At 33.6% G+C, this 191782-nt stretch carries 171 protein-coding genes, 9 tRNA genes, 1 pseudogene and 1 riboswitch; of the genes and pseudogenes, 87 read left to right on the forward strand and 94 right to left on the reverse strand.

All coding sequences use genetic code 11. The features are described 5' to 3' along the window. Positions 1-239: 239 nt before the first annotated feature. Positions 240-1115 (reverse strand): 1-aminocyclopropane-1-carboxylate deaminase/D-cysteine desulfhydrase, encoded by an 876-nt coding sequence (locus VB776_RS10455; RefSeq protein ID WP_323328751.1) that lies wholly within the window; start codon positions 1113-1115, stop codon positions 240-242. Between the two features lie 39 nt (positions 1116-1154). Here VB776_RS10455 and VB776_RS10460 point away from each other — a divergent pair, with 39 nt between their 5' ends. From VB776_RS10460 to VB776_RS10470, 3 genes are all read left to right on the forward strand, one after another. Further along, positions 1155-2174 (forward strand): RluA family pseudouridine synthase, encoded by a 1020-nt coding sequence (locus VB776_RS10460; protein ID WP_323328754.1) that lies wholly within the window; start codon positions 1155-1157, stop codon positions 2172-2174. Positions 2175-2198: 24 nt separating this feature from the next. After that, entirely contained in the window at positions 2199-2648 is a 450-nt protein-coding gene (locus VB776_RS10465) for a GNAT family N-acetyltransferase (RefSeq protein WP_323328757.1), read from the forward strand. 303 nt (positions 2649-2951) lie between these two features. Next, the gene (locus VB776_RS10470; RefSeq protein ID WP_323328759.1) at positions 2952-6722 is read left to right on the forward strand and encodes a hydantoinase B/oxoprolinase family protein; all 3771 of its coding nucleotides are present in this window, start codon (positions 2952-2954) and stop codon (positions 6720-6722) included. Positions 6723-6856: 134 nt separating this feature from the next. On the opposite strand, the gene VB776_RS10475 is transcribed toward VB776_RS10470, so the two are convergent. Continuing rightward, on the reverse strand, positions 6857-7873 hold the full coding sequence (locus tag VB776_RS10475) for a GntR family transcriptional regulator (RefSeq protein WP_323328761.1): 1017 nt from the start codon (positions 7871-7873) through the stop codon (positions 6857-6859). 569 nt (positions 7874-8442) lie between these two features. Here VB776_RS10475 and VB776_RS10480 point away from each other — a divergent pair. From VB776_RS10480 to can, 8 genes are all read left to right on the forward strand, one after another. Next, positions 8443-8793: a hypothetical protein gene (locus VB776_RS10480; RefSeq protein WP_323328763.1), complete on the forward strand. Its 351-nt coding sequence runs from the start codon at positions 8443-8445 to the stop codon at positions 8791-8793. Between the two features lie 294 nt (positions 8794-9087). Beyond that, complete coding sequence (locus VB776_RS10485) at positions 9088-11589, forward strand: YbcC family protein (protein WP_323328765.1); 2502 nt, start codon at positions 9088-9090, stop codon at positions 11587-11589. Between the two features lie 9 nt (positions 11590-11598). Next, entirely contained in the window at positions 11599-13467 is a 1869-nt protein-coding gene (locus VB776_RS10490) for a proton-conducting transporter transmembrane domain-containing protein (RefSeq protein ID WP_323328767.1), read from the forward strand. A 77-nt stretch (positions 13468-13544) separates the two neighbouring features. After that, entirely contained in the window at positions 13545-15131 is a 1587-nt protein-coding gene (locus VB776_RS10495; protein ID WP_323328769.1) for a SulP family inorganic anion transporter, read from the forward strand. A gap of 80 nt (positions 15132-15211) precedes the next feature. Continuing rightward, entirely contained in the window at positions 15212-16531 is a 1320-nt protein-coding gene (locus VB776_RS10500) for a hypothetical protein (protein WP_323328771.1), read from the forward strand. 154 nt (positions 16532-16685) lie between these two features. Beyond that, positions 16686-17057 carry a hypothetical protein gene (locus VB776_RS10505; RefSeq protein WP_323328773.1) on the forward strand — a complete coding sequence of 124 codons (372 nt, stop codon included), beginning with the start codon at positions 16686-16688 and terminating at the stop codon, positions 17055-17057. Between the two features lie 123 nt (positions 17058-17180). Further along, positions 17181-18773 carry a SulP family inorganic anion transporter gene (locus VB776_RS10510; protein ID WP_323328774.1) on the forward strand — a complete coding sequence of 531 codons (1593 nt, stop codon included), beginning with the start codon at positions 17181-17183 and terminating at the stop codon, positions 18771-18773. A gap of 20 nt (positions 18774-18793) precedes the next feature. Then, entirely contained in the window at positions 18794-19459 is a 666-nt protein-coding gene (can, locus tag VB776_RS10515; RefSeq protein WP_323328776.1) for a carbonate dehydratase, read from the forward strand. A 102-nt stretch (positions 19460-19561) separates the two neighbouring features. Here can and VB776_RS10520 read toward each other — a convergent pair whose 3' ends face one another. Beyond that, positions 19562-20212 (reverse strand): ABC transporter ATP-binding protein, encoded by a 651-nt coding sequence (locus VB776_RS10520; RefSeq protein ID WP_323328777.1) that lies wholly within the window; start codon positions 20210-20212, stop codon positions 19562-19564. Positions 20213-20413: 201 nt separating this feature from the next. Between VB776_RS10520 and sucC the strand changes: the two genes are divergently transcribed. Then, positions 20414-21610, forward strand: a complete 1197-nt coding sequence (gene sucC / locus VB776_RS10525) for an ADP-forming succinate--CoA ligase subunit beta (protein WP_323261295.1) — start codon at positions 20414-20416, stop codon at positions 21608-21610. 75 nt (positions 21611-21685) lie between these two features. Here sucC and VB776_RS10530 read toward each other — a convergent pair whose 3' ends face one another. Continuing rightward, positions 21686-22534 carry a M48 family metallopeptidase gene (locus tag VB776_RS10530; RefSeq protein ID WP_323328778.1) on the reverse strand — a complete coding sequence of 283 codons (849 nt, stop codon included), beginning with the start codon at positions 22532-22534 and terminating at the stop codon, positions 21686-21688. A 178-nt stretch (positions 22535-22712) separates the two neighbouring features. Between VB776_RS10530 and VB776_RS10535 the strand changes: the two genes are divergently transcribed. From VB776_RS10535 to VB776_RS10580, 10 genes are all read left to right on the forward strand, one after another. After that, positions 22713-23324, forward strand: a complete 612-nt coding sequence (locus VB776_RS10535) for a fumarylacetoacetate hydrolase family protein (RefSeq protein ID WP_323328780.1) — start codon at positions 22713-22715, stop codon at positions 23322-23324. Between the two features lie 54 nt (positions 23325-23378). Further along, positions 23379-25382: a M23 family metallopeptidase gene (locus tag VB776_RS10540; RefSeq protein ID WP_323328782.1), complete on the forward strand. Its 2004-nt coding sequence runs from the start codon at positions 23379-23381 to the stop codon at positions 25380-25382. A 51-nt stretch (positions 25383-25433) separates the two neighbouring features. Next, positions 25434-25880: a thioredoxin-dependent thiol peroxidase gene (bcp, locus tag VB776_RS10545; RefSeq protein ID WP_323328784.1), complete on the forward strand. Its 447-nt coding sequence runs from the start codon at positions 25434-25436 to the stop codon at positions 25878-25880. A gap of 50 nt (positions 25881-25930) precedes the next feature. Further along, positions 25931-26788, forward strand: a complete 858-nt coding sequence (locus tag VB776_RS10550; RefSeq protein ID WP_323261286.1) for a transketolase — start codon at positions 25931-25933, stop codon at positions 26786-26788. Positions 26789-26858: 70 nt separating this feature from the next. Next, positions 26859-27851, forward strand: coding sequence for an AAA family ATPase (locus tag VB776_RS10555; protein WP_323328786.1), 993 nt, complete (start codon positions 26859-26861; stop codon positions 27849-27851). Beyond that, the gene (locus VB776_RS10560) at positions 27845-28429 is read left to right on the forward strand and encodes a hypothetical protein (protein WP_323328788.1); all 585 of its coding nucleotides are present in this window, start codon (positions 27845-27847) and stop codon (positions 28427-28429) included. The genes VB776_RS10555 and VB776_RS10560 overlap by 7 nt, the downstream gene beginning before the upstream one ends. Before the next feature lie 10 nt (positions 28430-28439). Next, positions 28440-29399 (forward strand): transketolase family protein, encoded by a 960-nt coding sequence (locus VB776_RS10565; RefSeq protein WP_323328790.1) that lies wholly within the window; start codon positions 28440-28442, stop codon positions 29397-29399. A 156-nt stretch (positions 29400-29555) separates the two neighbouring features. Further along, positions 29556-30101, forward strand: a complete 546-nt coding sequence (locus tag VB776_RS10570; RefSeq protein ID WP_323328792.1) for an RNA polymerase sigma factor — start codon at positions 29556-29558, stop codon at positions 30099-30101. Positions 30102-30178: 77 nt separating this feature from the next. Further along, positions 30179-30634: a hypothetical protein gene (locus VB776_RS10575; RefSeq protein ID WP_323328794.1), complete on the forward strand. Its 456-nt coding sequence runs from the start codon at positions 30179-30181 to the stop codon at positions 30632-30634. Positions 30635-30711: 77 nt separating this feature from the next. Further along, on the forward strand, positions 30712-31182 hold the full coding sequence (locus VB776_RS10580; protein ID WP_323328796.1) for a hypothetical protein: 471 nt from the start codon (positions 30712-30714) through the stop codon (positions 31180-31182). A 62-nt stretch (positions 31183-31244) separates the two neighbouring features. Here VB776_RS10580 and VB776_RS10585 read toward each other — a convergent pair whose 3' ends face one another. Beyond that, positions 31245-31994: a DeoR/GlpR family DNA-binding transcription regulator gene (locus VB776_RS10585; protein WP_323328798.1), complete on the reverse strand. Its 750-nt coding sequence runs from the start codon at positions 31992-31994 to the stop codon at positions 31245-31247. A gap of 119 nt (positions 31995-32113) precedes the next feature. Between VB776_RS10585 and VB776_RS10590 the strand changes: the two genes are divergently transcribed. From VB776_RS10590 to VB776_RS10605, 4 genes are all read left to right on the forward strand, one after another. Beyond that, complete coding sequence (locus tag VB776_RS10590; protein WP_184133332.1) at positions 32114-32635, forward strand: 5' nucleotidase, NT5C type; 522 nt, start codon at positions 32114-32116, stop codon at positions 32633-32635. A 65-nt stretch (positions 32636-32700) separates the two neighbouring features. After that, a complete protein-coding gene (locus tag VB776_RS10595) occupies positions 32701-33855 on the forward strand; it encodes an MFS transporter (RefSeq protein WP_323328801.1) in 1155 nt (384 codons plus the stop codon). Next, complete coding sequence (locus tag VB776_RS10600; RefSeq protein WP_323328803.1) at positions 33856-34338, forward strand: NUDIX domain-containing protein; 483 nt, start codon at positions 33856-33858, stop codon at positions 34336-34338. Continuing rightward, complete coding sequence (locus tag VB776_RS10605) at positions 34335-34994, forward strand: phosphoribosylanthranilate isomerase (protein ID WP_323328805.1); 660 nt, start codon at positions 34335-34337, stop codon at positions 34992-34994. The genes VB776_RS10600 and VB776_RS10605 overlap by 4 nt, the downstream gene beginning before the upstream one ends. Before the next feature lie 527 nt (positions 34995-35521). Here the strand turns inward: VB776_RS10605 and VB776_RS10610 are convergent. The 3 genes from VB776_RS10610 to VB776_RS10620 all read right to left on the reverse strand — a co-directional run bounded on the left by VB776_RS10610 (position 35522) and on the right by VB776_RS10620 (position 38708). After that, positions 35522-36721, reverse strand: coding sequence for a hypothetical protein (locus tag VB776_RS10610; RefSeq protein ID WP_323328807.1), 1200 nt, complete (start codon positions 36719-36721; stop codon positions 35522-35524). Between the two features lie 115 nt (positions 36722-36836). After that, the gene (locus tag VB776_RS10615; RefSeq protein ID WP_323328810.1) at positions 36837-37688 is read right to left on the reverse strand and encodes a pirin family protein; all 852 of its coding nucleotides are present in this window, start codon (positions 37686-37688) and stop codon (positions 36837-36839) included. 147 nt (positions 37689-37835) lie between these two features. After that, positions 37836-38708, reverse strand: coding sequence for an AraC family transcriptional regulator (locus VB776_RS10620; RefSeq protein ID WP_323328812.1), 873 nt, complete (start codon positions 38706-38708; stop codon positions 37836-37838). A gap of 309 nt (positions 38709-39017) precedes the next feature. Continuing rightward, a riboswitch (TPP riboswitch) is annotated at positions 39018-39114 on the forward strand. A 245-nt stretch (positions 39115-39359) separates the two neighbouring features. Between VB776_RS10620 and thiS the strand changes: the two genes are divergently transcribed. The 8 genes from thiS to moeB all read left to right on the forward strand — a co-directional run bounded on the left by thiS (position 39360) and on the right by moeB (position 47091). Continuing rightward, positions 39360-39563, forward strand: coding sequence for a sulfur carrier protein ThiS (gene thiS / locus VB776_RS10625; protein WP_323328814.1), 204 nt, complete (start codon positions 39360-39362; stop codon positions 39561-39563). A gap of 17 nt (positions 39564-39580) precedes the next feature. Then, positions 39581-41446, forward strand: a complete 1866-nt coding sequence (thiC, locus tag VB776_RS10630) for a phosphomethylpyrimidine synthase ThiC (RefSeq protein WP_323328816.1) — start codon at positions 39581-39583, stop codon at positions 41444-41446. 245 nt (positions 41447-41691) lie between these two features. Next, positions 41692-42270 carry a thiamine phosphate synthase gene (locus VB776_RS10635; protein WP_323328818.1) on the forward strand — a complete coding sequence of 193 codons (579 nt, stop codon included), beginning with the start codon at positions 41692-41694 and terminating at the stop codon, positions 42268-42270. 12 nt (positions 42271-42282) lie between these two features. Beyond that, positions 42283-43038: a hydroxymethylpyrimidine/phosphomethylpyrimidine kinase gene (locus VB776_RS10640; protein ID WP_323328820.1), complete on the forward strand. Its 756-nt coding sequence runs from the start codon at positions 42283-42285 to the stop codon at positions 43036-43038. Continuing rightward, the gene (locus VB776_RS10645) at positions 43035-43688 is read left to right on the forward strand and encodes a thiamine phosphate synthase (RefSeq protein ID WP_323328822.1); all 654 of its coding nucleotides are present in this window, start codon (positions 43035-43037) and stop codon (positions 43686-43688) included. Before VB776_RS10640 ends, VB776_RS10645 begins: the two co-directional genes overlap by 4 nt. Then, complete coding sequence (locus tag VB776_RS10650) at positions 43669-44430, forward strand: thiazole synthase (protein ID WP_323328824.1); 762 nt, start codon at positions 43669-43671, stop codon at positions 44428-44430. Before VB776_RS10645 ends, VB776_RS10650 begins: the two co-directional genes overlap by 20 nt. Before the next feature lie 314 nt (positions 44431-44744). Beyond that, complete coding sequence (thiH, locus tag VB776_RS10655; protein ID WP_323328827.1) at positions 44745-45875, forward strand: 2-iminoacetate synthase ThiH; 1131 nt, start codon at positions 44745-44747, stop codon at positions 45873-45875. 160 nt (positions 45876-46035) lie between these two features. Then, the gene (moeB, locus tag VB776_RS10660) at positions 46036-47091 is read left to right on the forward strand and encodes a molybdopterin-synthase adenylyltransferase MoeB (protein WP_323328829.1); all 1056 of its coding nucleotides are present in this window, start codon (positions 46036-46038) and stop codon (positions 47089-47091) included. 982 nt (positions 47092-48073) lie between these two features. On the opposite strand, the gene VB776_RS10665 is transcribed toward moeB, so the two are convergent. From VB776_RS10665 to VB776_RS10680, 4 genes are all read right to left on the reverse strand, one after another. Next, entirely contained in the window at positions 48074-50026 is a 1953-nt protein-coding gene (locus tag VB776_RS10665; protein WP_323328831.1) for a sialate O-acetylesterase, read from the reverse strand. Between the two features lie 236 nt (positions 50027-50262). Beyond that, positions 50263-51342, reverse strand: coding sequence for a hypothetical protein (locus tag VB776_RS10670; protein WP_323328833.1), 1080 nt, complete (start codon positions 51340-51342; stop codon positions 50263-50265). Positions 51343-51562: 220 nt separating this feature from the next. Beyond that, a complete protein-coding gene (locus VB776_RS10675) occupies positions 51563-52183 on the reverse strand; it encodes a hypothetical protein (protein WP_323328835.1) in 621 nt (206 codons plus the stop codon). A gap of 121 nt (positions 52184-52304) precedes the next feature. Continuing rightward, positions 52305-52613, reverse strand: a complete 309-nt coding sequence (locus VB776_RS10680; protein WP_323328837.1) for a hypothetical protein — start codon at positions 52611-52613, stop codon at positions 52305-52307. Between the two features lie 128 nt (positions 52614-52741). Here VB776_RS10680 and VB776_RS10685 point away from each other — a divergent pair, with 128 nt between their 5' ends. Continuing rightward, on the forward strand, positions 52742-53047 hold the full coding sequence (locus VB776_RS10685; RefSeq protein WP_323328839.1) for a hypothetical protein: 306 nt from the start codon (positions 52742-52744) through the stop codon (positions 53045-53047). Positions 53048-53119: 72 nt separating this feature from the next. Continuing rightward, positions 53120-53713, forward strand: coding sequence for a hypothetical protein (locus VB776_RS10690; RefSeq protein WP_323328841.1), 594 nt, complete (start codon positions 53120-53122; stop codon positions 53711-53713). Between the two features lie 24 nt (positions 53714-53737). Here the strand turns inward: VB776_RS10690 and VB776_RS10695 are convergent, their stop codons facing one another. From VB776_RS10695 to VB776_RS10720, 6 genes are all read right to left on the reverse strand, one after another. Continuing rightward, on the reverse strand, positions 53738-54223 hold the full coding sequence (locus tag VB776_RS10695; protein WP_323328843.1) for a PD-(D/E)XK nuclease domain-containing protein: 486 nt from the start codon (positions 54221-54223) through the stop codon (positions 53738-53740). Positions 54224-54346: 123 nt separating this feature from the next. Continuing rightward, positions 54347-54868, reverse strand: a complete 522-nt coding sequence (locus VB776_RS10700) for a transposase (RefSeq protein WP_323328845.1) — start codon at positions 54866-54868, stop codon at positions 54347-54349. A 98-nt stretch (positions 54869-54966) separates the two neighbouring features. Further along, entirely contained in the window at positions 54967-55161 is a 195-nt protein-coding gene (locus VB776_RS10705; protein WP_323328847.1) for a hypothetical protein, read from the reverse strand. A 3-nt stretch (positions 55162-55164) separates the two neighbouring features. Next, the gene (locus VB776_RS10710) at positions 55165-55587 is read right to left on the reverse strand and encodes a hypothetical protein (protein ID WP_323328848.1); all 423 of its coding nucleotides are present in this window, start codon (positions 55585-55587) and stop codon (positions 55165-55167) included. 4 nt (positions 55588-55591) lie between these two features. After that, on the reverse strand, positions 55592-55876 hold the full coding sequence (locus VB776_RS10715) for a hypothetical protein (protein WP_323328850.1): 285 nt from the start codon (positions 55874-55876) through the stop codon (positions 55592-55594). Between the two features lie 340 nt (positions 55877-56216). Beyond that, positions 56217-59258, reverse strand: a complete 3042-nt coding sequence (locus tag VB776_RS10720) for an Eco57I restriction-modification methylase domain-containing protein (protein ID WP_323328853.1) — start codon at positions 59256-59258, stop codon at positions 56217-56219. A 795-nt stretch (positions 59259-60053) separates the two neighbouring features. Between VB776_RS10720 and VB776_RS10725 the strand changes: the two genes are divergently transcribed. Further along, entirely contained in the window at positions 60054-60788 is a 735-nt protein-coding gene (locus tag VB776_RS10725; protein ID WP_323328855.1) for a hypothetical protein, read from the forward strand. 159 nt (positions 60789-60947) lie between these two features. Here VB776_RS10725 and VB776_RS10730 read toward each other — a convergent pair whose 3' ends face one another. The 10 genes from VB776_RS10730 to VB776_RS10775 form a co-directional block, all read right to left on the reverse strand. Then, the gene (locus tag VB776_RS10730; RefSeq protein WP_323328857.1) at positions 60948-61472 is read right to left on the reverse strand and encodes a hypothetical protein; all 525 of its coding nucleotides are present in this window, start codon (positions 61470-61472) and stop codon (positions 60948-60950) included. Positions 61473-61547: 75 nt separating this feature from the next. Further along, entirely contained in the window at positions 61548-62699 is a 1152-nt protein-coding gene (locus VB776_RS10735; RefSeq protein WP_323328860.1) for an aldose epimerase family protein, read from the reverse strand. A gap of 388 nt (positions 62700-63087) precedes the next feature. Further along, entirely contained in the window at positions 63088-63747 is a 660-nt protein-coding gene (gene fsa, locus VB776_RS10740) for a fructose-6-phosphate aldolase (protein ID WP_323328863.1), read from the reverse strand. Positions 63748-63906: 159 nt separating this feature from the next. Further along, positions 63907-65400 carry an L-arabinose isomerase gene (gene araA, locus VB776_RS10745; RefSeq protein WP_323328864.1) on the reverse strand — a complete coding sequence of 498 codons (1494 nt, stop codon included), beginning with the start codon at positions 65398-65400 and terminating at the stop codon, positions 63907-63909. A gap of 46 nt (positions 65401-65446) precedes the next feature. Further along, on the reverse strand, positions 65447-66991 hold the full coding sequence (locus VB776_RS10750) for an alpha-N-arabinofuranosidase (RefSeq protein WP_323328866.1): 1545 nt from the start codon (positions 66989-66991) through the stop codon (positions 65447-65449). A 140-nt stretch (positions 66992-67131) separates the two neighbouring features. After that, positions 67132-67830 carry an L-ribulose-5-phosphate 4-epimerase gene (locus VB776_RS10755; RefSeq protein WP_323298707.1) on the reverse strand — a complete coding sequence of 233 codons (699 nt, stop codon included), beginning with the start codon at positions 67828-67830 and terminating at the stop codon, positions 67132-67134. 207 nt (positions 67831-68037) lie between these two features. Then, entirely contained in the window at positions 68038-69684 is a 1647-nt protein-coding gene (locus VB776_RS10760) for a ribulokinase (protein ID WP_323328868.1), read from the reverse strand. Between the two features lie 112 nt (positions 69685-69796). Further along, entirely contained in the window at positions 69797-70498 is a 702-nt protein-coding gene (locus VB776_RS10765; RefSeq protein ID WP_323328870.1) for an NUDIX hydrolase, read from the reverse strand. Positions 70499-71600: 1102 nt separating this feature from the next. Continuing rightward, a complete protein-coding gene (locus VB776_RS10770; RefSeq protein ID WP_323328872.1) occupies positions 71601-71978 on the reverse strand; it encodes a TY-Chap domain-containing protein in 378 nt (125 codons plus the stop codon). A gap of 117 nt (positions 71979-72095) precedes the next feature. Beyond that, positions 72096-72587, reverse strand: coding sequence for a YMGG-like glycine zipper-containing protein (locus VB776_RS10775; protein ID WP_323328875.1), 492 nt, complete (start codon positions 72585-72587; stop codon positions 72096-72098). A 170-nt stretch (positions 72588-72757) separates the two neighbouring features. Between VB776_RS10775 and VB776_RS10780 the strand changes: the two genes are divergently transcribed. After that, the gene (locus tag VB776_RS10780) at positions 72758-73927 is read left to right on the forward strand and encodes a DUF1624 domain-containing protein (protein WP_323328877.1); all 1170 of its coding nucleotides are present in this window, start codon (positions 72758-72760) and stop codon (positions 73925-73927) included. A 50-nt stretch (positions 73928-73977) separates the two neighbouring features. On the opposite strand, the gene VB776_RS10785 is transcribed toward VB776_RS10780, so the two are convergent. The 9 genes from VB776_RS10785 to VB776_RS10825 all read right to left on the reverse strand — a co-directional run bounded on the left by VB776_RS10785 (position 73978) and on the right by VB776_RS10825 (position 81673). Further along, positions 73978-74148 carry an Arc family DNA binding domain-containing protein gene (locus tag VB776_RS10785; protein WP_184137473.1) on the reverse strand — a complete coding sequence of 57 codons (171 nt, stop codon included), beginning with the start codon at positions 74146-74148 and terminating at the stop codon, positions 73978-73980. Positions 74149-74151: 3 nt separating this feature from the next. Then, a complete protein-coding gene (locus tag VB776_RS10790) occupies positions 74152-75006 on the reverse strand; it encodes an SPFH domain-containing protein (RefSeq protein ID WP_323328879.1) in 855 nt (284 codons plus the stop codon). 189 nt (positions 75007-75195) lie between these two features. Next, on the reverse strand, positions 75196-76014 hold the full coding sequence (locus VB776_RS10795) for an N-acetylmuramoyl-L-alanine amidase (RefSeq protein ID WP_323328880.1): 819 nt from the start codon (positions 76012-76014) through the stop codon (positions 75196-75198). A gap of 44 nt (positions 76015-76058) precedes the next feature. Beyond that, on the reverse strand, positions 76059-76763 hold the full coding sequence (locus VB776_RS10800; RefSeq protein WP_323328882.1) for a hypothetical protein: 705 nt from the start codon (positions 76761-76763) through the stop codon (positions 76059-76061). Positions 76764-77326: 563 nt separating this feature from the next. Further along, complete coding sequence (locus VB776_RS10805; RefSeq protein ID WP_323328884.1) at positions 77327-78124, reverse strand: hypothetical protein; 798 nt, start codon at positions 78122-78124, stop codon at positions 77327-77329. Positions 78125-78432: 308 nt separating this feature from the next. Then, positions 78433-79632 (reverse strand): hypothetical protein, encoded by a 1200-nt coding sequence (locus VB776_RS10810; protein WP_323328886.1) that lies wholly within the window; start codon positions 79630-79632, stop codon positions 78433-78435. Between the two features lie 7 nt (positions 79633-79639). Further along, entirely contained in the window at positions 79640-79915 is a 276-nt protein-coding gene (locus VB776_RS10815) for a hypothetical protein (protein WP_323328888.1), read from the reverse strand. Positions 79916-79980: 65 nt separating this feature from the next. Next, complete coding sequence (locus VB776_RS10820) at positions 79981-80610, reverse strand: hypothetical protein (RefSeq protein WP_323328890.1); 630 nt, start codon at positions 80608-80610, stop codon at positions 79981-79983. A 259-nt stretch (positions 80611-80869) separates the two neighbouring features. Further along, positions 80870-81673, reverse strand: a complete 804-nt coding sequence (locus tag VB776_RS10825) for a Cof-type HAD-IIB family hydrolase (protein ID WP_323328892.1) — start codon at positions 81671-81673, stop codon at positions 80870-80872. A 176-nt stretch (positions 81674-81849) separates the two neighbouring features. Here VB776_RS10825 and VB776_RS10830 point away from each other — a divergent pair, with 176 nt between their 5' ends. From VB776_RS10830 to VB776_RS10840, 3 genes are all read left to right on the forward strand, one after another. After that, positions 81850-82242, forward strand: coding sequence for a hypothetical protein (locus VB776_RS10830; RefSeq protein ID WP_323328894.1), 393 nt, complete (start codon positions 81850-81852; stop codon positions 82240-82242). A 45-nt stretch (positions 82243-82287) separates the two neighbouring features. Then, positions 82288-82683, forward strand: a complete 396-nt coding sequence (locus VB776_RS10835; protein ID WP_323328895.1) for a hypothetical protein — start codon at positions 82288-82290, stop codon at positions 82681-82683. 109 nt (positions 82684-82792) lie between these two features. Continuing rightward, complete coding sequence (locus tag VB776_RS10840; protein WP_323328897.1) at positions 82793-83803, forward strand: glycosyltransferase; 1011 nt, start codon at positions 82793-82795, stop codon at positions 83801-83803. Positions 83804-84007: 204 nt separating this feature from the next. Here the strand turns inward: VB776_RS10840 and rfaD are convergent, their stop codons facing one another. Continuing rightward, a complete protein-coding gene (gene rfaD, locus VB776_RS10845) occupies positions 84008-84973 on the reverse strand; it encodes an ADP-glyceromanno-heptose 6-epimerase (RefSeq protein WP_323328899.1) in 966 nt (321 codons plus the stop codon). A gap of 352 nt (positions 84974-85325) precedes the next feature. On the opposite strand from rfaD, the gene VB776_RS10850 reads away from it, so the two are divergent. Then, positions 85326-85748: a 6-pyruvoyl trahydropterin synthase family protein gene (locus VB776_RS10850; RefSeq protein WP_323328901.1), complete on the forward strand. Its 423-nt coding sequence runs from the start codon at positions 85326-85328 to the stop codon at positions 85746-85748. A gap of 89 nt (positions 85749-85837) precedes the next feature. Then, positions 85838-86947 (forward strand): lipid-A-disaccharide synthase, encoded by a 1110-nt coding sequence (gene lpxB, locus VB776_RS10855; protein ID WP_323328903.1) that lies wholly within the window; start codon positions 85838-85840, stop codon positions 86945-86947. Positions 86948-86995: 48 nt separating this feature from the next. Here the strand turns inward: lpxB and VB776_RS10860 are convergent, their stop codons facing one another. From VB776_RS10860 to VB776_RS10895, 8 genes are all read right to left on the reverse strand, one after another. After that, a complete protein-coding gene (locus VB776_RS10860; RefSeq protein WP_323328905.1) occupies positions 86996-87553 on the reverse strand; it encodes a 1-acyl-sn-glycerol-3-phosphate acyltransferase in 558 nt (185 codons plus the stop codon). An 82-nt stretch (positions 87554-87635) separates the two neighbouring features. Further along, positions 87636-88826, reverse strand: coding sequence for a site-2 protease family protein (locus VB776_RS10865; protein WP_323328908.1), 1191 nt, complete (start codon positions 88824-88826; stop codon positions 87636-87638). Continuing rightward, positions 88816-89436, reverse strand: coding sequence for an HAD family hydrolase (locus VB776_RS10870; protein ID WP_323328910.1), 621 nt, complete (start codon positions 89434-89436; stop codon positions 88816-88818). The genes VB776_RS10865 and VB776_RS10870 overlap by 11 nt, the downstream gene beginning before the upstream one ends. Next, complete coding sequence (locus tag VB776_RS10875) at positions 89436-90386, reverse strand: acetyl-CoA carboxylase carboxyltransferase subunit alpha (RefSeq protein ID WP_323328912.1); 951 nt, start codon at positions 90384-90386, stop codon at positions 89436-89438. The genes VB776_RS10870 and VB776_RS10875 overlap by 1 nt, the downstream gene beginning before the upstream one ends. 166 nt (positions 90387-90552) lie before the next feature. Continuing rightward, positions 90553-91980: an MBL fold metallo-hydrolase gene (locus tag VB776_RS10880; protein WP_323328915.1), complete on the reverse strand. Its 1428-nt coding sequence runs from the start codon at positions 91978-91980 to the stop codon at positions 90553-90555. 135 nt (positions 91981-92115) lie between these two features. Then, a complete protein-coding gene (locus VB776_RS10885; protein ID WP_323328917.1) occupies positions 92116-92781 on the reverse strand; it encodes a CAP domain-containing protein in 666 nt (221 codons plus the stop codon). 49 nt (positions 92782-92830) lie between these two features. Then, on the reverse strand, positions 92831-93874 hold the full coding sequence (locus tag VB776_RS10890) for a DUF6807 domain-containing protein (protein ID WP_323328919.1): 1044 nt from the start codon (positions 93872-93874) through the stop codon (positions 92831-92833). 68 nt (positions 93875-93942) lie between these two features. Beyond that, a complete protein-coding gene (locus VB776_RS10895; protein ID WP_323328922.1) occupies positions 93943-95208 on the reverse strand; it encodes a hypothetical protein in 1266 nt (421 codons plus the stop codon). Positions 95209-95630: 422 nt separating this feature from the next. Between VB776_RS10895 and VB776_RS10900 the strand changes: the two genes are divergently transcribed. Further along, positions 95631-97301: a pyruvate dehydrogenase complex dihydrolipoamide acetyltransferase gene (locus VB776_RS10900; protein WP_323328924.1), complete on the forward strand. Its 1671-nt coding sequence runs from the start codon at positions 95631-95633 to the stop codon at positions 97299-97301. 69 nt (positions 97302-97370) lie between these two features. Here VB776_RS10900 and VB776_RS10905 read toward each other — a convergent pair whose 3' ends face one another. From VB776_RS10905 to VB776_RS10920, 4 genes are all read right to left on the reverse strand, one after another. Continuing rightward, entirely contained in the window at positions 97371-99128 is a 1758-nt protein-coding gene (locus VB776_RS10905; protein WP_323328926.1) for a hypothetical protein, read from the reverse strand. Positions 99129-99378: 250 nt separating this feature from the next. Further along, positions 99379-99450, reverse strand: a tRNA-Glu gene (locus VB776_RS10910). Positions 99451-99522: 72 nt separating this feature from the next. Continuing rightward, positions 99523-99594, reverse strand: a tRNA-Glu gene (locus VB776_RS10915). A 98-nt stretch (positions 99595-99692) separates the two neighbouring features. Further along, positions 99693-99764 (reverse strand) — tRNA-Glu (locus VB776_RS10920). Positions 99765-100034: 270 nt separating this feature from the next. Between VB776_RS10920 and VB776_RS10925 the strand changes: the two genes are divergently transcribed. From VB776_RS10925 to VB776_RS10935, 3 genes are all read left to right on the forward strand, one after another. Then, complete coding sequence (locus tag VB776_RS10925) at positions 100035-101618, forward strand: putative maltokinase (RefSeq protein ID WP_323328929.1); 1584 nt, start codon at positions 100035-100037, stop codon at positions 101616-101618. A 287-nt stretch (positions 101619-101905) separates the two neighbouring features. Then, positions 101906-102733, forward strand: coding sequence for an orotidine-5'-phosphate decarboxylase (gene pyrF / locus VB776_RS10930; protein ID WP_323328931.1), 828 nt, complete (start codon positions 101906-101908; stop codon positions 102731-102733). A 24-nt stretch (positions 102734-102757) separates the two neighbouring features. Beyond that, positions 102758-103429 (forward strand): acetoacetate decarboxylase family protein, encoded by a 672-nt coding sequence (locus VB776_RS10935; RefSeq protein ID WP_323328933.1) that lies wholly within the window; start codon positions 102758-102760, stop codon positions 103427-103429. Between the two features lie 856 nt (positions 103430-104285). Here the strand turns inward: VB776_RS10935 and glgB are convergent. From glgB to pyrR, 3 genes are all read right to left on the reverse strand, one after another. Then, positions 104286-106304 (reverse strand): 1,4-alpha-glucan branching protein GlgB, encoded by a 2019-nt coding sequence (gene glgB / locus VB776_RS10940; RefSeq protein WP_323328934.1) that lies wholly within the window; start codon positions 106302-106304, stop codon positions 104286-104288. Between the two features lie 339 nt (positions 106305-106643). Then, the gene (locus tag VB776_RS10945; RefSeq protein WP_323328936.1) at positions 106644-107570 is read right to left on the reverse strand and encodes an aspartate carbamoyltransferase catalytic subunit; all 927 of its coding nucleotides are present in this window, start codon (positions 107568-107570) and stop codon (positions 106644-106646) included. Position 107571: 1 nt separating this feature from the next. Further along, the gene (pyrR, locus tag VB776_RS10950) at positions 107572-108108 is read right to left on the reverse strand and encodes a bifunctional pyr operon transcriptional regulator/uracil phosphoribosyltransferase PyrR (protein ID WP_184135852.1); all 537 of its coding nucleotides are present in this window, start codon (positions 108106-108108) and stop codon (positions 107572-107574) included. A 169-nt stretch (positions 108109-108277) separates the two neighbouring features. Here pyrR and VB776_RS10955 point away from each other — a divergent pair, with 169 nt between their 5' ends. Both VB776_RS10955 and VB776_RS10960 read left to right on the forward strand, forming a co-directional pair. Continuing rightward, a complete protein-coding gene (locus tag VB776_RS10955; RefSeq protein ID WP_323328938.1) occupies positions 108278-109618 on the forward strand; it encodes an NAD(P)/FAD-dependent oxidoreductase in 1341 nt (446 codons plus the stop codon). A gap of 5 nt (positions 109619-109623) precedes the next feature. Further along, positions 109624-110697: pseudogene (locus VB776_RS10960) on the forward strand (4Fe-4S binding protein); the annotation flags it as partial. A gap of 2 nt (positions 110698-110699) precedes the next feature. Here the strand turns inward: VB776_RS10960 and VB776_RS10965 are convergent. Next, positions 110700-111149 carry a DinB family protein gene (locus VB776_RS10965; protein WP_323328941.1) on the reverse strand — a complete coding sequence of 150 codons (450 nt, stop codon included), beginning with the start codon at positions 111147-111149 and terminating at the stop codon, positions 110700-110702. Positions 111150-111205: 56 nt separating this feature from the next. Continuing rightward, a complete protein-coding gene (locus VB776_RS10970; protein ID WP_323328942.1) occupies positions 111206-113164 on the reverse strand; it encodes an alpha-1,4-glucan--maltose-1-phosphate maltosyltransferase in 1959 nt (652 codons plus the stop codon). A gap of 257 nt (positions 113165-113421) precedes the next feature. Between VB776_RS10970 and VB776_RS10975 the strand changes: the two genes are divergently transcribed. Next, positions 113422-114240: a septal ring lytic transglycosylase RlpA family protein gene (locus VB776_RS10975; RefSeq protein WP_323328944.1), complete on the forward strand. Its 819-nt coding sequence runs from the start codon at positions 113422-113424 to the stop codon at positions 114238-114240. A 52-nt stretch (positions 114241-114292) separates the two neighbouring features. Here VB776_RS10975 and VB776_RS10980 read toward each other — a convergent pair whose 3' ends face one another. Then, entirely contained in the window at positions 114293-115735 is a 1443-nt protein-coding gene (locus VB776_RS10980) for a sodium:solute symporter (RefSeq protein ID WP_323328946.1), read from the reverse strand. Positions 115736-115822: 87 nt separating this feature from the next. Here VB776_RS10980 and VB776_RS10985 point away from each other — a divergent pair, with 87 nt between their 5' ends. The 6 genes from VB776_RS10985 to chrA all read left to right on the forward strand — a co-directional run bounded on the left by VB776_RS10985 (position 115823) and on the right by chrA (position 120306). Continuing rightward, entirely contained in the window at positions 115823-116104 is a 282-nt protein-coding gene (locus VB776_RS10985) for an ATP-dependent Clp protease adaptor ClpS (RefSeq protein WP_323328947.1), read from the forward strand. Positions 116105-116160: 56 nt separating this feature from the next. Then, positions 116161-116778 carry a recombination mediator RecR gene (gene recR / locus VB776_RS10990; RefSeq protein WP_323328949.1) on the forward strand — a complete coding sequence of 206 codons (618 nt, stop codon included), beginning with the start codon at positions 116161-116163 and terminating at the stop codon, positions 116776-116778. Between the two features lie 34 nt (positions 116779-116812). Further along, positions 116813-117163: a hypothetical protein gene (locus VB776_RS10995; RefSeq protein ID WP_323328951.1), complete on the forward strand. Its 351-nt coding sequence runs from the start codon at positions 116813-116815 to the stop codon at positions 117161-117163. Positions 117164-117221: 58 nt separating this feature from the next. Next, positions 117222-117971, forward strand: coding sequence for a superoxide dismutase (locus tag VB776_RS11000; protein ID WP_323328952.1), 750 nt, complete (start codon positions 117222-117224; stop codon positions 117969-117971). A gap of 106 nt (positions 117972-118077) precedes the next feature. Further along, entirely contained in the window at positions 118078-119055 is a 978-nt protein-coding gene (locus VB776_RS11005) for an isopenicillin N synthase family dioxygenase (RefSeq protein WP_323328954.1), read from the forward strand. An 84-nt stretch (positions 119056-119139) separates the two neighbouring features. Continuing rightward, positions 119140-120306, forward strand: a complete 1167-nt coding sequence (gene chrA / locus VB776_RS11010) for a chromate efflux transporter (protein ID WP_323328956.1) — start codon at positions 119140-119142, stop codon at positions 120304-120306. 47 nt (positions 120307-120353) lie between these two features. Here the strand turns inward: chrA and rfbA are convergent, their stop codons facing one another. Genes rfbA through galE form a run of 3 tightly spaced genes read right to left on the reverse strand, consistent with a single transcriptional unit; the run spans position 120354 to position 123333 of the window. Then, entirely contained in the window at positions 120354-121214 is an 861-nt protein-coding gene (rfbA, locus tag VB776_RS11015) for a glucose-1-phosphate thymidylyltransferase RfbA (protein ID WP_323328958.1), read from the reverse strand. Between the two features lie 11 nt (positions 121215-121225). Next, positions 121226-122284: a dTDP-glucose 4,6-dehydratase gene (rfbB, locus tag VB776_RS11020; protein ID WP_323328960.1), complete on the reverse strand. Its 1059-nt coding sequence runs from the start codon at positions 122282-122284 to the stop codon at positions 121226-121228. Positions 122285-122316: 32 nt separating this feature from the next. Next, positions 122317-123333, reverse strand: coding sequence for a UDP-glucose 4-epimerase GalE (gene galE, locus VB776_RS11025; protein ID WP_323328962.1), 1017 nt, complete (start codon positions 123331-123333; stop codon positions 122317-122319). Positions 123334-123575: 242 nt separating this feature from the next. On the opposite strand from galE, the gene VB776_RS11030 reads away from it, so the two are divergent. Beyond that, positions 123576-124412 (forward strand): transglutaminase-like domain-containing protein, encoded by an 837-nt coding sequence (locus tag VB776_RS11030; protein WP_323328964.1) that lies wholly within the window; start codon positions 123576-123578, stop codon positions 124410-124412. Positions 124413-124473: 61 nt separating this feature from the next. Here the strand turns inward: VB776_RS11030 and VB776_RS11035 are convergent, their stop codons facing one another. Further along, positions 124474-125109 carry a 4'-phosphopantetheinyl transferase family protein gene (locus VB776_RS11035; RefSeq protein ID WP_323328967.1) on the reverse strand — a complete coding sequence of 212 codons (636 nt, stop codon included), beginning with the start codon at positions 125107-125109 and terminating at the stop codon, positions 124474-124476. A 125-nt stretch (positions 125110-125234) separates the two neighbouring features. Between VB776_RS11035 and VB776_RS11040 the strand changes: the two genes are divergently transcribed. Genes VB776_RS11040 through VB776_RS11055 form a run of 4 tightly spaced genes read left to right on the forward strand, consistent with a single transcriptional unit; the run spans position 125235 to position 128600 of the window. Further along, positions 125235-126137 carry a WD40 repeat domain-containing protein gene (locus tag VB776_RS11040; protein ID WP_323328969.1) on the forward strand — a complete coding sequence of 301 codons (903 nt, stop codon included), beginning with the start codon at positions 125235-125237 and terminating at the stop codon, positions 126135-126137. A gap of 56 nt (positions 126138-126193) precedes the next feature. After that, on the forward strand, positions 126194-127171 hold the full coding sequence (locus VB776_RS11045) for a DivIVA domain-containing protein (RefSeq protein ID WP_323328971.1): 978 nt from the start codon (positions 126194-126196) through the stop codon (positions 127169-127171). Between the two features lie 47 nt (positions 127172-127218). Further along, positions 127219-127569 (forward strand): dihydroneopterin aldolase, encoded by a 351-nt coding sequence (folB, locus tag VB776_RS11050; RefSeq protein WP_184135812.1) that lies wholly within the window; start codon positions 127219-127221, stop codon positions 127567-127569. Positions 127570-127577: 8 nt separating this feature from the next. After that, positions 127578-128600: a LacI family DNA-binding transcriptional regulator gene (locus VB776_RS11055; protein WP_323328972.1), complete on the forward strand. Its 1023-nt coding sequence runs from the start codon at positions 127578-127580 to the stop codon at positions 128598-128600. Between the two features lie 57 nt (positions 128601-128657). Here the strand turns inward: VB776_RS11055 and VB776_RS11060 are convergent, their stop codons facing one another. From VB776_RS11060 to VB776_RS11070, 3 genes are all read right to left on the reverse strand, one after another. Then, on the reverse strand, positions 128658-129074 hold the full coding sequence (locus tag VB776_RS11060; RefSeq protein WP_323328974.1) for an OsmC family peroxiredoxin: 417 nt from the start codon (positions 129072-129074) through the stop codon (positions 128658-128660). Positions 129075-129175: 101 nt separating this feature from the next. Continuing rightward, the gene (locus VB776_RS11065; RefSeq protein ID WP_323328976.1) at positions 129176-129586 is read right to left on the reverse strand and encodes a barstar family protein; all 411 of its coding nucleotides are present in this window, start codon (positions 129584-129586) and stop codon (positions 129176-129178) included. Positions 129587-129590: 4 nt separating this feature from the next. After that, on the reverse strand, positions 129591-130049 hold the full coding sequence (locus VB776_RS11070) for a ribonuclease domain-containing protein (protein WP_323328978.1): 459 nt from the start codon (positions 130047-130049) through the stop codon (positions 129591-129593). A 334-nt stretch (positions 130050-130383) separates the two neighbouring features. Between VB776_RS11070 and gyrA the strand changes: the two genes are divergently transcribed. After that, positions 130384-132921 carry a DNA gyrase subunit A gene (gyrA, locus tag VB776_RS11075; RefSeq protein WP_323328980.1) on the forward strand — a complete coding sequence of 846 codons (2538 nt, stop codon included), beginning with the start codon at positions 130384-130386 and terminating at the stop codon, positions 132919-132921. Positions 132922-133014: 93 nt separating this feature from the next. Further along, positions 133015-134487, forward strand: coding sequence for a tetratricopeptide repeat protein (locus tag VB776_RS11080; RefSeq protein ID WP_323328982.1), 1473 nt, complete (start codon positions 133015-133017; stop codon positions 134485-134487). Positions 134488-134837: 350 nt separating this feature from the next. On the opposite strand, the gene VB776_RS11085 is transcribed toward VB776_RS11080, so the two are convergent. The 4 genes from VB776_RS11085 to VB776_RS11100 form a co-directional block, all read right to left on the reverse strand. Then, positions 134838-135308 carry a nucleoside triphosphate pyrophosphohydrolase family protein gene (locus VB776_RS11085; RefSeq protein WP_323328984.1) on the reverse strand — a complete coding sequence of 157 codons (471 nt, stop codon included), beginning with the start codon at positions 135306-135308 and terminating at the stop codon, positions 134838-134840. 585 nt (positions 135309-135893) lie between these two features. Further along, positions 135894-136361 (reverse strand): helix-turn-helix domain-containing protein, encoded by a 468-nt coding sequence (locus tag VB776_RS11090; RefSeq protein WP_323328986.1) that lies wholly within the window; start codon positions 136359-136361, stop codon positions 135894-135896. Between the two features lie 85 nt (positions 136362-136446). Further along, a complete protein-coding gene (locus tag VB776_RS11095; protein ID WP_323328987.1) occupies positions 136447-137304 on the reverse strand; it encodes a CvfB family protein in 858 nt (285 codons plus the stop codon). A 176-nt stretch (positions 137305-137480) separates the two neighbouring features. Then, positions 137481-138299, reverse strand: coding sequence for a 2,3,4,5-tetrahydropyridine-2,6-dicarboxylate N-succinyltransferase (locus VB776_RS11100; RefSeq protein WP_323328990.1), 819 nt, complete (start codon positions 138297-138299; stop codon positions 137481-137483). Positions 138300-139084: 785 nt separating this feature from the next. Between VB776_RS11100 and gap the strand changes: the two genes are divergently transcribed. Then, positions 139085-140095, forward strand: a complete 1011-nt coding sequence (gene gap, locus VB776_RS11105; protein WP_323328993.1) for a type I glyceraldehyde-3-phosphate dehydrogenase — start codon at positions 139085-139087, stop codon at positions 140093-140095. 80 nt (positions 140096-140175) lie between these two features. On the opposite strand, the gene trmB is transcribed toward gap, so the two are convergent. The 6 genes from trmB to VB776_RS11135 form a co-directional block, all read right to left on the reverse strand. Further along, entirely contained in the window at positions 140176-140832 is a 657-nt protein-coding gene (gene trmB, locus VB776_RS11110; protein WP_323328995.1) for a tRNA (guanosine(46)-N7)-methyltransferase TrmB, read from the reverse strand. Between the two features lie 33 nt (positions 140833-140865). After that, complete coding sequence (locus VB776_RS11115) at positions 140866-142158, reverse strand: bifunctional folylpolyglutamate synthase/dihydrofolate synthase (protein WP_323328997.1); 1293 nt, start codon at positions 142156-142158, stop codon at positions 140866-140868. A gap of 138 nt (positions 142159-142296) precedes the next feature. Beyond that, the gene (locus tag VB776_RS11120) at positions 142297-143271 is read right to left on the reverse strand and encodes an energy transducer TonB (RefSeq protein WP_323328999.1); all 975 of its coding nucleotides are present in this window, start codon (positions 143269-143271) and stop codon (positions 142297-142299) included. 29 nt (positions 143272-143300) lie between these two features. Then, complete coding sequence (locus VB776_RS11125) at positions 143301-144371, reverse strand: HU domain-containing protein (RefSeq protein ID WP_323329001.1); 1071 nt, start codon at positions 144369-144371, stop codon at positions 143301-143303. 48 nt (positions 144372-144419) lie between these two features. Next, on the reverse strand, positions 144420-146108 hold the full coding sequence (locus VB776_RS11130) for a porin family protein (protein WP_323329003.1): 1689 nt from the start codon (positions 146106-146108) through the stop codon (positions 144420-144422). A 150-nt stretch (positions 146109-146258) separates the two neighbouring features. Further along, positions 146259-149282, reverse strand: coding sequence for a tetratricopeptide repeat protein (locus VB776_RS11135; protein ID WP_323329005.1), 3024 nt, complete (start codon positions 149280-149282; stop codon positions 146259-146261). A gap of 224 nt (positions 149283-149506) precedes the next feature. On the opposite strand from VB776_RS11135, the gene VB776_RS11140 reads away from it, so the two are divergent. Continuing rightward, entirely contained in the window at positions 149507-151318 is a 1812-nt protein-coding gene (locus VB776_RS11140; protein WP_323329007.1) for a M61 family metallopeptidase, read from the forward strand. Positions 151319-151415: 97 nt separating this feature from the next. Here the strand turns inward: VB776_RS11140 and VB776_RS11145 are convergent, their stop codons facing one another. After that, positions 151416-151658, reverse strand: a complete 243-nt coding sequence (locus VB776_RS11145) for a hypothetical protein (RefSeq protein WP_323329009.1) — start codon at positions 151656-151658, stop codon at positions 151416-151418. A 25-nt stretch (positions 151659-151683) separates the two neighbouring features. Further along, positions 151684-152130 (reverse strand): peptidylprolyl isomerase, encoded by a 447-nt coding sequence (locus VB776_RS11150; protein ID WP_323259149.1) that lies wholly within the window; start codon positions 152128-152130, stop codon positions 151684-151686. Between the two features lie 235 nt (positions 152131-152365). On the opposite strand from VB776_RS11150, the gene VB776_RS11155 reads away from it, so the two are divergent. After that, positions 152366-153268, forward strand: a complete 903-nt coding sequence (locus tag VB776_RS11155; protein ID WP_323329011.1) for a tetratricopeptide repeat protein — start codon at positions 152366-152368, stop codon at positions 153266-153268. A gap of 44 nt (positions 153269-153312) precedes the next feature. Here VB776_RS11155 and menD read toward each other — a convergent pair whose 3' ends face one another. Then, positions 153313-155031, reverse strand: a complete 1719-nt coding sequence (menD, locus tag VB776_RS11160; RefSeq protein ID WP_323329013.1) for a 2-succinyl-5-enolpyruvyl-6-hydroxy-3-cyclohexene-1-carboxylic-acid synthase — start codon at positions 155029-155031, stop codon at positions 153313-153315. 89 nt (positions 155032-155120) lie between these two features. Then, positions 155121-155194 (reverse strand) — tRNA-Met (locus VB776_RS11165). A 329-nt stretch (positions 155195-155523) separates the two neighbouring features. Here VB776_RS11165 and VB776_RS11170 point away from each other — a divergent pair. The 5 genes from VB776_RS11170 to VB776_RS11190 all read left to right on the forward strand — a co-directional run bounded on the left by VB776_RS11170 (position 155524) and on the right by VB776_RS11190 (position 161228). After that, positions 155524-155916, forward strand: coding sequence for an START-like domain-containing protein (locus VB776_RS11170; protein ID WP_323259143.1), 393 nt, complete (start codon positions 155524-155526; stop codon positions 155914-155916). 113 nt (positions 155917-156029) lie between these two features. After that, the gene (locus VB776_RS11175; RefSeq protein ID WP_323329015.1) at positions 156030-157511 is read left to right on the forward strand and encodes an LptF/LptG family permease; all 1482 of its coding nucleotides are present in this window, start codon (positions 156030-156032) and stop codon (positions 157509-157511) included. Positions 157512-157590: 79 nt separating this feature from the next. Beyond that, positions 157591-157866, forward strand: a complete 276-nt coding sequence (gene rpsO / locus VB776_RS11180) for a 30S ribosomal protein S15 (RefSeq protein WP_184135770.1) — start codon at positions 157591-157593, stop codon at positions 157864-157866. A 220-nt stretch (positions 157867-158086) separates the two neighbouring features. Further along, positions 158087-160216, forward strand: coding sequence for a polyribonucleotide nucleotidyltransferase (gene pnp / locus VB776_RS11185; RefSeq protein WP_323329017.1), 2130 nt, complete (start codon positions 158087-158089; stop codon positions 160214-160216). A 148-nt stretch (positions 160217-160364) separates the two neighbouring features. Then, positions 160365-161228 (forward strand): sigma-70 family RNA polymerase sigma factor, encoded by an 864-nt coding sequence (locus VB776_RS11190; protein ID WP_109744482.1) that lies wholly within the window; start codon positions 160365-160367, stop codon positions 161226-161228. A gap of 130 nt (positions 161229-161358) precedes the next feature. On the opposite strand, the gene VB776_RS11195 is transcribed toward VB776_RS11190, so the two are convergent. Both VB776_RS11195 and VB776_RS11200 read right to left on the reverse strand, forming a co-directional pair. Continuing rightward, positions 161359-161817, reverse strand: coding sequence for a deoxycytidylate deaminase (locus tag VB776_RS11195; RefSeq protein WP_323329019.1), 459 nt, complete (start codon positions 161815-161817; stop codon positions 161359-161361). Between the two features lie 122 nt (positions 161818-161939). After that, a complete protein-coding gene (locus tag VB776_RS11200) occupies positions 161940-162452 on the reverse strand; it encodes an FKBP-type peptidyl-prolyl cis-trans isomerase (RefSeq protein ID WP_323259135.1) in 513 nt (170 codons plus the stop codon). Between the two features lie 107 nt (positions 162453-162559). Here VB776_RS11200 and VB776_RS11205 point away from each other — a divergent pair, with 107 nt between their 5' ends. Both VB776_RS11205 and holA read left to right on the forward strand, forming a co-directional pair. Then, entirely contained in the window at positions 162560-163171 is a 612-nt protein-coding gene (locus tag VB776_RS11205) for an acyl carrier protein phosphodiesterase (RefSeq protein ID WP_323329021.1), read from the forward strand. Beyond that, positions 163158-164177, forward strand: coding sequence for a DNA polymerase III subunit delta (gene holA, locus VB776_RS11210; RefSeq protein ID WP_323329023.1), 1020 nt, complete (start codon positions 163158-163160; stop codon positions 164175-164177). The genes VB776_RS11205 and holA overlap by 14 nt, the downstream gene beginning before the upstream one ends. A 547-nt stretch (positions 164178-164724) precedes the next feature. Here holA and arsS read toward each other — a convergent pair. Then, positions 164725-165768 (reverse strand): arsenosugar biosynthesis radical SAM (seleno)protein ArsS, encoded by a 1044-nt coding sequence (arsS, locus tag VB776_RS11215; protein WP_323329025.1) that lies wholly within the window; start codon positions 165766-165768, stop codon positions 164725-164727. A gap of 6 nt (positions 165769-165774) precedes the next feature. Further along, on the reverse strand, positions 165775-166107 hold the full coding sequence (locus VB776_RS11220) for an arsenosugar biosynthesis-associated peroxidase-like protein (protein WP_323329027.1): 333 nt from the start codon (positions 166105-166107) through the stop codon (positions 165775-165777). 214 nt (positions 166108-166321) lie between these two features. Here VB776_RS11220 and VB776_RS11225 point away from each other — a divergent pair, with 214 nt between their 5' ends. The 3 genes from VB776_RS11225 (at position 166322) to VB776_RS11235 (ending at position 170631) form a co-directional block, all read left to right on the forward strand. Then, positions 166322-168664, forward strand: a complete 2343-nt coding sequence (locus tag VB776_RS11225; RefSeq protein WP_407653818.1) for a M1 family metallopeptidase — start codon at positions 166322-166324, stop codon at positions 168662-168664. Positions 168665-168877: 213 nt separating this feature from the next. After that, positions 168878-169177 carry a thioredoxin gene (trxA, locus tag VB776_RS11230; protein WP_323329029.1) on the forward strand — a complete coding sequence of 100 codons (300 nt, stop codon included), beginning with the start codon at positions 168878-168880 and terminating at the stop codon, positions 169175-169177. Between the two features lie 74 nt (positions 169178-169251). After that, on the forward strand, positions 169252-170631 hold the full coding sequence (locus VB776_RS11235) for a transposase (protein ID WP_323329031.1): 1380 nt from the start codon (positions 169252-169254) through the stop codon (positions 170629-170631). 22 nt (positions 170632-170653) lie between these two features. Here the strand turns inward: VB776_RS11235 and VB776_RS11240 are convergent, their stop codons facing one another. Next, the gene (locus VB776_RS11240) at positions 170654-171655 is read right to left on the reverse strand and encodes a phosphotransferase enzyme family protein (protein ID WP_323329033.1); all 1002 of its coding nucleotides are present in this window, start codon (positions 171653-171655) and stop codon (positions 170654-170656) included. Between the two features lie 179 nt (positions 171656-171834). On the opposite strand from VB776_RS11240, the gene VB776_RS11245 reads away from it, so the two are divergent. Together VB776_RS11245 and VB776_RS11250 are read left to right on the forward strand one after the other, a co-directional pair. After that, entirely contained in the window at positions 171835-172269 is a 435-nt protein-coding gene (locus VB776_RS11245) for a MarR family winged helix-turn-helix transcriptional regulator (protein ID WP_323329035.1), read from the forward strand. 16 nt (positions 172270-172285) lie between these two features. Then, positions 172286-172711 carry an organic hydroperoxide resistance protein gene (locus VB776_RS11250; RefSeq protein ID WP_323329037.1) on the forward strand — a complete coding sequence of 142 codons (426 nt, stop codon included), beginning with the start codon at positions 172286-172288 and terminating at the stop codon, positions 172709-172711. Between the two features lie 65 nt (positions 172712-172776). Here VB776_RS11250 and VB776_RS11255 read toward each other — a convergent pair. From VB776_RS11255 to VB776_RS11270, 4 genes are all read right to left on the reverse strand, one after another. Beyond that, positions 172777-172849 (reverse strand) — tRNA-Lys (locus VB776_RS11255). A gap of 74 nt (positions 172850-172923) precedes the next feature. After that, a tRNA-Lys gene (locus tag VB776_RS11260) sits at positions 172924-172996 on the reverse strand. A 74-nt stretch (positions 172997-173070) separates the two neighbouring features. Further along, positions 173071-173143, reverse strand: a tRNA-Lys gene (locus VB776_RS11265). A 63-nt stretch (positions 173144-173206) separates the two neighbouring features. Next, positions 173207-173279 (reverse strand) — tRNA-Lys (locus VB776_RS11270). Between the two features lie 93 nt (positions 173280-173372). Here VB776_RS11270 and VB776_RS11275 point away from each other — a divergent pair. Next, positions 173373-174110, forward strand: coding sequence for a hypothetical protein (locus VB776_RS11275; protein WP_323329039.1), 738 nt, complete (start codon positions 173373-173375; stop codon positions 174108-174110). Positions 174111-174154: 44 nt separating this feature from the next. Here VB776_RS11275 and VB776_RS11280 read toward each other — a convergent pair whose 3' ends face one another. Continuing rightward, positions 174155-174964 carry an SDR family oxidoreductase gene (locus tag VB776_RS11280; RefSeq protein WP_323329041.1) on the reverse strand — a complete coding sequence of 270 codons (810 nt, stop codon included), beginning with the start codon at positions 174962-174964 and terminating at the stop codon, positions 174155-174157. 161 nt (positions 174965-175125) lie between these two features. Here VB776_RS11280 and rlmD point away from each other — a divergent pair, with 161 nt between their 5' ends. Further along, complete coding sequence (gene rlmD / locus VB776_RS11285; protein WP_323329043.1) at positions 175126-176538, forward strand: 23S rRNA (uracil(1939)-C(5))-methyltransferase RlmD; 1413 nt, start codon at positions 175126-175128, stop codon at positions 176536-176538. Positions 176539-176611: 73 nt separating this feature from the next. On the opposite strand, the gene dnaB is transcribed toward rlmD, so the two are convergent. Further along, positions 176612-178222, reverse strand: a complete 1611-nt coding sequence (gene dnaB / locus VB776_RS11290) for a replicative DNA helicase (RefSeq protein WP_323329045.1) — start codon at positions 178220-178222, stop codon at positions 176612-176614. Positions 178223-178475: 253 nt separating this feature from the next. Between dnaB and VB776_RS11295 the strand changes: the two genes are divergently transcribed. The 4 genes from VB776_RS11295 (at position 178476) to VB776_RS11310 (ending at position 183033) form a co-directional block, all read left to right on the forward strand. Next, positions 178476-179438 carry a PhoH family protein gene (locus VB776_RS11295; protein WP_323259101.1) on the forward strand — a complete coding sequence of 321 codons (963 nt, stop codon included), beginning with the start codon at positions 178476-178478 and terminating at the stop codon, positions 179436-179438. 98 nt (positions 179439-179536) lie between these two features. Continuing rightward, on the forward strand, positions 179537-180835 hold the full coding sequence (locus tag VB776_RS11300; RefSeq protein ID WP_323329047.1) for a M43 family zinc metalloprotease: 1299 nt from the start codon (positions 179537-179539) through the stop codon (positions 180833-180835). Between the two features lie 107 nt (positions 180836-180942). Beyond that, positions 180943-181575 (forward strand): TetR family transcriptional regulator C-terminal domain-containing protein, encoded by a 633-nt coding sequence (locus tag VB776_RS11305; protein WP_323329048.1) that lies wholly within the window; start codon positions 180943-180945, stop codon positions 181573-181575. Positions 181576-181704: 129 nt separating this feature from the next. Beyond that, positions 181705-183033, forward strand: coding sequence for an ABC1 kinase family protein (locus VB776_RS11310; protein WP_323329051.1), 1329 nt, complete (start codon positions 181705-181707; stop codon positions 183031-183033). A 57-nt stretch (positions 183034-183090) separates the two neighbouring features. Here the strand turns inward: VB776_RS11310 and VB776_RS11315 are convergent, their stop codons facing one another. Beyond that, positions 183091-183489 carry a DUF3127 domain-containing protein gene (locus tag VB776_RS11315; RefSeq protein ID WP_323329053.1) on the reverse strand — a complete coding sequence of 133 codons (399 nt, stop codon included), beginning with the start codon at positions 183487-183489 and terminating at the stop codon, positions 183091-183093. Positions 183490-183628: 139 nt separating this feature from the next. Here VB776_RS11315 and VB776_RS11320 point away from each other — a divergent pair. Next, positions 183629-183712: transfer RNA gene (locus VB776_RS11320), tRNA-Leu, on the forward strand. A gap of 53 nt (positions 183713-183765) precedes the next feature. Here the strand turns inward: VB776_RS11320 and VB776_RS11325 are convergent. The 4 genes from VB776_RS11325 to VB776_RS11340 form a co-directional block, all read right to left on the reverse strand. After that, entirely contained in the window at positions 183766-185577 is a 1812-nt protein-coding gene (locus tag VB776_RS11325) for a M56 family metallopeptidase (RefSeq protein ID WP_323329055.1), read from the reverse strand. Positions 185578-185619: 42 nt separating this feature from the next. Then, a complete protein-coding gene (locus VB776_RS11330) occupies positions 185620-185988 on the reverse strand; it encodes a BlaI/MecI/CopY family transcriptional regulator (RefSeq protein ID WP_184135759.1) in 369 nt (122 codons plus the stop codon). A 154-nt stretch (positions 185989-186142) separates the two neighbouring features. Beyond that, positions 186143-186808 (reverse strand): deoxynucleoside kinase, encoded by a 666-nt coding sequence (locus VB776_RS11335; protein WP_323329057.1) that lies wholly within the window; start codon positions 186806-186808, stop codon positions 186143-186145. A 153-nt stretch (positions 186809-186961) separates the two neighbouring features. Next, complete coding sequence (locus VB776_RS11340; protein ID WP_323329059.1) at positions 186962-187732, reverse strand: SGNH/GDSL hydrolase family protein; 771 nt, start codon at positions 187730-187732, stop codon at positions 186962-186964. Positions 187733-187912: 180 nt separating this feature from the next. Between VB776_RS11340 and VB776_RS11345 the strand changes: the two genes are divergently transcribed. Both VB776_RS11345 and VB776_RS11350 read left to right on the forward strand, forming a co-directional pair. After that, entirely contained in the window at positions 187913-188884 is a 972-nt protein-coding gene (locus VB776_RS11345; protein WP_323329060.1) for a glycoside hydrolase family 43 protein, read from the forward strand. A gap of 130 nt (positions 188885-189014) precedes the next feature. After that, complete coding sequence (locus tag VB776_RS11350) at positions 189015-190505, forward strand: succinate CoA transferase (RefSeq protein ID WP_323329062.1); 1491 nt, start codon at positions 189015-189017, stop codon at positions 190503-190505. A gap of 264 nt (positions 190506-190769) precedes the next feature. Here the strand turns inward: VB776_RS11350 and VB776_RS11355 are convergent, their stop codons facing one another. Continuing rightward, positions 190770-191651 (reverse strand): carboxypeptidase-like regulatory domain-containing protein, encoded by an 882-nt coding sequence (locus tag VB776_RS11355; RefSeq protein ID WP_323329064.1) that lies wholly within the window; start codon positions 191649-191651, stop codon positions 190770-190772. Between the last annotated feature and the right edge of the window lie 131 nt (positions 191652-191782).

Genomic DNA, 191782 nt, shown 5'->3' on the forward strand with positions numbered 1-191782 from the left:
CAAGTCAAATAAAATTGTATTTTTTTAATAAATCACCGTAAGTGAAATGAAAAATCCACCCAGAATATGAGTGGATTTTATTCTAAATCAATATCGAAAAACAATTTTCAAGGGAAGCCAAGTCCGACCCTATTGAAAAAAGGATTTAATAATCATTTTCAGCCGAAAATATTACATATTTACTTTATTATTTCATTTCAATACACTATACCAAAATCAGAAATCCCCAATCCCAAATATCATTTCAACTCCTCACATCGTCCTTGCAAACCACCAGTATGAACTGCTACAATGATTGAGTTTTCTGGGAAATATCCTTTCTTGATTAAATCATAAATCCCAAACATCATTTTACCTGTATAAACTTGTTCAAGTTGAATATTGGGATTTCTTTCTTCAAAACCTTTGATAAAATCAATTAATTCGGGAGTAGTTTTGGCATAGCCGTTGAAATGATACTGTTCATTGAGTTCAAATTCTTTTTCAAAAGGTAAAAGTTTTTCAATTTGTCCTTTCAATAAACCTTTTCCTTTTAGCGAAGCAAAACCAATGGCTTTTGTTTTTCCGCTAACGCCACTCACTATACCTGCTAAAGTACCACCTGTACCAACGGCAGAACAAACATAATCAGGGTTGATTACTTCATAAATTTCATCAACCATTTCGTTAACGCCTTTGATTGCCAAATCGTTTGTGCCGCCTTCAGGCAACACATAATATTTATCTCCGTATTGTCTGGTTAATCTATTTCTGAAATTATAGTCGAGACGAGTTACAAAAATTAATTCCATACCGCAATGATGTGCAAACCGTAAAGTATCATTTGAATCAGGCGTTAATTCATCTCCACGAATAATTCCTACAGTTTTAAACCCAAATGCTTTACCAGCGGCAGCGGTAGCATAAATGTGATTAGAGTAAGCACCCCCGAAAGTTAATAATTGGTCAAATCCTTTTTCTTTTGCTTCTATTAAGTTAAATTTTAGTTTTCTCCATTTATTTCCTGTTACGGTTGGGTGGATTAAATCATCTCTTTTAAGGTATAATTTTATATTGTAGGATGCTAACACAGAATCCTTTATTAACGTTAAAGGAGAATGAGGTAATTGAAACATGGCGGTATTTGATTAATTTTGATTTTTAATGCCAAATATATGCAAGAAATAGAAGACGAAGAAGAAGAATTATATCAACACCACCGATTTGAGGTTGACAAAGGACAAAGTATCTTAAGGGTAGATAAGTACCTTATGTCAAGAATGCAAAATGCTTCTAGGAATAAAATTCAAGATGCTATTGAAACGGGTGCAGTAAGAGTAAATGAGGCAATCGTTAAAGCAAACTATAAAGTAAAACCATTAGATGTTATCACGGTTTTATTACCAGAACCGCCACGTAATACAGAAATTATCCCACAGAATATTCCTTTAGAAATTGTTTATGAAGACGATGAATTGCTAGTTGTCAACAAACCTGCGGGCATGGTTGTGCATCCAGCACATGGCAATTGGGAAGGAACTTTAGTGAATGCTTTGGTGTATCACTTCCAAAATTTACCGACACATCGTAATGGAGAAATTCGTCCTGGATTAGTACATCGTATTGATAAAGATACTTCTGGTTTATTAGTAATTGCCAAAACAGAAACAGCGATGACACATCTGGCAAAACAGTTTTTTGATCATAGTATCGAACGTACTTATAATGCTTTAGTTTGGGGTGAACCTAAAACAGATGAAGGAACGATTACGGGTCATGTTGGAAGAAGTTTGAAAGACCGCAAAATTATGACCGTTTTCCCAGATGGTTCAATGGGAAAAGATGCCACTACTCATTATAAAGTATTGAAAAAATTACGCTATGTATCTTTGGTACAATGTAATTTAGAGACTGGAAGAACGCATCAAATTAGAGTACATTTTAAACATATTGGTCATCCATTATTCAACGATGCTACTTATGGTGGTGATAGAGTTTTGAGAGGAACGATATTTTCTAAATACGAACAATTTGTAGCAAATTGTTTTAAAATGTGTCCGAGACAAGCATTACATGCGAAGTCATTAGGATTTATTCATCCAAAAACAGGTGAATTTTTACAATTTGATACAGAACTACCAGAAGAAATGCAACAAGTAATCCAGAAATGGGATACTTATGTAAATAACGAATAAAACCATTAACCTAACTAAAATCCAATGTCAGTTATTATCAGAAAAAGTATTCGGGAAGATGTACCAGTGATGTTTGAGTTAATCAAGGAATTAGCACTTTATGAAAAAGCACCAGAACAAGTAACAAATACAGTTGAACAAATGTATTTGGATGGTTTTGGTGAAAACCCAATTTTTGGTTCTATTGTAGCTGAAGTAGCAGGGGAAGTAGTTGGACTAGCTTTATATTATTACCGATATTCTACTTGGAAAGGAAAGCGTTTGTATTTAGAAGATTTAATCGTTTCTGAAAAAATGCGTGGAAAAGGTTTAGGTGAAAAATTATTAGAAGCAACCATTCAGCAAGCTAAAGATGATGCTTGTACTGGAGTGATGTGGCAAGTATTAGATTGGAACGAACCAGCCATTAATTTCTACAAAAAATTCGGAACAAGAATGGATGGAGAATGGATTAATGTGCATTTGGATTTTTAGAATTGAGGACTTAAAGACTTTAGGACTGTAAGATTTTAAGACTGGAGGACTAAAAGACAAGAGGATTTTAGGAATAACCCAAGAATAAAGAAATTTTAGATTTTATTATTAGCAGGTGAATTAATTCACCTGCTAATGGAAAAAACAGGGGGAAACTTAAACTTCTTTCGTCAATATCATTACTCAGAATACTATTCTTGAAGTAATTAAGTCTTTTAGTCTATAGCGTTATCCTAAATCCTCAAGTCCTAAAGTCCTCCCATCCTCAACTCCTTTAGTCTTAAAGTCCTAAAGTCTTCTAAAATGCAAAAAACCTACTACATTTCAATAGATACAGGTGGAACATTCACTGATTGTGTTGCATCTGATAGTGATGGAAAAGAATATCGCTACAAAATACTTTCTAACAGTTCGCTTCGGGGCGAAATTATTGCACAAATCTATCCGCAAATTTTCAAGGTAAAAGCTTCTTGGTTTTTGAAAAGAGATATTCTTGAAGGATATACTTTTACTTTATTGAATCATGATTTTCAGGCTAAAGTTGTAAGTTTTGATGTAGAAAATAATACATTATCATTAGACCAAGCTTTGCCAGAAACATTGCAAAATAAAGTATTAAGTTTTGCATTGACTGCCTTTGAAGAAGCTCCTGTTTTAGGAGCAAGATTGATTACACACACAGGACTAAAAGAACAATTCCCATCAATTCAAATCAGAATCGGCTCTACAAAAGGCACTAATGCACTTTTAGAAATGAAAGGAGCAAAGACCGCTTTTTTCGTAACAGCAGGTTTTAAAGATTTGTTAGTAATTGGAAATCAGTCACGTCCAGATATTTTTGCTTTAAATATCGTTCGTCCAGAACCACTTTATAGCGAAGTAATTGAAGTAAATGAACAAATTGACAAAGACGGGAATATCATTCAAGCGATGGATATTTCTGTGATTGAAGTAGCGGCAAAAAGATTAAAAGAAGCAGGAATTTCAGCGATAGCCATCTGTTTAAAAAATGCTTATCGTAATAATATTCACGAAAAAGTCTTGAAAGAAATATTACAAAAATACTTTCAATACGTGAATATTTCTACAGAATTAAGCAGACAAATCAAATTTTTGAATCGAGCAGAAACCACAGTTGTCAATGCTTATCTTGCTCCAATTATTCATACTTATATCAATAATATCAGTTCACAAATTCCAGATAAACACTTCAAAGTAATGACAAGTGCTGGAAGTTTAGTGAATGCTCATCATTTTCATCCCAAAGATAGTTTACTTTCCGGTCCAGCAGGAGGCGTTGTCGGTGCAGCATATATTGCAGAAGCTTCTGGTTATCAGAAAATTGTAACTTTCGATATGGGAGGAACAAGTACAGATGTTGCACGTTATGATGGAAACTTTGATTATCAATTCTCTCAAAAAATTGGAAGTGGACAGATATTCAGTCCATCGTTAGCGATAGAAACTGTAGCAGCTGGTGGAGGTTCAATTTGTTCATTTGATGGCTTTAAACTAAGTGTTGGACCAGAAAGTGCAGGTTCAATGCCAGGCCCAGCTTGTTATGGAGCAGGTGGAGATTTAACCATTACAGATGTAAACTTATTGTTAGGTCGCTTAGATATTCAACAATTTAGCATTCCAGTTTTTCCAGAAAAAGCAGAAGCCAAATTAAAAGAATTGCTGTTGAGTATTACTCAAAAGACAGGAAAAGAACCTATTAAAGAAGAGATTTTAGAAGGATTTAGAGCCATCGCCAATGAAAAAATGGCAGATACCGTTCGCAAAATATCTATTGCAAAAGGTTATTCAATCCATGATTATGGATTGGTAGCTTTTGGCGGAGCAGGCGGTTTACACGCTTGTGGAATTGCTAATTTATTAAATATCAATACAATTCTTTTACCAAAAGATGCGGGATTACTTTCAGCTTTTGGCATTGATAAAGCACAAGTAGAACGATTTTCAGAACGTTCTGTATTAGAAATTTTTGATACACAATTAGAAGAAAAACTGAAAGACTTGTTTGAACAAGCAGAAAATGAAGTAATAGTAACTTTACAAAATGATGGAGTAAAACAGGCAGATATTCGTTTTAAAAGTCATTCGCTGTATGTTCGTTTTAAAGGACAAGATTCAACCATAGAAGTATCTTGGCAAAGTTTTGAAGAAATGTTAGCCACCTTTAAAGAAAAATACAAAGCCATTTTTGGTCATTGGATAGAAAACAGAGCGATAGAATTAGAAAGTATCAGAGTAAATGCTTTTGAATATTCTGAAAAAGGAGAGAAACAAAAAGTTGAGGTTTCAGAAGAGTACACACCAGAATCTAATCATCAAGTAAAGGCTTTTTTCAATAAGCAATGGGAAAGTATTCCAGTTTATTTCAGAAATCAGCTTCAAAATGGAGCAATTATTAATGGCTTTGCTTTGCTATTAGATCCATTTAGTACAACCGTTATCGAACAAGGTTGGACTTTGAAAATTGATAATCAAGGAACAGCGATTATTCAAAAAGTAGCGGAGAAAATTGTTGATAATGAAGTAGATAATCAAGAAACTCAACTGGAACTTTTCACCAATCGTTTTATGACGATTGCCGAGAACATGGGTTTGCTACTTCAAAGAACAGCACTTTCTGTGAACGTAAAAGAACGATTAGATTTTTCTTGTGCTTTACTGGATGCAGAAGGAGAATTAATCGCCAATGCACCACATATTCCAGTACATTTGGGGAGTTTGGGTGTTTGTGTAAGAAGTGTGTTGAAACAGATTCATATTGGAAAAGGTGATGTAGTTGTGACCAACCATCCAAAATTTGGCGGTTCGCATTTGCCAGATATTACCTTGATATCTTCAGTGTATTCCTTGGAAGATGAATTGATTGGTTATGTAGTAAATCGTTGCCATCATTCCGAAGTTGGGGGTGTTCGTCCAGCTTCAATGCCACCATATTCTAAGAATTTAGCAGAAGAAGGCGTTGTAATTCCACCGATGTATTTGGTGAAAAATGGAGAAATTCGTTGGGGAGAAATTAAAGATTTACTCTTATCAGCAGTGTTTCCAACAAGAGCAATTGATGAGAATTTAGCAGACTTAAATGCAGCTTTAGCGGCAAACAGAAATGGTGAAGAAGCTTTACAAAACTTGGTTAAAGAACATGGATTAACGAAAGTTCATTTCTACATGAATCGTTTGAAGACTTATTCTGAAAGTAGAATGCGAGAAAAACTACAAGCATTTGGACAAGGAATTTACCAGTCAGAAGAGTTTTTGGATAATGGAGAGCCTTTGAAAGTACAAGTAAAAATCACAGAAAATAATTGTATCATTGATTTTACAGGAAGCACCAAAACCGATTCAGGAAATTTGAATGCTAACATTGCGATTGTGAATTCTGTCGTAATTTATGTTTTGAGATTGTTATTGAATGAAAAAATACCATTGAACGATGGCATTTTAAAAGCGGTTGAGTTAATCATTCCAGAAAAGTCAATTTTGAATCCTAATTATCCAGAAAATCCAGTAGATTGTCCCGCTGTTGTGGGTGGTAATGTTGAGTTAAGTCAAAGATTAACAGATACTTTACTGAAAGCTTTTGGCATTGTGGCATCGTCGCAAGGAACGATGAATAACTTTTTGTTTGGCAATAAAAACTTTGGCTATTATGAGACAATTTGTGGAGGAAGTGGAGCAGGAGCGGGCTTTGATGGTGCCTCTGGTGTACATACGCACATGACAAACACTAGAATTACCGATGCGGAAATCATGGAATTGCGTTATCCAGTTTATCTAAATCGTTTTGAAATTCGTAATGATTCTGCGGGTGCTGGAAAATTTAAAGGAGGAGAAGGAATTGTGCGTGAAGTAACTTTTTTAGAAGAAGTAGAAGTTTCATTACTTCGTCAGCATATTAGTACGCAACCTTATGGATTAAATGGAGGAAACGCTGGTAAATCAGGTAAACATTTATTAGCAAGAACAGATGGAACATTTACAACAAATAATGAAATTACTGCCAAAGCAGGAGATAAATTAACAATTTGGACCCCTGGTGGTGGAGGTTTTGGGAATTAAGTAGGTGTTTAGGCTTTGAGGTATTATATCCTAAGAGGAAACCCTAGCTATAACTGATTGGTTGAGATGAGAAACGGTAACCGTAAAGGTTACCGCTACGTTTAATTTGTCTTATCTATTGACCAATCAATACTTTACAAAGATTTTCGCTTGATAAAGTAACTTTTATTGACAAATCTTCCCTTTTGACGAGAAAGAATCATTTGAGCAGCTCTTTTGCCCATCAATGAAAAATCATTAGAAATCACAGAAACACCTTCAGCTAAGATTTCTTTAATTGGCGTATCATCATAAGACATTAATCCGATGTCTGTGCCTAATTTCCAGCCTTTTTTATTCGACCAATTGATAAATCTTACCAAATCATTTTCACGGAAAACTAAGTAAGCATGGTCTTTTTGAAGATGTTCTTCCTCTTCTAAATCTGAAATAATTTCATAAGCAATATCATTTTCAAGACAGAAACGCTCAAATCCTTGAATGATTCCGACAGGAGTATATTGAAAGCTTTTGCTGCTTAAAACCAATGAAAAAGTCTGATACTTTTTAATTAAATCTTTGGCTTCAATCAGTCCAGTATAAGTATTTTTTTGAAAATCTTGGTATAAAATGGCATAATCTGTACCAAAAGCGGGTACATCAATATCTAAAATTAAGAGTTTTTCTTTGGGTATTTTTTGAAGAACGTTTGTCACATCCTGATTGAAATGTGGCATGATGATATAATAATTATAAGAACCAAGATGGTTATTAATAGTGTTTTCAAATACTTTTAAATTGTGGTGATGAAAGAAAATATTCAGCGTAACGTTCTCTCCCAATTCAGCAACCAAACTATCATACAAAATTTCTTTGTAAGGTGTTAAAGCATCAAAAAGTACAAAAATATTGAGCTGACTTCTGGTATCAGTATTAGAAACGTAAAATCCTTTGCCATGATGTGAAGTAATTATTCCTTTTTCACGGAGTTCATCATAAGCTTTTGCTACCGTCATTCTTGCCATTCCAAAGTTGTGTGAAACCTCGTTAATGGAAGGTAATTGTTGTCCTCTTACTAACTCTCCTTCTTCAATAGCGTTGAGGATGTATTCGATTAATTGTTGGAATTTAGGCTTACTTGAGCTGGCATCAATTTGAATGCTGTTTTTCATTGAATGTATTTCTATTTGAGGTAATTATAGCAAATTAACAATATTTTTAATGTTGTGATAATAAAGTATTGTCTTTTTCCAATTTTGAGTCAAATTATAAGTAAAAAATTTTGAATCGCTGATTTTTTTTTTAAATTTGTAGTGAAATTCACTAGCATAGTATAGCATTGTTTTGGTTTGAATTCATTCTTAAAACATGCTTCAATATATAATGTTTCATCTCTTTTGTGAGATGCTACCTTTACAAGTTTTGTTTATAAAAATGGTTAATGGTGTACAGTGTCTGTCGGAGACATAAATTTGTCTCCGCAGGCAATTGTCTTCTAAACAAACTTGATGATTTTGCCTCCTATCTCTGAATATTTAATTATAGAACTACTTGTTTTCAAGTAGTTTTTTCTTTTTTGAGGGATTTAATATTGATTTTTAATTAAAAAATTAAACTTTATTGTGAATTTTTCATTCGTTATGAAATAATTCATATTCAATTGATGTTAAATTGAAGTGAAAGACATAAATTGTCATCATTATCTGTAATGCAATTCTTGTCAACAAAGAACTTTGGCAATATGAAATTTTTGAAAATACTTTTGTTGTTGTTGCTAGTAAGCTTCAAATTCATTGCTTCGCCAATGAATCTTGATAGTGATGCGCACAACCAACACATCAAAAGACATTTTTTAAAAACTTCAACTGATACTTCTCGAACTCAATTCTGTGATACAGCAATCAACGAAACTGAAGAGAGTTCAGAAAATGGTAAAGATTTTGATTTAGCAAAAATCAACTTTACAATCAGTCAATTTTTTACTTTCAAAGCTTTAGTATTAAAGCAAACATACCTTTCTTCTTGGATTTTTAATTCTAAAATTCATTCTTGCTTTCAGCTTTTTGTTTTGTTCCTCAATTTCCGTATCTGACACTCGTTTGTGCAAAGTATCATTCTTGATACTTTTATTGTTTACAGCTTCAACGTAAACAGTTTGCTTATTTCATCGTAATTCTTTTGTAAAAGTTGGTTCAAATTATTGGTATAATTCTGATAATGTGGCTAAAGCTTGTATTGAACTTGATTGTATTGTTTGGTTTATCTATTGATAAAAATCAAATTTTATATTCTAGTTTTTGTTGTGCTTGATTTTTACTTACCAGTAAAATTTAACTATGCCTACACAATCAACTTTTCAAGTCTTGATAAATCTTAAAGTATTTGTATGAAAACACACCAATCATCCTTTGATGAACATGAAATACTTCATGAATTGAAGCATTATTTACCTGCGCAAGCTCCTTTAAAAGACTTTGTTCATCATAATACACTTCATGCTTTTCAGCATCTCAAATTTTACAAAGCCATCAGGAAGGCTTCAAAAATATTTGGGTATAAAGTATTTCTGAGTTTAGATGAATACCGAACGCTTTATCACTCCAATAGAGTAAATATCGCTATTCTTGAGAAAGTGATTATTGAAAGAATGGGAGAGGAGTACCTTTTGGACTGGAAAGAGAAAGTGCTTCAAAAAGAGTATGATACGTTGATTTCTCCTAGAGTGGGCAATTTAAGAGCAAACTGGAAATTGATTCACCATATAGATATGGATTTGTTGGTCCATCCAATTTTATTCAGAATTCTTTGTAGTTTCTTAGACCAAGGGATTTCAATTTGGAGTTTTCCTAATATTCATAAAGGTTTTTTAGCTTCAATTAGAGAAATGGAGCGTAATACTTTTACAAGCTTTTTCAAAACAACAAGAGCGAGAAAACTATTGTTGGACGAAAATTGCAAGATTGAAGATTTGTTGAAAATCCTTGTAGGTGATGCCTCACTTTACAAACAATACCTTTATGATCAGCAGTTTGCACATCAAGGTTGGTCAGGAATGGTTTCAGTCGTTGAAGATTTACCACAAACATTATTAGATCATAAGAAAATCTCTACACATGATTTAATTGTTTTTGAATTGCTGTTGGAGATTGATGCACTGGATTTCAAATTTGGAGAAAACTGGGCAACACTTGGAAGTACAATTAAAGATGAAATAAAAGATATTTTTGCGGAAGTGCCTGAAAATGAATTGAATCAAGTACTTACAATTTGGCAAGATGCTTTTGAATGGACTTATTATGACCAAGTATTGGCAGGTATTCAACTTGGAAATGCGACGAAAAGAGAAGTTCAGGAAAAGAGTTTTCAAGCAATGTTTTGTATTGACGACCGTGAATGTTCAATTCGGAGATACCTCGAAAAATTTGATACTGGTTGTGAAACATTTGGTACGCCTGGTTTTTTTGGTGTTGAATTTTATTATCAACCCGAACATGCCAATTCCTACACAAAGCAATGCCCAGCGCCAGTTAATCCTAAATTCTTGATTAAAGAACTAGGTTCTAAAAATAAAGAAGGGAAAGATGCACATTTTACTAAACATACACATTCTTTATTGAGTGGCTGGTTGTTTTCTCAGACTTTGGGCTATTGGTCTATATTTCGTTTGTTCTTAAATATTTTCAGACCATCAATGAGTGCAGCTTCGGTTTCTTCATTCAAACACATGGATAAAGAATCGAGCTTGACAATAGAACATGGTCATCATCATAGCCATCCAAGAAAAGATGAACTCCAGATTGGTTTTACCGTTGATGAAATGGCTCAACGTATGGAAGGACTGCTAAAGAGTATTGGTTTAGTGAAAGATTTTGCTCCTATCGTATATATTGTAGGGCATGGAGCGAGTAGCGTAAATAATACTCATTACGCTGGTTATGATTGTGGTGCTTGTTGTGGAAGACCAGGTTCTGTGAATGCAAGAGTAGCAAGTTATATGTTGAATCATGTTGAAGTAAGGAAAATATTGGCTTCAAAAGGAATTGATATTCCTGAAACGACTCAATTTGTGGGAGCTTTGCATGATACTACTCGTGATGAGATTTTGTTTTTTGACGAAAATGTACTTTCTGAAAAAAATAAAATCGGTCATAAAAAGAATGAATCACTTTTTGTGAAATCCCTTGATTTTAATGCGAAAGAACGTTCAAGAAGGTTTGAATCAATTGATACGAAATTGACGGCTGAAGAAATTCATAATAAGATTCGTACAAGGTCGGTTTCACTTTTTGAACCAAGACCAGAACTTAACCACGCCACTAATGCGATTTGTATTGTTGGAAGAAGAGAACTTTCTAAAGATTTATTTTTAGATAGAAGAGCTTTTATGAATTCTTACAATTACGAAGTGGATTTAGATGGGAAGTATCTTTTTAATATTTTGAAAGCCGCTGCACCAGTTTGTGGTGGAATTAATCTGGAATACTATTTCTCAAGGGTTGATAATCAGAAATTAGGCGCTGGCTCAAAATTACCACATAATGTAATGGGACTTTTTGGAGTAGCCAACGGAATAGATGGTGATTTGAGACCGGGTTTACCAAGCCAAATGATTGAAGTTCATGACCCAATTCGTATGCTTTTTATCGTTGAACATTTTCCAGATGTGGTGTTGAATACAATTAAAACAGCTCCTGAAACTTATGAATGGTTCAATAATGAATGGGTGCATTTGGTAGTGGTTAATCCTGAAAACAGAGAGATATTTAGATTTGAGAATGGTCATTTTGTGCCTTATCAGTCTGTTAATAAAGAATTAGACGCTGTTTCTGATATTGAACCTTTACTTGAGTCTAACCAAGAAAATTTTCCAGTTTATTTAATCAAATAAGAATACAAGATGACTTCAATACTTCAAATTTTTATTCTTATACCTATAGTAGGATTTATAATCAGTTTATTGATTCCTCAAAAAAAGGAAAGTGTCTTGTCGTGGGCTGCCTTTTCAACGGTAGGAATACACTTAATTAGTTTTATTGTTTTTTTTGTTTACTGGCTTTTACACGGTCATGAAACGCTTAACTTAAAGGAAATTGTACTTTTTAAATCCAAAGAGTATGAGTTTCTGATTGATTTTTGTTTCGATAAAATAACAGTAGTGTATCTGTTAGTTGGTGCGTTTTTAACGTTTTTAGTAACAATTTACAGCCGTTATTATCTGCATAGAGAAAAGGGCTACAAGCGTTTTTTTAATACGATTTTATTTTTCTATGTAGGTTACAATGTGGCAATTCTAGCTGGAAACTTTGAAACGCTTTTTATAGGCTGGGAAATTCTAGGAATTTCATCATTCTTATTAATTGCTTTTTATCGTGACAGATATTTGCCTGTAAAAAATGCCATTAAAGTATTTTCAGTATATAGAATTGGTGATATTGGTTTAATTCTTGCCATGTGGGCGAGCCACCATTTGTGGCATGAAAATATTACTTTCTTGAAGTTGAGTAATTATGAATTGGTACATGAACACCTACAAAGCCATAGTTTTACGGGCGTATTTATTTCTATTATGATTTTGGTTGCAGCGGCTGTTAAATCTGCTCAGTTACCATTTTCGTCATGGTTGCCTAGAGCAATGGAAGGTCCAACGCCTTCAAGTGCTATTTTTTATGGTTCACTTTCGGTGCATTTGGGTGTTTTTCTTTTGGTCAGAACTTTTCCTTTTTGGGAGCATCAAATTTCTGTAAGAATCCTCATTGCTTTACTTGGGCTTTCAACAAGTATCATTGCGTCTTTGATTGCAAGAGTACAATCGTCGGTGAAAAGCCAAATTGCTTATGCTTCGGTAGCACAAATTGGTTTGATTTTCATTGAAGTAGCGGCAGGTTTTGAAAATTTGGCATTATTTCACTTTGCAGGAAATGCTTTCTTGAGAACTTATCAATTACTGGTTTCACCATCGGTAGTGAGTTATATGATTCGTGAGCAGTTTTACAATTTCGTTCCACGTCAGCATACGATTGAAGATTCTTTCCCAAAAAAAGTAGAGTATTCTATTTATGTGATGAGTTTGAAAGAATGGAATTTAGATTTATTCATGGATTATATCGTTTGGAAACCTTTGAAAAAAGTAGGTAGAAAATTAGATTTTCTAACGGTAAATAAGCTGTTGTTACTTTTTATCCCTACTTATTTTATTGGATTGCTATTATTGTACAATCAGGAAAATTTAGCCGAACAATTGCATGAATATTTACCGGGTTTGTTTTCATTGATTGGGTTTATCATGGTGTTAAAATCTTATTCAGAAAGAAAAAGTCCAAGAATGAGCTGGATCTTAATCATCATGAATCATTTCTGGATTGCCTTGGCAATTTCATTCAACGAGCATTTCAAAGCAGAAGAAGCGATTTTTTACCTGAGTGGTATCGTAATCATGGGAACTTTGGGGTATTTCACATTGAGCAAACTTACCGCTATCGAGAAAGTACTTGATTTGAATCGTTTCAACGGACACGTTTACGAACACCCAAGATTTGCCATGATGTTTTTAGTGTCCTGCTTAGGTTTAACAGGTTTCCCGATTACTTCAACGTTTATCGGCGAAGATTTAATTTTTAGTCATATTCACGAAGACCAAGTCTTCTTAGCATTTTTGATTTCGTCAAGTTTCATTATCGGAGGAATTTCTGTCATAAGGCTTTATGCCAGAATTTTTCTAGGACCACACATTAAAACATATCATGAAGTAGCTTATAAGTCTTCATAAAAAAGAAATTGTTCGAATTCAGATTATAATTAAGTATTGAATCACGTCCCTAACATCTTTAAAAATATTATTTTGAAATGGAAAATAAAACAAAATTAACTGCTCCGCTTGATGGCTTCGCAGGATTAAAAGAAAACTTTTCAACAGATGCTATTTCTGGTTTTATAGTTTTTTTACTGGCTCTTCCTTTGAGTTTAGGAATTGCTAAAGCTTCAGAATTTCCGCCAATTATGGGTTTAGTTTCTGCCATTATTGGTGGAATAGTTGTTAGTTTTATCATGGGGTCAAGACTTACTATCAAAGGCCCTGCAGCAGGTTTAATTGTTATTGTGGCAGGAGCAGTGAATGAATTTGGTGGAGGCGAAACAGGCTGGCATTTAGCACTTGGTGCTATGGTTGCCGCAGGTATTGTTCAAATACTTTTTGGCGTATTCAAGTTGGGGAAATTAGCAGATTTCTTTCCTTTATCAGCTATTCATGGAATGCTAGCTGCTATTGGTTTGATTATTATAGCGAAACAAATTCCAGTTTTGTTAGATGTAGCACCAGCACTTACCAAAGGAAAAGGTCCAATTGCGTTAATAGGTGCTATTCCTACATTTATTGCAAACCTTGACCCTAAAGCAAGTTTGATAGGCATAGTTTGTTTAGCAATTATGTTAGGTTGGCCTTTAATTAAAAATCCCATTATCAAAAAGATACCTGCTCCTTTGGTTGTACTGATTGTGGCAATTCCTGCTGAACTGGCGATGGATTTCCAAACCACTGAGCCAGCTTATGCCCTAGTTCATATTGGAAACTTGATGGAAAATATCAAAGTAAATGTAGATTTTTCAGGTTTTGCTCAGACTGGAATTTTTATAAAATATGTAGTAATGTTTGCTTTGGTAGGTACTTTAGAATCATTATTAACGGTTAAAGCAATTGATATGTTAGACCCGTATAGTCGTAAATCTGATGCTAATAAAGATTTAATAGCAGTAGGGGTAGGAAATACTTTAGTCGCAATTTTAGGTGGTTTGCCAATGATTTCAGAAGTAGCACGTAGCTCTTCGAATGTTAATAATGGGGCAAAAACTCGTTGGGCAAATTTCTTTCATGGTTTTTTTATTTTAGGTTTTGTTTTGTTGGCTTCACATTTAATTGAATTGATTCCTAACACAGCTTTAGCAGCGATGTTGATTACTGTAGGAATTAAATTGGCTCATCCTAAAGAATTTATCCATACTTTCAAAATTGGTAAAGAACAATTGTCTATTTTCTTGATTACGATTTTCTTCACTTTATACGAAGATTTATTGGTTGGTATTGCCGCTGGTATTGCCTTGAAAATCATTATTCACTTGGTGAATGGTTTGCCAATTAGTTCTCTTTTCAAAGCACCAACATTGGTTTCTTTTGAAGGTGATGAATATTTAATAGAAATTGATAAATCGGCTGTTTTTACGAATTACTTAGGTATCAAAAATAAATTGGATGCTATTCCTACTGGGTTTAATGTGACGATAGATTTAACTAATACAAAATTGGTTGATCACTCTGTGATGGAAAATCTTCATCATTTCGAGCATGATTATATAGAAAGAGGTGGTACAGTGAAAATTATAGGTCTTGATAATCACAAACCTGTTTCTGGGCATAAATTGGCTGCTCGTAAATCATAAATTTTAATTCACATAATAGTTATATTTAATACTGAGTGACATTTTGTCGCTCAGTATTAAATATAACTATTATTAACTCTATGAAAAAAACGTTTTTTCTGGTGGCTGGGCTAATGTTATCATACATCAGCTTTTCTCAAACTTATAAAGAAGGAAAATTATACTTGAATCAAGATGGTTCGCAGTTTTTAAAGATGACATTGATGAATCAAGTTTGGCTTCGCTATAACGAGAACAATCCGGGTTCAACAACGAATGGTTTTGCAAAATCTTCTACTACAGATATTGGTATTCGTCGTTTGAGATTACAATTATTTGGACAAATCACCGACCGTACTTATATCTATTTACAAGTTGGACAAAATAATTTTAATGCACTTTCAGATAGAAAACAAGGTTTTTTCATACATGATGCCGTTGGGGAGTATGCAGTTATTAAAAATAAACTTTCATTAGGCGGAGGTTTGTCGGGTTGGAGTGGTTTAGCTCGTTTTGCGGCTGCTTCAGTTGGCGGTCAATTAGGTGTAGATGCACCACTTTACCAACAAGCAACTAATGATGTTAACGATCAATTTTTACGTAAACTTAGTATTTATGCTAAAGGGAAATTAGGCAGTTTCGATTATAGAGTAGCCTTGACAGATCCAATGGCGATTCAAAAATCAGCGGGTTTTAACGCTGCGACTGCATTAACAAAGAATTCAAACTTTGCCACAACACCACCAAAATTTCAAACACAGGGATATTTCCAGTACCAGTTTTGGGATAAAGAATCTAATATGAATCCTTATATGGTAGGGACTTATTTAGGCACTAAAAAAATCTTCAATATTGGTGCTGGGTTTATCTATCAACCTGATGCGATGTGGCATTTGGCAGATAATGGGAGAGATACCCTTAAAACAGCAATGACTTTATTGGCGGTTGATGCTTTTTATGATGCACCCATTAACAAAGAAAAAGGCACAGCTTTAAGTGCTTATTTGGCTTATTCAGATTATGATTTTGGCAAAAACTATATTCGTGAAAGTGGCCCATTGAATCCTTCAACGGGAAATTCTAATCCCAATGTACTAAATGGAGCTGGAAACAATGCCCCACTATATGGAACTGGGCAAACATTTTATGGACAATTAGGGTATAAAATGGCGAATAATATGTTGGGCAAAGCAGGTACTTTAATGCCTTACGTAAGTATTCAATATTCAGATTATGAAAAATTAGCCGACCCAATGGTATTTTATGATGCAGGTATTAATTGGCTTTTCTCAGGTCATACTTCTAAGCTGACATTGGCTTATCAAAGTCGTCCAGTTTATACAAGTAATGCTTCAGGAGAATATAAAGCAACAGATAGAAAAGGCGGTATTATTATGCAGTATCAAGTCTTTTTTAATTAAAGATTACAATATTTTAGTTTGTATGTGGTTTAATGTTGGATTGGGTTATCGGCTTCGATAACCCAATTTTGTTTTATTTTTAATCTTTTATAGTTATAAATATAAAACATAGAACTAAAATGTTATAATTTTGTTGAGCCAATTAAACCTCGCTATGAATACCAGAAGTAAACTACATATAGCTTTTCGGATTTTTTGCTTGGTTTCGACCTTGCATTTTATCGGCTTGAGTGTAGGTGGTATTCATTACTTAAGTTTTTTTTTATCAAAAGAAAAAATTGTAAGTATCCAAAATAAAGCTGAAACAGAAAAGAAATCAGATTCAAACCCTACCGATGATATTCCAGAATCTGAAGATATTGATGCTTATAAAGTAGTTTGTATTTTACATAGCTATTCAGTTTTTGATAAAGACATTATCTCAATCGAAAGCATTTATCATTCAGCTCTCACATTATTTTCTTCATATTCTTCCCGAATCCTTCGTGGGCATTTTGATGTAATTATTCAGCCTCCTCGTGTTTAAATCATTTTTATGGAGTACAATGTTGTTTCTATCAAATAATGTTTGATCAATTCAACCTTATACTAAATATTAGGGGATACTCCCTTTTCAAATTTGATTCAAAGCTACTACGTTAAATATATTATGTCTAAAATTAAATATTATCAAAAGTCATTACTGGAAACTGACTGGAAATCAGGTATTTCTGTTTTTTTGGTAGCATTGCCTCTTTGTTTAGGAATTGCTCTTGCTTCAGGAGCACCACTTTTTGCAGGGTTACTTTCAGGAATTGTAGCCGGGATTGTAGTATCAATTTTATCAGGGTCAGAAATTTCGGTAAGTGGACCTGCGGCTGGCTTAACTGTAATTGTAGCTACGGCTATTAAAGATTTGGGTTCTTATCCAGGTTTTCTTGTAGCGGTTATTTTAGCTGGTTTACTTCAAATTGCATTAGGTTATTTGAAAGCGGGTAAATTTAGTGCATACTTCCCAGAAAGTGTTATTAAGGGAATGTTGGTTGCTATTGGTTTGGTAATTATTCTTAAACAGATTCCTCATGCTTTAGGAGATGACCAAGATTATGAAGGTGAATTTGAGTTTGAACAAGTTGCCGACCATCAAAATACCATTACAGAATTAATACGTTCTTTCGTGGATTTTAATTATGGCGCTGTCATTATTTCGTTTTCGTGTTTATCACTTTTGATTTTTTGGGATTATGCTGCTAAGAAAAACATTAACTTTTTTAAAGTATTCCCTTCTGCTTTGGCAGCTGTACTTTTAGGTGTTTCAATCAATGAAATATATGCCATTGCGAAGCCTGAGTACTTTTTAGGAAATTCCCCAATTCACATGGTGGCAATGCCTATTTTTAATAATTTCCAAGAATTTAAAAGCGTATTAATTTTTCCTGATTTCTCATTTTTAAGCAATCCTCATATTTACACAATTGCAATAACCTTGGCAATTGTGGCTAGTTTGGAGTCACTTCTAAGTTTGGAAGCTGGTGATAGTATCGACCCTCAAAAACGTATTTCTTCTTCAGATAAGGAACTTGTTGCACAAGGAGTAGGAAATACAATTACAGGTTTATTAGGTGGACTTCCAGTTACTTCTGTAGTTGTTAGAACATCGGCAAACGTTTATGCTGGAGCAAAAACAAGAATGTCGTCAATAGTTCATGGAGTATTATTATTGGCTTCGGTAGTTTTTATCCCGATGTTAATGAATAGAATTCCTTTATCTGCATTGGCTGCCATTTTGTTGATGGTAGGGTATAAATTGGCTAATCCTGTTGTATTTAAAAAAGTTTATAAAGAAGGATACGACCAATACATCCCTTTTGCAGCCACTATTATCATAATTATTTTCAAAGATTTACTTTTTGGTATATTTATTGGAACGTTTATAGGGCTTTTATTTGTTGTATTCACCAATTTCCGTTCAGTAATTTCGGTGATTCGTGAAGGAAACAATGTATTAATCAAGTTTAATAAAGATGTTTCCTTTTTGAATAAACCAAGAATTAAAAATATTTTAATGAGCTTGAAGGAAGGCGATGAAGTATTAATTGATGGTGCAAGAGCCAACTTTATCGACCATGATATTTTTACGCTACTTTATACTTTTAAAAGGAGTTCGAAAAGTAAAGGAATTGAAGTAGTTTTCAAGAAAGTAAATCGCAAGATTCAAGGAGATATAAATCATTATCACGGAGAAACAGAATCGTCACATTAATTTATAATTACATTAAATAAATGAAAGAATACAAACAATTATTATTAGCTAATAAAGCATGGGCAAAAGAGCGTTTGGAATTAGATGAAGAATATTTCAATACCCTTTCTAAAGATCAACAGCCCAAGTTTTTATGGATTGGTTGTGCAGATAGTAGAGTTCCTGCTGAAGAAATTACCAATGCACAGCCTGGAGAAGTATTTGTTCATAGAAATGTAGCAAATCTAGTTGTCCATACTGATATTAATTTACTTTCCGTACTTCAATATGCGGTGGAAGTACTTCATGTAAGGCATATTATTGTTTGCGGACATTACGGTTGTGGTGGTGTAAAAGCTGCGATGGGCTCTAGCGATTTAGGACTCATCAATAAATGGCTAAGAAATATTAAAGAAGTTTATGATAAGCATAATTATGAACTAAAAAATATTTCTGATGAAGATGCTAGATTTAAGCGTTTGGTAGAATTGAACGTAGAAGAACAAGTAAAGAACCTTGCTAAAACAACAATCATTCAACGTTCTTGGAAAAACTTCCAATTGCCACATATTCATGGATGGGTTTTTGATATGAAATCTGGTTTGATTAAAGAAGTAATGGAAATTGAAGCATGTTCAGAGATTGATCCAATCTTTAAGTATGATTTTCATACAGATGAGGTAATTACTAATAGTTCAATTTATTAGAGGGTCTTGCTTGAGGAGAAAAAAATATTTTAATAAACAGAGAAAGCCTGTAATGAGAATACTCAATACAGGCTTTCTCTGTTTATTTCATTTCTTAAAAAGTCAACTCAATAATAAACCATCTTGCATTACTAACTTTCTGTCAGCCATATTCGCTAATTCTTCGTTATGGGTAACGATGACAAAAGTTTGATTGAATTGGTCTCTTAAATTAAAAAAGAGCTCATGTAGTTCATGTGCATTTTTTGAATCTAAATTTCCAGAAGGTTCGTCCGCAAAAATGATTGATGGTGAATTGATTAAAGCACGAGCAACTGCTGTTCTTTGCTGTTCACCACCTGACATCTGTGAAGGTAAATTATGAATTCTGTCTTTTAGTCCGAGTAATACCAAAAGTTCCTCTGCTCTTTCTTCAATTTTTTTATTTTTACCGCCAATGTAAGCAGGCATACAAACATTTTCTAAAGCTGTAAACTCTCCAAGAAGGTTATGAAATTGAAAAATAAAGCCTAATTTTTCATTTCTAAATTTGGCTAAAGCAGTATCCTTTAAATTGGTAATTTCTTGTCCAGCAATAAATACTTGTCCAGTATCAGGTTTATCAAGTGTTCCTGCAATATGCAACAGCGTACTTTTCCCAGCCCCCGAAGCCCCAACGATAGAGGCTACTTCTCCTTGATGAATCTGTAAATCAATACCTTTCAAAACATTTAAGTTTCCATAGGTCTTTGTAATATTTTTGACTACTAACATTTTTCCTTTTCCAATAAATATTCACTAGAACAAAACAACGATAAAAAATGTGGAATTACTATATTTGCTTTGAATAATTACTTTGTTGGTCGTTCAAAAAAGTTGATAAACTATAAATATTTACCAAATAAAAGCAATTAATTAAATAGTTTGTCAGTAATTTAGCAAACGAATTAATTTCGACATAAAAAACTGTATCAAATGAACATTCACGAGTATCAAGGTAAAGACATTTTGAAAAGTTATGGTGTCCGCATTCAAGAGGGCATCGTAGTCGATACACCAGCATTGGCAGTAGAAGCTGCCCGAGAGTTGTCGGCAAAAACTGGTACACAGTGGCACGTAATTAAAGCCCAAATTCATGCCGGTGGGCGTGGAAAAGGTGGTGGAGTAAAACTTGCTAAAAATTTAGATGAAGTTCGCCAAAAATCAGAACAGATTTTGGGAATGCAATTGATTACTCACCAAACAGGTCCAGAAGGTAAAAAAGTTAATAAGGTCTTGATTGCTGAAGACGTTTATTATCCAGGTCCATCTGAGCCAAAAGAGTATTACATTTCTATTTTGTTAGATAGAGGTCGTGCTTGTAATGTTATCATGGCATCAACTGAAGGTGGTATGGACATTGAAGAAGTAGCAGAACATACTCCTGAAAAAATCATTAAGGAATGGATTGATCCAAGAGTAGGTTTACAAGCATTCCAAGCTCGTAAAATTGCTTTCGCTTTAGGTTTATCAGGTGATGCTTTCAAAGAAATGGTGAAATTCATCAACTCTCTTTATAAAGCTTATGTTGAAACTGATTCTTCGATGTTTGAAATCAACCCTGTGTTGAAAACTTCAGACAACAAAATCTTGGCAGTAGATGCTAAAGTTAACTTAGATGATAACGCATTGTACCGTCATTCAGATTTTATTCCATTACGTGATGTTACTGAGGAAGATCCATTAGAAGTTGAAGCATCTAAAAACGATTTGAACTACGTAAAATTAGACGGTAACGTTGGATGTATGGTGAATGGTGCTGGTTTAGCAATGGCTACGATGGACATCATCAAATTATCTGGTGGTGAGCCTGCCAACTTCCTAGATGTAGGGGGAGGAGCTAACGCTAAAACGGTTGAAGCTGGTTTCCGTATCATCTTGAAAGATCCAAACGTTAAAGCTATCTTGATTAATATCTTTGGTGGTATTGTTCGTTGCGACCGTGTTGCTACGGGTGTTGTTGAAGCTTATAAAGCTATCGGTGATATTCCTGTACCAATTATTGTTCGTTTACAAGGAACTAATGCTGCTGAGGGAGCTAAAATCATTGATGAATCAGGCTTGAAGGTATTCTCAGCTGTTTTATTGAAAGATGCAGCTACTAAAGTAGAAGAAGTATTAGCAGCAATGTAATCAATACAGAATAATAAAAAAGGCGAAGGATTTTAAATCTTTCGCCTTTTTTATTGATTTTATCATTATAAAAAACTAGTTTTTCTTAGCACCAGACTTAGCACCATTGTAATATTGAGTTGCTTCTGGTAAAAGTCTTTTTATATCAGCAATACGTTGTTCGTCTGATGGGTGAGTTGACAAGAATACAGGTTGCTTAGTTCCTCCGCCAGATTGTGCTGCCATTCTTCCCCAAAAAGCTACAGCTTCATTAGGGTTATATCCCGCCATAGCCATGAAAATTAAGCCTAAATGGTCAGCTTCTGATTCTTGGTTACGTCCAAAAGCAAGCATTCCTATTTGAGCACCCGCAGGAGCAGCAACACTAAATACTGAATTCCATAAATTTTGTGTTGCACTTGGCTTACTTTGCATCGCTATTCCTAAACCTACTTGTCCAGCCGTTAATAAACCTTGTGCTACCATTCCTTGGCTCATTCTTTCGCTACCATGTTTTGCAATCGCATGCGATACTTCATGACCCATTACTACAGCTAAACCCGTTTCATTCTGAGTAATTGGCAAAATACCTGTATAAACTACCATTTTACCACCTGGCATACACCAAGCGTTCACTTGACTATTTTGTACTAGTTCGGTTTGCCATTGATAGCCATTCAAATAATTTGGAGAACCGTTTTGCTCAAAATATGTTTGAGCAGCTTTAGCAATTTTATCACCAACTCTTTTTACCATTGCCGCTTGTTGAGAACTAGCCGCTACTACTTTATTAGTATCTAAAAATTGCTTATAGCTAGTAAATGACATGGCGTTCATTTCATCATCAGAAACCAATAATAATTGGCTACGACCAGAAATCGGCACTTTTGTACAAGCCCAAATTGACGTTAGGAGAACTGCTCCATAAAAAACGATTTTTTTCATTTTTCTTAAAAGGATTAAGACACATTAAATTTTAATGGCAAAATTAATATTAAATAATCATACCAACACTCTAGTAATAGTATAGCAATTTAGAATTTAGATGTAAAAATCTAAAAAAGGTTCTAAATTTCTACATTTTAGGGGTATTTTTGTAAAATAATTCATAAAACGAAGAAATATGAAAATTTTGTGCATCGGTAGAAATTACGCTGAACATATTGCAGAATTAAATAATGAGCGTCCGTCTGAACCCGTTATTTTTATGAAACCAGATACGGCGATACTCAAAGACAATGAGGCATTTTATCATCCTGATTTTTCAAACGATATTCATCATGAAGTAGAAATCGTATTGAAAATCAATAAGATGGGCAAAAATATTGAAGCTAAATTTGCACATAAATATTACGAGGAAATCGGAATAGGTATTGATTTTACGGCTAGAGATGTTCAATCTAAACTAAAAGAAAAAGGATTACCTTGGGAAAAAGCCAAAGCTTTTAATGGCTCAGCACCTATTTCTGGTTTTGTTGCTAAATCTGAATTTGCTGATTTAAAGAAACTGAATTTCCATTTAGAGATTAATGGAGAAACTCGTCAAACAGGAAATACTTCTATGATGCTTTGGAATTTTGATGAAATCATTGCTGAAATATCAAAATACTTCACGTTAAAAACTGGCGATTTAATTTTCACAGGGACTCCTGCTGGCGTTGGTAAAGTAAAAATTGGCGATAAATTAAGTGCATTCGTTGAAGGCAAAGAAATGCTATCATTTGACATTAAGTAAATCGTGACGTGGATTTTATGGACATTCTTCCTTAAAATTCCGTTACAACAATCTATGAAATTAAAATTCTTTCTTTTTTGTAGCCTTCTTTCATTTCAGAATTTAGCACAAAAAACAAGACTTCTTTATCCGAAAGATTACTTTCTTTTTCCAATTAATCCCAAACAACAAAACTATTTGGCTGGTGGAATGGGGGATTTGCGTGCAGATCATTTCCATGCTGGTATTGATATTAAAACCCAAGGAAGAGAAGGTTTAGCAGTACAAGCCTCGGCTGATGCTTATGTTTCTGAAATCAGAGTACAAACTTCTGGTTATGGAAACGTAGTTTTCTTGACGCATCCCAATGGTTATGTTTCTGTTTACGGGCATTTAAGAGAGTTTGCAGAACCTTTGGCTACGTATGTAAAGAAAAAAAGACTAGAAAGCCAGACATTTGAAATTCAATTAAAACCTGCACCAAATGAATTTGTTGTAAAAAAGGGACAAATTATTGGTTATTCAGGCAATACTGGCGGTTCGGCTGGGCCACATTTACATTTTGAAATCAGAGATATTAATAACAATATTTTGAATCCTCTGAATTTTGGTTTTGCCGAAATCAAAGATAATATACCTCCTATTTTCCAACAATTATTTATCAAAACACTTGGTACTGATGCAAGAGTAAACGGTGAATTTGGAAGAAAATCTTTTCATCCCATCAAAAACCCCGATGGTACTTATGGCATCAACGCAGAAATTTCAGCAATTGGTGAAATTGGCTTAGAATTGCTGGCAGTTGATAAAATGAATGATACCCATAATTCAAACGGGTTAAGTTGTACTGAATTATTCGTTGATGGCAAAGAAGTGCATTATTTTCATTTAGAACAATTTCCCAATGCGGTTTCGCATGATATTAATGTGCATACTGATTATGCCTATGAAAAAACCATTGGACAAAGAATTCAAAAGCTCTTTCAAGATGATGGAAATGATGAATTACCAGTTTATAAAACCATTTTACAAAAAGGAAAACTCAGCTTTCAAGATGGAAAAACTCATCAAATAAGTATTAAAATTTGGGATGCTTATGAAAATGGAAGTACTTTGAACTTTACAATTAAAGGTGAAAAGTCCGAAAGTTCAGTAACGGCTAGTCCAAGTAAGTTACCTTTAATGATTAACTATCATATTGATGATAATACTTTAGTAATAAAAGCACGCAACTTAAAGACAATCAATTCGATAGCAATTTTAAATTTAGAAAAATCATCAGCTGAATTGCCCATAAATTACGTAAAAAACAATGAAGCTGTGTATCTTTGGGACTTAAAAAAGGGTTTACCCAAATCTATACAGATTGATAGTGTAGAAAAGTCTCTAAACTTACAAAAAACTATTCTTCCCAATCAATCAAGTAGCTTTGTTTCAGATAAACTTTCAATCATTTTTGAAGCAAAAACATTGTATGATACGCTTTATTTAGAAACTAAAGCTACTCCCAATCAAGTAGAAATTGGTCAAGCAACTATACCAATCCGAAATCCGATTAGTGTTAGTTTTCAGCCAGAAGCTAAAGTAAATTTACCGCAAAAAACATCAATATATTATACTTCCAGAAATCAAAGAAGATTTTTAGGGGGAAAATGGAATACAGATAGAATTGTCTTTAAAGCTGGATTATTGGGTCAGTTTACGCTTTTAACAGATACGATTCCACCAAAAGCAAGCTTTGTCACGAAAAGTCCAAATCATGTAGCGATTAGAATTTCAGATAATCTTTCGGGAATTAAAAGCTTTAAAACATATCTTAATGATACTTATATCTTAGCAGATTATGATGCCAAAAGAGCTTTACTCTGGACTGTTAAATCAGATTCTACTCAAAGTTTTATTGGTAAACTTCGTTTAGATTTGGAGGATAATCAAGGCAATAAAAGTTCTTATGAAACTGAAGTTGATAATCAAACAAAGACGGTAGCTGTCAAAAAAGAAAAGCCTAAAAAAGCTAAAACTAAAGCGAAGAAAGAAGTAACATCAAAAAAGAAGAGTAAAAAGAAAAATAAAAAATAGTAAAGAGTATAGTCAAATCTTTCAAAATTGTCTTTATAAAAATATACATAAATGAAATTAGCAATAGGAGAAAAAGCACCGGATTTTGAACAAAAAGACCAAGATGGGAATTTGGTTAAGCTTTCAGACTTTGAAGGCAAAAAAGTGATTTTATACTTTTATCCCAAAGATGATACTCCTGGTTGTACTGCTCAAGCTTGTAATTTGAATGAAAATTTACCTGCTTTACAAGCCAAAGGTTTTGAAATTATTGGAGTAAGTATTGATGGACAAAAAGCACATCAGAAATTCATCAAAAAATATGATTTAAAATTTACTTTACTCTCAGATGAAGACCATCAGCTAGTAGAGGCTTATGGCGTTTGGGTAGAAAAATCTATGTATGGCAAAACCTACATGGGCACAGCCAGAACAACTTTTATCATTGATGAAAAAGGAATCATTACTGATATTATTGAAAAAGTAAAAACGAAAGAGCATACCTCTCAAATAATTTAGAATAGTTAACTATCAAAATAACAAAAGCTTACAAAAATTAATCAAGAAAAATGGAAATTACTGAATTACAAAAAGTTGCTTCGCAAGTACGTCGTGACATCGTACGCCAAGTACACGCTTGTCAGTCTGGACACCCAGGCGGTTCATTAGGCTGTACTGATTTATTGGTAGGTCTTTACTTCGACCAAATGACTTTAAAATCAGATGAAGCTGGAAATAAAGTTTTCGATATGAATGGTATTGGCGAAGACCTTTTCTTTTTATCAAATGGACATATTTCTCCAGTTTTCTATTCAGTATTAGCTCGTGCTGGATACTTCCCAGCGGCAGAATTAGCAACTTTCCGTAAATTAAATTCTCGTCTTCAAGGTCACCCAACTACTCACGAACACCTTGAAGGAATTCGTATAGCTTCTGGTTCATTAGGACAAGGAATGTCAGTTGCTATTGGAGCAGCTCAAGCGAAAAAATTAAACAAAGACAATTCATTAGTATTTGTATTAATGGGTGATGGCGAACAAAACGAAGGTCAAGTTTGGGAAGCAGCCATGTATGCACCACACCATAAAGTAGATAATTTGGTAGCAGTTATTGACTATAACGGTCAGCAAATTGATGGTCCAACTGATAAAGTAATGAACAACCGTGACTTAGGAGCAAAGTATGCAGCTTTCGGTTGGAATGTAATGAAAATGAACGGTAACGATATGGCAGACGTCGTGAAAGTATTGGCAGAAGCTCGTGCTTTTTCTGGAAACGGACAGCCAACGATGATTTTGATGACCACAGAAATGGGTGCAGGGGTTGACTTTATGATGGGTTCACACAAATGGCATGGAGTTGCTCCAAACGACGAGCAATTAGCAGCAGCTTTAGCTCAGTTACCTGAAACTTTGGGAGATTATTAATTATTGAGTGAATGAGTAAATTACTGAATTAGTGAGTGATATAAGCAATTAAGAACAAATCTTTATAACATTGAAAATCAAAAAATTACATATCAAAAATTTTAAATCTATAGCAGATTTAGAGATTATTGAACCAAATCCGTTTACGGTCTTTGTAGGCCCAAATGGGTCTGGTAAAAGTAATATTTTTGAGGCTTTGGAGTTTTGGAATTTTGTATATAAAGGTTATTTTATTGATTTGAGCAGCTTTTTTGGAGGAAAAAATAACATGTTACACTTTAGTGATTTAGAGCAAAGTGCTAGTGTGTCTGTTGAATTTCCTAATGATATTATTCTTGACAGTTTTGCAATAGTATTTCCAACTGACAGTGGTAATCAGGTATTCCAAAATAAAGTCACTTCAAATTTAGAAGCATTTAAGAAAAGTACTAACCATAATCAATTTATCCCTAACTCTTCTAGATTATTCATCAATAGTTCTAAAGGAAATAAATTAAACTTTCAAGATGATAAGAAATTAACTTTTATTACTGATAATCTGGAAAAAGTGCTGAAAAGAATTTTGAAAGATGAAAGTAAAAAAGAAGAAATTCTTGACTGGTTACGATTATTTATTCCTGAGTTTGACGATGTTTTTATTGAATCTTCTGAATTGAGTAGAACAGATACATTAATTGTGAAAGAAAAATATTCATCAAAGTATTTCACAAAAGATTTAATCTCAGACGGTACTTACAATATTCTTGCTCTTTTAACAGCAGTATTTCAATCCGATGAACCACAATTTTTGTGTATTGAAGAACCTGAAAATGGACTTACTCCAGATGTTATCAAAGAGATGGTTACATTTTTCAGAAATGCTTGTGAAGAAAAAGGTCATTATATATGGCTCAATACACATTCGCAATCATTAGTTTCTCAACTTACTCCTGATGAAATAATCACGGTAAATAAAATCAAAGGGGAAACAAAAATAAAGCAGTTCAAAGGAGAAGATTTTAACGGATTAAGTATGGATGAAGCATGGCTGACTAATACCTTAGGAGGTGGGTTGCCATGGTAAATATTGGTTTTATTTGTGAAGGTTATACTGAGCTTTTTATTTTAGAATCTGATACTTTTAAGAATCTTTTGAATGAGCTAGGACTTCATTCTGTTGGAGTAATTAATGTTCAAGGGAATGGGAATTTATTACCTCATAACATTAAAAGTCATAGAGAAAATCTTTTTAACAAAGGGGCTTCTGTAATTTTTATTTTAACAGACCTTGACCAAGAACAATGTATTACCAAAACTCGATTGAGAATTACCGAATCAGAAAATCAAATTATTATCGTTGCTGTCAAGCAGATTGAGGCTTGGTTTTTAGCAGATTATATTGCCATGAATACCATTTTTAAAGGTGATTATTCTTTTGAATTTCCAGAAAATGAAGATATCCCTTTTGAAACTATCCGAACCAAATATTTTGAAAAGTTCAGAAGAGGTCTTGTAGGCAGAGATGAAAAGAAAAGATTGGCTCAAAAAATGATTAATGCAAGGTTCTCTATTCAAAATGCTGCTGAACACCCAAATTGCCCAAGTGCTAAATATTTTTTAACTAAATTAACGCAATGCGCCTCGACAAATCCAGTCGAGTAAAAATAGAAAAATGAAAAAATATACTTTCACAGAAAAAAAAGATACTCGTTCTGGCTTTGGTGCTGGAATGCAGGTGTTGGGACAAACCAACCCAAATGTTGTAGCCCTTTGTGCTGACTTAATTGGCTCATTGAAATTGGATGCTTTTATCAAAGAAAATCCAGAGCGTTTTTTCCAAACGGGTATCGCTGAAGCAAACATGATTTGTATTGCTGCGGGTTTGACAATCGGTGGAAAAATCCCTTTTGCTACTACTTTTGCTAACTTCGGTACTGGTCGTGTGTATGACCAAATTCGTCAATCGGTAGCGTATTCAAACAAAAATGTTAAAATTGCTTGTTCACATGCAGGTCTAACATTGGGAGAAGATGGTGCTACTCACCAAATTTTGGAAGACTTAGGGATGATGAAAATGCTTCCGGGTATGACGGTCATCAATCCTTGCGACTATAACCAAACAAAAGCAGCAACCATTGCAGTAGCAGCCCACGAAGGACCAGTTTATTTACGTTTCGGTCGTCCAGTTGTACCAATCTTTACTGCTCCAGACCAAGAATTTATCATCGGTAAAGCTTGGACAGTGAACGAAGGGAAAGACGTAAGTATTTTTGCGACAGGACATTTGGTTTGGGAAGCTATTTTAGCAGGAGAAATTTTAGCGGAAAAAGGAATCGATGCAGAAATTATCAATATTCACACGATTAAACCTTTAGACGAAGAAGCAGTCTTAGCATCAGTTCGCAAAACTGGTTGTGCTGTTTCTGCTGAAGAACACCAAATAGCTGGTGGTTTAGGAGATTCAATTGCACAAGTATTAATCAAAAAACATCTTGCTCCATTAGAATTCGTAGGTGTAGAAGATTCATTTGGTGAATCAGGAACTCCAGCACAATTAATGGAAAAGTATGGATTAAATGCCGCTTCAATCGTAGAAAAAGCATTAAAAGCTATTGCTCGTAAACAAGCATAGGTTTTAGAAATATACAGAAATTTTAGGCAAAAGGCGAACAGTATAAGTAATTAGCGGAATTAAATACCCTAATTCTTATTCTTTTCTTCTTTTGCCTTTTTTATTTTAAGACTTGTGCCTATTTTGCATTTAGCATTCTAAGCCAAATGCCTAAAAATGACAGATAAAGAATTATTAGAAAAATTTGCTAACCCCGAAAGCCGTAATTATGCTTTCAATTTACTGGTACGTCAATATCAGCAGAAAGTATATTGGCATATCCGAAAAATGGTGATTGACCATGAAGATGCCAACGACCTTACTCAAGATACTTTTATTAAAGTCTGGAAAGGACTAGAAAACTTTAAAGGTGATTCTCAATTATTTACTTGGCTTTACAGAATTGCTACTAACGAATGTCTGAATCATTTAGCCAAGAAAAAAAGACGTTTTTTCTTACCAATTAATGACATCACTGAAGAACTTTCAAATAAGCTTGAGGACACGAATATGATTTCTGGAGATGAAATTCAGTTAAAATTACAAAAGGCACTCCTGACGCTACCTGATAAACAACGCTTGGTTTTCAATATGAAATACTATGATGAATTGAAGTATGAAGACATTGCCGAGATTACAGGAACTTCTGTTGGTGCATTAAAAGCTTCGTATCATTTAGCTGTAAAAAAAGTAGAAGAGTTTCTGAAAAATACGGCATCCTAAATAAAATATCAAAAAAAATATTTTTATTTTAAACCATCATAAGCCAAGACAGTCAAAGCATTGAAAATTATATTAAAATGGAAAACAATAAATTCGATTTAGAAAAGCTACCCAGAGAGAATATATTCAAAGTACCTGAAAATTATTTTGAAGAACTCCCGATGCTCATTCAGTCACAAACTTCGGCTAAAACTAAAGTAATTCCGTTAGTTTCATGGTCAATGAGAAGAACTTGGGCAAGTATAGCAGCTTGTGCGGCTATTGCTATTTTGGGATATTTTACTTGGATGCCAAAACAAGATGCTTTGGGTAATGAAGCTCTTTCGGAAGTACAAAATCAAGAAATTATTAATTACTTACTTCAAGAAAATATTAATCAAATTGACCTCGCAGAGCAATTTGAGAATGTTCAAAGTACTAAGGTTGACTTAGAAGAATCTGTAAGTGACTCTGAATTATTAGATAATTTAAAAATTAACCAACAGGATATTTTACAGAGTATTGATATAGAAAATTTAGAAGAGAATATTTAAATCAAAAAGTGAAATTCTTTTACCAGAGTAGTAACTAAATAGAAATATCGTTTTTATAACGACTTAATTAAACAAATATGAAAAAGTCAGCCATAATTATCAGCTTAATTTGCTTTATTTTCTCATTGAATGTAAAAGCTCAAGATGAACACCACAAAGGTAAAGAAAAAATAAAAGCAGCTAAAGTAGGTTTAATCACCAATCGCTTGAATTTAACTGAAGAACAAGCAAAAGGCTTTTGGCCAGTATATAACGAATTTGATACGAAGCGTTGGGAAATCAGAAAAAATATTAGACAAATTACTGCCGAAAGTAGAAATACTACTAGCTCTGAGGATAAAATTTTATCTGATTTAAAAGAAATTTTAAACTTGAAACAAAAAGACGTTGATTTAGAAAAGGAATATATGTCGAAATTTCTAAAAGTCATCAATGTTCGTCAGGTTTCAGAATTATATAAAACGGAACAGCTTTTCAATGCGATGCTTTTTAATAGACTAAACAAAAAGGATGGCAAAGATGAAAAGATGAAAATGGAAAGACCATAATTAAAAAATCCCTCAAATTATAACAGTTTGAGGGATTTTTCTTGAAAAACCAATTCAAAATCTTATTGAATTTCAGTGCCAAATCTTTTATAGTCAACTAATTGCTCTTCTGTAATCACATCATCAGTAATCATTACATCAATATCAGTGTAAGGGCATACTACAAAACTATCAGCAGTATTTAGTTTTTCAGCTGTAATTAAAGCAATTACTTTTGCCGAAACTTCTACCATTTTTTTCTTCACAACGCACTCGCCCCAATCTGGAATTGTTACCCCAATTTCAGGATGAATTCCGCAGACACCAATCAATAAAACATCGGCTCTAATCTTTGTCAGCAAATCAATAACTTCGGTTCCGTAAGTATTTTGTGCATCCTTGAATACTCTTCCACCCAACATGAACAATTCAATATTAGGATGTTCACACAAGATTTGAGCAATGGCAATACTTGTGGTAAACACTGTAGCCTTTAAGTTTGGGGACATCATTTTGGCTACTTCCATGTTTGTAGAGCCATTATCAAGAATAATTACCTGACCATCTTCAAAAAAACTTTGTGCTTTTTTAGCCAAAATTAATTTTTCTTCATGTGCAATATGAATCCTTTCTTTAAGCTTATACGGACTAGCAGCTTTGGGAACAGCTCCGCCATGTACTTTTTTCAGCAAACCATCTTCGGCTAATTCATTCAAATCCCGACGAATGGTGTCATCAGAAACATTCAGTATTTCTGCTAATTGAACAGAGGAAACTCTTTGATTAGTTTCCAACATTTTCAAGATGATTTGTAATCTTTCTTCCCTGAGCATATTTGCGGTTTAATTCGGTTTATTTCGGAATATTACACAAATTTAATAAATTTAATTTTGATTTGTTCGGTTTATTGCGGTAAATTTGTCAAAAATAATTAAAAACCGCAGAAAAACGTATGAGAATCTTAATCGATATGGATGATGTCTTGGCAGACACAAGTTTGAAAATATTAAATGAAACTAATAAAAGACTTGGTACCAATTTCACTCGTGAGCAACTGAACACTAGTCCAGAAATTTACAAAGAATATTATGAAAAGTATTCAACTGTCAGAGGAATGCTTTGGGAAAAAGGTTTTTTTGCTGATATTCCTTTAATCCAAGATGCACAAGAAGTAGTTCAAAAACTTCATGCAAAACATGAAATTTTTATTGTTTCAGCAGCAACCGAATTTCCTTTATCAATGGATGAAAAATTAGAATGGCTTGATAAATACTTTCCTTACATCGGTTGGTCGCACACAGTTTTTTGTGGACATAAATGGATGATTAAAGCAGATTATATTATTGATGACCACGAAAAAAACCTTATCAACTTTGAAGGCAAAGGTTTGTTGTTCAATGCTACTCATAATCAACACGTAAAGGAATTTACAAGAGTACATTCTTGGAAAGAGATTGAAACTATTTTATTGTAAGAAAGTCAATCTGTTTTTCACTCAGTAAGCTCATCAAAATTCGATTTCAACAATCGTAAACTATTTTGGAAACTACTATTATTCAAACAAATATTGGTAAAAATGCACGCATTGCTACCAATGCTTTATTCTTTTTATGTGGAATTAGTTTTGCCTCATGGGCATCAAGAATTCCAGATATGAAAGAATTACTTCAATTAAGTGATGCTGCCTTGGGAACAGTTTTATTCGCCATGCCAATTGGCAGTTTAACGGCTTTACCTATTGCTGGAGTAATTATTCATAAATTTGGCAGTAAAAAAATTACTTTTCTTGCCGTTTTAGTGTATTTCATTGCCTTACCTTTATTGGGGCTTTCGGCTAGTCCAGTTACTTTAGCTATTTCCTTATTCATTTTTGGATTCGGAAGTGATTTGTTGAATATAGCGATGAACGTCCAAGCTGTAGGTGTAGAAAAAATCCAAAAGCGTTCTATTATGTCTTCTTTCCATGCAGTATTTAGCATTGGTTTTATGCTTGGAGCAGCTCTTGGGGGGCTTATTGCCAAACAAGGCATTTCTACTTTTCATCATTTAGTTGCGATTGGTAGTCTCGATTTACTGATTGGCATTGTTTCTTTTTCTTACTTATTACAACACGACCATAAGTCTGATGAGAATCAACCTCTTTTTGCCATTCCAGATAAATCCTTGATTATTTTGGGTGTTATTTGTTTTTGTGGAATGCTTTGCGAAGGTGCAATGGCAGATTGGAGCGTACTCTATTACAAGCAAATCATGGATAATCCTAATGGTTTTGCCACAGCAGGATTTACGGCATTTTCAGTTTTAATGGTAGTAGGTAGAATTTTTGGTGATAGAATTTTGCAAAATTTTGGGTTAAGAAAAACACTTTTAATCAACTGTTTATTAGTTTTTGTGGGAATGTCCATTGCTATCTTCATCAGCTTACCTGAAGCAGTGGTGATTGGTTTTGGAATTACAGGTTTAGGACTTTCAACCATCGTTCCACTTATTTATAGCGAAGCAGGACATTCAAAAACAATGGCGGCAGGTGTGGCTCTTGCAGCAATTTCAACCTTAGGAATAGCTGGTTTTTTGATTGGTCCAGTGATGATAGGCTATCTTTCTGAATTCCTTTCATTGAAAATAGCCCTTTCTTCCCTGATTTTACTAGGTTTATTAGGAAGTTTTTTAACAACAAAAATTTCAAATCAATAGATGGAAGGTTTAAAGAGAGTAGCAGTAATATGTGTACTTAGAAATGGTTCTAATTTCTTGTTACTCAAACGTTTTAAAGAACCCAATAAAGATACTTACGTTCCTGTTGGCGGAAAAGTAGATGCTTTTGAAAATCCTTATGATGCTGCCATTCGTGAAGTTTGGGAAGAAGCAGGAATCCAATTACCTGCTATGCGATTTTGTGGTACTTTAGTAGAAACTTCGCCCGTAAAATACAATTGGATGAGTTTTATTTACGAAGCAGAAATTGAAGTATTTGAACCACCCATTTGTAACGAAGGTATTTTAGAATGGCATAATTTCGAGCATCTCGAAAGTTTTCCGACTCCAAAAACTGACTTTTTTATCTACGATTATATTTTACAGAAAAAACATTTTGCCTTTAATGCCATTTATGATGAAGAAGTAAAATTACTTTTTATGAATGAAGAGATGGAAAACAAAGTAGTTTTTGAACAATGAAAATTAAAATCTGTTGTATTTCTTCTCAGGAAGAAGCCCAAATAGCCATATCCTCAGGTGCTGATGTGTTGGGATTAGTTGCCAAAATGCCGAGTGGACCCGGTACAATTGATGATACTTTAATTCAAGACATTGTAAGCATTATTCCAAAACACATAGATAGTTTTTTACTGACACCTAAAACCAATCCTCATGAAATTATTGAACATCAGCGTTTTACAGGAGCAAGTTGTATTCAATTAGTAGATGCTGTTGCCATTGAAGGTTATCCTATTCTGAGAGAACATTTACCGACTATCAAACTGATTCAGGTAATTCATGTAAGAGGAGAAGAGTCGATTCTTGAAGCAAAAAAATATGAAAAATTTGCCGATATGATTTTATTAGATTCTGGAAATCCTACATTAGCCATTAAAGAATTAGGAGGTACTGGCAGAAAACACGATTGGGAAATTAGCAGAAAAATCGTTGAAGGTGTTTCTATTCCAGTTTTCTTGGCAGGTGGACTTAATCCCGAAAATATTCATGAAGCAATTGAAGTCGTAAATCCTTATGGTTTAGATATTTGTAGTGGTGTAAGGAGTAATGGAAAATTAGATTTTGAAAAATTATCTTGTTTAATCAAAGCTATTCAAGATAAAATGAGGGATAAGTAATAAAAAGGTTGTTTAGTTGAAAATATGTCTAAAATTAATCATGCTTGCCGCTATAAACATCAATAACTAAATTATTGACTGTTTTGGCTCTTTTTAGTCCTTGCCACTTGACGTTTTGACTCCCTTTTTTGACGGCGTGTACAAGCCATCTAATTGTAAGGATTCCAAAGCCAATTTATGCGAAATAGCGGAGTAACCATTTGATTGTCAGGTATCAATGTTTGCCAAGAACAGTCTGACTTAAGTAAATATAAAATAGAATGATAGCTCACTTTATGTCGATTATGACCTAATTTGTGACTCAAAAGGGGAGTATATAAGTTGCAAAATCTGATTCTGAAATATAAACAGGTAATTTATTCATCTAGTAAAGTTAAAATATTTCAACTAAACATCCTTAATAATAGGAACAGTCACCAATGCCTGTAATAAGTGTTGATACTTATTTTTCTAGGCACGGGTGACTGTTCTTATTTTTTAAGGATAGTGTTTTTTGCGTATTAGAAATGATAAATAATCACCTCTTTTTATTCTGAAACAACTTCATGATGAAATTCCTTTACTAATCCTTTCAAATACTTTATCAATTCGTCTAATTCCAAACTTGCACCATTGCTTGCATAAGCTTCATAATTTGCCATACCTAAAGTAAGTGTTTGTTCAGGAAGTAAGTCTAAAATTAATCCAAAACAAACACCAGCATTAAAATTATCTCTTTCTCCAGTGGATACTCTTTTATGAATAGTTTGTTTTCCTTTTACTTCATAGACATGATTTTTTTGTACAAGCAAAGCATCTTGATTGGTATGTACAAAAATCTGTTTGATATGATATTTTGACAATAAATTTTGCGTTACCAAGGTTAAATCTGGCTCTTCATGATTGTTGTTTAGGGCAAAAATATATCTTGCTTCATCTTCATTCATACTTAAACTTACTCTTCCATATTGTGCATATTTACTGATAAGTTCAAGTACTTCAATGATTTCCTCTTTAGTTCTTTTGCTAATATTGGCGAGGTCGAAGAAGAAATTTTTGTGCCGCATCCCAAAAACATCGTCGTCGGGCTGTTGGAATTTATTTCTTGAAAAGTATTTTGTTGATGAATTTGCTTCAATGGGAGCAAGGTTTACAACAATATTATCCAGAATGCCTTTCCAAATATCCGTGGCATGTTTAATGTTTGCCCAATTGACAAATGCCAATAAAGAACTTTCATAAACCCAGCGACTAAGATTATCTAAACCAGTTAGTGCTGCAACATACGACCATGTGAGTTGTTCAAAAGTACTTTCTTCAGTAAAAATTAATTTACCATCATTGAATTCAAGGATGTTTATTTTAGCGGGAGAAGCAATGGAAATCAATTCACAATTGGGATGAATTTCTTCAAAAACACTATTAACGACTGGATAACCCATTGTAGCGATACAGACATTTTTGATGGATAAAGCACCTAAAGAATTGGCAAGAATAGGAGCATTGCCACTCATTCTTACTTCTAAAGGACGAAGCTGTACTTTAGTGTTTTTGCCAGAAAGTGTACTTAGTTGTGTGGCTACTTCACTAATTGTTTCAAAGTAAATTGCTTGATTTTGTTCTTTAGTCTTGATGATTTTTTGAACAGTATCAATGTAAGCATCAAAGCCGACAATAGCTTTTAAAGACTTTCCATCGGATTGATGTTTCTCTAAGGCTTTGATTAAGTTTGGTAATGTTTTTTTCAAGGTTAATATGGTTGTGCTTTTATAATGTTTTGAAAGAATCTAAGAATGCTACTAAAGTAAATTTATATAATTTTAAGAAATAATTGTTTAATAAAAGTATTTTATTCTGACTAAACTATTGCCAAGTACCAAATTTTCCTTGTTGATAGTCGATATAAGCCTGATATATTTCTTCTTGTGTATTCATTACAAAAGGACCTTGTGCTACCATTGGCTCATTAAATGGTAAAGCATGACCGAATATGATTAAAGAATCACTTTCTGTTTTGATATTGATACTTTCTGCATCATTTTGAAATTCAACTAATTGTCTAGCTTCAACATGTTCCCCGTTTACTGTCATTGCACCTCTGATGATGTAAAAGAAAATATTTCTTTCTTTGGCAACATCAATGTTCAACTCGGTATTTGCTTTAAATGCAATCGTACTTAAAAATACATCCGTTTTTGATTCAAAAGCACCAGGAGTTTGTCCCCATTTTCCTGAAATTAGATTTACTTGGATAGCATCATCCTCTAAGCTAATCGTCGGAATTTCGTCTTTCTGTAAACCTAAATAGAAAGGTTTCGACATTTTCAATTTGGCAGGTAAGTTTAACCAAAGTTGAAGTATTTCTAAATCACCACCTTCTTTCTTGAATTGTTCTGAAGAAACTTCTGCATGAATTAGACCACTTCCGGCTGTCATCCATTGTACGCCACCGCTATTTATAATGCTTTCATGTCCGCTAGAATCCTTGTGCATAATGTCGCCTTCAATGATAAAAGTAACCGTTTCCATTCCTCTATGAGGATGTGGCCCAAAAGGTAAGCCTCTATTATTGGCAGGATAATGTTGGAAACCATGATGATTCAAGAAAATGAAAGGATCTACTTGTGATAAAGTACGAGTAGGCAATGGAGAATAAGTAATCAAATCTGCAATAGGTCGGTATTCAGCTTGATGAATTTTTTTAATAGTTCTCATTAGAAGATGTTTTGTTGATAATGTTAAATGCACTGATTTAACGAGTACTGATAAAGGCTTGTGTAAATTAACCAATAAATATCCTACAATCATTGCTAAAACACTTAACGATTCTTGATTCGCTTTGTTTGTATAAGGAAAGTTATCTTACACGAAAGTTCTTGTGCCAGAGTGACTTTCTCTGAATTCTTTTGGCGTACAACCGTGCTTTTTCTTGAAAATTCTGTTGAAGTAAGAAAGATTATTGTAGCCACATTTGGAAGAAATCTCAGCAATGGATTGACGAGTATCAATCAACAAACGAGAAGCATGACCAAGACGAATATCATTTAAGCTGTCAATAAATGTTTTTCCAGTTCTTTTTTTGATAAATCTACTAAAACTTACGACTGTCATATTTACGATTTTGGAAATATCTTCAAGTGAAATATCTTTATCATAATTGTGTCTCATATATACAAAAGCCTTTTCAATTCTTCGGCTATCGTAAGTTACAGTTTCATTTGAAAAGGTCTGTGTTGTTAAGGTTTTCATATTTCTTGAAACTGACAAATCATGCAAAATAGACATCAATTCCATTACGGAGCAAAAACCATTGGTTTGTGTGAGTCCTATTAAGCGAGGTTTAATAGCCTGAATGGTTTCTTGTGAAAATGAAATGCCTCTAGCCGAACGTTCAAGCATCGAGCGAATAAAACTCATCTGATTTCTTTTTAAGAATTTTTCATCAAATAAATCTTTGTGAAATTGTATCGTAATTTCATGTATATTCTCCATTTCAGATTCTTGTGAAAACCAACCATGTGGCAAATTTGAACCTACCAAAACCAATTCTAAGGTTGAAATTACTTCGTTGTGGTCACCAATTACTCTTTTCACACCTTCAGCATTTTCAATAAAATTTAACTCAAACTCTTCATGATAATGCAATGGAAAGTCAAATTTATTCTTTGTTCTAGCAAAAACCATGAAGCAATCATTTGCAGTGAGTGGAGTTATCTCACGATAAATTTTCGACATACAATTTAATTTAGTTAAATTAATACAAATGCTTATGTTGATAAAGTATCATAGCTTAAATGAAGCTGATTAAGAGTAAATATGCAATTTATTATTAGTATTTCAATAGATTTTATGGTAAAATACAGTAATTAAGTGTATTTTCTAAGTTTTAAGTAACCGTACCTTTTCGAGTATTTGATAATTTAAGTTGAATTTGTATTATTATTAGCCATATTTTGTTTGGTATTATAATGATGTCTTACTAAAACTAAATTGAAAAAAAACCAATATAATTTGCACTGAATTCAAATTTCATTTTACATTTGTGTCAAACTTTAGGGGTGCCTTAATACAACGGGCTGAGATTATACCCTCAAAACCTGAACGGCGTAATTGCTGCGTAGGAAAAAGTAAGGCAGAAATTTCATTTCAGATACGATTTTATTATCGTTTTTAAAATCACACTGCTTTTCTTGATTGTGCTTTCAAAAGGAAACGTCCATCAATTCTGGGCTGTTTACTATTGCGTAAAATAGATTCCTGTTTAGGTGTACAACTAAACTTGAGCTTTATTTTTTGCTTTCAGAGCCAATTATTCCCTCATCAAATTACTTCATTTTTTAGGTCTTCTCTAAGGTTCATTTGTTTTTAAATCTTAACATAAAACTAATGACTGTCTTTGTAAATGACGAAATTTTGGAGTTTTCAGATACTCCTACATTAATCAAAATATTTGAAATTCAGCAAATTACAGAAATACGTGGACTTGCCGTTGCCATCAACGAAGAAGTGATTCCTCGTGTACTTTGGACTGAAACCCTTCTTCAAAATAATGATAGATTAATGTTGATTCGTGCTACACAAGGCGGTTGAGGTTTCAGAAAAAACTAATGAAAAACACAAAGAAAACTGAAAAAACACCTCAGACTGAAACCATCAGTCGAGCAGCATTTCCTGCATCCCAAAAAGTATATGTACAAGGGCAAATCCATGATATTCAAGTAGCCATGCGTGAAATTTCTTTGTCAGATACTTTGGTGAATGGTAAAGCAATTTCCAAAAATGCACCTGTAACGGTTTACGATACAAGTGGGCCTTTTACAGACCCAAACATTGACATTGATGTAAGAAAAGGCTTACCCAGATTGCGTCAATCGTGGATTGTAAATCGTGGCGATGTGGAAGAATTAGATTCAATTACTTCTAATTATGGTCTTGAGCGTTTGGCAAATCCAGCTTTGGATTCACTTCGTTTTGAACATTTGAAGAAACCATTAAGAGCGAAATCAGGACAAAATGTTTCGCAATTGCATTATGCCCAAAAAGGCATCATTACGCCAGAAATGGAGTATATCGCCATTCGTGAAAACCAGAAAATTGATGCTTTGAAATCAATTGGTCATCAGCACGAAGGACATAGTTTTGGAGCAAATACGCCAAAAGGTTTAATAACGCCAGAGTTTGTACGTTCGGAAGTAGCGATGGGCAGGGCGGTAATTCCCAGTAATATCAATCATCCAGAAAGTGAACCGATGATTATTGGTCGTAACTTTTTAGTAAAAGTAAATGCTAATATTGGTAATTCTGCGGTTTCGTCGAACATTGAAGAAGAAGTAGAAAAAACCGTTTGGGCTTGTCGCTGGGGAGCAGATACCATCATGGATTTATCGACAGGGAAAAATATTCATGAAACTCGTGAATGGATTATTAGAAATTCTCCCGTTCCCATTGGAACAGTACCGATTTATCAAGCTTTAGAAAAAGTAGGAGGGAAAGCCGAAGATTTAACTTGGGAGATTTTCAGAGATACTTTAATTGAACAAGCAGAACAAGGCGTTGATTACTTCACGATTCATGCAGGAGTTTTATTGAGATACGTGCCGATGACAGCAAAAAGAGTAACGGGCATTGTGTCTCGTGGAGGAAGTATCATGGCAAAATGGTGTTTGGCACATCATAAAGAGAATTTCCTTTATACACATTTTGAAGAAATCTGTGAAATCATGAAAGCCTATGATGTCGCTTTTTCTTTGGGCGATGGACTTCGTCCTGGAAGTATTGCCGATGCCAACGATGCTGCCCAATTTGCTGAATTGGAAACTTTAGGAGAATTGACCAAAATCGCTTGGAAACATGATGTGCAAACCATCATCGAAGGGCCGGGTCACGTGCCAATGCACTTGATTAAGGAAAATATGGACAAGCAATTGAAAGAATGCCACGAAGCACCTTTCTACACACTTGGTCCATTGACGACCGACATTGCTCCAGCTTATGACCATATTACTTCGGGAATCGGTGCAGCTATGATTGGCTGGTTTGGCTGTGCGATGCTTTGTTACGTAACGCCAAAAGAACATTTAGGTTTGCCGAATAAGGAAGATGTAAAAGTAGGAGTGATTACTTATAAAATCGCTGCACATGCTGCAGACCTTGCCAAAGGACATTATGGTGCGCAAATTCGTGATAATGCTTTGAGTAAAGCTCGTTTTGAATTCCGTTGGGAAGATCAATTCAATTTATCGCTCGACCCAGATACTGCTCGTGAATATCACGATGAAACTTTACCAGCCGAAGGAGCAAAAATCGCACATTTTTGTTCGATGTGTGGACCAAATTTTTGTTCGATGAAAATCACGCAAGAAGTACGTGATTATGCCGAAAATATGGGTGTAGAAGAACAAGAAGCATTGGCAAAAGGTATGGCAGAAAGAGCTAAAGTATTCGTTGAAAACGGTGCGGAGGTGTATATTTAATTGTGATTTAGTGAGTTGTGATTGAGTGATTTTTCTATTAGCAGGCGAATTAATTCGCCTGCTAATAGAAAAATCCTGATTGAGAAAGTTTAAGAGAATACAAACATTAGCTTTGTTATTTTTGATAGCGAACTTAGTACAAACCCGAATTTGTTTAAACCGCTTCATCATTAACTTACGTCTTTATTTTTTTTAATAAAAATAATCACTAATTCACAACTCAACATTCACTAAATAACCCAAAAATGCAAAAAGTAATTCTATCAAATCCCACTGATTTTGAAGGTGAAATCGCCATCATTGAGCAATTATTGATGGAGGAATCATTGATTTTTCACCTCAGAAAACCTGATAAAAACTTGAAACAGTTAGAGGATTTTTTAAGAAGTATTTCTCCGAAATTTTATAAAAAAATCGTTTTGCATTCGCATCACGAATTAATCAAAAAGTATAATCTCAGAGGAATTCATATTACGGAAGCAATCCGACAAAATATGGATGAAGCAGTAATGGCAAACATGATTAAGCTGTTCAGAAAGAGAGGTTTAACAGTTAGCTTTTCTTTACATACTTTGAATGCCATCGAGAATTTAGCTTTTAAAGCTGATTATGTCTTTTTGAGCCCTATCTTAAAAAGTATTTCAAAAACAGATTATATCGGAACTTTTACAATGGATGAATTGCAGTTTTTCTTTCAAGTTCGGAAAAGTAATACGCCTGTTTTTGCTTTAGGGGGAATTCGAGAAGAAAATAAAGACTTCTTGGAAAGGATTGGTTTTGAGGGTTTTGTATTGATGGGTTCTGTCTGGAAACCTTATATTTAATAAGAAATTAAGATGAAAAATAGACCTTTTGTGTTAAGTATTGCAGGATTTGACCCAAGTGCTGGTGCAGGAATTTTAGCAGATATAAAAACTTTTGAACAGCAAGAAATCTATGGTTTGGGCGTTTGTTCTGCCATTACTTTTCAAGACGAAAGCTATTTTGAAGGAGTAAATTGGCTCGATAATGAGCAAATTATTCATCAAGCCAAATTACTTTTTGACAAGTATGCTATTGATTTTGTAAAGATTGGTTTGATTCAATCTTTACAAGATTTAGAAGAAATCATCAGCACACTTTTAAGTTGGAATCCAACGCTCAAAATCATCTGGGACCCGATTCTAAAAGCAAGTGCAGGTTTTGATTTCCATTCAGAAATCAACGTGGTTTTATTAGAAAAAATCTTGAAAAAGATTTATCTCACCACGCCCAATTTGCCCGAAGTAAAGCAATTGATACAAGGCGAATTTTCGGATGAAGAAAAGGCTCTGAAACTCAGTAAATTTTGTCAGGTCTATTTAAAAGGTGGACATTCAGAAAATGCCTTTTGTGAAGACATTTTATTCGTCAAAAATCAAAAATTTTACTTCAAATCAGAGAAAATTCCAGACGGAGAGAAACATGGTTCGGGCTGTGTACTTTCTTCGGCAATTACTGCTAATCTGGCAAAATCTCTTTCTATTCAGCAAGCTTGTGCCAATGCCAAGCAGTACATGAATCAAATTTTAAAGAGTAATCCCAATTTATTGGCTTACCATTTTCAGACATGAAGATTTCAAAATTACATTATATCACACAAGATTTAGCCCACATTCCGCATTGGGAACAAGCCCGTTTGGCTTGCGAAGGCGGAGCAGATTGGGTGCAACTCCGAGTAAAAAATCAAGATTTTGATACTTGGAAACAAACAGCTTTGAAAACACAAGCAATTTGTAAGGCTTTCGGAGCAACTTTGATTATTAACGACAATGTACAAATCGCTAAAGAGATTCAAGCCGATGGTGTGCATTTAGGCAAAACCGATGCTTCGCCTATTGAAGCAAGAGCTATTTTAGGCGAAAATTTTATCATTGGCGGTACTTCTAATACTTTTGAAGACCTCTCTTTTTTGCATGAAGCCAAAGTGAATTATATCGGTTTAGGACCATTTCGTTTTACCAAAACTAAACAAAATCTAAGTCCGATCTTGGGTTTAGAAAAGTATCAAAGCCTTTTAACGAAATGTAAAATAGCAGGATTGAATTTACCGATTGTAGGCATAGGAGGCGTTTTGTTGAGTGATGTGGAAGATTTATTGTTGGCTGGTTTGCATGGAGTAGCGGTTTCATCGGTGATTAATTTAGCTGAAAAACCTTCGGAGGTAACAAGTGATTTTATGAAAGCTTTAAACGAAAAATACCATGTTGAACATTGCGAATAAAGAATTTTCATCCAGACTTTTTACGGGTACTGGCAAGTTTTCATCATTGACTTTGATGGAAGAAAGTTTGTTGGCTTCTGGTTCTGAATTGGTAACAGTAGCTTTAAAAAGAGTGCATTTACATCAACAGACTGATGATATTTTGAGTCACCTGAGCAACCCACAGTTCAATTTATTGCCCAATACTTCGGGCGTGAGAAATACCAAAGAAGCAGTTTTTGCCGCACAATTAGCTAGAGAAGCTTTGGAAACCAATTGGTTGAAATTAGAAATTCATCCCGACCCCAAATACCTTTTACCTGATGCCATTGAAACCTTGAAAGCAGCGGAAGAATTGGTGAAATTGGGTTTTGTGGTATTGCCTTACATTCATGCTGACCCTGTTTTGTGTAAGCGTTTAGAAGAAGTTGGCGTGGCGGCTGTGATGCCTCTTGGTTCGCCAATTGGAACAAATAAGGGTTTGAAAACAATAGATTTTTTAGAAATCATCATCGAACAAAGTAATGTACCTGTGGTGGTTGATGCTGGTATTGGCTCGCCTTCGGATGCCGCTAAAGCGATGGAATTGGGTGCGGATGCGGTGTTGGTGAATACGGCGATTGCCGTTTCAGAAAATCCTGTGCAAATGGCTAAAGCCTTTAAAATGGCAGTTGAAGCAGGAAGAATGGCTTATGAAGCCCGACTTGCCCCAAAAACAAATCACGCCATTGCCAGTAGCCCGCTGACGGGATTTCTTCATTAAATTGTGAATTAGTGATTGTTTTGAGATTAAAATAAAAATATTTCAAGAGAACTCTTTTTAAGAAGAAGTACTCTCTAATTACCAATCATTACCGTGAAAGTCTCAGAATTATCAATTTTGTTTGCTCAATAACTAATAAATAAGTCCTAAATAAGGTTGAAATTACTTTTAGACTAAAATTGTAGTGGCAACCCTTGCGGTTGCCTCGCTTGAAACGGCAACTGCAAGAGTTGCCGCTACAACAAATTCTTAATTTAGGCAATATTTTGAGTACCAATTGAATACTTTGTACAGTACCACTAACTCACTCAAACATGAATTTCTTTCAAAATATTTTCCAACAATACGATTGGGCGGAGGTTCAGCAGAGTATTTTGTCGAAAACTGCTGAAGATGTGCGTCGTGCTTTAAATACTTCTCGAAGAAATTTAGAAGATTTCAAAGCCTTGATTTCGCCTACCGCCATGCCATTTTTGGAAGAAATGGCGCAAATAAGTCAGCAATTAACACAAAAACGTTTTGGTAAAACCATTCAAATGTACGTTCCTTTGTACTTGTCGAATGAATGCCAGAATATTTGTACTTATTGCGGTTTTAGTTTTGATAATAAAATCAAACGAAAAACACTGACAGATAAAGAGATTTTAGCAGAAGTAGAAGTACTAAAAGCTATGAATTATGACCATGTTTTATTGGTAACAGGCGAAGCAAATCAGACTGTTGGCGTGCCTTATTTGAAGAATGTCATCAAATTGATTCGTCCGTTTTTCTCGCATATTTCAATGGAAGTACAACCTTTGGATGAAACAGATTATACAGAATTAATTGCCGAAGGCTTGAACACAGTGTTGGTTTATCAAGAAACGTATCATCAAGAAGATTATAAATTGCATCATCCCAAAGGTAAAAAGTCTAATTTTGAGTACAGAATTCAAACGCCCGACCGCTTGGGAAAAGCAGGAATTCATAAAATGGGTTTGGGTGTTTTAATTGGTTTAGAAGATTGGCGAACGGATTCTTTCTTTACCGCTTTGCATTTAGATTACTTAGAAAAACAATATTGGCAAACGAAGTACTCTATTTCTTTTCCGAGATTAAGACCATTTTCAGGTGGACTTGAACCAAAAGTAGTAATGTCGGATGCCGAATTAGTGCAATTGATTTGTGCATACAGAATTTTTAAGGAAGAAGTAGAACTTTCAATTTCAACGAGAGAGAACGAAATTTTTAGAAATAACATTATTAAATTGGGCATTACTGCCATGAGTGCGGGTTCAAAAACTAATCCGGGTGGTTATGTTGTTGAGCCTGAATCGTTAGAACAATTTGAAATTTCAGACGAAAGAAGTCCCGAAGTAATTGCCAAAATGATTGAGCAACAAGGCTATGAGCCTGTTTGGAAAGATTGGATTATATTTAGTGATTATTTTTCAATTGTGAGTTAGTGAATTGTGAATTAGTGAGTGATACTATTTGTGACTGAGTGAGTTGTGATTGAGTGATTTCTAAATTGAAATAAATGAATTTTTAGGGAACTCAATTTGGATAAACCTCCTTTTCAATCAATAATTCACTAACTCACAATTCACTAAATAAGTTAATGTAATGGATTTTCAGCGTTATAATCGGCAAATAATTTTACCAGAAATTGGTTTAGAAGGTCAGCAAAAACTGAATGATGCACGAGTATTAGTGATTGGTGCTGGCGGTTTGGGCTGTCCGATTTTACAGTATTTGGTTGCGGCAGGAGTAGGAAACTTGGGCATTGTAGATGCTGATACGGTTTCTATTTCTAATCTTCAAAGACAAATACTTTATACGACTGCCGACCTCAATAAAAATAAAGTTGTAGTTGCTAAAGAACGTTTATTAGCCATTAATCCAACTATAAATATTGAGATTTTCTCAGTCAATCTTCATACGGAAAACGCCCTTGAAATCTTCAAAAAATACGATATTATCGTAGATGGTTCAGATAATTTTGCTACACGTTATTTGGTGAATGATGCTTCTGTGATGCTGAAAAAGCCTTTTGTTTCAGGTTCAATTTTTAAGTTTGAAGGACAAGTATCGGTATTTAATTTTCAAGATGGACCAACTTATCGTTGTTTATATGCTGAACCTCCAACGGCTGGAAGTGTGCCGAATTGTTCTGAAATAGGTGTGATAGGTACTTTGGCAGGGATTATTGGAACAATGCAAGCAGCAGAAGTAATTAAAATGATTACGGGTGCGGGCGAAGTATTATCTGGAAAGTTGTTGGTTTTCGATATGCTTTCGATGCGTTCGCAAATTATTAAATTTAAAGCTGTATCTGAAAATAAAAACATTTCAACATTGCTTGATTACCAAATATTATGCGGTGATTTTCCAATTGAAAATACTGATTCAATTGACAAAGAAAAGGTAGAAGAATGGTTGGAAGAGGATATAGATTTTCAACTAATTGATGTTAGAAATCCACACGAATTTGAGCGTGATAATATTGGTGGAATCAATATTCCTTTAGATGATTTATTAGAAAGTATTGAGGAGCTTGAATTAGAAAAAGAAATTGTTTTTTGTTGTCAAACAGGTTTGCGAAGTGCCAAAGCCATTGAATTATTGAAATCAGCAGGAGTGGAGGGAAGGTTTTTGAATTTGGTTGGTGGAATTTGGTAGGCTCTTATCTGTGTATCTGTTAATGATTATCAGTTTTAAACTTGATGTAAGTTTATTTAAGCACTTTTGGACAAGTTATTAGTTAATTGGTTGGTTTTCAATACATTGATGATAATTAAGGTGTCAGAGAACTTTTGCTCGACTACTTAAAATAAGTAAAATACAGATAACAGATTTCAAATAACAGTTAACAATTCCCACAAAACAAAAAAGCCGAAACCAAATTAGCTTCGACTTTAAACATTAACCATTTTTATATTTTTATCATTCCTGCCAAGGAATTACTTCGCTATCTATTTTGTAAGCTAAGAGAAAAAAACCTCACAAATATACTTATTTTAAGTACTTAATTTTGCAAGTCTGTGATAAACTTCAACAATATTACGAATATCATAATCGTAATATTGTTGAAGCTTTGATTTAAGTAAGTACGCAAAATTATTGTTTATAGTCTATTATGCTTTTTTAGGATGTACAATCTGTTGCGGTAACCTTTACGGTTACCGTTTCTTATTTCAGTCAAACGGTTTAACCTTTGCGTTTACTCTTTCTTATTTCAGTCAAACGGTTTAACCTTTGCGTTTACTCTTTCTTATTTCAGTCAAACTGTGTAACCTTTGCGTTTACTCTTTCTTATTTTGGTCAAACAGAGTAACCTTTGCGTTTACTCTTTCTTATTTTGGTCAAACAGAGTAACCTTTGTGGTTACTCTTTCTTATTTTGGTCAAACAGAGTAACCTTTGTGGTTACTCTTTCTTATTTCAGCGAACGGTAACCGTAAAGGTTACCGCTACACATATTTTTCTATTGGTATAATTTTAAAATATCAGAAAATATATGGTCTATTACTTAAATTGATCTTGTACAATTTTAGATTCATAGCTTAATAGAAAACGAAAAGAAAACCCTTTCAAGGTAATAAATGTACCTGAAAGGGTTTTCTTTTTAAACAATAAAAATCATCAAGGATGAAAGCCTAAAACTATTCAAACTTATTATTGACTGTTGTTCCTTGCCAAGTATCCGTTCTGAATGAATTGGCTGGTAAACCTTCTGAATTAAATAAATTAGCATCCATTGGCGAATCTGCCCAAGCGTATCTTACGGCAACAGCTTTTTGTCCTTTTGGATGATATACCACTACTTTATTATCAACAATTTCAGCTTTGGCGTAATAGAAAACTTTGTCTTCTCCAGCAATTTCAAAGCCTTTTAAGTATCCAAACTTATCGTTTACTTGTAAGCCTTTGGCAATATGTTTGAAGCTAACAGTAGCTTTGGCATTATCAAAAGCAACAGCGTTAAACATCGGAGAACTGTATTCAATGTTTTGTCCGAAATCTTTTTTTAAAGCGTTTATTGCTAAACGATGTCCAACGTCTTGTTTGTTGGTTGGGTGAATATCATAAGGATTTCCAATGTCTGTAATTACAGCCATTCCAGTTTTAGGAAGTGAAAGCGTCATTGTTTGTGCTTCACGCAATTCTGCCCAATTACTTCCTTGATTACTGTTTTGGTAGCCACCATAATTGGCTAATTGAACAAAGTAAAAAGAGAAATCATCATTCCATTTTTTACGCCAATCTTCAATCATTAATGGAAAACTTTGGCGATATTGATAAGCTCTGCCTGCATTGGTTTCACCTTGATACCACAATGAGCCACGAATGGCAAAAGGGACAATCGGTGCAATCATGGCATTATAAATTGTTGTACCAATATTATTACTTAAATGTACATATTCGTGTGGTTCAGCAAAAGCTGGCATTAATCGCCAACCGTTTGCAATGGCAATTTTTTGATTGTTTGCCTCAACATACAAGTCATTGGCAGAGCCTTGTAATCCCAAACCATACCAAGGCAGACTAATCATTTTTCCGAATTTAACAACGAGTTGATTCGTTCCTGTTTTCCAAGTATTTACTGGAACGGTAATTTTACGAACACCTTTGATAATACCTGCCGACACTAATTTTCCATTGATATAAATCTCATTATAACTATCGTTTTCAGCCAAAGCTAAAGTTGATTGTTGATTCACAAATTCTGCTGGCACATCAATATATCGAGCCATATAACCTGAACCACGATACGCCCAAATGCCTTTCCAATCCCATTGTCCCATCGGATTGTCCGCATAATGCCATTTTGAAATATCATAATTAGCTTCCAAATATTTCTTCTCGTCAGCTACAGTCGGGTTGATATTTGCTCCTAAAAGTTGTTTCTGTACTTTTTGGTCGTGGAAATGGTCAGCATCTTTCCAGTTGTTTGGTAAGTTTTCTGCATAACTTTTTAGTTCGCTGTTGCTCAACATTGCTTCTTTACTAATCCAACCTTCTACTTGCGAACCACCCCATGAAGAATGTACCAAACCAATAGGAATATTTAGTTTTTGATATAATTCACGAGCAAAGAAGAAACCAACCGCTGTAAAATCACCAATGGTTTCGGCAGAAGCTACTTTCCACTCGCCCGTTTTTAAATCAGCTTGCGGGGTCATGGTAACGTCATGTTCTACGAAGAAATGTCTGATTTTTGGATAATCAGCATTTTTCTTTTCTTCTTGAAAGTTATTGGCTTGCGAGGTTCTCCATTCCATGTTCGACTGCCCCGAACATAACCAAACTTCTCCAATCAAAATGTCGTTTACGCTAACAGTACCAGATTTTGCAGTAGCCGTCATTTTATAGGGTCCGCCAGCTTCTAAAGGAGAAAATTTAACCGTCCATTTTCCAGAAGCATCAGCTTGTGTGTTTTGAGTTTGTCCAGCCAAAGTAACATTCACTTTTTCATTCGCATTTGCCCAACCCCAAACAGGAATCGGTTTTTGTCTTTGTAATACTACGTGGTCGGAGAAAAGCCTAGCCAATTTTACTTGTGCAAGGCTTGTTGCAGAAATAAATGTTAAGCAGATAAAAAGGATTTTTTTCATAATAGAGAGTGCCAGATTAATGTTTCGTCGAAATTACAAGAAAGGCTTTATATAATTGCAGGTTGTTGTTGGGATTGGTTGAAATTGTTGAGGTATTGATATTTGTACTTTGTCACTACTTGTGTTCATTAGTCATAAAGCCAGATTCTTAAGTCCCGACCTATTGAATCTGGCTTTACCTTCTACCGCTTTCACTCAAAATAATTTGTTATTCATGCCATGAGTATTTACTCTTTTCACTTGTTTTTAATAGTTTTGCCATTTTCATCATAGTCCCAACCTCTACTCCGAAAACCGTTTTTGTCATACTCTTGGTAACGCCCATAGTTTACGCTTTTTAAATAATACCCAATGGAAGAAATTAACCCGTTGTCGTGGTAATAAATAACAGTCCTAAAATTTCTGTTAGGATCTATTGTTTCTTCTCTTTGAATCTTGCCAAGTCTGTTGTACCCTCTTGATATGATTGTCTTTCCATCGCTATCATAAACGGTTTCATGTTGAACTTGAACTCTTTTGTAAACAAAGTTTAAAGAATCTTCTGTTTTGTAGAAGTCCTCTATAAGTAGCTTTTTCCAACTTTTTTCAATGGTGGAATCATAATATAGTCTTGATACATTCGAGGGTTTCCCTTTTTGATAATAATCTTCATCATAAATTTGACCTGATTGATAAAACCATTCGGATTTTCCATCTAAAGTGTCGTTGATATATACTTGATGACAAAAAAGCTTTCCGTTTGGATACCAAATTTTTCTTTCTCCATTAAGTTTTCCGTTCAGATAATTTTCTTCAATTTCAATGTTGCCATTTTTGAAATACTCTTTTCTTATTTCATTCTCGAATTTTTGCGTATCATGTTTATATAGATTTCTAAGGCTTTGCAATTCATAAAAACCGCTACCATATTTCCAATCTCTCGTTCCGTCTATTGCTTTATATCGTCGATTTCTGTCACAAGCCTGTATTGAAAGTTTGCCATTAATGGTTTTACCAAATAATATCCATTCTTCGCCATTTGAAACCCCGATGTCGCAGGAAGAGTTTTTTGATAATTCAAAAATTGTATTGATTTTTTCTCCTTTGAAGAGTTCTAATACTTCAAAAGTTAATAGTCCGATGGCTAAGATGTCATTTTTTGAGGGCTTCTTGTAAATTTTGTCGTCAATTATTTTAACATGAGCAATAAAGTCATACTCTTTCATTTGTGGCAAACTGTCGATTGTCAAATGGTTTATACAATAGCAAGCAGTAGAAGTTTGTCCAAAGCAACTTGTCAATATCAGTGCTGTAATAATTTTCAGGTATTGTTTCATAGAATTGTTTATTATGATTTTATATTGCCAGAAGGCTGATTAATTTAAAGTGCTTTTATTGTTTTGAATTTGCCTTTGCGGTGTTTTTACGGGGTCGATATCATCCATCGTTCAAGACTGTGTCTTGGACGTTTGTTTTAATTCAGTTTCAAACTGAATTAAAGTTTAGCACAAGTGATGCTTTGCTTAATACTTGCATTAGTTGGGGAGGACTCAGCTATTAGTTTTTAAAATAACCTCTAGCTTTTAAGACTCCTGTTTTTTTTAGTTCAAACAATTCCTCTAAATAGTTACCATATACTGCAACTGCCTTGTTACCAACAATTTTATAGTATGGAGACGGATAGACAGTTTGTAAATAATTTTCTCTTGCTCCTACAATAGTAGTATTATAAGCTACATCCTCAGCAAAATCAATTAATTCAGGTTTGATATTACTGTTATCTTGATTTAAATAAAATTTATACGGACTTGCCCATTTGCCTTTTTTAGTTTTATAAACATCAAAGTATTGATATTTTTCATTATATAGCTTACCGTTCGATTTTGAAACGAATAACATTACATTTTTATATTTTGAAAAAGCTGGTACGCCATAATGGTCGTAAGCTTCAAACTTGATAGTGTTACCTTTGTAATCACCGTAAACATTTTGAATAATTCTGTACTTAGCTTTATAGGCACCATCCATTAATAAACCTCCTTTTTCAAGCTTTGGCTTAAATTTATTGACTTTTATTTTCTTTCCAACAAATACATAAAGGCTATCTTCTTTTCGCTGAGCCAAAGAAGTAAAATACGATAAACAGAATAGGTTAAATAGAAGGAATAATTTTTTCATGGCTTGTTAAATACTCGTTTAGGACTGTGTCTTGGACGTTTGTTTTAATTCAGTTTCAAACTGAATTGAAGTTTAGCACAAGTGACGCTTTGCTTAACACTTGCGCTAGTTGGGGAATGTTTTAATGTCCGAATGGTAGTTTTTCTCCAGATATAACCTTGGGATTTATACTAATCCAAATTTGATTACGTGCATCATCAGTGTATCCGATAACAACTCCATTCACGAAACTTTCTAAAGCTGGATAAACAGTATCATTATCAAAGTCAATAACTGTAATAATTCCGAGAACTTCTTTGTCCCCTATATCTAAAAATACTCCAAACGGTCGATGAGCAATAACACGACATTCGAGTTTTTTCCAGATTGGATATTTTTTCTTTATTTCATTCCAATCTACTTCTTTATGATTTATTAATTCATTCAACATAGTTACTTTTGATTGATGTTTTTAGTTGTATAGTCTTTCTTCAAACACTAAAACTGGTCGAAAGTGTCTGCTAAGACAAGTTGGGATAGATATAAAATCTAATATTTTCACTTTGATAATAACATACAATGAATAAGATTATAGCTTTCATCATGATTTTTATGTATTCTATTTTGGGCTATTCATGTTCCACTGAAGAAGATATTACTGGATATGTAAAATTAGAAAAGACTAATGATAAGTGTTTATTTAAAATTACATTAATAAATAAATCATCCAAATATTACTTTTTAGAGCCATTATCGGATTTATGGGGAGGACTTAAAGTTAATACAAATAATGGAAGCCTTGACGGAGAAGATTGGCATTTCAGTAAAATGGTGTATGAAATATATAATCCTAATCAAAGATTTAAGATTCAATATCAAAAATAGATTGCTAGTTCCGTAGGTTAGAAAACAAGTAATGTGATTTAGAAATCTATGTCACATCCTAAACATCAAAAAATGAAAAAACATATTAAATTCCTATTGATACTTTTGGCTGTAGCGGTATCCTGTAGCGAGAAAAGCGGTTATACTAAATTGAATAAGTCTTATACAGTCAGAGAGAATCTAATAAAAAACATTAAGCCCAATATCCCAATATTGTATTGGAAATATGTTTGGACTATATCAAATAAAGCTATGTATGAATTTGGAGATAGTAATTTACTTAAAAAATATAAAGTAGCAGAACCTAACTATGGTTTTTTCCCTGAATGCTTCCCAGGAATGTGTTATTCTTATATCATGTATATTGATAAAAATGGAATAAATTATGTAACAAATGAGCAATCCCTGAGAAAATTTATTGGGAGAATTGATAATGTTTCGGAAGCAATTTTGATAGGCAGAACAGAAGGACTTGGAGTTGATTCTAAAAATGCTAAGGGTGGTTCATATAAAAAAACTAAAACGGGCTTTAAATTAAACATGGCAAAATCTAAGAAGTGTCCCATAGAATACGAATCTATATTATTTGAAATTGATTTTAATGGGAAGTATAAAATGAAATCAAATGGAGTTTATAAAACTTTACCGGGTTGTATCATCTCATAAAATGTTAAACAATTGTCTTAATATTTAATACTCTATTCTGGTCGTAGCTGATGTTACGACAGAATAGAAGACTACTTTGTTATTTCCTCCCACTTCAATTCTCCCACTTGAAAAATTGATGCCGATGGCTACTAACTTTTTGTTTTTAGCCGAAAAAGGCTGTAAATAACCTTTGTCTTTGATTTGTTGAATAGCCTTTTCTGCCGATTCATCTAATTTGAATTCTATGCAATAGACAACATCCTTCATCCGTATCAAAGCGTCCATTCTGCCATCCGAGGTTTGTACTTCCGATTGAATGTAAACGCCAAGTAGTGAGAAGGTCACCAATGTTTCCAAGTGTTCTTCTTTTGTGTGGAGTCCCCAAACGTGGGTTTTACCAAGTGAAGTTTCAATTTCAATACGCTCGTATTGTCTGTCATTATTTTTCTCTAATTGTCTTACCCAATTTTCAAAATAACTTAGGTCTGTCTTTTCGTCTTTGAACGATGATTTATTTTTGATTTTCATATTCCAATAAAATATAATTGAATGATTTTTGAGGCTTTATTGCGGTCAGAGACCGCATATTATAGATGGGTTTACGCCCTCGTTGGAGTTTTCTCCAACGAGACGAGCGTCAGCAACTCGCCATTAACTATCCTCAAGATAATGAGTTAAGAAACCAAACTCATCAATATTCATTTCATAAAAACGATAAGATGAGAACCAGTATTTATCGGGACTATCTGCCAGTAGCCACTTTCCTTTCAATGGATTAGCATGAATATAGGAGAGTTTTTGTTGAATAACTTTTCTTGAATATAAGTTTATACTCAAAGGGTTTCTTTCCCAAAACTGGTATTGTCGGTCAGTTAGATTTACTTCAAAATGGGATAAAACAGCAGGATGATTCTTGATTAAATCAAATTTGATTTGTTGAGCTGTGTATTTCAAAAAATCTCTTTGTACATCTTTCAGTAAATAGTTTTCATTGATTTTCCAAACTATGTGAATATGATTTGGCATAATCACAAAGCCATACACTTTTACTCGTTTATTTTCAACCAAGAATTTCAAACTATCAATAATGATTTGCTTATACTTATCAGGTTTGAGTAAAGGCTTCCACCATAAAATTGTGGCTGTAAAAAACTGTATGTAGTGATGATTCATAGCATTAAGTTGGTAGTACTAAAAGTTGATTTGTTGCTGACGCACGTTTTGTTGGAGATAACTCCAACAAAGGCGATAACTTAACCGAAACTGTCAACTTATTTTAGGACAAGACAATCGTGTTGTTGGTGAAAAAACACCAACAACGGCGAAATTTTATCAATATAAAAATCAGCATTAGTATCGCCTCTAAGTTCTTTGCTAAACTGTTTAAGAAAATCTGTTTTGAATGTACCCCTCGAATGCCAATTTGGTCCTGCATTTAAAAATTCTCTAATATCTTCTACGGACATCTTTTAATTAACTTCTTCCAATGTTATACAATCTAAATCTGACACAAGACATGATAGTAATCTGTCATAACCAACCAGAGAAAACATATATTTCATTGAACTAGTTTTTTCGCCATATGCCAAATGATAATTTAATTTTTTTTCATTCATAAACTCCCCGAAATTATTTGAAGGTACATACATCCCATTTTCTACAGAAAGAATACCTGTTAACTCTTGGATTTCTATTCTACAAGTCCTATACAAGGCTTCTATTTTATCTAAATAATAGCTTTTGAATGACATTCCATCTGTTCTAATTTTTATTAAAACTTCCTTATCAAAATCACCTAAATCTATATTTACTGTCAATAATCCTCCTGAATAAGTATAACTTTCAAGAGTTGAATCTCCACTATTTTCAACTATGTATTCTAAATTCAACATAAATTTATTTGTTAAAATAATTTATAAAATCACCCCACATACCTCGGGTAGTTATCTTGTCTTGAAGAAATAAGTGTCCTTTTACTCTCCCAATGTTATAGTTTAGATGAGGGAATGTAGAAGACCCTTTACCATTACCCCAATCTCCATGTCCCCAATAAACACTACCTTTTTCATTGCTCCACCCTATCAATTTACCACTTGCATCATACATTTTCGTAGTATTATGTCCCAATTGTTTTCTTGCCCAATTCATAGCATCGCTTCGATTGTCAAATAAATAATCCACCTTTTTCGAGGTTTTAAGTTGGTAGTACTAAAAATTGATTTGTTGCAGACGCACGTTTTGTTGGAGATAACTCCAACAAAGGCGATAAATTGCTGTACACGCTAAGTTAGATTCAATAGGTCGGGACTTGAGTCCCGACGTTAATTGACAAAAGGTTTTAGCCCTCGTTGGAGTTTTCTCCAACGAATCGAGCGTCAGCAACAAACCAATTTAATAGAATACAAAGTAACGAGTTGCTGACGCACGTCTTGTTGGAGATAACTCCAACAAGGGCGAAATCATATTCGCCAACGGCACTTAGGCTTTTATTCATTCCCATAAGTATAAAATTTAATTCTATTTATGCTCCTTCTATAATTTGTATTTCCTCTTCTGTTAGCCCGTATAATTGATAAACCATCGCATCTATTTCTTTATCTGTTTGGTCTATTTCGGCTTTGATGGCTTGTAATTTTTTGGATTCAGCCAAGAAATAATCTTCCCATTCAGCTTCTTGAGAAAGATTTAATTTTATTTTCTTTTTGGCTAATTCTCCGATAAATTCTTTAAAGGTAAGTGAATACCAGTTTTCTAATTTTGTAGATAGCTCGCTTAAATCAAATTTACGTTGAATCGTTCTTTGAAATTTTTGAGATTGCTCTTGTAAATTTTTATTTAACAAAAGCATCAAATCTGCTTTTTCAATGAATAGAGTTTGTTCAGTTTCAGAAATGTTTTTGACTGGAAATTTTCTTAGGTCATTGAGAATGATTTTGGGGAATAATTTTCTAACAGATTTAGCTGTGTTTTTTATAAAGTAATAAGAAAGTAATTTACTGTTCAGAATCGCTAAAATGTATTTTAATGAAATTTCAGAATTTTCTTTCTCGACAATGGCAATATTACTTCTATTGTATAGATAAATCTCTTCTGAATAGGTTGCGATTAAACATTTTGGGAAATTTCCAGTAATTTCTCTAACGATGATTTTTTTACCATTAAAAAGGTTAAAAGTTCTTGGTGCAGCTAAATGTTTTCCGTATTTCAAATACAATCCTGACCAATTTACATAATACCTACTAACATCCTTTCCATCTAAATATTTGAATGTATTTTCGTCAAATTGATAATCATAATCATAAGGTCTATTTTTTACATCTTCGGCGGTTTGCTTCGGTTCTCCTTTATCTTTTTCATACGCTTGTAATCCTGCTTTTATTTCTACTAAAGTATCTAACTCCTCAGAGTTGTTTGTAATTTTTAAGTTTAATTCATCGCTTTCATCATCTAAAAATACTTTAAATTCAAATCCTTCATTATTGGTAAATTCTGTTTGTTGTTTAGCATGAGAAAAATAAAATTCTTCTCCATTATTTAATAAAATTTGAATTGAATTTTCACTTTTTATTGCTTCTTTTTCAGCTAATAAAATAACGGTTTCTACATTGGCACTTTCAAAAGAATATCCTGTTAAATTGATAATTTGGTTTAATTTATTGGTTTCTAATAAGAATTTTCTCAAACCTTCACCTGAATACATCATTAACCAAGAGTTTGGAATAATCAAACCATAAATTCCTTTTTCTTTTAAAACATAAACGGTTTTTTCAATGAATAACAAATAAGTATTTATTTGATATTTTGCAGAAACAAATTTATTAACAAAGTAATCTTTTTCATTTTGGCTAAAATTATCTCTGGCAAAAACATACGGCGGATTTCCAATAATCACATCAAAACCACCTTTTTCAAATACTTGTGGAAACTCTGCTGCCCAATTAAATGCTTTATCTCCTGCAATTTCGGGTTCGTCAATCAGCGAATTACCACATTTAATATTATTGTTTAGGTCGTTTAGTTTTCTGTTGGGTTGTGCAGTACGAAGCCAAAGTGAGAGTTTGGCTATTTCTACACTTTCTTCGTTTAAATCAACGCCAAAAAGGTTATTTTCTAAAATACTTTTCGATACATCATTCAACACCATGGTATCGCCAAAGAGTTTGGCTTGGAGTTCATCCAAGTATTTATGTTCGTTAATTAGAAAATCAAGGGCTTGATTTAAAAATGCCCCAGAACCACAAGCGGGGTCACAGATGGTAAGTTGTAAAAGCCATTCACGATAAGTTTTGAGTTGAGCTTGCAGTTGAGCTTTTACCTCTTTTGTGCGTTTTTTATTATAGAAATAATCAGCATCGTTAATTGACAATTCCGCTTTTTTATCTAAGCAAAGCTTGCCTACGGTATTTTCTACAATGTATTTAGTGATGTATTTTGGTGTATAAAAAACACCATCTTTCTTGCGTTTGGTTTTTGCTTTATCAATTTCTTTGCCTTCTAATTGGGCTTGTATTTCATCTAATTCATTCAATGAATTTTCAAAAATATGTCCTAAAATATTTACGTCAACTTCGCTGGCAAAGTTGTAGGAAGAAAGTTTAAGGGTATGTTTATAAAGTAATTCATCACTTATTTGAATAGTATCTAATAATTCATCAGGCTTAAATAAACCACCATTATAAGCAAAAATGTCATATTTTGCTCCTTTATATCCATTATTCAAATATGTAAAATACTTTTTAAACCTTTCATATAATGGTCTATATTCATCTAAATCGTAAAGGGTTTTCCATCGCTCAATTATTTCAATTACAGAATTTGGTGGTAAGAGATTACTATCTTCGGCAAAAAACAGAAAGAGAAACCTATCTAATAATTTTTGAGATTTTTTAAAAAGAATGAGTGCATCAAACTGTGGATTGAGTTCAACCAAATTTTGGTGTAATTCTCTTTTAAACAAGGAGTAATCTTTGTAGAGTTTTTTGGTAATGGTATCTTCTTCACTTAAAGATTCTGCTTTTATCTTTTTGGGAATATTGTCTTTGATGGCTTCAAAAGAGAGGCATAAATAAAGTAATTCAAATTCAGCTTCCGCCAAGGTAAATAAATTAAATTCCAAGTGGTCGATGGCATTATCAATATAAAACCAAAGTTTTTCAAAATTGGAAGTAATCACATAAGTACAATTTACTTGGTTGTTTTTGTAGCCAAACGCTTGTACTTCAATTTTTGATAAGTCGGTAGTATCAGTGCCTTTGAGTTCAATTACGGCAGTAACATTTCCATTAATGATAATTGCACCATCAGATTTTTTACTGCCAACTACATTTTTGTTTTCTGTAATTAGATTAAAATTAGGCTCAGGATTAAGTTTGTAGCCCAGAATATTAACAAACAAATCTCTGAAAAAACCTTCTTGATACTGCTCTTCCTTGCTATTTCTGATATTTTCTTGAATGCCCGAATTGTGAAAATGTGCCTTAAAATTAGTGTATGCTTTTTTTAATAGCTCTTTGTTCAGCGTATTTGCGTATTTTTTGGTGACGGTGGTCTGAAAGAATGACATATTGTGTAAAAGAATGTAAAATGGTTTAATTGATAAAGGCTGTGAATATACATTTCTATTTCAGAATATTTTAATGTTTTAGGATATGTTTAGAAAAATCTTAAATAACTACGCAAAGGTTCAATACTCATGGCATGACTCATCTGATTTTTTTGAGCATCAATACTTTCTGTCAGTCATGCCATGAGTAAACACTGTTTCGCCCTTGGTGGTGTTTTTACGGGGTCGCCTTAGACCGCCAAGCCTTGCGTCAGCAACTCGCCAACTAACAAAACTCTAAAACTTGGTTTGTTGCTGACGCTTGTTTCGTCGGAGAAAACTCTAACGATTACAAAAAAATAACTTTATAGCATTAAATGTTGGTTTGTTGCTGAGGCTTGTCTCGTTGGAGAAAACTCTAACGATGGCAAAAATGGTAATTTCGCCCTTGGTGGTGTTTTTACGGGGTCGCCTTAGACCGCCAAGCCTTGCGTCAGCAACTCGCCAACTAACAAAACTCTAATACTTGGTTTGTTGCTGAGGCTCGTCTCGTTGGAGAAAACTCCAACGATGGCAATAATGGTAAAGTATTGTTTTTCTTGTGAGTTGATTTTACCGTATAATAAGTTTCTGAAAAAATATTGAGTTTTATTTTGTTTTTGTAATAGTTTATTTTTTAAATTTAAGTATCTAATAATCAGTCAATAATATTTTAGCTGATACGCCACTATAATTGGTTCAACATATATTAATTACTTTATTATTGAGTAATTATCTTTTTATCCATTGTTTTATTAACCTTAAACAAATATGCTCATGGCAAATCTACAAGACGGTGGCAACGCTGCAAACATCGCAAATTTCGAAAATCTTATTACTTATTGTTCCAATTTGGGCGCTACTTATAATCCCTCCAGAGATGCCCTCAAATCTCCTCAATTACAAACTGTATTAACTGAAGCACAAACGGTAATGGCTGAAATTATGGCATTAATTGCTGTATATGATATAGCTTTAGAAAACCGAAAAAAACTTTTTAGTAATGTTCGTCCTTTAACGAACCAAGTGTTTAATACTTTGTCGATTTCTGGGGTAGATGATGCGGTATTGGAAGGGGCAAAATCTTTTAAACGTAAGATTCATGGAAAAAGAGCCTCTGAAAAACCTGAACCAATAATGATTGATGGTGTGGCTACAGTACCTAAAACAAATTCTTCTTCTCAGACAAGTTTTAATTATTTGATTGAACATTTTGGTGCTTTGGTGGCTGTAGTGGCTAATCATCCTGAGTATAATCCTAATGAGGAAGAGCTAAAAGTGGCTAATCTTACACAATATATTAATCAATTAAAACAGGCAAACACAAGCGTGATTAATAGTCATGTTGCCTTGGATTTGGCAAGAGGGAAAAGACATCAAGTATTATACGGCGAGAAAACAGGTTTAGTAGATATTGCCATGGATGTTAAGACTTATATCAAAATAGCTTTTGGTATTAATAGTTTGGAGTACAATAAAATAAAAGGAATTTCTTTTAAACGCTTTGTTTAACTTTATTGGCAAGCCCCTTCTATACAGAGAAAGAAGGGGCTTTTTTATGCCTTAATTTTAGGAGTAGTTTAATATATAAGTTTTGATAAGTAATTGATAATAAATTAAAACCACTTTCAAAGGGCTTCCTGTAAGGTACTTAAATATAGTTGCCTTTTATTACTCAGAAATAACTAATTGGCAAAGTGCCGTAGTAATTGGTATAAAGGTGATAGTTAATTGGTAAAGTGCCGTAGCGATTGGTATAAAGGCGATAGTTAATAGGTAAAGTGCTGTAGTGATTGGTGTAAAGGCAATAGTTAATTGGTAAAGTGTCGTAGTGATTAGTGTAAAGGCGATAGTTAATAGATAAAGTGCTGTAGTGATTAGTGTAAAGGTGGTAGTTAATAGATAAAGTGCTGTAGTGATTAGTGTAAAGGTGGTAGTTAATAGATAAAGTGCTGTAGTGATTAGTGTAAAGGCGATAGTTAATAGGTAAAGTGCTGTAGTGATTAGTGTAAAGGCGATAGTTAATAGGTAAAGTGCTGTAGTGATTGGTGTAAAGGCGATAGTTAATAGGTAAAGTGCTGTAGTGATTGGTGTAAAGGTGATAGTTAATTGGTAAAGTGTCGTAGTGATTGGTGTAAAGGCGATAGTTAATTGGTAAAGTGTCGTAGTAAAGTGATATTGGCCAGTAGTCAACAAAAATCCCCAAAGTTGAAAAAGGTTTCAGCTTTGGGGATTTTTAATTATTAGAGATAAATATCTGTCAGCAGTTATTTATTTCACAGAAAACTTATAAACTGTAGTCGTTTGATACGTTTCGTTTGGTTTTAACACAGTGCTTGGGAAAGCTGGCTTGTTTGGAGAGTCAGGATAGTGCTGAGTTTCTAAACATAAACCAGAACGGTGTTTGTAAATAATTCCATTTTTACCTTTGATTGTTCCATCTAAGAAATTACCTGAATAGAATTGAATAGCTGGCTCTGTTGTTAGTACTTCTAATACTCTACCACTTTTTGGTTCATACACTGTTGCCGCAGATTTCAAAGTTTTAGTTGAATCTGTCAATACCCAACAGTGGTCATATCCTCCTCCAGCTTTGATTTGCGTATCAGTAGTATCGTTAATACCAGCACTGATTTTTTTAGATTTCAAGAAATCGAATACATTGCCTGCTACTGGTTTTAATTCACCTGTAGGAATCAAGGTTTTATCTACTGGTAAGAATTTATCAGCATTTAATGTTACTTCGTGCTCAAGAATATCGCTATCTAAATTACCATTCAAATTGAAGTAAGTATGGTTAGTTAAGTTAAGAACCGTTGTTTTATCAGTTGTTGCTTTATAGTCGATTTTTAAAGCATTGTCTTTTTGTAAAGTATAAACTACTTCTACAGATAAATTTCCAGGATAACCTTCTTCGCCATCTTTAGCAGTATATGTTAATTTCAAACCTGGTTCTTCACCTTCGATTGGCGTAGCTGTCCAAAGTACTTTATCAAAACCTTTTAATCCACCGTGCAAAGCATTTACACCATTGTTTTGAGCTAAAGTATATTCTTTACCTTCAAGGGTAAATTTACCATTAGCAATTCTGTTGCCATATCTACCGATTAAAGCTCCGAAATATGGAACGCCTTTTACATAACCAGCTACAGAATCACAACCAAGAATTACATCTTCATATACACCTTTATTGTTTGGAGCAGTCCATGAAACGACTGTTCCACCAAAGTTAGAAATTTTTACTTCCATACCAGAAGCATTTTTCAGGGTATAAAGTTCTGTTTCTTGTCCGTCAGGTAATTTACCAAAGCTTACTTTTTCAATCATATTATTGTTGTTTTCTTTTTTTGAGGTATTGCAAGATGTCATACCGACACAAGCTAATAAGAACAAAACAGCAGCTGTTTTTACTTGTTTTTTCATTGTTAAATATTGTTTTTGAGTTGATTTTTAAAATTAAGTGAAATCAAATCTAAGATTATGATGGCTAATCATGCTATTGGCAAAATATAAAGTATCACTTAAAAACATCATGCTTATTGTTTCATAATGTATTCAAAAATGTCATTAATTTTAAAGATTAATGACGTTTTTGAAAAATGCTGAATTAGGAGTGAGGACAATATTTACAATTTAGAATGTTGTAGCGGCAACTCTTGCAGTTGCCACACTTGAAACGGCAACTGCAAGAGTTGCCGCTACATTATAATTAATATTGTGCCTTTTTATACTTTATCATACCAATAAAATAGATAATGATAAATCTATGTTCAATACTAACTCCTCATTCAAAACTCAGCACTCCTAACTCTTATAAACCAGCTGATTTCTTGTGGTCAGCTAAGAATTTAGCCAAACCGCTATCTGTCAATGGGTGATTCAATAAGGCTAAAATTGCTGAAAGTGGAGCAGTAATAACATCTGAACCTATTTCAGCACATTTCAAGATATGAACTGGATTACGAACAGAAGCTGCTAAGATTTCAGTTTCAAAGCCGTAATTATCAAAAATCAAACGGATTTGTTCGATTAATTTCATCCCATCCATTGAAATATCATCCAAACGACCCACAAATGGAGAAACATAAGTAGCACCAGCTTTGGCTGCTAATAAAGCTTGTCCTGCTGAGAAAATCAAAGTACAGTTGGTTTTAATCCCGATGCTTGAAAAATATTTGATAGCCTTGATACCATCTTTAATCATTGGAATTTTAACAACGATATTTGGATGAAGAGCAGCTAGAGCAAGTCCTTCAGCAACCATTCCATCATAGTCAGTAGCAATTACTTCGGCAGAAATATCGCCATCAACGATATCACAAATCGCTTTGTAATGATTGATTACATTTTCTTGTCCGCTAATATTTTCTTTAGCCATTAAGGATGGATTTGTTGTTACACCATCTAAAATACCTAAGTCATGAGCTTCTTTAATTTCAGCGAGATTGGCTGTATCGATAAAAAATTTCATAGTAAATGTTGTTTATGCTTTCGCAGGTTATCAATTATTTAATTGAATTAAATCATTAATTGCTTTGAGTTATTTATCTAATGATTAAGTTTAGATTAAACTTGAAAAGATAGATTGATACCTCTCATAGAAAGGTACCAATACATAACCCAATTTTATTTATCTTCTATAAAACATTGAATTCCAACGCAATTCATTTTTGAATTGGTATAAATCCGTTTTATCATTAATCAAAACATATTCAATGCCTGCGATTTCAGCAAAATCTGCATAGAATTCTTGTGTAAGTGCTTGTGAATAAACAGTGTGGTGAGCTCCACCTGCCAAAATCCACATTTGTGCTGCGGTTTTTAAGTCTGGTTTAGTTTTCCATAATACACGAGCCACAGGTAATTTTGGTAATTCAGCGGCAGGTTCGATAGCTTCTACTTCGTTTACAATTAAACGGAAACGACCGCCCATATCAACCATTGAAGCATTCAACGCTGGACCAGCAGGAGAGTTGAATACCAAACGAACTGGGTCAGCTTTGCCACCAATACCTAATGGATGGATTTCACAAGTTGGTTTTCCTGAAGCAATTGTAGGACAAATCTCCAACATGTGCGAACCTAATACTTGGTTATTATTTGGCGAGAAGTGGTAAGTATAATCTTCCATAAATGAAGTTCCACCTGCCAAGCCTGCTGCCATTACTTTTGAAGTACGTACCAATACAGAAGTTTTCCAGTCGCCTTCGCCACCGTAACCGTATCCGTCTGCCATCAAACGCTGAGAAGCAATACCCGGTAATTGAACCATTCCGTGTAAATCTTCAAAAGTATTTGTATAACCTTTGAAATTTCCTTGCGTCAAGAAAGAACGTAAACCAGCTTCAATTCTAGCAATTTCAACTAAGCTACTTCTTTGGCTACCATTTACTTTTAATGAATCCATCAAAGTATATTGCGCTTCGTATTGCTCAATCATAGCATTAATGTCAGCATCTGAAATAGCATTGATAACGCCTACTAAATCACCAACTGGATGCGTATTGACTGAATAACCAAATTTGATTTCAGCTTCTACTTTATCTCCTTCAGTAACGGCAACAAAACGCATATTATCACCAAAACGAGCGAATTTAGCACCTTGTAAATCGTTCCAACCAGAAGCAACTCTACTCCAAACATTGATTCTTTCATGAACTTCTTCATCTTGCCAGTGACCAACCACTACTTTACGAGCGATACCCATTCTTGCACCAATGAAACCGAATTCACGGTCGCCATGGGCAGATTGGTTCAAGTTCATGAAATCCATATCGATATCAGCATACGGAATTTCAGCATTGAACTGAGTATGTAAATGACAAAGAGGCTTACGTAAAATTTTCAAGCCATTAATCCACATTTTAGATGGCGAGAAAGTGTGCATCCAACAAATTAAACCGATACATTTTGCATCAGAATTCGCTTGAATTGCCATATTGTAAATTTCCTCTGGCGTTTTTAAAACAGGTTTAAATACAACAGTTACTGGAATTTTTGAAGACTTGTTTAAAGCGTCTGCAATAATTTTAGAGTGGTCATCTACTTGTTTAAGTGTTTCCTCTCCGTAAAGATGTTGGCTACCTGTGATGAACCAAACTTCGTTTTGTTTTAAATCAATCATTTTAATAAATATAAAATTGGTGAACGCAAGAATGCTGTGTTGAAATTTATTTTAATTCTAATACTGCTACCGAGAAAGCAGGTAATTTTACTTTCAATTGATTTCCAGAAATAGTAGCTCCAGAAAATGCTTTTGGTTGAATTTTGTTTGGATTATCAAAAGAATTAAAATCTCTTAATTTTTCAGAAGCCAAGATTCTTCCAGAAACTGAAACATATTTAGCACCTTTCAAATCAATCGTGATTTCTTGAGGATTTTTAGGGTCAACGTTTGTTAAAGAAATGTGTGTTAAACCTTTAGCATCTTTTGAAGCCGAAACAGAAACCGCTGGTAATTTTTCTCCTTCGAACACAAAGTCATTACTTTTTACTTTGATTGGAAGTAAAGTAGCATCTTGGTGAACATTGTACATTTCCATTACGTGATAAGTAGGAGTAAGGATCATTTTCTCTTCCTTAGTAAGGATAACGGCCTGTAAAACGTTTACTACCTGTGCTAAATTCGCCATTCTGATACGGTCTGCATGGTTATTGAAAATGTTTAAAGTAGCTCCTGCAATCATCGCATCTCTCATGGTATTTTGTTGAAACAAGAAACCAGGATTTGTTCCATTTTCTACATTGTACCAACCGCCCCATTCGTCAACAACCAATGCTACTTTCTTTTTAGGATCGTATTTATCCATTACTGCCGAATGTTTCGTTACTAATTCGTCCATCAACAAAGCTTGTTGCATAGTTTTGAAGTACTCTTTATCAGTATATTCCGTAGCAGAAGTTTTTTGTCCTTCGCCCCAGCTTAACACTGAATAATGGTGAATAGCAACCCCTTCAAGCATATTATGAGGAATGTTTTTCATCAAAGTTTCTGTCCATTTATAATCTGCATCACTTGCCCCAGAAGCTACTCTGAAAAGTCCTTTTTTATCTGTACCAGCCATGAAAGTAGCATACTGACGATAGATGTTAGCATAATAATCGGCAGTCATATTTCCTCCACAACCCCAAGCTTCGTTACCTACACCCCAGATTGAGACATTCCAAGGTTTTTCACGACCATTCTGCTCACGTAATTTTGACATTGGACTTGTTCCAGCACCCAAGTTGATATACTGAGTCCAGTCTTTCAATTCTTGTACAGTTCCACTTCCTACATTACCTGAAATATATGGTTCAGTACCTAATAACTCGCACATATTTAAGAAGTCGTGTGTACCAAAAGAATTATCTTCAGTAACACCACCCCACCAAGTATTCACCATTGCAGGGCGTTGAGCTTTTGGTCCAATACCATCTTTCCAGTGATAAGTATCAGCAAAACAACCACCTGGCCAACGGAGGTTAGGGATTTTTAATTTTTTAAGAGCATCAATAATGTCTAATCTTACACCATCTTTATTAGGGATTTTAGTATTGTTTTCACCCACATAAAAACCACCATAGATACACGTACCCAAGTGTTCTGCAAAATGCCCATAAATGTGTTTGTTAATCGTTACTTTACCAGAATCAGCTTGCAATGTTGCTGTATTTTGAGCATTTCCTAAGAAAGAAAGTCCCAAACAAGCCACTGCCAATAGTTGTTTTTTCATCGTTTTTTTTGAGGATTTAATTGGAATAATATTTTAAAGGATGAGTTTTGAATGATGAGTGAGGAGTGTTGATAAGCAGCACTTTGTTTCCCGCTATCGAAAATTTTACTCCAAATTCATCACTCAAAACTCCTCACTCATCAGCATCCTTGACCGTAGTAGGCACTTTTACCATGCTTACGCTCGTAGTGTTTTTCGATAAGCGTATCTTTCAAGCGGTTTACTCTTGGGTTTAAAGTGCAAGTCAAATAAGCCATTTGAGCTACAGCTTCTAAAACACCCGCATTATAAACGGCTTTTTCAGCATTTTTTCCCCAAGTAAATGGAGCATGATTTCCCAAAAGTACCATCTCTACTTCTTTATAAGAGAGACCTTTTTTCTCGAAATGATTCATGATTTGGAAGCCCGTTTCGTATTCATAATCGCCTTTAATCATTTCATCACTCATCGGCGGGGCGCATGGAACATCAACTGTCAAGTGATCAGCGTGAGTAGTTCCTAAAATAGGAATATCCATTTGTGCCTGAGCGAATGAAGTAGCATAAGTAGAGTGTGTATGAACGATTGAACCAATTTCTGTCCAATGTTTATACAATACTGCGTGTGTTTTTGTGTCAGAAGAAGGGCGGAAATTTCCTTCAACTACTTTCGCATCAAAATCGCAAATCACGATTTGGTCAGCTTGTAAAGATTCGTAAGGCACACCACTTGGTTTAATAGCAAAAACACCTTTTTCTCTATCAACCACACTTACATTTCCGAAAGTAAAAACAACTAAACCCAATTTAGGAAGTTGCATATTTGCCTCAAAACAGGCTTGTTTAATATCTTGATACATGATTTAAATATGAATTATTATTGAAAGACAAAAGAAACAAGAGACAAGAAGCAAGAGAAAAGAAACACGATTTACGGCAAAACTCTCAATTCCTAAACTCTTGTGACATTTCTCTTTACTTTTTTTAATCTTACAGTCCAAAGTCCTTTAGTCTTTTCTCTTGCTTCTTGTCTCTTTAATCTTATAGTCTTCAAGTCCTAAAGTCCCCTACAAAGTCTGCGATTCAACAAATGCTCCTAAAGCCACATATTTTTCATAAAGTTTAGCATACAAAGCAACGTTTTCAGCAATTGGGAAGTACGTTTTATCAAAACCGTTACCCATTGCCGAAACAGCCATATTTACATCTGGATAAATTCCAGCCGCCACAGCCGCATACATTGCCGCTCCCAAAGCAGGAGCTTGTTCAGAAGTAGCAATTTTTACAGGCATATTTAATACATCAGCAAGCGTTTGCATTACAAAATCTGACTTTTTAGCCACACCACCCATACCTACAATTTGCTTAATATCAACTCCTTCATTTTTGAAACGGTCAACAATCGCTTTTGAACCAAAACAGATGGCTTCAACCATTGCACGGAAAATGGCAGGAGCATCTGAACCCATTCCTAAGCCCATAATAGCACCTTTCAAAGCTTGGTTTGCATCAGGAGTTCTTCTACCATTTACCCAATCTAACGCAACAACGTTCTTTTCAGAAATTGGAATCGCCGCCGCTGCTTTTGAAAGACTTACAATGATAGAATCTTCAATTTGTTGTTTGATTTCTGGAGCAATATCAGCATTTTGTACCGACCACATTGCAAGGTTTTTAAACCAAGCCAACAAGTCTCCAAAAGCAGATTGACCAGCTTCTAAACCTAACATACCCGGAATAATTGAGCCATCAACCTGTCCACAAATACCACGAACGAGTTTATCGCCAATTTCATCAAAAGGAGCAACCATCATGTCGCAAGTAGAAGTACCCATTACTTTTACCAAAGTAGCCGATTCAATTTCTACGCCAACAGCACCAGCGTGAGCATCGAAAGTACCTACTGAAATGATAGTGTCGGTAGTTAAACCTAATTTTTCAGCCCAAGCTTGGCATAAATTGCCCATTGAAACATCGGCTGTATAAGTATCTTCAAATAATCTTGAACGCAAAGCCGCCAAGCGACTATCGAATTTTCCTAAATATTCTTCCGAAGGTAAACCACCCCACGACTCATGCCACATTGCTTTATGACCAGCCGCACATCTACTTCTTTTTACTGTATCAACATCGTTGCTTCCAATTAAAACTGAAGGAATCCAGTCGCAATGTTCCATCCAAGAATAAGCTCCGTTAGCAATACTTTCATCTTCACGTGTGATGTGTAAAATTTTTGCCCAAAACCATTCTGATGAATAAATACCGCCTTCAAATTGCGTGTAATCTATTCCACCCCAAGTACGAGAAACCTGATTGATTTCAGCCGCCTCGTTTACTGAAGTATGGTCTTTCCAAAGTACAAACATCGCATTTGGATTTTCTTCAAAACCTGCGGTTAATGCTAATGGAATACCTGTTTTATCGACAGCAACAGGTGTTGAGCCTGTAGTGTCAACAGAAATTCCTTTCACTGAAGCAGGATTTACTTCTGGAGCTTTCGCTAAACAATCTTTGATTGTACCTTCCAAACCTTCAAGGTAATCTAAAGGGTGCTGACGGAATTGATTTTTTGCAGGAATACAATATTTCCCAGCTTTCCATCTTGGATAATAAAAAACAGATTGGCTGATTTCTTTGCCGTTTGAAGTATCAATGAGTACTGAGCGAACAGAATCTGTTCCATAATCAACACCGATGACGTATTGGTTTTTCATTGGTTAGATAATTTTTCGTGTCATGATGACACAATTAATTGTAATAAGATTAAAATTTGTTCTTGATAAAAGTAGAAAATAACCGTAATGTGAGATTAATTTTCATGGTATTTTACCATTTAAAGTCAGAAATAAAGTTGTGGAAATCGTTGAAATTATTTTTGTATTTTTCAGCATCAAGTTGATAGAGCATTGCCTTTTTTGTTGCAGAATTTTCATTTTTTTCGCCAGTATCAATTAACAATCCTGTTGAAATAATTTTTCTGCTAAAATTTCTACGATCTAAGTGCATATCATAAATTGCTTCATACAACTTTTGTAATTGTGGAATCGTGAATTTTTCAGGTAATAATTCAAACCCAAGTGGGTGTAGGGCAGCTTTGTATCGTAACTGAGAAAGTGCCATATTGACCATTTTGTTATGATCAAAAATTAAATCAGGTTTATCTTTGAAATTAAACCAATAACCATTCATCGAACGAGATAACTCAGAATCATGGGCATGAATATTAATCAAAGCAAAAAAACAAACAGAAACAGTACGCTCTACAGGGTCACGAGTGATTTCCCCAAAGGCTTGAAGCTGTTCCATGTATACATTTTCAAGACCTGTTAATTCATTCAAAACTCTTTTTGCTCCTTCTTCTAAATCCTCAGTTTCGTTTAAAAATCCTCCCATTAATGACCATTTTCCTTTTTCAGGGTCAAAGTTTCTTTTAATTAAGAGTAATTTCAATTCTTCCCCATCAAAACCAAAAATAATGCAGTCGATGGCTAATAGAATCCGAGTATCATGTGTGTATTTTTGGAGCATAATTAAGAGCAAGAGTGATAAATTGTGTAAATGTAACACAATTTATTTAATGCAACAAATTCTTTTAAAAAGAAAATTATCATACAAATATAATAAATTGATTTCTAAAAAATTAGACCTGATTTTTAATTTGCAGTTGAATAAAAAAAGCTCTCATCCGAATAAATCTTATCCGAATGAGAGCTTTTAGCTTGAAAGATTGAATATAGAAATTAAACCTTTAGAAATTTAGAATTTTGATCTACATTGTTATCCTTTGTTTGAACGATAAAAAAGTTGGCGTTGCAACTTGGACATTTGTAGTATTTCAGGTCAGGAAAGTAGGATAAAAATAATTTTATGTGAAAAGGTCTTTTTACCCTGTCACAGTGGAGGTTTCCACAGCTAGGGCATTTGTTGACATTTGTCTTTCTTAAAGAATAGAATAAAAGAAAGAATGCCTGCAAAGCTATTATTGCCAAAACCGACAACAACAGTGGATTGTTGAGTAAACTTGTCATAATTTTTTTTTGTGTGTTAATGGGCGATAAACAAATTGCAATACTTGCTTACCTTTTTTTAAATTAAATTTAAGTGGCAGTTAAGTTAAAAAACAAATTATCATGTGTTGATTATATATTTATTTAATAATAAAATAACCAATAAAGCATTTTATGGAAATGAGTAAAAATCAGCAGTTTATACTCAAAATTATATGCTTAACGATGACATCATGTAGTTTGATTTTTTGCTAAGTTCTATGTTTTTTTTTTAAATGCAATATTGAATCGTTGAATTTTTGACTTAAAAGCATGAAAAAGTACAAGAATTTATTAAATGGTACTTTTTTGGAATAAACGGCTTTGTAAAGTTTTAATATATCTTGGATTTGTTTTATTTAGGAATGAAGGTCAAATAGAATATTTAAAGAAATGTTTTTTGAGGCTTGACTTTTAGTGCAAAACTAAGCTAATGTTTTAACACAGATGTTAAGGAATTGATAAGATAGTATAAGATAAAATACTTAGGATGTTGCTTGTGTTGGGCTGACTTGAAAGAAGAAATGCTTAGTTGGGGCATTTTGTCCAAAATAGTGGTAATTTGATTTTTCTAAGAAATCAAATTACTCTAAATGGAATTGAAAGGAGTCTTTACTGAGTGTTTTTGAAGAATAAACAGCAGAAACAGTAGTGGAAATAAAGTTTGCAAGGGCTTCAATAGCTTCTTTGTTATTAGCAGGGCGTTCTACAAAGAAATTGACATTACTTTCGGTAGGAGTGTTCCAACCAATTTGTTTCAACTTCGCCAATTGTTCATCAGTAAGCTTACTTTCTTTCGATAAATACTGATTAGAAACTGCTTCACAAAATACATCTTCAGCTCCTTTAGAGCTTGCTGCTTGTATATAATAGTCTTTTGTAATATCAATGACAAAATAATTACTATCACCACCTTCTTTGAGAATTTTATTGATAGCTGTTTTAATGAGTGCTATGTTCATATTTTTAAATTTTGCCAAAGTTAAGTCGAATTCAAGAATATTAGTATCACATAAAAGCCCAAAACTTTTCCATTCCTTGAAAAAGTTTTGGGCTTTTATGCTGAATTTGAAAGTATGCTAGTTACTCTTTTTATTTTTAGCATCAATAATTGCACCTGTACCTGCACCAACGCCAGCACCGATCACACCGCCAATTAATGCACCTTTCAATGGTTTATTGTTTCTTGAAATAATTGCACCTGATACTGCACCAACACCGCCACCAATCAAAGCACCTTTTACGGCTCCGCTCATTTTTTTCTTTTTAGCTACCGTGGGCGTAGAGGCTACTGTATTATTACTAGTACTGGTACTTCCGCCTGCTGACACTTTGCTTGTAGTGCTTACATTATTCGCAGTTGCATTGAGTGCATTCAAGGAATCAATACTTGCTTGTTTTTGTGCTTCTAGTTTCATTGAGTCAATTACCATTTGTTTAGCTTCTAAAGCTGCTTGGTTTTTCATTGAATCAATCGCCATTTGTTTGGCTTGCTCTACTTCTGTTTTAGTATTTTGGTTACAAGAAACCGTGATGATGAAAGCAGATAAGATAATTAGGGCATTTTTCATATTTCTATATTTTTGTTTAAGAATAATTTAATAAAATTATATAAATAATTATTCCAGTATTTTTAAAATGAATATTATAAGGGTTTGGGAATATGTGAGGAGAAAAATCCACACAATTTGTGGATTTTTCATCGGAAATTTGATAAATTGAAGACTAAACAAAATTTACTATGGACAAAAGAATACATTCAATAGACTTTGTAAGAGGTTTGGTGATGGTAATTATGGCAATAGACCATGTGAGAGATTTGATGCACGTCTCTTCATTATCCGATGACCCTACTAATTTAGCTACTACCACTCCATTTTTGTTTTTTACTCGTTTCATAACACATTTTTGTGCGCCAACTTTTGTTTTTTTATCAGGTACTTCTGCATACTTGTCTTTTAAAAAACAATTAGATGTTAAGGCAAATCAAAGGTTCTTATTAAGTCGAGGATTATGGCTGATTCTTTTAGAATATACCATTGTTAATTTTGGTATATGGTATAACATCCATTTCAGCATCATTATGTCGCAAGTGATTGGTGCAATTGGTTTTAGTTTTATCATACTTGCTGCTTTATTAAGACTATCGCCAAAAAACATTGGTATTATCGGTTTAATTATTGTTTTAGGTCATGATTTGGTATCACAATTGCCTTTTGCTATCGAGAATCCTATTTTAAAATTTATTACCTCATATCTTTTTGCCTCTAATCTTTTTCAGGTTACGCCCAATTTTACTTTCTTAATTTCTTACCCAATTATTCCTTGGTTGGGAATTATGTTGTTAGGCTATGCAAGTGGCTTAATCTTTGAACTTTCAGCTGAGAAAAGAAGAAAATTATTATTTCAGATAGGGATTTCGATGCTAGTACTCTTTACAGCATTGAGATGGGTAGATGTTTATGGAGATGGAGCAAAATGGTCGGTTCAGAAAGACGCTGTTTTTACGTTTTTATCATTTATTAATGTTAGTAAGTATCCCCCTTCATTATTTTATACTTTGGTGACTTTGGGCGTGATGATGCTAGTTTTAGCAAGTGTCAATACTTTGAAGAACAAGTTAGTCCAAATCATTTCGGTTTATGGTAAAGTACCTTTGTTTTATTACCTAATTCATTGGTATTTAGTACATACTACAATGATTGTCGTATTATTTCTACAAGGCTTTACTTGGGAAGAAATGAACTTTGACCCATTTTCATTTGGCAGACCTAAAGGAGTTTCGGGCGTAGAATTACCAGTGATTTACCTCATCTGGCTATTGATAGTCATTGCATTATTTCCACTGTGTAAATGGTACGGAGATTATAAAATGACACATAAAGAAAATAAATGGCTTCGTTATTTATAACAAATTGCCTTTGTGAGGAATGACTGTCCTCACAAAGGCTTTTGTTAATCTTATTTTGTCGGATTATCTTTACTTTTAAGCCTTTTGGCATCCTTGAGGCTTTTGTTCAACATCCATTCAATTTGCCCATTCACACTTCTGAATTCATCTGCTGCCCATTTTTCAATGGCTTTCATCATGTCGGCATCTATGCGTAGGGCAAAAGATTTCTTTTCAGCCATAACTTATTGATTTAAAGTGCCAGTATTAATTACTGGCTTTGTTTCGCTATCACCACATAGTACAACCATTAAGTTGCTTACCATCGTTGCTTTTTTATCATCATCGAAAGTGATGATATTCTTTGAACTAAGTAAATCCAAAGCACTTTCAACCATTCCTACAGCTCCTTCTACAATTTTATGGCGTGCAGCTACTACGGCAGAGGCTTGTTGTCTTCTAAGCATTGAGTGTGCAATTTCTGGTGCATAAGCCAAATATGCAATTCTTGACTCAATTACTTTGATGCCTGCAATTTCTAATCTTTCGCTTACTTCATTTTCTAGGGCTGCATTAATATCATCAAAATTGGTACTCAATGTAATTGTTGCTTTCTCATCTTCAAAATGATCATAAGGGAAAGAACCAGCCAATTTACGAACGGCTGAATCTGTCTGTATCTTGATAAAACCAGTATAATTATCAACGTCAAAAATAGCCTTAAAGGTATCTTCTACACGCCATACTAAGATTACACTGATTAATATCGGATTTCCCATCTTATCATTCACCTTTACTTTGTCGCTCTCGAAATTGCGGGCTTTCATTGATAAGTTTGTACGGCTAAAGAAAGGATTTATCCAGAACAAACCATTTTGTTTGATAGTCCCTTTATATTCTCCAAAGAGCAAAAGTACTTGTGCGCTATTAGGACTAATGATAATAAAGCCTTTTAAAATTAAACAAATCAGCAACGAAGCAAGTACAGCATCAAATGGATGCTTTTCAACAATACCAAAAATTAAGAAAGCAATACTTAGTAGCAATGCAATAATAGCAAGGTATCCGTTGATTGGATTAATGTGTTTTTCGGTTTTCATAGGATGATTATTTTGATATTAAAATGATATTACAATAGTACTATAAATTTGAGCAATAACCTACACTTTATAAGCCTAATATCCTTAAAAAATGATGAGTGGTTTTGGGGAATGATTGATGTATTTAAGAAAACAAAATAGCCTCAAAAACCAATATTTTTGAGGCTATTCTATTATGTAATAATCCAATTATTTGACTAGATACTTTGAGCTTATCCAACCTTCTATATCATTTAGCCCATGCACGGTGTCTAATACTTCTACAAAGCTCCAATTACCTTCACGCTTTAGCACAGTTACTTTGGTATTGGCTGGTAACATCTTGGTTACGGTCTCAAATTGTGTGCCTGCACCTTTTCTGATATTTACTTCAGTACTGGTTTTGTAGAGGTCTAACGTTTCGTCTTTTCTACCCATCGCTTTAGACTTGAAGCTTCCCATCGGAAATGCAGGGCCTGGGTCGCTTTTACGATAAGGAGAAATATCGTCATGACCAATTACATCTTTCAAAGCATAAGTTTTCACCAACAAAGCAGCCACTTCTATGGCTACAGCTAACTGTTTTTCAGAATATTCATGCCAAGCATTTTCTACAGTTTCGTTTTTATGTTTAGCAATGATTACGTCATTATCTGGCACAGACTCTTTGTCAACTGGACAAACCCACTTGCTGCCTTGTTTAATTAATCTTCCGCCATTTACCAATTCTATCCCAATCGAATAGCTATTTAATCCGTTTAAACCATTCCACTGACTTACTCCGGCATGCCAAGTTACAACATTAAAAGGGGCAAACTGTGTTATCGTGCCATCTTTGTCAATTACTAAGTGTGCCGATGCTTTTGCCTCTGGTTTCAAAAACCATGCAATAGAGCCTGCCGCTTTGGTGGCTGCTGTATAGTGCATTACTAAATAAGTGGGCGTGTATTTGCTACCCTTGTTGGGTGTAGCACGGTAGCTCACTTGTTTGCCGTCATTGGCATACAATAAATGATTTAAAATTTTCATTAGCGTTTTAGTTTTGAGATTCAATGATAAGCGTTAATAATTTTTCAAGGATTACTTGATTCTGGATTTATCTTTTTCCCTTTTTTAGGGGCTTCTAGTAAATTAAAATTGAATAAGGAAGTACATTTTTCAACATCTGCTGGAAACATCAACGCTATGCTATGAATTGTTTTTAGTAACTCTAATTCAAGTACTTTCCTATTGCTTGAACGTTCTACACGGCTTTCGCCTACTGTTCCCTTTTGTAATAATTGTGCATTACGAGTATTATGAAACTGACTGCTAAATGCTTTTAATTCGTTCCTAATTTCATCTCCAATTTGGTTGGCATACAAATCTGCGGCATTACTTACTTGTATTAATAAGGCTGGTAATTTTGTTTGGGTAGCCGTAGAATACTCACGAATACCCTGCGGATAAAATGCTTGATAGGGTGCAGTGTTTGTACCACCTACGGCTCTAGCAATTACACCTTGATTTAAACTCATATAGGTCTTAAAGTTTTTGATGACTTCGTTCAAACCCAATGTTTTACCCTTTTGCAAGGCAAGGGCTGTCTTGATGACACCAACTTCGTCACCCAGTGCATTTGCGGCGGGACTCAAAGCATTAATAAAGGTGTTGAATTGATTATTGACATTAGCTGCTTGCAGTTTAGCAATTACATCAATTGCAAATTCATACAGTCGAGGCGAAGAAATATTCTTACTCTCGAAAAAATTGTTGAAAAACCTTTCAGGTTGTAGCATGGCTTTTTTGTTTTAGGTTATGGAAAAAAAATAAGTAGATTCTTAATCAAGGAAATAGATTGAATAGATTTTGACATAAATACTTTTTTTAAAAGATTAAACATCAAAACTCAATTTGATATGTTCCATTTTTCGGGACTATATGCTAAACTTTAATTTGATATGTTCCATTTTTCGGGACTATATGCTAAACTTTAATTTGATATGTTCCATTTTTCGGGACTATATGCTAAACTTTAATTTGATATGTTCCATTTTTCGGGACTATATGTTAAACTTTAATTTGATATGTTCCATTTTCGGGACTATATGTTAAACTTTAATTTGATATGTTCCATTTTTCGGGACTATATGTTAAACTTTAATTTGGTATGTTCCATTTTTTAAGACTATATGCTAAACTTTAATTTGGTATGTTCCATTTTTTGGGATTATATGCTAAACTTTAATTTGATACATTCCATTTTTCGGGACTATATGTTGAATCTCAATTAGGTCTATTCCTTATACCTATATTATGTGTTCAATCACATAAGTTATCCAATCCATTTACTTCTAAGTGCTTAGTCGTGAATTACTCCTTGAAAGCTAACTTCTAATTCAATATTATTATTGGCATCACCGATAATTTGTGAAGGAAGTACCAACTTCCCATTGGCGATTTGCCAATCAAAAACAATTTTATCAAGGTCATTACTAAAAAAACGCCATTCGTAAATACCATTATTATTCCTAATCTCCAACCAATAGGTTTGTTGTGCAATATAATCGGTGGAATTGGCAGCAATCAGCTTCCCAATTTTTTGAACTAAAGGGTACAATTCCTCTGCAACCCTTACCCAAGGAGCATTACCGATAGAAGTGTAAGACATTGTATTAGTAATCGCTTTAATCATCTTGTTTTCGTCCGAGAAAAAGCCAAGTACATCTTGCAAAGCCTTATCACTATCTTCGGAAGCATCTTCCCAAGTTTTGATTAAGTGTTTTAGCAAATCATTAGAATACAAAGCCCTTACTTTCTTAGTACTTTTTGCATTATCAGACTCCCAGAAATGAAAGTCAATCTGAAATTGCATCGGTGCATCATCTGTTGACATTTTGGGCAAAGAAAAAGAAATAGTGGGGTCAAAAAGATTTTGACGGGAATCACCTTTTCTGAACCTAACGCCATTTTCATATCCTCCCGTAGTACTAAAACCACTGCGAGTCATATACACAGGAGGTTCGTTAGAAGGTACTAAACTCTGGGTAGCATGTATCTGCCAAGTTTGGAATACTTCAATATCTCTATCGAAAGGATTAAAACTATTATCGCTAATTTTTAAGGCTTTGATACCTCTTAATTGAAATTGGAAGTACATTTTAGGAGAAAGTTAAATGGTTTATTAGATAGCGTATTGCTTAATATCAGAAAAATCAAGTAAAGAAAAAATGTAGCACTATTGTGCTTGATTATCAGTATATTAAAGCTGAGTAAATCTAAATATTTAACCAATTCAGGTCAAATAAAATGCAAAAAATCTACACCAATTTTTATTAAACGGTAAATGAAGGGAATTGTGGAGGAGGATTTTAATGAGAAAATGGGGGAGGAGGGAAAAATCCCCCAACAAACTTTATGTATTTTATGGTTTATTGGGGAAGTGAGATTAAAAGGTTTTGACAGTGATTATTGATTAAATCTTAGCATATCCCATTTAACCTTTAGGAAACCAAAGAAATTTCCATTTTTGGGGTCATACTTAATTTCTACAGGGAAATATACATTTGGTGCAAGCCTGATACTAATTGTTGAAGCTAACATAAATGTTTTTTCTTCTTCATTACTGTATCTTCCTCTAGGAATGTAATTGTATTCTACATTTAATAGGACTTCAAGTGCAGAAGATTTTATATCAGATTTAGTCAGTGCTAAAACTTTGTTTACACCAAATTTCCCAGTTAATACAGTTCGATTAATTGACTTTTCAAGATTGGTAGTATCTTGGAGATTTTTAAAAAATACTCCGCCGTATAAATCCCAAGGATAATCTTCTCTTTCCCGTTCGATACCTCCCAAACCTTTAATGAATTCCGTTTGCAATGTTATTTCAGACCATTTTTTATCTACATAGTTTGAATTTAAGGCTATTGTCCAAATAGAAGCGTTATTCATTTTGTTAATAGTTGAATCATAGCTTTTTGTAGCAGCAGCAAAATTAGCTTCAAATGCCTGAATGCTAGATTTATTTATTTTTTCTAAGAGTAAAGGGTCTAAAGAACTAATATCTTGTTGTTTAGTAAACTTATTTAAACTGTTCTTGACTCTCTCTTTATCTATTATAGAAAGATTTTTATCATCCATAACGTTTTGATAATCATTACGTATTTGATTTAAAAACGGTAATAAATTCTTAACAAGGTTGTCAATTTTTTGAGTCTTGTCAAAATACTTAAATGTTTTAGGGTCTCTGTTATTTATTAATGCATATTTTAGACTTGCGTTTATTCCTTTAATTTTTTGTTGATTATTATTATCAAAAATTATACTTCCACCCATTTCAAAATTTCTGCTAAATACATTATCTAAATATGCAGTTTTAGCTTTATCAGTATGGCTAAACAGAGTTTTCCAACCATGGAGAGAACCCTTGAACTCTAGTTTGTTATCAGTAGAGTTTACCAATTTATTATCAAAAGCAAATTGTAATTTTTCAGATAATATTTCAGTTAAAATGGATTTGTTTGGCTTATTTGTTTTTGCATATTTTTCAAACGTGTATAAAGTTTCTTTGGAGTCATATTGAGCCAATGCTTTATTGGTAAAAGTAGATAGAAGAACGACTAAGATTATGATGTATTTCCATCCTCGTAAAATATATGTCTTCATGATATTATTATGGTTTAACAGTAAATGGTAAAATGCCATAAAAAACAGTTTGAGTAAATTTCGCAGTTGCTAATGTTTGTTGTTGTTTTTTTATTGTAATTAATACAAAACCATCACTAGGTTCAGAGCCTGCAATAACAACAGCCTTTTCACCTTCCTTAATCTCAACCTCTTTTACGAAGACTCCAGATCCTTTGAAATGAAATGTATTTTTTGAGTCAAAATCAATAAAAACACTTCCAGTACCTCCTTCGATTTCTACTATTAATTGAATCTTTTCCATAGTTTCTTATTTGTTTACTGCCTACTCTAAATCCCTTTTCGGCTTTACGGTATGGTTTAAAATGTTTATGGTGTAGGTGGAGTTGTACCTTTAATCGTTTTTGCAACATAAGGAACTACTCCAATTCCTAATCCTGCAATTATTTTCCAAATACCATCCAAATCAATTAGGGTAGTATGTCCTGATATTTGTGCATAATTATAAATAGTAACAATACTTATTGCAATCACTATTGCTGTAATACCTGTCAAGAATGCTATAACTCTACTTGAACTTCTTGCATAATTGGGCGTTTCGGTGATTGTGGTTATTGGTTTCTGTAAATCAGTAGGGTCTTGTTTTGTTTCAGAAGATATAGATTTACTTACACTTTCATCCGCAGAGAGTGCATCTGAAAGTTTGAAGTTTTCCTTTTTTAACCAAGACATAAAGTAGAAAAACAATAAAAGGAATAATATTGCTGGAAGCATAATTATAAGCCACTCCTCAATGGTAATTTCAGTAGGACTTTCAATTTTTTTTGCAATATCTTTTACCTTATTGCCAATTAATGAAAGTTCTTTTTGAAGCTTTATGACAGAATTAACTAAGCCTGTATCAGGTTTTGCTTGAGAGAAATCAGACTTAATAGTAGCCCCAAAACTGGAAAAGCTTAACAATAAAATAATGGGACAAAGAATTAATATTTTTTTCATGTATGTAAATAGTTTACCGCCTACTCTAAATCCCTTTTCGGCTTTACGGGTTGATTTTCAGTGATTTAAATGTGGAGGTAAACTTAGTGTTTTGAAGAATATTCTGATAAAAACTGAGGAGAAATCTAATCTTTTTTTTATTATTCGGTCAAAGGCTTTCTTCGAAGTGATTTTTTTAATTTATTACACAAAAAAAGAGCTTACAGATTTTGCATTTCACAAAACCTGTAAGCTCTTTATCAAAAGAAATATGATTAACTTAATTCAAAATATAACGCTCAATCACTTCTGCTACTCCATCATTATTATTAGAAGCTACAATTACATCCGCTTTATGACGAATTTCTGGTGTTACATTATCCACCCAAACACCTAAGCCAGCGTATTCAATCATGGTTAAGTCATTATTGGCATTTCCAACGGCAATAATTTCAGTAGGATGAATGTTGAGTCTTTCAGCAAGCCTTGCTAAACTTGCGGCTTTATCAATTCCTTTTTGCATTACTTCCAAGAAAAAAGGCTTAGACGTTGTAATGCTTTTATGGTTGATATGGGCTTTTAGTTTATCGCTCACTGTTGCCAAATACTCTGGTTCTTCTAACATGATACATTTAATAGAAGGCTTATTGATAGCCTCTTTAAAGCTTTCAACCTTACGTAAAGGCATGCCAGTTAAATATGCTTCAAGGTCAATATATTTTGATTCCGACTCTGTAATGATAGCACCATCAAGGTAGGCTAAAATATGCACATTGTGTGCTACACTAAAATCATATAATTCGTGGAGATGCTCAGTACTAATACTTTGTTCAAAGAGTACTTCTTCGTTAGTCATATCTACAATCTCACCACCATTGTAGGCAACAATATAAGAACCGAAGGTATGTAAAGATAAATCTTTGGCATAATGCGTCATGGCAGGAGTAGGTCTTCCAGAAGCAAGTACTATATAAACGCCCTTTTCTTGGGCTTTTAAAATCATCTCTTTATTTTTCTGAGAAATCTGATGGTCGTCGTTGAGGAGGGTGTCGTCCATATCCAACACCAGCATTTTATATTTCATTTGTAAGGATTTTTTCTGCAAATTACAATTGAAGTATTGAAGACTAGCCATAATCTCAGAAAGTTTATATACTTTCCTGAAATTGCCAGCATATCAATTACTTATTATAGTACATTTCAAAAAAATAAAGACATCATAAAAAGATAATAACCTTATCAACCATTTTATCTAATATCATGAAGAATCCTATTTATCTATTACTCATTGGTGCATTATTAGTAAGTTCTTGTGGGAATAATGCCGAAGTAAAAACACTACGACAAGAAAACGAAGCATTAATAGCCGAGATAAAAGCCTTGAAAGCAAATGGTGTAGCGAATGCACCCAAGTATATTTTGAAGATACGTTTAAAACAATCACATTTTTCATTAAGCATCAAGAAGCATATTAAAGATGCTGTGAATGCCATAGAATTTGAGTTGCCTGTAGATAAAGAGTTTTTTGATTCTGTCTCAGAAGGCACAGAGCTAGTTGATAAATTCAGGTTTGGTTCTTTTGTTTTGTATGGTAGTTTTGGCGACTGGGAGATGAAGGTGAAAGGAAAAGAGGTGAGGGAAGGGAAGCCTTGAGGTTGTAAAATATAAATAGAGTAGTATTCTTTTATTATTAATACTATGTCAAGATTTCTGGGAATTATAATTTTCTTTTTTACAATACAATCTTCAGTAGGACAGACTATTGTTTGTCCTACTGAGATTCCATTTTATATCATACAAAGGAAAAGTCCTTACATAACATTGCCTGATAGTTTAGGCGGTAAAGATGTAAAAGGTTTTGCAGGTTTTAAAATAACCTTGTATTCAGGCAAGCTAAAACAAATAACAATGTTAAAACTTAAGCTTTCAGGAAAAGTGAATATTTCATATTCAGAAGGAAATGATTTAAAGGATAGTATCATCAATAAATATGAAGTGTTTTTAAAACGTTGTGTGCATGATGTTGAAATAGTAAAAACAGATAAAAGGAAAGCACCTAAAATTTACAACATAATGTTTTTAAGTAGATTTTAAATCTATCATAGCAATTTAGAGCTAGCTATTTTTTCAAGTACTTTATCTCTGTTAAACCTACATTTCTCTAAAAAACCTTGTAATTTGCCAACAAATTTAAAATTTCTTGATGCGCAAATATTCTATTATCATTCCTGTTTATAATCGTCCCGACGAAGTGGAGGAGTTACTGCAATGTCTTGTAAAGCAGACTTATTCTTTTTTTGAGGTAGTCATTATTGAAGATGGTTCTATCAACAAATGCGAGGAGGTAGTAAATACTTTTAAAGATAGCCTTGATATTCATTATTATTATCAAGAAAACACAGGACAAGGCTTTGCTCGAAATACAGGTTTTAGTAAAGCGAGGGGAGAGTACTTCATCATTTTAGATTCAGATGCTTTGATTGAAAATGATTACTTATCAATTGTTGAGGAACAACTAAATACCGAATTTTTAGACCTCTACGGCGGTCCCGACCGTGACCATCCTAATTTTACGCCCATCCAAAAAGCCATCAGTTACTCCATGACTTCTGTATTCACTACAGGTGGAATTAGAGGAAGTAAAAAGAATTTAGGAGGTACATTTCATCCAAGAAGTTTCAATATGGGGCTTTCGAGAGAAGTGTATGAAAAAACAAAAGGTTTTATCATTACCAGAATGGGGGAGGACATTGAATTTAGTATCAGAGCCATTTCCTTGGGTTTTAAATCTGGATTAATTCCGGAAGCCTTTATTTATCATAAACGCAGAACGAGTTTTGTACAGTTTTATCGTCAGTTGAGATTTTTTGGCAAAGCAAGAATCAACATCAGTCGTTACTTCCCAAAAGAGTTAAAGTTAGTACATACTTTCCCAATGATTTTTACGCTAGGCTGCTTTTCAATTCCGATTTGGTATTTCATTTTTACGCCATTCTTTTACTTAGGAATTGCGATATTAGGAATTTATGTTTTATTGAACTTCTTAGATGCTACGATAAAGAATAAAAGTATTGAAGTAGGCTTGCTGAGTATTGTGGCTGTATTTGTGCAATTAATTGGCTATGGCATCGGTTTTATCACAGAGGGCTGGAAGAAATTATTTGAAGAAAAAGGATTTAAACAAACAGGAGAAAAGATAGAATATCCTTCTTGAGTAATAGTTGTGGATTGTGAGTTAGTAAGTACAAATAGACTAAAATTAGCGGCAACCCTTGCGGTTGCCCTTTCATGCGTGGCAACTGCAAGGGTTGCCGCTACCACAAATTATTGATTAAGAAACAAAAAGTCCAGATTGAAATTTCAATCTGGACTTTCTATTTATGTTTGCTCATTGCTAAAATCTCAAAGCAAACAGCTCCTAATAATATTTCTCAGCGACTAGATAGTTTTTTACATAGTCGTTCACGCCTTCTTCTAATGTTGTAAAGTTTTTATCATATCCTATTGATTGTAGTTTAGACATATTTGCTTCTGTAAAGTATTGGTATTTATCTCTGATATCTTCAGGAGTATCGATAAATGAAATGTTTTCTGGAACATCTAATGCTTTGAAAGTATTTTTTACCAAATCCAAGAAAGTACGAGCTTTGCCAGAACCAAGATTATAAATACCAGAATTGCGGCGATGGTGCATTAAGTAAATACATACTTCCACAACATCTTTCACATAAATAAAATCACGCATTTGTTCACCGTCTTTGTAATCCTCATTGTGCGAGCGAAAAAGTTTCATTTCGCCAGTATTTTTGATTTGGTTGACAGTATGCCAAATCACTGATGCCATTCTGCCTTTATGAAATTCGTTTGGTCCATAGACATTAAAGAATTTCAAACCAGCCCAAAAGAAAGGTTGCTCTTCTTGTTTCAATGCCCAAATGTCAAAATCGTTTTTAGATTCGCCATAAGGATTCAAAGGCTTTAATTGTGGAATTAAAGACTCGTTATCATCATAACCAAATTCACCCAAACCATAAGTAGCAGCCGACGAAGCATATACTAATGGAATTTGGTAATCGTGACACTTTTTCCAGATTTTCTTTGAGTAATTCAAATTCAATTTATTGAAAATATCAATATTGAATTCAGTAGTATCTGTTCTCGCACCGATGTGAAAACAGAACTCAACTTCCTGATAATTTGCGTCTAGCCACTCAAAAAAGTGTTCTCTATCAACTCTTTCCTGAATTTTTTTACCATCAAGATTTTTATTTTTCTGTTCGTCAGAAAAATCATCAACGGCGATGATATAATTGAAATTATCTTGATTCAAACGCTGAATCAAGCAACTTCCAATAAATCCTGCGGCACCCGTAACAATAATCATAGAGTAGCAATTATTAAAATTGTATTTATACGTGTTAGGTAAATTTAAAAAACTATCAAAATTAAAATTAAGTTTCCATTTAAACTATACACAGATTTTGGAAAAAATATAATCTTTCCAAGATTTGTGTGAGTTTTTTACTTTTATAATCAAGTTCTATACTGATTTTGTTCAAAAACGTTAAGTAAAAATGCTTATTCAATAGAATTGAATTTATTCATGAAAGACTGATATTCTTAGATTTAATTTTTTTGAGAATAAATTCATTGTAATTTTGCACCCTATTCATATTTATAGGTACTTATTGCTACTGTTTTCCCAATAATACCTTCACTTGTAAACACTGAAAACAATGGTTTATGTAAGTCGTAAAGAGCATTTTAATGCTGCGCACAGATTGTATAATTTGAGTTGGTCTGAGGTGAAAAATCGTGAAGTTTTCGGGCCTTGTGCTAATGTTAATTGGCACGGTCATAATTTTGAATTAATTGTTACAGTAAAAGGTAAACCAGACCCAGATACTGGTTTTGTAATTGATTTAAAAGTATTGGGCGATATTATCAAGCAAGAAGTCATTGAAAAAGTAGATCATAAAAACCTAAATCTTGATGTAGATTTTATGCAAGGTAAAATGGCAAGTTGTGAAATTTTTGTGATGGAAATCTGGAAAATATTAGCACCAAAGATTTCAGCTGTTTCAGCCACAGCTAAGTTACACAGCCTTCAATTGTACGAAACACAAAAGAATTTTGTAGAATACTTCGGTGAAGAGTAATAATACTATTGATTTTGGATTTCGGAAATACGATATTCGATATATTTTGAGAATAGCTCCGAAGTTCAAAATCCGAAATCCAAAATCAAATGAAATATTATATCATCGCTGGTGAACGTTCGGGAGATTTACACGGTTCGAACTTGATTAAAGGTATTCGAAAGCACGATGAATCTGCTGAAATCCGTGCTTGGGGTGGCGATATGATGCAACATGCTGGTGCAGAAATCGTAAAACATTACAGAGACCTTGCCTTTATGGGCTTCTTCGAGGTCGTAAAAAATCTTCCAACCATTTTAGGATTTCTTTCTTTTTGCAAAAAAGATATTTTGCAATTTCAGCCTGATGTTGTGATTCTGATTGATTATGCAGGATTTAATATGCGAGTTGCCAAATTTGCGAAGCTCAAAGGCATTAAAACTTTCTATTATATTTCACCAAAAGTATGGGCTTGGAATCAGTCGAGAGCCTTGAATTTAAAAAAGTATGTCGATAAATTGTTCGTCATCTTTCCCTTCGAAAAAGACTTTTTTAAAAAATATGATTATGAAGTAGATTATGTTGGCAATCCCTTATTTGATGCCATTGCAGATTTTACGCCAGCCAAAGATTTTAGGAAAGAAGCGAGATTAGGACAAAAACCAATCATCGCTTTATTGCCAGGAAGTAGAAAACAAGAAATTGATGGAATGCTGGCGATGATGTTGACTCAAGTATATCAATTTCCTGAATATCAGTTTGTGATTGCGGCAGTTTCTAATTTACCCAAAGAATTGTATGCCCGTTGGCAATCTATTTTCCCGATAAAAATTGTAGTCGATGATGCTTATAATTTATTGTCTATAGCCGATGCTGCTTTGGTTACTTCTGGAACAGCAACGTTGGAAACAGCACTGTTCAATGTGCCACAAGTAGTTTGTTATCGTGGAGGTTGGGCAGCTTATCAAGTTTATAAAAGAGTAATTAGAGTACCTTTTGTATCCTTAGTGAATTTAATTGCGGGTAGAAAAGTGGTGACAGAATTACTTCAATATGATTTGACGAAAGAAAATCTTCAAACAGAATTAACAAAAATCACAATTGACAAAGAAAGTAGAGCAGAGCAACTGAAAGGCTACGAAGAAATCAGAAATTTACTTGGCACAAAAGGTGCATCTGAAAAAGCAGGAGCTTTGATGGTGAATTACCTAAAGCAGTAAAACAAGATTTAACAAAATAGGCTTCACCGAAAGGAAGCCTATTTTGTTTTAGTATTTCAAGTAATTACTCACCCAAGATTTTTTGTAGCCACCAATTTTATCAAAAAACAGTGCGATTTGTTTCAAATCAGCATGAGAATCATTGCTTGTATAAAATGGTTCACTGATAACAATTCCTTTAATGGTATAATCAAAACCAATCATGACAATGGGAATATCTGCGTTTTTAGCAATAAAGTAAAAGCCCATTTTTAATTTTTCAACATCTTTTCTAGTGCCTTCTGGTGCAATTACTAAATGTAATTCTTCTTTTGAATTATATAAAGTACTCACTGCTTTTACTACTTGATTATTACTTGAACGATCTACGGGATAACCACCAAGCCAATAAAACATCCAACCAAAAGGACCTTCAAATAATTCTTTTTTTCCGAGAAAACCCATTTTAACGCCAATGGCAGCTCTCGCACCGATTCCCACAGGGAAATCAACTGATTGTGCATGTGGAGCAACAATCAAAATACTCTTTTTGATATGTTTTGGGAATGCACCAACCAATTTCCAGCCAGCTATTTTAAAAAGAAATTTGAATAAGAAATTAAACATTTTAATGTGAATTGATAATTAATATTAGTTTGGATGATTGACTATTGCTTTTGAAGTTAATGTTTTTAAAAACAATAGTCAATTATTTAGCAGCAAAATCAATTTGCATAAATGGATAAGGTGTGAAGCAAAGGATAAAAATAATCAATGAAAGCCAGCCTAATAATTTTCTTTTGAAATCTAAAGGTTCATCAATTTCAACTTCTGGATGATAAATGCCTAAAAATCTACCGAGTAAAAACAAGAAAGGTAAAAAGCCTGAAAAACCTTGTATGTTTGCAATAGATGGAATGTAAGTTAACAATAATTGACCAACAACAACGCTTAAACTTAATACCCAAGAAGTAAGTTGGTTATCGGAAATTCTTGAAAAACAAATTCTGAGGAAAAGTACATAAGCCAATAGCCAAGTAAAAAAATCTGACTCAGATTGATAATAGCCTGTTGCTCCGATGTTTTTAATATCTTCAATCGTAAACATTCCATAACCTGCAAAAAAAGCAAAAGCGATAAAAATGATTGGAGAAACGATATTAAAATTCTTTTTACCAATTAATCCATACAAAATATGTCCGCCATCTAATTGTCCGATTGGGAACAAATTCAATGCTGTAAAAAACAATGATAAATATCCCGCCCAAATTAATGGATAGTGCATGATTTCAAAATTGGGAGGCAAAAGATTAGGGTCGGCAACGTAATTTTTAAAGAATTTGAAAAGTAAGTTGTCTCCCAACACCGTTTGTCCATTCATAAACTTTGGAATTCTCATTACCTCACTTGGATAATTTTTCCCAAACTGTTGATAATCTGGATGAATCGAGAAAATATGTTCAAATGGAGGTAGATGAGTGAAACCGTAGTACAAAACCACCAAAGCCACCACAAAACCAGCTAATGGACCAGCAATGCCAATGTCAAAATATTGTTTTCTTGAACGGGTCTTTCCTGTAATGCGAATAACAGCCCCTAAAGTGCCGATATTGATTGCAGAAAAAATGCTTAGAAACATTGGAATGTAATAAGGTAATGATGTTCTAATTTTATAATATCTTGCCGTGAAATAATGACCAAATTCATGACAAGTAAGAATACCTAAGAAGGGTAGAGAGAAATTTAATCCTTGCCAGAAATCGTCAGGAAAATGTAGGAGATAAGGTTCTGGAACAAAGAAAAAAGCCTTGGCAGTCATTGCTTCTGCACCTGCCAAGGTTGTTGTGATTAAAGTAACGATGAAAAGAACCGCTTGAATAATCTCTTTTTTATACTTCATTTGAAAATAAATCTAAAATCGTAAATTCATTAGGAACAATTTGCTTAGTTTGAATTCCTAAAGTGGCTGCTCCTTCTAAATTTGCTAACAGGTCATCCAAGAATAAGGTTTCAGAAGCAACAAGGTTTGCTTGTTTGAGTACCTCTTCATAAATATCCACTTCAGGTTTTAGTTTTCCCATTTCATAAGATAGAAAAACATAATCAAAGATTTCACTAAAGTGTTTTACGCCTGCACAACGTTCTAAAATTCTTTCAACTTCCAGAAAATGGATATGACTAGTATTTGAAAGAATATAAATTTTATATTTTGTTGCTAATTTTTTGATAAGTTCAATTCTTGCAGGGTCGATGTCCATCAATAAACCACAGAAAGCAGTATCAATTTGTTCATCACTTGCAGTGATTTTGAGTTCCTCACGAATTTCCGCTCTGAATTCAGCATCAGTCAATTGCCCTTTTTCGTATCTCGACCAGATTTGTTTTTCTTTCAAAATTCTTTCACTTTCTCGCCAATTTACATTTTCAGAGATTTCAGTAAAAGCTTTGAAGGTTCTTTCAAAGTCAATGTCGATAATTACGTTTCCTAAATCGAAGATGATATTTTTCACTAATTGTATGCACCCATGCCACCGAATTTGTCAACTCTTTGGTTGATTCTTTCAGTTGGACTAAGTTTTTGAAGTTCAGAAATAGTATTTAGAATTACTTTTTTAACGGTTTGCGTAGCAGTTGCATAGTCAAGATGTGCGCCACCAAGTGGTTCAGGAATAATGCCATCGACTAAACCATTGTTTAACATATCCGTTGCTGTTAGTTTCAATGCTTCAGCTGCTTGTTCTTTGAAATCCCAAGAACGCCATAAAATTGATGAACAAGATTCTGGAGAAATTACAGAATACCAAGTGTTTTCTAGCATCAATACTCTGTCGCCAATGGCAATACCCAATGCACCACCCGAGGCTCCTTCACCAATGATGATACAAATAACAGGTACTTTCAACATGAACATATCACGGATATTTCTTGCAATTGCTTCACCCTGTCCACGTTCTTCGGCTTCTAAGCCTGGAAACGCACCTGGAGTATCAATTAACGTAACAATAGGTTTACCAAATTTTTCAGCCATTTTCATTAAACGAAGTGCTTTACGATAGCCTTCTGGATTTGGCATTCCGAAATTACGTAACTGACGTTGTTTGGTATTTCTACCTTTTTGCTGACCGATAATCATTACCGTTTCGCCATCAATTTTACCAAAACCACCAACCATTGCTTTATCGTCTCCAACGTTTCTATCGCCATAAATTTCGATAAATTCATCACAGATATTTTCGATATAATCTAAAGTATAAGGGCGTTCTGGATGACGAGAAAGCTGTACTCTTTGCCAGCGAGTTAGATTTGTAAAAGTTTCTTTTTTTAATTGTTCGATGTTTGCTTCCAATTGCGAAGCCGCAACAGTAACATCAACATTATTATCAATTGCCAATTTTTTCATTTCAGCTAGTTTTGACTCTAGCTCGGCAATGGGTTTTTCAAAATCTAATAAAGTACGCATATTTAGTTTTTTACGGTTATAAAATTATCCGTTGACTATTTTTAGGAAAGGTAAATTTCAGTGATTTTAACTGAAGTTTAAAAAATATTCTCGCAAAATTAGACAAATATCAACCTAAAAGAAAAGACTGACCAAATTTTTGAGATTTGAGCAGTCTTTTCTTTTACTATAAAATATATTCTTGTCCCATTTCTGGAATCTCAATGTCTGAGTAACCTTCGTCTTCAAGTAAAGCTTTAAAAGTATTCATACTTTCTTCTTCGCCATGAATTAAAAATACTTTTTTAAGCTTTTTAGGAGATTGTTTTTTGACAAAATTAAGCAAATCTGACTGGTCGCCATGACCTGAAAAAATATCTATTTTCTCAACATTAGCTAAAACTTGATATTCTACATCCTTGATTTTCAGCGACTTTTGTCCATTCATTAAACGCCAACCCAAAGTTCCTTCAGAAGAGTAACCTACTAATAAAATAGTACAATAAACATTGTTGATATTGGCTGCAATGTGTTGTTCTACTCTACCACCAGAAATCATTCCTGATGCCGAAATAATGATACAAGGCTCGGCATAATTCGAAATGGCTTTACTTGATTTTTCACTTTGAATGTATTGTAAATTTTCAAAATCGAATAAAGAATCATTTTCTTCTTGAAAATCTCTGGCTTCTTTGTTAAGCTGCTTGATATTTTTCTGATAAACTTTTGTAGAAGCATAAGCCAAAGGGCTATCACTGAATACTTTAATTGGGCTAAAGCCTTTTTCAGAATATAATCTGTTCAAAGTATAAAGTAAAGCTTGTGTTCTACCAATTGAAAAAGCTGGAATAATTAATCTTCCCGGAATATCAATACAAGTACGTTGAATAATTTCTGCTAAAGCGTCTTCTGGTGTTTTTTTATCTTCGTGCAATCTGCCTCCATAAGTAGTTTCACAGAGTAAATAATCTACTTCTGGAATTTCAGTAGAAGGATCGATATGAAGCGGATAGTCTTTTCGACCAATGTCACCAGAAAAGCAGATACTTTTCATTACTCCATTTTCTTGTACTTCAACGATGATATGTGCTGCACCCAATAAATGCCCAGCAGGAATAAATGTCACCCAAGCATTATCAGCAACTCTGAAACGTCTATGAAATTGAAGCGTGACAAAATTTGCCATGGCATCTTCAACATCTTTTTGTAAATATAAATCGCCTTTAATGAGCAATCTATCCATCTTTTTTTTCTTCTTATTACTATCACCCTCGGCTTGTTTTACTTTTTTTAAGTTTAAGTTAGCCGCATCGTATAATAAAAGACTTGTTAAATCGGCTGTAGCAGAAGTACAAAGTACTTGTCCTTCATAACCTTCACGATATAACATGGGTATATTTCCAGAATGATCTATGTGTGCGTGTGTAAGTAGAACTAAATTTACTTGAGAGGCTTCAAAAGGGAAAAATGCTTTATTGGTAACAGGTTGGGTATAATCAACTTCTCGCCCCATATTTCTTCCACAATCAATTAGAATCTTAAACTCATCATCTAATTCAAGTAAATACATACTACCCGTCACCTGCCTCGTAGCTCCCCAAAAAGTTAATTTCATTATATGTATTTTATGTTTTAAATCCTTGTTGGTAATTAGTGTAATTTTACAAAGATATTAAAAAGAGCTTCAATTGTCATGGATGTATTTTCTCAAAATTGAAAATATTACAGAAAGTATTTGTCAATCTGTGATTTATCCTCCAAAATTTTGTGTGATTCTACTAAATGGACTGTTTTCAGTTTTGTAAGGATTTTTACTGAGGCGAATGGCACATCCCATTACTTTATAGTTTTTATTTAAAAGATTGGCACGATGTCCGGGCGAACTCATCCATTCGTTTACAATATTGATTGCCAGTTCTTTATAGGTTTGCATTGGGATTTGTTTTTCAGTATCACAATCAATATATTGAAAATCTCCACCTTTTCTTTTGGGTTCAATAATACAAAAAGTATCGTATTTCGACTGGATGATGTCAAATTCTGCAATATTTTCAGCCATTTGAGAAAACTCATTTGTTTGGCTCAATACTCTTTTCGATAAATTCCTATTGTTTTTACTGTATGGATTTTCGTGGCTATAGAAATTCTTAGAAATCATGGCTTCTGAATGTTCACTAGCGATACGGTGTAATATCGTAGAATATGAAAAGAGCGGAAGGCGATATTTCTTTCTTTGTAAATTACTTGCATGAAATAGTGCAACATCTAATAATTCATAATTCGGATGGCGAGCATCAATGACTTGATTGGCAATTGCCGATTTTAGAAAATCATCAGCATTACTTTCATAAAGCGAAGAATCTGATTGGAAAAAGAGACTTTCAAAACAGATTGCAATTAAAAAAAGATACTTCATACCTGTATAAATGTTTTTTCATTTAAACGTATGAAGTATCCACGATAGTCTATTTTGCGAAATCTGCCGCTAATTTATTTAAGGTTTCATCAGAAGCTTTTCCAGAAGTAATTACAGTACGATAACGGAAAGTAACAGATTGTTTTGGTGCTAAAGTAAGATTTAATTCTTTTTTGTCTTTACTAAAAACTTTCTCCCCTAAAGGATTGGCGGCAAAAAGTCCATAACCACGAGCATGCCAATAAGTAGGATAATTTACATTTTTAGGATGGTCGATGATGGCGATAGAAATATCTTCATCTTTGATTTTTCCAGCTAAGTTTGTCCACTTTCCACGAGTACTCCAGACATTTTCACCTTCGATGCCTTCGCTACTTCTATAATTACCAGTAATACCTGTATTGTCTAATTTATCAACTTTGGTTTCAATACCACTTGCATCTACAAAAACATCAGGTTTATCTGATGGATGTTCTAATTCACGAGCTACTCTGATAGCAAAAAAGCCATCTTTTACGTCTTTAAAAACAACTTCTTTATCTTGTGCCGTTAAAGTTGTAATTCTATCAATAATACGTTGGTCGCCTTTTGAATGAAAAACGTAAGTTGTTTTTTCTTTCAATAATAAATTTCCTTTCCCATCTGCATCAATCCAATCTGCTGTAACAGCTAAACTAGCTTTGCCATTTCCACCTTTACTTTCTACAATGCCAGTATGTTTAATCGTTCCATATTTAGAACGGTCTTTGATTGCCGTAGAGTTATTCCAGAAATCGAAGCCATTTACAGATTCATAATTAAGCCACATACCAACATGATGCGGGTGGTCAACTCTTTCACCTGCACGAGTTGCAAAAGGATAACCACGAGTAATGGTCGTGCCTTTTGAAGTAAGAATTGGAAATAATACAGGTTTTTTTAGAATAGCATCACTCGGATAGAAATAAGAAGTAAACGGTTTGTTATCTACCAAAACATCTACTTTGTTTTCAGCTTCTTTAACCACAAGTTTGATTTGATCTTTTTTCTGTTGAGCCACTCCGAATTGATAGCCAAATAAAAGTGAACAAAGCAATAAAACGTTTTTTTTCATGTGTATTTTGTTTGAGAGTTATTTCATTTAATTGTTTTATGCTACTCAAAGCAGAAAGTACTTTTTTTTTACTTGAAAGAATCTAAACTCCCCTCTTTTCTGATGACCAAATTCAACCAATATATTACTCCGACGAAAATAATCATTTCAAAAGCGTATTCTAAGGTGAAACGGATTTCAGCGAAATCTTTAAACTGAAGGAAAGGTTTGCCCGTTCTGAACCATAAAGAAGGTTGAAAAGAAGCGACAAATTGTATGAAAAAAGTAATGAGTAAGAACTTTTTATCTTTAAAAAAATCGAAGCCAAAGATTAAAGGCATTGCATATATAAAAATATAATTGGCATAAGAACCAACTTGAATAATCATCATCAAACCAAAAATTACTATCCAGATTTTGGGTACAAATTGCTGAATACTCAAATTCTTACTCAAATACGTTTGCCATAAAGCAAAGGAAAGAATGAAGAAAAGTCCAAGCCAATTCAGCAGTTTGATATTATTTGTAAGATTTAATGACCAAATAAATGGATTAGCGATAGACCAAAAATTTGGTGCCATCGGTTCTTGAGCAAGGCGAATGGGCATCAAGAAAGAAGTACCGCCATAATAAAATAGGAAAATAAGTACTGGCAAACCAACGATGCAATTGCCAATGATAAATTTTATTTTATTGTTGACTTTCAGCAATACCAAAGGAATGAATAGAACGAAAAAGGCTTTGGTGCTTAGTAATCCTAAACCTGTGATAATGCCTAATATCAAATCAGATTTTTTTCTTTGCCAACAATAAATCATTAAACAAGCGAAACCCCACATCCAAACATCTTCTTGCCCACCAATAATACAAAAAATAAAAGGAGCAGGTAAGAGTAAATAAATTAGTGTTTTAAATAAATCAGAAGCTTGGTTTTTGGAAGAGAAAGTATGTAGCGTAAGCCATAAAGCCAACAATTCTACTAAAACCATTGTTAAGGTTACGGCTTCTGCCGTATCCCAAATGTATAATAACAAAGCAGTAATATATGGAAAGAAGGGAGAGTACAATGATTCAAAATCTCTGTAAACCAATTTGAATTTACTGGCTTCTTGTGCTGATTTCCAAAAGATATAAACATCAGATTGTGCCTTTAGATGGAGAACAATGTAAATAATAACAAATGGAATTATCCTAAACAAGACTGATATAAGTAGGAAAGATTTTAATTTCCCCAGACTGCTGAAAAGTTGTTCTAGCTCTGTTCTGAATTTGAACGATAAGAAAGCAAGCAAGCAAAGTCCTGAGGCAATTAGTACTTTAAGGTAAACAATTCCATAAGTAGAGATGTCCATCATATTTTGATTATTTATACCGATAGGGTTTTTTAGGCTTTTGATTTATTTGAGGGAAATCAAAGATAATAAGTAAGTGAAAATTTTAAATAAATTACTTGTTTAAGCATAAGCAAATTTAGGGCTGTTTTATTTAAAAATTGAATTTTAATAAGTTTCAAGTAATAAAAATACATTGACTGCTTTTATTAGAAGACTAAATAAAATAAATAAACATTGAAAAATGAAGACAAAATTATATTTTTTCAAGATAGCTTTTGAAAGCAAGTGTTTAGCCTTATTTTTGAATTCTAAATTGGTTGTGTAGTTGTTTTTATTAGTTTTTAGTTGTTGATTTACCCAAATTTTATCAGAGTTAATCACAATTTGGCAAATAGCTATTTAACCATTTACCAAAAACAGTAAATTTTCCTATAATAATAAAAATGGCAGAAATCATAACCATGCCCAAAATGAGCGACACCATGACAGAAGGTGTTGTTGCAGAATGGCTCAAAAAAGTTGGTGACCCTTTAAAGACTGGTGACGGCTTGATTGCAGAAATCGAAACAGATAAAGCGACAATGGAGCTTGATTTGGACGAAAGAATGGATTTGAGCAATTTCAAAGATTGCCGAATTTTATACATTGGTTTAGAGAAAGGTAAGGCCGTACCAGTAGATAGCATTATTGCTATTATTGGTGAAAACGGTGAAGCTTACGAACATCTTTTAACTGGCGGTACTCCTGCCAAAGCTGATGTTCCTGCTACTCCAGAAGCACCAGCGGCAGTTGCTGAAACAGCTACTCCAGCTGTAGATACTTCTAATATTAAAGCAGAAGTAATTGGAATGCCTAAAATGTCGGATACGATGATGGAAGGTACTTTAGTTACTTGGTTAAAGAAAGTTGGTGATACAATTAAAGCGGGAGATGCTCTTTTAGCTGAAGTTGAAACCGATAAAGCGACAATGGAATTTGATTTAGATAATTTCATTGATGTTACTAAATACAATCCATGTACTTTATTGTACATCGGTATTGAAGAAGGTAAAACAGTAAACGTTGATGATGTTATAGCTGTAATCGGAGAACCTGGTGCTGATTTTCAAGCCTTGCTAAGTGGTGGAAAAACGGCTTCTGCTTCAGCGACGGCGGCTCCTGTTGCTTCTGAAACACCTGCACCAGTAGCAAAAGCAGAAGAAACTGTGGTTGTATCTGATGCAGATGGAAGAGTAAAGGCTTCTCCATTAGCAAAAGCGTTAGCGAAAGATAAAGGTATTAATATTGCTCAAGTAAAAGGAACTGGCGAAAACGGAAGAGTAGTGAAAGCCGATGTTGATAGCTTTGTTCCAGCTGTTGTTGCACCGAAAACAGAAGCTCCAGCAAAAACTGCTGCTGCTAAACCTGCTTTTGTTCCGGTAGTTACTGGCGAAGAAAGTTATGAAGAATTCCCAGTGAATCAGATGCGTAAAACGATTGCTCGTCGTTTAGCTGAATCTAAATTCTCTGCTCCAGAATTCTATTTAACCATGGAAATTAACATGGATAAAGCAATGGCGGCAAGAGTATCAATGAATGAAATTTCACCAGTTAAAATTTCATTTAATGATATGGTAATTAAAGCAGTTGCTGTAGCTTTAACTAAACATCCAAAAGTGAATTCTTATTGGTTAGGAGATAAAATCAGAATCAACCACCACGTACATATCGGTATGGCTGTGGCTGTAGAAGATGGTTTATTAGTACCAGTAATTCGTTTTGCTAATACAAAATCACTTTCTCAGATTTCTGCAGAAGCGAAAGATTTAGGTGGAAAAGCAAAAAATAAACAATTACAACCTAAGGATTGGGAAGGAAATACTTTCACGGTAAGTAATTTAGGTATGTTCGGTATCGACGAGTTTACTTCTATCATTAACCAACCTGAATCTTGTATTTTGGCAGTTGGTGGTATCAAAGAAACTGTTGGTGTGAAAAACGGACAATTCTATGCTACTAACGTAATGAAAGTAACACTTACTTGTGATCACCGTACAGTTGATGGTGCAACAGGAGCTGCTTTCTTACAGACTTTTAAACAATTGTTGGAAGATCCTTATAAATTGTTAGTCTAGTCTTTAGATACAAAAAAGAAAGCGGGTGAAGATGTATTTCTTCACCCGCTTTCTTTTTAAGGCGTTTTGTTATTTAAAATTCAGAAAAGTATAAAAATAGTCTTTATCAGCTTTGGGAATTTGTTTTAAAGCGGTGTTTTTATAAATAGGATTGGTTGTTTCCCAAGCATCAGGGGTGATGTGTATTTCTTGATAAACACCATCTACATTGGCTCTGAGCCATACTTCCGTTGGTTCTATCCCTTCAGTTCTCCAACACATAGCTTCTAATTTTTTCTTGCCCACTTTGGTACGACAAGGCAGAATCTTTGGCGAATCAGCCCATTCTACAGCTTTGTGTTTTACCCAGTTTTTATGGTCATAACTTTGTTCTGTTTCCCAGTATTGAGGAATCATATCAAGATAAGCATCAGCACCACCATTTGTCATTAACATTTTTATACCTGCGAAAAAGCCAATGTAAGTGTCATGAGCTTTATTATCAATAAAAGAATTTTTATCCCATTGATGTAAATCAACATTGTTCATATAATTGATGGTAACAATATCAAAAGCATAGCGTCTTCCTGCCATTTTACCTCTATGTTCCATTACTTCATCTGGAACAGTATTTCCATTAGCTAATTTTACATAAGGGTTTAAACCTATTGGACCTTTGTCAGCGATTACTTTCGTTAACATCTTATTTCTGCGGTTATTGAGTTTGTACCTGCAATACCATGACTGCCATTCCAATAAAGTGCCTGCTCTGGCTAGGAAATGTTCCGTATTTCTCGTTACTCCGTATTTATTAATAATGATACTATTGCCGTTGCCTAAGTCAAAGTTTTCTCCCTGTCTTAAAAATTCATTCGAATAAAATGAGACTTCGTTACTTGGAATAATATTTGGGTAATCAATCGGTCTTTTATTAAAAACACCCTTTGACGGGATTGAAATAGGAGGGGTGGAAGCTTGCCAATCTTCTGAAAACTTTGCTTTTCTACTTGTATAATTTCCTTCAGCATCTGGATAATAAAACATTGCATTTTCTCCAGTTTCTCTATCGTGGATATACCCTAAAGTATTGATTGGACCACCATAATCAGAAGAAATATCACCTGTGGTATTTTCAGCCATGCCTATAAGTAATGCTCTGTGAAGTTCATCACCATAATCAGCTGTTCCATCTTCAACATCAATCGCAACTAAGCCTCTGTGCGATTTTCCTTTGATATTATCTCCCCAACCCATTGTTGCATCTAAAACGGTAGAACGCCCAAAATCATAAGCACCTTCTATACCTATACTAGAAAGTTTTTTTCCACCTTCCAAGCTTCCCTCAAAAAATCTATGCTGATATGGAATTGTACTAATAAAGTCTTGATAACTTTTGCCTACTACAGGATCTATATCGTTTGTCCATGCTCTTCCATGCTCCAAGTCATAGGAGTAAATGTATTCGAAGCCTCTTTTGCCATTTCCATGATAAAACTCTGGAACAATAGTCGCATTCCCCATTAAACCAACATCCCAAGGATTAAGATGATTATCCTTAAAAGGCTTTCCCCAAAAGTTCCACCATACTGCCCACTTCGGTCTGATATAACCTTGGGCATTTGTATAGCTCGGTATTTTAAAAGTCCCGATTAGATGTAAAGGAAGTTCGTTTACCTTTGTTTGGATGGCAATTTCCTTTGCTACATTGCTAATAGATAAAGGAGTATTGATGATTGTTTTTGTAGGAAGTACTTGTGTCTTTTTTGAAACATCATTAACCTTTTTATCCGATTGTTGAGCACATGAAACAAAAGAAATTAAGAAGAATAGCGAGAATGTTTTTTTCATTTTTAAAGGAATTAGATTCAATTCATTACATAATTAGTGAATGTCATTACAATGTAAACTTAAATTTTATTGATAACGAACAAGAAGACAAACTAGCGCCCCTTATTAAAGATTAGAAATGTATTTTCTAGAAATAAGATTTTTTAAGAGAGAATGGGGCTGAAAAATACTCAATATGAGTGGAAGAGTTCTAAAACTGTAGTAAAAAAGAAGCGACACTTTCGCTTTGAAAATGTCGCTTTTACTTTTGTAGTCCGTACGGGAATCGAACCCGTGTTTCATCCGTGAAAGGGACGTGTCCTAACCCCTAGACGAACGGACCATTGGGTTATGCTAATTTTTTACTAAATGTACTTAATTTATAAAGTACGCTACTTTACTAATAAAAGTATTGTAGTCCGTACGGGAATCGAACCCGTGTTTCATCCGTGAAAGGGACGTGTCCTAACCCCTAGACGAACGGACCATTGGGTTATAAAGAATTTACTCTGATATCACAAAACATTTTTTGTGATTAGAATTAAAAACCCTCCATATTGATATGAAGGGCTTGTTAACTTTTTGTAGTCCGTACGGGAATCGAACCCGTGTTTCATCCGTGAAAGGGACGTGTCCTAACCCCTAGACGAACGGACCATTGGGTTAAAACTTTTTCGATATTGGGTATCGCTGTTCGTTTTTCGTGGTGCAAAGGTAGAGAGAATATTTAGAATACACAACCACAAAATGAAAAAAAAGCAAACAAATTGTTAAAGTTGTTGATAATCAAAACATTGTAACATGGTTTTTTTGAAAAATATTTTTTATGACAGTGAAACCAAAATTCTACTTTTTTTAAATATAAATATATTCTAAATTTAAACTTAGAAAATACCATTTTTATAGATCAAAATTCCTTCCTAAATAATGATTCAGTCAAAAATAAACTCACTAAACTCAAAGGTTGCTTGGGAAAAAATCCGTGCAGATACTGAGCTTTTCGACAATTTTGAAAAAAATGTTTTACCAGCTTACATGAATACTTGTAGATGGTTTGCTGGAAAAGCCAGAATTCAAAAGTCCTTTAAAGTAACAACAGCATTGGAAATTCCGATTGAAGAATCAATGGCATTGTTGATGATTGTGACTGTTTCCTACGAAGACGGTGAGATTGAAAATTATTTATTACCTGTTTCATTTATTGATGCTAGCCATAATAAAGATATTGCTCCCAAAGGAATCATTACTTTGGCATATATCAATAATAAAAGAGGAATTATTGTAGATGCCATTTATGATGAACGCTTTCAACAAGCAATATTTTATCATTTGGCACATGCAGAAAATATTGGACAAGCTAAAGGGAAAGTAGATTTTACTCGTGGTAAGGGCTTTTTAGGAGAGGATATCAATGCGCCGATTTCTTCAAGAGTTTTACCTGTTGATTCTTCCAATTCTGCAATTGTTTTTGGAGACAAATATTTCTTGAAGCTTTACAGGAAATTGTTTACTGAAACAAATCCTGAGGTAGATATGGTTGAATTCATTACTGAACATTCTAATTTTGCTTTTATTCCAGCTTTTGCTGGAAGTTTAGTATGGAAAGAAGACTTCAATCCTGATATTACGCTTGGTATGATGCAAAGAATGGTAGAAAACCAAGCAGATAGTTGGGTACAAACGGGAGAACAATTGGAAGATTTTGTTGAGGCTTTTATGGCAAAATCATTTTCGATTAAGGAAGAAGTATTTCAGCAAGTAGAACTGTTAGCACAACGGACTGCTGAAATGCACTTGGCTTTGTACAATACTGAAGCTGAGAAAATGTTTGTTCCTGTAAATTTTGATGATACTTATCGCAAGTTTTTGCACGATAGATTAACCAACCTCTTAGATAAAAGATATAATTTACTCATTGATAATTATACAAAAATAACAGATGCTGTGACCAGAAAATTGGCTTGGGATTTTATGGAAGCCAGAGAATTAATTGATGAATTTGCAGATGGAATTTTAACCAAACCAATACTTTCTCAAAGAATCAGAATACACGGAGATTATCATTTAGGACAAGTATTGGCAACACAAAACGATTATATTATCATTGATTTTGAAGGAGAACCAGAAAGCACTATTACAGATAGAAAAATTAAACATTCCCCTTTAAAAGATGTGGCTGGAATGATTCGTAGTTATCATTATGCTATTTCAGCGAAAATGTTGAATGATTCTATTACATTAAAATTTGATGCTCATAGCGTACAAACTGTGGCTGACCGTTGGTATAAATTAATTCAGCAAACTTTTATGGATAAGTATTTGGATACTTTTGGGCATCCGCATCCATTGTTCAAAAATAATAATGAAATAAATTTTTTGATGTTGATTTACTTGTTAGAAAAAGCCGTTTACGAATTAGGTTATGAAATTAATTATAGACCAGATTGGGTTAAAATACCGTTGAAAGGAATTGTAAATGTGATTCGTGAAATTGAGAAATTAAAAATGTAACATATTTAATGACAAAAAACCTAAGTTTGTTCAAAAAACAGGTTTTTGTAGGGTATTTTTTGAAGTAATTTACTTTAATTTTTGTTGGGAATTGCCCAAAGCTTTGTAATTGGTAGTTTTTAAAATGGTATTAATGGAAAAAAAAGATTTGATAGGTAAGTTTTTTTGTTTTTTGACGACGAACAGATTAATATTGTCCACAAAATTTACTTCTTCAGAAGATTAAGCAAATTTCTTTCTCCAATTAAACTTAGCACTTTTTAGAAAGGAAACTAAGAATTTTATAAATGACAAAGTCGCAGCTTTTTGAGCAAATTTTACAAAAACAATCATATCTATGTATTGGTTTAGATACTGATATTCAGAAGATTCCTCGACATTTACTTCAAGCAAAAGACCCAATTTTTGAGTTTAACAGACAAATTATTGATGCTACTCATCAATATGCGGTTTCATACAAACCCAATATCGCTTTCTATGAGGCTTTTGGTGCTAAAGGCTGGGAAAGTCTTCAAAAAACATTAGAATACATTCCAAAAGAATGCTTTACTATTGCTGATGCAAAAAGAGGAGATATTGGAAATACTTCAGGCTTGTATGCACGAGCTTTTTTTGATGAACAATCATCAGGATTAAATTTTGATTCTGTGACTGTGGCTCCATACATGGGCGAAGACTCTGTAAAGCCTTTTCTTGAATTTGCTGATAAATGGGTTATCTTACTGGCACTTACTTCAAATGCTGGGAGTAAAGATTTTCAAACGCTTTCGTTAGCCAATGAAAAACAACTTTTTGAGGAAGTTCTTGCAAAATCTCAGGAATGGGGAAGCTCAGAACAATTAATGTATGTAGTTGGAGCTACCAAAGCAGATATGCTCCAAAAAATTAGGAGTATTGTTCCTGAACACTTTTTGTTAGTGCCGGGTGTAGGAGCACAAGGTGGAAGTTTAGAGGAAGTATCCAAATTTGGGATGAATAAACAATGTGGTTTATTAGTTAATTCATCAAGAGCAATTATTTATGCTTCATCTGATGAAGATTTTGCTGAAAAGGCAGCTCTTGAAGCGAAAAAAGTACAAACAGAAATGCAAGCTTACTTGGCTACCTATTTATAAAAATGTGCTTTTAAAACCATCGACATGCAAAACCAAAGTGAAATAGAACTTCTTGCTGAAGCTCCTTGGCTTTTAACAGGGAATGCTTACGCTATGATTTATAAATTTCCAAAAGAATTTGTTATTGAAAATGGATTTATGGAAGATTTTCAAAAAAGTAGATTTCTAGGATACTTTGGAACAGTAATGTTAGTCGATTACCAATCTTCAAACGTTGGTAAATATCAAGAATTACTTTTTATTCCTGGTATGTTTACCTTTGATTGGGCAAAGGTATTTTCAATCAGTAAAATATATGTATCTTCTGATGAAAGTGTTTTAAATGGTAGAAAAAATTGGGGAATTCCAAAAGAAAAAGCTGATTTTGAATGGTTAAATGAAGCTGATGGTAAAACAAGTGTAAAAGTAAGATTAGACAATAAATTGATTTTTGAAGCAAAATTTAACAAAACCTTTTTGTCTTTTCCACTAAAAAGTAATTGGTTCTCTTTTAAATTAGCTCAGAAATCAGAGAATGATTTAATGATTACTCCTTTTAATTTTAACGGAAAAATTAAACTTTCAAAAGTTAATAAAGTATTTGTTGATGGTACACACTTTCCTGATGTTTCACGGTTATCACCATTATTAACTATTCAAGTAAGTAATTTTAAGATGAACTTTGAGGTTCCGAAGATCAAAGAAAATTATTTTTGATAATACTTATTGGTTTTATCTAATAAATAATCTCTAAAATTTTTGTTGATTGTAAAATGAGTGATATATTTGTTAAAGAGATTATTAATCAAGTAATAGTTGACATTTAAAGCAATTAATATTCTCTATACTTGTACTTAATAACATTCCGCCAAGTGTTAGGATAAGATAAGAAAAAGCTCACATCAATTTGATAGCTTTATTGATTTCTTCTTTTAAAGAATCCTCTCAGCTTGCGGTCTCAATCCAACATTACGAATAGTTAATTTTCTGTGATTTACTTTTAAAGTATTTCATCTAAAAATATGAGAAAAAGATAATGGGCTATGCCCTAAAGATTACTACTTAGGCGGATTGTGTAAAGACTCGGAGCAATGCATCGAGTCTTTATTTTTTTATAAATTTCACAACCACCAATAGACTTATTGATGAATATTTGATTAAGAAATCTAAATTAAAAGACACTTAAATCATCATATTTTTTCACTCAAATAACAAATTCTTAAAATTCACATCAAAATTTTAGCTTGGAATGGCTAAATTCTTACTTCGTGTAATTCTTGTAAAAATCATAGCATTTTAAATACAACATCGGTGTATTTGTGTTAATTTTACTTAATCAAATAACAAAATTATGGCGGTAATTTACTATTTGATAATTACAATAATATTTATAGATTCTATTTTATGGCGGTAAAAAAGAGTTTTTAAATATTATTTACAGACAAGTAAATTTATTTATTTGTTGTATGATGATTTTGAAAAGACCCTTGAATTGGCGGATTCATAGGTCTTTTTTTTGTTTATATGCTATAAAAAAAGGGATGATACTTTTTATTGTATCATCCCTTTTTTATTACTTAACTTTAAGAATACTTGCTCCGAGTGGAGGTATTGTTAAAGAAATGGAATAGGCTTTTCCTTGCCAAGCAATTTCTTCGGCCATGATTACTGATTTATTGGTTTTTCCACTTCCTCCGAAATGATGTTCATCAGAGTTTAAAATTTCATTCCAAATTCCTTGCATTGGTACACCAATTCTGTAATTATCTCTCGGAACTGGCGTCATATTCAAGATAATGATAAGTTGTTCTTTATGAACATTGCCTTTTCTTGCATACACAACTACTGAATTATCTCTATCTGAAGTATCAATCCACTCAAAGCCTTCATGCGAGAATTGCTTTTCATATAAAGCAGGCTCAGTTTTGTATAAGTTATTTAGTGCTTTCATAAGGTTTTGAATGCCTTGATGCGGAGCATGGTCTAATAACCACCAATCTAATCCTTTTTCAAAATTCCATTCAGATGTTTGTCCGAACTCTCCACCCATAAAAATCAGATTAGTACCTGGGTGAGTAAACATGTATGAAAAGAGAAGCCTTAAATTTGAAAATCTTTGCCATTCATCGCCTGGCATTTTTCCTATTAAAGATTTTTTGCCATAGACAATCTCATCATGAGAAAGCGGAAGCATAAAATTTTCAGTAAAAGCGTAAACCGTAGAGAATGTTAATTGGTCTTGGTGATGACGACGATACATTGGGTCTCTTTGGAAGTAATTTAATGTATCATTCATCCAGCCCATCATCCATTTCTGACCAAAGCCTAAACCTCCAGCATAAATCGGTCTAGAAACGCCCGTAAATGAAGTAGATTCTTCAGCGATAATCTGAATGTCTGGAAACTGTGAGTAAATCGTTTCATTCAATTCTTTAAAAAGAGAAATGGCTTCAAGATTGTGATTTCCTCCAAAAATATTAGGTTCCCACTCGCCATGTTTTCTAGAATAATCTAAATAAAGCATTGATGCAACTGCATCAACTCTTAAACCATCCGCATGGTAGCGTTCTAACCAATAAATAGCATTTGAAATTAAAAAGCTACGTACTTCGTTTCTACCATAATTGAAAATATAAGATTTCCAGTCTGGATGATAACCTCTACGCATATCTGGATGTTCGAACAAATGAGTACCATCGTATTCGTATAATCCGTGTGCATCTCCAGGGAAATGAGAAGGAACCCAATCGAGTAATACACCAATATCGTTTTTATGGCATTCTTCTACCAAATACATGAAGTCTTGAGGTGTTCCAAAGCGAGATGAAGGAGCAAAATATCCAAGTACTTGATAACCCCATGAAGGTTCATAAGGGTGTTCCATTATTGGCATGAATTCAATGTGCGTAAAGCCCATTTCTTTCACATAATTCACTAATTGGTCTGCTAATTCTACAAAAGAAAGTTTTTCATTTCCTTCTTTTCTCCTCCAAGAACCCACATGTACTTCATAAACAGACATCGGTGAAGTCAAAGCGTTTTTTGTATGACGCTTTGACATCCAGTCTGAATCTGTCCATTCATACCAGTTATCCCAAACTACTGAAGCTGTTCGAGGAGGTGTTTCAAAGTGTTGGGCATAAGGATCCATTTTTTCAATGAAACCATTATTTTGTGTTTCAATACAGAATTTGTAGGTTTCCCCTTTACCAATGTAAGGAATAAAGCCTTCCCAAATGCCAGAAGCATCCCAACGTACAAATAAATGATGACTACCTTTATCCCAATAGTTAAAATTACCGATAACTGATACTGATTTTGCGGAAGGAGCCCAAACTGCAAAATAAACACCTTGTACACCCTGACATTCTGTAATGTGTGAGCCAAATTTTTCAAACAATCGGTAGTGTTTTCCAGCTTTAAAGAGATTAATGTCGAAATCAGAAAAACGACTGAATACTTCTACATTTTTAAGAATTACTGGAGCACTTGGTGTTTGGATTTCTTCTGGTACTTCTACAACTTCTTTTTTACTTACTTTTTTCTTAGTTGTTTCGGTTGGTTGAGTAGTTGTTTTGGACGTTTTTGCCATTTTAATTATGGTTAATGGATTTTTTGCAAAGCGATTTGATGTCTTTTTGTAAATATAAAATTTCTTTTGAAATAGATTCGGTTAAGCTCATACAATTTTATTTCATCATTAGTTAGTGAACTGTAAAATACCGATAATAAAATTGAAATGAGTTTGATTGTCCTTTTTTGTTTATGGTTTCGTGGAATAATCTATTTTTTTATCAAATATACAATGTTTTGCCTTTTGTGAGCCTGATTCGTAATTTAATACAATAGAAAAAAAATTAAACAAGAAAAGGAATGAGAAGAAAGAAGCTTACTCATAGCATTGTAGGAATACTATGAGTAAGAGTAGAAATTAATTTTGACCAGCCAATAAATAAAGTACTGCCATTCTTACAGCAACACCATTTTCAACTTGATCAAGGATAATTGAATGATGAGAATCTGCGGCATCAGAAGTAAGTTCAACCCCACGATTAATTGGCCCTGGGTGCATTACGATGATTTCTTTGTTTAAATCATCTAACATTTTTTTGTTGATACCGAAGTATAAAGAGTATTCTCTAAGCGTAGGGAAATACTTTATTTGTTGTCTTTCTAATTGAATTCTCAGTACATTGGCTACATCGCACCAAGCTAAAGTTTCTTTTACATTATGTGAAACTTTTACACCTAATTCATTCACATAGCGAGGAATCAAAGTTGATGGACCACAAAGTGTTACTTCAGCTCCTTGTTTACGTAGTGCAAAAATATTTGATAAGGCTACTCTCGAATGTAAAATATCACCAATAATTGCGATTTTTTTTCCTGCTAAATCTGTCCCTAATTTTTCACGCATTGAAAATGAATCTAGCAATGCTTGAGTTGGGTGTTCGTGGGTTCCGTCTCCAGCATTGACAATATTGGCGGAAATATGTTTTGAAAGAAAATGAGGAGCGCCCGGACTAGCATGACGCATCACAATCATATCTACTTTCATTGCCAAAATATTATTTACAGTATCAAGAAGTGTTTCTCCTTTTTTAACAGAACTTCCAGAAGCAGAGAAATTGATGGTATCGGCAGACAAACGTTTTTCTGCCAGTTCAAATGAAAGCCTTGTACGAGTTGAGTTTTCAAAAAATACGTTAGCAATTGTTACATCACGTAGGGAAGGTACTTTTTTGATGGGGCGATTAATTACTTCTTTGAACTCCTTGGCAGTAGCCATAATGAGTTCAATGTCGTCGGGTGTTAAATCCTTAATCCCCAAAAGATGTCGAGTACTTAGTTTTTGCATGCTATTTTGTAATTAACCAAATGTTATCGGCTTCATGCCCTTGTTCTTTCCATTCTACTAATACTTTTTCGGTAGCAAGGGTATTTACTTTTTTACCAACATAATCAGGATTTATGGGTAAATCTCTGTTGTAAATTCTATCAATCAATACACATAATTCAACCTTGCTCGGACGCCCAAAAGCCGTCATCGCATCTAGTGCTGCTCTTACCATTCGGCCAGTTGCCAGAACGTCATCAACTAAAATTACTTGCTTGTTTTCGATGATGAAAGGTACTTTGGTAGCATTAGCTTTCACCAATTCACGGCGACGATAATCATCACGATAGAAAGTTGCATCTAAATAACCAATAGGAATTTTAACACCAGTAATTGATTCTAATTCTTGATGTATTCTTTCAGCAAAGAAAATACCTCTTGGTTGTAAGCCAATAATCACAGAATTTTCGAAATTCTGATGATTCTCAATCAATTCTTGACAGAGACGACTAATGGTAATACCTAGTAGAGGACTGGATAGGATGAGTTTGTGTTGCATTGAGTTTTTGTGATTAATTGACCTCGATGCCAGAGAATCGTGGCACAAAGATAGTATCCTTTGCGGATTGCTGAATGATGGAAGTAGAATTTTTTATTTTATGATACATTCAAATAATCACTAGCCATCAATTTATCGTAAATTCGAAAAAGATTTTTAAGAATCAAGCATGAAACATATTGTCATTGTAGGAAATGGAATTGCTGGAATTACTGCGGCTAGACACATCAGAAAACTAAGCGATTATAAAATCACGGTTATTTCATCAGAATCAAAATACTTTTTTTCGAGAACTGCACTCATGTATATTTATATGGGACAAATGAAGTACGAACATACAAAACCTTATGAAAATTGGTTTTGGGAGAAAAATCGCATAGAATTAAAGTATGATAAAGTAGAATCAATCAATATTGAAAGGAAAAATTTACAGTTAACTAAAGAATTACTTGAGTACGACCAATTGATTTTAGCGACAGGTTCAAATTATAATACTTTGCCTAATATTAATCCTGATATAAAAGGAGTACAAGGGCTTTATCATTTGCAAGATTTAGAGAAGTTAGAAGAGAATACTAAAAACATAAAAAAAGCGGTAGTTGTAGGAGGAGGTTTGATTGGCGTAGAATTAGCCGAAATGTTAATTTCTAGGAATATTGAAGTTACTTTTTTAATCCGAGAAGATGCTTTCTGGGGAAATGTACTACCGATTGAAGAGGCTAATATCGTTACTCAGCATCTAGCGAAAATGGGTGTTAAAGTATTAATTAATACTGAATTAAAAGAGGTTCATAGTTCTGTAAATCAGCGTGTTGTTAGTATTTTAACTTCAAAAGATGAAAAAAAAGATTGTGAATTTGTTGGATTGACAATAGGAGTAAGTCCCAACATTGATTTAGTAAAAAATACTTCAATAGAAAGCCAAAAAGGTATTTTAGTGAATGAATATTTGAAAACAAGTGAACCAGATATTTATGCCATTGGCGATTGTGTAGAACATAGGAATCCTCCGAGTGGAAGAAAGGCGATTGAACAAATTTGGTACTCAGGAAAATTAATGGGAGAAACTGTCGCTAAAAGTATTTGCGGAAGTCTAACGAAGTATGAACCAGACATTTTTTACAATTCTGCTAAGTTTTTTGAGATAGAATACCAAGTTTATGGTAAAATAGCACAGATTTTAGTTGCGAATGAACGAACATTCTATTGGGGGAATGCTGAAAATAACCAATGTATAAGAATTAATTATGATGCTGAAAGTAACAGTGTCATTGGAATCCATGCTTTGGGAATTCGTTTGAGACAGGCTACTTGTGAAAAATGGATTCGAGATAAAAATACAATTCAACATGTATTAGTACATTTTGAGGACGCCAATTTTAATCCAGAGTTTTCAAAACCTTTCATCAATGCCATGCTTGAAAAGTATAATCTGGAGTATCCTGAAAAGCCCATCCTGATAAAAAAGAATAAAAGTATCACAAACTTTATTTCAAAGATTTTTAATTAGACGTAATGAATAGTAATTATATTTTTCAAAGCTCAGCAACAAATAGAGGATGGCTTGGAATGATGATTGGCAGTTTGCTAATTATCTTCTATGTACTTCTCTACTGGTTTCCAGCATCCATTCAAGGGCTTATTTCCTTGACAGACCCGATAAGTTTAATTATTAAAGGAAAAGTGGCTGATCAATGGTTTTTTTATGGATTCATTTACACGATTGCCATTTTAGGAATGGGAATCAGGATGATTCGTAAATATCGCCACAACAATTATCAGAAAATAAGAACTATTTCAGTGATGTTCTTTCAAACCTGTTTTGCTTTTTTAATTCCAGAATTACTTGCTCGATTGAATTTACCGTATCAAGATTTTAAAAATATTTTTCCTTTAGATTATGCCTTCTTTTTCGATTATAATATCGAAAAGAAAATAGCTGCTGGTACAATTGGTTATTTTATGTTGGCTTGGGGCGTTTTTCTGTTTGTCATTGGCGTTCCAGTAATGACTTACTTCTTTGGAAAACGCTGGTATTGTTCTTGGGTTTGCGGTTGCGGAGGATTAGCAGAAACTGTAGGAGACCCATTCAGACAATTATCAGATAAATCTTTAAAAGCATGGAAAATTGAACGCTATTCAATTTATGGAATACTTTCATTCTCTTTAATAATGACAGTGGGAGTATTTTATACTTTTTTTACCAAAGAAAGTAAACTATTCGGAATTATCGACACCAATTTTATCCGATACATTTATGGCTTTTTGATTGGAAGTGTTTTTGCTGGAGTGGTCGGAACGGGCTTTTATCCATTAATGGGCAACCGTGTTTGGTGTCGATTTGGTTGCCCTTTAGCGGCTTATTTAGGAATTGTTCAGCGATATAAATCACGATACAGAATCAGCGTAAATGCTGGTCAATGTATTTCTTGTGGGAATTGCTCTACTTTTTGTGAAATGGGCATTGATGTAAGGGCTTATGCACAAAAAGGACAAGATATTGTCAGAGCTTCTTGTGTTGGTTGTGGCATTTGTGCTGAGGTTTGCCCACGTGGAGTACTTAATTTGGAAAATATTTCAACAAAATAATTTTACGTTATTTCACTAATGATTCTTCTATGATAATTGATTTGTCCGAGATGATAAGTAAGATGTCCGTGTAAATGAATCAGGAAATACTCCGTACTCATTTCGTAACCCAATACATTTTCTGGATAAGTATTTGATAATTCGTCGGGGCTTAATTGAGCAAGTGTAATTGTTACAGCGTCTAATGTTTCACTGATAGCTTGAAGTACTTCTTGTCGTGGAATATTTTTTGCTGAAAATTCAAGTTCACGATTTCTAAGATAATCTATGTTTCCTAAATTTTTGCCGATATAAGTCTTCAAGTTTCCTACTAAATGCAAAGCTAAATTTCCACCAGAATTATTTGTTCCTTTTACCGTTTGCCAGATAAGGTTTTCGTCAGGGTACTGTTCTATTTCTTTGATAAGAACTTTCAAATCTCTTTCAAATAATTTTATAATTGCTTCTTTCATACAAAGATGATTTTAAAGAGCTTTTCTCATTTGTGGAGAAAAGCTCTTTTGGTTTTCTAAATATCTTCAATTCTAAATAAGTGCATTGGCATAATGTGTGGGTCCAAATCAATAAAATTGTATTCACCACGCCAAACATATTTTGCACCAGTAATCAAATCATGAACGATATACTCTTGGTCAGGATGTTTATGAATTAAATGCAAAGGAATTCGCACATTTCCTCCTTGACGATTGTGTGGGTCAAGATTGACTGCACATAAAATCTTATTTCCATTCGGATGCGTTTTCAAATAAGCCAATACTTGGTCATTCTGAATATCACAGAAAGTAATATTATTAGTTCTTTGTAAAGCTGAATTTTCAATCCTTGCTTCATTGGTTTTACGGATAACATGGGTTAGTTTGTTTTCCATTTGCCAGTCCCAATGTTTAATTTCGTATTTTTCAGAATTTTTATACTCTTCTTTATTTGGGTTTCCTTCGTTAAACATGTATTCATAAACAGGCCCGAAAATTCCATAATTGGCCGAAAGCGTAGCCGCCATGAAATAACGAATGATAAACATTGGTTCAAGACCAGTTTGTAAGCACCAAGGAAGAATATCATGCGTATTTGCCCAGAAGTTTGGACGCATGTATAAAGCTTGTTCAGTTTTTGTTAATTCATTCATATAGCCTATTAGTTCAGCTTTTGTATTTCGCCAAGTGTAATAAGTATAAGAATGGGTATAACCCAATTTAGCTAATTGAGCCATTACTTTTGGTTTTGTAAAGGCCTCAGCCAAAAAAATCATATCAGGATAAACAGCTTGTACTTCCCCAATAATCCATTCCCAAAAGCCAAAAGCTTTTGTGTGTGGATTATCAACTCGGATGATTCTTACTCCCCATTCAGCCCAAGTCATAATTACACTTTTCAATTCTTCCCAAAGCCCTTGCCAATTTTCAGATTCAAAATTAATGGGATAAATATCTTGGTATTTTTTTGGAGGATTTTCTGCGTATTGAATTGTTCCATCTGGGCGAATTTTAAACCATTCAGGATGTTCCTTTGCCCAAGGGTGGTCTGGTGAACATTGAATGGCTAAATCTAAAGCCAATTCAATTCCCATTTCGTTACAAGTAGCAATTAGATGTTTTAAATCTTCTAAAGTACCTAATTCTGGTAAAATAGCTGTATGTCCACCCAATTCAGAGCCAATCCCATAAGGTACTCCTGGTTCACCTTCTTCGCAAGTGGTACTGTTATTTTTCCCTTTTCTGAATTGTTTACCAATTGGGTGAATTGGCGGAATATATAAAACATCAAAACCTAATGATTTTAAACGTGGAAGTACATTTTCCTCAACATCTTTAAATGTTCCATGTTGTCCTTTTTTAGAGGAGGCAGAACGTGGAAACATTGAGTACCAAGACGAGAATGCTGCTTTTTCTCTATCAACCCAAAGCTTTAGTTCTTTATGAGTAACTATAAACTGTTTATCTGGATATTGCTCAATCCAATGGTGCATTTTTGCACTGTGGGTGAAAGCAATGGCTTCGTTATAAGTATCTTTATCTCTGAAAATTTTTGCAGCAGCTTTTAATTCAGTTTTATCTTCTTTTGATGCTATTTTAGTCATTTTGTCAAGAATGTTAGCACCCATCAACAGTTCAACATTGACTAATTGTCCATCCTTGATTTTCATATCAATTTCATGCTCCCAAGTAGCGGCATGGTCAACCCATGCTTCAATCGTATAAGTATAAAAACCATTCTTTGAAACTTCAAAAGATGCTTCATAGCGGTCGTTGTTGACGAAACTCATCTTTTTCTCAGTCCAAGCTTCGTCTGTTGAAAACTTGTAGAGTAATCTTGCACTTAATTGATCATGTCCATCCAAGAAAATATCAGCTTCAACCCTAATGGTATCGCCCATAAATGCTTTTACAGCGAAGCGTCCTGCATTGAGCTGTGGACTAACATTTTCAATGATTACCCTTTGTTGTCCTTGAATTGTTTTTGAAATCATACTTTGTATATCAAAATGGTTAAAAATTTAATTATAAAGTACTTAGAAGTACAATATTCTAAAATTAGACTAAAAAAATGGCATGTAAATTCATTAATTTTTATGTAATTATAGCAAAAAGTAATTAATTTCACATGGTTGCCTGATTTAATAAGATAAGAGTATATGTTTTTTATTATCTGATGAAAAACTTGTACTTATTTGTGATATTCTAAGTAGTATATTGTTAGCTTTAAATTTATAAATTAAAAAACGCTGTGAAAAAGATCATCGCTTACTCAACCCTATTTTTATTGGTAAAAGCTTCCTCCTTTGCCTCTATCATTGAACAAATTCCTACAAAAAGCTTTGCCGAAGAAGGCATTGCTCGTTATTATGCGGCTCATCTAAAGGGTAAATATACCTCTTTTGGTGAAAGGTATGATGATACCCAGCTCACTGCTTCACATTCTAGGTATCCTTTGAATACGATTTTAAAAGTGATTAACCTTGAAAATAATCATGCTGTCGAAGTGAGAGTAAACGATTATTGCGAATGCGAAAAAGAGGATAGAATTATCAATCTTTCTAAAGAAGCCGCATCCAGACTTGGCATGATGGCAAGCGGAAAAGCAAGAGTACGAATTGAAGTACTTTCGCCAATTGCTTCGAATACTCATAAAAGAGCATCAGAGAGAATTGCAGATAGTATAATGCCTGAAAGGAGAGAAGTACTTTCAAAAGATAGTGGAAAGAGTTATGAAAACAATCTTTACATTAATTCAACATCTTCAAATCCACCATTTTCGGCAGAAAGAACTTATGATATTGATGGTACAGAGAAATTCCCAAAAGGATATGCCGTGCAAGTTACGGCATTGACAAATTTAGGTTTTGTAAGAGATTTATATGATGAGTTACTAAAAATGGGAATTCCTAAGGAAGAAATATTTATACAAGTAGCTCTCAAAGAAAATGGTAAACTATACAGATTACTTTTTGGAGAATATTATTCAAAAGAATTAGCGAATGAAAAAACCGTTTGGCTTTCTCAACAAGGTTATACAGGTGTTGTTCGTTCTCATTATAATTTATAAAAAAATGGATGTCAATTTTACTTGACATCCATTTTTTGTTAAGAAGAAGGTTTTACTTTGTTTTAATCAAGCATAATCCCAAAAAGGTAATTGCACCATTGAGCAGTAATTTCTCAAATCCGAATTGATAACCATTTAACCATTCCTTTGAATTAACGTCGATTACATAAGTTAGGATAGGAGCGGCGATACAAACATAAGGCACAAGCTTGTCTTTAATTGGCATCTTGGTGAAAAGTCCAAAAGAAAATAGTCCTAAAAGTGGACCATAGGTATAACCAGCAATATTAAATACCGTTGAAATAATAGACTGACTACTTATTGCATTGAATATCAAAATGATGATAAAAAAAAGAGCAGAGAAACCAATATGAGTGTAATGCTTGATACTGTTTCTTTGTTTTTCTTCATATTTTTCAATGTGCATAAAATCGATACAAAAAGCTGTTGTCAATGCAGTTAGTGCTGAATCTGAGCTGGCGTAAGTTGCCGCAGTAATTCCTAACAAAAAAGTAACCGCAGCTAGCATTCCAAATTCTCCGCCTAATGCTAATTTAGGGTACAGTAAATCTGTTCTTTCAGGAATTTGGAAACCGATTTTGTCGGCATAGATATAAAGTAAGGCTCCCAAGCAAACGAACAGCAAAGTGGTTACAGCGAAAGTACAGCAAAACCAAAACATATTTTTTTGTGCTTCGCCGATGTTTTTACAGGTAAGGTTTTTTTGCATCAAGTCTTGGTCAAGCCCAGTCATTACAATAGCAATAAAAATACCTGCGATAAAATCTTTGCTGAAATGGTGTTTGTAAGAAAAATCATCAAAGAAGAACATTTTAGCATATTTACTTTCTTGAATGGTAGAAACTAATCCGCCAACACCTAAATCTAGTTTGTTTGCAATCAAGAAAATTGTTAAAACCAATGCTGTCAATAGGAAGAAAGTCTGTAAAGTATCTGTAACAATAATTGTTTTTACACCACCACGATAAGTATAAACCCAAATAAGGGCAATCGTTACTAAAGCAGAAATCCAGAAAGGAATATTCCAAGCATCGAAAATGGCTAATTGAAGTACTTGAACTGCCAAAAATAAACGAGCAGCAGAACCCAGAGTACGGGCTAACAAGAAAAAAGAAGAGCCAGTTTTATAAGACATCTTCCCTAATCGTTTATCTAAATACGTATAAATTGAAATTAAATTTAATCGGTAATATAAAGGAAGTAAAACCGTTGCAATTACAAAATAACCAACTAAATTGCCTAATATAATCTGATAATAAGAAAGCGATACTTTACCAACATCACCCGGTACAGAAATGAACGTAACCCCAGAAATTGACGTTCCAATCATACCGAAAGCAACTAGCCACCAAGGAGATTGTTTGTTTGCTGTAAAAAAAGTATTAGTGTCGGCACCTTTAGAAGTATAATGGGCAACTATTATAAGCATTAGAAAATAAACGGCTAAAATCCCGAAAGCTAATCCTGTAGTCATAAATTTTTGGTATTCAGTTTTGTGAACATCAAATTTGATATTTTTTGTTAAATTTGCTATCATTTTAAAAGATAAATATTTTTACAAATGCAACCATTTGAACAATTCGAAGAAGAAGTTGATGTATTAGAAGAAGTTGTTGGGGTAGATCAATGTGACCTCATCGTGTTTAATGACGAAGTAAATACATTCGAGTTTGTGATTGAAACACTGATAGATGTGTGTGGACATTCTGCTGAACAAGCAGAACAATGTACATTATTGATTCATTTCAAGGGTAAATGTGCTGTGAAAAAAGGTACTTTTGAAGAACTCGCTCCGATGAGAAATGATATTTGTCGTCGTGGAATTGCTGCGGAGGTTCAATAAGCACGTTTTTTCAGTAAAATTTTTCAATTACTTCAAAATCAACATTCCCCAAACTCTTGAATTATCCATCCAAACTCATAGAAAATGCTGTTGAAGAAATCTCAAAATTACCAGGCATAGGGAAAAAAACAGCATTGAGAATGGCTTTACATCTATTAAAAAGAGATGAAAAGCAGACGCTCCATCTGTCTGAAGCCTTAACGGCTATGAGAACAAAAACACAGTATTGTCGTCAATGTCATAATATTTCAGATGATACTCTTTGTGGAATCTGTACAAATCCTAAAAGAGATGAATCTGTACTTTGTGTAGTGGAAGATACTAGAGACGTACTAGCGATAGAAAACACTTCTCAGTTCCGTGGACTCTATCATGTTTTAGGAGGAATCATTTCACCATTAGAAGGAGTTGGTCCTGGAGATTTGAATATAGATTCATTACTTAATCGTATTGCAGAGAAACAAAATACTGATGCAGCGATAAAAGAAATTATTTTAGGGCTTAGTCCTACAATGGAAGGAGACACTACGGCGTTCTATCTTACAAAGAGACTTAAACCGCTTAGTGTAAAAATTACAACGATTGCCAGAGGAATACCTATCGGTGGAGATTTAGAATATGCAGATGAAATAACGTTAGGAAGAAGTATTGTAAGCAGAATTGTATATGAGTAAAATTTAATGATAAAATTTGTAAAACCTGTTAGTCATGAAAAAAATCTTATTTATTGTTCTTTTGGCTATTTTGCCCACGCTCGTTAAAAGTCAAATCTTACTGAAAGCTCAACCAGATTCATCTGCTTCATCATTGTTATCTCCGATGATGAAAGATTATTTACATTCGTATCAGCAGAAGAATAATATTAAACGATTTCCTCAAAAGCCAATCGGTTTAGATCAAATAAAAAAATCTGTAGAAAATATTGATAATTTAATCATTGTAAAACCAGATTTGGCACAAATGTCAAAAATGCCAGTAGTGCAACCACCAGCAGATATTCATCATCATTTAGTAATTATTTCTCCAAAAGAATCGAATCGAGTTACTCCTGAAAAATAATCTCAAATTATTAAAAAAGGGAAATTAGATTTCATTAACATTTCAAACAAAATATCCAATGAACCGTAAAAATTTCTTAAAGACAACTTTGGCATCGGCTTTTGCATTGTCTGGTTTAAATTCATTTAGTTTTTCATTAAGAAGAAGTTATAACGATAAATTACCAAAGCTTACTTTGGATGAAGTTGTTTTAGAATCAGCACCTTTTTCATTAGCAGCATTGCCTTATGGTCCTGAAAGCTTAGAGCCAAATATTGATAAGTTGACGATGGAAATTCATCATGGTCGTCATCACAAGGCTTACGTTGATAACCTTAACAAAGCAATTGTTGGAACTCCTTACGAAAAGCTATCTTTGTGGGATATTTTAAAAGAAGCAGGCAAAGCACCAGCTGCTATTAGAAATAATGCAGGTGGACATTGGAACCATACTTTTTTCTGGAATGTGATGTCTCCTAAAGGCGGAGGTACTCCTAAAGGTGAGTTATTGGAAGAAATCAACAAAACATTTGGTTCGTTCGATAAATTTAAAGAAGAATTTGCCAAAGCTGGAACTACTCGTTTTGGTTCTGGTTGGGCTTGGTTAATTGTTCAAGACAAGAAATTAGTAATTACTTCAACACCAAATCAAGATAACCCTTTGATGGATGTTGCAGAAAAGAAAGGTTCTCCAATTTTAGGATTAGATGTTTGGGAACACGCATATTACTTAAAATATCAAAACAAACGTGCGGATTACATTACTGCATTTTGGAATGTTGTAAATTGGGATGCTGTTTCAAAGAATTTTGAAAATATCACAAAATAATATTCTTGGTTCTGTACACAAATATGTACAGAACCAAATTTGAAAGCTTGAAAAGGTTTATCATTTTTAAAACCATTGAGAAATTTGATAAATAACATTTACAAACATGAATTCTGAAACACTTCTCGACACAATTCCATCACTTGATTTAGCAGATTTTCTTTCGGATAATCCCGAACGTAAAGAAAAATTTGTTCAAGATTTAGGAGCTGCTTTTAATAATATTGGTTTCGTAGCCATCAAAAATCATGGTTTAACCAATGACGATACTGAAAAACTTTATGATAATGTGCAGAAATTTTTCTTTTCTCCAGATGAATTAAAAATGCAATATGCCATTGAAGGAATTGCTGGACAAAGAGGATATATTAGTAAAGGAAAAGAAACAGCTAAAGGTTTTAAAGTACCAGATTTAAAAGAATTTTATCACGTTGGTCAGCCTAAAGTTGATGATGGAGATCCTATTTGGGAAGAATATCCAGATAATGTTTTTCCAAAAGAGTTACCTGATTTTGAAAAATATACACTTCATACTTACAAAACGCTAGAAAATGCTGGTAAAACCTTATTAAAGGCTATTGCGTTGTATTTAGAATTACCAGAAGATTATTTTGAAGAAAAAGTAAAACATGGAAATTCTATTTTAAGAGCGATTCATTATTTTCCGATTCTTAATCCAGAAGCATTACCTGAAGGAGCTGTTAGAGCAGCCGCACACGGAGATATTAATTTGATTACTTTATTGATGGGGGCTTCAGCGGAGGGATTAGAAGTTTTACGAGCTGATGGTGTTTGGATTCCAATTACTTCTTTGCCAGATTATGTTGTGGTAAATGTAGGTGATATGTTGGATCGACTAACAAACCATAAATTAAAATCAACGATTCACCGTGTGGTAAATCCACCAAAAGAAAAGTTAGGGACTTCTCGTTTTTCAATTCCTTTCTTTATGCACCCACGTTCGGAAATGAACCTTACTTGTTTGGAATCTTGTGTTGATGCTACTCATCCAAAAATGTATGTTGATATGACGGCAGGTGAGTTTTTAAATGAAAGACTAATTGAATTAGGCTTAAAGAAGTAATTTTATTATTTACATAGAATCCATGAGATTGTAAAATATCTCATGGATTTGTTTTTTAATTTATAAAAGCTATTTATTATCCAAATGAAAAAAATCAGAAGACTCATCTTTCTCCAAGACGTTCTGATTCTTGCTTGTACTTCTTTTGGAGGTCCACAAGTACATTTGGCAATGTTTATTGACCGTTTTGTTAAAAAAAGGAATTACCTCACAGAAGCTGAATTACTTGAACTTCAAGCTTTATGTGGATTTCTTCCTGGGCCTACTTCTACACAAACAATTACTGCATTAGGTTACAAAATCGGTGGACCAAATTTAGCGTATCTAACTTTACTTGTTTGGATTACTCCAGCAGTAACAATTATGACTGCCGCAGCTTTTGGAATGACCTATCTTAGGAATCGAGATATTATTAGGTTTATCCAGCCGATAGGAGTAGCCTTTATTATTCATGCAGGTTTTGTATTAGGAAATAAAGTAATTAAAAATATTTCTGGGATAGTATTAATGATTCTTGCCGCTGGCTTTGCATTCTATTTTCAGTCGCCTTGGGTTTTTCCTATTTCATTGATAATTGGAGGAACATTTACAGCATTCAATTATAAAGATTATCCCCATCAAACGAAACATAAAATGGTTATTCCTTGGGCTAACTTTAATTTGTTTTGGCTTTTTCTATTATTTTTGGCAGTACTTGGTCATTTTACAGATTATGAACCGATTCGTTTATTTGAAAATTTTTATCGTAATGGAAGTTTAGTTTTTGGAGGAGGACAAGTACTTGCACCAATTCTTTACACTGAATTTGTAGAATTTAAAGAGTTAGTAAGAGCTGATGATTTTTTGACTGGGATGGCACTTTCCCAGGCCTTGCCAGGACCAGTTTTTGCATTTACTTCTTATTTAGGTACTTTAGTAATGAAAGAAGGCACTTGGTGGGAACAATTATTAGGAAGTGCTGTTGGTGCGGCTGGTATTTTTTTGCCGGGTACTTTTTTGATATTTTTTGTTTATCGAATCTGGGGACAGCTAAAACAATATAGAGGAATTAGAGCCTCTTTGGATGGAATAAATGCCGCTTCAATCGGATTGACGTTAGCGGCTGCCATAACTTTTATCGTTCCAATGGTAAAGCAAGTAGATATTATTGGGATTGTCACCGTAATTGCTACATTTTTAATCTTACAATTTACCAAGATTCCAAGCTTTTTTATATTCTTGGGAGGGCTGATATTAGGCTTTATCTTTTAGGAAACAAAAGCCATTTCAAATGTTACTCCAAAATGGCTTTCCTTATTTTACTTCAACAATCCTAAAAGGTACTTACCATAACCACTTTTCACCAGTGGTTCAGCTACTTTTCTGAGTTGTTCTTCATCAATAAATCCCATTCTGTAAGCCACTTCTTCGATACAACCTACTTTTAATCCTTGTCTTTCTTCAATGACTTGTACAAATTGTCCTGCTTGCATTAATGATACAAAAGTTCCAGTATCTAACCAAGCTGTTCCTCTATTCAATACACCAACTTTTAATTTACCTTGTTTTAGGTATTCTTTGTTTACGTCGGTAATCTCATATTCTCCTCTTGGCGAAGGGGCGATATTTTTAGCAATTTCAACCACTGAGTTATCATAAAAGTATAAACCTGGTACTGCATAATTTGATTTTGGTTCAACTGGCTTTTCTTCAATAGAAAGTACATTGAAATCATTATCAAATTCTACTACTCCATATCTTTCTGGGTCATGTACTTGGTAAGCATACACCACTCCGCCTTCTGGATCGTTGTTAGATTGAAGTAATTTACTTAATCCACTTCCGTAGAAAATATTATCTCCTAAAACCAAAGCGACTTTATCATCACCGATAAACTCTTCTCCAATTACAAAAGCCTGAGCTAATCCATTTGGTAAGGGCTGCTCTGCATATTCAAATCTACAGCCTACTTGAGAACCATCTCCCAAAAGCTTTTTGAAATGAGGTAAATCGTGAGGAGTTGAAATAATTAAGATTTCTTTAATGCCCGCCAACATCAAAATAGAAAGCGGATAGTAAATCATCGGTTTATCGTAAACAGGCATTAATTGTTTACTTACTGCTAAGGTTAGTGGGTGAAGACGGGTTCCCGAACCACCAGCTAAAATAATTCCTTTCATTTTGTCTTGGTTTATCGGTTTGTGTACATTGAATCGTAATATTTCTGATAATTTCCTGAAGTAACATTATCAAGCCATTCTTGGTTGTTCAAAAACCAATCTACGGTTTTCTCAAGACCTTCTTCAAATTGTAAAGATGGTTTCCAACCCAATTCATTCATGATTTTGGTAGCATCAATGGCATATCTTAAATCATGTCCAGCACGGTCAGTTACATAAGTAATTAACTGTTCTGAAGTTCCTTCTGGTCTTCCGAGTTTGCTGTCCATGGTTTTACAAACCAATTTTACGATGTCAATATTTTTCCATTCGTTAAATCCACCGATATTGTAAGTTTCGCCAAGTACTCCGTCATGGAAAACGGTATCAATTGCTCTAGCATGGTCAACTACAAACAACCAATCTCTTACATTTTCACCTTTACCATAAACAGGTAAAGGTTTATTATTCAAGATATTGTGAATCATTAAAGGTAATAATTTCTCTGGAAAATGATTCGGACCATAGTTATTAGAACAGTTCGTAATCACTACGGGTAACTTATAAGTATTACCATAAGCTCTTACAAAGTGGTCAGACGAAGCTTTTGAAGCAGAGTAAGGAGAGCGAGGATCGTAAGGAGTTGTTTCTGTAAAGAAATCTTCAGGATTGTGTAATTCTCCATAAACCTCATCCGTAGAAACATGATAAAAACGCTTTCCTTCATAACCTGATGCTTTCCAAGTATTTTTAGCAGCGTTCAACAAATTACAAGTACCTACAACATTGGTCATGACAAAAGCCATTGGTTCAGAGATAGAACGGTCAACATGAGACTCTGCAGCTAAATGAATAACCCCATCAAACTGATGTTCTGCAAATAAAGCGTCGATAAAACTAGCATCAACAATATCGCCTTTTACAAAAGTATAATTAGGTTGATTTTCAATATCTCTTAAATTCTCTAAATTCCCAGCATAAGTTAATTTATCCAAATTAAATATTTGATATTCAGGATATTTAGTAACAAATAGTCTGACAACATGTGAGCCAATAAAACCCGCTCCGCCTGTGATTAATAGTTTCTTCATAAACAAGTATTTTGTAAGTAAATGGTTATTCCTTATTTTTCAATTAACTTTTTTTGCCAGTTCCAAGCGTCGCCTAAGGCATCAGTTAATGTTTTTTCGGTTTTCCAACCTAAGATTTCGTTAGATTTTGTGCAATCTGCATAAACAGCTACAACATCACCATCACGTCTTGGTTTTATACTGTAATCAACTTTTAATCCAGTTGCAGCCTCAAAAGCGTGAATCACATCCAGAACCGAACTACCTGTTCCTGTTCCAATATTGAAGAAATCATAATATTGTCCTTCTGGTTGTTTCAACAATAAATCTAATGCCGAAACGTGTGCTTTTGCTAAATCAACTACGTGAATATAGTCACGAACTGCAGTTCCATCTGGTGTTGGGTAATCGTCGCCAAATACTGCTAAGGCTCCTCTTAATCCTGCAACACTTTGAGTTAAGAAAGGTACAAGATTGGCTGGAACACCAAGTGGTAATTCACCAATCAAGACACTTTCATGAGCACCAATTGGATTAAAATATCTCAATGAAATAGCATGAAAGTTCTTTTCGCTATTCACAGTATCTTTAATGATTTCCTCACAAACTTGTTTGGTGTTTCCGTAAGGAGACATTGCAGGTTGTACTGCTGAGTTTTCTGTTACAGGGAGAGAATCAGGTTGCCCGTAAACAGTACAAGAGGAAGAAAAAACTAGGTTATTTACACCATATTCCAACATTTTTTGAAGCATCAATACCGTTGCTGAAATATTATTTTTGTAATACTTCAAAGGATTGGCTACCGATTCGCCAACGGCTTTATTCGCTGCAAAGTGAATAATACCATCAATTTTTTGTTCAGTGAATAATGTATCCCATGTAGCTGCCTCAGAAATATCTCCTTCATACAAAGTAACTGATTGTCCGATGATAGTTTCTATGCCAGTGATAGCACTTTTTTCAGAGTTTGAAAAATTGTCAACGAGGACTGTTTCGTATCCAGCATTGTGAAGTTCAACTACTGTGTGAGACCCAATAAAGCCTGCACCACCTGTTACTAAAATTTTCATATTTTAAGTGAATCCAGAAAAAAGGAAGAGTTAAGTCAAGTTATTATCGCTTGTACAAAATATTCTGCACAAATTGATAATAAGTATGAGGTTGTGAAAAACAAATTTAGCATAAAGCCTTTCTAAAACAAAAAATATATAATTGCTTTTTGAATAAGAATTATCATTAAAAAAGAACCTGAAGCACAAATTTGCACTTTTGAATAAGAAATGTTATTTTTAATCAATTTAAACGTGACAATATGAAGCAATCAGAAATTAAGGCTTTAGTTTCCTTATTAGAGGACGATGATAACGAAGTATTAAATCTTGTAGAAAATAAAATTAGATCTTTGGGTGGGTCAGTAATTCCATTTTTAGAAGACCGTTGGGAGGAGTCTTCTTTGAGTCCTTATACCCAGAAAAAAATTGAAGATTTAATTCATGATTTACAATATGAAGCCTTTTTTTCAAGATTAGTTACTTGGAAAGAAAATGGTGCGGAAGATTTATTAGAAGGAATGTGGGCAATCGCTACTTATCAATATCCTGAGCTTTCTATTGAAAAACTACGTCAAGATTTACAACAGATTTACTATGAAGTTTGGTTAGAAATTAGGGATAATATGCACCCGATGGACCAAATCAAAACATTGAATTCTGTGATTTTTGGAAAGTTGAAATTTGGGGCGAATACGAAACATTTTCATTCAGCTTCAAATTCAATGTTGAATGTAGTGATGGAATCGAAAAAGGGAAATCCTATTTCACTTTGCGTGATTTACTTATTGATTGCTCAAAAACTAAAATTGCCTGTTTGGGGAGTAAATCTTCCTAATTTGTTTATTTTGACCTATAAATCTGAACAAATGCAATTTTATGTCAATGTTTTTAATAGAGGTTTAGTTTTTAGTAAAGTTGATATTGATAACTATATTTCTCAGCTAAATATAGCTCAAAATGAAATTTTTTATCAACCTTGTAGCAATTTAGATATAATCAGACGAGTACTCAGAAACCTGACTTTAGCTTTTGAAAAAGTGGGAGATGACGATAAAGTACAAGAAATAGAAAAAGCATTGAAAGAGATGATGAAGTAAAAATTTGTTGCTCAAAACTATATTTGAGCAACAAATTAAATTCAAAACTCACAATTCATGATTACGTTACTGTCAATACATAATCATCAAAGTAAATCACTAAAAGTTCATGCTCAGTTTTTAGTTGACCTTCGATAAAAATTTCGCCTCTTAATTTACTTGGCTTTTCTTCAAATGGCTCGATGTAAATATTGTCTTTGAAGGATAAATTCTTTTTCCCATACCATTTGTACAAACTTTCCTTAGCACACCAGTAAATACAAAGTTTTAGTAAATCATTTTTTGAATGTTCTAACTCGGAAGAACTCAGAAACTTGTGTGCAACTCTACTTAATTTATCAGAGATTTTTTCTAAATCAATTCCTACTTCTTCGTTTAAACTAATTACAACAGCAGCATATTCATTGGTATGTGTTAGCGAAATGTATGCAGTGTGATTATGAATGAGATACGGATTTTTGAATGAATCTTTACCAATGCCATGATAGTTTAAATCGAACAAAGTCATGGTGTGTTTTGCACAAGTTCTACTTGCTAGCCATTCTAATTGTTTGGTAGGATGGCTCACATCTGAAAGACTAATTAAGTCTTTTTCATTAATCCCAAGGTATTCCAAATAGAATGATACTGTCTCCTCAATTTTCCAAAGAGTTAAGATACTTTTTTCAGAAATATTTTTACAAAAAATTATTGCCATTTAACTATCCTGTAATTCAAAGCAATACAAACTCTTGGAGAGCTTAAGCCGCTTTGATTGTTGTCATTAGACGCAAAATAAACTATTTTTGCTTAAATAAAGATTTTAAATTTTAAACGCTACTTATGCAAGTTGATAGAATAGATACATTTTCTGGTCATCGTGACTGTGTTTATACGCTTGAAGGTAGTGCAGATGCTACACAGTTTTTTTCGGCAGGTGGCGATGGACTTGTGGTAAGATGGAATTTGCAAAAGCCAGATTTAGGAGAGTTAATCGCACAAGTTCCGGCTTCTGTTTACGCAATTTGTTTGGATAAACAGAGAAATCAGCTTTGGGTAGGACAAAATTTTGATGGTATTCATCTCATTGATGTTACGCTTAAAAAAGAAATAAAATCTTTAAAAATCACGTCAGCTTCTATATTCGATATTAAAATACACGAAAACATAGCTTTAATCGGTTTATCTGATGGAATTATCGTTGTAATGGATGTCGATACTTTTAGTGTAAAAAAGCATTTAAAAGCTTCTGAGAAAAGTGTTAGAAGTATTGATATAAATGAAAAAACAAATGAATTTGCGGTAGGATACAGTGATTTTTCTGTAAAAATCTTTGATTTACAGGATTTTTCATTGAAATTAGTGATAAATGAACATTCAAATTCAATCTTTTCCGTTTGTTATTCACCAGACAAAAAATATTTATTAACTACTGGGAGAGATGCCCATTTGAAGGTTTGGGATGTTGCTCAAAATTATCAACTAAAAGAAAACATTGTAGCACATCTTTTTGCAATTAACCATATTACCTACCACCCAACTGGTGATTTTTTTGCAACTTGTAGCATGGATAAATCCATCAAGATTTGGGATGCGATTAGTTTTAAATTATTGAAAGTAATTGATAGAGCCAGACATGCTGGACATGGAACATCAGTTAATAAACTTTTTTGGAGTACTTACGAAAATCAGTTGATTTCTGCCTCCGACGACAAACAAATAGCAGTTTGGGGATTGAAAAGCTAGAATGAGTCTTTTTTTAGAAGCCAAGCATTTTGCGACCAAATTAAACAATTAAGAAAATGAGAATTACTCCATTAGAAATAAGAAAACATACTTTTGATAAAAGCTTTAGAGGTTACGATACAGAATCAGTTGAAGCTTTTTTACTTTCGCTTTCACAAGAATGGGAACGTGTTGGTGATGATATGCGCCAGTCAAAACAAAAACTAGAAGTAGCTGAACGTGAAATCATTAGAATGAAAGAGATTGAAAATAGTCTCTTTAAAACATTGAAAGCCGCCGAGGAAGCCCAAGACCAAATTAATATCAAAGCTCAGAGTGAAGTAGAACAATTAAAAGAAAATGCTAGAATCCAAGCAGAAGAAATTTTGAATGAAGCACGTAAAAATGCTAAAATGATTGTTTCTGATGCAGAAAATAAAGCCAAGTTTTTAGTAGAAGAAGCCGTGAATGATTTGAAAAATTATGAACGTGACTTCAAAGCAATGGAAAAATACAAAGAGTTTTTGGTCGTTGAACTAAAACGCTTTGCTAATGATACTTTAGAAAAAGTTGCAAAATTTGAAGATAATCTAAGTACAAGAACTACTTTTCAGAAAATTGAAAATGTTGTAGAGAAATCTGTTGCTACTGTTTTGCCTCCAAATGAACTAAAAAAATCAGTTACAGAAGAGCCAGTAAAACAAGCACCAACAATTCCAGTTAAGGAAGAAGTATTTATTGAAAATGCACCTTTATTTGCTAAAAGTGATGAATCAAAAAATGAAACAGAAATTCTTTTTGAACCTGCCAATGATTTTGATGATGAAAACGAAGAATTGCCAGAAGTACATAAAATATTAGAAAAACAAGACCAAGTTATTTTTAATGCCAAAGCGGATGAATTGGTAAGAGAAATGAGAACCATAAAAGTAAAACCAAGAAAACCTGGAAAAGATGATGGACTCCCAACGGTTTCATCAGTCATGGAGGAATTTGGGAAAGATAATTCAAGTGGAATCTCAAACGGTGGCGGTTCTTTTTTTGATGATTTGTAGCATAATTTAAAAACAATACTTTTAAAAGTATTTAGAAATAAAAAACAATGGGAATAATTGCCCTTGAAGGCATTGAGTTTTTTGCATATCATGGAGTATATGCAGAAGAACAAAAAATTGGGAATCGCTATCAAATAGATATTGCGATTACGACTGATTTCTCGGAAGCTGCTGAAAATGATAAACTTAGCGATACAGTGAATTATGGCGATGTGTATGAAATTATTTCTGGAGTGATGAAAATTAAAGCAAAGTTATTAGAACACATAGCCCAATTAATTATAAAAAGTGTTCGGAATCGCTATCCAAAAGTAGAATTAATAGAAGTTTCAGTATCCAAATTTAATCCACCTATCGGAGGTGTTTGTACAAGAGCAAAAGTAACGCTGAAAGGATAAATAAATTTATGGCACATCAAGTAACGATTAAAGATTTAGCTCGCCATTTGAATGTTTCTGTGGCAACAATTTCTCGTGCTTTGCGTGACATGCCAGAAATAAAACCAGAAACTCGTCAGGCAGTTTTACAATTAGCAAAGGAGTGGGACTATCAACCCAACATCTTAGCAACAAGTTTGGTAAAAAGTAGAACCAAAACCATTGGAGTAATTGTACCTGATTTGGCTTATCATTTTTTTGCTTCTGTAATAAAAGGTATTGAGGCTGAGGCAATTGCTCGTGGATATAGCTTGTTGTTAACACAAACCAGCGAGTTATATGAAAGAGAATTAATCAATGTCCAAAACTTATCGAGAGGTCAAGTTGAAGGTTTTATCATTTCTCTTTCTCAGGAAACCGTTGATTTAGATCATTTAAAACGCTTACAAAGAAAAGGAATTCCTCTCGTTTTTTTTGACAGAGATGCTCAAGAACTTGATGTTTCTAAAGTAATGGTTGATAATATTGGTGCCGCTTATGAAGCCACCAAACATTTAATTGATAATGGTTGTAAAAGAATTGCTTTTTTAGCTGGTCCACAGAGTGTTACTGTGAGTAATCAAAGATTAGAAGGTTACGGAAATGCTTTGAAGGATCATGGAATGTTGGTTGAAGATGAGCTGATTGTTCACGGAGAATATGCTTTGTCTAAAGCGGTAGAAATAACACATCATCTATTAAATCTTGAAAATAGACCAGATGGGTTAATTGTTGTGAGCGATCGTTTGGCTGTTGGTGCAATTTCGGCTTTAAAAGCAAGAAATATCAAAATTCCTGATGAAGTAGCAGTAGTAAGTTTTAATGACGAACCGATTTGCACAGTTATTACACCAACTTTATCAAGTGTTGCTCAGCCTACTTTGGATATTGGAAGAAATGCAACCGCTTTGTTAATTGATGAAATTGAAGATGCTGAAGGTAGTTTTAAGCCTGAAATACAAATATTGAAAACACAATTAATCGTCAGAGAGTCATCTCGACGATTAAAATAATATAAAAAATAATGAAGCCCGAAGAAATCAATATTTACTTCGGGCTTTATTATTTTTTTAAAGCAAAGTAGCATCTAAGCTGATAGTTGCATTAAAAAGTTTTGAAATTGGGCAATTCACTTTTGCATGATTTACCAATTCTTCAAATTTATCTTGTGTCAAACCTGCGGCTTTAACAGAAGTTGTTAATTTGATTTCGTTGATAGCACCATTTTCTAAAATTACTTGTGAGTTTGTATCAATAACATCAGCCACAAAGCCAGCACCTTGTAAATTGAATGCTAATTGCATAGAAAAACATCCTGCATGAGCTGCCGCAACTAATTCTTCTGGATTAGTACCAATACCATCTTCAAAACGAGTATTGAATGAATATTGAGTGTTACTCAAAACACCACTCGGACTCGTTAATGTACCTTTACCATCTTTACCTGCACCAATCCATTGGGCAGTAGCACTTCTTTTGATTTGCATGATTTTTTTATTTAAGTTTATGAGACAAATTTACTTCAATTCATACACCGAGTAAATGTACATTTAGCTCTTTTTGTTGTACATTTTTCCCAAGTACATTTTTAGTCAATATAGCTAATTCCTAAAGTTTCTAAATCGTCTTCGGCTAATTCTGAAGGTTCAATATAAATATTTAAAAGTTTTGTGTTATCATTTCGTTTCCATTCTTCGGCAGCATCATCTAGCACTGTCAAGATAATTTCTCTAATCTCATCATTCTCTTCTTCCAGAAAATTGTCATAATTTTTGAAAACAATACGAATATCATTTTCGTCAAGCCAATCTAAATCATTAATTAGCTCATCAAATGAATCCATATTCGGATTGAAATAATCAGGAAAACGGAGAGCATCACTCAGAATTTTATAGAAAGCTTCAGCAGTATCTGCTTTTTCACCATCAATGATAGCTACTAGAATATTGTTTTGAGATATTTGAGTATATGCTTCTTTTAAAATGTAATAATTTGCCATGGCATTATTTTATTTCAACAAATGATTGATAGTGATTTTTAGTATAATAGGCTTTTTTGTCGGAACCAGTTACCAACCTTTCGGCACCTCTGTTTTTCCCTTCAATTTTTGGGTAAATATCCCACTCTCGATAATAAATATTCTGATTGTTTTTATCTTTTTTAGGAAGTATTCCTTCGTAGTTACCAAATTTTCTACCACCTACATAGCCATTTAATGAATGCCCATTTTCTCGAACAAATTTCAATACTTTTATTGCTTGCTGTGGAATTTCTTGAGAATTATTATTCTTCACAGAGGCACTTTGCTGAAGTACTTCATAATAATAAGTTTTTTCACACGTTTCAGCAATGTAATTGTGATTATTGAGAATCACATTTTCAGTAGAATAACAGTTTGCTGAAAAACATGCAAAGAGAAAAGAGATTACCAACGTGATAGTACGAAGCAATAGATTTTTCATAGTTTAAGATAGTTTTGGTAAAACTACAAAAGAAGTTTTGAATTTTATTTGACAATACTTTTTTTAATACAAAAATCATGACCAAAGTGTTTTACTACCAATTTGGTCATGATTTTGATAGAATAAATTTACAGTAAATTATAATTCAATCAAGTTTGGATAATCTTCTTATAAAGCTTGTATTCTCGTTCCTCTCAAATTTGCAAAACCATTAAAATTTCACGAAATTTGTATAAAATGGCATTTTAAGGGTACTTAAAATTATACCAATTGATTTTGTTATTGATAAAAATCAAAAAAGGTACGTAAGTCCCTTCAACCAAACCTTATTTATATGTCAGAACAACATAGTAACATTATTTCGATTAACATTGAGGACGAAATGCGTGGTGCTTACATTGACTATTCAATGTCGGTTATTGTGTCTCGTGCCTTACCAGATGTCCGTGATGGATTAAAACCAGTTCACCGCCGAGTACTTTTTGGTATGGATGAATTAGGTGTAAATTACAACAAAGCTTACAAAAAGTCAGCTCGTATCGTTGGTGAAGTAATGGGTAAATTTCACCCACATGGTGATTCCTCAGTATATGACACCATGGTTAGAATGGCTCAGGAATGGTCGTTAAGGTATCCACTTGTTGATGGTCAAGGGAACTTTGGTTCTGTTGATGGTGATTCACCTGCGGCGATGCGTTATACTGAAGCTAGATTAAAGCGAATTGCAGAAGAGCTTTTAGGTGACCTCAATAAAGATACAGTCGATTTCCAAAATAACTTCGATGATTCTCTTCAAGAACCTACTGTACTTCCTTCAAAAATTCCCAATTTATTATTAAATGGTACTTCTGGTATTGCAGTAGGGATGGCCACCAATATGGCACCGCACAATTTAACAGAAGTAGTAGAAGGAATTATTGCCTACATTGATGATAGAGATATTACTATTGAAGGCTTAATGCAGTACATCAAAGCCCCAGATTTTCCAACGGGAGGTACTATTTATGGTGTTTCTGGTATCAAAAATGCTTTTGCTACGGGTAGAGGAAGAATCGTAGTGCGTGGAAATGCTACTTTTGAAACATCAAAAACAGGCAAAGAACAAATTATTGTTTCTGAAATTCCTTACATGGTCAATAAAGCTTCATTGATTAAACAATGTGCTGATTTGGTAAATGAAAAGAAAATTGAAGGAATTTCTGAAATCAGAGATGAATCTGACCGTGACGGTATGCGTATCGTTTTTGATTTGAAAAGAGATGCAGTTCCAAATGTGATTTTGAACAATCTTTACAAGCAAACAGCATTACAATCTTCATTCTCTGTAAATAATGTTTGTTTGGTAAAAGGTCGCCCTTATACGCTGACATTAAAAGATTTGATTCATTATTTCGTTGAACACAGAAACGAAGTAGTAATTCGTCGTACTCAATACGATTTGAGAGAAGCGCAAAAAAGAGCTCATATTTTAGAAGGCTTTATTATTGCCCTTGATAATTTAGATGCAGTTATTAAACTTATCCGTGAATCACGTGACCCACATACGGCTCAAATAGGTTTGATGGAACAGTTTAATCTTTCTGAGATTCAATCAAAAGCAATTCTTGAAATGCGTCTTCAACGCCTTACTGGTATGGAGCGTGACAAGATTTTGGCTGAATATGAGGAAATCAAACGTTTGATGGAAGATTTACAAGATATTTTGGATAGACCAGAACGTCAATTGCAGATCATCAAAGACGAATTGATTGAAATTAAAGAACGTTACGGTGATGCTCGTCGCACGCAAATCAACATGACAGATGATGAATTCTCGATTGAAGATATGATTGCAGATGAGGAAATGTTAATTACTGTTTCGAATCAAGGTTATATCAAACGTACTCCAATCAGTGAATATAAGGCTCAAGGAAGGGGAGGAGTAGGTTCTCGTGCAGTAGCTACAAAAGATAGCGATTACACAGAGCATCTATTTACTGCAACCATGCACAATTGGTTACTCTTCTTTACTGAAAGTGGAAAATGTTTCTGGTTAAGAGTATATGCTGTACCTGAAGGACAGAAAACTGCTAAAGGAAGACCCGTTCAAAATTTAATGAATATTGAAAGTGGAGATTCAATCCGTGCAGTAATCAATGTGAAATCGCTTACTGATCCAGATTACATCAATAATAATTTCATTGTGATGTGTACTGAAGATGGAACGATTAAGAAAACCACATTGGAAGCTTACTCTCGTCCACGTCAGAATGGTATCATCGCTATCACGATTAGAGAAAATGATAGATTATTAGATGTTTCGTTAACGAACGGAAATAATCATATTATCATTGCAACGAATACTGGTCGTTCGGTTCGTTTTGAAGAATCACGTGTTCGTCCGATGGGTCGTTCAGCAGCTGGTGTTAAAGGTATTTGGCTTGACGAAGAAAAGCTTGATGAGAAAGCTATTGGAATGGTTTGTATCGAAGACCCAGAAACACAACAATTATTAGTTGTTTCTGAAAAAGGCTTCGGAAAACGTTCGGATGTTGAAGATTATCGTTTAACAAACCGTGGTGGAAAAGGAGTGAAGGCACTTAATATAACTGATAAAACAGGTAACTTGGTAGCAATCAAGGAAGTAACTGATAATAATGATTTAATGATTATTACTAAATCAGGTATTTTAATCCGTATCGCTGTAGCTGATTTACGTGTAATGGGAAGAAATACCCAAGGCGTTAAATTGATTCGTTTGAAAAATGAATCAGACGAAATCTCTTCTGTAACTAAAATTGTTAAAGATCCAGAAGAAGAAATTGTTACCGATATTACACCAGAAGCTGATGTAGATACAACATCTACTGAAGGTGAAGCAATCAAAGAATAGCTATTTTAAGAGAGTACTTTTGTAAAATCGCAATAAAATGCGATTTTACTTTTTCAATAATTTAATAAATAGAAACCATTTCCAAACAGAACAATGAAAAAAATCACACTTGCTCTTTTCGCAATACTGATGACAGCAGGAGCAGCCTCTGCTCAAATGGACAAACTTATGGTTGAGGCTAATCGTAAAACTATTTCCGATGCGGTAAAGAAAGCTGATGCGGCTGTTACTAAGAAAGATTCGGCAAAAGCTAAAACTTGGTTGACTCGTGGAGAGGCTTATTTAGACCTTGCTAATTCTCAGGACTCGGTGTTGACGAAAGGAGAACCTTTAGCAGCTTACAAAGCTGTAGAGTATTTCAAAAAAGCAATTGCCCTCGAAAAAGACGGAGCAGCTGGTGTTGCAGCCCAAAAATATCTTTTACTTACTTATGCAAAAGACGGAAAACCAGAAGTTGAAGGACAAAAAACTTTTAGTGCTTTCATGAATGGTGGTATTGCTAAATATCAAGCTAAAAACTTTGCTGGTGCTGTAAAAGATTTGCAAATGGCATCTGAAATTAGCCCTAAAGATACAACTGCAGCAATGTACACAGGTGTGATTGGTCAAATGGCGAAAGATGATGAAGCTGCAAAAGCTGGATTTGAAAAATTTCTTGATTTAGGAGGGAAGGATCCTGCAATGATTTATGCTCTAGCACAGATTTATAGAAATGAGAAAAATGAAGAAAAAGCAATTTCAACATTAGAAAAAGGGATTGCTCTTCATCCAAATAACAAAGATTTAAAGTCAGAGAAAATCAATTTACTTTTATCTTTCAAAAAGATTGATTTAGCGATTAAGGAACTTGAAAGCTCAGTAGCTAAAGGTAACAGTAATCCTCAAGAAGTATTGAATTTAGGGATTCTTTATGAAAACAAAGCACAAGAATTTGCTCCTGAGATTCGTTCTTTAAAAGAAACTTTAGCAGATAACAATGCTGATGCTTTAAAGAAAAAAATTCAAGCACAGAAAGATAAAGTAGGAGCTTATGACGAAGAAATTAAGCGTTTGACTGACAAAATCAAGAAAGATCCAAAGAGTGCAGCGGCTTCAAAAAAACAAATTGCATCTGTAAAAGAAATGCAAAATGAACAAAAAGCTGAATTAACAAAGCTTAACGAAGAGGCTGCAAAACAAGCTTCAAGTGGAGTTAATGTAGAAGAAGTGACTAAAAAATTGGCTGATTTAGAAGCAAAACAAAAAGAAGCTAAAGAATCAGCTTTAAATTTCTACAAAAAATCATTAGACTTAGATCCTAATAACTATGATGTTAATTTCAATTTAGGAGTAATGAGCTTTAATGAAGCTGTTGAGATTAAGAAAAAAGTTGATTTGTTAGACATGGCTGCTTACAAGATAGAAGGTAAGAAAATCGAAGAGCAAGCAGACAAGAAATTCAGAGAAGCTTTACCATATTTTGAGAAAGCGTATTCAATCAAACAAGAAGATGATTTGAAATCTAGTTTGAGAAGCTTATATCAGATTTTGAAAATGGAAGATAAACTTAAAGCTTTAGGAGAATAAATTAAATTTACTTGTTGAAGTAAATAAAAGACCTCAGTAATCTGAGGTCTTTTATTTTGTCTTAATGTGTGGAAATATTATAGGTTTTTACGTTTAAATGTTTTATTTAACATAATGTAAATTATGAAACATTAAAATTTTATAAATTAACGCTCAATGTTGAGGTAGATAATGAAGAGTTAAGAAAGAGAGTATTTTGCATTTACGCTGATAATTAGGATGTTATACCTATTGTGAGATTTGTAAGTGTTTTTTGTTAGGCACTGAGAATCTCATGAATATTTAAATGAATACTTCTGTCTTGAATATTTAATTCTAAAGCAACTATATATTCAAGACAGAAAGCTTAATTATGCTGCGATAATACTTTTTAAATCAGCCGGAGAATATTTTACAGATTTAAGGACTTTGTTATCTGAAATTCTATAGACTAAAAATTTATCTCCATCTTTTACGATTTCAGCTAAAGTGCCATCTTTTTCAAAATAAAATTTTACGGTATCTTCAGCTTCTTCATAAGTATTACAAGCCTTAGACATATTAGATCTTTGTACTTCATTGAATAATTCAACAAATTTATTGCCGAGACCAAATTCTAACACAGCACCAGAAAGGACATATTGAATATCACAAAGAGCGTCAGCAATTTCTACAATATCATTAGCTTCAATGGCTTCTTGTAATTCTTTTAGTTCTTCTGCGATAAGGCTTACTCTTAAATTACATCGTTCTATAGAAGGAATTTGTGGAGTATCAAGAATTGGAGCTTTGAATGTACGATGAAATTCAGCAACTTGATTAAGAGAATCTATACTTTGCATGTTTGAAATGATAATATTTTAATGAAAAATGATTTAATATTAACTAGAAAAATCTAGTTGATTATTTAGTTTTACTAATGAATTTATAAGTGTCTGAAAATTAGATACTTATAAATTCACGTGGAACACCTTGTTTTATGTGTCTGGTAATCAGTTAGTTATATTTTATTTTTTCATCTTCGTGAAACGATTTACTATAAATAATAGATAATAATTTATAGGCATATTGAAGATAATATAGTTGAATAGCTAGCTAGGTGTCAAAAGAACTAGAGTCGGATGGAAAACCGCAAGAAATTTAAAATAACTGCTGTATTGTATTCAAGTTGTATCTTAAAAAAAGAATTAGCTTCTTAAAAATAGTTTTTTTAACTCATTTTTTTTCGTTGTTTTTGATTTTAAACAGCTATTTATTTTAAATAAAACTATATCCTGATTTTTGAAATTAGAGCAAATTAAACTTAAAATTGAGCCCTATCCTATCGAATTATTGAAAGGTAATTCATCAAAATGAATTTGCTACCTCCTATTTTTTGAAGTATATATACTTTTATATATCTTCAAAAAATACAATTATCCCCTATTTCAGACAGGCTTACTTTCCATGAAAGTACCATCTGTATAAAAGATTACTATCCTTTCAATTTGCTTACCAGATGGAGCTGGTGCTTCAATCTCAGGTCGCTCTGTTTTACGCCTTTGTAGGGCGTTTACAGGTGTTTGTACATACAATTGCTCTGGAGTAACATTTTTAATCGATTCTGAAGGCTTTATATCCCTGTTTGAATGTTGCCTAATTGGCTGAGAATTAACTATTTGATTACTATTTTGTACGGTATTGATATTAGGTGATTCATTGTCAAAAAGTAGCCAATCTCTATCAATGTCAGGGAATACCTTCAAAATCCTTTGTACAATGTCTAAACTTGGTTTATTTCTGCCAGAAAGAATATGAGATATGCTGCTACGTTGGATGCCAATTGCATCTGCAAAATAGCTTGGAGACAACCCTTTGTCTATTATTATTTGTTCAATTTTTTTATTTAAATCCATATTACATGTGTAAAATTTACATTTGTGTACAATATTGTAAATTTACATTATAGAAGTAATTAAAACAAATGTAAAGTGTATATAATTACTCAGATTGAACTATGTAAATTCCATCTTCTTTTATAGAGATTTTTTTATCTTTATATAAGCCACCAATTGCTTTCTTAAAATCCTTCTTTGACATTTGTAAATTGCTATAAATGACCTCAGCATCGGTTTTGTCATTGTAAGGTAAAAAGCCTTTCTGTGCATAAAGAGATGATAATATAGATTGTTTAACATTGTCAATTCTATCAAATCCGATTTTTTCTAGTGTTAAATCTATCTTGCTATCATCCCTGATTTTTTTAATGTATCCAATTGTAAATTCCCCTAAATTGACATCTCTAAACACTTCGTTTTTGTATATAACCCCTATTTTACATTTGTTAATTAATGCTTTTATTCCAAGGTCAGTATATTCATAAGGAAGTAACTCCACTTCATCTCTTTCATTTAATGCTTGGGTAACTTCTGGAAGAAACTTATCGATTTTAGCAGATGCCACAATTCTTTGCGTCTCTTCATCAATGTATATATATACTAAATAAGATCTACCAACTGCCATTTTAGAGAGCTGTTCTCCGAAAGGAACGAACAAGTCTTTCATGAGACCCCAGTCTAGGAATACACCTAATTTACTGACATCTTTCACTTTCAAATAAGCAAATTCTCCAACAGTCGCAAAGGGTTTTAGAGTGGTTGCAATAAGTCTATCTTCAGAATCTCTGTAAATGAAGACATCTAAGAATTGTCCTATTTCTGTACCTTCTGGAACATAGACCCTGGGTATTAAAATTTCCTCACCTTCAAAGCCATCTAGGTATAAGCCAAAGTCTAATTCTTTGATGACTTGAAGTCTATTGTATTTGCCTAATTGCAAAGGAGCTACATCGTTAATCATCTGATTTTAATTTAAATGTTTAATTAGAATGAATATTCAGTTTTTTCTAAAAATTACTGTTAAAAACAACTCAAATGAAATATAAGTATATATTTTCATTTCCTCTAATGTATATAGATATAAGCAAAAAAGTCGTGAATTATCACGACTTTTTTGCTTATCAGTAATGGTTATTCCTAAACAACTACATTATTTTCTCTCAAAGCTTGGTTTAAAGAAGTTTTAAGATCTGTACTTTCTTTACGCTTACCAATGATAAGTGCACAAGGAACATTGTATTCTCCTGCAGCAAATTTCTTAGTAAGACTTCCAGGAATTACTACACTATTTTCTGGAACGAAACCGATATATTCAACAGGTTCAGACCCTGTAACATCTATAATTTTAGAGCTACCAGTGATTGTTACCCCTGCACCTAGTACTGCACGCTTCCCAATTCTTGCACCTTCAACGACAATACAACGTGAACCAATAAATGCACCATCCTCAATAATTACAGGAGATGCCTGAGGTGGCTCTAAAACGCCACCAATTCCAACGCCACCACTCAAGTGAACATCTTTACCGATTTGGGCACAACTACCCACTGTAGCCCAAGTATCAACCATTGTCCCAGAATCTACATAAGCACCAATATTTACATAAGATGGCATCATGATAACTCCTTTTGCTAAAAAAGCTCCATATCTTGCTACAGCCGGTGGTACAACACGAACGCCTAAATTAGCATAATTATTTTTTAATTTCATCTTGTCGTGAAATTCAAAAATACCAACCTCTTGAACTTGCATTTGACGAATTGGGAAATACATTACTATCGCTTTTTTTACCCATTCATTTACTGTCCAAGTACCATCTTCGTTTGGATTAGCAGTTCTTAGCTCACCTTTATCAACTTTATCAACTACTGATTCAATAGCTTCTTTTGTTTCATCAGAAGACCTCAAACTAGGGTTTTCCCAAGCGTTTTCAATAATTTGTTTTAAATTTTCCATTTAAATATTTTGAATATCGTTACTTATAATTAGTGTGCAAAGATAAACTGTTTTTATACAAAGTCAGAGAATTTCTACAGATTAGAAAGAATATTTTAGCTTATATCTCTATTCATTGTAAGTATTTAAAATATTTATCCCGTTCTTGTAATGTACAATTCTTTACTTTATATAAATGTGTTTAAGTATCTGATTTTTATTACATTATGTTTATTTTAAAATTTATTGAAAACAATTGGCAGAATATTATTTGGTGGTATTTTTACTCAATTTTATGACAGTTTGTCATAACAGATAAACTAGATTTATTTGTTCAAGATAAAATAACCAATTTTATAGTTATTCATCATAGTGTTTGCATTATATCATTTAACTATCTACGAGGGAATAAATGAGAGTTCTCTTATAGTTTCCATTGTAACTTAAGTAATTCGGTGATAGTAATGTTACTCCTATCCCATTACTATTTACATGGTCTAATTTGTAGTTTTTTCATTTGTATAGATCTCATTCTTAAAACTAAAGGCTTTACACTCTTAGCTTTAAGAATCTATTTTACATCATATATCTCCAGAAAACTTGTATTTAAAGCAAAGATGTATTAGTAACTTAAAATAAATTAGCTACTATTTTTAGTAAATTAAATGAAATTTTTGAGATTTTACTAAAAATATTACCTGTTATTACTAAACAACTTGCTAATATTATGTATTGAAAACACTTGTATTATTATTCTTAAAACTCTACTTTTGTACTGTAGATTTAATCATTATCCCTTATTTAAAATGGCAAAGGTAAAAGTTGCAATCAACGGTTTCGGACGCATAGGACGCTTAGTCTATCGTCAAATTTATAACATGGAAGGTATTGACATCGTAGCAATCAATGACCTAACTAGTCCTAAAGTATTAGCTCATTTATTAAAGTATGACTCAGCTCAAGGACGTTTCAATGCAGAGGTAACTTCTACTGATAACACAATTACTGTTAATGGTGAAGAAGTAACAATTTATGCACAGAGAGATCCAGCACTTATTCCTTGGGGTAAACACGAAGTTGATGTTGTATTAGAATGTACAGGATTCTTTACAGACAAAGAAAAAGCTTCTGCTCACATCACTGCTGGTGCTAAAAAAGTAGTAATCTCTGCTCCTGCTACTGGAGATGCAAAAACAATTGTATTCAACGTAAATCACGATATTTTAGATGGTTCTGAAACAGTAATTAGTGGTGCTTCTTGTACAACGAACTGTTTAGCTCCAATGGCAAAAGTATTAGAAGAACAATTTGGTATTGTAAACGGTTTAATGACAACTGTTCATGCTTATACAAACGACCAAAATACTTTAGATGCTCCACATCCAAAAGGTGATTTAAGAAGAGCTAGAGCAGCTGCTGAAAACATTGTACCAAACTCTACTGGTGCGGCAAAAGCTATCGGCTTAGTACTTCCTTCATTGAAAGGTAAATTAGATGGCTCAGCTCAAAGAGTTCCAACAATCACTGGCTCATTAACTGAACTTACTGTAATTTTATCTAAAAAAGTTACTGCAAGCGAAATCAATGAAGCAATGAAAGTTGCATCGAACGAAAGCTTTGGTTATACTGAAGATGAAATTGTAAGTAGCGATGTAATTGGTACTTCTTTCGGTTCATTATTTGATGCAACTCAAACTAAAGTACAAAACGTAGGTGATTCTCAGATTGTTAGAACTGTATCTTGGTACGATAACGAAATGTCTTACGTTTCTCAATTAGTACGTACAGTAAACTATTTCGCTCAATTGATTAAATAATTTAATCTCTTTCGAAAAATAAAAAGGTGACTCTATTCATAGAATCACCTTTTTTATTTACCTAGTTTTCTAAATAATTTTCATGAGAAATAACAATATAAATAGTTTATATTAAAGCCTTTAGCCGTAAAAATTTCCTCAAATCTGGTTTTAATATTGTAATGCCTAACATTCAAATCTGAATTATAAAGGTCTTCAGTTTTAGTTAATTTATTTACACCAAAGTTTTGAAGTGTTGATACAGAGTATTTAAAGAAAGATTCCGAGTCAGTTTTTAAATGTAAACAACCTCCAGCAGCTAAAATTTTAGCATAAATCTCCAAAAAACGAGGATTTGTAAGCCTTCTCCTTTCGCCACTCTGTAATACTTGCGGATCAGGAAAAGTTATCCAAATCTCAGCGACTTCATTTTCATTAAAAAATGATTCTAATTCATGTACTTTCGTTCTAAGAAAAGCAACATTATTTAAATTAGCCTCCGTAGCCTTTATACTTCCTACTGCTATTCTATCTCCCTTAATATCAATTCCAATAAAATTTTTATCTGGAAATAACTTTGCAAGCCCAACAGTATATTCACCTTTACCACAGCCTAATTCAAGAACAATTGGATTTGAATTCTTAAAAACTTCTTTATTCCACAAACCTTTTACTTTTTCATAAAGAGGTTTCCCTTCTTGTATTACATTTTCTTGAGTAATATTACTTTCAAATCTTATTGCCTTCTTTCTTCCCATTTAATATTCAATCTTTTACTTATCAATTTAAAATTATAATTCATCAATATCTGCTACCACAAAAGTACTTCCACCGATGTAAATCATATCGATGTCAGAAGATTTACCTTTTACAAAAGCTATTGCTTTATTCACATCTTCAATAATCTCTCCTTTTAATGCGTAACTTTCTGCTTTTTCTTGCAATAATTTTGCTTCTAAGGCTCTAGGAACATTTGCTTGACAAAAAATATAGTTTGCCTCTTTAGGAAGCATTGTCAGAATTCCATCAATATCTTTATCTGAAACAAATCCTAAAATCATCCAAAGCTGATGGTATTTAACATTTGCAATACTCGATAGGATTTCTGTAATTCCACTTAAATTATGGGCGGTATCGCAAATCATCAAAGGTTTTTCAGATAAAATTTGCCAACGACCTTTTAAGCCAGTAATTGAAACCACTTTTTCAATCCCTTGATAAACAGCCTCTTCCGAAATATCAAAGCCTTGTTTGTTTAATATTTCTACAGATTTTAATACTCCAAGAATATTTTTTAATTGGTAACTTCCAGTAAGTTGAGAAGTCATTTTTTTTGTTACTCCTGTTTTTTTTATTGAAATTTCTAATTCTAAAGAAGTACCATTATTATTAGATGATTTAATTCCAAAATCATCTTCTGCAAAATAAATTTTAGCATTTTCTTCTTGAGCTTTTAGGACAAAGACATCCTTTGTTTCCTTTTGAAATTCACTGATGACAACTGGTGTATTTTTTTTAATAATTCCAGCCTTTTCACCTGCAATTTGTGGAAGAGTATCTCCTAAAATATCGGTATGATCAAAACTAATATTAGTAATTACTGATAACTCTGGATTGATTACATTGGTAGAGTCTAATCGTCCACCCAAACCAACTTCAATTACTGCAATATCAACCTGCTGTTTGGCAAAGTAATCAAAAGCCATACCTACGCTCATTTCAAAAAATGAAGGCTTTAAATCTTCTAAAAAAACTTGATTATCAACAACATAAGAAATAACCTCTTCTTCTGGAATTGGCTGTCCATTAATACGAATCCGTTCAGTAAAAGATTTTAAATGTGGTGAAGTATATAAACCTGTTTTATATCCTGCTGATTGTAAAATAGCTGCTAAAAAATGAGAAGTACTCCCTTTCCCGTTGGTTCCGGCAATATGAATAGACTTAAATTTTTCCTGTGGATTTCCTAAATGATTACAAATAGCAAGTGTATTATGAAGATTAGCCTTGAAGGCTTTTTTACCAATTCGATGAAATACTGGTAATTGCTGGTATAAATAATTGATTGTTTCTTGATAAGTCATTTTTTCAAAAATCGGAACTAAACCATGCTAAAGAATAATCCCGATTATTTTTCTTTATTGAATGATGAACAAAGATAATTGATGAACTTCCTTAAAAGAAAAAAAGTGTAAATCTTTCGACTTACACTTTTGAATTTATTATCTTGGACTCAACTTAAATGTTACCGTTCCTGATGAGTACTCAGGTCTATCTCCATCACTCGTTGGTCTAAATTTTGTTCTCTGAACTGTTTTTTTGTACTTCTGCATCACTGTTGGGCTGACTGTACTTTCTAAAACGCTTATATCAACTACATCACCATCAGAATCAACTTTGATTTTAAATCGGATTATACCCGTATCGTTTGAATCATCATCTACCACTGGTTTACTAAACCAAGTCCAACCAGTTAAACTTAATGAACTTCCACCGCCAGCGTTCCCTCCTGTTCCACCGTTTCCATCACCTAATGGTCTTTTAGAATATTCACCCCCTTGAACTATTTGTCCATTAGGTTGACCTTGATTACCTCTTCCACTTGTATTTCCATCAGAAGCTCCTCCTGGTCTTGAATCAGAACCTGTAGTTCCATTTGAAGCTAAAGTTCCTTTTTTTGTTGGTAATAAAGCTGAGTTATTAATTTTCTCAACGGGTTTAGCAGGAGTTGGAGTCGGCTTTACTTCAGTTGGTTTTGCTGATAGAATCTTTTTATCAACTTTAGTATTTATACTCTCTTTGACTTTAACTGGACTACTAATTTTGCTACTTACGAGTGGTGCTTCCTTCGGTGATTTTACAACTTTTTTTATTTTTTCAACTTCTGGAGCAACTACAGCGGGCTTAGTAATTACCTTTTCTACTTTCTTTTCTTCTGGAGCAGCTTTGGATTCATTTACTTCTTTTAAATCACTGGCTTTATTTCTTGTATAAACATTACCGCTTCCTGATTTATCTGTGCCAAAATTTAGTACAAAACCACCACCACCAGCCAACTCTTCTTTTTTATTCTCCTCGTCTGTCCATACTGTAATGTACCAAAACAAGTAGAACATTATGGCATTGACGACAATAGTAATAATGAGTGCTCTTTGCCTATTCTTACTTTCTTCTTCTTCGAGATGATAGGAGTTCATTGTGATAATTATTTATAGATTCACAGAATTTACTTTTTAAAAATCCAAGCATTTTGATTAATTGCTTTAGCTACTTTTATAGCCTCTTCATTAGCACTTTGTTCATCTGTAAAACCACCTGCAGAAACTTTAATTAATTTACCTTTTTTGCGAGGCTTTAAAATTGAAGCTTTTGCAAAACCCTTACTTTTTAAAACGTATAATTGATTTTCTGCATTTTCTCTTTCTCCAAAGCTACCTGCTATTACAAAAAAACGATTCTCCTCTTCATTTATTATCGGCTTTGCAATGTTGACTAAAGTATCTTTTTTAGTTAATACTGGAGCTACCTTAATTGGCTCAGATTTGGCAATTTCTTTTTCAATAGACTCTGAATAGGCTTCTTGAGCTTGTTTCTGAGAAAAATGAAAAGGATTAAACGAGCTTAAACTGTTTTTCTCATTGTCGTATAAATAGATTGCCGAAACAAATAAGGCTGCTGAAAACATTCCCAGTAAAAATTTTAACACTGCAGTTCCTTTTCTACGATTTTTACGAATTTCACGAGTTTTATTCGGATTAATAACCAACTTAATTTCTTCAGCAGAAGTTTCACGGTCATTGCTTGCAAAAACTTGTTGAACCGTTTTCGGAGAAACCTTAGTGTTGATTGTTTCTGCTTGAATAATTGGTTGAATAAAATTAGATTTTTTGATCAATATTTTTTCTAATCCAAAGCTTTCACCCAGAAAATTACTGTTCTCAGAAGGATTGAATTGAATTTTACCTTCTTCATTTTCAGTAAAAGTACCAACTCCAGAAATATCAAAACGCTGATCGAAACGTATTCCTTTTTTAGCTGTTTCTACAAAAGACTTAATTTTAAGGTTAGCCTCATCTCTATTTATTCCCTCATTTTTGGCAATATAGTTGCACAACAAACCATCATCATTTTTAAGTAAACCATTGAAGGCCAACCATTTTTGAGCAGGCTTGATATATTTTTCAGATTTATCAACCTTAGCACAATCAAAATTGGTGACGAATCCACCAAAATCTGGGATTACAACACAATCTTGTTCAAAGAGTAATTCTCTAATATGATTTTGTACCGTTGTCATAAATTTTAAAATAATTCAAATAATTGTTTATATGTTCTGCTTACGAATTTAGAAAGAATATGACAGACCACCAAGAAAATTCACCCCTTGTGTAGGATAATATAAGTAACGCTGATAGCTTTTATTTAATATATTATTCACAGAAATAAACAAATTCAAATGATCTGAAAGTAAATAAGTGGCTTTGAAATTTAAGTCAATAATTGATTTAAGTTTTACTTCACGATCTGTTACGTAATTTTTACCTTTCAATCCTGTCATCATATAAAAATCAGATGCTAACAACAATTTATTTTTAACAGTAAAAGTATTTGTCCAAATGGCATTGAAAGCTGGACGATGCCATGCGCCTTCAAGATTACCTAAACCGCTATAAACATTTACGTCAAATTTGAAATTTGATTTCCAAATATCTTGGATTTGATAACTTGCCTGACCTGAGAAGGTTGTTACTTTTACAGTCGTTGTATCATTTGAATACATTACATCAAAACGAGTACTATCAGTTGAATTGCTATTAAATACATAGAAATCTTTGTAACGAGCATAACTTACTTTGGCTTCTACCGAAAGTCCATTAGATAATGTAGCTTTTCCTCCAACAAAATAATCAGCGGTTTTTCTGGTATTTCTTAATTGTGTAAATCGACCCAACCATTGATTTTCTGTCAATAAAGATGTAAGGTTATTGGCATAAACATCTCCTTCATAACCCGCAAATACTTTTACACCTTCCAAGGGCTGAACATCAAGCTTGACAACTGGATATAAATAACTGCGGTTGAAAGTATTTTTTTCTCGGTCATTAATAATATTTAAACCTGCAGAAATTGAAAACAAATCATTCTTGTATTGAAAAGTAGGTTTTAGCTTGTAAAGATTGCGGTATAAAGTAAGTGAATCTTGACGTTGAGCTATTACAATATTTCCCTCCATCAAAGCCGACAATTCTTCTGTTAATGGATACACACCTTTCATACTTGCATTCCAAACCAATTCATTGGCTTTCAGATGGGTGAATAAATAAGAAAGATTTGAGTTAAATACATAATCTACCTTTGCGTCTTTTTTATTATTACTGATTGCTCCTGTAAAATTAAATTTATTCCAAGAATTAAAAATTTGAGACTCTGGAAAATTAAAATTGCTTTGGCTATAAGCATAGAAATCAAAACCTCTTCTTTCCCAACCTAATGAACCTGCTAACTTCATCGAACTCAATGAAGTACGACTATGTACTTTGATTAAGTTTTGTGATTGACCAGAGTAATTTGCTCCAATCGGGCCTAATCTAAAAGCATTATGTTTTAGATAAATTCCATGATAATTGTCTTCTCCAGTAGAAATCCCTGCGTGACCTTCTAAAAAAGTATGTCCATAATTACCAAAACCAGCTCTGATAATATTATTATATCTTTCTGCATTTTCGTCTTCCTTAGTACTTCCTTTGTCGGGCATTGTAACAATTGGACTAAATTCAGGTGTTTCTACAGGCAATCTTCTTTCTGTAAATTCGTATCGAATTGGCTTTTTACTATTATCAATTTTTGCCGTTGAAATCTTTTCGAAAATTCTGTTGGCTTGTGGCAAATTTACTTTTGCTTCTTTCCAAACTTCAATTTCATCTGTTTTTACTTCTCCTTCTTTTTTCTGAGCATTCATTTTTAATGAAAAACCTAGCGCCATGATTAAAAGAGGAACTCGTGTATATATGGTATTGAATGAGCTATTTTGCATTTTAAGAAAGGTTTTAATGACCTAATCAATTTTCTGTCTGTTTGAACACTATGTAGTCGATGAAAAATAAACGATGCTGTTATATAATTATAACAATGAATATCAATATCTTACATTTTTAATTCATTACTTATAATTCATATTTATTACTTATTTTCTTTCGATAGCCTTTAATTTTGCTTTTGCTTCAGCGACGATTTCTTGATCTGGAAGATTTTCAATAATAGAGTTTAAAGTAGCACGAGCCTGAACGATATTATCTAAACCTACAAAATCATCAGAAAGTAATAAATAAGCTTTTCCAACAATGTTGTCAGAAGCATCAGCAAAATCATTTCTGAATTTACTGATAATCATTTCAGACGACTCTTTATACTTTCTTTGATTGTAAAGAATTCTCGCAATTAAATACTGTGCTTCAGCACCATAATTATCTTTAGCAATCGCAATTGTTTGATTAAAGAAATCAGTAGCCTTTACAAAATCGTTTCTATCCAAATAAATTTTACCTGTATAAAGTTTAGCTTTACTTTTTGCACCCAACACTAAATCAGGAGTATTCGCTACTTCATTGGCATAATAAATGGTAGAATCTGTTCTTGATATTTTATAATACGATTCCATCAAACCAATTAAAGCAGATTGTTGGTCTTTTTTATCAGCAACTAATCTTAAAATATTTTTGTAATTCGTAATTGCTCGGTTGAAATTATTTGTATTGAATTCAATCTCAGCAGCTTTTACCAATGCTTTATTGACTGATTTATATTTATTATCAGCAATTACTTGGTAATAATAATTCAGCGCTTGATTTTTATCATTCAACTTACTGTAAGATTCTGCAATCAAATATTTTGCTTCATAAGATTCTACACTTGTTGGATTTTTACGAATGTATTCAGTTAAAGCTGGAATAGCCTTGTCAAATTTATCAGCATAGAAAAGACGTTTCGCTGTTTCGTATTCTAAACCAACTACCGAATTATCAGTTGGATTAGTTCTTTGATATTCCATTAAAATCATTGAAAAATCATCAGGGCGACCTACTTCATTCAATGCTTCTTGAACACCTGTCAAAGCATCTTTACTTTGTGGAAGTGTTGGGAAGTTTTTCAAAATGTTTTTGTAATCTAAAATGGCAGCTTCGTGATTCGCTGTATTCGAGAAAGCCGCAGCTCTTTTCAATAAAGCATTAGGAATCAATCTACTTTGCGGTTTATTATTAATCAATTGTGTAAATCTTGTAATAGCAGGAATGTATCTACCAGCTACAAATTCAAGATTTGCTTCTTGATAAAGGGCATTATCAAAATAAAGTGATTGGGGGAAATCTGATTGTACTTTTTGGAAAGCAGCTTTTGCTCCAGCTTCATTTCCTTTCAAAGCCAAAACCAAACCTTTTTGGAAAGTAGCGTAATCACGGTCAGAACGATTACCAGCAATGGCTTGATCATAATAATAAATTGCTTGATCGTAATTTTTAGAAGCAAAGTAAGTATCTCCTAAACGCACCAAAGCATCTTGTAATGCTTGAGTGTCGCCCGAAGATTTCATCAAATCTGCATACTCTTTAAAAATTCTGTTTGCTTTATCGTATTCCTTATTATTATAGTAGCAATACGCTAATGAGTATCTGCTTTTTCCTTGAATCTCCGTTAAAGTACTCACCGAGGGGTCTGAAGTTCCAATAAGCATTTGATACAGAGGAATCGCTTCTGCATAACGTTTCTCTGCTGATAAAGCTTCAGCTTTCCAGAAAATTGCCGAGTATTTTGTTTCAGCACTTTCTGGTGTTAATAAAGATTTCTCAAAATAAGGAAGTGCATCAACGTAACGCTCATCGTTATAGAATTTCACAGCTTGATTGAAGGAAATTCTTTGATAAGCTCCATTTGTTCTTGGAGTACGTTTTCTCAAACCTTCAATATAAGCTAAAGCGGCTTGATAATTATTTGAATATAAATAAGCTTCACTCACCAACTCATTGGCTTCATCTTCATATTTAGAATTTGGATACTTTGCCAGAAAGCCTTCAAAAGCTTTGATAGACTCCGCTCCTCTTTGCAAATCCAATAATACTTTGGCATAATTGAAATCTGCATCTTCGGTAACCGTTTTATTAAAACTTGTTTTTCTAGCTTGGTCAAATGCTCCTAGAGCATAATTTGGATTATTGGCTTTCAAATAACTAATTCCCAAAATATATGCAGCGTACTGTCCAAGAGTATCTCCTTTGGCTGCTACATTTTTTAATTGTTCGCTGGCAAGGGCAAATTGGTCTGTCTTATACAAACTATATCCATAACGATAGGCAATCGTTGGAGGCATTCCTTGTGACTTATAGTTTTTATAAATGGTATAATAATTTTCAGCTTTTATATAGTTAGCTTGTTGGAAATATACTTCTGCACTTAATAAAGATACATCGTCTAATTTCTTTCCTGAATTTTTCTCTCTTAACAAAGGCTCAGTGTAGGCCAACATTTCAGTATATTTTCCTTGACGGTAATAACTATGTGCTAACCAACTTGGAATTTCTGAGAAATACGCCGTAGAAAGTTCTGCTTGTTTAAAATCAAAAATGGCTTCTTCATATTTTTTATCTCGGAAATTAATAATTCCAGAGTAATACGATGCCGACGAAGCATAAGCTCCTTGTCCACCTTTGATGGCACTAAAAATATTTAAGGCTTCTCTATAATTCTGAAGTGTGAAATGTGAAATTCCTAAACGATATTGTGCTTCTTCATTTGATTTCGGACTTTTTGATAAATAATCTACAGCACGAGCATAATCGCCTTGGTCATAAAAGTAATTTCCAATCTCCGTAAAAAGTGTTGCAGCAATTGGATGTTCAGGATAATTTCTAACAAATCTGCTTGCCAATAATTCAGTATCAGAATAATTCAAATACAAACTACACTTCACTAAATAATATTCTGCCCATACTTTATTGGCATCTTCTTTTTCCAAAAAGGTTCTGTCTGCTTCGAGGTATTGTGCTAGTTCTGCTCTACAAGCTTCATAATTCTTCGATTCAAAATGTTCTTGTCCATTTCTAAAATGCACAGAAATATCTGAATAACTTAAAGTGCTTTGTGCCAAAGTAGTTGTCTGGAAAGCAATTGTTGAAGTAAGAAGTGTTGAGATTACTAACGAAGTTAATCTTTTCATTAGAGATGATTTTTAGGGTGTTTAATCTATCAAAAAATGTAAATATGATTATTTTTAGATAGAAAATAATTTGTTAAACAAGCTATGGATTATTACTTTTGACATTTGTGAAATTCTTTAATGCTTGCTTGTATTGAATTAGAAAGCAAATTTAAAAAGTCACCAAGCATTTTTCACAGCAAAGTATTATTTAATTTTAAAACGTTCATAACAAACATTAAATTATGAAAAAAAAATCAATATTAGCCGTATTTCTACTCATTTGCCAATTTCTGAGGGCTCAGAACCCCATAAGTCAGCCTAAAATTGAGTACACGCTTTCGATGGAACAACCTCAAACGCACTATTTTGATGTAAACCTGAAAGTATCTAATCTTGACATCAAAACGAAAAATCAAGGTTATATTGATTTTAAAATGGCTGTTTGGACGCCCGGCTCTTACCTCGTTCGTGAGTATGCCAAAAACGTAGAAAGTGTAAAGGCTTCCAATAAAACGATTCCTTTAAAATCAGATAAAATCAATAAAAATACTTGGCGAGTTCAAATTGATAAAAACACGAATGAAGTAAATATTTCCTATAAAGTATATGCTTATGAGTTATCAGTAAGAACATCTTTCTTAGATGATTCTCATGGTTATTTAAACCCTGCAAGTGTATTCTTATACGTTAATGCTTGGAAACAAGTTCCTTCTACGCTTACAATTAAACCTTTTCAAGGTTGGACTACCGTTTCCACAGGTTTAAAAAACATTGGTACTTTTACTTATCAAGCTGAAAACCTTGATATTTTGATTGATTCACCGATTGAAATTGGAACACAAAAAGTACTTTCATTTGATTTGAATGGAATTCCCCATAAAATTGCTATGTATGGCGAAGCAAAATTTGACGAGGCTAAAGTAACTGCTGATTTCAAAAAAGTATGCGAAGCTGCACTATCAGTAGTAGGCGAACATCCTTGTAAAGATTATACTTTCTTGATTCATAATTTAGCTGTGGGTGGCGGTGGCTTAGAACACTTAAACTCAACCACTTGCCAAACTTCAAGAAGTAGTTATGCTGACCCAAGACGTTACCAAAGTTTATTAAGCTTGGTGGCTCACGAATATTTTCACTTATGGAATGTAAAACGTATTCGTCCAAAAGCTCTTGGTCCATTCGATTACGAAAACGAAAACTATACGCACATGTTGTGGTTCTCGGAAGGTTGTACAAGTTTCTACCAAAGTTATATTTTACGTAGAGCGAACATACAAAGCGTAGAAGATTATATTAATACTTATGCTTCTGAAATTAACACGATTGAAAATCAACCCGGAAATAAAACGCAATCTGTAACAGAATCTAGCTGGGATGCTTGGATAAAATATTATCGCCCGAACGAAAATTCAAAAAACAGTACCGTTTCATATTATGACAAAGGTGCTGTGCTAGGCGGAGTATTAAACCTTATTATTTTACAATCGACTAAAGGTGCAAAAAACCTCGATGATGTAATGAGAGCTTTGTACAATGAATATTACAAAAAACAAGGTAGAGGTTTTACAGATGAAGAATTCCAGAAAACAGTTGAAACAATTGCAGGAAAAAGTATGAATGATTTCTTCCAAAAATATATTTTCGGAACAGAAACCATTCCATACAATACTTATTTAGAAGCAGTTGGAATGAATTTAGTGGATAAAAATGCTGATAAGAACGAGCCTTTCTTGGGTGCGGAATTAAGCAAAACTACTAATTTGAGAATTACTGGCATTATCAAAGATTCTCCTGCTTATATAAATGGGTTGAACGTGGGTGATGATATTCTTCAAATCGACGGACAAACCATTACTAAAAATGAGGATCTTTTAAAAGCCGTAAGTAATAAGAAAATTGGAGAAGTATTGACCGTTAAAGTAAAACGAGATGGTTTAGAAAAAACATATCCGATTACCCTTCTGAGAAATCCAAACAAAAATTTCGTGATTGAACCTTTGGCAAATCAAAGCCCAGAGCAACAAGCACTTTATAAAAAATGGTTATTTTTATAAAGTAATTTAATTGTATTTTCTCACAAAAAAGGCTTCCTGTTTTGAACAAGAAGCCTTTTTTGTGAGAAAAAATCTATTTCGCTATCCAGCGAATTTCTCAGTAATCACCCATCAATTCACCTAAATCCTGATACATTTCTTTAAAACGAGTAATTATTTTTTCGATAAATTCTTCGTTCACCATTGCTCGAATTTCGTCTTCTGAAACATCCATTTCTGAAATTTTATAGACTTGCTCCAAATCTGGGGTTTCGAATTTTACAAAAAACTTTGAATTCCATTTATATAATGAAATTTTCAAATCAGGACTAGAACCTTTCAACTCGCCAATAAAGTACATATCAGATAAATTTTAATTGTGAGAATTAAGCTACTACGTCTTCGATAATTGTAATTTTTTGAATTACATCGCCTTCACGAATCGCATCAATTACCTCTAAACCTTCAACAACTTTACCAAAACAAGTATGGTTACGGTCTAAGTGAGCAGTATTTCTACGGCTATGGCAGATAAAGAACTGAGAACCACCAGTATTTCTTCCACGGTGAGCCATTGATAAAACGCCACGATCATGGTATTGATTATTTCCAGTTAATTCACAAGGAATAGTATAACCAGGGCCACCGCCACCAGTTCCAGTTGGGTCGCCACCTTGGATTACGAAATCTGGTAATACTCTATGAAAAGTAACGCCATCATAAAAACCACTTTTTGATAAATCAACAAAGTTTTTAACATGAATTGGAGCATCTTGCTCGTAAAATTCTATCACCATCAAACCTTTGTCGGTTAGCATTTCAGCTTTAATCATTGTAATATTTTTTAAAGTTTAAATAAAGGTAACAAAGCACCCTCACAAAATTAGAAACAAAAGCGTTAAAGTCATAGTTTCGAAGGCAGTCTTCCTAATTTTTCAAAAAAACAATTGAAAGTAATTAGCATGAGTCGTTCTCAACAATTTGTAGTAATTTTGAAGCCGAAATTGAATGTAAAAAATCCATTCAAAGATTAAACACAGTCTTGTACAAACAAACACATTAATTTTAGTGAAAAATAAATCAATCCTATTCATACTCTCTTGCGTGATTTTTTTCTCTTGCGGAGCTGATAAAAAAGAAGAAGCCATAAAATTCTTTCAAAGAGGTAATTATAAATTAAAAGATAAAGAGTATCAAGAAGCCATTCATTGGTTCGATGAAGCCATTATTCAAAATCCAGATTTTGCAGATGCTTACAACAATAGAGCATTGGCTTATCAGAAGTTAGATAAACTGGACGAAGCTTTGGCAGATTTAGATAAAGCCATTGATCTTGATAAAAAGTACTGGGAGGCTTATTACAATCGTTCAGAAATATTTTTTCAGAAAGGCGATTTTCAAAACAGCTTGGTAGATTTAGAGAAAATTTCTGTTCCTTTTAAAGATTCTTCGTTTTATTTTGTGAGCCTAGGAAATGTAAAAGTACAAATGAATAACTCGTCGGGTGCTACCGCAGATTATGAGAAAGCACTCAGGATAAATCCTAAAAATGCCGAAGCCTATTCAAATCATGGTTTTATTTACTTTGAGAATAAGCAGTACGATTTAGCGAAGAAAGATTTTCAGAAAGCAATTGCAATTAATCCAAAACAAGATTTTGCCTTGAACAATCTTGCTTTTATTCTTTCAGAAGAGCAAAAATTTCAAGAAGCAAAAGTTTATTCAGAACAAGCCATCGCTCTAAAACCAACAGATGCCATCTATTTGAACAATTATGGATACATTTTATTACAAATTGGGAAATTAGAACTAGCAAAAGAAACTTTGGAACGCTCCTTGAGAATTAACCCACAAAACGCTTATACGCTGAGGAATTTAGGTTATTATTTTAGAAAAATCGGAAAAGAAACGGAAGCACAAGCCAAATTTACAGAAGCTAAAAAGCTTGATAATAGCATAGAAATAAAATAACAAAAAAGACTTTACGCTCATCGTAAAGTCTTTTTTGTTATCAACTAAGCCGAAAAGCCAGCCTTAAATTGTTTGAATATTTCTGTGTTATAAACACTATTTGTTTCAATTTCAAAAATTTTCGCTTTTCCATTATGGTCAAGGAAAGCTGTTGATAAAGCATGAAATTCATCCACTGTTTTAGCATTAAAATAATCTAGATCAGCTTCTAAAGCAGTTTTTTCAGCGGTATAAGATTGAACCGTTTCAAAATAATCAGCTAATTCAGCTTGTTTACTTGGGCCATCTATCATTCTAAAAATTCCACCACCGTGATTATTGATTAAAATAATACGCAGATTATCAGGAATATAACGATTCCAAAGAGCATTTCTGTCATAAAAGAAAGCCAAGTCCCCAATTAATAAATAAACTAATTTATCCGTACTCAAAGCAGCCCCCAAAGCAGTACTTACACAACCATCAATCCCGCTTGTTCCTCTGTTAGCAAAGATTTCAATTTGTTTTTCGGGAGCAGTACCAATATAATTTGCATAACGTACTGACATAGAATTCGCTAAGTGTAATTGGCTATTAGCAGGAATTGCATCTAATAATTTTTTAATCGCATAAAATTCATTGAGTTGCTTTTGATGAAAATCTGCTAAAAAGAAATGTTCAAGATAACTCTTTGCTTTAAAGTTATTTTTTTTCCATTCATCTAAATAAAAGCCATCTCTTTCTTCGTCATCACCATTTTTAAATTGAGCAAAATCAATATCCTCAAGAAGTTTCTCAAAAAAGTACTGAGGTTGAACAGGAATTACTTTCGTTAAAGATTGAAAAGTATCAATCAAGTGATTATCGAGACTTAAATGCCAATGTTCAATGGCTTTATTTTTACGTAAAAAGGTTTTAAAGCTCTTTGAAATAAAAGATTTTCCAAAAGTAATTAAGAGTTCTGGCCTTAGATTATCTGTCTCTTGATTCAGAAAAATATCATGATTTGAGATTACATCAAACTTCAAATTAGCAATAGCATCGCCAAGGATTGGGAAGTTAAATTCATCTTGTAATTTCTGTAAAACAGCTGTTAAAGCTGGATTATATTCGTTTTGACCACCAGCAATTAATACTCTGTCATATTGTTCAATACTTTGTAAAAGAGTAGCCCAAACTTCTTTTGAAAGTGTGTTTTCAGTATCTAATCTTTCAATAACTCTAACATCATTATCAAATCTAATTTGCTCATTTTCAGCAGGATAAAAAGGTTCTCTCAGTGGGATATTGATATGAACTGGTCCTTTCGGGAAAGTATTTGCTAAATTAACAGCGTTATTTACAGTACGCTCAATATGCCAAATAGCATCAGGATGACTGTAGTCAGCTCCTATTTCAAAACTTTGTTTAACGTGTTTTCCAAAAATATCAGTTTGATAAATCGTTTGCCCATCATGTTGATGAATCCACTCTTTGGGTCTATCTGCTGTAAGAATAATCAACGGAATTTCTTGGAAAAAAGCTTCCGCAACAGCTGGTGCATAATTATAAGCTGCCGAACCAGAAGTACAACAAATAGTAACAGGTTTTTTAAGGTTTTGAGCCATTCCCATTGCAATGAAAGCGGCCGAACGTTCGTCAGAAATTGATAGAGTTTTAATATCAGGATGACGAACCAGAGCAATCGTCAACGGAGCATTTCTTGAACCGGGTGAAATGATGGCATCATTAACACCTTTTCTCGAAAGAATTTCTACAAGATTAACTATGGGTTGTAAAAGCATAGATATTTACAGATTAATAAACCCTAAAAACAGATTAAAAAAGAAAAAGCGTAACCAATTGAAATTCAATTAATTACGCTTTTAATAAGTAGCGGGAAGCAGGATCGAACTGCCGACCTTAGGGTTATGAATCCTACGCTCTAACCATCTGAGCTATCCCGCTGTCGTATTGTGGTGCAAAATTAGCACTTTTGTGTTCAAATGCAAAGTGATTTCACAAATACTTTCATTTTTTATTGAAAATATTTTTTTCTTTTAACCGTTTTACAATCAATATTCATTATAAATAATTGAGAATCAAGAAGGAAAGCAGATGCTTTTTTTATCAAAAAAAAAGTAATTTTTTTGAAATTAAAAAAAAAGCTTGCGTATTTCTCTAACATTTATACCTTTGCCAAAACAGAGTTTCGGTAGTCAATTACTCGATCCCTATCTCCTCAAACTATGGAGACGAGTAATTTAGTGATTTAAATACCTTTAAATGTTAGGATTATGAGCAAACATAAATTTATTGTAGAATTTGAATTGAGAGCCTCTCCTAAGGTACTTTTTCCTTACATCAGCTCGGCATCTGGCTTACAACAGTGGTTTGCAGAGAAAGTCACATTGAAAGACAGTTCAACATTTGATTTTTCTTGGGATGGAGACAGCCACATTGCCAAACTTTCACAATTGAGGTTAAATAAATCAGCAAAATTTGATTTTTTACCAAGCAGTCCTGAAGATCGTGACCATAACTATATCGAATTCAAGATGGAAGTAAGTGATTTGACGGGTTCAACCTATTTGAAAATTGTTGACTACTCTGATAACACAGACGACAATGAATTGAGCGAGTTATGGGAAGATTTAATCTATAAACTCAAAGAAATTGTTGGCAATTAAGCTTATTTAACAAGCGTATCAACTCAAAAATATTTAATTTTGCGTTTCTTTGAACAGACGCACACAACGCTCGTTTTTCATTTGATGAAATACGAGCGTTTTAATTATAGAATATGATTAAGAAACTTGATAAACTTATCATCAAAGCCTTCTGGCAACCTTTTGTTTTAACATTAGCTGTAGTCATTTTTATTTTTTTGATGAGGCTTATTTTAGTGTATTTCGCCGATCTTTTCGGGAAAGATTTGGGTGTTGAAGTATATTTTGAGCTTTTTTTCTATTTTAGTCTAATCACAATTCCCATCGCTTTACCTTTGGCGATGCTACTTTCTACACTAATGACTTATGGAAAACTAGGCGAATTTTTTGAACTGACAGCTATTAAAAGTGCTGGAATTTCCATTACTCGTGCTATGCAACCCATGTTTGTCATTGCAGTATTCATTAGTCTTTTTGCATTCTGGTTCAATAATGTTGCTTTACCTTGGGCAAACCTCAAAGGCTATAGATTACTTTACGACATCAAAACCACAAAAACAACCTTAAATATTAAAGAAGGCATTTTTTATAATGATTTGCCTGGATACAGTATCAAAGTATCAAAAAAATATGCTGACAATAAAACCTTGAAAAATATTGTCATCTTCGACCACACAAAAAATGATGGTAACAAACATCTAACTTTGGCTGATTCTGCATTGATGTACACCATCATGGATAAACAATATCTAATTTTTGAGCTTTTTAATGGTAATGATTATGTAGAAGATGCAGACAAAACAAGTAATACCAACCAGACCGATATGGTAACTCATGCTTTTACGAAGAGTAAAGTAGTAATGAGTTTAGCAGCTTTTGATATGCACAAAACCGAAGAAGAACAATTTAAGCATTATCAAATGATGAGAAGCTATGATGAATTAGCTAAAGATGCTGATTCACTCAAAAGAGATTTTAATAGAATTAAAGAAAATTTTTATGATAATTCTCGTTCATATTATCTTTTTGAAATGAACAGGTTGCCTCTTCCATTAACAGAAGAGCAAAAAAAACTTAAAAAAATGAAGATGAGTAGCTTGGATTCACTCATCAAAAAAAGAGATAATAGAACTGCCAATCCTTTTCAAGTACTTGATTTTGCTATTTCTCAAACCAATAATGTTTTAAGTTTTGCAGAAAGTAATGCTTCTGCTTTAAAGTCAAAAGGTGAAGATTTGAGGAAAACAAATCTTGAATGGCATCATAAATTCACGAATGCCATTGCGGTTTTTGTAATGTTCCTTATTGGAGCGCCATTAGGAGGTATTATCAAAAAAGGAGGTTTTGGTTTGCCTGTTGTTATTGCAATTGTGTTCTTTATATTAATGTATGTAATGACACAGCAAGGCGACAAAGCTGCAAAAGAAAGTAGAGTAATTGTACAAATTGGTGCTTGGCTTTCAAATACAGTATTGTTTTTTATTGGTCTGTACTTTCTGAACAAAGCCAAAAATGATTCTCGTCTTTTTGAGAGCGATGCTTACATTGTTTATTTCAATCAAGCTAAAGAAAGCTTCAAAAAACTAAAGTTTTCAAAGAGATTCTTTAATAATTAAGGATTAGATTTGTTATTAGGTAAAAAAAGCGTTATTTTTGCACGTTTTCATATTTTATAACAATTTAAACTGGTTGAAGATGTATTTAACTTCAGAAGTAAAGCAGGGGATTTTCGAATCTCGTGGACATGAGAAGTCAAAAATTGATACTGGTTCTGCAGAGTCGCAAATCGCTTTGTTTACTTTCAGAATCTCTCATTTGACAGAACACTTAAAGAAAAACAAAAAGGATCACTCTACTCGTATGGGTCTTTTGAAGTTGGTTGGTAAACGTAGAAGTTTATTAGATTATTTAATCAAAACTGATATTACTCGTTACCGTGCTATCATTGCTGAACTAGGCATTAGAAAGTAATTTTCTTTCAAAGCAGGGAGTCTTGAAAAAGATTCCCTGCTTACATTTCCTCTCTTTGGGTACTCGTCAATTTTTTGTGGTTCGTCAGTAAAGTAGTTTCTCTAGACAATTTAACGATAAATTGAGCATTGACGAACAGAGAATATGCGAATCAACATCCAACAAAAACCTTGTTCGATACGTTAAACAATTAATCCAACAAGGTAATTAATCAAAATATATGTCTTTTAACGTAATTACGAAGAAAATAATAATGCCCGATGGTAAAGAAATCACCATCGAAACAGGTAAACTCGCAAAACAGGCAGATGGGTCTGTGGTCGTGAGAAGCGGAAACATGATGCTTTTGGCAACGGTGGTATCAAGCCCAACAGCCAAAGAAGGAACTGATTTTTTACCATTATCAGTTGATTACCAAGAAAAATTTGCCTCTGCGGGTAAAATCCCAGGAGGTTTTTTACGCCGTGAATCTAGACTTTCTGATTATGAAATTTTAGTTAGCCGTTTAGTAGATAGAGCTTTACGCCCTACTTTCCCTTCAGATTATCACGCTGATACACAAGTAATGATTACGATGATTTCTGCTGATTCAGAAATCACTCCTGATGCTTTTGCAGGTTTAGCAGCAGCAGCTTGTTTAGCAGTATCAGATATTCCATTCAATGGTCCAATTTCAGAAGTACGTGTAGCAAAAATCAACGGAGAATTTGTTGTTAACCCTCTTTCATCACAAATTGCCAATGCTGAACTAGAATTATTGGTTGCAGCAAACGTAAATGATATTTTGATGGTAGAAGGTGAAGGAAATGAAATTTCTGAAACTGATATGCTTGCAGCTTTGAAAATTGCTCATGATGCTATTAGAATTCAATGTGCGGCTTTGATTGAATTAACTGCTGAAACTGGTAAAACAGAAAAGCGTGTTTACAATCACGAAACACATGATGAAGAATTGAAGAAATTCCTTTGGGATACTTATTTTACTAAATTCTATGAGGCTGTAAAATTAGCTAACCCAAGTAAAAACGGCAGAAAAGAATCATTCAAAGCTATTGAAGAAGAATATTTCACTTCATTGCCAGAAGATTCTACTGTTAATAAAACTTTAGCAAAATGGTATTTCCATGACATCGAAAAAGAAGCGGCTCGCCAATTAGTATTGAACGAACGTTATCGTTTAGATGGTCGTAAATTAGACGAAATTCGTCAAATTACTTGCGAAGTTGATTATTTACCTTCTCCACACGGTTCAGCAGTCTTTACTCGTGGTGAAACTCAATCACTTACAACAGTAACATTAGGAACGAAATTAGATGAACAAATCGTTGATCAAGCGATGACGTCTGGTTACAACCGTTTTATGTTACACTACAACTTCCCAGGTTTCTCAACAGGTGAAGTTAGACCAAACAGAGGACCTGGTCGTCGTGAAATCGGTCATGGTAACTTAGCAATGCGTGCTATCAAAAAAGTATTACCTGCTGATGTTGACAATCCTTATACAATTCGTGTAGTTTCTGATATTTTAGAATCGAATGGTTCTTCATCAATGGCTACCGTTTGTGCTGGTACTTTAGCATTGATGGATGCTGGTGTGAAAATCAAAGCGCCTGTTTCTGGTATTGCTATGGGTTTAATTTCTGACCCCAAGACTGGTAAATATGCTGTACTTTCTGACATTTTGGGTGATGAAGATCACTTAGGAGATATGGACTTCAAAGTAACTGGTACTGAAAATGGTATCACTGCTTGTCAAATGGATATTAAAGTTGACGGACTTTCGTATGAAGTATTGGCAGAAGCTTTGGATCAAGCAAAACGTGGTCGTTTACACATTTTGGGTAAGATGAAAGAAGCTATCGAAACTACGAGAGCTGAATTGAAACCGCATACTCCAAGAGCAATGGTTATTAAAATCTTGAAAGACCAAATTGGTTCAGTAATCGGGCCAGGTGGTAAAATCGTTCAAGATATTCAAAAACAATCTGGAGCAACTGTTACGATTGAAGAAAAACCAGACGGTGGTTATGTTTCTATTTTCTCTTCAAACAAAGAGTCAATGGATAAAGCTGTTGCAATGGTTAAAGGAATTGTAATGATTCCAGAAGAAGGAGAAGTTTACGATGGTATTGTAAAATCAATTATGCCATTTGGTGCATTTGTTGAGTTCTTACCGGGCAAAGATGGTTTATTACACATCTCTGAAATTAAATGGGAACGTTTAGAAACAGTAGAAGGTGTATTACAAATTGGCGAACAAGTAAAAGTAAAATTGATTGAAGTTGATAAGAAAACTGGAAAGTTCCGTTTATCACGTAAAGCTCTTTTACCAAAACCAGAAAAGAATTAGAACAAATCCGAATTTTATTACGTTCTCTTGATAACGCATTAAAAATATATTTTACCAAACGATTATATTTTGACGATTTTGTCTTTATATAATTGTTTGGTTTTTACCATTTGGATTTGTTAACCATTTAAAATATAACAAGTATAATATGAGACAGCTAAAAATTAGTAAGCAAATTACTAACAGAGAGAGTCAATCCCTTGATAAGTATTTACAAGAGATTGGTAAGGTGGATTTATTGACACCAGAGGAGGAGGTTATTTTAGCTCAGAAAATTCGTGACGGGGATCAACTTTCATTAGAAAGACTAACGAAGGCAAACCTTCGTTTTGTGGTATCCGTAGCAAAACAATATCAAAATCAAGGGCTTAGCTTAGGTGACTTAATTAACGAAGGTAACTTAGGTTTGATTAAAGCTGCTCAACGTTTTGATGAAACTCGTGGTTTTAAATTTATCTCTTATGCTGTTTGGTGGATTCGTCAATCTATTTTGCAAGCTTTAGCTGAGCAATCTCGTATTGTACGTTTACCTTTGAACCGTGTAGGTTCATTAAATAAAATTTCTAAAACTTTTTCTGAATTAGAGCAGAAGTTCGAGCGTGAGCCAACTCCTGAAGAATTAGCAGAAGTATTAGAAATCTCTACTGGTGAAGTTGTTGATACATTAAAAATTTCGGGTCGTCACGTTTCGATGGATGCACCATTCGTACAAGGTGAAGAAAATTCATTGTTGGACGTTTTGGAAAATGACGGTGAAGATAAGCCAGATTCAGGATTAATTAATGATTCCCTTCGTCGTGAAGTACAAAGAGCTTTATCTACTTTAACACAACGTGAAGCAGATGTAGTTACTTTATATTTTGGATTGAACGGAGAACACGCTATGACATTAGAAGAAATTGGTGAAAAATTCAATTTAACTCGTGAACGTGTTCGTCAAATCAAAGAAAAAGCTATTCGTCGTTTAAGACATACTTCAAGAAGTAAAGCGTTGAAAACTTATCTTGGATAGTTTTTAGACTTTTAGATTTAGGACTATAGGACTTAATGACTTTAAGATTTTATTCTTTGAGTTATTAAGTCCTTTGTTTTTTAAGTCTTCCCAGTCTTAAAGTCATTAAGTCCTCAAATCTTCAAGTCCTTTAGTCTTTTTTATACCTAACCACTTCTACTCCAAATTTCTTTAGAAACTCCACTCCTTCGTCTTTAGGAATTCCTTTGTATTCGGCATAAGAATTTAAAAAAACTACTTTTGCAACTTTCATCGTGTAAATTACTCTTGCACAAGCGATACATGGCGAAAGTGTTACATAAATAGTTGAGCCTTCAATACTTGAGCCATTTTTTACTGCATACAAAATAGCATTTTGTTCTGCATGCAATGCTAAAGAACAACTTCCTTTTGAGTCTCTCTCACAGCCTTCAACTGGAAATTCTATATCACAATTATGTGTTTCAGCGGGTGGACCGTTATAACCAATCGAAATAATTCTGGTATCTTTTGTAAGTACTGCTCCTACTTGTGCTTTCACACAATGTGAGCGTTTGGCTAGATTAACAGCCAAATCCATAAAAATATCATCAAAAGCAGGTTTCTGCATTCTTTTTGAGTTTATGAGTTTATGAGCTATCAGTTGATGAGCTAATGAGTTGATGAGCTTATGAGTAAAAAAACTCATCAACTTTAAACTCATAAGCTCATAAACTTTAAACTCATAAACTATTAATGATGTACTCCGCCGTCGCCATGAACGTGACCGTGGTCTAGTTCAGACTGCGTAGCTTCTCTAACCGCAACGATAGTTCCTTTGAAAAACATTTCTTTATCAACCAATGGATGATTAAAATCCATTCTCACTAAGGTATCTTCTACAGCAATAATTTTTCCGTTTAAACGATTTCCAGCGTCATCAGTCATTGGTAAAAAATTACCAACTTCTAACATTTCTTCTACATATTCGCCGTCAACTTTAAAAATTTCTTTTGGTAATTCAACCACAGCAGATGGGTCGTATTCACCGTAACCTTCTTCCGCAGGAATTGAAAATTCAAAAGTATCTCCCGCTGAAAGTCCTTGAATTTTTTCTTCAAAAGCTTCTGGTAAACCACTTAAACCTTGAATAAAAACCATTGGGTCTTCTTGTTCTACGGTTTCAATTAAATCTTTTACGCCTTCAGCATCCGTTACTGTTAGCTCGTATGTTAAGGTAACAACCTTTTCATTTGAAATTTGCATTGTACTAAGTTTTTGATAGTGTTTTCGTTGAGGAAACCGTATTTGCCACAAACGTAAGGGTTTTTCCTTAACTTTATGGTCTCAGAACAATAAAAAAACCATAAAAGTTGAATTTTCTAGCACATACTTTTCTTTCTGGCGATGACGATGATATAAAAATCGGGAATTTGATGGGTGATTTTATCAAAGGAAATCTTGATAATGAGCAAAATTCTTTGATAAATGGAGGCATTAAAAATGGCATTATTTTACATAGAGCCATAGATTCTTTTACAGATATGCACCCTGTGGTTCGAAAAAGTATTCAAAGACTTCAACCTCAATATCATAAATGTGCTGGAATTATTGTGGATGTATTTTACGATCATCTTCTTGCGAAAAATTTCCACGACTACTCTCCCATTTCCTTGCCTGTTTATAGTCAAAGTTTTTATCATTTGATTCAACAACGAAAAAATGATATGCCTGTTAATATAGAAAGACTCATTCATTCGATGGTAACTCGTGATTGGTTCAATGGCTATGCTACATATCAAGGAATTGAATGGTCCTTGAAAGGAATTTCACAAAGATTACGTTTCGAATCGGGCATAGAAAACGCCACAGAAGATTTAAAAAGAGATTATGACTTATATTTGGAAGAATTTCAGGTTTTCTTTCCAGAACTCATTTCGTATTGTCAAGACATTTTAGCAAAACAACATAATGCCAAAATCTAGTATTGAAGTTTTAAAAGATTTAAAGAAAAAACACTATGCTCCGCTGTATTTATTACATGGCGATGAGCCTTATTATATCGAAAAAGTTGCGGATTATTTAGAGGAACATGCTTTAGGAACGGGCGATAAAAGCTTTAACCAATATATTTTATTTGGAAAAGATTTGAGCGTTCCTTCTTTGTTATCTTATGCCAAAAGCTTCCCGATGATGTCGGACAGACAGCTTATTTTGGTGAAAGAAGCACAGGGAATCCAAGGGTTAGAGCAAAAAGATATGCAAGTTGCCCTTGAAAATTATGCTAAAAATCCACTTTCTTCGACGATTCTAGTTTTAATGTTTAAAGATGCCGTCGATGAACGCAAAGCATGGGTAAAAGCTTTTGATAAATCTGGCGTTTTGATGCCTTCTAAAAAGCTATATGATAATAAAATTCCAGATTGGATATTGGAGTATTGCCATGAACAAGGCTTGAAAATCAGTAGAAAAGCCATTGAAATGCTGATTGAAAACGTTGGAAACGATTTGAAACGATTGGCTTCAGAAATCAATAAAATTGTATTGAACCTACGAGTAGATGAGGAAATCAATGCACATGTAGTCGAGAAATTTGTAGGCATCAGTAAAGAATATAATTATTTTGAATTCCAGAAAGCATTAATTAACCGTGATGTGTTGAAAGCCAACCAAATTGTTAATTTCTTTGCTTCGAATCCGAAATATAATCCGCTTGCTCCTATCGTGATGATGCTCTTCAACTTTTTTTCGAAAGTCTTGCTAACGCATGTTACTGCCGATAAAACAGAGAAAAATTTAGCACAAGTGTTGGGCGTAAATCCCTTTTTCACGAAAGATTACTCATTAGCAGTAAGAAACTACAATCTTTCAAAGGTTATCCAGATTATTAATGAGATTAAGAAATTAGATTTAAAATCAAAAGGCATTGAAAGTGGCTCTTTGAGTGACGGCGAAGCTTTAAGAGAAATGACTTTTAGAATTTTGCATTAGAAATGATTTTTAAACCTATAAGGATTTATACAACATTCTCATTATAAGAGAATTAGATAGAATCCTTATAGGTTTTAGTCTTGTAGTTAAACAAAATTCCTCCTCAATTTAGAAATACAACTAGTCTAAATAGAAATATTCTTACCTCAAAAAGAAATATTAAGACTAAAACCTATAAGGATTTCATTTAAAAGATTTCATCAACTGGTAATCATCAAAATCCTTATAGGTTTAATTTAAACACTCCTTTGGGTTAAAGAAATATTGCTACTCTGAAAAGAAATATTTTTACTTGTCTGAGAAATCTTGCTACTCCAAAAAGAAATATTTTTACTTGTCTGAGAAATCTTGCTACTCCAAAAAGAAATATTTTTACTTGTCTGAGAAATCTTGCTACTCTAAAAAGAAATATTCTTACGTGTCTAAGAAATCTTGTTACTACAAAAAGAAATATTCTTACTTGACTGAGAAATCTTACTACCTTAAAAAGAAATATTCCTACTTGGCTGAGAAATCTTATTACTCCAAAAAGAAAACTTACAGCCTCTTAAATGGTATTTCCTCCACAACTAGAGCCAGCCCCAGCCGTACAAGCGTAACAATGTTCTCCGATGACGATATTACGTTGAGATAATATCTCATTATCAAAATCACTGATATGTTTCACAGCAGTATTCACAGTTAAATCAAGCATTTGATTAAAATCGCAATCATAAAGAAAGCCATCCCAACCCACAGAAATCATAGAGCGACACATTACTCCTTCAGCCGCTACAGGATTAAAAGCATTAATCAGTTTCTCCATGTAGCCATCATAATTCTTAGAAGTAATCAGATAATCTAAATATCGACTCACAGGAACATTCGTGATGGCGAACAAATCATTAAATACAATTCCGAATTCATTTAGCAAAGCACGTTTATATTGTTTCTGTAAACTATCTTGCGGAGCGGGCATAAAAGCCCCATTGGGATTGTAAACCAAATTAAGTTTTAAATCCTCCTCAATTCCATAACCAACAGCATTTAGTAATTTCAAAGCCTTAATAGAATCAGCGAAAACTCCTTGTCCACGTTGGCGATCGGTTTTATCAGCATTGTAAAAAGGCAAAGAGCTAACAACCTCCACTTGGTGTTGCTTAAAAAATTCAGGTAAATCGTTGTATTTAGGGTTGGCTACAATGATAGTAAGGTTACAACGAACAATAATATGCTTTCCGAGTTTAGCAATTTCCTCTACAAACCAACGAAAATGAGGATTCATCTCGGGAGCGCCACCTGTTAAATCTACGATAGCAATATCAGAGCGTTTTAAAGCTTCCAAACATGCTTGCATGGTTTCCTGAGTCATGATTTCCTTTCGGTCTGGTCCAGCATCCACATGACAATGCTTACAAACTTGGTTACACATTTTCCCAACATTAATTTGCAAAGTATCAATTTGCTTGGTTTTTAAAGGGAAAAGAGAAGCATTTGCTAATTTTTCTTGAAAAGTAGGTAGTTTCAAGACATCAACTACCTCTTGATGAAGTGATTTAATTTGGGTAGAAGATTCAGCAAACTGATGACCAATTGCTTTTAATGACTTCATAAGTTCTTACATTGATAATTCTTTGGCTTTATTCATCATTTGTACACCATGTACTAAACTTGCTCCTCCACGAATGGCAGCAGAAACGTGAACAGCCTCCATCATTTCCGTTTCAGAACAACCTTTCTCTAAAGTATCTGTAGTATAAGCGTCAATACAATAAGGACATTGAACGGCATGAGCAACTGCCAACGCAATGAGAGATTTTTCACGAGCTGTTAAAGCACCTTCAGCGAAAACAGCACCATAATAATCAAAAAATTTATCAGCTAACTCTTTTTGGAACTCACCTATCTTACCAAATTTTTTAAGGTCTTCAGGATTATAATAATTTTCCATCGTTTGTTTTTTTTATTGTTGAATAACGAATTTACAACAAATAACAACAGCTGATAACCCTTCAACATTCAGAATAAAGAAAAATTGCGGTAAAAAAATCAACGAGCAAACTTGACACATTCAGGATAATGCTACCAATCATCTAAAAGATGAATAAGAAAGCCTTTTTTTTATTAAATTCGTTGGATTAATTCATTCATTCAAACTATCCATCATGACAAAAAGATTCCTATCTCCCTGTTTGATGCTTATCGCTTGCAGTATTCAAGCATTTGCACAACAAGCAGGACAGTACAATGGTAACAATCGTTTCGAGCAACTCGGAAACATTTTGCCTACTCCAAATGCTTATAGAGCAGCATCGGGTGCACCTGGAAAAAGTTATTGGCAAAACCGTGCCGATTACGAAATCAAAGCAGAATTGAACGACCAAAATCAATCAATGACCGCTTCGGAAGTAATTACCTACAAAAATTTCTCTCCAGATGAATTAGGCTACTTATGGGTACAGTTAGACCAAAACAATTTTAAGAAAGGCGGTATCGCTCAACTTTCACAAACATCAAGTTTAACAGACAGAGGTACTTCTTTTGCAAGATTAGGGAATGTTGCTGGAGTTAATCCTAAAGAATATGGCTATAACATTACAGCCGTAAAAGACAAAGCAGGTAATGCTTTAAAATATACCATCAATGAAACGATGATGAGAATTGATTTACCAGTTCCGTTGAAATCTGGTGCTTCTTTCACTTTCTCAATTGATTGGAATTTCAATATTACTGATGCCATTGCTACCCGTGCAAGAAGTGGTTACGAATACTTTCCAAAAGATGGAAACTATTTATACGAATTGGCACAGTGGTTTCCAAGAATGTGCGTTTATGATGACGTAAATGGCTGGCAACACAAACAATTCCTTGGACAAGGAGAATTTACTGTTCCTTTCGGAGATTACAAAGTAAGTATTACAGCTCCAAATGATTTTGTGATTCTAGGAACAGGAGAATTACAAAATGCAACACAAGTAATCAGTGCAACACAAGCGAAAAGATTAGAACAAGCAAAAAATGCTACTCGTCCAGTATTAATTGTAACACAAGACGAAGCAACAGCTGCTGAAAAAGCAAAACCAACTGGTAAAAAAACGTGGGTATTTGCCGCACAAAATGTGAGAGATTTTGCATTTGCAGGTTCGAGAAAATTTATCTGGGATGCCATGCAAGTAAATATTGAAGGAAAGAAAGTTTGGGCAATGTCAGCTTATCCAAAAGAAGCAAATCCACTTTGGGGACAGTACTCTACGATGTTAGTGGCTCACACACTTCGTTCATATTCAAAAAGAACAATTGCTTATCCTTATCCAGTGGCACAATCAGTACACGGGCCAGTTGGTGGAATGGAGTATCCTATGATTTCTTTCAACGGAGCAAGACCAGAGGCTGATGGTACTTATTCACAAGGAACAAAAGATTTCTTGATTGGCGTAGTAATTCATGAAGTAGGTCATAACTTCTTTCCAATGATTGTCAATTCAGATGAAAGACAATGGTCTTGGATGGATGAAGGTTTAAATACTTTCTGTGAACAATTGGCAGAAAAAGAATGGGACAGAAATTTTGATGCTTCGGGTGAACCACAAGATATTGTTCCTTATATGAAAACTGACAAAAGCCAACAAGTAGCGATTATGTCGAGTTCAGATAATATCATGGCATTCGGACCAAACGCATATACTAAGCCTGCTACCGCATTAAACATCTTGCGTGAGACAGTAATGGGAAGAGAATTATTTGATGCAGCCTTCAAAGAATATGCACGTCGTTGGGCATTTAAGCATCCTACTCCACAAGATTTCTTCCGTACTATGGAAGATGCTTCAGGTGTTGATTTGGATTGGTTCTGGAAAGGTTGGTTTTATGGCGTTGAACCAGTGGATTTATCTTTAGAAAATGTAGAATGGTTTGGTATTGATAATGTTTCTCCAGAAAAGAAAAGCGAAAAAGCAAAAGCTGAAGACCAAGCTAAAAAACAAACAATGAGTAATATTCGTAACAAAACAGATATTCCTAAGACAGTAGTAGAAGAAAATCCTGATATGAGAGACTTCTATAACACTTATGATAAATTTGCGACAAGCGAAGCTGATAAAAAGCGATTCGAACAAACGATGGCTGGGCTCAATGAAGAAGAAAAATCTTTAGTACAAGGAAATAAAAACTTTTATGTATTGAACGTGAAAAACGTAGGCGGTTTACCAATGCCCGTAATTGTAAAAGCAAATTATGAAGACGGCACAAGTGAAGTATTCAGATACCCTGCTGAAATTTGGCGTTTAAATGATAAGGAAATTAAAAAAGTAATTCCTACAGACAAAAAAGTAACAAAGTGGGTTTTAGATCCATTCTTCGAAATTGCAGATATTGATACAAAAAGCAATGTTTTCCCAAGAGAACCAGAAGAGCCTACTCGTTTTCAAGTATTTAAACAAAGTCGCCAGTCGCAACCAAACCCTATGCAACAGCAAAAAGCTAGTGCAGTCCAAGGTGCGAAAAACTAGTGTAAAATTGTTAGTCATTTATGGCTAAAGTAAAAATCCCAAGTTTTTAGCTTGGGATTTTTATTTAGAAGTAGTTTCGTTTTACACTATCCCTTATTTTGTGTAAGTTGTTTTTTGTATTAATTACAAGTTGGTGAAAAATATATATCAATTATGAACTATAGCTATTTAAAAAGCTGTTCAATAATTCAGAATCATCAAATATAAAATAAAATGACAGGTACTTTCGAAGAATTAATTGCTTCATCAACTCCAGTGATAATAGACTTTTCGGCAGAATGGTGTGTGCCTTGCAAGAAAATCACGCCAATTTTAAGTCAGTTAGTAGATGAGTTGGATGAGGAAGTGACAATTATAAAAATTGACATCGATAAAAATCCAGCTTTGAGGAAAAAATATAATATCACTGCTGTTCCGACATTAATTGCTTTCAAAAAAGGGAAACAAAAGTGGCGTCATACTGGTATGATTACATTGGTAAAAGCCAAACAAGCGATTCGAGAAATTTTGTAGGAATCATAAAGAAACATGAGTCATCCCGAATTTTTCATATAGCTTTTAAAATAAAAACCTCCTTGTTTATTTTTGTGAATTACGACAAACACAAAAAAACAGGAGGTTTTATTATGTACAAGGCACTTCTACAAAAAAACGATAGTTTTACAAAAAAAGCAAATGCTTCATATTTTCTTCTTAAAAAAATAGCTGTTTACCTTTCTGATTTAACGTTTACTTTAGACAATCTTCTTGATAAACGTCTTGTTGAGACTTTCTACAATTTATTTGTGGCTATTCTTTTGAACAGGAATCGCTCTATTGGCTTGCTTCTGAGCGAGTTAGGAGGCTTTATTTGTGGATTCAATCATGCACCAGCAGGAACCAAACGTATCAGTAACCTGCTACGTTCAAAGAAATGGACAGCTACTGTGATTGATGATTTTCTATTTGCTCGCAGTAAAAAACGTATTGAACAACTAATCCAAATAGGAAAACGCCCTTTGTTAGTGTGGGACGATAGTAAAATTGAGAAACATGAGAGTTGGTTTACTGAGGGTCTATGCAGTGTAGAAAGTAGTAAAGGGAAACGCCTGACAAAAGTCAAGAAAGGTTTTTATCGTCCACCCGTAAGTCGTATCTGTGTGCCAGGTTATCACTGGACTGCTACATTGCTTTCAGCTTTGGGTGAAGCTCCAAGTGTTTGTCAAATGACTTGGTGGACTACAAGGGGAAAACATAAAGAACACGGCACTAATATTATCTTTAGGGTGTTGGAAAAGTTACATCGGTCTATTGGTAAAGGGGTTTTACATGTACTTGATAGAGGCTATGCAAATGCTTGGACAATCGAGTGGTTTACGTTTTTTCAGCAGGATTTCTTAGTTCGTTGGAAGAAAAATCATCTACTTATTCATGCTGATAAAGGTAAAAAGAAAACACATTTACTCGCTCGTTCCTTCAAAGCGAAACACCGTAAGGTTGTATTTGATAATCAACGTAAAATAGCCAAGAGTATTTCTATTGCATGGGCAGAGGTTCAACATCCTGATTTTGAAGGTAGTCTTTTGTCATTAGTGATTGTTAGAGATAGAAAAAATCATCAATCTCCTTTGTATCTACTTACTTCAATTCAGATTAATAATGTCGAACAGGCTTGGGAAATGTGCCATTCTTATATGCACAGATGGTCTATAGAACAGAGCTTTAGGTTTTGTAAAACAGAATTAGCCATTGAGTCACCGAGATTATGGTTTTTTGAGAATACTTGTAAGTTACTGGGAATCGTAGCTCTTATTTATGACTTCTTGATGAACTTAATTAACAACTGGGGAAATTGGATACAACTAGCCTTAAAACGATGGTGTCATAGAACAGGAAATCGGTACCGAAATGTTTCGATACCGATTTACAGATTAAGAATAGCCATTCACAATATCCTATGGATAAGCTTTGCCCAAAATTCGGGATGACTCATGTTTCTTTATGATAATTTTAAAATTCACAGAACAAATCCACCCATTTTTTTATCAAGTTTACTCTTTCTTTGATAAATCTAGGCGTAAAAAAGTAATTGGACCAATCTTCAAAATGCTCAAATTGAAATTTGAAGTAATACATCCAAAACATAAAACCTAAATAAGGAATTATGGCAATTTCTTCATCCGACAATTCTCTGTTTTCTCGATAACCCTTCAAAAAAATATCAAAATCCTTATCAGCTTGTTCTTGCGTAATGGCTTTAAAATGTACATGAAAGAAAAAATGCACAAAAAAAGTCATGACATCGTTGACAAGCAAGCCTTTTGCAGTAAAGTCGAAATCAAAAAAAGTAATGCTATCGTTTTCGTCAAAATGGAAATTTTTAGGTAAATAATCATAATGACAATAGCCATAACTAAACTTCGTGGTATTAAACTCATTCATTTTTTCGATTACTTTATGGCTTGTTGCTCTTAAATACTCGTATTCTTCAGGCAAATCTTTAAAGGCAGGTTTAATTACTTCTAAAGGCGTCAATAAAGTAGTATTGATATCTAGCGTCTCTCGTAAATGACTCAATACTACTTTTGAACTAATATTATGGTTGATAGCCATTTCTCTTCCCACAGTCAGCAATTGATACTCATTTAAATCATAAACTGGTTTTCCTAAAGCATAAGTAAATAAAACGCCATATCTAACTCCTTCAGCCACATTGAATGATTGAATATCATTTCCTTCTTTATCAAAAATCGGAAAAGCTACTTTGGCACCATGTTGTTTTAAATGATGCAATAATTCAACTTCAGCTTGAATTTCAGATAAACTTCTATGTGTATTTCTGTAAATTTTAAAGATGTATTTCTCCGATTCACCTGCTAACAGGTAAGTATCACTTACATTACGAATCAACAAACGGCATGACAATTCTTTAAAACCATATTGTTCATTTAAAAATTGTTCTAATGCTCTAGTAGAAACAGTAGAATATTGGGTTGGGAAAATTGTGTTCATTGTTGAAGTATTTTGAAAGGGATGCAAAGATAATTAAAGCAATTTTATTCTTACGATAATAGTTAATTTATCAAGCTGAACAAATTTCTATTAACTGAAATAATTATTTAGAATAAATTGTCATTTTACTTGCAATTAAATTGTTTACAATTTAATTTTACACAATAATAATTATAGCAATGGATGTTTTAAAACTTGAAAACCAATTATGCTTCCCAGTATATGCTTTATCAAGGCATATTACTTCCTTGTATCGTCCACATCTTGAAAATATCGGGCTTACATATCCCCAATATTTGGTAATGATGGTACTTTGGGAACATCAACACGTAACAGTAAAGGAATTAGGAAATAAACTATGGCTTGATAGTGGCACTTTAACCCCACTATTAAAACGAATGGCTGAAAATGGTTTATTGATAAGGAAACGGTCTGAACAAGACGAAAGAGTTGTCAATATAATTATTACAGAAAAAGGTGAAAACTTAAAACAAGAAGCTGTCGATATTCCTTCAAAACTAATAAAGGAATTAGCGACAGATGAAAAGCAGTTTTTCTTACTTCAAAAACAAATTAATCAAATATTATCAGTAAAATCATCACAAAACGTTTAATATCAATCAATTATCAATGGAAAAATTATATACAGCCGTAGCTACTGCTACTGGCGGAAGAAATGGAAAAGTAAAAAGTTCTGATGGAATTTTAGATTTAGAGGTTCGTATGCCAAAAGCACTTGGCGGTGCAAATGATAATTACACCAATCCAGAACAATTATTTGCTGCAGGTTATTCAGCTTGTTTTGATAGTGCTTTGAAATTAGTAATAAAAATGGCGAAAGTCACTACTGGCGAAACCTCGGTAAAAGCAGCAGTAAGCATCGGAAAAATTGAAAATGGTGGTTTTGGTTTAGCGGTAGAATTATTTGTCAATGTTCCGGGAGTTGAGCAATCAAAAGCTGAAGAACTTGTAAAACAAGCACATCAAGTTTGTCCATACTCAAATGCAACTAGAGGAAATATTGAAGTAACACTTACAGTTACCAATGAAAATTAGTTAGTAAATCAAAAAGGTAAATTCAATAAAAAAGCCTTCAAAACTAAGTTTTGAAGGCTTTTTTGTGATCCCGCTGGGACTCGAACCCAGGACCCATACATTAAAAGTGTATTGCTCTACCAACTGAGCTACGGAATCAGTAATCGGAAAACCGATTTATATATAAAGTGTGCCATCTAGCACGAAAGGAAAATTACCGATGGTAATCTTCGTGATCCCGCTGGGACTCGAACCCAGGACCCATACATTAAAAGTGTATTGCTCTACCAACTGAGCTACGGAATCGGTAATCGGAAAACCGATTTATATATAAAGTGTGCCATCTAGCACGAAAGGAAAATTACCGATGGTAATCTTCGTGATCCCGCTGGGACTCGAACCCAGGACCCATACATTAAAAGTGTATTGCTCTACCAACTGAGCTACGGAATCGGCAATTATTTTTTTCGGTAAAAAAAGCCATCGCTTCAGCTAAAACGATGGCTTTTTCTTTTGTGATCCCGCTGGGACTCGAACCCAGGACCCATACATTAAAAGTGTATTGCTCTACCAACTGAGCTACGGAATCATTTGCTTTTTTGAGAAAGCGACCCAACATCTTTTGTTTTTGTCATATTGTTTCCCTTAATTGCGGTGCAAAACTACGATTATTAAGAATACAATGCAAGCATACTATCTAAAAAAAATCATATTTTTTTTCTGTTTTTCTTTAACTTTACTACAACTAGCTTATTCTCAGAGCAATGTAGCAACGCTTAAAAAGGCAGATTCTCTGTATAAATCTGACAATTTTATTCAAGCAGAACTTATTTATGAGCAACTTTTACCAAACATAGAAAAACCTTCTACAGCACTGTTTTTAAAATTAGCTTTTCTCAAAGAAAAAAAAGGTGATTTTTTGAAGACTCTTTACTACCTCAATAAGGCATATCAGCAAGACCCAAACGAAAAAATTCTTTCAAAACTGAATGAAATTGCTCAACTTCATGAATTAAAAGGTTATGAATTAAATGATTTTAATTTTCTAATTCTTTTCTACAAGCAATATTCTGGTTTTTTAATCGGCATTATGTTGCTGTTAAGTATTTATATATTCTTTGTACTTTTTACGAAAAGATATAAAAATAGCTTTATTCCTATCGGTCAAAAGATTTTTTTATTAATATATATTATTGGAATTGGAATTCTCCTGAATCTTCCCGACAAGTATCATCAAGGTATTATCAACAGAGATGGTGTTTTATTGAGAGCAGAGCCTTCTGCGGTAGCACCAGTAGTGTTGATGATTGATAGAGGACATCGTTTGAATCTTATAGGAGGAAATGATATTTGGAAAAGAGTTTATTGGGACGATAAATTTCTTTATTTGAAAGAAAGTGATATTTGGATAGTTGAATAAAAATAAAATGTCTAGTTCAATAAATATGAACTAGACATTTTATTTTACCTTTTCAAAGGCGAATCTTTTTCTTTTGCCAAAGTATTAAAAACTAATGTATCGGCTAAAGAAGGTAACCATTTATTAATAAAAACAGTGAATTTTCCTTGCAGAGTGAGTACTAAATCTCTTTTTCTAGCTTTCACAGCTTGAAGAATACGTTCCGCTACTTCTTCTGAACTCATCATATTTCCTTCATCACGCATCGATTCGCCTTTAGAATTACCATCAGCACCTAAAGAAGCTACTCTTATATTAGAAGCCGTAAAACCTGGGCAAGCTGTGAGTACGTGTACTCCTGAATGAAGAAGCTCTGTACGAAGTCCTTCCAAAAAGCCATTCAAAGCAAATTTAGACGCAGAATAACCAACTCTAACAGGTAAACCTCTATAACCAGCAATCGAAGAAATTCCAACAATAGAACCCTTTGTGGCTTTAATATGAGGCAAAGCGTATTTAGTGATATAAACCGTACCAAAAAAGTTAATATCCATTACTTTTCTGATGACTTCAGTATCACAATCATCAAACATAGCTCTCATCGAAACGCCAGCATTATTGATAAGAATATCTATTTTACCGAACGTAGCTACTGTTTTTTCAACAACATCTTGGTTATCTTTTTCAATACTTACATCGGAAACAATTGGCAAATTTTCGATACCAACAGCATTCAATTCCTTACTTGTCTCTAAAAGTGCATCTTTTTTTCTACCAGTAATAACAATTTTGGCACCTTCACGACCAAAGGCAAAAGCTAAAGCTTTTCCAATTCCTGATGATGCACCCGTAATAATGACAACTTTACCTTTCATAATTAAAATTTTGTTGCTCTGTCAATGATTTTTTCAAAATGATTAGGATACTAACAACGAGCTTTCAGAGTATCCTTATTTATTACAAAATTCAACTAAGTTTCTGAAAACTCCTCGTTGATTATCAATAATAATTTTAATCCTTCGTATTTTTGTAGCGTATGAAAAAGAAAAAGAAAGAAAATATCATTTTTGAAAATGTATTAATTGAAAACTTTGCTGCCGAAGCAAAGTGTATAAGTCGAATTGAAGACAAAGTAATTTTTATAGAAGGACCCGTTGCTCCTGGCGATTATGCTGATTTAAGAGTTACCAAATCAAAGTCAAGCTTCATGGAAGCGACTGCTTTTAACATTCGCCCAAACTCACAATATCGTACCCAAACAATATGTTCCCATTTTGGAACTTGTGGTGGTTGTAAATGGCAACATATTGATTATCAAACACAATTAACTTTTAAGCACAAGCAAGTTGTTGACGCTTTAGAAAGAATTGCTAAAGTAGAATTGCCTGAAATAAAACAAATTTACCCTTCTGCTGAAACATTTTATTATCGTAATAAATTAGAATATACTTTCTCGCAAAACCGTTGGTTAACTCAAGCCCAAATTGATTCCGGAGAATCTTTCTCAAGAAATGCTTTAGGTTTTCATATTCCTAAACGATATGATAAAATCTTGGATATTGATCATTGTTATTTACAGCCAGACCCATCAAATGCTATTCGTTTAGCCTTGAGAGATTTTACAGCAGCTAATAATTTAGATTATTACGAACAAGTACGCCAAGAAAAAGGAGCTTTAAGAAATCTAATTATTAGAACTGCTAGTTCTGGAGATTTAATGGTTGTGGTACAATTTGCATACTGCCAACCTGAAGATATTGATTTGGTGATGAACTTTATGGCAGAAAAATTTCCAGAAATTACTTCCTTAAATTATGTTATCAATACAAAAGGAAACGATACTTTCTTTGACTTAGAAATCATCAACTTCAAAGGATTGCCTTACATTGTTGAAGAAATGGAAGATTTGAAATTTAGAGTAGGTCCAAAATCTTTCTTTCAAACCAATTCAAAACAAGCGTATGAATTATACAAAATCACTCGTGAATATGCTGATATTCAGGCTAATGATTTTGTATATGACCTTTATACAGGAACTGGAACAATTGCTAATTTCGTAGCTCGACAAGCCAAAAAAGTAATTGGTTTAGAATACGTTGAAATGGCGGTTGAAGATGCAAGAGTAAATTCTCAAATCAATAATATTACCAATACAGAATTTTATGCAGGCGATATGCGTAAATTATTGAGTAGCGAATTTGTGAATAAACACGGGCGACCAGACATCGTTATTACAGACCCGCCACGTGCAGGTATGGATGAACCAGTAGTTAGAACACTTTTGGAAGCTTCTCCAAAGAGAATTGTCTATGTAAGTTGTAATCCAGCTACTCAAGCCAGAGATTTAGCCTTGTTAGATGAAAAGTATCAAGTAACGGCCGTTCAACCTGTTGATATGTTCCCACAGACTCATCACGTTGAAAATGTAGTAAGATTAGATTTGCGATAATCAAATATATTGCCATAAAATGAAAAAGCTACTGATTTGTATCAGTAGCTTTTTCATTTTAATAATAATCCATTTAGAATGGAACATCCTGATTAGGAAGATTACTTCCGAACGAAGAAGATGGATTTTGTGATGGTAAGTTATTTATTTTACTTCCTAACATTTTCCCTCCCGTTTCAAAAGCAGCAACTGGATTGTCTATTTGTTGAAAAGATTGTAAGCCTTCGCCAGCAAAACCCATGTAGTCGCCAGCATCTAAATCACAATACTTCGTATATTTACCAATAAATCTTAATTGAACAGTATCCAATGAACCCGCACGGTTTTTCGCAATAATCAACTCCCCTATTCCTGCAACAGAATTTCCAGCTTCATCTTGCGTAATTCCATAATAATCAGGACGGTAAATAAACATTACCATATCTGCATCTTGCTCAATTGACCCAGATTCACGTAAATCTGATAGTTGTGGTTTCTTATCTCCACCTCTTGTCTCAACTGCACGGCTCAATTGTGAAAGTGCAATTACAGGTACATTCAATTCTTTCGCTAACTGTTTCAATGAACGAGAAATATTCGCAATCTCTTGTTCTCGGTTACCTGTACCTTTTCCTCCAGAATCGCCAGACATTAGTTGAAGGTAGTCAATTACAATAATCTGAATATCGTGCTGAGCTTTCAAACGACGAGCCTTTGCTCTTAATTCCAAAATTGACAGAGCTGGAGTATCATCAATAAAAATTGGAGCATTGGTCAATTTACCAATTTTAGCATGTAATTGTGCCCATTCATGTGGAGCAAGATTACCTTTTCTTAATTTATCTGATTCTAATTCTGCTTCAGCTGAAATCAAACGATTGACTAATTGTACAGAGGACATCTCAAGAGAGAAGAAAGCTACAGCCTGACCGTGGTCAACAGCAGCATTTCTACAAGCAGATAAAATCAAAGCGGTTTTACCCATACCCGGACGAGCCGCAATAATAATTAATTCCGTTTTCTGAAAACCAGAAGTTACTCTATCCAAAGCCGTAAAGCCAGTAGGTACTCCTGTCAATCCTTCTTTCTGATTTTTCTTTAATTCTAATTCCAATAAGGCAGAACGCATAATTTGCCCCATATCAGAATAATTCTTACGAATATTGGCTTCTGAAATTCTGAACAATTCTTGCTCAATTTTATCTAAGAGCATAAAAACGTCAGTCGTATCTTCATAAGCCATTTTTTGAATCTCAGAAGAAACCGTAATCAATTGTCTTTTTAAAGAATGTTCAACAACAATTCTTGCGTGAAATTCAATATTGGCAGCAGAATTTACTCTTTGGGTAAGTTCTGCTAAATATTGTACACCACCTGCGATTTCTAATTCGCCAGTTGTTACTAATTGGTTTTTTACAGTTAATAAGTCAATCGGCTCAGAATTAGCAAATAATTGCGTAATAGCACCATAAATTCTTTGATGTGCTTCTTTATAAAATGACTCAACTTTTAAAATATCAATTACATCCGTCAAAGCGTCACGCTCTAACATTAAAGCACCTAAAACCGCTTCTTCTAAATCTGTAGCCTGAGGTGGAATTTTACCAAGGCCAGTATCCAACCATCTGTTTTGTGCAGATATTCTTCCACCAGCGAAATTTCCGTTTTTCTTAAAATTTCCGTTATTTTGATTTGATAGTTCCATTCTCAATATTCAATCCTTTTATTAGGATATTACAATTCTTTCTAGCAATAAAAAAGAAGATTTTCTATCCGTAACACAATTTTACAAAGAAAATCTTAGAAAACCGAGAAATAAAAAAACTGACATTTCCTAATTTATTGATAATCAAAGTTTAAAAGTAATGTTTGATATTTAATACAAAATTATAAAACAATTGAAGCATTTTTTTATTAAGTTTAGGTAGAATATTATTCAAACTTTAACTATTTCAGATTTGACAGAAAAAATAATTACCTTAGAAGACCTTGAGTTGGTTGGTTTTCTTGGTGTTGAAAACAGCAATATTAAGCAAGTAGCGGCGGCATTTCCTCAGAGTAAAATCATCTCTCGTGGCAATGAAATTACAATCAGAGGCTCATTACCTGAAATTGTAAGAATAAACGAAATCATGGATTCGCTTATTCAACACTATCAAAAGTACGGTAAGATTACCAAAGAGCAAGTTCAATCCTATCTTACTCTTGAAAAAAATCCTTCAACCGAACCAACAGTACATTTGAAAGAAGAAGACGATGTTTTATTGTACGGTACAAAAGGAGTTGTCATCAAAGTAAAAACGCCCAACCAACAAAAAATGGTTGAGGCTGCTGCAAAAAATGATATTGTTTTCGCTGTTGGGCCTGCAGGAACTGGAAAAACTTATACTGCGGTAGCCATTGCAGTAAAAGCTTTAAAAAACAAAGAGGTTAAGAAAATCATCATCACTCGCCCAGCCGTTGAAGCAGGTGAAAATTTGGGTTTTTTGCCTGGTGATTTAAAAGAAAAAATTGACCCTTATCTTCGACCAATTTATGATGCTTTGGATGATATGATTCAGCCAGAGAAGCTTAAATACTTTATCGAAAACAGAGTAATTGAAATAGCACCATTGGCATATATGCGTGGTAGAACCCTCAATAATGCTTTTATTTTATTGGACGAAGCACAAAACACAACACCCATGCAAATGAAAATGTTTTTGACAAGAATGGGAATTCAATCTAAAGTAATCATTACTGGCGATAAAACTCAGATTGATTTACCAACTAAAGTAAAATCTGGTCTGGCAGAAGCAAGTAGAATTCTTGATAATATCAAAGGCATTGCTTTTGTAGAGTTAGACGGGAAAGATGTTGTTCGTCACCGTTTAGTTCGTGACATCATTATGGCATACGAAAAATCTGAAGCTGAAAAATAAGGCTTGCAAATTTATGAACATACGCAACGGCTTTGATTTGTATTCTGTCAATAATACAAATCAAAGCCGTTTTTGCGTTACTTCAAAAAATATTTATTATGAAAAAAATACTATCCTCCTTTTTAATACTTGTTCCCTCTATCCTATCTGCCCAAGACAAATGTGGAGTAGTAATGAACGATAAACAACTTCAAGCAAAATACAGTAACTGGAATCAAAAAAAAGCAAACTTTGAAGCACAACTTCAAGCAATTCAGGCACTAAGGAAAAACAGTTCAGCAAGAGTAGAAGATAAAATTTATACTATCCCAGTTGTTGTACATATTCTTCATAACAATGTCAATAATATAATCGGCGGAGCAAATAATATCAATATCACCGATGCACAAATTAAATCTCAGATTCAAATTTTGAATGAAGATTACAGACGTCAATTCGGTACAAATGGGTACAATCTCAATCCAGTTGGAGCTGATATGGAAATAAATTTCAAATTAGCTGATGTTGATCCAGATGGTAATTCTACAACTGGTATTACTCGTACTTATGTTAAACAAACAGGGTTCAATTTTGTAGATGATAAAAACCAAATTGCAGAAATTATCCAATGGGATAATGAGAAATACCTGAATATTTGGGTTACTCGTGGCAATAATGGAGTAATTGGCTATGCAAGTTTCCCTTATGACAGTAAAATCGAAGGATTAGGGGCTAACAGTTCAAATATTGCTGAACAAGAATTATTCGATGGAGTAATTATTGACTATAAAAATTTTGGAAATTGTTGTGGTACTTTAAGTCAGACTTATAACTTGGGCAGAACAACTACACATGAAGTTGGTCACTGGCTTGGGCTTTTACATCCAAATGGTGATGAAAATTGTGGAACAGATTACTGTGATGATACTCCTCAAATTGAAAGTTTGAATTTAAACACAACTTGTGATAAATTGACATCAAGCTGTAGTAATGAGAGAATTACTAACATGATTGAAAACTACATGGATTACTCTCCTGACCGCTGCATGAATGTTTTTACACTCGACCAAAAAAATAGAACAAGAGCCGCCTTGAGTTTAAGTATGAAGCGACAAATGTTATTAAACAACGCTGAACCACTTTCGGATACTGAAAAACTACAAGCATCTATTGAACCCAACCCAATCAATCCATCAACTGACGGAAGTATCAAAATAAGAGTAACTTTTAAAGATGAACAAGATTTAAGCATTCAGCTTTATGATGGCAGAGGCATTTTAATGCAAGAAAAAAATCTTGATAAACAGAAAAGTGGCTTCTATTATTTGAGTTCAGAAGCATTAGCAACAGGATATTACATTCTCAATATAAAAACCAGTACTGAAAACATTTCAAAAAAGGTTTTGGTACAACGCTAATATTGCTAATTATTCCAAGAATAAGAAACAAAGCTCTTCACCAGTATGTTACAGCATCAATAAGTAGATATAATATCCTTCTTGATGAATAACAAAAAAGAAAAAACATGGATAAAGTAGAAAAAATCAAACAGGCCTACATTGAGTACTTTCTTGAAAATGGAACTCAACCCCCTTCTGTATTTGCCTTCACTAAAAAATTGAAAATGAAAGAGAGTGAGTTTTATGAACACTATAACTCATTTGAACTTTTAGAAAGTGCTATCTGGCTCGGCTTTTTCAATGAAACCAAAAGCAAAATAGAATCCGAAGAAGTGTATGCTACGTATAGTGTTCGTGAAAAGCTTTTAGCATTTTACTACACATGGATTGAAGTACTTAAACAACATAGAAGTTACACTTCACAAACTTGGCGACTTATTGATAAACGTAAATTAAAAACGCCAGTTTTTATGACCGACTTGAAAATTGCTTTCAAAGATTTTTCTCATGATTTGGTTTTAGAAGGCAAAGAAAGTAATGAAGTTCAACCTAGAAAATTTATTGATGAAAGATACCCAGATGCCTTCTGGTTACAATTCTTGATGATACTAGATTTTTGGGTAAAAGATAAAACAAAAGGCTTTGAACAAACAGATGCGATGATTGAAAAATCCGTAAATACTTCGTTTGATTTGATGGCATCGTCAGCACTAGATTCTGTGCTTGACTTTGCTAAATTCATGTTTCAAAACAGATAACAGAAAAAACGTATTCTCAATATTTTATTTACTAAAAATACTATAACATAATTGAAAAACAACAAGTTAATATTTCAATAAATATATTATTTGGTATTTAAAATAAGAGTATAGATTTTCTCTATGACAATGAAAGAACAAAATTCGATACCAACTTCAAAGGTTGCAAGAGCTACAAAATTCGTAAAAACAGGTGTAAAAATTGGTGGTAATTATTTAAAACATAATGTTAAAAAAATGATTGACCCCAATATTAGTCGTGACGAATTACATCAAGACAATGCTACTGACATCTATTCCTCATTGAGCGAGATGAAAGGTTCTGCCCTCAAAGTTACACAAATGTTGAGTATGGACAAAGGAATGTTGCCAAGAGCTTACAGAGAAAAATTTGCTATGTCTCAGTACTCTGCTCCACCCCTTTCTGGTCCTTTAGTAATGAAGACTTTTAGGAAACATTTTGGTAAATCGCCACAAGAACTTTATGATACTTTTGATATAAATGCAAGCAATGCTGCCTCTATCGGACAAGTACACAAGGCTACTAAAAATGGTAAACCGTTAGCAGTTAAAGTACAATATCCGGGTGTTTCAGAAAGTATAGGAAGTGATTTAAAAATGATTCGTCCAATTGCAATCGCAATGTTTGGCTTAAATGAGAATGATGTTGATAGGTATATGGGGGAAGTTGCAGAAAAGCTCATTGAAGAAACTGATTATTTATTGGAATTAAAACGCTCTGTCGAAATCTCAGAGGCTTGCACACACATTGACGGTTTGTTTTTTCCAAAATATTATGCTGAATTATCTTGTGAAAAAATTCTAACAATGGATTGGCTGGAAGGATTTCACTTAAATGAATTTCTGAAAACAAATCCTTCACAAGAAATTCGTAATAAAATTGGTCAGGCACTTTGGGATTTCTATGATTTTCAGATACATACACTTCGTAAAGTTCATGCAGACCCACATCCTGGCAATTTCTTAATGAGAGAAGATGGAACGATGGGAATTATTGATTTTGGCTGTATCAAAGTAATTAATGATGAATTTTATGATAATTACTTCGCATTGATCAATTTTGATACTTTAGATGATAATGATAAAACGACAAGAATTTTCAAAACCTTAGATTTTATCACAAAATCTGATTCAGAAAAAGAAGCCAAATTTTTTACTGAACTTTTTAAAGAAATGATTTTTTTACTTGGAAAGCCTTTCGCTGTAGAAGAATTTGATTTTGCTGATGACGAATATTTTGAAAGTGTATATTTATATGCCGAGAAATTACAAAACTTAGATGAACTAAAAAGCTCGAAAGTAGCCAGAGGTTCACAACATGGTTTGTATATCAATCGTACTTATTTTGGTTTATATTCTATTCTTAATGAATTGAAAGCCAAAGTAACCACAACACGCCCAGAATGGCTCAGATCAAATGCATTGAAGGTTTGCTAATTTTTTTAGGTGTTATTATAACCGATAAATTCATATAATAACACCTAAAATTCATACTTAAAACGGTAAATCTTGGTCGTCCTCACTGAATGAAGGAAGGTCAGCAGCAGGAGTTACTGGTTTACTAGCTGGTGCCGAAGATGGTCTTGAAGAATCCACTGGAGCTGATGAACTTGGAGCGTCACCAGCTAAATCTATTCTGTAAGCTCTTAAATCTGTGTACCATCTTTCGTTGTATTCACGAGATTCTACACTAAAAGTAACTCTAAGTTTATCGCCTAAAGAGAAAGTTTTTAAATCTGCTGATTTGTCTCCCCAAGCAGTGAAACAAGCTTTTTTAGGATATTGGTCTTCTGTTTCAAGCACAAAATCTTGCTTAACCCAAGCTCCATTTTTTCCTTGACCGGTTACTTCATTGAGTACTTTTATCAAATTACCTTCAAATTCTAATGCCATTGTAATATTTTTTTATTTTTTACTTTGTTTGTTATACTTGATTTTCAAAGGTTTAAAAAAGACAAATGCAAACTTGACCCTTCGCCTTCTGAAAACCTTTGCAATTAAGCAAATTTTCTTTAATTTCGCACCATCATTAGGCAATGTGGTGGAATTGGTAGACACGCTACTTTGAGGTGGTAGTGGGAGTTATCCTGTAGGAGTTCGAGTCTCCTCATTGTCACAAAAAAAGCATCTTTGGAGTTTTCCAAAGATGCTTTTTTTATTTTATGTCTATTATTGTTTTTTTACTGGAGGTACAGGTGGTACTGAAGGTACAGGCGGTGTTGGAGGCGACGGTGGTTCTGGTGCATCTGGCGTTGAAATATTCATTGCACTATTAATTTTAGCTCTTATCGAAATAGGAAGATTCTTTTGTATTTCTTTTGCATGAAATTCAATTTCTTTTCCTAATGCTTCTATTGGTTTTGCTTCAAATTCAATCAATTTGCTCAGACTATCAATGGGTGCAGTATGAAAATTCATCTTCTCTCCTACCTTTTCCATTTGCTTTCCATACTTTTCTATTTGCTCTTCAAGCACATTCATTTGTTTTTGAATCTCTGCCATTTCAGACTCAGCATTTTTCTTTGCTTGCGAACCATTCTTTAGATTAATCATGCTGGTAGCAATTTTAGCTTGCTTTTCACCAAGTTTACCTAGCTGACTACCAATTACAGAAACCTTTCCTGAAAATTCATTCATTGGCTTGTTTTCTTCTGTAATTTTTTGAATAAATACTGACATTTCTTTTGAAAGTGCCTCAATCTTCTTGGTATGAGGTTCCATTTTCTTTTCAAGCATTTCAATGGCTACTAATTCTTTCGATACTTTAATACTATCTACTTGAGAAAGATGAACCTTTTCTCCATTGATATAGATATTTCCCTTGGAGATATTAAGGTTATTATCAAAGCGATGTTCAATGCTCTCAGTCTTTTTTATTTTTTTAGGAGGTTTCGGTGCATCAACTTTCTTAGGCGGTTTAGGAGCTTGTGGAACTGTTTGTGCATCCGCATTATTGGGAAAATTCACAAAAACCAACGTAGTTAATGCAAATAAAGACATCACAATAATACCTGCATAATTCACTGATTTTGTTTTCTTTACACCTAAAATTCTATGAACTCTTCCTAATAAAGTTTGTTTTTTCCCTGCAAAACCCATCGCCAAAGACATATTAGTTTGCTGTTGGAAAATCTCAACTTTTGTTAATGCTTTCGCTAAATAAACCTTATTTCCGCATAATTCAATCGCTAAATCATCACAGCAATTTTCTCTTTCTTCACGAATATTCGCAGAAATCCACCAAGTAGCAGGATGAAAGAAAAATATAATTTCAACCAATGATTGTATAATGTTTACTAAATAATCATGACGTTTGATATGAGCCAATTCATGTGCTAAAACGGCTTCAAGTTCTTTATTTGACAAACCTGTAATTAAACCAATTGGCAATAAAATAACTGGTTGCAAGAAACCAATCGTCATTGGACTAGTTGCCAAAGAAGATTCTAATAAATTAATTCCTTTTTTAATGTTTACTTTTTCTAAAAGCTGATTAAAAAGTACTAACGTATCGCCTTGAATGGTTTTGGTGTATTTCCAACGCAATTGTTCTGTATAAAAATAACCTCCCATCAACCTGATAGACAAAAATAACATTCCAATCATCCAAGCACTTACAAATACATTTACATTTTCTGAAAACAATATTTGAAAATCCATCCAAATACTTGTATTTGAGGCAACTGTAGATGATGTACTTAAATTAGTTTGAGCAATTTTATCGAAAGTAAAATTAGTTTGAGTGATTGATGAAACTGAATTTTCTTCAAAAACAATTAAAAAAGTAATGATACTTGCAAAAACCTGAAAAAGTAAACTCGCAAAACCAAACCAATATTTCTTAATTGCCGAGTTCTTAACAAAAAAGAATACAGCCTTTAGAACAATGGCAAGTGCCATTAATTGCCAAACTGAGTGAAGTAATGTCCAACCAACGGCTGACATTACATTTTCTGGGAAAAAATTCAAAATTGAGTTCATTGATTTAGAAAGGGGTTAAATATGAGGTTAGTTAAATTAGGTTTAGGCATTTTGTTCAATTTGAGCAATGAGTTTTTTGATTTCATCCAATTCTTCTTTCGAAGCTTGGTGATTTCCCAAAGTTTGCATCACCAATTTCATGGCTGAACCACGAAAAGCAGTATCCACAAATTTGTCAACTAAAAATTGTTGCGTGGCTTCTTCAGTAATGGCGGCTTCGTACAAGTGATAACGCCCCTCCTCTATACGTGAAACAATTTTCTTTTCAAACATGATTTGAAGTAACTTCAAAGTTGTTGTATAGCCAATGTCTCTTACTTTCGAAAGTTCATCATTTACTTGTCTGACACTGGCTTGACCCAATGACCAAAGTACTTGAAGAATTTGTAATTCTGATTCTGTAGGTTTGATAGCTTCCATTTCAATAATAATATTTGTTACGAATGATTTCGTAACAAATATACTACGAAAGAATTCGTACAAACAAATTTATCTACGAATATTTTCGTAAATAAATTCAAAATGGCATTTATTTACTTTAAACGGTAAATATTCAGGCTGAAATTTATTCAGATTTATCGAATAAAGAAGGGATTGTAAGCGGTTTGGGACGTGGAGGCGTTTCATAAAGTAAAGCTTTGTCCACTTGGTTAATGACAAAAGCCAAATCTTCTGCGTTATTTAAGTAATCTAACTCGTTAACATCTAAAATCAATAATTTACCATAAGTATAGTTTTCGGTAAAATTATCATAGTGTTTATTCAAATCTTGTAAATAATCAATAGAAATATTTGCTTCAAAATCTCTTCCTCTTTTTTTAATCTGAGAAATCAATTTAGGCATATCAGCTTTTAAATAAATCGTTAAATCTGGTGCTTTTACGGAAGTCATCATCAAATCGAAGATTCCTTTATAAGTAAGATAATCGTTTTCCGACATGATTCCGCCTTCATACAAATTCTGAGCAAAGATGTAGGCATCTTCATAAATCGTTCTATCTTGAATAATTCTTTTATTAGACTGTTGAATTTGTAATACTTGTTCGTATCTACTTTTCAAAAAATACAATTGCAAATGAAAAGCCCAACGTGGCATATCTCCATAAAAATCAGCTAAATATGGATTTCCCTCCACAGCCTCAAATAATACTTCCCATCCAAAATGATCCGCTAATTTTTTCGCTAGTGATGTTTTCCCAGCTCCGATATTTCCAGTTACGGCAATGTGCATTGTATTTTTATTAAATTGATGAATTTGATTTTAGATGCAAATTTCAGGCTTTTTAACATCAAAATCAAAAAACGGACTGCTCTTCTGAGGATTAAATAAAGGATTAGATTGAAATCAAAAAAATAGCCTTCTTATCCGAAGGCTACCATTCATCTAATATTTATACTTTTTCAGAAACTTCAATCTTTTACTTACTGCTTTAATCCATTCACGAGCCATCAATTCATGTCCAAAAACAGTTGGATGAATTCCATCCCAAACCCAATATTCATCTGGTGCATTTTTAAAGGCTTTTTCGAACATTGAAGGATAATCAATCAAAACTGCATCATATTCTTTCGCAAGTTTTTTGACAACCTCGGCTCTATCATTTGTTTCTTTTTGCCAAATGTCCCAATTATCTTTTCTACCCTTAATTGCATAAACAAATGGAATGCCTAATACAAATAGAATATTCGGGTTGTTTTGTTTACATTGGTCGAGTAAATCTCTGTAACCAATTTCAAATTGTTCAAGATTGGGTGCCTCCTCTGGTTTACGAATTAAAGCATTTACATCGTTAATACCGATCAGTAAACTCAATACATCAGGTTTTAAATCAAGCGTTTCTTCTTTCCAACGTTTTTGTAAATCTGGAATTCTATTTCCACTGATTCCTCTATTATAAAAAGAAAAACCTGCCTCAGGAAAATCAGCTCCTATCCTACTGGCTACTCCATACGCATAACCATGCCCCATAATGTGATTGGGATCGGTATTTCTACCTCTGTTTCCATCAGTAATAGAATCTCCCTGAAAAAGAAAAGTAAGTTTTGTTTCCATCTCAAAATTTGTAGCAGAAACATTATTACTTTTTAAGCTCATTGCTATAGATGATATTGCTGAGGATTGTAAAAATACTCTTCTTGAAAAAATGTTTTTCATAAATAATGGTTTAAAATCTTTATCTAATTAAAATACAATTTCAGTAAAATGTACTTATCAATCAAAGATTTTATTCTTTGTTTTCTTTCAAAAGGTTTTTATGATTTCTTTGTTGTACTCAAATGCTATGTTTGAGGTTCAATTATCCAATTATCTGTAAAAACATTTTCATTTCAAATCATGAAAAAATTATTATCCTTATTACTTTTTATTTTGATTGCCCTGACAATTCATGCACAGAAAAAGTCAAGTGCTGGCAATCCCGTTTTTCAAGGTTGGTATGCCGACCCAGAAGGAATAATATTCAATAAAACTTACTGGATTTACCCAACTTATTCTGCTCCTTACGATAAACAAGTATTCTTCGATGCTTTTTCATCCAAAGATTTAATTACTTGGACGAAGCATTCTAAAATTTTAGATACTTCTAACGTAAAATGGGCTAAACGTGCCGTTTGGGCTCCATCAATCATTGAAAAAGGTGGTAAATATTTCCTATTTTTTGGTGCAAACGATATTCAAAGCGATAAAGAATATGGTGGCATTGGCGTAGCTGTTGCCGATAAACCTTCAGGCCCTTTTAAAGATTACCTTAAAAAACCTTTAATTGATAAATTCTATAATGGTGCTCAGCCAATCGACCAATTTGTTTTTAAAGATAAAGATGAGTACTATTTAATTTATGGTGGCTGGAGACATTGTAATATTGCTCATTTAAAAAAAGACTTTACAGGTTTCATTCCTTATGAAGACGGAAGTATTTTCAAAGAAATTACGCCAGAAAACTACGTTGAAGGGCCATTTATGTTTAAAAAGAATGGAAAATATTACTTCATGTGGTCGGAAGGTGGTTGGACTGGTCCAAATTACTCTGTGGCTTATGCCATTGCAGATTCTCCTTTTGGTCCTTTCAAAAGAATTGGTAAAATTTTACAACAAGACCCAAAGATTGCTACAGGTGCGGGGCATCATTCAGTGATAAAAAATCCCAAAACAGACGATTGGTACATTGTTTATCATAGAAGCCCATTGACTGAAAAAGATGGTAATTCAAGAGTTACTTGTATTGATAAAATGTTTTTTGATGAAAATGGTTTGATTAAACCTGTCATCATTACGAATGAAGGTGTTGAGGTGAAATTGATTAAATAAGTTGTTAACACCGATTAGTATATCAATTTAAAATATTTTAATCGGTGTTTTACCCCGAAAACTAATAATAGTCATAGTTATTCAAGTCCTTTCAGGCGAATTTCGAGCTTTTCAATAAAAGCTTAAATGTATGAACCTAGAAAGAATTCAAAATACTGATTTATTAGACAAAGTTATTACTGCCAAAGAGGCTGCTTTATTTTTCGAAAACGGAATGGTGGTTGGTTCTAGTGGCTTTACTCGTGCTGGTGATAGTAAAGTTGTTTTAAAAGCTTTAGCCGATAGAGGAAAAGAGGCACAATTAAAAATTACTTTAATCACTGGGGCTTCGTTAGGGCATGATATTGATGGTATTCTCGCAGATACTGGTATGCTTGCTAAAAGAATGCCTTTTCAATCTGATGCTGTATTAAGAAAACATATCAATGCTGGCGAAGTATTGTTTATCGACCAACATTTAGGCGAAACTGCCGAACTTATTAATAACCATCATCTCCCTGAAATAGACATTGCTGTTATCGAAGTTGCAATGATTAAAGCCGATGGCAGTGTTGTGCCAACTACTTCTATAGGAAATTCGGCTACATTTATTCAAAACGCAAAAAAGATTATCCTTGAAGTAAATCTTACTATTCCTACCAACATTGAAGGTATTCATGATATATTTTTTGCTGGAGATTACCCTCATCGTGCCATTATTCCTATCACACAAGCCAATTCTTTAATTGGTACTACCAGTATTCCATTAGATGTTTCTAAAGTTATCGGTATTGTTTATACGAATGTTGCGGATAGTCCCGCTAGTATAGCTGAGCCTGATACAAAAACCATTGCCATAGCCAACTTTTTATTAGATTTCCTCAGAAATGAAGTAAAACACGGACGATTAACTACTTCATTATTGCCTTTACAGGCAGGTATTGGTAAAGTTGCTAATGCCATTCTTGAAGGTTTCGTCAACAGTGAGTTTAATAATCTTACGATGTATTCAGAAGTTCTACAAGACAGTACTTTTGATTTGATAGATGCAGGTAATTTAACTTTTGCTTCTGCGTCTTCTATTACTGTTTCCGAAAAATGTTATCAGCGTATCTTTCAAAATTTTGATAGCTATAAAAACAAAATTCTCTTACGTCCTCAAAACATCAGTAATGCCGCTGAAGTGATTCGACGTTTAGGAATCATTGCTATTAATACTGCTATTGAATGTGATATTTATGGAAATGTGAATTCAACCCATGTTTACGGTACTAAAATGATGAATGGCATCGGTGGTTCTGGCGATTTTGCAAGAAATTCCTATCTCTGCATTTTTGTAACACAAGCTGCTTCTAAAGGTGATAATATTTCACATATCGTTCCGATGGTTTCGCACGTAGATCATTCCGAACACGATGTAGATATTATTGTTACTGACTATGGTTTGGCAGATTTAAGAGGTTTATCTCCTCGTGAAAGAGCTGTAAGAATTATTCAAAACTGTTCACATCCAGATTATAGACCTCATTTGTTAGATTATTTCCAACGTGCTTGTCTTCAAGGCGGACATACTCCACATTTACTCAATGAAGCCCTTTCTTGGCAAGCAAGATTGATCGAAACTGGAAGTATGAAGATATAAAACTAAAAATCAATTATCAATAAGGCTGGACTTAAGTCCAGCTCTATTGATAATTGATACAATAAATTTCTTCTATTATTACTCCTCCTCCTTCATCAATACATTTAATCTGTTAACTTTTCCTAATTTCACCCTAAAGGCTTCAATAGTTTGAGAACTAGACTTAAGTCATTCTTTGACTAGCAAAATTGATTGAAACTAAAGATAAATTATCAATTGGTCAGGACTTAAGTCCTGACCAATTGATACAATAAGTTTCTGCTTTCATTCCTCTTCTTCCTTCATCATCACATTTAATCTATTAATCTTTCCTAATTTCACCCTAAAATTTTCAATCGTTTGAGGTTTAAACCCTTTTGCTTCAATGGATATTCGATACATACCCAAAGCAATGGGTTTTATGATAAAATTTCCTTCTTTGTCACTTTGAGTGTTAGTATTTGTTTTACCATTAAATATAATTGTTGCTCCTTCAATTGCTTTTCCATCAAACGCTGTACTAATATTTCCTTTTACTTGAGTACTTGTACTATTGGGAGCATCAATTTTTCTAATATGTTTATAGGCATTGTAAAAGTCAGGATTAGATTTCTGAAAAAGAACCGCCAATTTATCTAAACGATTACTTAATAAAGCATCTGCTTCTGCCATTATTTCGGATATTTTATCTAAATAAATAGATTTCTCAGACCTTATAATTCTTATTTTAGGTAATACTGCTTTAAAATGAAGAATTGCTTGCTCAAAGGCTTTAATCTTTTCAGTATCGATACCATAATCAACAATTGCTTCTCGATTTGCTTCAGCAGCTACATAAATATTTTGCATTGTAGGTAATATTAAGTCTTCTCTTAATCTAAATAGTTTAGTGTAAGAATAATTAACCTCTTCCATTAATACCATTTTTTTCTGGGTAGAAGCAAAAGCATAAATAATACCTGCAATATCCGAAGCCATTCTACAGAGATTCTCTTTAACTAATTGCTTATCATTAGTAATACCAGTAGTTTCTTTAATTTGTTGCCCTAAATAGAATTGAATTTCCTCAATTTGTGAGTTGAACAGTGCTAAACTTTCAGTAAAAGCTAAATTACTTGATACAATAGACGAATTGCTTTTACACAGTAATTGTACACCTTGGTACATACTTAATTTGGACGGAAGTGTTCATTCAACTGTGTCAGTTGATTTATTGAGTTAGGGGGCTAGCCCCCTAACTCAATAAATCAACTTGTGAAATTCTGTCTTCAAATGTAATGATTAGTTCTGCACGCATT

This window comes from Arcicella gelida, from assembly GCF_034931025.1.
Classification (GTDB): domain Bacteria; phylum Bacteroidota; class Bacteroidia; order Cytophagales; family Spirosomataceae; genus Arcicella; species Arcicella gelida.

Bases quoted from the DNA above. Each gene is read 5' to 3' on its own strand.
- arsS (WP_323329025.1), bottom strand. From the start codon at position 165,768: ATGAAGTCATTAAAAGCAATTGGTCATCAGTTTGCTGAATCTTCTACC.
- VB776_RS11325 (WP_323329055.1), bottom strand. From the start codon at position 185,577: ATGAACTCAATTTTGAATTTTTTCCCAGAAAATGTAATGTCAGCCGTT.
- VB776_RS11250 (WP_323329037.1), top strand. From the start codon at position 172,286: ATGGAAAAATTATATACAGCCGTAGCTACTGCTACTGGCGGAAGAAAT.
- trmB (WP_323328995.1), bottom strand. From the start codon at position 140,832: ATGGGAAGAAAGAAGGCAATAAGATTTGAAAGTAATATTACTCAAGAA.
- VB776_RS11125 (WP_323329001.1), bottom strand. From the start codon at position 144,371: ATGACAACGGTACAAAATCATATTAGAGAATTACTCTTTGAACAAGAT.
- VB776_RS10820 (WP_323328890.1), bottom strand. From the start codon at position 80,610: ATGAAAAAAATATTAATTCTTTGTCCCATTATTTTATTGTTAAGCTTT.
- VB776_RS10475 (WP_323328761.1), bottom strand. From the start codon at position 7,873: ATGAAAAACAGCATTCAAATTGATGCCAGCTCAAGTAAGCCTAAATTC.
- can (WP_323328776.1), top strand. From the start codon at position 18,794: ATGAAAGAATACAAACAATTATTATTAGCTAATAAAGCATGGGCAAAA.
- VB776_RS11000 (WP_323328952.1), top strand. From the start codon at position 117,222: ATGAACCGTAAAAATTTCTTAAAGACAACTTTGGCATCGGCTTTTGCA.
- VB776_RS10640 (WP_323328820.1), top strand. From the start codon at position 42,283: ATGAAAAATAGACCTTTTGTGTTAAGTATTGCAGGATTTGACCCAAGT.
- VB776_RS11140 (WP_323329007.1), top strand. From the start codon at position 149,507: ATGAAAAAAAAATCAATATTAGCCGTATTTCTACTCATTTGCCAATTT.
- rfbB (WP_323328960.1), bottom strand. From the start codon at position 122,284: ATGAAGAAACTATTAATCACAGGCGGAGCGGGTTTTATTGGCTCACAT.
- VB776_RS10675 (WP_323328835.1), bottom strand. From the start codon at position 52,183: ATGAAAAAATTATTCCTTCTATTTAACCTATTCTGTTTATCGTATTTT.
- VB776_RS10775 (WP_323328875.1), bottom strand. From the start codon at position 72,587: ATGAAAAATGCCCTAATTATCTTATCTGCTTTCATCATCACGGTTTCT.
- VB776_RS11225 (WP_407653818.1), top strand. From the start codon at position 166,322: ATGACAAAAAGATTCCTATCTCCCTGTTTGATGCTTATCGCTTGCAGT.
- VB776_RS10925 (WP_323328929.1), top strand. From the start codon at position 100,035: ATGATTCAGTCAAAAATAAACTCACTAAACTCAAAGGTTGCTTGGGAA.
- VB776_RS11195 (WP_323329019.1), bottom strand. From the start codon at position 161,817: ATGCAGAAACCTGCTTTTGATGATATTTTTATGGATTTGGCTGTTAAT.
- VB776_RS10735 (WP_323328860.1), bottom strand. From the start codon at position 62,699: ATGAAAAAACAAGTAAAAACAGCTGCTGTTTTGTTCTTATTAGCTTGT.
- VB776_RS11095 (WP_323328987.1), bottom strand. From the start codon at position 137,304: ATGATTAACGATGTAGCTCCTTTGCAATTAGGCAAATACAATAGACTT.
- VB776_RS10500 (WP_323328771.1), top strand. From the start codon at position 15,212: ATGAAAAAAACGTTTTTTCTGGTGGCTGGGCTAATGTTATCATACATC.
- VB776_RS10945 (WP_323328936.1), bottom strand. From the start codon at position 107,570: ATGCAAAAACTAAGTACTCGACATCTTTTGGGGATTAAGGATTTAACA.
- VB776_RS10705 (WP_323328847.1), bottom strand. From the start codon at position 55,161: ATGTCCGTAGAAGATATTAGAGAATTTTTAAATGCAGGACCAAATTGG.
- VB776_RS10495 (WP_323328769.1), top strand. From the start codon at position 13,545: ATGGAAAATAAAACAAAATTAACTGCTCCGCTTGATGGCTTCGCAGGA.
- gap (WP_323328993.1), top strand. From the start codon at position 139,085: ATGGCAAAGGTAAAAGTTGCAATCAACGGTTTCGGACGCATAGGACGC.
- VB776_RS10850 (WP_323328901.1), top strand. From the start codon at position 85,326: ATGGTTTATGTAAGTCGTAAAGAGCATTTTAATGCTGCGCACAGATTG.
- VB776_RS11150 (WP_323259149.1), bottom strand. From the start codon at position 152,130: ATGATTAAAGCTGAAATGCTAACCGACAAAGGTTTGATGGTGATAGAA.
- VB776_RS11175 (WP_323329015.1), top strand. From the start codon at position 156,030: ATGATTAAGAAACTTGATAAACTTATCATCAAAGCCTTCTGGCAACCT.
- VB776_RS10685 (WP_323328839.1), top strand. From the start codon at position 52,742: ATGAATAAGATTATAGCTTTCATCATGATTTTTATGTATTCTATTTTG.
- pyrF (WP_323328931.1), top strand. From the start codon at position 101,906: ATGACAAAGTCGCAGCTTTTTGAGCAAATTTTACAAAAACAATCATAT.
- VB776_RS10860 (WP_323328905.1), bottom strand. From the start codon at position 87,553: ATGTTTAATTTCTTATTCAAATTTCTTTTTAAAATAGCTGGCTGGAAA.
- VB776_RS11065 (WP_323328976.1), bottom strand. From the start codon at position 129,586: ATGGCAAATTATTACATTTTAAAAGAAGCATATACTCAAATATCTCAA.
- VB776_RS11170 (WP_323259143.1), top strand. From the start codon at position 155,524: ATGAGCAAACATAAATTTATTGTAGAATTTGAATTGAGAGCCTCTCCT.
- VB776_RS11315 (WP_323329053.1), bottom strand. From the start codon at position 183,489: ATGGCATTAGAATTTGAAGGTAATTTGATAAAAGTACTCAATGAAGTA.
- VB776_RS10995 (WP_323328951.1), top strand. From the start codon at position 116,813: ATGAAAAAAATCTTATTTATTGTTCTTTTGGCTATTTTGCCCACGCTC.
- VB776_RS10815 (WP_323328888.1), bottom strand. From the start codon at position 79,915: ATGGAAAAGATTCAATTAATAGTAGAAATCGAAGGAGGTACTGGAAGT.
- VB776_RS10835 (WP_323328895.1), top strand. From the start codon at position 82,288: ATGTCAAGATTTCTGGGAATTATAATTTTCTTTTTTACAATACAATCT.
- VB776_RS11055 (WP_323328972.1), top strand. From the start codon at position 127,578: ATGGCACATCAAGTAACGATTAAAGATTTAGCTCGCCATTTGAATGTT.
- VB776_RS10465 (WP_323328757.1), top strand. From the start codon at position 2,199: ATGTCAGTTATTATCAGAAAAAGTATTCGGGAAGATGTACCAGTGATG.
- VB776_RS10690 (WP_323328841.1), top strand. From the start codon at position 53,120: ATGAAAAAACATATTAAATTCCTATTGATACTTTTGGCTGTAGCGGTA.
- VB776_RS10800 (WP_323328882.1), bottom strand. From the start codon at position 76,763: ATGCTACAACCTGAAAGGTTTTTCAACAATTTTTTCGAGAGTAAGAAT.
- VB776_RS10455 (WP_323328751.1), bottom strand. From the start codon at position 1,115: ATGTTTCAATTACCTCATTCTCCTTTAACGTTAATAAAGGATTCTGTG.
- thiS (WP_323328814.1), top strand. From the start codon at position 39,360: ATGACTGTCTTTGTAAATGACGAAATTTTGGAGTTTTCAGATACTCCT.
- VB776_RS10575 (WP_323328794.1), top strand. From the start codon at position 30,179: ATGGAAAACAATAAATTCGATTTAGAAAAGCTACCCAGAGAGAATATA.
- VB776_RS10470 (WP_323328759.1), top strand. From the start codon at position 2,952: ATGCAAAAAACCTACTACATTTCAATAGATACAGGTGGAACATTCACT.
- VB776_RS11005 (WP_323328954.1), top strand. From the start codon at position 118,078: ATGAATTCTGAAACACTTCTCGACACAATTCCATCACTTGATTTAGCA.
- VB776_RS10710 (WP_323328848.1), bottom strand. From the start codon at position 55,587: ATGTTGAATTTAGAATACATAGTTGAAAATAGTGGAGATTCAACTCTT.
- VB776_RS11220 (WP_323329027.1), bottom strand. From the start codon at position 166,107: ATGGAAAATTATTATAATCCTGAAGACCTTAAAAAATTTGGTAAGATA.
- fsa (WP_323328863.1), bottom strand. From the start codon at position 63,747: ATGAAATTTTTTATCGATACAGCCAATCTCGCTGAAATTAAAGAAGCT.
- VB776_RS11045 (WP_323328971.1), top strand. From the start codon at position 126,194: ATGAGAATTACTCCATTAGAAATAAGAAAACATACTTTTGATAAAAGC.
- VB776_RS10755 (WP_323298707.1), bottom strand. From the start codon at position 67,830: ATGTATCAAGATATTAAACAAGCCTGTTTTGAGGCAAATATGCAACTT.
- menD (WP_323329013.1), bottom strand. From the start codon at position 155,031: ATGCTTTTACAACCCATAGTTAATCTTGTAGAAATTCTTTCGAGAAAA.
- VB776_RS10615 (WP_323328810.1), bottom strand. From the start codon at position 37,688: ATGAGAACTATTAAAAAAATTCATCAAGCTGAATACCGACCTATTGCA.
- VB776_RS10875 (WP_323328912.1), bottom strand. From the start codon at position 90,386: ATGCGTACTTTATTAGATTTTGAAAAACCCATTGCCGAGCTAGAGTCA.
- VB776_RS10830 (WP_323328894.1), top strand. From the start codon at position 81,850: ATGAAGAATCCTATTTATCTATTACTCATTGGTGCATTATTAGTAAGT.
- VB776_RS10585 (WP_323328798.1), bottom strand. From the start codon at position 31,994: ATGCTCAGGGAAGAAAGATTACAAATCATCTTGAAAATGTTGGAAACT.
- VB776_RS10985 (WP_323328947.1), top strand. From the start codon at position 115,823: ATGCAACCATTTGAACAATTCGAAGAAGAAGTTGATGTATTAGAAGAA.
- VB776_RS10825 (WP_323328892.1), bottom strand. From the start codon at position 81,673: ATGAAATATAAAATGCTGGTGTTGGATATGGACGACACCCTCCTCAAC.
- pyrR (WP_184135852.1), bottom strand. From the start codon at position 108,108: ATGCAACACAAACTCATCCTATCCAGTCCTCTACTAGGTATTACCATT.
- VB776_RS11355 (WP_323329064.1), bottom strand. From the start codon at position 191,651: ATGTACCAAGGTGTACAATTACTGTGTAAAAGCAATTCGTCTATTGTA.
- VB776_RS10535 (WP_323328780.1), top strand. From the start codon at position 22,713: ATGAAAATTTTGTGCATCGGTAGAAATTACGCTGAACATATTGCAGAA.
- VB776_RS10565 (WP_323328790.1), top strand. From the start codon at position 28,440: ATGAAAAAATATACTTTCACAGAAAAAAAAGATACTCGTTCTGGCTTT.
- VB776_RS11305 (WP_323329048.1), top strand. From the start codon at position 180,943: ATGGATAAAGTAGAAAAAATCAAACAGGCCTACATTGAGTACTTTCTT.
- VB776_RS10895 (WP_323328922.1), bottom strand. From the start codon at position 95,208: ATGATGGACATCTCTACTTATGGAATTGTTTACCTTAAAGTACTAATT.
- thiH (WP_323328827.1), top strand. From the start codon at position 44,745: ATGAATTTCTTTCAAAATATTTTCCAACAATACGATTGGGCGGAGGTT.
- VB776_RS11080 (WP_323328982.1), top strand. From the start codon at position 133,015: ATGAAAAAAATCACACTTGCTCTTTTCGCAATACTGATGACAGCAGGA.
- VB776_RS10790 (WP_323328879.1), bottom strand. From the start codon at position 75,006: ATGAAAACCGAAAAACACATTAATCCAATCAACGGATACCTTGCTATT.
- VB776_RS10765 (WP_323328870.1), bottom strand. From the start codon at position 70,498: ATGCTCCAAAAATACACACATGATACTCGGATTCTATTAGCCATCGAC.
- VB776_RS11030 (WP_323328964.1), top strand. From the start codon at position 123,576: ATGAAGCAATCAGAAATTAAGGCTTTAGTTTCCTTATTAGAGGACGAT.
- VB776_RS10840 (WP_323328897.1), top strand. From the start codon at position 82,793: ATGCGCAAATATTCTATTATCATTCCTGTTTATAATCGTCCCGACGAA.
- VB776_RS10520 (WP_323328777.1), bottom strand. From the start codon at position 20,212: ATGTTAGTAGTCAAAAATATTACAAAGACCTATGGAAACTTAAATGTT.
- VB776_RS10720 (WP_323328853.1), bottom strand. From the start codon at position 59,258: ATGTCATTCTTTCAGACCACCGTCACCAAAAAATACGCAAATACGCTG.
- glgB (WP_323328934.1), bottom strand. From the start codon at position 106,304: ATGGCAAAAACGTCCAAAACAACTACTCAACCAACCGAAACAACTAAG.
- VB776_RS10650 (WP_323328824.1), top strand. From the start codon at position 43,669: ATGTTGAACATTGCGAATAAAGAATTTTCATCCAGACTTTTTACGGGT.
- VB776_RS10725 (WP_323328855.1), top strand. From the start codon at position 60,054: ATGGCAAATCTACAAGACGGTGGCAACGCTGCAAACATCGCAAATTTC.
- rpsO (WP_184135770.1), top strand. From the start codon at position 157,591: ATGTATTTAACTTCAGAAGTAAAGCAGGGGATTTTCGAATCTCGTGGA.
- VB776_RS11200 (WP_323259135.1), bottom strand. From the start codon at position 162,452: ATGCAAATTTCAAATGAAAAGGTTGTTACCTTAACATACGAGCTAACA.
- VB776_RS10890 (WP_323328919.1), bottom strand. From the start codon at position 93,874: ATGAAAAAAAACGTTTTATTGCTTTGTTCACTTTTATTTGGCTATCAA.
- VB776_RS10680 (WP_323328837.1), bottom strand. From the start codon at position 52,613: ATGTTGAATGAATTAATAAATCATAAAGAAGTAGATTGGAATGAAATA.
- VB776_RS10880 (WP_323328915.1), bottom strand. From the start codon at position 91,980: ATGAAATTAACTTTTTGGGGAGCTACGAGGCAGGTGACGGGTAGTATG.
- lpxB (WP_323328903.1), top strand. From the start codon at position 85,838: ATGAAATATTATATCATCGCTGGTGAACGTTCGGGAGATTTACACGGT.
- VB776_RS11245 (WP_323329035.1), top strand. From the start codon at position 171,835: ATGGATGTTTTAAAACTTGAAAACCAATTATGCTTCCCAGTATATGCT.
- VB776_RS10865 (WP_323328908.1), bottom strand. From the start codon at position 88,826: ATGAAGTATAAAAAAGAGATTATTCAAGCGGTTCTTTTCATCGTTACT.
- VB776_RS11135 (WP_323329005.1), bottom strand. From the start codon at position 149,282: ATGAAAAGATTAACTTCGTTAGTAATCTCAACACTTCTTACTTCAACA.
- VB776_RS11275 (WP_323329039.1), top strand. From the start codon at position 173,373: ATGCAAGCATACTATCTAAAAAAAATCATATTTTTTTTCTGTTTTTCT.
- VB776_RS10670 (WP_323328833.1), bottom strand. From the start codon at position 51,342: ATGAAACAATACCTGAAAATTATTACAGCACTGATATTGACAAGTTGC.
- VB776_RS10965 (WP_323328941.1), bottom strand. From the start codon at position 111,149: ATGAAAGAAGCAATTATAAAATTATTTGAAAGAGATTTGAAAGTTCTT.
- VB776_RS10695 (WP_323328843.1), bottom strand. From the start codon at position 54,223: ATGAAAATCAAAAATAAATCATCGTTCAAAGACGAAAAGACAGACCTA.
- VB776_RS10620 (WP_323328812.1), bottom strand. From the start codon at position 38,708: ATGTCGAAAATTTATCGTGAGATAACTCCACTCACTGCAAATGATTGC.
- VB776_RS11115 (WP_323328997.1), bottom strand. From the start codon at position 142,158: ATGACTTATCAAGAAACAATCAATTATTTATACCAGCAATTACCAGTA.
- VB776_RS10580 (WP_323328796.1), top strand. From the start codon at position 30,712: ATGAAAAAGTCAGCCATAATTATCAGCTTAATTTGCTTTATTTTCTCA.
- VB776_RS11120 (WP_323328999.1), bottom strand. From the start codon at position 143,271: ATGAACTCCTATCATCTCGAAGAAGAAGAAAGTAAGAATAGGCAAAGA.
- chrA (WP_323328956.1), top strand. From the start codon at position 119,140: ATGAAAAAAATCAGAAGACTCATCTTTCTCCAAGACGTTCTGATTCTT.
- rfaD (WP_323328899.1), bottom strand. From the start codon at position 84,973: ATGATTATTGTTACGGGTGCCGCAGGATTTATTGGAAGTTGCTTGATT.
- galE (WP_323328962.1), bottom strand. From the start codon at position 123,333: ATGAAAATTTTAGTAACAGGTGGTGCAGGCTTTATTGGGTCTCACACA.
- holA (WP_323329023.1), top strand. From the start codon at position 163,158: ATGCCAAAATCTAGTATTGAAGTTTTAAAAGATTTAAAGAAAAAACAC.
- VB776_RS11035 (WP_323328967.1), bottom strand. From the start codon at position 125,109: ATGGCAATAATTTTTTGTAAAAATATTTCTGAAAAAAGTATCTTAACT.
- VB776_RS11240 (WP_323329033.1), bottom strand. From the start codon at position 171,655: ATGAACACAATTTTCCCAACCCAATATTCTACTGTTTCTACTAGAGCA.
- VB776_RS11145 (WP_323329009.1), bottom strand. From the start codon at position 151,658: ATGTACTTTATTGGCGAGTTGAAAGGTTCTAGTCCTGATTTGAAAATT.
- thiC (WP_323328816.1), top strand. From the start codon at position 39,581: ATGAAAAACACAAAGAAAACTGAAAAAACACCTCAGACTGAAACCATC.
- VB776_RS10570 (WP_323328792.1), top strand. From the start codon at position 29,556: ATGACAGATAAAGAATTATTAGAAAAATTTGCTAACCCCGAAAGCCGT.
- VB776_RS11350 (WP_323329062.1), top strand. From the start codon at position 189,015: ATGAACCTAGAAAGAATTCAAAATACTGATTTATTAGACAAAGTTATT.
- moeB (WP_323328829.1), top strand. From the start codon at position 46,036: ATGGATTTTCAGCGTTATAATCGGCAAATAATTTTACCAGAAATTGGT.
- VB776_RS10970 (WP_323328942.1), bottom strand. From the start codon at position 113,164: ATGATTTCAAAAACAATTCAAGGACAACAAAGGGTAATCATTGAAAAT.
- VB776_RS10540 (WP_323328782.1), top strand. From the start codon at position 23,379: ATGAAATTAAAATTCTTTCTTTTTTGTAGCCTTCTTTCATTTCAGAAT.
- VB776_RS11100 (WP_323328990.1), bottom strand. From the start codon at position 138,299: ATGGAAAATTTAAAACAAATTATTGAAAACGCTTGGGAAAACCCTAGT.
- VB776_RS10780 (WP_323328877.1), top strand. From the start codon at position 72,758: ATGGACAAAAGAATACATTCAATAGACTTTGTAAGAGGTTTGGTGATG.
- VB776_RS11280 (WP_323329041.1), bottom strand. From the start codon at position 174,964: ATGAAAGGTAAAGTTGTCATTATTACGGGTGCATCATCAGGAATTGGA.
- VB776_RS11340 (WP_323329059.1), bottom strand. From the start codon at position 187,732: ATGAAAAACATTTTTTCAAGAAGAGTATTTTTACAATCCTCAGCAATA.
- VB776_RS10785 (WP_184137473.1), bottom strand. From the start codon at position 74,148: ATGGCTGAAAAGAAATCTTTTGCCCTACGCATAGATGCCGACATGATG.
- bcp (WP_323328784.1), top strand. From the start codon at position 25,434: ATGAAATTAGCAATAGGAGAAAAAGCACCGGATTTTGAACAAAAAGAC.
- VB776_RS11300 (WP_323329047.1), top strand. From the start codon at position 179,537: ATGAAAAAAATACTATCCTCCTTTTTAATACTTGTTCCCTCTATCCTA.
- VB776_RS11085 (WP_323328984.1), bottom strand. From the start codon at position 135,308: ATGCAAAGTATAGATTCTCTTAATCAAGTTGCTGAATTTCATCGTACA.
- VB776_RS10665 (WP_323328831.1), bottom strand. From the start codon at position 50,026: ATGAAAAAAATCCTTTTTATCTGCTTAACATTTATTTCTGCAACAAGC.
- VB776_RS11090 (WP_323328986.1), bottom strand. From the start codon at position 136,361: ATGGATTTAAATAAAAAAATTGAACAAATAATAATAGACAAAGGGTTG.
- VB776_RS10635 (WP_323328818.1), top strand. From the start codon at position 41,692: ATGCAAAAAGTAATTCTATCAAATCCCACTGATTTTGAAGGTGAAATC.
- VB776_RS11335 (WP_323329057.1), bottom strand. From the start codon at position 186,808: ATGCACATTGCCGTAACTGGAAATATCGGAGCTGGGAAAACATCACTA.
- rfbA (WP_323328958.1), bottom strand. From the start codon at position 121,214: ATGAAAGGAATTATTTTAGCTGGTGGTTCGGGAACCCGTCTTCACCCA.
- VB776_RS11190 (WP_109744482.1), top strand. From the start codon at position 160,365: ATGAGACAGCTAAAAATTAGTAAGCAAATTACTAACAGAGAGAGTCAA.
- folB (WP_184135812.1), top strand. From the start codon at position 127,219: ATGGGAATAATTGCCCTTGAAGGCATTGAGTTTTTTGCATATCATGGA.
- VB776_RS11040 (WP_323328969.1), top strand. From the start codon at position 125,235: ATGCAAGTTGATAGAATAGATACATTTTCTGGTCATCGTGACTGTGTT.
- VB776_RS10550 (WP_323261286.1), top strand. From the start codon at position 25,931: ATGGAAATTACTGAATTACAAAAAGTTGCTTCGCAAGTACGTCGTGAC.
- VB776_RS11070 (WP_323328978.1), bottom strand. From the start codon at position 130,049: ATGAAAAATCTATTGCTTCGTACTATCACGTTGGTAATCTCTTTTCTC.
- VB776_RS10480 (WP_323328763.1), top strand. From the start codon at position 8,443: ATGAAATTTTTGAAAATACTTTTGTTGTTGTTGCTAGTAAGCTTCAAA.
- VB776_RS10770 (WP_323328872.1), bottom strand. From the start codon at position 71,978: ATGAACATAGCACTCATTAAAACAGCTATCAATAAAATTCTCAAAGAA.
- VB776_RS10955 (WP_323328938.1), top strand. From the start codon at position 108,278: ATGAAACATATTGTCATTGTAGGAAATGGAATTGCTGGAATTACTGCG.
- VB776_RS11345 (WP_323329060.1), top strand. From the start codon at position 187,913: ATGAAAAAATTATTATCCTTATTACTTTTTATTTTGATTGCCCTGACA.
- VB776_RS10700 (WP_323328845.1), bottom strand. From the start codon at position 54,868: ATGAATCATCACTACATACAGTTTTTTACAGCCACAATTTTATGGTGG.
- VB776_RS10810 (WP_323328886.1), bottom strand. From the start codon at position 79,632: ATGAAGACATATATTTTACGAGGATGGAAATACATCATAATCTTAGTC.
- VB776_RS11310 (WP_323329051.1), top strand. From the start codon at position 181,705: ATGAAAGAACAAAATTCGATACCAACTTCAAAGGTTGCAAGAGCTACA.
- VB776_RS10905 (WP_323328926.1), bottom strand. From the start codon at position 99,128: ATGAAAAAAACATTCTCGCTATTCTTCTTAATTTCTTTTGTTTCATGT.
- pnp (WP_323329017.1), top strand. From the start codon at position 158,087: ATGTCTTTTAACGTAATTACGAAGAAAATAATAATGCCCGATGGTAAA.
- VB776_RS10980 (WP_323328946.1), bottom strand. From the start codon at position 115,735: ATGACTACAGGATTAGCTTTCGGGATTTTAGCCGTTTATTTTCTAATG.
- sucC (WP_323261295.1), top strand. From the start codon at position 20,414: ATGAACATTCACGAGTATCAAGGTAAAGACATTTTGAAAAGTTATGGT.
- VB776_RS10560 (WP_323328788.1), top strand. From the start codon at position 27,845: ATGGTAAATATTGGTTTTATTTGTGAAGGTTATACTGAGCTTTTTATT.
- dnaB (WP_323329045.1), bottom strand. From the start codon at position 178,222: ATGGAACTATCAAATCAAAATAACGGAAATTTTAAGAAAAACGGAAAT.
- gyrA (WP_323328980.1), top strand. From the start codon at position 130,384: ATGTCAGAACAACATAGTAACATTATTTCGATTAACATTGAGGACGAA.
- VB776_RS10645 (WP_323328822.1), top strand. From the start codon at position 43,035: ATGAAGATTTCAAAATTACATTATATCACACAAGATTTAGCCCACATT.
- VB776_RS10505 (WP_323328773.1), top strand. From the start codon at position 16,686: ATGAATACCAGAAGTAAACTACATATAGCTTTTCGGATTTTTTGCTTG.
- VB776_RS10900 (WP_323328924.1), top strand. From the start codon at position 95,631: ATGGCAGAAATCATAACCATGCCCAAAATGAGCGACACCATGACAGAA.
- VB776_RS10605 (WP_323328805.1), top strand. From the start codon at position 34,335: ATGAAAATTAAAATCTGTTGTATTTCTTCTCAGGAAGAAGCCCAAATA.
- VB776_RS10530 (WP_323328778.1), bottom strand. From the start codon at position 22,534: ATGAAAAAAATCGTTTTTTATGGAGCAGTTCTCCTAACGTCAATTTGG.
- VB776_RS10485 (WP_323328765.1), top strand. From the start codon at position 9,088: ATGAAAACACACCAATCATCCTTTGATGAACATGAAATACTTCATGAA.
- VB776_RS10750 (WP_323328866.1), bottom strand. From the start codon at position 66,991: ATGAAAAAACAACTATTGGCAGTGGCTTGTTTGGGACTTTCTTTCTTA.
- VB776_RS10490 (WP_323328767.1), top strand. From the start codon at position 11,599: ATGACTTCAATACTTCAAATTTTTATTCTTATACCTATAGTAGGATTT.
- VB776_RS10460 (WP_323328754.1), top strand. From the start codon at position 1,155: ATGCAAGAAATAGAAGACGAAGAAGAAGAATTATATCAACACCACCGA.
- VB776_RS10805 (WP_323328884.1), bottom strand. From the start codon at position 78,124: ATGTACTTCCAATTTCAATTAAGAGGTATCAAAGCCTTAAAAATTAGC.
- VB776_RS10510 (WP_323328774.1), top strand. From the start codon at position 17,181: ATGTCTAAAATTAAATATTATCAAAAGTCATTACTGGAAACTGACTGG.
- VB776_RS11130 (WP_323329003.1), bottom strand. From the start codon at position 146,108: ATGCAAAATAGCTCATTCAATACCATATATACACGAGTTCCTCTTTTA.
- VB776_RS10885 (WP_323328917.1), bottom strand. From the start codon at position 92,781: ATGAAGTATCTTTTTTTAATTGCAATCTGTTTTGAAAGTCTCTTTTTC.
- VB776_RS10935 (WP_323328933.1), top strand. From the start codon at position 102,758: ATGCAAAACCAAAGTGAAATAGAACTTCTTGCTGAAGCTCCTTGGCTT.
- VB776_RS10795 (WP_323328880.1), bottom strand. From the start codon at position 76,014: ATGAAAATTTTAAATCATTTATTGTATGCCAATGACGGCAAACAAGTG.
- VB776_RS10590 (WP_184133332.1), top strand. From the start codon at position 32,114: ATGAGAATCTTAATCGATATGGATGATGTCTTGGCAGACACAAGTTTG.
- VB776_RS10600 (WP_323328803.1), top strand. From the start codon at position 33,856: ATGGAAGGTTTAAAGAGAGTAGCAGTAATATGTGTACTTAGAAATGGT.
- VB776_RS11060 (WP_323328974.1), bottom strand. From the start codon at position 129,074: ATGCAAATCAAAAGAAGTGCTACTGCCCAATGGATTGGTGCAGGTAAA.
- araA (WP_323328864.1), bottom strand. From the start codon at position 65,400: ATGATTGATTTAAAACAAAACGAAGTTTGGTTCATCACAGGTAGCCAA.
- rlmD (WP_323329043.1), top strand. From the start codon at position 175,126: ATGAAAAAGAAAAAGAAAGAAAATATCATTTTTGAAAATGTATTAATT.
- trxA (WP_323329029.1), top strand. From the start codon at position 168,878: ATGACAGGTACTTTCGAAGAATTAATTGCTTCATCAACTCCAGTGATA.
- VB776_RS10760 (WP_323328868.1), bottom strand. From the start codon at position 69,684: ATGAAAAACCAATACGTCATCGGTGTTGATTATGGAACAGATTCTGTT.